The organism is Methylobacterium sp. Leaf108, assembly GCF_001423265.1.
In the GTDB taxonomy this organism is placed as follows: Bacteria; Pseudomonadota; Alphaproteobacteria; order Rhizobiales; family Beijerinckiaceae; genus Methylobacterium.
The window spans coordinates 55,987-285,054 of the sequence record NZ_LMND01000030.1 but is presented as its reverse complement, the minus strand read 5'-3'; the positions used below and the strand labels follow the sequence as shown (position 1 = coordinate 285,054).

Sequence of the window (229,068 nt, the reverse complement as noted above, 5' to 3'; positions counted from 1 at the left end):
GGCCCGTCACGAATATGAAGTGCTCGATGCCCGCTTCGCGCGCCTCGTCGACCACGTGCTGGACGACCGGCCGGTCGACCACCGTCAGCATCTCCTTGGGGACGGCCTTCGTCGCAGGAAGAAAGCGGGTGCCGAGGCCCGCGACAGGAAGGACGGCCTTGCGAATCGGTTTCATCGAGCGGAACCCGGTGCGGAGAGGTGGAAAGGCGGACGGTGGACGTGTCGTCTCGGATGGACCAGCCCTGCCTGCCATCACGATCCCTCATGCGGCATAAACGATGTGGTGCATTTTCGATATAACGTCCGCTTGTCCGGCAGGATAAGTCGCCTGCCCTTTCCCGGGTTCGTCGCGGAGGGCTCGCTCCGGGCGGTCACGCGGCGATATCGAAAGGCAGTTCCACATGGCGGTTCTGGTGACGGGGGGCGCCGGCTACATCGGCAGCCACATGGTCCTCGCGCTGATCGACGCGGGCCATGACGACATCGTCGTCCTCGACGACCTTTCCACCGGGTTCGACTGGGCGCTACCGCCGGAAGTGCGGCTGGTGGTGGGCGATGTGGCCGACCAGGCCCTGGTCGCCGACGTGATCCGCCGCCACGGCGTCGACGCGGTGGCGCATTTCGCGGCACGGATCGTGGTGCCGGATTCGGTCGCCGACCCGCTCGGCTACTACCTCGCCAACACCGTCAAGACCCGCGCCCTCATCGAGACCGCGGTCGCGCAGGGCGTGAAACACGTCATTTTCTCCTCCACCGCCGCGGTCTACGGCGAGCCGGAGACGGTGCCGGTGCCCGAAGACCTCGGTCCCTCGCCGATCAATCCCTACGGTCGCTCCAAGCTGATGAGCGAATGGATGATCGCAGACGCGGCCAAGGCGCATGGCTTCAGCTACGTCATCCTGCGCTACTTCAACGTCGCGGGCGCCGACCCGCGCGGACGCACCGGACAGTCGACGCCCAACGCCACCCACCTCATCAAGGTCGCGACGCAGGCCGCCCTCGGGCAGCGTTCGCACCTCGAGGTGTTCGGCACCGATTATCCGACCCCGGACGGATCGTGCCTGCGCGACTACATCCAGGTGTCGGACCTGGCGGAGGCCCATCGCCTCGCCCTCGACCACCTGAGGGCCGGCGGCGAGAGCCTGACGCTCAATTGCGGCTACGGGCGCGGCTATTCGGTGCTGGAGGTGATCGACGTGGTCAAGCGCGTCTCGGGCGTCGACTTCCCCGTGCGCCTGTCGCCGCGACGGGCCGGCGATCCCGCCTGCATCGTCGCCGGGGCGGACCGGATCCGCGACCGGCTCGGCTGGAGGCCGCGCCACGACGATCTCACGGGCATCGTCACCCAGGCACTGGCCTGGGAGGACGCCCTGACCAGGCGTAACCGGACGTGATCGGCCCGTCCGCCCCGATCCTGGCGATCGCGCTCGCCGTCATGGCGGCGGGTCGCGTCGAGGCGGCCCCCGCGTCCCCCGCGGAGTCGGTGCAGGCCGGGGCCCCGGCGTTCCGCGCTTTCCTCGATACCCTGAGGCCGGACGCCCGCAGCCGCGGCATCTCCGATGCGACCTTCGACAGGGCCTTCGCCGACGTGCGCGAACCCGACCCGTCCGTCCTCGCGCGGACGAAGGCGCAGGGCGAGTTCGGACGCCCGGTGTGGGACTATCTCGTGGGCGCCGTCTCGCCCGGTCGGATCGCGCGTGGGCGCGCCGAGGCGGCGCGGCTCGACGCCGCGCTGGCGCGCATCGAAGCCGACTCGGGCGTGCCGCGCTGGGTGATCCTGGCGATCTGGGGCGTCGAATCGGATTTCGGCGCCAGCGGCGGGACGCTGCCGGTGGTCCGCTCCCTCGCGACCCTGGCGCAGGCGAAGCACCGTGGCACCCTGTTTCGAGACGAACTGCTGGCGGCGCTGGCCATCCTCGAACAGGGCTACATCACCCCCCAAGCCATGAAAGGCTCCTGGGCGGGCGCCATGGGACAGGTGCAGTTCCTGCCCTCGAACTACCTCAAGCACGCCGTCGACTTCGACGGCGACGGCAGGCGCGACATCTGGACGTCGCCCGCCGATGCGCTGGCCTCGATCGCCGCCTTCCTGCGCAGCCTCGGCTGGAACCCCGCCCTCTCGTGGGGCTACGCCGTCACGCTGCCGCCCGGGTACGATCTCGCGCGATATCGCGGCGACCTGGCGGATTTCGGCGCCCGCGGCGTCCGGCGCGTCGACGGCCGCGACCTGCCGCGCAGCGGCGAGGCCAGCCTGTTCCTGCCCGGCGGTGCGGGGGGGGCGGTCTTCCTCGTCACCGGCAATTTCGAGGTCATCCGCGGCTACAACACCTCCGATTCCTACGCCCTCGCCATCGGTCATCTCGCCGACCGGCTGGCTGGCGGACCTGCCCTGTCGGCGCCCTGGCCGAATGCGGCGACCCGTCTCGACAAGACGGGCCTTCAGGCGCTGCAGGAGGCGCTCGCCGCGAAAGGTTTCTACGATGGCAATGCCGACGGCCGGGCCGGGCCGAAGCTGCGCGAGGCGGTGCGGCGCTATCAGATCAGCGCCGGCCTCGTCGCCGACGGCTACGCGAGCGCGAGCCTGCTGGCGCACCTGAAGGCAGCCCGCTGACAGACGAGGGATTCGCCGCCCCGCCGGATGCCGCCTATACTGCCGCCCTGACGAAGTCGGGCCGCGTCCACGGACCCGCGACGATGGGACCGCGTGCCGATGACAGCCACGACGTTTCGCGCGACCACGGCCCATCGGCACGGACGCATCGTCCTGTGCGCGATCGTGGCCACGGGCTTCATGGGGATCGTGTCGCCGGCCCTCGCGCAATGGGGCGATTACGACGACGTGCCGCGACGCCGAGCCCCTGATTACTACCGGGACGACGGGGGCTATGGCGGCGGTGGCCGTCAGACCGGACGCCGTTATGCCCCTCAGCCGCAGGAGGCGCCCCGGCAGTTCTTCTGGCCCTGGGAGGACAGGCCGCAGCAGGCGCAGCCGGCGCCGGTCCCGTCGGCACGGCCGACCCGGCCGCGTAGCGCCCCGCCCCCGAGCACCTACAGCGACGACCGGCGTGCGCCGGCCTCACCCGCGGCCCGACGCCCCCGACCGGCGCCGGCGGTGGCGGCGCAACCCAAGCCGACCGCACCCAAGGTCGAGCCCACCACGCGGCTCGCCGTCTTCGGCGATTCCCTGGCGAGCTACCTCGGTCGCGGCCTCGACGACGTCTTCGAGGACAATGCCGATGTCGAAGTCGTCGACCGCTCGAAGGCCGACAGCGGCCTCGTGCGCAAGGACGTGGTCGATTGGCCCAAGGTCGCCGAGGAGTATCTGAAGACCGGGCCCAAGCCGGCCTACGCCCTCGTCATGCTGGGCGCCAATGATCGCCAGCCGATTCGCGAGGGCGACCAGACCGTCGAGGTCCTGAGCGAGCGTTGGCGGGACATCTACCGTGACCGGGTCGACGCCCTCGTGAAGGTGTTCGCGGATCGCAAGATCCCCTTGATCTGGGTCGGCACGCCGCCGATGCGCAGCGACAGCCTGACCAAGGACCTCACCACTCTCAACGACATCTATCGCGAGCGGGTGGCAAGGGCAGGCGGAACCTACGTCGATATCTGGCCGGGCTTCGTCGACGAGCGCAACCGCTACGCGGCGACCGGCCCGGACCTCGAGGGACAGCCGGCCAAGTTGCGCACCGCCGATGGAGTCCACTTTACCGGTGCGGGCTCCCGCAAGGTGGCGCATTTCGCGGATGTGGAACTGAAGCGGATGATGGGAGCCGGTACGCCGCTGTCGGAGCAGCCCGCCGCCGCGATCGCGACGACGCCCTCTGGCCCGGCCCTGAACGCCGACCCGCCCAAGCTCGACGACACCGCCGCGATCGACAAGCTGATCACGGCGATGCTGCCGAGCCTGCCCGAACCGCCCGGCATCCCCGCCCTGCCGGTCAAGCCGGCGGCGGGGCCGGTGGTGCCGCTGAGCCGCGCCGAGATCTCCCCGGGCGGCGCCCTGATGAATGGCAGGCCGCGCGAACCCGATGCCAGCGGAACGGTGGAGCGCACCCTCCAGCGCGGGGCGGCACCGCCGCCCCAGCCCGGCCGGGCCGACGACTTCCGCTGGCCGCCGAGCTGAAGCGGCCTCAGCGGGGAAGGACGCTGGCTCCCATCAGGGCCTCGTCGATCGAGCGCGCTGCCTGACGGCCCTCGCGGATCGCCCAGACCACGAGGGACTGGCCGCGCCGCATGTCGCCGGCGGCGTAGATCTTTTCGTGCGAGGTCCGATAGTCGCGCTCGTTGGCGGTGACGTTGCCGCGCTTGTCCATCACGACGCCGGATTCCTCCAGAAGGCCCTTGCGGACGGACCCGGCAAAACCGATCGCCAGGAATACGAGATCGGCGGGAAGCACGAACTCGCCGCCCGGCACCGGCTGGCGCTTCTCGTCGACGCGGGTGCAGACGACACCCGTGAGCCTGCCCTTCTTGCCCTCGAGCCGCAGCGTCGCCGCCTGGAACTCCCGCTCGGCGCCTTCGGCCTGACTCGACGAGGTCCGCATCTTGGTCGGCCAGTACGGCCAGACGCTGAGCTTGTCCTCGCGCTCGGGCGGACGCGGCCGGATGTCGAGCTGCGTCACCGACAGGGCACCCTGGCGGAAGGAGGTGCCGACGCAATCGGATGCGGTGTCGCCGCCGCCGATGACGACGACGTTCTTGCCCGCCGCCAGGATCGGCGGCTCGCCGTTGCCCGGCATCGGCTCGGCACCGACGCGGCGGTTCGACTGGACGAGGAACGGCATCGCGTAATGCACCCCGGCGAGCTCCTGACCGGGAAGCTGCGGATTGCGCGGGTCCTCGGCACCGCCGGCGAAGAGCACCGCGTCGAACTCGGCGGTGAGTTCGTCGAGGGGCTTGGTCACGCCGACATTGACGCCGTAGTGGAATCTGACCCCCTCGGCTTCCATCTGCGTCACGCGCCGGTCGATGTGCCGCTTCTCCATCTTGAAGTCGGGAATGCCGTAGCGGAGCAGACCGCCGGCCTTGGGCTCACGCTCGAACACATGGACTTCGTGGCCGACCCTGGCGAGTTGCTGGGCCGCCGCCATCCCGGCGGGGCCGGAGCCGATCACCGCAACCTTCCTGCCGGTCCGGATCTCGGCGGGCTCGGGCTTGACCCAGCCCATGTTCCAGGCGCGATCGGCGATGGCCTGCTCGATCGTCTTGATGGCGACCGGCTGGTTCTCGAGGTTGAGCGTGCATGCCTCCTCGCAGGGCGCCGGGCAGATGCGGCCGGTGAATTCGGGGAAGTTGTTGGTGGAGTGCAGGTTGCGCGCCGCCTCCTCCCAATCGGTCTGGAAGACGAGCTCGTTCCAGTCCGGAATCTGGTTGTGGACCGGGCAGCCGGTGTCGCCGTGGCAGAAGGGGATGCCGCAATCCATGCAGCGCGCCGCCTGCTTCTTCAGGTCGTGCTCGTCGAGCGGCAGCGTGAACTCGCGGAAGTGGCGAACGCGGTCGGCGGCGAGCTGGTACTTCTGCTCCTGCCGGTCGAATTCGAGAAACCCAGTGACCTTGCCCATCGTGCCCGTCTTTCGCGCGTCTGTCTGATCCGTCGTGAGGCAGGGCGCAGGGCCGCCGCCGCTCAAGTAGCCCGTGTCGTCTATGATCGGCGCATCACCGATGTGAAATCAGTGGTAGCGCCGTTCCGCCCCGCCCGGAGGTCAACGGTGCAACCGGTGAGCCAACCCCGGGTCTCCGGGCGCGAAGTGAGACCGAATCCGGCGTCCGCATCCCTAGGTCGTGCGCGACAAACGCGCTGTCGACGATGAAGGGTACCTCGCCGCCCTTTCACCGGTGGCACAAGGAGCCCCCCCTTTCCGCAAGGACCCCGGTGGGAAGCGAGGGACCGCCTCTGCATGCCACCGCCGTCCCATCGCACCTGCCCGGATCGTAGGTGCCCTTCCCGCCGGGAGCCCAGCTACGATCCGGTCGACATCACTCCGCCGCCACCGGCATCCGCGCCATCTCCATCTCGCGCAGCGCCCGACGATACTCCACCGGCATCACCTTGACGAACTTGGTGCGGTAACCGGCCCAATCGTCGAGGATCGCCTTGGCGCGGGGGCTGCCGGTGTACTTCAGGTGGTTGGTGATGAGCTGGCTCAGGCGTTCCTCGTCGTGGCCCGACATGTCGGCGAGGATGTCGACACGACCTTTGGTCTCCAGGTCGCCGTCCTGATGGAAGCGCCGCATCACGTCGTCCTCCTCCTCCACCGGTTCGAGATCGACCATCGACAGGTTGCAGCGGGCCGCGAACGAGCCGTCGGCATCGAGCACATAGGCGATGCCGCCCGACATGCCCGCCGCGAAGTTGCGTCCGGTCTCGCCGATCGAGACCACGACGCCGCCGGTCATGTACTCGCAGCCATGGTCGCCCATGCCCTCGACCACCGCGATGGCGCCCGAGTTGCGCACGGCGAACCGCTCGCCGGCCGAGCCGCGGATGTAGCACTCGCCCGCGATCGCCCCGTACAGCACGGTGTTGCCGGCCATGATGGTGTGATGGGCAGGCGCCTTCAACGCGTCGGAGGGCCGGATGATCAGCTTACCGCCGGACAGGCCCTTGCCGACGTAATCGTTGGCGTGCCCGGTGAGCTTCACGGTGACGCCGGCCGCGAGCCAGGCGCCGAAGCTCTGGCCGGCGGTGCCGGACAGGTTCACGACGATGGTATCGTCGGGCAGGCCCTCGTGGCCGTAGAGCTTGGCCACCGCACCCGAGAGCATCGCGCCCGCCGTGCGGTCCGAGTTCCGGATGACGTCCTCGATGACCACGGCCTCGCCGGACTCGAGGGACGGCCCGGCCTTGGCGATCAGGCGTCGGTCGAGCACCTCGTCGATGGGGTGCTTCTGCTTCTCCATGTGCCGGATCGCGACATCGGGACCGACGTCGGGGCGGTGGAACAGCTTCGAGAAGTCGAGCCCCTTGGCCTTCCAATGCGCGATGACCTCGAGGGTATCGAGGAAGTCCGCCCGGCCGATGAGGTCTTCGAGCTTGGTGAAGCCCATGCCGGCCATCAGCTCGCGCAACTCCTCGGCCACGTAGAAGAAGTAGTTCACCACGTGCTCGGGCGTGCCCTTGAACCGCTTGCGCAGCACCGGGTCCTGGGTGGCGACGCCCACCGGGCAGGTGTTGAGGTGGCACTTGCGCATCATGATGCAGCCCGCCGCGATCAGCGGCGCGGTGGAGAAGCCGAACTGATCGGCGCCGAGCAGTGCCGCCACGAGCACGTCGCGCCCGGTGCGGATGCCGCCGTCCGCCTGGAGCACGACGCGTCCGCGCAGGTGGCTGAGCACCAGCGTCTGCTGCGTCTCGGCGAGTCCGGTCTCCCAGGGCCCGCCGGCGTGCTTGATCGAGGTGAGCGGGGCGGCACCGGTGCCGCCGTCGAAGCCCGAGATGGTGATGTGGTCGGCGCGCGCCTTGGCGACACCCGTCGCCACGGTGCCGACGCCCACCTCCGACACGAGCTTGACCGAGACGTCGGCGGCCGGATTCACGTTCTTCAGATCGAAGATCAGCTGGGCGAGATCCTCGATCGAGTAGATGTCGTGGTGGGGCGGCGGTGAGATCAGGCCGACGCCGGGGGTGGCGTAGCGGACCTTGGCGATCTTGGCGTCGACCTTGTGGCCGGGCAGCTGGCCGCCCTCGCCGGGCTTGGCGCCCTGGGCCACCTTGATCTGCATCATGTCGGCGTTGACGAGGTACTCGGTGGTGACACCGAAGCGGCCCGACGCCACCTGCTTGATCGCCGAGCGGCGCGAGCGCCCGTCCGCCATCGGCTTGAAGCGCTCGACCTCCTCGCCGCCCTCGCCCGAGTTCGAGCGACCGCCGAACGAGTTGACGGCGATCGCCAGCGTCTCGTGCGCCTCCTTCGAGATCGACCCGTAGGACATGGCGCCGGTGGCGAACCGCTTGACGATATCGGCCGCCGGCTCGACGGCGGAGATGTCGACCGGCGCGCGGCCGAGCTCGGCCGCCTGGCGGATGCGGAACAGGCCGCGGATCGTCTTGAGGTGGTTCTCCTGCTCGTTCACGAGCCGGGCGTACTCGCGATAGCGCTCGGGAAGGCCGAGGCGCACCGCGTGCTGGAGCGTGGCGACGCTGTCGGGCGTCCAGGTGTGGCTCTCGCCGCGCAGGCGGTAGGCGTATTCGCCGCCGATATCGAGCGCGTGGCGATAGACGGGCGCATCGCCGAAGGCGTCGGCGTGGCGCCGTGCGGTTTCCTCGGCGACCTCGGCCATGCCGATGCCCTCGATGGTCGTCGCGGTGCCGAAGAAGTCGCGGGCGACGAAGGCCGAGTTGAGGCCGATCGCATCGAAGATCTGCGCGCCGCAATAGGACTGGTAGGTCGAGATGCCCATCTTGGACATCACCTTGAGTAGGCCCTTATCGATCGACTTGATGTAGCGGTAGACGATCTCGTCGTCGGTGAGGTCCGGCGGGAACTCGTCCTTCATCGCGATCAGCGTCTCGAAGGCGAGGTAGGGGTTGATAGCTTCCGCGCCATACCCAGCCAGGCACGCGAAGTGGTGCACCTCGCGCGGCTCGCCCGATTCCACCACGAGCCCGACCGAGGTCCGAAGCCCCTTGCGGATCAAGTAGTTGTGGACGGCCGCGGTGGCCAGCAGCGCGGGGATCGCGATCCGATCGGGCCCGAGGCCGCGATCGGACAGGATGATGATGTTGTAGCCGCCGCGCACGGCCACCTCGGCCCGGTCGCAGAGGCGATCGAGGGCGCCCTCCATGGCGGCCGCCCCGGCTTCGGCCGGGAAGGTGATGTCGAGGGTCTTGGTGTCGAAGCGGTCCTCGAAATGGCTGATCGAACGGATCTTCTCGAGATCGCCGTTGGTGAGGATCGGCTGGCGCACTTCGAGGCGCTTCTTGCGGGAGGCGCCCTCCATGTCGAGCAGGTTCGGCCGCGGCCCGATGAACGAGACGAGGCTCATCACGGCCTCCTCGCGGATCGGGTCGATCGGCGGGTTGGTCACCTGCGCGAAGTTCTGCTTGAAGTAGGTGTAGAGCGACTTCGGCTTGTCCGAGAGCGCCGAGAGCGGCGTGTCGGTGCCCATCGAGCCCACCGCCTCCTGGCCGGTCACGGCCATGGGCGCCATCAGGAGCTTGAGGTCTTCCTGGCTGTAGCCGAACGCCTGCTGGCGATCGAGCAGCGAGACGTCGGAGCGCGAGGCGCGCGGAATGACCGGCTTGAGGTCTTCGAGCACGATCTGGGTGTTCTTGACCCACTGCGCATAGGGATGCGCCGCGGCGAGCTCGCTCTTGATCTCCTCGTCGGAGACGATGCGGCCCTTCTGCAGGTCGATCAGCAGCATCTTGCCCGGCTGCAGGCGCCAGGACTCGACGATCTTCTCGTCGGGGATCGGCAGCACGCCCATCTCGGAGGCGAGCACGACGAGACCGTCGTCGGTGACGAGGTAGCGCGCGGGACGCAGGCCGTTGCGGTCGAGGGTCGCGCCGATCTGGCGTCCATCGGTGAAGCACACGGCCGCCGGGCCGTCCCACGGCTCCATCAGGGCGGCGTGGTACTCGTAGAACGCCTTGCGCTCGTCGTTCATGAGCGGATTGCCGGCCCAGGCCTCCGGGATCAGCATCATCATGGCGTGGGCGAGCGAGTAGCCGCCCTGCACCAGGAACTCGAGGGCGTTGTCGAAGCAGGCGGTATCCGACTGGCCTTCGTAGGAGATCGGCCACAGCTTCGAGATGTCGTTCCCGAACAGCTCGGAATCGACGCTCGCCTGGCGCGCGGCCATCCAGTTGACGTTGCCGCGCAGCGTGTTGATCTCGCCGTTGTGGGCGACCATCCGGTAGGGGTGCGACAGCTGCCAAGTGGGGAAGGTGTTGGTGGCGAAGCGCTGGTGGACCAGAGCGAGGCCCGAGACGAAGCGCTCGTCCTGCAGGTCGCGGTAGTACCGGCCGAGCTGCGTCACCAACACCATGCCCTTGTAGACGATGGTGCGGGTCGACAGCGACACCGGGTAATAGGCTTTCACCCGCGGCTCGTTGAGCCCGTAGACCTTGCTCGAAATGACCTTGCGGGCGGTGAACAGGCGGCGCTCGAAGGCATCCTCCTCCGTCACCGAAGCCGGGCGGCCGATGAAGACCTGGCGGTGATGCGGCTCGGTCTCCTTAACGCGCACGCCGAGATCCTCGGAATCCACCGGCACGTCGCGCCAGCCGAGCAGCGGCAGACCCTCGTCGGCGAGCACCTGCGCCACGATGTCCTCGACGATGCGGCGGCCGTCCTCGTCCTTGGGCAGGAAGAACATGCCGACGCCGTAGTGGCCGGGCTCCGGCAGCGCGAAGCCGAGGGCCTCGCATTCCGCCTTGAAGAAGTCGTGCGGGATCTGGGTGAGGATGCCGCAACCGTCGCCCATCTTCGGGTCGGCGCCGACGGCACCGCGATGGTCGAGGTTTTCCAGGATCAACAGGCCCTGCGCGACGATGCCATGGCTGCGCCGGTCGTGCATGTCGGCGACGAAGCCGACACCGCAGGCGTCCTTCTCGCGGGCGGGATCGTAGAGACCCTGAGCGAGCGGAAGCGCGCCGTCGCGGACGGTCAACGGCTTGCCGCCGTCGCGGGTGGCGGGAATGGACGCCTGGCGGGTTCCGAAATCAGCAGATGCGGTCACGCTCACCATCCCCCGTCTGTCAAAGGTCTGCCCGCTCGACGAGCATGTTTCGTGCCCTGCCACCATCGGATGGCAGGGTGGTCCGGCACCGATCTTCGCGTGATCGCGGACGGGCACCGGTCGGGATCCGATACCGACGGACACCGTACCGGTCATCGCTGCGAGCCGCGACCCGTCCCGCTGACGCGCCCGGCTCCACGTCTCGCCCGGACTCCGAACGATCGTCGGATGGGGGCGGTTCGACCACGATGCTCACGACGAAATGGGACAGCCATGCTGTCCTAACGTCGGGATGACAGATTTTCACGATTCCAGCAAGGGTTCCAAAGCGGGCGACGTCTGCTTTTCCGGCCCGACGTCTCCACTGGATGGGCGTGACATCGCCGCAGGCGGGAAAGGGCGCATATGGGAGGTTGCTTCCCTCGTCCCGGGAGCGGTGGCGCGATGTTGCCAGGATCGTCCCGCATTGCTGCCCCAATCCGACGCTCTACCATGACACGCCGAGCACAGACGGCGGGAATGCGGCGCGGGACCTCGCGCCGACCGAGCCGGAGGACCCGAGCCAACAGCGGGCCTCCGGATCACCGGTTTCCACGATTGGATGAACGAGCCCATGCCGACGAGTCGCAGGGCGCTTGTGCGCTCATCTTCCCCTCTTCGTTGCCTCGCGCTCGGGCTCGTTGCCGCCGTGACGATCGGCGCAAGCTCGGCCCACGCGCAGTATTTCGACCCTTTCGACGACGTGATGCCGCCGCGCGCGGTGGTCTGGCGCCTCAACGACCGCGGTTTCACGGACGTCACCCGGCCGCGCTTCGACGGACGCGCCTATGTGGTGGAGGCCGAAAGCCCGAACGGCGGGCGAGTACGGCTGATCCTCGACCCGCGCGACGGGGCCGTCCTCGGGCGCGTCCGGCTGTCGGAGCCGCTTGTCCCGCCGCCGCTCCGCGTCGACCGGCCGCGGGGTCCCTACGGTTGGACGGAAGAGGACGTGGCGCCGCGCCGCCGCGAGGCCGAACGGACGATTCCCCCCAGTGATATCCCCTATGGGCGGACCCCGGATAGGCAAAGGCGGGCCGATCTCGGCCCTCCCCTGCCCGGCGTCCCCTTGCGCTCGGACGTACCGAGGCGGGTGGAACCCGGCGATCCCAATGCGCTCGGTCTCAACCCCGATGCGGCCAGGCGCAACGGTGACCCTGCCCGCAGGACCAGCCGCCTGAACCCGCCGGCACGGCCCGCCGAGGCCAGGGGGCGGGATCGCAGCCCCAATGCCGCCGGAACGACACCGGCCGTCCGCGCGACGCCGGCGGCACCGGCCCCGACGCTACGGCCCGGCGAGGTTCCGGCCACCAAGCCGGAGGCCCCGGTTGCCGCCGTTACGCCAACGACGCCGGCCGCCGTCCAGCCGCCGGCCCAAGGTGTCACGCCCGCGACGAGCGATACCAAGTCTGGCGCCCCGTCTTGGCAGGACCCTCCCGCCGACGCCAAGCGGCCGGTCCGCGTGATCGACGGCGCGACGGTGGTTCCCGGCGCCGGGGACAAGTCTCCTGCGACCCAGGACTGACGCCCCGACGTCATCGATCGACGGGATCGCCCCGCGATGAGGACGGTGCGCGAAGGTCGCGTCAGCCGGCGTCGCTGGCGCCGGCTCCCTGGAGCTGCGGGTCGTGGGTGGCGGCGCGGATGGGGCTTTCGCCTTCCGGCTCGCTCGTGATCGCCTGCAATGCCAACGGATCGAGGCCACTCTCGGGCTTCGGGCCATAGGCGTGGAGCGCGTGGCGCATCTTCGGCGTCCAGAACGCCACGATGTGCTTGTGGATGCCCGCCACCGCTTCCTCGTCGGGATACGAACGAAAGAAGCCGGCGATCTGGTTCGCCATGCGGACGAGCTTCTGGTCGGTGGTGAGGGCGCTCATGGCTCGGGCTTTCGATGACGTGAGACGGGTCTGGATCGAGGGACGGTTAAGGCGCCGACACGGGGTCGACACCCTGGCCGGACACCGACGGCTCCGCGAGGACGAGCCGTTCGCGGCCGGTGAACAGCGTCAGGGTATCCGACCGCGCGATGGCGCAGAGGGTGATATCGTGAAGGCGGGCCCGCTCGATGGCCAGCGACGTCGGAGCCGAGATCGCCACCAGCACGGACGCACCGAACGAGGCCGCCTTCTCCACCATCTCGAACGAACAACGGCTCGTGATCACGACGAACCCCTCGGCGGGGTCGGTGTTCGTCCGGATCAGGGCGCCGATCAGCTTGTCGAGCCCGTTGTGGCGCCCGACGTCCTCACGGACGGCGACGAGCGTACCGTCGCGGTTGGCCCAGGCAGCGGCGTGGACGGCACGGGTTTCGTGATTGAGCACCTGCGCCTCGCCGAGTGCCGTCAACGCCCGCTGCACCGCTCCGACCGTCACGGTCTGCTCCCGTCCTGTCCGGGGCTCGGCCTTGGGAAGGGCGGCGAGATCGTCGATGCCGCAGACGCCGCAGCCGGTCCTGCCGCTGATGGCGCGCTTGCGGGCGAGATGTTCGCGCAACCGCCCCGGAACCAGGTCGACGAGAAGGCGCAGGCCACCCTCGCCATCCTCCACCGAGACGCCTCGGATCTCGTCCGACGACGCGACGATGCCCTCGGTCAGGCTGAAGCCATAGGCGAAGTCTTCGAGATCGGCCGGCGTCGTCATCATGACCGCGTAGGGAACGCTGCCGTAGACGAGGTTGACCGGCATCTCCACCGCGAGGGGCCGCTCGCCGACCCGCGCCTGCGGATCGTCGTAGGCCACCACCAGGGTGGGAACGCGGCGGACCGTCTCCGCCGCCGCGCTCGAACGCTCGCTATTCGGCGGCATTCAGCTGCGTCGCGATCCGGGTCAGCGAGAAGTCCTCCTCGAAGAACCTCGCCTGCCAATCCGACGGCCGGTTGGTGCGCCGGACCTGCACCGCCGTCACCTTGTACTCGGGGCAGTTGGTGGCCCAGTCCGAGTAGTCGGTGGTGATGACGTTGGCGCCGGTCTTGGCATGGTGGAAGGTCGTGTAGACCACGCCCGGCTGCATCCGCTCGGAGACGATCGCCTTGAGGGCGATGTCGCCGGACCGGCTCTCGAGGGCGACGAGGTCGCCATCGACGATCCCGCGGACCTCCGCGTCGAACGGATGGATCTCCAGCACGTCCTCCTCGTGCCAGCGCGAGTTCTCGGTGCGGCGCGTCTGGGCGCCGACGTTGTACTGCGACAGGATACGGCCGGTGGTGAGGATGAGCGGGAAGCGCGGCCCGGTTCGCTCCTCGGTCGGCACGTATTCGGTGATCATGAACTTGCCGAGGCCGCGAACGAAGCGGTCGACGTGCATCATCGGGGTACCGCGCGGGGCGGCCTCGTTGCACGGCCACTGGATCGAGCCGAGTTCGTCGAGCTTGTCGAAGCTGACGCCGGAGAAGCTCGGGGTCAGCGAGGCGATCTCGTCCATGATCTCGGACGGATGGCTGTAGTTCATCGGGTAGCCCAGCGCATTGGAGAGCAGCACCGTGCCCTCCCAGTCGCCGATGCCGGCCAGCGGCGGCATCACCTTGCGGACGCGGGAGATGCGGCGCTCGGCGTTGGTGAAGGTGCCGTCCTTCTCGAGGAACGAGGCGCCCGGTAGGAAGACGTGGGCGTATTTCGCGGTCTCGTTCAGGAAGATGTCCTGGATGACGATGCACTCCATCGCCATCAGGCCAGCGGTGACATGGTGCGTGTCGGGATCGGACTGGGCAATGTCCTCGCCCTGGATGTACATGCCCTTGAAGGAACCATCGACGGCCTCGTCGAGCATGTTGGTGATGCGCAGGCCCGGGTCCTTGTCGAGGGACACGCCCCAGAGCGACTCGAAGGTTTCGCGGGTGGCGTCGTCCGACACGTGCCGGTAGCCCGGAAGCTCGTGCGGGAACGAGCCCATGTCGCACGAGCCCTGGACGTTGTTCTGGCCGCGCAGCGGGTTCACGCCGGCACCCAGCATGCCGATGTTGCCGGTGGCCATGGCGAGGTTGGCCATGCCCATCACCATGGTCGAGCCCTGGCTGTGCTCGGTGACGCCGAGACCGTAGTAGATGCCGGCGGCTCCACCCTTGGCGTAGAGGCGGGCGGCACCGCGAAGCTCGGCCGGATCGATGCCGGTGAAGCGCTCCTGCGCCTCGGGCGAATGCCGCTCGTCGGCGACGAACCGGGCCCAGGATTCGAAATCGGCGAGATCGCAGCGCTCGCGAACGTAGGCCTCGTCGACGAGTCCTTCCGTGACGATGACGTGCGCCATCGCGTTGATGAAGGCGACGTTGGAGCCGGGCTTCAGGGGCAGGTGGAAATCGGCCTCGATGTGAGGCGACTTCACGAGGTCGATCTTGCGCGGGTCGGCGACGATGAGCTTGGCACCCTCGCGCAGGCGCTTCTTCATGCGCGACGCGAAGACCGGGTGGCCGTCGGTGGGGTTGGCACCGATGACCAGGATCACATCGGAATGCGCCACCGAGGCAAAGTCCTGGGTGCCGGCCGAAGTGCCCAGCGTCGACATCAGGCCGTAGCCCGTGGGCGAATGGCAGACGCGGGCGCAGGTATCGACGTTGTTGTTGCCGAAGGCGGCGCGCACGAGCTTCTGGACGAGGTAGGCCTCCTCGTTGGTGCAGCGCGACGAGGTGATGCCGCCGACCGAATCCTTGCCGTACTTGGCCTGGATGCGCTTGAACTCGGACGCCGCCCGATCGATGGCGACCTCCCAGGTCACCTCTTGCCAGGGGTCGGTGATCTTGTCGCGGATCATCGGCTTGGTGATGCGGTCCGCGTGAGTGGCGTAGCCGTAGGCGAAGCGGCCCTTGACGCAGCTGTGGCCCTCGTTCGCCTTGCCGCCCTTGTAGGGGACCATGCGCACGATGCGGGTGCCCTGCATCTCGGCCTTGAACGAGCAGCCGACGCCGCAATAGGCACAGGTGGTGATCTCGGAGTGATCGGGCTGGCCGTGCTCGATGATCGACTTTTCCTGGAGCGTCGCCGTCGGGCAGGCCTGCACGCAGGCGCCGCAGGACACGCACTCGGACTCCATGAAGTTGGTCGGACCGGCGGCGACGCGACTGTCGAAGCCGCGACCCTCGATGGTCAGCGCGAAGGTGCCCTGCACCTCCTCACACGCGCGCACGCAACGATTGCAGACGATGCACTTCGACGGGTCGTAGGTGAAATACGGGTTGGACGTGTCCTTCGGCAGGTACTGGTCCGACGTCGGCTTGACGTGGTTGGCGCCGTCGTAGCCGTAGCGCACGTCGCGCAGGCCCACCGCGCCGGCCATGTCCTGAAGCTCGCAGTCGCCGTTGGCCGCACAGGTCAGGCAGTCGAGGGGGTGATCGGAGATGTAGAGCTCCATCACGCCCTTGCGGAGCTTGGCGAGCTTGTCCGTCTGGGTCGAGACGACCATGCCGTTCTCGGCCGGGGTGGTGCAGGAGGCGGGCGTGCCGCGGCGGCCCTCGATCTCCACGATGCACAGGCGACAGGAGCCGAAGGCTTCCAGCGAATCGGTGGCGCAGAGCTTCGGGATCTGCGTTCCCGCGTGCATCGATGCCGCCATCACCGACGTGCCGGCGGGCACGGTGACGCTCATGCCGTCGATGGTGAGGGTGACGGTCTGCTCCGAAACCCGGATCGGGGTGCCGTAGTCGATCTCTTTGATGAGGGCCATGGGTCGCGCCTCCTTACTCGGCGGCGACGGACATCTGTCCGCCACGCTCGAAATCCTCGGGGAAATGGGTGATCGCGCTCATGACGGGCATGGGCGTCAGCCCGCCCATGGCGCAGAGCGACCCATCGGTCATGACGTCGCAAAGGTCGGCGATGATGCTCAGATTGCGCTTCGTATCGGTACCGGCGATGACCTTGTCCATGGTCTCGACGCCGCGGGTCGCGCCGATGCGGCAAGGGGTGCACTTGCCGCAGGATTCGACGGCGCAGAACTCGAAGGCGAAGCGGGCCTGCTTCGCCATGTCGACCGTATCGTCGAACACCACGATGCCGCCGTGGCCGACGAGGCCCTTGTTGGCGGCCATCGCCTCGTAATCCAGGGGCGTGTCGAGGAGGTGGTCGGGGAAGTAGGCGCCGAGCGGGCCGCCGACCTGGACCGCACGAACCGGACGACCGCTCTGCGTACCGCCGCCGAAATCCTCGATGATCTCGCGAAGCGTGATGCCGAAGGCGTATTCGATGAGGCCGCCGTGCTTGATGTTGCCGGCGAGCTGGATCGCCAGGGTGCCCAGCGACCGGCCCATGCCGTAGTCGGCATAGGACTTGGCGCCGTGCTCCAGGATGTAGGGCACGGCCGTGAACGTCATCACGTTGTTCACGAGGGTGGGCTGGCCGAGGAAGCCCTTTAGCGCGGGGATCGGGGGCTTGGCCCGGACGATGCCGCGCTTGCCCTCGAGGCTCTCGAGCAGCGAAGTCTCCTCGCCGCAGATGTAGGCGCCCGCTCCCAGCCGGACTTCGAGATGGAACGCCTTACCTGAGCCCATCACATCGGCGCCCAGGAAGCCCGCCTTCTCGGCATTGGCGATCGCTTCCTTGAGCGTCGCGAAGGCCTGCGGATATTCGGAGCGCAGGTAGATGTAGCCCCGCGTCGCCCCAGTGGCGATCGCCGCGATGGTCATGCCCTCGATGAGGTTGAAGGGGTCACCCTCCATCATCATCCGGTCGGCGAAGGTGCCGGAGTCGCCCTCATCGGCATTGCACACGACGTATTTCTGCTCACTCTTGGCGAGCATCACGGTGTTCCACTTGATGCCGGCCGGGAAACCGGCGCCGCCGCGACCGCGCAGGCCGGACTCGCGCACCTGGGCCACGATACCCTCGGCATCGAGCTTGAGCGCGGCTTCGAGGCCGCGGTAGCCTCCGTGCTCACGGTAATCGAGCACGGACACCGGATCGACGACGCCGCAGCGCTGGAAGGTCAGGCGGTGCTGACGGGCGAAATAGGGCATCTCCTCGGGCCTGCCGAGGCGGAGCGGATGGGCGCCGCCTTCGGCGAGGCCGGCATCGAGCAGCGCCTCGACGTCGCCGGGCGTCACCGGCCCGTAGGCGATGCGCCCGTCCGGGGTGGCGACTTCGACCATCGGCTCCAACCAGAGCATGCCGCGCGAGCCGGTGCGGACGATCTCGACCGCGAGGCCGCGCCTCTCGGCCCCGGCGGCGATGGCCTTGGCGACGCGGTTGGCCCCGAGCCCGAGCGCGACGGCGTCGCGGGGAACGTAAAGGGTAACACTCACGATGCGACCTCCGTCAGGGCGGATTCGAGACCATCGGCGGTGAGGCGCGCCACCGGCAGGTCATCGACGAGGGCGCCCGGGCCGTTGGCACAGAGGCCGAGGCAATAGACCGGCTCGACGGTGACGCGGCCGTCGGACGTGGTCCCGTGCCAATCGACGCCGAGGCGCCCGAGGATCTCGGCGTGAAGGGCGTCGGACCCCATCGCCTGGCACGCCTCGGCGCGACACAGCTTGACCTGATGGCGCCCGGCGGGATGACGGCGAAAGTCGTGGTAGAAGGTAATGCAGCCGTGAACCTCGGCCCGCGACAGGTTCAGCGCGTCGGCGATCAGCGGCACCGCGCCTTCGTCGACATAGCCGAACGTCTCCTGGAGCGCGTGCAGGATCGGCAGCGTCGCTCCTTCGAGGTGGGTGTGTTCGGCGATGATTCCCGCGGCGCGGGTCGCGCTCCAGGGCTCTTGCGGCACCATTGTTCCAACCCGTTGCAGTTTGGTCTCGCTCTAAGTCGTATATCACCACTCCTGAATCAATCGCGCGGTTCCGTTGGTCGACAAGGTATTTTTGTCAAAACTTCATGTTGCGCTGCAAAAAGTCAGAGCGAAGCAATGGAATCCGCGATGGTCGGCGCGGCAGCACGGGCTTCCACCAGGAGGGAGGCGCACAGCGGCGTCATCGGCTCCTGCTCGGGCATGACCAGACCGACGACGTGGCTGACGTCTGGTTCGACGATGGGCACGGCCCGCACCCGGTCGCCCAGCCTGAAGCTGTCGGCGAGCACCGCCGGCATCACGCTGGCCCATTTGGCCGTCCGCACATGGCTGAGGAGCACGATCATCGAGTTCGATTCGAGCAGCGGCGCCGTCGGCCGCCCGTCCGGGTTCAGGTGCGCGTCGACGATCCGGCGATTCTGCATGTCCGGCGTCAGCAGGCACAAGGGCAGGCGGCCGACTTCGTCCCAGGTGACGGCGTCCCGGGCGCCATGGGTGCCGTCGAGCGCGGTGAGAAGCTTGTAGCGCTCCCGGTAGAGCGGGACCGTCGTCACGCGGCCCAGGGGTTCGTTCTCGAGGTAGGTGATGCCGGCATCGATCTCGCGGTCGGCGATCAGGCGGCCGATCTCGGTGGAGGTCGTCGATTGCACCGAGAAGCAGACGTCGGGGTGGCGGCCGCGGAACGGCGTGGTCAACAAGGCGACCACCGGCGTCGCCGTGGGGATCGCCGCGAGCCTCAGCATGCCGGTGAGGCCGCGGCGTAGGCTCGCGACTTCCTGGCGCATGGCGCGGGCATCGGCCACGATCCGCCGCGCCCATTCGAGCACGCGGTCGCCTTCGGGCGTGAACCCCTGGAAACGCGAGCCGCGCTGGACTAGCATCACCCCGAGCCGCTCCTCCAGTTGCTTGACGCCGGCCGAGAGGGTCTGCTGCGAGACGTTGCAGAACTGGGCCGCCCGCCCGAAGTGGCGCTCCCGCGCCAGCGCGAGGATGAATTCCAGTCGCTCGATCACCGCAGGTACCCGCTCCTCGTTCCGCCGCCCCGCCCGGACAACGCCATCCTGGCCCGCGCCCGCACCGGGCACGATGCGCAGCACCTTAGCCAAGCGTATCCTCCGCCGGCGTTGGCGGTGGCGCCAGTTCCTCGCACGTCGTGGGGTGCGAACGGAGAGATTTTCGCAGGCCGAACGCAGAACGAGGCCAGTACCGCCGAGGACTGTCCACAGGGTCGTTCGGCCCGCCTGTGCGACGCTGTTGCGGTTGCGCCGTTAACTCCATTGTGGTCTGACACGCCGACACAGAACAAGGCTGCGGGTCAACGCAGCCGTTGCGGCGTTCGCGGCATCTGGATTGCGCATCGCGCAGCAGGCGTTAAAGCGGGCGCGACCGGCCGAGACACCGGCCATGAAATTCGAGCGGAGCCACGAGAGGCAGATGCGCAGGACGCGGACGCAATACCTTCCAATGGGGATGATCGGCGCCTTCGGCACGCTCCTCGCAATGTCGTCGTCGGGACTCGCCGCCGGCCTCGGTCAACCCGAGCCCTGGCAGATGGCTCGGCAGATCCCCGTGACGGAGAACGCGCGGGAGATCCTGTCGTTCGAGGTCGGCCTTCATTGGCTCTCCTTCGTCATCTCGTTGTTCGTGCTGGGCCTGATCCTGTATTGCGTCTTCCGCTTCAACGAGAAGGCCAACCCGACGCCGTCGAAGACCACCCACAACACCATGATCGAAGTCGCCTGGACGATCGTCCCGGTGCTGATCCTGGTGGCGGTGGCGATCCCGTCGTTCCGCCTGCTGCGGACCCAGCTGTCCGATCCCAAGGCCGACGTGATCGTCAAGGTGACCGGCCATGCCTGGTACTGGGCCTACGAGTATCCGGCGGTGGAGAACGGCGGCGGCTTCAAGTTCGACGCCAACCTCGACGAGGAGAAGGCTCCCAAGCTCCTGAACGTCGACAACGAGATGGTCGTGCCGGTGGACAAGATCGTGAAGATCCAGGTCACCGCTGCCGACGTCATGCACTCCTGGGCGATGCCGTCGTTCGGCTTCAAGATCGACGCCGTTCCGGGCCGCCTGAACCAGTTCTGGTTCAAGGCCGACCGCGAGGGCGTCTTCCACGGGCAGTGCTCCGAGCTCTGCGGCACACGCCACGCCTACATGCCGATCACCGTCCGCGTGGTGAGCGACGAGGCCTATGCGCAGTGGCTCGTCGAAGGAAAGACGAAGTTCGCTGCCATCGACGACGGCGCCAAGTTCGCCGACGCCCGGCGCTGAACCGGGTCCTGGACCGCCAGAACCACACGAGATCATCAGGCACCTGAACCAAGGTCTGCATCGCATGGCTACCGCCGCAGCACACACCGGGCACGACGCCCACGCATCTCACACGCCGTCGTTCTTCTCTCGCTGGTTCCTGTCGACGAACCACAAGGACATCGGCTCCCTCTACCTCCTGTTCGCGTTCTGCGCGGGCATGATCGGCGCGTTCCTCTCCTTCGGCATCCGCATGGAGATGGAAGAGCCCGGCCTTCAGTATTTCGCCAACCCGCAGACCTACAACGTCTTCGTCACCGGCCACGGCCTCATCATGGTGTTCTTCATGGTGATGCCCGCGCTGATCGGCGGGTTCGGCAACTGGTTCGTGCCCCTGATGATCGGCGCGCCGGACATGGCGTTTCCGCGCATGAACAACATCTCGTTCTGGCTGACGGTGGCCGGCTTTCTCAGCCTGGTCTGCTCGCTGTTCGTCGAAGGCGCCCCCGGCGCCGCCGGTGCCGGCACCGGCTGGACGGTGTACCCGCCGCTCTCCACGAGCGGGCACCCTGGTCCGTCCGTCGATTTTGCGATCTTCGCGCTGCATCTCTCTGGTGCCGGCTCGATCCTCGGCGCCATCAACTTCATCACCACCATCCTGAACATGCGCGCGCCGGGCATGACCCTGCACAAGATGCCGTTGTTCGCCTGGTCGATGCTGGTGACCGCGTTCCTGCTGCTCCTGTCGCTCCCGGTTCTCGCCGGCGCAATCACGATGCTGCTCACCGACCGCAACTTCGGCACGACGTTCTTCGATCCGGCCGGTGGTGGTGATCCGGTGCTCTACCAGCACCTGTTCTGGTTCTTCGGCCACCCCGAAGTCTACATCATGATCCTGCCGGCCTTCGGCATCGTCTCCCACATCATCTCGACCTTCTCGAAGAAGCCGGTGTTCGGTTACCTCGCCATGGCCTACGCCATGGTCGCCATCGGCGTCGTCGGGTTCGTCGTGTGGGCGCACCACATGTACACCGTCGGCCTGTCGCTTCAGACGCAGTCGTACTTCGTCTTCGCGACCATGGTCATTGCGGTGCCGACTGGCGTGAAGATCTTCTCCTGGATCGCGACCATGTGGGGCGGTTCGATCCGCTTCACCGCCGCCATGCACTGGGCCGTGGGCTTCATCTTCCTGTTCACCGTCGGTGGGGTCACCGGCGTGGTCCTGGCGAATGCCGCCGTCGATAAGTACCTGCATGACACCTACTACGTGGTGGCGCACTTCCACTACGTGCTGTCGCTTGGCGCGGTGTTCATCATCTTCGCCGGTGTCTACTACTGGTTCCCGAAGATGACCGGTCACGTCATCCCGGAATGGGCCGGCAAGCTGCATTTCTGGCTGGCCTTCATCGGCGCTAACATCCTGTTCTTCCCGATGCACTTCCTGGGTCTTGCCGGCATGCCGCGGCGCTACGCCGACTACCCGGAAGCCTTCGCCGGCTGGCACAAGGTCTCGACCTGGGGTGGGCACGTCTTCGCCCTCGGCATGGTGGTGTTCGTCATCGGCGTCGTCCTCGCCTTCCGCTCGAAGACCCGCGCTGCCGACAATCCGTGGGGTCCCGGTGCGACCACACTGGAGTGGACGCTCTCGTCCCCCCCGCCCTTCCACCAGTTCGAGACGCTGCCCACCATCGTCGAAGAGCCGGCCCACTGAGGCTCTTCCGACATCGAACAAGGGTTGCGAGGACCGCTCCGGCGGTCCTCGCTCTTTCCCGGATCTCCCCGTCGCCTTGGGGAGATCCGGCAAGGGGCGACGCCAGCAGGCGCGACCGATCTTCCGACCGTCGAATCCAAGCATGGTGGCCATGACGAGCCTGTCGAACAGCTTTCCCGCTGGCGCCGAGCCGAAGACCTTCCCGTCCGTCGCCGGCCAGGGCGAGGTCTCCGACTTCTTCGCACTGCTCAAGCCGCGGGTGATGGTGCTGGTCATCTTCACGGCGCTCGTCGGCATGGTCGTCTCGCAGGTCCACGTCCAGCCGGTGGTGGCGACCATCTCCCTTCTGATGATCGCGGTCGGTGCCGGTGCCTCGGGGTGCCTGAACATGTGGTGGGACGCCGACATCGACGCGGTGATGTCCCGTACCGCCAAGCGTCCGATCCCGGACGGGCGCATCCAGCCGGGCGAGGCCCTGGCCTTCGGTCTCGTGCTGTCGGCGGGGTCCGTGATGATCCTCGGGCTCGCGGCCAACTGGCTGGCCGCGGCGCTGCTCGCCTTCACCATCGTGTTCTATGCCGTGATCTATTCGATGTGGCTGAAGCGCGCGACGCCACAGAACATCGTGATCGGCGGTGCGGCGGGCGCCCTCCCCCCGATCATCGGCCAGGCGGCGGTCTCCGGTACGGTCGGGATCGAGTCGATCGTCCTGTTCCTGATCATCTTCATCTGGACGCCACCGCACTTTTGGGCGCTCGCCCTGATCAAGGCTGGCGAATACGCCAAGGCCGGTATCCCGATGATGCCCAACGTGGCCGGCCCGGCCTCCACCCGTCGCCAGATCGTGGGATATTCCCTGCTCCTGTTCCCGGTGGGGCTGGCGCCGGTGGCGCTGGGCTTCGGTGGCTTGCTCTATGGCATCACCGGCCTTGTCGGAGGCCTCGGCATGATCGCCTTCAGCGTCCACGTGATGCGCAACCGCGAGGGTGAGGCCGAGAAGCGCGCGGCCCTCGGGATGTTCGGCTTTTCGATCCTGTACCTGTTCCTGCTGTTCTCGGCATTGCTGGCCGAACAGGGCCTGGGCCTCTACCGCGGTGTCTCCCTCGGCGGAGTCCTGGCGTGAGTCGCGAGACGGACGGCGGCGACGTCGTGCCCAAATCCCTCGACGCCGTGCAGGCCGAGCGTCGTCGCAAGCGGTCGATGGCCATCGCCTTCGTTCTCGGTGCCCTCGTCCTGATCTTCTATGTCCTGACGATCGCCAAGCTCGGACCGCAGATTCTCAATCGACCGATCTGAGGAATGGACCGTATGTCGGATGCAGGCCGCGACGACCGCCACGGTGCGGCCAGGAACACGGGCGCCGCACGCACTGCCTTCGCCTGCCTGGCCCTCGTCCTGACGATGACCGGCCTCGCCTTCGCGTCGGCGCCGCTCTACGACATGTTCTGCAAGGCGACCGGGTTCGATGGAACGCCCCGCCGTGGCGCCGGGATGACGGCCGTCGAAGACGACAGCATGCTCGTCCGGTTCGACACCAACGTCGCCGCCTCGCTGCCGTGGAAGTTCCAAGTCGAGACCCGGGAGATCACGGTGAAACTCGGCGAGACCAAGACGGTGTTTTTCCGCGTCAAGAACACCGCTTCCACCCCTTCCACCGGGATCGCGACATTCAACGTCCAGCCCGCGCTGATGGGGGGATATTTCTTCAAGATCCAGTGCTTCTGCTTCAACGAGCAGACTTTGCAGCCGGGCGAGACGATGGATTTTCCGGTGGTGTTCTATATCGATCCCGCCGTACGCAAGGATTCGAACACTGACCATCTCACCGAGATGACGCTGTCCTACACCTACTTCGCGTCGAAGAACGGTCAGCCCACGGCTGCGCTCGCGACACCCGCGGGGACGGGGACGAAGACGAATTTCTGACGGGTTCGGCGTGACAAGGTCGCGCCGCTCGCATTATGGGTTCGAACAGCGGAGCCGGGCGTCGTCCGGTTCCTCAGACGATCAAGAGCCCGATGCCGGGACGGCACAGGGTCGGGGGCGAGGAGAGTAGTTTCGATGGCCGAGGCGCACGCCAAGAATCACGATTACCATATCCTGAGCCCGAGTCCTTGGCCGCTGATCGGCGCCTTCTCGGGCTTCCTGATGGCTTTCGGCGCCGTCTTCTGGATGAAGAGCCTCACCATCGGCACCCTGGCCGTCGGTCCCTACATCTTCGGTGCCGGTACGCTCGGCGTCCTCTACACGATGCTTGCCTGGTGGCGCGACGTGGTCCACGAGGCGAACACCGGCGACCATACCCGCGTGGTGCAGCTCCACCACCGCTACGGCATGATCATGTTCATCGCCTCCGAGGTGATGTTCTTCGCCGCCTGGTTCTGGGCCTATTTCGAGGCGGCTCTCTATACCGCCGATCCGATCCAGGCCTCGCGCCTCGCCTTCACCGGCGGCACATGGCCGCCAAAGGGCATTGAGGCGTTCGATCCCTGGCACCTGCCGCTGCTTAACACGCTGATCCTTCTCACCTCCGGCACCACCATCACCTGGGCGCACCACGCCCTGCTGCACGGTGACCGCAAGGGCGTGAAGTACGGCCTTTGGCTGACCGTGATCCTCGGCGTGCTGTTCACCGCTTGCCAGGCTTACGAGTACAGCCACGCCCACTTCGGCTTCGCCGGCAGCATCTATTCCTCGACCTTCTTCATGGCGACGGGCTTCCACGGCGCCCACGTCATCATCGGCACGGTCTTCCTGGCGATCTGTCTCTACCGGATCTACCTCGGCCAGATGACGACCAAGCAGCACCTCGGGTTCGAGTTCGCCGCCTGGTACTGGCACTTCGTCGACGTGGTGTGGCTGTTCCTGTTCGCATCGATCTACGTCTGGGGTGCCGGCGCTTCGGCACACTGATAACCGGCGGCCAATCGCCGCCACGGTTGGAATTCAGGAAAAGGGCGGCGAAAGCCGCCCTTTTCGCGTCGGACACCCGTTTGCCTCCCCATATGGATCCCAGTGGCCCGATCCCGCGGCCGAGGAGACTACCGCTTTGAGCGAGCCCCGCACGACGCCCGAGCCGATCGCCACCGGCCTGCGCGGCCGCTGTCCGCGGTGCGGACAGGGCCACATGTTCGACGGCTTCCTGACCTTCCGGCCGTCCTGCGAGGCCTGCGGCCTCAGCTACGACGCCTTCAACGCGGGTGACGGCCCCGCCTTCTTCGTCATGTCGATCGTCGGGTTCGTGGTCGTCGGCATCGCCCTGTGGCTCGAGGTGACCTACGAACCACCGATGTGGGTGCATGGGATCGTTGGAGGCGGGCTCACGATCGGTCTCAGCCTCCTGCTGGTACGGCCGCTGAAAGGCGTGCTGGCGGCCTTGCAGTTCGTGAACAAGGCCGAGCAGGGGCGCTTTCGGTGACCACGGCTGCGGCATCGCGGGGCGGGTGGCGGTCGCTCCTGATCCCGGGAATCTCGGCGGCCGTGGTTCTCGCGATCCTCCTCGGGCTCGGCGTCTGGCAGCTGCGCCGCAAGGCGGAGAAGGAAGCGTTGATCGCTCAGATCATCGCACGCTCCCAGGTCGAGCCGCCGGCCGGCCTGCCGCGTCCTCAGGACTGGGATCCCGCCGCAGACGAATTCCGACGGGTGCGGGTCGCCGGACGCTTCCTCCACGACAAGGAGACCCTGGTCCACGGGCTCGCAGCCGGTGCGGTGCCAGGCCGGGCGCTGCAGGGCTTCTATGTGGTGACGCCCCTGGCGCGGAACGACGGTGGAACGGTGCTGGTCAACCGCGGCTTCGTCCCCACCGATCTCAGGGATCCTGCACGACGGGCCGCGGGCCAGATCGCCGGCGAGACGACGGTGACGGGGATGCTGCGGGGGTCGGAACCGCGCACGATGTTCGTCCCGGCGCCCGATCCGGCACGGGGCGAGTGGTACAACCGCGACATCGCCGGCATCGCCGCCGCCAAGGATCTGGTGGACGTCCCGCCCTTCCTGGTGGAGGCCGACGCCACCGCCAATCCGGGCGGCTGGCCCAAGGGCGGGCAGTTGCGGGTCGACCTGCCGAACAACCACCTCCAATACGCCTTCACGTGGTTCGGCATCGCGGGCTGCCTGATCGGCGTGTTCGGCGTGTTCGCCTGGAAGCGGTTTCGTGAGGTGACCGGGGCGTAAGCGCGCGCTTCGCGCCCAGTATGAGCAACGGGACGGCGCTCGGCAAAAGTCCTTCTCTCGGCCGCTCGGCAAGAGTCTTGGGTTTGTCCAGAGACTTGCGCTTGTCCAGAGTCTTGCGCTTGTCTCAAGCGTCGGCCGCGCTACTCTGGAATGAGGGTCGTGGCCGACCTTGCTGCGGAGTGTCCTGATGCGCGCCGTTACTGCTGCCTTCGTCCTCGGACATTCCGCCCTCGCCCTGCTCACCGGCCCGGCTTCTTCCGCCGACGAGGCCGCCCGGTCCCAGGCCCGCGCCACGGTGGAGCGGCAGATCGAGGCCTTCCGGAAGGGTGATGCCTCCACCGCCTACGCCCAGGCGGCGCCTGCGATCCAGACGATGTTTCCATCCCCCGAGACCTTCCTGGCGATGGTCAGGAAGGGTTACGCGGCGGTCTCCCGTGCCCGCAGCTTCAGCGTGGACCGGATCGAGGACGCCGGCGACGGCGGGATGGCGCTGGGCGTCAAGCTCCAGGACGAGGACGGCGTCGACTGGATGGCGCTCTACACCCTCGAGAAGCAGTCCGACGGGGAATGGCGGATCAACGGCTGTCGCTTGGTCAAGGCGCCGGGTAGTAATGCCTGAGATGGCATGGTGGAACGGCCGAGCGGCCGGAGACCGCCGCACGAAACCTCTTTTCGACACGCCCACCCACATCGTGTAGACGGAGCGCCTTCCCGGAGGCCCCTTTGCTACACGTTTCGACCCGCGGCGCCGCGGCGCCCCTCAGCTTTTCCGACGCGCTCCTCGCCGGCCTCGCCCGCGACGGGGGCCTCTACGTGCCCCAAACCTGGCCGCAGCTCTCGCGCGAGACCATCGCGGCCCTGGCGGGCGTGCCCTACGCCGATGCGGCCAAGCAGGTGTTGCGCCCGCTGATCGATGGGGAAATCGCGGATGCGGCCCTCGATGCGATGATCGAGGAATCCTACGCCACCTTCCGGCACAAGGCGGTCTGCCCGCTGGTGCAGCTGGACGACAACCTGTTCCTGCTCGAACTCTTCCACGGGCCGACGCTGGCGTTCAAGGACGTGGCGATGCAGCTCCTCGGGCGGTTGATGGACCATGTGCTGCGCGCGCGCGGCGCGCGCGCCACCATCGTCGGCGCCACCTCGGGCGATACCGGCAGCGCCGCGGTCGAGGCGTTCCGCGGGCTCGACCGGGTCGACGTCTTCATCCTGTTTCCGGAGGGCCGCGTCTCGGAGGTCCAGCGCCGGCAGATGACGTCGGTGGGCGCCGACAACGTCCATGCCATCGCCATCGATGGCAATTTCGACGATTGCCAGAACATCGTCAAAGCGATGTTCCAGCACGGCGACTTCGCCGACAAGGTCCGCCTGTCGGGGGTCAATTCCATCAATTGGGCGCGGGTGGCGGCGCAGGCGGTGTATTACTTCACCAGCGCCGTGGCCCTGGGCGCCCCCCATCGGCCGGTGTCCTTCGCGGTGCCCACCGGCAATTTCGGCGACATCCTGGCCGGCTGGGTCGCCAAGCGCATGGGGCTCCCCATCGGCCGCCTGATGATCGGCACCAACGCCAACGACATCCTGGCGCGCACCCTCGAGCACGGTACCTACGAAGTCCGCGGCGTCCAGCCCACCACCTCGCCGTCGATGGACATCCAGATCTCGTCGAACTTCGAGCGTCTGCTGTTCGAGGCCCTGGGCCGCGATTCCTCCGGCCTGGGCCGCCTGATGGCAGGCCTCAAGCAATCGGGCGGGTTCAGCCTCGACCCGGCGGTGCTGGCGAGCGTGCGCGACGAGTTCGACGCGACCTGCGTGCCGGAGGACGCGGTGATGGCCGAGATCGCCCGCACCCACGCCGAGACCGGCCAGGTCCTCGACCCGCACACCGCCATCGGCGTCCATGCCGGGCGCCGCCTGCTGGAGACGGACCCGCGCACTCCGGTGGTGGCCCTGGCCACCGCCCACCCGGCGAAGTTCCCGGATGCGGTGGCGCAGGCCACCGGCGGACTTCGCCCGGCCCTGCCGCCGCATCTGGCCGATCTCATGGACCGCAAGGAGCTGTTCTCGCGGGTCGCCAACGACCAGGGCGCGGTCGAGCGCTTCGTGCGCGAGCATGCCCGCATCACGCGGGGCGCCTGACGCGTGAAGGGAAGCGGCCCCATCATGCGGCGGCGCCCCCTCATTTGGACGGGAACGGGGTCGAGACGCGGCCCGGAAAGATCACCCCGATGAACCAGCATTTCGCCACGCACGGCGCCTCTCCCGACCTCAAGGTCACGCGGCTCGACAACGGGCTGACGGTGGTGACCGAGGCGATGCCGGGGGTGGCGACCGCCACCCTGGGCGTCTGGATCGGGGCTGGCTCGCGCCACGAGCGGCCCGACGAGCACGGGCTCTCCCACCTCATCGAGCACATGGCCTTCAAGGGCACCGCGACCCGCACCGCGCGGCGGATCGCCGAGGAGATCGAGGACGTCGGTGGCGACATCAACGCGGCCACCAGCGCCGAGGGTACGAGCTACAGCGCCCGCGTGCTGGGCGAGGATGTCGGCGTCGCCCTCGACGTCATCGGCGACATCCTCACGAACTCGCTGTTCGACGCCGGTGAACTCGCCCGCGAGAAGGGCGTGATCCTCCAGGAATACGCCGCCATCGAGGACACGCCCGACGACGTGGTCTACGAGGCCTTCACCGAGGCCGCCTTCCCCGACCAGCCGATCGGCCGCCCGATCATCGGCACGCCCAGCACCATCAAGAGTTTCGACCGCACCGCGATCGAGGGCTACATCGCCCGCGAGTACACGCCCGACCGCATCGTCCTGGCGGCCGCCGGTGCGGTCGGTCACGACGCCATCGTCGCGGCTGCCCAGCGGCACTTCGGAGGTCTGAAGGCCACCGAGGCGCCCCCGACCGTGCCGGGCGTCTACGGCGGCGGCGAGCGCCGCATGAAGAAGAAGCTCGAGCAGGCCAACGTGGTGATCGGCCTGCCCGGCCTCTCCTTCCGGGACGACGGCTATTATGCCCTGCACATGTTCGCGCAGATCCTCGGCGGCGGCCTGACCTCGCGGCTCTGGCACGAGGTCCGCGAGACCCGCGGCCTCGCCTACGAGATCCAGTCCTTCCACTGGCCGTTCTCCGATTGCGGCCTGTTCGGCATCGGCGCCGGAACGTCCGGCTCCGATCTCGCGCAACTCGTGGACGTGACCCTGGCCGAGACGGTCAAGGCGGTGCGCGACCTCGACACCGTCGAGATCGTCCGCGCCAAGGCGCAGCTGAAGGTCGCGCTGCTCTCCGCCCTGGAGACCCCCGGCGGGCGCATCGAGCGCAACGCCCGCCAGCTCCTCGCCTGGGGCCGGGTGATCCCGGCGGCGGACGTCATCGCCAAGGTCGACGCGGTCACCGTCGACGACGTTCGTGCGGCCGGCCGCAAGCTCCTTTCGGGCGCCCCCACCCTGGCGGCGATCGGACCGATCAAGACGTTGCCGTCGCTCGATCACGTGCGACAGGTGCTGCAGGCGGCCTGACGGGCGGAACGTTACGCCGAAGCGAGGCGCCCACCGCCGATGCCGTGGCTTTCGCGCCCGGCGGCTTGTTTTGGCCGCAAAGCGGCGCAATCGAACGTGTGGCCGGGCCTTGTCACGTTGCGGTGGGTCTCGGCCCGCACCGTCGCCGCGCACCTTGCCCGCGCCCTGCCCCATCGGTACGACTTGGATCAACCTGAGCCGTAGATGCCGGGATGCGCCCTCCGGCCGGAACACTCGCCCGTTGCGTATAACCACCCTCGTCCTGGCCGCTGTCCTGACGGCTTTCCTCACCGCCATGGCCATGCCGCGCCCGGCCGCGGCCGTGGAAGCCGTGCGCCTGACCCTCGACGCGCCGGCCATCGACCTGACGCCGATGATCGAGCGCTACCGTTCGGACGGCGACCTGATCCAGATCTCGACGGCCCCGGGCAAGGACGGCATCGTCCGGCGCATCGTCGTCAAGGCACGCGACACCGGCGCGCGGCCGGACTGGATGGTGTTCGCGCTCACCAACGACACCGACGAACAGATCGACCGCCTCCTCGTCGCGCCGCACTTCCGGCTCGTGGGGTCGGGCGTGATCTGGCCGGACCTGGGCGGGTCGCGCATCGCCGCGATCACGGCGAGCCAGGGCATCAGGCCCGACCGGGAGGACAACCCCGAGGCCGATCAGTTCATGATCACGGTCGACCCGGGCTCCACCGTGACCTTCGTCGCCGAGCTGAGGGGGCCGAACATCCCGCAGGTCTACCTGTGGGACCAGGAAGCCTACCGCAAGAAATCCACCGGTCTGACGCTCTACAAGGGCATCATCATCGGCATCGCGGGCCTACTGGCGCTGTTCCTCACGATCATCTTCGTGGTGAAGGGGGCGATCATCTTCCCCGCCGCCGCGGCGCTGGCATGGTCGGTGCTCGCCTATGCCTGCATCGACTTCGGCTTCCTGCAGAGGGTGTTTCCCCTCACGGAGGTCGCGGAACGGGTCTACCGGGCCTCGGCAGAGGCGGTGCTGGCCGCCACCCTCCTCGTGTTCCTGTTCGCCTATCTCAATCTCAGCCGGTGGCACGTGCGCTACAGCCACGTCGCCTTCTTCTGGCTCGCCTTCCTGGCGGGCCTCGTGGGTCTCGCCGTGTTCGACCCGCCGGTGGCGGCGGGCGTCGCCCGCATCTCCATCGCCGCGGTGGCCGGCGTCGGCCTCCTCCTGATCGTGTACCTGGCCGCCCACAACGGCTACGACCGCGCCATCCTGCTGGTGCCGACCTGGGTCCTGCTGCTGATCTGGGTGGTGGCGGCGGGCTTCGCCATCACAGGGCAGATCGGCAGCGACCTCGTCCAGCCGGCCCTGATCGGCGGCCTCGTCCTCATCGTCATGTTGATCGGCTTCACGGTGATGCAGCACGCCTTTGCGGGCGGCGGCCTCACCCACGCCCTGGTCTCGGACACCGAGCGCCGGGCGCTGGCCCTGACCGGGGCCGGCGACGTGGTGTTCGACTGGGACGTGCCGGGCGACCGGGTCTTCGCCGGTCCGGAGATCGAGTCGCAGCTCGGCCTCAAGCGCGGCACCCTCGAAGGCCCCGCCTCGAACTGGCTGGGACTGCTGCATCCCTTCGACGTCGACCGCTATTCGGCCGCCCTCGACGGTGTGATCGAAGAACGCCGCGGCCGCATCCTGCACGATTTCCGTCTGCGTTCGCACGTCGGCCCCTACTACTGGTACCGACTCAAGGCCCGTCCGGTGATCGGCAGCGACGGCGAGGTCGTGCGAATCGTCGGCACCATCGCCGACGTCACGGAGCTGAAGGCCGCCGAGGAACGCCTGCTGCACGACGCCGTGCACGACAGCCTGACGGGCCTGCCCAACCGGGAACTGTTCCACGACCGGCTCGACGCGGCCCTCGCCTTCGCCAGCCAGGATCTGCGCCTGAAGCCGACGATCATCCTGCTCGACATCGACGGCTTCAAGGCGATCAACGACGCCATCGGCCTTTCGGCCGGCGATTCCATCCTGCTGACGTTGTCGCGCCGGCTCGGGCGGCGCCTGCGGCCGCAGGACACCCTGGCGCGCATCGCCGGCGACGAATTCGGCCTGATCCTGCTCTCGGAGCGGGAGCCGGACCGGATCCTGGCGTTCGCCGAGATGATCCGGAAGGCGATCGCCACACCGATCACCTATGCCGAGCGCGAGATCTTCCTCACCGTCTCCGTCGGCATCGCCCTCCACGAGGCGGGCGGCAACCAGAAGCGCGAGGAGGTGTTCAAGAACGCCGAGATCGCCATGATCCAGGCCAAGCGCCAGGGCGGCGACCGGTCGGAGGTGTTCCGCGCGACCATGCGCAACGAGCGCGGCGACCGGCTGCTGCTGGAGGGCGACCTGCGCCGCTCCCTCGACCGCAACGAGATGAAGGTCTTGTTCCAGCCGATCGTGCGCCTCGAAGATCGGACGGTGGCCGGATTCGAGGCCCTGCTGCGCTGGGACCATCCCAAGCTCGGACGGCTGTCGCCCGCCACCTTCCTCCCCATCGCGGAAGAGACCGGCTTCATCGTCAACCTCGGCAACTTCGTGATGGAGCGGACCGCCCTCGAACTCGCCGCCTGGCAGCGTTCCCTCGATGTCGACCCGCCGATCTTCGCCTCGGTCAACGTCTCCTCACGCCAGCTCCTGCGCCATGACCTCCTGCACGACGTCAAGACGGTGCTGGCCCGGTCCGGCGTACTGCCGGGTTCGCTCAAGCTCGAACTCACCGAGGGCCTGGTGATGGAGAACCCGGAATACGCCGCCCAGATGCTCACCCGCATCCACGACCTCGGCGCGGGCCTGTCCCTCGACGATTTCGGGACCGGCTATTCGGCCCTGTCCTACCTGCAGCGGTTCCCCTTCGACACCATCAAGATCGACCGGTCCTTCGTGCGCCAGATCGCGACGGGCCGTACCGTGATCCTGCGATCCATCGTGAAGATGGCCCAGGAACTGGGCCTCGCCATCGTCGCGGAGGGTGCCGAGAGCGAAGCCGACGCCCAGGCCCTGGCCGAACTCGGCTGCGACTACGCGCAGGGCTTCGCCTTCGGCGAGCCGATGTCGATGCTCCAGGCGCGCCAATTGGTCGGGGCGGCACCGGAAGCCGCCTGAGCGCGGACATCGGGGTCGGGATCGCGGCCGTACTTAAACCTCCCTTAACCATGATCTTGCATCGTCATCTCCGGGTTCGATCGGCTGCACGGAGCGGCCGGATACCGGACGGGGGACGGGTGCGATGGCGCAAGCGGCGTGGCAGGTGCAGGCGGAGACCGAGACCGACATCGTCCGGCGGGTCGTGGCGCGTCAGCTTCGCTTGCGTGAGCCGAGCGGTTCCGTCGGCGCCACCATCATCCCGATGGTGGCCGTAGCGGCGGTCGATCGCGACGATGACGAGACGGAGGAGGTCGACGCCTCCGACGTCATGCGGCTGCAGACGGAGGTCACGCTGATGAAGGCGGTCCTCAAGGCCGAGCGCACCGAGAACGAGACACTGCGCTCGCAGATGAGCGCGCGCGGGAATACCGGCGAGGAAGTCCGCCTGGTGCGCGATCGCTGGGCCGTCCTGGTCGATCAGCTTCTGCGCCAGCCGCGTTGATCGTCTCCACGACGGGACACGCAGCGCGAGCCCGGATATCCGGGCTTCGCCCCTCGTCCTGCGACCGCAGCGAGCGGCGGCAGGAGGTCGGGCCTCCCGTGCGTGCTGACGCTTCATCGCCCTTACACGTCATCGGGAGACGGCCATGAGCGCCCGCTGCTCGCTCGTCGTCAACGGCAAGGCCGTACGCATCTCCACCGGCGAGACCCCGGTGGAGGCGGCTTTGGCCGAGGGCATGATCGGTTCCGGACTAAACGGAGCGGCGGCGTTCGGCCAGGGCGGCGGGCCGGCGGCGCGCCGGGCGAAACCCCGTGGCCATCGGGCCGAGAGCCTCGTCCCCTCCCTGCCGCGGACGGCGCCGACCCTCTGCGCCACCCCTGCCCTGCAGGCCGGCGCGCCGGTGCGGCGCAGCGGAACGATCACCGACATCCGTCCGCTCGGACCGCACGTGGTCGAGATGGTGGTGACCGTCACGCGACGTCTCGACATCCAGCCCGGCCATCAGGTCGTGGTGACGATCCACGGCCACGAGCCCCTGACCCTCAGTCCGACCCTGCGGATCGACGGCGCGGCGGAGCTCAACGAACTCGTTTTCCACCTGCCCCTGCACCCGGGCGAAGCCTGCCTCGCCTCGGCCCTTGGCGAGACGGTGCCCCGGGGCACGGACGTGAAGATCAAGGGGCCGGTCGGACGCGGCTTCTACCGCCCCGGCGGCGGCCGTCTTGTCCTGGTCGCCGCAGAAACCGGCTTCGCGCCGATCTGGTCCATCGCCAGGGCGGCACGCTACATCGAGCCGGCGCGCGACGTGGTGCTGGTCGCCGGCGCTCGCGACCCCCTCGACCTCTACATGCGCCCTTCCCTCGACTGGCTGAGGGCCACCGGCATCGGCCGTATCGTCCTGGTGGCCGACCGTTCGCGCCAGCGCCCGCCGGACGTGCGCCCGGGCCCGTTGAGTGCGCACCTGCCTCCCCTGCGCACCACCGACGTGGTCCACGTGGTCGGCGATGCCTCGACGGTGGGTGCGGTCGAAGTCCTGGCCGCGGCGGCCGGCGCCCGCTGCTATCCCGTCCTGCTCGCTCCGTAAGTCCAAGGCCTGCAGTCCGAGGCCTGCCGACCAAGAAAGAAGAAGGCCCGGCGCTTTTCGAGCGCCGGGCCTTCTCTTTAGTTAGGGCGCGATCCCTCGCTTCAGGCGACCTTCACGCGCCAGATCTCCTCGGCGTATTCGCGCATCGAGCGGTCGGAGGAGAACCACGCCATCCGCGACGTGTTGAGGATCGCCGATTTCCACCACGCTTTCGGGTCGCCCCAGGCGGCGTCGATCTCGCGTTGAACCCGCCAATAGTCGTCGAAATCGACGGTGAGCAGGTAGCGGTCGTTGTGGCGCAGGTCGTCCACCAGCGGCCGGAAGCGGCTGCGGTCGTCCGGCGAGAAGCCGCCCGACCCGATGAGATCGAGGGCCGCGGCCAGACGCGGCGAGGCGGCGATCGCCTTGGCCGGATAGTTCACCTCGGTCATCCGCTCCGCGACACCGGCGGCGTCGAGGCCGAAGATGAAGATGTTGTCCGCCCCGACGTGGTCGCGAATCTCGATGTTGGCGCCGTCGAGGGTCCCGATCGTCAGAGCGCCGTTGAGGGCGAGCTTCATGTTGCCGGTGCCCGAAGCCTCCATGCCGGCGGTGGAGATCTGCTCGGACAGGTCGGCGGCGGGGATGATCGCTTCGGCGAGGCTCACGGAATAGTTCGGCAGGAACGCCACCTTGAGCCGGCCGGCGACGTCGGGATCGTCGTTGACGACCTTGGCGACGTCGCAGGCGAGCTTGATGATGAGCTTGGCCTGCACGTAGCTCGGCGCCGCCTTACCGCCGAACATCTTGACCCTCGGCGTCCAGTCGCGGTTCGGCTCGGCCTTGATCGCCTGATACAGCGCCACCGTCTCGATGACGTTGAGGAGCTGGCGCTTGTACTCGTGGATGCGCTTGATCTGCACGTCGAACAGTGCGGTCGGGTCGATCACGATGCCGGTGCGGTCGGCGACGACGCGGGCGAGTGCCTCCTTCCGGGCCAGCCGCATCGCGGCGTAGCGGGACTGGAAGGTGGAATCCTCGGCATGGCCGGCGAGGTCCATCAGGGCGGACGGGTCGTCGAGCACACGCTCGCCGACGATCTCGACGGCGAGTTTGGTCAACTCCGGATTGGCGTTGTGCAGCCAGCGCCGGAAGGTGATGCCGTTGGTCTTGTTGACGATCTTGTCGGTGTCGAGGGCGTGGAGGTCCTTGAACACCGTCGAGCGCATCAGGTCGGTGTGCAGGGCCGAGACGCCGTTGACCCGGCGGGCGCCCAGGAAGGCGAGATGGCCCATGCGCACGCGCTTGCCGTGGGTCTCCTCGATCAGGGACACCGAGGCGAGATGGGCGGCGTCGGAATGACCGTGCTTGCCCTGCTCCTCGAGATGCATCCAGTTGATGAGGTAGATGATCTGCATGTGGCGCGGCAGCAGCCGCTCCATCAGGCCCACCGGCCAGGTCTCGAGGGCCTCCGGCAGGAGGGTGTGGTTGGTGTAGCCCAGCGTGTTGGTGGTGACGTGCCAGGCGTCCTCCCACGTGAAGCCTTGGTCCTCGAGGAGGAGGCGCATCAGCTCCGGCACCGCGATCGCCGGGTGGGTGTCGTTGAGCTGGATCGCGGCGTGGTCGGGCAGCGAGCGCAGGTCGCCACGCTCAGCCACATGGCGGCGCACCAGGTCCTGGAGCGAGGCGGAGGTGAAGAAGTATTCCTGGCGCAGCCGCAGTTCCTGGCCGGAATCCGACGAGTCGCTGGGATAGAGCACCCGCGAGATCGCCTCGACCCGCGACCGGTCGGACACCGCGCCGACGTGATCGCCGCCGTTGAAGCGGCCGAGGTCGATCGGCGACTCGGCCTCCGCCTTCCACAGGCGCAGGGTGTTCACGTGGCAGCCACGCCAGCCGACCACCGGCACGTCGTGCGCCACGGCCCGCACGGTCTCGGCCGGCTGCCAATAGCGGCGGATCACGCCCTCGCCGATCGACGACATGGTGACGTGGCCGCCGAACCCGATGGTGTAGGTGGCGTCAGGCCGGGCGAACTCCCAGGGGTTGCCCTCGGCGAGCCAGGTCTCCGGCGCCTCCTTCTGCCAGCCGTCCTCGAGGGATTGCCGGAACAGGCCGTGGTCGTAGCGGATGCCGTAGCCGATGGCGGGGATCGACAGGCTCGCCATGCTCTCCATGAAGCACGCGGCCAGGCGTCCGAGGCCGCCGTTGCCCAGGGCCGCGTCGGGCTCGGCCCCCTCGACGGTGTCGAGGGAGATGCCGAGGTCGGCGAGCGCCGCCCGCGTGGTCTCGACGAGGCCGAGGTTGTTCATGGCGTCCGAGAGAAGACGCCCGATCAGGAATTCGAGGGAGAGGTAGTAGACCCGCTTGTTGGGGATCGCTTCGCTGTTCGACGCCATACAGGCGTCGACGATGCGGTCGCGCAGGGCCAGGGCCGTGGCGGCGAACCAATCGCGCTCGCGGGCGATGTCCGGCGTCTTGCCGACGACGTAGGCGAGCTTGGCCAGGATCGCCTCGCGCAGATCGATGACCGGATCACCGGAGACGGCCCGCGCGGGCGTTGCCCAGGCCGGAGCTTTGGGCATGCCGGCCACGGGCTCGGCATCGGCCGCGGTGCGGCTACGGTCCGGTACGGTCAGGACATCGTTCAGCACGTATCATTCCCTCTCTTCGCTGCCGGACTGTGCAGGAAGCCCAAAAAGCCGGCCCGCTCCCCTGGCTGTTCATCGTTCCGGACGCTTGCACCGGCATGGTGGGTCCGCGTGGGCGCCTCGTCGGTCCGGCGTCGGTCGCGGTGCGACACCGCTCGCTGGCGCCGTTCGCAAACCCCGTGCCTCACTGTCGGCCGAATCGCTCGAGCGTCACGCTGACCTCGGAGCGAGACGGAACTATGGCCGCGCTGCGGCCCGGCTGCGCCCAACCTTCGACGGCGGCGATGCAATCGTCGCTGCGGCGCAACGCGTCAATGATCCATTAACCGCCTTGATGGCTTGGATTGTGCATTGCGATACGATGGATGAGCCGCGAAGGCAGACGATGTCGAACCCGATTCTTTCCGGCACCATCACGATCGCACAGCCTCGAAGCAGCGGGATGGCAGCGATGGACGACATCGACCGGACCGGGCTGAAGCAGGCCGTCCATTCTGGCGGGGCGGCCGATTTCACGAGGGATTCCGGGCGTTCGCTACGGCCGCGCATCCTTTACGCAACGCCCGAGATGGCGGATTTCGTCAAGACGGGCGGGCTCGGTGAGGTGGCCGGGGCCCTGCCCCGCGCGTTGCGCCGACACTACGACGTCCGTGTGCTCATTCCCGGCTACCGGCAGGTGGTGGAGCGGTTCGACCACATTCCCGTGGTGGCGCGGCTGCAAGGCAGGGCCGGCATTCCCCCCTGCGACCTCGGCCTCGTCGAGACCGGCGACGGCCTGCAGGTCTATGTCCTCTTGAGCGCCGATCTCTACCAGCGCGACGGGTCGCCCTACGGCGACGACCAAGGCGACTTTCGCGACAACGACCTCCGGTTCGGCCGGCTCAGCCTGGCCGCCGCCGAGATCGCCGGGGGCGCCGATCCGGCCTGGAGCGCCGATCTCCTGCACCTCAACGACTGGCAGACCGCCCTCGCCCCGGCCTACCTGTCCTGGGCCGGGCGCCGGGTTCCGAGCGTCCTGACCATTCACAACCTGGCCTACCAGGGCTTGTTTGCCAGGGAAGCCCTCGGGCGCCTCGGCGTCCCCGATGCCGCCTTCCAGATGGACGGGGTCGAGTTCTACGGCCACCTGTCCTTCCTCAAGGCCGGCCTGTTCTACGCCTCGCAGGTCACCACGGTCAGCCAAACCTACGCCCGCGAGATCATGACGCCGGAGGCCGGCTGCGGCCTCGACGGGCTGCTGCGCACCCGCGCCGCGCAAGGCAGGCTCGCCGGCATCCTGAACGGTATCGACGAGAGCTGGGATCCGCGCACCGATCCGCATCTCGCGACGCGGTTCGAGGCCGACGACTGGCGCGGCAAACGCGCCAACGCCGAGATGGTCCGCCGTCAGTTCGGTCTCGCCGTCTCACGCGGACCACTCTTCGCCATCGTGTCCCGGCTCGTCCACCAGAAGGGCATCGATCTCAGCCTGGCGGCGGCCGAGACGATCGTCGCCGAGGGCGGACAACTCGTGGTCATCGGTCAGGGCGAGAGCCGCTTCGAGGACGCGCTGCGCGAGCTCGCGCGGCGGCATCCCTCCGCGGTCGGGGTCCATGTCGGGTTCGACGAGAAGGATGCGCGCAGGATGTTCGCGGGCAGCGACTTCCTTCTGATGCCGTCGCGGTTCGAGCCCTGCGGCCTCGCCCAGATGTACGCCCAGCGGTTCGGCTCGCTGCCGATCGTCCATCGCACCGGCGGGCTCGCCGATACGGTCGAGGATGGGGTGACCGGGTTCACCTTCGGGGACGCCTCGCCAAAGACCTTCGTCGCAGCGGTACGTCGGGCCCTCGACACCTTCGGAGCCAAGAAGCGCCTCAACGCCATGCGGCGGCGCGCCATGTCCCGTTCCTTCGGCTGGGACCATGCCGCCGTCGACTACTCGGCGCTGTACGCGCGCGCGCTTGGCAACGGTTCGAGCCTGCGTACACGGATGGCGTGACGCGTCGGCCCACTTGGGTCCTCGCGACAGCCACGAGCCCGTCGTCGGATCCTCGACGATCCGACGACGGGCTCGTGTCGCTAGCCATCACCCCTCGCGCACGAAGATCGTCGTCGCCAGCGGCGGCGCCGTCAGCACGAGCGAGTACGGCTGGCCGTGGCTTTCGACGGCTTCCGTCTGGAGGCCGCCCATGTTGCCGATGTTGGAGCCGCCGTAGCGACCCGCGTCCGAGTTGATCGCCTCGCGGTAGAAGCCGGCTTCTGGCACGCCGATGCGATAGCCTTCCCGCGGAATCGGCGTGAAGTTCGACACCACCACCGCGACCTCACCGGGCTCCCGGCCCTTCCGGGCCCAGGCGATGACGCTGTTGTCCTGGTCGTCGGCCACCAGCCATTGGAACCCGGCGGCTTCCGTGTCCCTGGCGTGCAGGGCCGGGGTGGTCAGGTAGAGCTGGTTGAGGTCGCGAACGAGGTCCTTGACGCCGGCGTGAAGGGAATCGTCGAGCAGGTGCCAGTCCAGGCTCTGGTTGTGGTTCCACTCCCGCTCCTGGCCAAATTCGCCGCCCATGAACAGCAGCTTCTTGCCCGGATGCCCCCACATGAAGCCGAAGTAGGCGCGCAAATTCGCGAACTTCTGCCAGCGGTCACCCGGCATCTTGCCCAGCAGCGAACCTTTGCCGTGCACAACCTCATCGTGGGACAGCGGCAGGATGAAGTTCTCGCTGAAGGCGTAGAGGAGACCGAAGGTGAGGTCGTGGTGGTGGTATCGGCGGTGGATGGTCTCCTTCGAGACGAAGTTCAGGGTGTCGTGCATCCACCCCATGTTCCACTTGAAGCCGAAACCGAGCCCACCGGTGTAGGTCGGGTGCGAGACGCCCGGCCACGAGGTCGATTCCTCGGCGATCGTGATGGTGCCCGGTGCGTTGGCGTAGGTCGCCTCGTTGGTCTTGCGCAGGAAATGGATCGCGTCGAGGTTCTCGTTGCCGCCGTACTGGTTGGGGATCCACTCGCCCTGCCGGCGCGAATAGTCGAGGTAGAGCATCGAGGCGACGGCATCCACGCGCAGGCCGTCGAGGTGATAGTGCTCGAGCCAGAAGCGGGCGTTGGCGGCGAGGAAGGTCGCCACCTCGACCCGGCCGAAATTGTAGATGTAGGTGCCCCAGTCCTGGTGGAAGCCCTGGCGCGGGTCGGCATGCTCGTAGAGATGCGTCCCGTCGAACTGGCCCAGGCCGTGGGCGTCCAGGGGGAAATGGCCGGGCACCCAATCGAGCATCACGCCGATGCCGGCCTTGTGGGCGGTGTCGACGAAGGCTGCGAAGTCGTCCGGGCTGCCGAAGCGGCTGGTGGGTGCGAACAGCGACACCGGCTGGTAGCCCCAGGACCCGTCGAACGGGAACTCCGTGATGGGCAGCATCTCGATATGCGTGAAGCCCATCTCCTTGACGTAGGGGATCAGGCGCTCGCCGAGTTCCTTGTAGGTGAGGAAGCGGTTGCCCTCCTCGGCCACCCGCGCCCACGAGCCCAGGTGGACCTCGTAGATCGAGATCGGCGCATGGCGCGGATCGACGGCGCCGCGGGTGGTCATCCAGGCCTCGTCGCTCCAGGCCGGCTCGCTGGTGCCCTGGAGGACAGAGGCGGTCTCGGGCGGTTGCTGCGCCGCGAAGGCGACCGGATCGGCCTTGAGCGGCAACAACCCGCCGTCGGGGCCACTCATTTCGTATTTGTAATGGGCGCCGGCCTTCAGGCCCGGAACGAACAGCTCCCAGACGCCGCCGTTCTGCCAGAGGCGCAGGGGGTGGCGCCGGCCGTCCCAATCGTTGAAGTCGCCGACGACGCTGACCCGGCGCGCATTGGGCGCCCAGACCGCGAAGCGGAACCCCTCGATGCCGTCGACGGTACGGGCCTGTGCGCCGAGCACGCGATAGGTGACGTCGCTGCCGACCTCGCGCAGGGCGTCGATGTCGGCCTGTTGCAAAGACGAGCCGAAGCCATACGGGTCATGGCGCTTGTGCTCGACGCCGTCCCAGGTCTGGTACGCGATTTCGTAGAGCGGACGCCCCTGGCTCTCGAGGCGCGCGACGTAGAACCCCTCGGGGTGCCGCCGCTCGAAGGCCACCCGGTTTCCGGCCACGAGCAGCGTGGCGGATTTCGCCTCGGGAAGGACCGCGCGCACCTCCCAGACACCGGGCGACACCTCATGCGGGCCCAGGACGGCGAAGGGGTCGCCGTGGGTCGCCGACATGATCGCGGCAATGGCCTCCTGCGAGACGGTCCGGGGCGACGTCCCGCCCACCGGCGTGACGTCCGCGGACCCGGAGATGCCCGAAGATGTGGGGGTCCGCGTCGCGAACGTCTCGTCGATATCCGTCATTCAAATGCCTCTCTTGATGTCGTCCAGAATGGTCAGAACCCCTCGCGCGGGGATTTCGATCCAGTCCGGACGGTTATTGGCTTCGTAATCGACTTCGTAGAGGGCCTTGGTCAGCAAGCAGAGCTTGAGGAGCCGCGCTTCCGTCTCCGGATCGGTCACGGCGGCCCTGCTGTCGGCGACCGCCTCCCGGTATCCGTCGAGGAAGGCTGCATCGATCATGCCGCGCCATTCCGCCGCCGCGCGCCGCGCCCGGACCTGCGAATCGGCAAAGCGGGCGGTGATCTCGCGGGTTACGGTCTCGGCGCCGTAGGCGAACGAGCGCAGCATGCCCGCGACGTCGCGCAACGGCGTCGCCTTGCGGCGGCGGTCGTCCGCCGGCCGTGACGGCTCGCCCTCGAAATCCACGATGACGAGGTCGCCCTCGGAGGCGAGGACCTGCCCGAGGTGGTAGTCCCCGTGGATACGGGTCTTCATGGCCCCCTTGGGCGCCTTGGCGATGAGATCCTCGATCACCGCCTCGACCTCGCGACGCCGGCCGATCAGTTCGGTGCTCGCCGTGTTCGCCTGACGGCCGGCCAGCGATTCCAGGCCGCGGAAGGCACGTTCGCCCTGGAGGCGCGTGTCCTCGCCGAGCGCACGCAGGTCGTCGTGGGTGAACGGCTCGGCATCGAAGGCCGCGTCGTCCGTCTTAATGGCGAAGGCCTGGTGCATCTCGGCGGTGCGCCGTCCGAGCAGGATGGCCCAGCGCAGGTGATCCGCGAAGGTGTCGAGGGCCTCCGGCGCCTCGCTCTCGGGCGCCAGCACCACCGTGTCGAAGTCGCGCCGCAGTCCTTCCAGCATCAGGGTCCAGGCGTCGCCCTGGTTCGGCACGAAGGTCTGGAGAACGGCGAGCGCCGTCCGGGTGCCGTCGGCGGCCACATGCTCCATCACGCCGAGCAGGGCGGGCGTGTTGGCGAACCGCGCCGTTTCCGTGAGGAAGCGCCCGACCTCGATCTCGGGATGGATGCCGGTCTGGAGCCGCCGCAGCAGCTTGAGCATCATCTTGGAGCCGATGGCGATGGAGGTGTTGCTCTGCTCAGCCGAAAGGCGCCGGACCTCGCCGATGTCGACCGACACCTCGGAATCGAAGGCGGAGGTGGTCGAGAACTCGAGGCGGCCGGATTCGCTGGGCATCGAGACGCCGTTGCGCATCCCCTCGATGATGGCCACGGCAAAGGCCGGTGCCGCCGCCGCCCCGAACAGGAGGCCGGTGCGGGGGCCACGGCGGACCCGCGCCACCGCGAACGGCATCAGGGTCTCGTCCTCGCGGCCCTCGTCGACGGCGACCGGCACGAAGTAGTCCTGGCGCTCGCCGGTGGCCAGGTGGACCGCGACCCGCGGCAGCAGGAACTTCGCCTCGCCGCCGGCATCGGTCAGCATGGCGCTGTCGATGACCTGGACGGACTTGATGCGCGAGCCCTTGGCGCCGAACCAGCGGCGGGTGGCGATGAAGCGGGGCGCCACCGTGCGCTCGAAGGCGATGCGCTCGCGCCCGGCCATCAACGTCTCGATGCCGCCGGTCAGGACGAGGGTGAACAGTTCGGGCGTCTCGGGCTGCGGCCCGATCGAACCGGCGTTGGCCGCGCTCAGCCCGAACCAGTAGAAGCCGTAGGAGGGCAGCGTCAGCAGGTAGGGCAGGTCGCCGATCGGCGGGAATTCGGAGCCGCCGGTGAGTTCGATCGGCACGGCGCTGCGCAGTTCGGACAGGTCGAGCTGGACCGCCTGGGGCGCGCGCGACAGGTTGGCGACGCACAGGACCCGCTCGCCCTCGAATTCGCGGATCCAGGCGAGGACCTTGCGGTTCGACGGATACAGGAACTGGATCGCGCCGCGGCCGAGCGCGACGGAGTTGTTGCGGATGGCGATCATGCGCCGGGTCCAGTTCAGCAGGCTCGTCTGCGACTGGGTCTGCGCCTCGACGTTGATGGCGTCGAAGCCGTAGATCGGGTCCTGCACCGACGGCAGGAACAACTTCGCCGGATTGGCGCGCGAAAAACCGCCGTTGCGGTCGGGCGACCATTGCATGGGGGTGCGCACGCCATCGCGGTCGCCGAGGTAGATGTTGTCGCCCATGCCGATCTCGTCGCCGTAGTAGAGGACCGGCGTGCCGGGCATCGACAGGACGAGGGACTTCATCAGCTCGATCTTGCGGCGGTCGTTCTCCAGCAGCGGCGCGAGGCGGCGACGGATGCCGAGGTTGATCCGGGCGCGGCGTTCGGCGGCATAGAACGACCAGAGATAGTCACGCTCTTCCGCCGTGACCATTTCGAGCGTCAACTCGTCGTGGTTGCGCAAGAAGATCGCCCATTGGCAGCCCTCCGGGATCTCCGGGGTCTGGCGCATGATGTCGGTGATCGGGTGCCGGTCTTCCCGGGCGATCGCCATGTACATGCGCGGCATCAGCGGGAAGTGGAACGCCATGTGGCATTCGTCGCCGTCGCCGAAGTACTGCGCGGTTTCCTCGGGCCACTGGTTGGCCTCCGCGAGCAGCATCCGGTCGGGATAGCTCACGTCGAGCGCCGCACGGATCGCCTTGATGACCGTGTGGGTCTCGGGAAGGTTCTCGCAGTTCGTGCCGTCGCGCTCGATCAGGTAGGGGATCGCGTCGAGCCGCAGGCCGTCGACGCCCATGTCCAGCCAATAGCGCATCACCTCGATCACGGCCGCGAGCACGGCCGGGTTGTCGAAGTTCAGGTCGGGCTGGTGGCTGTAGAACCGGTGCCAGAAGTATTGCTTGGCGACCGGATCCCAAGTCCAGTTCGATGTCTCGGTGTCGAGGAAGATGATGCGCGTGTCGGAGTACGGGGTGTCGGTGTCCGACCAGACGTAGAAATCGCGCTCGGGGCTGCCGGCCGGCGCCTCGCGGGCGCGCTGGAACCAGGGGTGCTGGTCGCTGGTGTGGTTGATCACGAGTTCGGTGATGACGCGCAGGCCGCGCTCGTGCGCCGCGTCCACGAAGCGACGGAACTCCTCCATCGTGCCGTAGGAAGGGTTCACCTCGCGGTAGTCGCCGATGTCGTAGCCGTCGTCGCGCAGCGGCGAGGGATAGAAAGGCATCAGCCAGATCGCCGTGACGCCCAGGTCGCGGACGTAGTCCAGCTTCTGCGTCAGCCCCTCGAAATCACCGATCCCGTCGTTGTTCGCGTCGAAGAACGACTTGACGTGGATCTGGTAGATGATGGCGTCGCGGTACCATTGCGGATCGCTACGATCGATCATCGTGTCACTGCCTTGCGGATCTGATTCAAGGGTTCCGGATCATCGTACCGGTCATCGCGTCCTTGCCCCGCCCCGAATGGCCGGCAACGGACCCCGAAATCCAGAGGCGGGGTGACGTCCCCTGCCCGCGCCATCGGCGGCTCCTGGAATTCGGGTTCGCGTGCGAAGCCCTGACGTGACGGTACGGATTCGATGAGCCGGTGGGTTGCGCCGGGCGGAAAATTCGGTGCGGAACGCGATGGCCGGCCTATTGGCCAGCCGTCGATCCCGGGTTCGTCGGGGGCTTGCGCCATCATCTTGGCGACGGCGTGACGGCCTCGCCTCGCTGACACGGGTATTCCCGTCACGCAACCCGTCGCGGTGCCCTCAAGCGCCAGATCACACACGACCGCTCGGCCGGGTCGAGGGCGATGCGGTGCGACTTGCCGCGCAGTTGGAACGTGTATCCTTGCAACAGGTCCTCCACCTCGACCGCGCCGTCGTCGGGCTGGCCCAGCAGCCAGAGCGGCACCTCGTAGGTGCATTCACGACGGTTGCGCGGATCGAGGTTGACCATCACGAAGATGCAATTGTCGCCTTCCGGCGTGGTCTTGGCATAGGCCACGATCTCGTCGTCGCCCGCAGCCGTGAAGACGACGTTCCGGAAATCCCACAATGCGGGGTTGTCGCGACGGATGCGGTTGAGCTTGATGATGTGCTCACGGATGTTGCCGGGGCGGTGATAATCCCACGCCTTGAGCTCGTACTTCTCCGAGTTCAGATATTCTTCCTTACCCGGATAGGGCTCGGCCTCGCACATCTCGAAGCCGTTGTAGATGCCGTAGACGGACGACAGTGTCGCCGCCAGCGTGGCGCGCACGACGAACCCGGCCCGACCGCTGGTCTGGAGATAGATCGGGTTGATGTCCGGCGTATTGGCGAAGAAATTAGGCCGATAGTACTCGCCCATCTCTCCGGCCAGTTCCGTGGAATAGGCGATGAGGTCGGCCTTTGTGTCGCGCCAGGTGAAGTAGGTGTAGCTCTGCTGATAGCCGGCCTTGGCGAGCTTCTTCATCATCTTGGGCCGCGTGAAGGCCTCGGCCAGAAAGATGACGTCGGGATAGCGGTCGTTGACCTCGGCGATCATCCATTCCCAGAATGGGATCGGCTTGGTGTGGGGGTTGTCGACGCGGAAGATGCGAACGCCGCGCTCGGCCCAGCCCATGACGATATCGCGCAATTCGATCCACAGCGACGGCAGCGCGCCGCCGTAGAAATGCACGTTCGAGATGTCCTCGTACTTCTTCGGGGGGTTCTCGGCGAACTTCAGGGTGCCGTCGGGCCGCCACTCGAACCATTCCGGGTGGGTCTTGATCCAGGGGTGGTCAGGCGAGCACTGGATCGCGAAGTCGAGCGCGATCTCCATGCCGTAGGCATGGCTGGCCGCGACTAGCCGCGAGAAATCCTCGAGCGTCCCGAGGTCGGGATGGACCGCCTCGTGGCCGCCCTCCTCCGCACCCACGGCATAGACCGAGCCCACGTCACCGGGCAGCGCCTTGAGGGTGTTGTTCTTGCCCTTGCGGTTGGTGCGCCCGATCGGATGGATCGGCGTGAAGTACAGCACGTCGAAGCCGAGTTCGCGGATCTGCGGCAGACGCGCGATGACGTCGTCGAAGGTGCCGTGGCGGTTGACGTCGCCCGATTGCGAGCGCGGGAAGATCTCGTACCAGGCGGAGAATCGCGCCGCCAGGCGATCGGCGATCACTGGAACCTCGACGGGATACCGCGAGAGGTTCAGGCGTTCGGCATTGCGCTGAACGAGAGCGGCGGTCTCGGGCGCCAGGATCAGGTCGAGCTGCGCCGCCGACCCCGCCTGCTCCAGGTCGAGAGCCACGAGCAGGGATTCGAGTGCTGCGGCATCGGGCTCCTCGGCGCGGCTCGCCGCATCCTGGACGATGGCGACGCCCTCGATGGTCTCCAGGCGCACGTCGACGCCGGCGTTGCGCTTCTTGAGGGTGTCGCGCATCCACGAGGCGAAGCCGTCTCGCCACGCTTCGATGGTGAAGACGTAGCGGGCATTGCGCTCCAGCGGGAAGGACCCTCCCCAGCTGTCGTTGTCGACGAAGGTCATCGGATCGCGGCGCCATTCGGTCTCGCCGGCCGGGCGCGACAGGATCGCGGCGGCGATGATGTCGTGGCCGTCGCTGAAGACGTCGGCGGCCACCGCCACGCGCTCGCCGACCACGCGCTTGACCGCGGAACGACCGCCGTCGATCTCCGGGCTGACGGCCTCGATCACGACGCGGCCGCGACCGTCCGGGTTCGTCGGTGTCGGCCAGCGCGAGACCTTGGGTCGCTCGGCCGCCAGGATACGGACTTCGCCCGGTGAAAGCGTGACGACCCCCCCGGCCCGGAAGGCGATCGGCTCCACCTCGGGCGTTCGATCGACGAAGGTACCGAGCATGCCGCCGGTACGGGCGAGAAGGGGTCCGGGCTCCAGAACGGCCGGCGCGTCGGTGGGGTTGTGGAGCACCAGCACCGCGTGGCGGGCCGAGGCGGCGTGGCCGGTATCGAAGCGGATCAGCGCGACCACCGCCGCGTCCGGCGCCGAGATCCGCGCCTGGGCGCCCTCAACGTTGGCGGCGGACAACTCGGCCCGCAGCGCATTGATGGCGGCGATGGAGGCCGAGATGTCCACCCCCGTGGCGGTCTCGCGGGCCTCAGGCGTCGTCTCGACCACGTGCAGCGGACGCGCGTAGCCCCACTCGTAGCCGATCGGCATCAAGACACCGGCCGAAAAGAACGCGGCCAGGGTGTAGCGGGCCTTGAGATGCCGGGCGATCGCCGCGGCGTCGCCCGGCGCCTGCGCCGCGAGGCGCGGCATGTCGTGGTTCTCGGGGAACGCGATCGAGGGCGCGATGACGCGCAGGCGCTCGTATTGCTCCAGCGCCCACGGCGCCTTGAGATCCCACCAGGCAAAGGAGTTGAAGAGGTAGTCGAAGCCGGAGCCGGCGGTGGCCTGCGCCTCCTCGAAGGTACATCCCAGCGTCTCGGCTGCGAACAAACAGTCCGGCTCGATCGCCTTGGCCGACTGGATCAGGACACGCCAGACCTCCGGCGGCACCTTGTAGGCGGCGTCGCAGCGGAATCCACTCACGCCGAGGTCCTGCAGGCGGTTGATGTAGGCGGCCCAGAGCTTGGTCAGCTCATGGGCGGCGGCCTCCGAATGATAATTCAATTCGGCGAGGTCGCCCCAGACGGTGCGGATCGTCGGGTCGTCGGGATCGACCGCATAGGGGCTTTCGGGATGCCCGTGTTCGTCGAGGACGAACAGATCCGGCCGCGAGCGTGCGAGGGGGCCGTCCTTGGCGGTGTGGTTGATGACGAGATCGGTCATCACCGAGAGACCGAGCTCCTGCGCCGCCGCGCAGAAGCGGCGGACCTGGTCGTCGTCGGACGTTCCGTCCTGGTCGCGGAACCGCTCGTCCAGGCGCTCGATGTCCGAAACGGCATAGAGGCTGCGCGAACCGCCGGTCTGGTGAAACGGATTGAGGTAGATCCAGTCGAACCCCATCGCGGCGATGCGCGGCAGTTCGGCGGTCCAGGCGGACACGGGCCCCACCAGGAGCGGGAAAAGGTTGTAGATCCGCGGCCCCTCGGCCCTGGGCGCCAGGGTGGCGGGCAGCGCCACGAGGCCGGCGTCGGCCCGCTGCGCGGAGGTCCTTGCGGGATTGGGAGCGTTCATGTCTTCGTCCTATCGGTCGTCGCGCGCCCTCGGGCCTCTGCGAGAGAGGGGGCCGCGCACTGAGAGTTCGAGGGTGGCCAACCTGATCACTCGGACCCGGTCGCCGTCCCCCTCATGCCCCGCCCGCGGCGAGGCGCCCTCCCCCTTTGCGTCGGGGAAGGGTTCGGATCGTCTCAACCCGTCCGTTTAAGGACGGCGTATGGCAGTTGCGCGAAGAGATCGGCGACATCGAGCCGGCCGTCACCGACCGCCACGTCGCGTCCGGTGACGAGGTCGGTCCACCGGCTCTCACCCGGCACCGGGAGAACGGTCCCGGCAAAGCGCGACGCCGACCACACGCCATCTCCCGGCAAGCCCGACACGAGACGTGGAACCGCCACGATCAGATCACCCTCGCCGCTGGTGCTGGCCGAGCGCGTGAAGGCGAGGACGTGCCCGGCCATGTCACCGGCGGCGGGGGCCGCGATGTAGTCGGCGTCCGCGTAGAAGGACGGCCGGGCCGCGCGATCCTGGAGAAGTCGCGCCAGCGTCGCCTGCTTGACGCGTCCATCCGGCCAGGTGCCGAGCAGGGAGGCCACGTCCGCCTCGCCGGAGAGGGCCTGTGACAGCGCCGAATAGTCCACCGGGCGGCGATTGTCGGGGTCTACGAAGGAAAAATCCCAGTTCTCCGTGCCCTGGTAGGTGTCGGGAAGGCCAGGCAGGGTCGCCTTGAGGACGGTGCGGCCGAGGCTGGCGATCATGCCGAGGTGGGCGAGTCGGCGCGCGAACGGACGCAGCCGGTCGAGGAAGTCCGACCCCGGTGCGATCAACTTGGCGAACAACGCCTTGACCGCGCCCTCGTAAGCCTCGTCGACGTTGACCCAGCTCGACCGGCGCTTGCCCTCGCGCAGCGCCTTCTCTGAATAGGCGCCGAGCCGCTCGCGAAAATCGGTGATGGCCGCTTCGTCGTCGCGCTCCAGCAATTCGAGCGGCCAAGCCCCGAGGATCGCCTGGAAGAACATCCACTGGTCGTTGGCGTCAGGCACGGCCTCGTCGTCGATGACGGTCAGGTGCGAAGCGGCGATCTCCTGCCAGCTCGCCCAGGCCTGCGCCCACTCTTCGGGAATCTCGGACAGGGCGAGCAGTCGGGTGCGGGCATCCTCGCCGCGCTTGGTATCGTGGGTCGCCGTGGTGATCATCGCGTTGGGCCAGTCGCGGGCGCGCGCCACCTGCAACGCGTGGAAATGCTCCACCGACAGGCCGTACTCGCCCGGATCGCCACCGACCTCATTGAGGGCGAGGAGGGCCGCGTAACGATAGAACAGCGTATCTTCCAGGCTTTTGGCCATCACCGGGCCGGTGAGCTGCTGGAAGCGACGGCGGAAGCGCAGGATCACCGCCGGGTCCGGACGCCCGGGAGCCGCCGTGTCGATCCGTCCGAGCAGCGCGTCCGCCGCGAAGTCGTGGACCGACCGATCCGGCAGGGCGCTCCAGCGCTTGGCCTTCTTCACAGCACCCTCGATCAGGCGGATGTCCTCGTCCTCCACGTCGCTTTCGTCGAGGTCGCCGGGCAGGTAGCTGCGGTAGGTCGGGAAGCGCGCGATGATCTCGATCAAGGCGCGGCGGATGGCGTTCACCGAAAAGTCGCGGGTGCGACGGTCGGCGTCGGCGATCTGCTTCAGGTCGGAGGTCATCACCTCGAGCTCGCTGGCGAAGCTGATCTCGAGGATCTCGGCCTTGGCCGCGCGCAGCATGAACTTGTAGGGCTCGTCGAACCCGGTGCTCGCCTCGTAGAGCTTGCGCACCTCCGTGCGTCGGCCTTGATCGACGAGGATGCCGTCGAGCTGGTTGAGCACGTCGTACCCGGTGGTGCCGGCGACAGGCCATGGACGCAGCTTCTCACCGGGCTCCAGGATCTTCTCCACCACCACGTAGAAGCCGGGACCGACCGCCGCCTGCAGCGCGCGGGCGTAGCCGAGGGGATCGGCCAAGCCGTCGATGTGGTCGATGCGCAGCCCGTCGATGCGGCCCTCGCGGACGTGCCGGAAGATGGTCTCGTGCGAGCGCTGGAAGATGTCGGATTTCTCGACGCGCAGGCCCGCCAGGGAATTCACGTCGAAGAAGCGACGATAGTTGATGTCGCTCGCCGCGACCCGCCAATGGGCGAGACGGTACGACTGCAATTCGAGCAACCTGTGGAGGGGGCCGAAGCTGTCGGGATAACCCTCGGCGCCGTTGAACAACCGCAGGGTCCGCTCGATCGCGTCACCGAGGGCGGAGGACGCCGCCACCGCCTCCGCCAGGCGCTCCTTGAGCTCTTCCGCCTCGGCCGGGAAACCGCGCCGGCGCTCGTAGCTCGTTTCCTCGCCCATCAGGCGCAGCTGCTCGGAGATGCTGAGGACCTCGAAGGCGGCGGCGTCGCCGACCTCGTTCAGGGCAGCCAGTGCGCGGTTGAGGATTGAGGGATACTGCAGCGGGCAGACCGGAAAGGCGTGCTCGTAGTGCCAGACGCTGAAGGCGCCTTTGGCGGCGTCGAACTTCAGGTCGAGCTTGCCGCTCTCCAGGGCCTCGCCGTAGCGGTCCCCGAGGAAGGGAACCACCAGCTTGTTGTTGGCGCCGAGCCGCGACCAGTCGATGTCGAAGGCATGAGCGAAGGGCGACAGCCCGCCCCATTCAAGCACCGACAGCCACCATGGGTTGTCGGCGCCGCCGACGCCCATGTGGTTGGGCACGATGTCGAGGAGCAGCTTGAGGCCGTGCCCGTGCAGCGTCTCGGAGAAGCGCACAAAGGCCTCCTCGCCGCCAAGCTCCGGATTGATGGTGGCATGATCGGCGATGTCGTAGCCATGGGTCGAGCCGGGCCGCGCCTTCTGGATCGGCGATGCGTAGACGTGGCTGATCCCGAGCTTTTCCAGGTACGGAATGATCCGCTCGGCGTCCGCGAAGGTGAAACCTTCGTGGAACTGCAAGCGGTAGGTCGCCCGCGGCGGCGCCGAGGCGAGCCGTGCCGCACCCGAACGCGGCCCACGCGCTTCGGCCGACAGGGAAGCCGCGAGCTTGGCCAGGGGCCCGCCGGGGGCGGCGATGGCCTCGAGGCTGCGGTCGAGCTTGCGCCGCCAGTTCGGATAGCCCTCCGTCGACCCGGGCACGTTGGCCTGGCTGAGTTCGGAGACCACGTCCTCGTATTGCACCGCCGTCAGCATCGACGGCGCACGGGCGAGGTAGCGAGCGGCGGCCTCGAAGGGAGCCGCCTCGGGCGGATCGTAGCTCGGCAACAGCTGATCTGCCGCCAGGGCCTCCGTCAGTCTGGCCCGCTCGGTGACGCGGCCGAGGCGCTCGGCCTCGGCCCGCTCGGCATCGTAGAGCCCGAGAGCCTGGCGGGTGTCGGTGTCGACCACGCGCCACCAGCCGACGAAGGTCGGCAGGTCGTGGGTGGTGATGGCGGTGAGCGCATCGCGCGGATAGGCGGCCGGCGGCTTGAAGCGTCCGTCGTTCTCGCGCTCGAACGCGAGGATGCGGTAGCTCAGGATGCCGACACGCATCAAGGCGTCGGAGAACCCGTCAGGCGCGGTGCCGAGATCTTCGGCGATGACGAGGCACTTGGCGCGGTGGCTCTCGAGCCGCAACACCGCCAGCATGGGGTCGAAGGGCATCGCCACATAGGCGCCGTCGCGGGCCGAGCCGTTAGAGGGAATCAGGAAGAGGCGGGCGAGCTGGAAGGCGTGGTCGATGCGGATCGCACCGGCATGGCGCATGTTGGCCTGCACCAGGGCGCGGAACGCGGCAAGGCCATCGCGCTCCATGGCCAGGGGATCGAAGGCCGGCAGGCCCCAATCCTGGCCCTTGGGGGCGAGGAGATCGGGCGGAGCGCCGATCGACACGCCCAGGGCGAACCGATCCGGGTGCGACCAGACCTCGGAGCCGCCGCGATCCGCGCCGACGGCGAGATCGCGATAGAGGCCGAGCCTCATCCCCGCCCCCAATGCGGCCTGCGACGCTGCCCCGAGCTGGACATCGGCGAGGTACTGCAGCCAGACGTGATAGCTGACCGATTCCGCGTTCTCGCGGGCGAAAGCCGCCACCGCATCGGAGCCGGCGGACCGCATCTCCTCCGGCCAATCGCCGACCCAATGGGCGCCGCGGGCCTGATAGAAGGCCGATAGCGCCTCGAAGCGCCCATGCGCTTCGAGGTCGGGGCCGCCGGCCTCGCGAAAGGCCTGGAAGTCTGCGTCCCGGCCCCGACGCGCCGGGGAATCCTCCCACAACACCTGAAGGACGGGCGACAGCACGGCCCAGATGCCCGCGTGGTCGACGAGGGCCGCCTCGCGCAGCGCCTCGACCCGCGGCGCCATCTCGGCGAGTCGTGCCGCGGCGCGTGAGCCTGCGAACCCGGGCAGGGTCCCCGGCTCGATGAACAGTGTCTCGAGGAACAGGCGCGAAGACGGCGAATAGGGCGAAATCTTGCTGCGGTCCGACTCGAACAAGGCATGGACCGGGCTGAGGCCGAGGAACGATGCGCCCCGCAGGCCCGCGTCGCGGGCGGCACGTCCCGCATCGGCATAGGAGCCGATGCCGAGGTTGTCCGGCGAGCGCAGCCCGTAGAGCTGGGCGGCCAGCCCCCAATCCCGGGCGCCCTCGTCGGCATAGGCCCGCGGGCGCCAGCAGCGCTTGGGCGCCGCGATCACCCAGGCCTGCCCGCGCCGGTCACCGAGGGACGCGGTGAGGCGGTGATAGCCCGGCGTAAGGGGCGGGAGCGAGAAGGTCGCGTCCTCGCCTTCGCCGAGGGCGGCGCGGCCCTCGCGGACCTGACCGCGCTCGTCGACGAGCTTCCAGGCGACATGGCCCGATGCCGACGACACCCGCAGCGGAATGCTGGCCGCGCGCCGCGACTCGACCGGCAGCAGCGATGGGATCAGGCCGCACCGCAGGTCTTCCACCCGTTCCAGGCTCGCCGCGATCTCCGCGTCGTCGTCGACCGCGATCCCGAGGGCGGCGAGCATGCCGCGGCGGGTCTCGAGGCTGGTCTCGACGGGCTGCCCGAATGCGTCGGTGTAGCCGTTCGCGACCCCGACGAGATCGGCGAGTTTTTCGAGGTCGGCGCTCATTGGGCGGCTTTCGTCAGGAAAATGCCGGTCCAGGACGGCAGGAGTATCGTCGAATCGCCGGCGTCGCTGGACCAGATGATGTGACCGCCGTCCGACGGCGTCTCGAAGTCGTCGGTGCCGAGATTGGCAAGGAAGCGCAGAGAGCCGGCCTCGTATCGCCAAGTGCAATCCACGACGTCGGGCCGCGGCAGGTGGACCTGCGCCCCGAGATAGCGGGACTTCGTCAGCGGCACCACCGACTGGCGGCGGATCTGCAGGAGATTGCGGGTATCGGCCCAGACCTCGCGGTGGCCCGGCCGGTCACGCTCGGCCCAGTCGATCTTGGAGTCGAGGAACGTCGCCTCCTCGGTCGGATCGGGGATCACGGAGGTGTCGTCGGCGAATGCCGCAAAGCTCTTGAACTCGCGCCGGCGCCCCTCGCGAACCGCCTTGTTGAGGTCGTGGTCGGGCGCGAAATCGACGAAGAACAGGAACGGGGCGGTGGCCGACCATTCCTCGCCCATCCACAGCATCGGGATCTGCGGCGCGAGCAGCAGCCCGGCCCGTGCCAGCGCGAGCTTCTTCGGGTCGCTGAGCGCGCTCAGCCGCTCGCCCAGGGCCCGGTTCCCGACCTGATCGTGGTTCTGGAGGAAGGTGACGAAGGCCGAGGGCGGCAGATGGGCCGAGGGTTCGCCGCGCGGATGGTTGTCGAGGGTCGGGAACGGCTCGCCTTGATAGGCGAAGCCCTCCGACAGGCAGCGCGCCAGATGCGCGACGGGCTTGTCGGAGAAGCTGGCGTAATAGCCGGCGTCCTCGCCCGTCAGCAGCACGTGCCAGCAGTGGTGGAGGTCGTCGGCCCATTGCGCGTCGTGCTGCCTGGCCTTCCCGTCCGCACCCCGTTCGAGCCAGCGTGCCTGGTTGGCTTCGTTCTCAAGCACCAGATGGACCTGCCGGCCGGGCAGGCGGGCCCGGATCGTCTCGCCAAGCTCACCGATGAAATGCGTCTCGGAATCGTCGAGGATCGCGTGGACCGCATCGAAACGCAGGCCGTCGAAATGGTATTCCTCCAGCCAGTAGAGTGCGTTCTGGAAGAAGAAGTCGCGCACGACGCGGCCACTGTCCTCGCCATCGACGTTGATGCCGGCCCCCCAGGGTGTCTGGTGACGCTCGGTGAAGAAGGTCTTGGCGTAGACGTTGAGATAGTTCCCGGCCGGGCCGAAGTGATTGTAGACGACGTCGAGGAAGACCATCAGCCCGAGGCCGTGGGCGCGTTCGACGAGGCGCTTGAGATCGTCGGGCGTGCCGTATGCGGCGTCGGGAGCATAGGGCAGCACACCGTCGTAGCCCCAGTTGCGGGTGCCCTTGAAGTCGGCGAGTGGCAGCAATTCGATGGCGGTGACGCCGAGATCGCACAAATCCTCGAGCTTGTCGGCAAGGGCGGCGTAGGTGCCCTCCGGCGTCGCGGTGCCGACGTGGAGTTCGTAGAGCACGACCTCTTCCCACGGCCGGCCCTTCCAGGCGGCATCGGTCCAGACATAAGCGTGTCCATCCACGACTTCGCTGAGGCCAGACACGTCGTCGGGCTGGAAACGCGAAGCCGGATCGGGAACGACGAGGTCACCGTCGATGCGATACCCGTAGCGTGCGCCGCTGCCGATGCCGGGGACCGTCAGGACGCGCCATCCGCCGCCGACATCGGGTACGTCGTGGTCGACCCCGTCGAGCACGAGCGAGACCCGCTCGGCGGTTGGGGCCCAGAGGGCGAACCGGGTCCCATCCTTGGTCGTCTCCGCGCCGAAGGGCATCGTATGGGCACGCTGCATCAGGCGGCATCCTCGATCATCATGGTTGTGGCATCCGAACGCCGGCGCCGGAGCGTGCACAGCACCGATTGGTTGAGAAGGCGGCCCGGCGCGGTCTGGTTCCCGCATCCGAGCTATGGCGTGGCCACACCGCGACAACCCGCACGGGCAGCGGAATGTTGCACCGCATTTCGAGGACGCAGACCCGCCTCCGGCCGATCGGCGGGCGAACACCGGCCGCTCTGAACCGACAAAGGCAGGACCGGTCACGGAACCCATGCCCGGCCGGGATTCTTACCTCGCGCCACTCGCGCCTGGGAGAGAACGATGAGCCGTGGATATCCGTCGATGACGGCATTGCTGGGCCTGCTGGCGGTAGCCGGCTTCCAGAACAGGGACAAGATCGCCGAAATGCTCGGTGGCCTCGGCAAAGGGCAGCCTGGCCAGCCGGGACAGCCGGTCGAGCAGGGTGGATTGAGCGGGATTCTCGGCAGCATCGCCGGCGCCCTGGGCGGTGCCGGGGCCGGCGCGGGAGCCGGCGGCTTCCTCGGCGGCGGCGTCGGCGAACTCGTCGACCGGTTCCGGCAGGCCGGCCAGGGCGAGACCGCGGACTCCTGGGTCAAGCAGGGCCCGAACCGCGAGATCGCTCCGCCCCAGCTCGAACAGGCGATCGGTCCCGACGTTCTCGCGACCCTGTCGCAGCAGACGGGCCTGTCGCGGGAGGAGCTGCTCTCGCGGCTGTCGCGCGAGCTGCCCAAGGCGATCGACCAGTACACGCCGGACGGACGCGTGCCCGCGTAGGGCGACGCCGTCCCAAGCCGCCGGGCGGGACGGAGCGTCCCGACCCGGCGGTTCGGCTATCCCCTGGCGAATCCCGCACCATAGGCCGCCGCGGGGCGGGCGCGCAGGACGAGAAGCGAGCGTCCGTCGAGGCGGATGCGGGTGCCCGGCAGGAACAGGGCCTGGGCGCCCTGAACCTGACCGATGGGCCGCGTGGTGTCGAAGATGGCCACCCAGGGACCGCCGACGACGGGAGCCAGGGTGAAGTCGCAGGCGGCCTCGGCGGCGTTCACGAGCACCAGCAACCGGTCGGCTTCCGGAAGGTCGTTGCCGATCTGCATCCCGAAGGTCTGGCGGTTGTCGTCCCCCCAATCGCGAGCATCCATTTCCTCGCCGTTCGGCGACAGCCAGTGGACGTCGCGCAGGGCCTCGTCGGGGTCGATCGGGTTGCCTGTCAGGAAGGCGCGGCGGCGCAGTGCCGGCTGCTCGCGCCGCAGGCGGGTGAGATTGGCGACGAAACTCGCCAGGCCGGGATCGGGATCATTCTCCCAATCGACCCAATTGGTCTCGTTGTCCTGGGCGTAGGCGTTGTTGTTGCCCTTCTGGCTACGGGAACGCTCGTCGCCCATCAGCAGCATGGGCACGCCCTGGGCGAGGAGGATTGTCGCGAGAAGATTGCGCTTCTGCCGATGGCGAAGGGCGAGGATGGCCGGATCCTCGGTCTCGCCTTCGACCCCATAGTTGCGGGACAGGTTGTGGCCGTGGCCGTCGCGGTTGTCTTCCCCATTGGCCAGATTGTGCTTGTCCTCGTAGGCGACGACATCGGCGAGCGTGTAGCCGTCGTGGCTCGCCACGTAGTTGATGCTCGCCTGGGGCGCCCGGCCTGAGGGCCCGAAGATCTCGCGAGAGCCCGACAACCCCTGCGTCACCTTCGCGAGCATCCCCGGATCGCCGCGCCAGAATCCGCGGACGCTGTCGCGGAACTGGTCGTTCCATTCGCTCCAGCCCTTCGGATAGCCGCCGAGCTGGTAGCCGCCGGCTCCGATGTCCCAGGGCTCGGCGATCATCTTGATGGACGCCAGCACCGGGTCCTGCGCCACCGCCTGGAAGAAGGCCGCCTTGCGCGAGAAATCGTGCGGTGTCCGGCCGAGACAGGTCGCGAGATCGAACCGGAAACCCGCCACCCCATAGGCCGTCACCCAGTGCCGCAGGGAATCGAGCACGAGTTGCATCACGCGCGGATGATCGAGGTCGAGGGTGTTGCCGCACCCGGTGCAATCGATGTCACGCCGCCGGTCGGCTGGGTCGAGCTTGTAATAACTGGCGTTGTCGATGCCGCGGAACGACAATGTCGGCCCGAGCCGATCCGCTTCGGCCGTATGGTTGTAGACGACGTCGAGATAGACCTCGATCTCGGCCGCCGCCAACTCGCGGATCGCCGCCTTCAAGCCGCCGATGCCGGTCGGACCGAGGTAGCGTGGCTCCGGCGCGAAATAGTTGAGGGGCGAGTAGCCCCAGAAATTGCACAGGCCTTTCTCCACGAGGAAACGATCGTCGACGAACGACTGAATCGGCAGGAGTTCGATGGCCGTGACGCCCAGCTTGAGCAGATGCTCGATGATGGCCGGATGGGCGAGCGCGGCGTAGGTGCCGCGTTCCGCTTCGGGCACCGCCGGGTGGCGCTGGGTCAGCGCCTTGACGTGCGCCTCGTAGATCACCGTCTCGGCGAGCGGGCGACGGCTCACCAGGTGTGATTGCGCGGCGATATCGGGGGCCGTCACCACCGCCTTGGGCATGTGGATGGCACTGTCGCGCCGGTCGATCTGGTCCTCGCGCTGCAATGCGCGGCGGTGGCCGTAGAGCGCATCGTGCCAACGAAGCCGGCCACGAATCTCGCGGGCATAGGGATCGAGCAGGAGCTTGGCCGGATTGAACCTGTGGCCCTGCGCCGGGTCCCACGGGCCATGGACGCGGTAGCCGTAGAGTTGGCCGGGGAACACGCCGCGCAGGTAGCAGTGCCAGACATCGTCGGTGCGGCACGGCAGCCGAATCGTCTGGTGTTCGTGGCGTTCGCCCGCTTCGAACAGGCACAGATCCACGGCCGTGGCGTGCTCCGAGAACACCGCGAAATTGACGCCGCGGCCATCGAAATGCGCGCCCAGCGGGGCAGGCACGCCGTCATCGATGCCGATCATGCCGAAACTTGTCCACGCTCCGAGGAAAGAAGCGTGACCTTAGTCCTACCGCCGCTGCGGAGCAAAGGCGTCCGACGGTACCCTTCGGCTATTCCGCGGCCGCCGCGGCGCGGGGCGGTTCACGCTCGATCGTACGGAAATTCTCGAGCTCGGTCATGAAGTTGCGCGCCCACCAATCCACATCCTCGCGGGTCATCCGCTCGACCATGGGGGTCCAGCGTTCGAGCCGCTCGCCGCGGGGCATGTACAGCGCGGTCCTGATCGCCTCGGCGACCTCGAATCGGTCGTAGGGATTCACGAGCAGAGCTTCCGGCAGCTGCCGTGCGGCGCCCGCGAATTTCGACAGCACGAGGACGCCAGGGTCTTCGGGACTTTGGGCGACGACGAACTCCTTGGCCACCAGGTTCATGCCGTCGCGCATCGGCGTTACCAGCCCGACCCGGGCGGCACGATAGAGCCCGGCGAGGACCGGGCGCGGATAGGCCTTCGTGACGTACTGGATCGGCGTCCAGTTCGGTTCGCCCAGCGACCCGTTGATCTCGCCGACCGTCTGATTCACCTCGCGGCTGAGCTCCTCGTACTCCGGGACCTCGGTGCGCGATTTCGGGGTGATCTGAATGTAGACGACGTTGCCACGCTGATCGGGATTCGAAGCAAAGAAGCGGTCGACCGCCTCCATCCGCTCCGGCACGCCCTTCGAGTAATCGAGACGATCGACACCGATCAGGAGCTTGCGGGTGCGCAGTCCGGACAACGTCTCGCGCACGACCTTGTTGGCACCGGCGTTCTCGGCGGCCTCCTTGAAGCCGGCCACGTCGATACCGATCGGGAAGCTGCGGATGCGGGTACGCCGCCCCTCCACCATGAGCGAACCGCCACCGAGCGGGATCGCCCGCAGTTCGTCGATGAGGTTGCGCGAGAGGTTGTGGACGTCCGGGTCCGTCTGCAGGCCGATGAGGTCGTAATCGGCGATTGCGCGCAGGAGCTCGCCACTGGCAGGCAGCGTGTTGAACACGTCCGCGGCCGGCCATGGGATGTGATGGAAGTAACCGATCGGGTTGGCGATGCCGAGGCCACGCAACTCGGAGGCCAGCGGCAACATGTGGTAGTCGTGCACCCAGATGATGTCATCCGGCTCGATCAATTTGGCCAGGGTACGCGCGAAAATCCGATTGACCCGGAGATAACCCGCGTAGTCCGAGCGCGAAAAAGACCCGAGACCAAGCCGGTAATGCATGATCGGCCAGAGGGCGCGATTGGCGAAACCGCTGTAATATTCCCGGTGATCCTGGGGAGACAGATCGACGACCGCATATTGGATGTGGCCGCGGTCGATCAGGGTCGGTTCGGGCGACGGGTTTTCGGTGACGGTTCCGCTCCAGCCGAACCAGAGCCCTTCGTAGGCGGTGAAAGCCTCCTTGACGGCGACGGCCAATCCGCCGGCTGCCACCGCCTTGCCCTGTTCGTCGGGGATCGCGACGCGGTTCGATACGATGACAAGGCGTGCCACGAATGTGGGCTCCGGTCCTCAGGGCTCGGCGCGACCACCGCGCTTCGCCATCAATGAAATGCTTACGTGAACGCGCAAAGACCGCTCGTGATCCGTGCCTACAGCCAAGCGCCTTTGAGCTTCGTCGGTCAAGGCATCGCCGACGCCGGACCGATCGTTTGGCAGAATGGCACACAACTCCCGCCGAAAAGCGTCCACCGGGTCGATGTCCTGACCGGCCAAGCTCGGCTTTCATGCCCTGGGCGCGATGAACGGAGCCTGATCGCGACCCGAGCGACAGGGACCGACCGGCTTCCCCGCGTCACCTCTCTCGGGCTTCACGGTCGGCTGCCGGCGCGAGCGGGAAACCGCCGGGCTCCATAGAAGGAACCGGCGCCCACGGGGAATGTTACACCGCCACAACATAGCACCTGCGACGCCGTCGTGCCCTGCGGCCGTCGCGCGCGCCAGTGAAGGAGTGACACCCGTGAGCGGCATCAACGCCCCAGGCCAACACGCCAACGAGTCCCTGTCCGGCGACAATACGGCTCCCCCCGATCTCAAGGCCCTGCGCAGCGACGTCGACGGTATTGCCAACCTCGCCGTCGAGCGCGGCCGCGGGTTCGTGGAAGCCGCCAAGGTCCAGGCGACCGACTACGTCGATCGGCGCAAGGGCGACGCCGCCCAGTCGGTCCACGACCTCGCCAAGGGTCTGCGCGACTCGAGCAAGACGTTCGACGACAAGCCCAACATCAAGGCTTTCTTCGACAGTGCCGCCGAGGGCTTGGAGCAGCTCGGCGGATCGATCGAGTCGCGGAGCTTCGCCGACTTCTACGACGACGCCGAGGCCTTCGCTCGCCGGGCGCCGGTCGCCGTGGCCGTCGCGACCTTCGTGACCGGCTTCATGGTCGCGCGTTTCATCAAGTCGTCGAGCGTTTCGCCGAAGGGCGATCGTTACGACGGCTATGGCGCCTGAGGTCGCGGGCCCATGTCGAACGGCAATCCATCCAGCATCCAGGGGCTCATCGGCGATGCGCTCCGTGAGACCAACGAGCTGGCGCGCAAGGAGATCGCTCTCTTCCGGAACGAGATGACGAGCAACATCCGCTCGCTGTTCCTCGGAATGGCGATGCTCGTCGGCGCCGCCGTTTTCGGCGTCGTGGCCATGCTGGTCCTCGTCGACGCCCTCGTGAAGTGGCTGGCGACGGTGGTGAACTCCGAAGCGTTGGCCGCCCTCATCGTCGGCGGCGTCCTGCTCGTCGTCGCGATCGGCCTCGCGCTGTGGGGCCGCAGCGCGATGTCGATCTCCACCCTCGCTCCGACGCGCACGACCCGGCAGGTCCGCGAAGACGCTCGTACATTGTCCGAAAGGGTTTCGGGATGACCGGTTCGCTCAACGACCTCGAGAAGGACATCGAAGCGAGCCGCGCTCGCCTCGACGAGACCATCGACAAGATCCAGGGTCGGCTCACCGTATCGAGCATCGTCGACGAGATGCTCGGGAACGCTCGCAAGACGCCACTGTCCGGCGCCTACGACGGTGTTCTCGCAGCCGTCCGCCGGAACCCGGTGCCGGTTCTCTTGATCACCGCCGGTGTGGGCTGGCTGCTGCACCGGATGTCGGGCGACGTCATGCGCGATGCCGAGCGGCGCCGCGTCCAGCGGGCGGCCGAGGATCTGCCGGTCCTGAAGAACGGCGCCGATCGGACCTACGATCCGGACCAGCCGACCCGACGCTCCGTCAATGGGATCGGCGACGAGACCCAGATCTGAAGCCGCGAGCCTATGGAGACGTCATCGTCTGCGACAGGACCCATCGGCTGCGGACGACGATTTCTGTCTACAGCACACGCCCGCTACGATCGCGGTACGACTTTCGTCACCCTCCGTTATCGAGCCCGAATATCCGGACTCATTGGTCGAGATCGATGCCTCCTCTCTGGAGAGGGGCCGGCACAACGCACGAGGAGTTTGCCAGATGAACACCAGCAAGAGCACCATCGGCGGCCCGGGTACGACGCCCGAAGACATCCTGGCCGCGGCCGGCCTGCCTCACGGCTCGACCACCGAGCATTCTCTGCATGATCGCCTGCACAAAGATACCGCCGCCGGCCTTCACCGGGCCCGAGCCGAGACGGCGGATGCCGTCGACGATGCTCGCGACACCGCCGAGGGGCTGAAGAGCCGCGCCGCGCACCTCGCCGAGCAGGCGTCCGACACGTTCGACGAGGCGAAGGAGCGGGTCTATTCCGCTGCGTCCGATGCCAAGGGACGCGCCGCGGAGACCGCGCGGGACCTGCGCGACCGGGCCGGCCGGACCTACGACGAGACCCGCGACTGGGCCAGCGAGCAGAGTGAGGCCCAGCGTCGGCGGCTGTCCGACCTGTCGGATCGGGGAGCCGAGCGCCTTCGCGAGGGCAAGAGCGCCGTGGAGACCTTCGTGTCCGAGAACCCCCTCCTCGTCGGCGTCGTCGGCGTTGCGGCGGGGCTGCTCCTCGGAGCCCTTCTGCCCCGCACCCGCAAGGAGGACGAGACCGTGGGTCCGTGGGCCGACGAGGTACGCGACCAGGGTCTCCGGTATGCACGCGACATCACCAGCAAGGGCCGCGAGTTCGTTGAGAGCGCCCTCGACCCCGAGGCGATCAACGCCGCTGCGCAGCGTGTCGCCGAGGCCGCCGAGCCGAACGCCGGCGCGAACCGTCCGCGTCCGCACTGACGTTGCGGTAGCTCCGTAGACGACGACGTGGGCGGTGCCGGGCTTGGCACCGCCCTTTTTTCGTCGATGATCCCCGTCCTGCACGCGGTGCTTTGTCGTGCGCACCGCGGTCGCCGGTGCCGTGGGGCCAAGGGAGATGGGCCGAAGGGAGATGGAAGGACCCGACGCGCGGCTTCTCTGGTGCGGCGACACCGCATTCACGATCACGTTCGGCGATAGCATCGACGATGCGCTGACAAGCCGGGTCCTGGCGCTCGATGGCCTCTTGAAGGAGGTGGCGCTGCCCGGCCTCGTCGAGGTCGTACCGACCTATCGTTCCCTGACGGTGCACCTCGATCCCATCGCCGTCGATCCCGCACGACTCGCCGCCGACGTGCTCGCCCTGGCCGGATGGTGCACCACAGCCAGTCGACCGACCCGAATCTGGCGTATCCCCGTGGTCTACGGCGGCGCGTTCGGGGTGGACCTCGACGCCGTGGCGCAGCGGCATGGGCTGACGCCGGAGGCGGTGATCGCGTGCCATGCCTCCGGTGATTACCGGGTCGCGATGCTCGGCTTCCTGCCGGGTTATGCCTATCTCAGCGGGCTCGACCCGCGCCTGGCCCTGCCCCGGCGTGAGAATCCACGCTCCGCAACACCGGCCGGCACGATTTCGATCGGTGGTGCCCAGGCCCTGGTCGCCAGCATCGCGGCGCCCAGCGGTTGGCATCTCCTCGGACGCACGCCCGTGCGGACCTTTCGTCCGGAGGGCGACCCGATCTTCCTGTTCGAACCCGGAGACAGGGTGCGGTTCGTACCGATCGATCCTGACCGTTGGGACGACCTCGACCGTGCCGAGGAGGCCGGCGACTGCGTCGCCGAGTCGATCTCGGCGTGAGCGGGACCGGAGCATGTGCGCTCGTCGTCCTGCGCTGCCATGGCCTGGCGAGCCTGCAGGACGGCGGACGCCGGGGCTATCAGCGCTACGGCCTGTCGCCGTCCGGTGCGATGGATCCGCTCGCCATGGCGATGGCCAACACCCTGGTCGGCAACAAGGCGGATGAAACCGTCATCGAATTCGGTCTCGGCGGCGGCGAGTTTCGCGTTGAGGACGGCGACGTCCGCCTGGCTGTCGCCGGTGCCATGGGCATGGTCGCATGCGATGGCTCTCCGGTGATCGGGGCGCGTTCCTTCGTTCTCGCGAAGGGCCGATGCCTCACCATTGCGCCGCCACATCGTGGCGTCTTCGGCTATCTGGCCGTGGCCGGCGGAATCGGCGGCGCGTCCGTCCTGGGCAGCCGCGCCCTCCACCTGCGCGCCGGCATCGGCGGAATCGACGGACGTCCCCTCCGGCCCGGCGACCGGCTCGACGTGCCTGCCGATCCGGGCGGTATCGACAGGGCCATGCCTGCGCGCCCACACGATGGGCATAGGGCGATCCGCATCATGCTCGGTCCACAGGACGACCACGTCTCGCCGGAGGGATGGGCGGTGTTCCTCGGCGAGGGATTGACGGTCTCGCATCAGGCCGATCGCATGGGATACCGCCTCGACGGTCCGCCGATCGCCCATGGCGGGAAGGGCTACAACATCGTGTCGGACGGGACGGTGGCTGGCTCGATCCAGTTGCCCGGCAACGGCCACCCGATCGTGCTGATGGCGGACCGGCAGACCACCGGCGGATACCCCAAGATCGCGACGGTCGTCTCGGCCGACCTGCGCCGGCTCGCCCAACGGCGGCCCGGCGATGCCGTCCGCTTCGCCATCGTCGATCTCGCCCAGGCAACGGCGGCCGCTCGCGCCCGGTCGCGCGAGATCGCGGCATTGCCGGGGTCGCTCCGGGACGTGGCCGTCGCAGAGGCCGAATGCCTGGGCGCCGCCAACCTGGCCGGCGATGCCGTCGACGCCCTCGCCTCGACTCCGTGACGGCACCGGCCCTCGACGGGCCGGCCGGAGTTGGCTATCGACGCGCCCATGAAGACGGCCGATTGCGACATCCTGATCCTGCCGGGCCTCGGGGGCTCCGACGACGGCCATTGGCAGGTCCGCTGGGCCTCCCGCCTGTCGACGGGTCGTGTCGTCGAGCAGGCCGATTGGCACAATCCCGACCCCGAGGCCTGGTGCGGGCGCATCGTCGAGGCGGTGACGCAGGCGACGCGTCCGGTGATCCTGATCGCCCACAGCCTGGGCGTCGTGGCCACGATCCTGGCCGTTCCCGCCTTCCCGACCGGCGTAGTGCGCGGCGCCGTTCTCGTCGCGCTGCCCGACGTCGAGACGACACCGAACCTGCCCGACGCCGTCCGACGGTTCGCCCCGATCCCGCGCCGGCCCCTGCCGTTCCCGGCCCTGGTCGTGGCGAGCCGCGACGACCCCTATTGCAGCTACGCGCGCGCCGAGGGTTTCGCCCTCGCCTGGGGCGCGACGACGGTCGATGCCGGACATTCCGGCCATATCAACATCGCCAGCGGGCACGGCCCCTGGCCCGAGGGCCTGATGCGCCTCGCCGGCTTCATGAAGGACCTGTGAGCGTAGACCAGTAGGACCGGACTCGGCCGCATCCGCCCCTCGCTTCGTCGTGGTGACCGGGTCGGCGAATATCGATGCGCTCCGCCCGGGGCTCGCACGCGGCCTCCCCGGCCGAAGATCCGACCCGCTGTCGTCTTCAAGGGTCGCGCCAGCGATGCACGGAGTGGCACGCGCGAACCCAGAGCGGACGGACCGTCGTTCAGAGGTTCGCACATCGGACAACACCTTACCCGACAAGACCTTCGCGTCCCGACGCCCTCACGCCACCGGCCTCAACCACCTTCGCCCCCGACGGTTCGCGCAGCCAGGCTGAAGACATCAATTCCGGTCGCATGTTAGGGGAAGGCGGTCGCTCCCTCACGGGAGCGTGGATCGAAACGCCGAACCCGGATCGGGCCAGGTCGGCCACGGCCGGTCGCTCCCTCACGGGAGCGTGGATCGAAACGTGCGCGATGGGCTCGACGAAGTCGATCGCCCGGGTCGCTCCCTCACGGGAGCGTGGATCGAAACACTGCCGCCACGGTCGGATATGCGCGGAGGGCCTGTCGCTCCCTCACGGGAGCGTGGATCGAAACACTGAGTAGGGCTTGCCGTAGCCGGTCACGAGGGTCGCTCCCTCACGGGAGCGTGGATCGAAACCTTCCTCGGCAGCGTCGGCCTCATCGGCAATCACGTCGCTCCCTCACGGGAGCGTGGATCGAAACGTCCCTCGGCCGGGATGGTTCGCCTTCGTGGCCGGTCGCTCCCTCACGGGAGCGTGGATCGAAACATCGGCAACCCGCTGGCCAACAGCGTGTGCTGGGTCGCTCCCTCACGGGAGCGTGGATCGAAACCCGCATGGTCGTCGCCTGGAGCCTGAAGCGTGGGGGTCGCTCCCTCACGGGAGCGTGGATCGAAACTGCTATCCCCCGCAAGCCCCCCTCCGTCTCAAAGGTCGCTCCCTCACGGGAGCGTGGATCGAAACTCGGACCGCTGGCCTCCCGATGCGACCTGGCCCGTCGCTCCCTCACGGGAGCGTGGATCGAAACTCTTTCGGCGGATCGATCGCGAGCATGGGGGTCGTCGCTCCCTCACGGGAGCGTGGATCGAAACCCTGATTCCTGTTGGCTGAAGGGCGCAGAACCGTGTCGCTCCCTCACGGGAGCGTGGATCGAAACATCAACGGGCGTTCGGCCCGACAGTACCATGACCGGTCGCTCCCTCACGGGAGCGTGGATCGAAACAGGTGGCCTTAAGCGGCGATCCTGTTGTGTATGTGTCGCTCCCTCACGGGAGCGTGGATCGAAACGCAAGGAACGGGGCGGACATTGCGAGACGCCCGGTCGCTCCCTCACGGGAGCGTGGATCGAAACGCCGTCGAGCTGATCATCACCTTCGCCTGGACGCAGTCGCTCCCTCACGGGAGCGCGGATCGAAATGGCGTCGCGGCCAAAGGCAGCCTGGCTGTTGCGCCGGCACCGCCCCGCTGGAATGCTTCCTCCACATCCTCGAGATCGAACGCGTCAGCCAGCGACGATGGGCGGCCCGAGACGAGGTCCGACGCGACGCGTTCGCCGAGATCGCAGGTTGCTGCGAACGGCAACGCTTCCATTCGGCTACCTCACGACCGAACAAGCCGAACAGAACGCGAGCGCCCCATATCCGTGAAGTCGGGCAATGATCGGATGCCCTGCGCATCGTCAGCTTCGACGACACCGTTCCCCGCTGCCGTCGCAGGCGGGCAAAAGTCGAGTAACGGCTTGCAACCTAGGTCGGGAATGGTGCCGCAAGAGGGATTCGAACCCCCGACCCCCTCATTACGAATGAGGTGCTCTACCAGCTGAGCTATTGCGGCACAGGCGCTGGATCGTCGAGCGAGCCGGCACTGCGCGGTGTTACCCGGCCGGTCCGACCTTGGCAAGGTGGCGGGAGCGTCTCGGGGTCATGGGATGCGCAGGCGATGCAGTGGGGCAACGGGATCCGGTGTCGCTAAGGCCGACGATCGCGCGATGCAGCTTTCGAGCGAGGCGAACTTTCCATGATCGGCACGCCTTCGCGCTGCGGCAGGGCGCTTTCGGCGGCCGCGCCGCGCACGTGGCGGGGGATGGGGAATACCGGCCGGGATGAAGTCTTTGCAGTTCTTCGTAAGCCCTGTAGTTTCGACGTGAACGATGGCCGGGCGGCATGCCCGCGGCCGCGACCGAGGACCGTGTCCCCCGATGAGGGAAGAGAGTGCGGCGACCCTGCCGGCCCCGCCCGCCGGCCAGCCAGCGATCGACGGGGTGTCCACCTCGCGGAGTGCCGCACCCGCCGCCCCGTTCCGGCTCGGACGCCGCAACGCCTATGCGGCCCTCGACCTCGGCACCAACAATTGCCGGTTGCTGATCGCCGAAGCGGCCTCCCATGGCTTTCGCGTCATCGACGCCTTCTCGCGCATCGTACGCCTCGGCGAGGGGCTCGGCACCTCCGACCGCCTCAGCGAGGCGGCGATCCTGCGCACCCTCGACGCCCTTCGGATCTGCCGCTCCAAGATGGAGACCCGCGGCGTCGTGCGGGCCAAGATCATCGCCACGGAGGCGTGCCGGCTCGCGGTGAACGGCGCCGACTTCGTCGAACGGGTCCGCACGCAGGTCGGACTCGATCTCGAGATCGTCGACCGGCAGACCGAGGCCTATCTCGCCGTCACCGGCTGCGCGGCGCTGGCCGACCCTTACGCCGAATCGGTGGTGATCTTCGATATCGGCGGCGGCTCCACCGAGATCGCCTGGCTCGACGGGGCGGCCACCAATCCGTCGACGGACCCCACCCTGCGCATCCGCGCCTGGGATTCCCTGCCCGTCGGTGTCGTCACCCTGGCCGAACGCCATGGCGGGGCGGAGGTCACGCGGCTGATGTTCGAGGGCATGGTGGAGGAGGTCGCCGACCTCCTCGCCCGCTTCGCGATCCGGGCGGCACCCGCCGCCAACGCCCGGCATTTCCACCTGCTCGGCACCTCCGGCACGGTGACGACGCTGGCGGCCATGCATTTGCGGCTCGTGCGCTACGAGCGCCGCCGGGTCGACGGCCTCTGGATGAGCGACGGCGAGGTCTCCGACGCCATCGACGACCTCCTCGACACGCGCCTCGACCAGCGCGCAGACAACCCTTGCATCGGCCGGGACCGGGCCGACCTCGTGCTGGCGGGCTGCGCCATCCTCGAGGCGATCCGCCGGGCCTTTCCCTCTGAACGCCTGCGCATCGCCGACCGCGGCCTGCGCGAAGGACTGTTGATGAACATGATGCGCGAGGACGGCGTCTGGCGCCGCGGGGGCCACCGTTGACCGATCGGCGCGGTGCCAGCGGCGGGTTGCGGGGCGAACTCAAGCAGCGGGTGAAGACGGGGCGAGGCCGCACGGCGTCTCAGAAGCGTTGGCTGGAACGCCAGCTCAACGATCCCTACGTCGCCCGTGCCAAGCGTGAGGGATATCGCTCGCGGGCCGCCTTCAAGCTCATTGAGATCGACGAGCGTTTCAAGATCATCAAGCCCGGCCAGCGGATCGTCGATCTCGGCGCAGCCCCCGGCGGGTGGTCGCAGGTGGCGGCCAAGATCGTGGGCGCGGAAGGGCGCATCGTCGGCATCGACCTTCTCGAGATCGAGCCGATGACGGGCGTCGAGTTCATCACCCTCGACTTCCTCGACCCGAGCGCGCCCGAACGTCTGACCACGCTGCTCGGCGGCCGGGCCGACCTCGTCCTGTCCGACATGGCCGCCAACACCACCGGCCACAAGCAGACCGACCACCTGCGCATCATCGGACTGGCCGAGACCGCCGCCGAGTTCGCCCGCGAGATCCTGGCGCCGGGCGGGGCCTATCTCGCCAAGGTGTTCCAGGGCGGCACCGAGGGCACGCTGCTCGCCGACTTGAAGCGCGACTTCTCCCTGGTGCGACACGTCAAGCCGAACGCGAGCCGGGCCGATTCGAGCGAATTGTACGTGCTGGCGACGGGGTATCGCGGGACGACGTCCCAGACCGATGAGGCCCCCGAAACCTGAGCGACGGCGATCAGAGCCGGCAGGCGCCCTCCAGGGCGGTGTTCTCGGCTTGCGTGAACAGCCGCGAGCGGATGAGGAACCGTTTGTCGCGACCGTTCTCGAGAGAAAACATGCCGCCGCGCCCGGGCACCACGTCGAGGATGAGGTGGGTGTGCTTCCAGACCTGGAACTGCGGCCGGCTGATCCAGAAGTCGGCACCGGCCACCTCGCCGAGGTGCACGTCGCTGTCACCGGTGAGGAAGTCGCCGACGGGGTAGCACATCGGCGAGGAGCCGTCGCAGCAGCCGCCGGACTGGTGGAACATCACCGGCCCGTGCTCGGCGCGCAGTTCGTCGATCAACGCGACGGCCGCCGGGGTCGCGGTGACGCGCAGGGGCGTACCGTCGGCGCCGGCTTGGTCGGCGGTGCTGGGGTCGGTCATGGTCGGTCGTCTTTCGCTCAGGTGAGATCGGCCTCGGACCAGCACGCCAGCCCGTCCTGAAGGGCCGCGCTTCGCGCCGCTGCCTCAGGATCAGGTCGCGAGGTGAACGATCGCAGATATGCCACGCGGAAACGCCCCGGCCCGTCCGGTCGGGGCGCTTCGCGACAGGCGTGGACGGCCTAGAAGAACCCGAGCTTCTTGGCCGAGTAGCTGACCAGCATGTTCTTGGTCTGCTGGTAGTGGTCGAGCATCATCTTGTGGTTCTCGCGGCCGATGCCGGACTGCTTGTAGCCGCCGAAGGCCGCATGCGCCGGATAGGCGTGGTAGCAGTTGGTCCAGACGCGGCCGGCCTGGATCGCCCGGCCGAAGCGGTAGGCGCGGCTGCCGTCGCGGGTCCAGACGCCGGCGCCGAGCCCGTAGAGGGTGTCGTTGGCGATGGAGAGCGCTTCGGCATCGTCCTTGAAGGTCGTGACCGAGAGCACGGGCCCGAAGATCTCCTCCTGGAAGATGCGCATCTTGTTGTGGCCCTTGAACACCGTCGGCTTCATGTAGAAGCCCTCGGCGAAGTCGCCGTCCTTCACATTGCGCTCGCCGCCGGTCAGGCACTCGGCACCTTCCTGCTTGCCGATATCGACGTAGCTGAGGATCTTCTCCAGCTGCTCGGAGGAGGCCTGGGCGCCGATCATCGTGGTGGGATCGAGCGGAGAGCCCTGCGTGATCGCCTCCACCCGCTTGATCGCCCGCTCCATGAAGCGGTCGTAGATCGACTCGTGCACCAGCGCCCGGCTCGGACAGGTGCAGACCTCGCCCTGGTTGAGGGCGAACATCGTGAAGCCTTCCAGGGCCTTGTCGAAGAAGTCGTCGTCCTCGTTGGCCACATCGGCGAAGAAGATGTTCGGCGACTTGCCGCCGAGCTCCAGCGTCACCGGGATCAGGTTCTGCGAGGCGTACTGCATGATGAGCCGGCCCGTCGTCGTCTCGCCGGTGAACGCGATCTTGGCGATGCGGGGCGAGGAGGCCAGCGGCTTGCCGCATTCGAGGCCGAAGCCGTTGACGATGTTGAGCACGCCCGGCGGCAGCAGGTCGGCGATGAGTTCGGCCACCACGAGGATCGAGGCGGGGGTCTGCTCGGCGGGCTTGAGGACGACGCAGTTGCCGGCGGCGAGCGCGGGCGCCAGCTTCCACACCGCCATCAGGATGGGGAAGTTCCACGGGATGATCTGGCCGACGACGCCGAGCGGCTCGTGGAAGTGGTAGGCCACCGTGTCGTGGTCGATCTCGGAGATCGAGCCTTCCTGGGCGCGCACGCAGCCGGCGAAATAGCGGAAGTGGTCGATGGCGAGCGGAATGTCCGCATGCGTCGTCTCGCGGATCGGCTTGCCGTTGTCCCAGGTCTCGGCCCGGGCGATCAGGTCGAGGTTGTCCTCCATCCGGTCGGCGATCCGGTTGAGGATCAGGGCGCGCTCGGCGGCGGAGGTGCGGCCCCAGGCGTCCTTGGCGGCGTGGGCGGCGTCGAGGGCCTTGTCGACATCCTGCGCATCCGACCGGGCGACCTCGCAGATCACCCGCCCGTTGATGGGAGAGGTGTTCTCGAAGTAGCGGCCGTTCACCGGCGCGACCCACTGGCCACCGATGAAGTTGTCGTAACGGGCCGAGAACGGGGCCTTCAGGCTGGACGCGAGAAACTCCGGCTTGTTCATGGCGAATCCTCCTTGTTGTTGTGTTGAGACCTCATACGCCATGGCAGGGTCCATGCCAAATGAAACCGGTACGGTCGAGCGTCTCTTGTGCGTCGCGGTAAGACGTTGAGGATATTCGTTACTTGTTCGTTATACCGCAGGCGGGCATCCTTGCTCGCCGGAACGGCGAAAGGCCTTTCGACGCCCTTACGCTGGACTTGTGCTGCGACAGCTGCGACACCCGTCGCAAATTGCGACGGGTGTCGCAGCTGGAGCCCGAACGGCGCGAGCGATGGAAGAATCCCCGTCCGTGACCGCGGAAACGCTGATGGCCGCGCGGCGGTCGCTCGTCGGCGATCGTCGCCCGTCGGAACCGGTCCTGCGTTCGTGGCTGCGCTGTGCCGAAGCCGGGCTCGACAGCGCCGTGCGCCCTACCCTCGAGCCGATGCCCGACCATGCCTTGCGCCAGGTGGTGGAACGCAGTTTCGACCTGCGCCGGCTATGCCGGCCCGAGGTCGAGGCCCTGCATGCCGAGGCCCTCGCCGGCGGCGGGATCGTGGTCCTCGCCGATCCCGACGGAATCATCCTCGACAGTCTCGGCAGCACGGATTTCGCCGCCCGTGCGGTGCAGGTCGCCCTGCGCCCCGGCGTGCCGTGGTCGGAATCGTCCACGGGCACCAATGCCATCGGCGCGGCCCTGATCGAGCGCCAGGCCGTATCCGTGCACGGCGTGGAGCATTACTTCGAGGGCCACCGCATCCTGAGCTGCGCCGCCATGCCGATCCTCGGTCCGCGCGGCAACACTCTGGGCGTGCTCGACCTATCCGGACCGGCCTCGGCGCATCCCTCGCACGCCCTGGAGCTGCTGCGACGCGCCGTCGACGGCGTCGAGCATCGCGCCCTCACGACCGGGTTTCCCGGCTGCGAAATCCTGCGGCTTCATTCCGACCCGGCGCTCGTCGGCACGCCCCGCGAAGGCGTGCTGGTGTTCGACGACCGGCGCCTGGTGGCGGCCAACCGGCACGGGCTGAGCCTGCTCGGCCTCGACTGGGCCGGCCTCGACCACCTCGCCCTCGCCGCGCTGTTTCCCGACACCATCCGCCCCGGCGCCGGCGTGGCGATGCTGCGCGACCGGGCCGGGCGCGGATTCCACGCCCGGATCGACCGCGAGCCTCCGGCCACGCGAAGACTCTCGCGGCCGGATCTCCCGGCGGCGGCGACCGTGGTGCCCGATCCCGACATCGCGCTGTCGCCGGAGACCCGCCGGGATCTCGCGCGGGCGGTGCGCCTTCTCGATGCCGGCGTCTCGGTGTTGATCCAGGGCGAGACCGGCACCGGCAAGGAGGTGTTCGCCCGTGCCGCCCACGCCGGTAGCCGCAGGGGGGCAAAGCCCTTCGTCGCGGTGAATTGCGCCGCCCTGCCCGAGAGCCTGATCGAGGCCGAATTGTTCGGCTACGAGGCGGGCGCCTTCACCGGCGCGCGCAAGGCCGGTTCCCGCGGCCTGTTGCGCGAAGCCGAGGGCGGCCTCGTCTTCCTCGACGAGATCGGCGACATGCCCCTCACCCTGCAGTCGCGCCTGCTGCGGGTGCTGCAGGAGCGGGAGGTGACGCCGGTCGGGGCGAGCCGGCCGATCCCCCTCGACGTGGCCGTGATCTGCGCGACCCACCGCCGGCTGCCCGACCTCGTCGCGGCAGGCGCCTTCCGCGCCGACCTGTACTTCCGCATCGCCACCTATACCGTCGGCCTGCCGCCCCTGCGGGCCTATCCCGACCGCCCGGCCCTCGTGCGCCGGCTCTGGAGCAACCTGGGCGGCGACGTCGTCCTCGACGAGGGCTGCGAGGCGGCGCTCGCGGCCTGCGACTGGCCCGGCAACTTCCGCCAGCTCGTGGGTACCCTGCGCGCCCTGCGCGCCCTGGCGGACCCCGGAGAGACGCTGACCCGCGACGCCCTGCCCGCGGACCTGAAGCGACAGGCCGAAGCGCCTGCTCCCGCCGCTCCCGGGCAGCTCGACGGTATCGCCTTGGAGGCCATGCGCTCGGCCCTGGCGGCCTGTGGCGGCAACGTCTCGCAGGCCGCCCGTCGTCTCGGGATCAGCCGCAGTACGCTCTATCGGCGCTGCCTCTCGGCGAGCGGTGAGGCTGTCCCGAGGGGGTGAAGCGCGCGTGAGACCAGACGGTCCACGGGCCGGCGGATCGCCAGGGGGCCGATGCGCGGTCGCTCTGAGGTGGCAAGGCCGGCTGAAGGTGACGGGTAAGCCGCAGCACGAGCCGAACCTCCTGTGCGCGGGCGCACCCGGCCGTACGGGGCCGGGACATAGATGCATCCGTCAGGCGATCGACCGAATTGATGGATGGACCGGCGTGGCGTCGCTTCGTCGGCGCCTCGACCTTTTCGCGCCGAAGACCCGCCGCGCCAGGGGAAGACCCGCCGCGCAAGGATTGCCCCCAAAGGATCGCCCGCATCGTGACCGTCATCGCGGCCCGGCCCGAACGCGGGGCCTCGCTCCAGAGCGAACCTGTCGCGACGTCGCCCGAGATGCGGGCGATCGTCGAGGCATCCGCGCCCGAACGCACGCGGCCCGAGTGGAGGGGCCCGGGCTTCGGCGAATTCGTCGGCATCGTCGCGCTGATGATGGCGGTGACCGCGATCTCCATCGACAACCTGCTGCCGGCCTTTCCCGCCATGCAGTCGCACTTCGGCCTGTCCGACCCCAACCGGCTGCAACTCTTGATCTACGTCTACATGATCGGGTTCGGGGTGGCGCAACTGGCCTACGGGCCGCTCTCGGACACCTACGGGCGCCGGCCGATCCTCCTGGGGAGCCTGGTCATCTACGCGGCCGGCTGCGGCCTCGCCATGGTGGCGCCGACCTTCGAATGGCTGCTCGCCGCCCGCGTCGTCCAGGGTATCGGTGCGGCCGGGGGGCGGGTGCTCTCCACCGCCATCGTGCGCGACCGCTTCGCGGGCCGCGAGATGGCCAGCGTGATGTCGCTGATCATGATGGTGTTCCTGATCGTGCCGATGATCGCCCCCGCCATCGGCGGCGCCATGCTCCTGCTCGGCTCGTGGCACTACGTCTTCGTCTCGATGCTGGCGCTGGCCGGCATCCTGGCGCTGTGGTTCTCGATGCGGATGCCCGAGACGCTGCATCCGCAGCACCGCCGCCCGTTCTCCCTGACCGCGGTGGTCGAGGCCGTGCGGCTGACCCTGCGTACCCGCGTCGCGGTGGGCTACGCCACGGCACTCGGCCTGCTCACCGGCTGCATCATGGGCTACGTCGGCTCGGCCCAGCAGGTGTTCGACACCGGGCTCTATCACCTCGGCGGGCTGTTCCCCCTCGCCTTCGGGCTGGTGGCCGGCGCGATGGGAGCGGCGACGCTGGTCAATGCCCGCATCGTCAGGCGTCTGGGCATGCGCACCCTGTCGCATGCCGGCCTCGGCCTGTTCGTGGCCGTGGCCGTGGTCCAGGTGCTGCTCGGCCTCGCCTACCAGGGTAGGCCACCGCTCGGCCTGTTCCTGGCCGTCTTGAGCGCCAACCAGTTCCTCATCAGCTTCGCTATGCCGAACTTCAATGCGCTCGCGCTGCAGCCCCTCGGCGAGATCGCCGGCACCGCCTCGTCGGTCCTGGGGTTCTACACGACGCTGCTGGGTGCCATGTGCGGCTTCGTGATCGGACAGGCCTTCAATGGCAGCGTCCTGCCGATCGGCATCGGTTATGCGGCGCTCGGCGGCCTCGCCCTGGCGGTGGTGGCCTGGACCGAACGCGGCCGGCTGTTTCGCGGGGGCGTCGCGGGCTGATCCTTAACGCGGTCTTCAAGGAAACCGTCGATCCTGCGGCCGCTCGAAAAATCCCGACGGAGACGCCACGTGACCGGTCGCAGCCACAACCTCCTGCTGCTCGCCTCGCGGCTGCTGCTGGCCGCCGCCCTGCTGCCGACCGGGGTGGCACGGGCCCTCAACGTCTCGGGTTTCGCCCTGACGCTGGCCGGGGCCGGGGTGCCGATGCCTAACGGCGTCGCCACGGCCGCCGTGGTCGTCCAGGTGTTCGGGCCGCTGGCGATCGTCCTCGGCGTTCTGCCGGCGATCAGCGGCGTGGCGCTGGCGGCCTTCGCGGCTGCGATGGCGGTGCTCCTGCATCCGTTCTGGCAGTTCTCGGGCGCCAACTTCCTCACCGAGCGCGCCCTGTTTCTGGCCGACCTCGGTCTCGCGGGCGGCTTCCTCCTCTATGCCCTCGCCGGTCCGGGAGGCTGGAGCTGGCAGGGCTGGCGCCGTCGCGAGCCGGGCGAATCGCGTGCCGCCGCCCGGGCGGCGCCGGCCAAGGCCGCCGGGCGCGGAACCCGGGCGCCATCGAGCGGCCGAAAGCCCGCGAGAGCCGCCGCCTGAGTCAGGCGCGGTCGCGAGCGGGACGCTGGCCCGAGACCTCGGATCCCGCATCCGCCGACAGGCGCCGGAACGATAGGAAAGAGGTCGCCGAGATCAGCGCGACCGTGACGAAGGCCGGCCAGAAGTCGGCCGCCGCGATCGCGGTGCGTCCGTACCGGCCGGCCGCCGCCTCCAGGGCCAGCGCTCCGATGGAGACGCCGAGGCTCAGGGACAGCTGCTGGGCGACGCTGGCGAGACTGGTGGCCGCGCTCATGTCGCGGTTGTCGAGATCGGCGTAGGCCAGGGCGTTGACGCAGGTGAACTGCAGCGACCGCACGCAGCCGCCCACGAGAAGAACGGCGACGATGACGCCGTGCGGCGTCTGCGCCGTGAACAGCCCGTTCACCGCGAGGAAGGCCGAGGCCAGCATCGCGTTCACCAGCATGACCCGGCGAAAGCCGTAGGCCCGCAGGATACGCGGGCCGATGAGCTTGATCAGGAGCGCACCGGCCGCCGCCGCGAAGGTGAGCAGGCCCGATTGCAGGGCATCGAGGCCGAACCCGATCTGGAACAGAAGCGGCAGCAGGAACGGAATCGCACCGGTGCCGATCCGGAACAGGCTGCCCCCGGTCACCGCCGCGCGGAAGGTCGAATGGCGCAGGAGGTCGAGGCGGATCACCGGATGGGCGACCCGGCGCGAATGGCGCAGGTAGAGCGCCAGCAGGACGACGCCGGCACCGAGGCAGCCCCAGGACACGCCCTCCGGCAAGAGGTGCCGGCCGCTCGAGGCGATGCCGAGCATCAGCGTGGCGAGGCCCAATCCCGAGAGCAGGAAACCGACGACGTCGAGGGGCGGACGCTCGGGCTCCTTCAGGTTCTCGAAGTAGAGGCTCGCGAGCACGATCCCGGCGATGCCGATCGGGATGTTGATGAAGAAGATCCAGCGCCAGTCGAGGCGCGTGGTGATGAGCCCGCCCAGCGGCGGCCCCATGATCGGGCCGATCAGCGCCGGGATGGTGAGGTAGGCGAGCGCGCTGACGAGTTCGTTCTTGGGCACGCTGCGCAGGATCACGAGGCGCCCCACCGGCACCATCATCGCCCCTCCGAGCCCTTGCAGGAACCGCGCGGCCACGAACTGGGACAGGGAGTTCGATGCGGCGCAGGCCAGCGAACCGGCCATGAACACCAGGAGGGCCGCCCGGAAGATGGTGCGCGCGCCGTAGCGGTCGGCCATCCAGCCGCTGATCGGGATGAAGATCGCGAGACTGACGAGGTAGGCGGTGAGCGCCAGCTTCAGGGCGATCGGGTCTTCCCCGAGGCTCGCGGCGATAGCCGGCAGTGCCGTGGCGATCACCGTCGAATCGGTGTTCTCCATGAACAGGGCGGTGGCGACGACGAGGGGGACGATCTGGGAATTTCGCATCGGACGGAGGGAAGCGGCTTTCGCGGAGGCAGGGACGCCGGTGTCGCGGGATCGACGCCGGACGGGGGGATCTCCTAACGCAAAACGGGGCTTTCACGGTTGCCCTGGATGACCGCGGGCGACCGGACGTGCGGGGGCATGGCGTTGCCCGATGGACACAGCCGCGCGCTAGGAGGGCCGGGGTGGGGTCGGGTCACCTTCCCGCGCAAGCTTGGCGTGGATAGATTGTGGAAAGACGCGACGTGGCCGTCCGGTCGTTGCCCTGCGCCATGGCGCATTGCACCCGCTGACACCACAAAGCGACCTTGAGTCCGGCGAAAGTATGTGGATGTTGCGAAGGTTCGAAGGCCGTGGGCGATGGGCGAAGGCCGCGGCCGGTATCGGCGTGACGGCGCTCCTTGCCGGATGCGGCACCATCCTCCTCAACGAGACCGGATCGTTGACGCGCTACGACCGCCTCGAGGCGAGTTCGGAATCGACCACCCGCGCCAGGCTCTACGTCGACACCGCGGCGCTGGCCGAGGCCCGCACCGTCCGCATCATTCCCGCCGAGTTTCCCGTTTCCGTCGCGGGGCCGGACATCGACGACGTCGAACGCCGCCTGATCGCCAATGCCGCCGACCGGGCGCTCTGCTACGAGCTCTCGTTGCGCTACGACGTGGTCTCCACCCGGAAGGCCGACCTCACCGTGCGTGCGGTGGTCACGCGCTTTGCCAGCACCAACGTCCCGGCGGCCGGGACCACCATCGCCACCTCGGCGGGGATCAGCGTCGCCTCGCAGCTCGGCGTCGGTTTCGCAACGTCCGTGGGACGCGTGCCGATTCCGCGCATCCCGATCGGCCTGGGCAGCCTCACCGTGGAGGCCGAGGCGCTCGATCGGCGCAACCAGCAGCGCGCCGCCATGGTCTGGGGCGGGGCCGCCAACGCCTTCACCAACCAGGCCCGGTTCTCGCCCGCCAGCGACGCCTACGATCTGGCCGGCGAGTTCGGCCAGGACTTCGGCGGTTTCCTCGCCACCGGCGTCGATCCGTTCAAGGCGCCCTACGCGATCCCGAACCTCAACCGCATCCGCGTCACCGTGCTCGGCGAACGCCCCCTCGATCCCGATTGCGAGCGGTTCGGTCGTGCCCCGGGCATCGACGGCATCATCGGCGACTATCTCGGCCTACCGCCCGACTGGACCGACAAGGGCGCACGGCCTTTCGTCGATTGACGGTGATGCAGCGGTCGAAGCATGGGTGCCCTGCGAGGGCATCTTTCCTGTGCCGTCGCGACATTCGGAGCTTTGCGCCGCCGCAGGCGCCATGATATCGCCCCGTGCCAACTCATTCACGCCGACCCGCCCGCGCGGGGCGGCGTCGCTCACCCTTTTGGGAGTTGGTTCATGGCCCGCATCACAGCAGACTCGATCACCGAGGGCCTGACCTTCGACGACGTGCTTCTGCGCCCCGCCGCCTCATCGGTGATGCCGACGGAGGTCAGCGTCGCGTCCCGCCTGACGCGGGCGATCCACCTCAACCTGCCGATCCTGGCCTCGGCCATGGACACCGTCACCGAGGCGCCGATGGCCATCGCCATGGCCCAGAACGGCGGCATGGGCGTGATCCACCGCAACCTCGAGCCGCACGAGCAGGCCGAGCAGGTCCGCCTCGTCAAAAAATACGAGTCGGGCATGGTGCTCAACCCCATCACCATCCACCCCGACGAGACCCTGGCCGACGCCTTCTCCCTGATGAAGCGCAACCGCATCTCCGGCATCCCGGTGGTGGAGCGCGGCCCCAACGGCTCGCGCGGCAAACTCGTCGGCATCCTCACCAACCGCGACGTGCGCTTCGCCACCAACCCGTCCGAGACGGTGGCCGAGCTGATGACCCGCGACCGTCTCATCACGGTGCGCGAGGGGGTGAACCAGGACGAGGCCAAGCGCCTGCTCCACCAGTTCCGGATCGAGAAGCTGCTGGTCGTTGACGATCACTACCGCTGCATCGGCCTCATCACCGTCAAGGACATCGAGAAGCAGGTCGCCTACCCGGGCGCGGTCAAGGACGAGCAGGGCCGCCTGCGGGTGGCCGCCGCCACCACCACAGGCGACAACGGTTTCGAGCGGGCGGAACGCCTGATCGATGCCGGCTGCGACGTGATCGTGGTCGACACCGCACACGGCCACTCGATCAAGGTGCTCGACGCCGTGCGCCGGGTGAAGCAGCTCTCCAACACCGTGCAGATCGTGGCCGGCAACGTCGCCACCCGCGACGGGGCACAGGCGCTGATCGATGCTGGCGCCGACGCGATCAAGGTCGGCATCGGGCCGGGCTCGATCTGCACAACCCGCATCGTCGCCGGTGTCGGCGTGCCCCAGCTCACCGCCCTGATGGAGGCCGTGGAGGCCGCCGACCGCGCCGACGTGCCGGTGATCGCCGACGGTGGCATCAAATATTCCGGCGATCTCGCCAAGGCGATCGCGGCGGGCGCCTCCGTCGCCATGCTCGGCTCGCTGCTCGCCGGCACCGACGAGGCCCCGGGCGAGGTGTTCCTGCACCAGGGCCGCTCCTACAAGAGCTACCGCGGCATGGGATCGGTGGGCGCCATGGCGCGCGGTTCCGCCGATCGCTACTTCCAGGCCGAGGTCAGCGACACCCACAAGCTCGTGCCGGAGGGTATCGAGGGCCAGGTGCCCTACAAGGGCCCCGTGGCGGCGGTGCTGCACCAGCTCGCCGGCGGCCTGCGCGCCGCGATGGGCTATGTCGGCGCGCCGACGATCCCCGAGTTCCAGGACAAGGCCCAGTTCGTGCGCATCACCAACGCCGGCTTGCGCGAGAGCCACGTCCACGACGTGACGATCACCCGCGAGAGCCCGAACTATCCCGGACGGGCGTGATGCGGTCATGACCATCCAGGCCGTCCTCGCCCCCGTCTTCGTTCAGGTCGCGCTGATCTTCGCCCTGCTGCTGTGGATGGGGCGCGTCCGCTTCGCGGAGGTCAGGGCCGGCACGGTCGAGGCCGGAGACGTCGGTCTCGGCCAGCGCAACTGGCCGGCCCGTGCGCAGCAGGCCGCCAACGCGTTCTCGAACCAGTTCGAGCTCCCGGTGCTGTTCTTGGTGCTGGTGCCGCTCGCGATTCTCACGAAGAAGGCGGACCTCCTGTTCGTGGTGCTGTCGTGGGTGTTCGTGGCGACCCGCGTCGTCCATGCGGGCGTCTACATCACCACGAACCACATCCCTCACCGCTTCCGCGCCTATCTGGCGGGTTTCGTGGCGCTGGCGGCCATGTGGATCGTCTTCGCCGTCCGAATCGTCCTGGCGCCTGCCGGAATCTGAGCGCCCGGCCTGGAACACCGCGCGCCTTCTCCGATAAGGAGGGCCCAGTCAGGGTCTTGTCGGGAAGCCTCCCATGCGCGTGCTCGTTGTCGGCGCCGGTGCCACCGGTGGATATTTCGGAGCGCGCCTGGCCGAGGCGGGCCGCGACGTCACCTTCCTGGTCAGGCCGCGCCGAGCGGAAGTCCTGGCCGCCGAAGGCCTCGTCGTGAAGAGCCCGGTGGGCGACATCCATATCCCGGCGCCCAAGACCGTCATCGCGGCCGACCTCGCCGCCGGCCGGGGCGACGGTTTCGACCTCGTCCTCCTGAGCTGCAAGGCCTACGATCTCGACGGCGCCATCGCCGACGTCGCGCCGGCGGTCGGAGAGGCCACCGCCGTGTTGCCGATCCTCAACGGCATGCGCCACCTCGACGCCCTCGACGCCGCATTCGGGCCGGGTCGCGTGCTCGGCGGTTCATGCGCCATCGTCTCGACGCTCGGACCGGCCGGCGAGATCCGGCAGATGAACGACCTCCATACCCTGACCTACGGCGAGCGCGACGGCTCTCGCACGCCGCGCATCCTGGCCGTCGAAGCCCTGATGGAGGGCGTGCGCTTCCAGCCGCGCCTGAGCGAGACCATCGTGCTGGAGATGTGGGAGAAATGGGTCTTCCTGGCCACGCTGGCCGGATCGACCTGCCTGATGCGCGCCACCATCGGCGATATCGTCGGTGCACCGGGCGGGCTCGCCTTCGTCAACGGGCTCTACGACGAGTGCATCGCCATCGCGTCCGCCGCCGGCCGGACCCCACGCGAGAAGCCCGTGCGCAGCGGGCGTGGCATCCTCACGGCGGAGGGCTCGGCCTTCACCGCCTCAATGCTGCGCGATATCGAGAACGGGGCCAGGATCGAGGCCGACCACATCGTCGGCGACCTGATCGCCCGGGCGGCAGATCCCGCCGCCTGCCCCCTCCTGGGGCAGGCCTATACCCATCTCAATGCCTACGAGCGCCGCCGCGCGCGCGCGAAGGCCTGAGGCTCAGGAGCGGGGTCCGCGCGGTCCGCCGTATTCGAGCTGGGTCTTGGCGTCGTAGGGCTTGGCCGGGGGCGGGGTCAGGTCCGGCGGCGGCGCGCTGGCGCAGGCGGCGAGCGCGGCCAGGGCGAGGCTCGCGACGGTGAGTTTGACGACGGGCGGCAGGATGACGGACGGCATGGTGGCTTCGCAGCTCCGGATGGTCACAGGCAAAAACGGCCCCGCGTCCGATCGCGGTTCGCACCGGACACCAGGACGGCCTATGCTGGGCTTTGGGCGTAAGCGTGGCCGTATCGCGGCAGACGACGCCGTTTCGAGGATCGACCGCTGACCCCACCCGCCCGCCTGTCCGCCGCCATCGACATCCTGGCGGATATCGCCGACCGCCGCCGCCCCGCCGCCGACGCCCTCAAGGATTGGGGGCTCGGCCACCGTTTCGCCGGCTCCGGCGACCGGGCCGCCATCGCCAGCCTCGTCTACGACGCCCTGCGCCGGCGCGCCTCGGCCGCCTGGATCATGGGGGCGGACACGCCCCGCGCCGTCGTCGCCGGCATGCTGCGACTCCAGTACGGGCTCGCCGAACCGACCATCGCCGGCCTGTTCTCGGGCGAGCGGTTCGCCCCCCCTCCCCTGACGACGGACGAGCGCCGGGCCCTCACCGAGGGGTCGCTGGCCGAGGCCCCTCCGGCCATCGCCGGCGACGTGCCGGAGTGGGTGCTGCCGGCCCTCGCGGACGTGTTCGGCGACGCCCTGCGCGACGAATTGCGGGCGCTCGGCCGACGTGCGCCACTCGATATCAGGATCAACACGCTTCAGCGCAGCCGCGAGGAGGCGCTGGCGGGTCTTTCGCATCTGGCCGCCCAGCCGACACCGCATGCCCCCCACGGCCTGCGCATCCCGCTGGGCGAGGACGGGCGCGGGCCGGCCCTCCACGTGGAGCCTGAGTTTCTCGACGGCTGGTACGAGATCCAGGACGAGGGCTCGCAGCTCGCCGGGCTCCTCTGTGGCGCCAGGGCCGGCGAGACGGTGGTCGATCTGTGTGCCGGCGGCGGCGGCAAGACCCTGGCGCTGGCCGCCGCCATGGGCAACGCCGGCCGGCTCATCGCCAGCGACGACGATCCCCGCAGGCTCGCCCCGATCCACGAGCGCCTGCGCCGCTCCGGCGCCGTCGCCGAGGTGAGGACGCCGCGCGCCGGGCGCGCCCGCGCCGACGTCCTCGGCGACCTCGACGGTGAGGTCGACCGCGTGCTCGTGGATGCGCCGTGCACCGGCTCGGGCACCTGGCGGCGCAATCCGGACGCCAAGTGGCGCGTCAGGCCCGGCGCCCTGGCCGCCCGCCTCCAGGACCAGGCCGGCGTCCTCGACCGGGCGGCGCGGCTGGTACGGCCGGGCGGGCGCATCACCTACGTGACCTGCTCGCTGTTCCCGGCCGAGAACGACGGCGCGGTCGCCGGCTTCCTCGGACGACACGACGACGCCTTCGCCGTCGTCCCCGCCGCCGGCATCGCCGGGGACGCGCTTCGTCCTGCCGTCAGGCTGACGACTTTCGGGCTGCAGATGAGCCCGGGCCTGACGGGAACGGACGGCTTCTACGTCGCCACCCTCGAGCGGGTGCGCTGATGCGGGAGGTGCGGCGCGGAGACTCCCGGCCCCCCGAGCGTCCGCTCCCGTGCCTTTCATCCGCCCGTCCGACATCGCGCGAACCCGCATGAGACTCGCCCGTCGCGACGTCATCACCGGCCTGGCCGCGGCCTTGTCGACGACCCGGGAAGCGCAGGCTCAGGCGCCGTCCCCCGTCCCACCGCGATCCGGCGTCCTGGCCTCCCCCGGCGCCGACCTCGAGATCCTCGACCTCTGGCCCGGCCTAGCCCCCGGTGGCGGCGGCCCCGTCGCCGCCGACGGACGCTTCGACGAGACCCGCGAGGGCGTGATCACCAACGTGACCCGCCCCTGCCTCCTGGTGATGCGGGCGGCCAGGCCCAACGGCGCGGCGATGCTGGTGGCCGCCGGCGGCGGCTACCGCCGCATCGACATCGGCAACGAAGGTGTTCCCGTGGCCAATTGGCTGGCCGCCTCCGGCGTCACCGCGTTCGTCCTGATCTACCGGCTGCCGGGCGAGGGCTGGGCGGCGGGGCCGGTCGCGCCGATCCAGGACGTGCAGCGGGCCCTGCGCTTCGTGCGGTCCGAGGCTTCCCGCTTTGCCGTCGACCCGCAGCGGATCGGCGTGCTCGGCTTCTCGGCGGGCGGCCACCTGATGGGAGAGGCCGCGGTCCGCTCGGCGGATGCCCTCTACGCCGCCGTGGATGCGCGGGACGACGTTTCGCCCCGGCCCGATCTGGCCGGCCTCATCTACCCGGTCATCACCCTGAGGCCGCCCTTCGACCGCACCTCGACGCGCCGCGTCCTCGTCGGCGAGTCCCCAACATTGGAAGAGGCCGCGGCGCATTCCGTCGACAGCCACGTGCGCGAGCGTGGTCCGCCGATCTTCCTGTCCCAATCGGCCGACGACCCGATCGCGGTCGTCGACAACTCCCTCGTGATGTTCTCGGCCCTGCGCCGCGCCCTCGTCCCCGTCGAACTGCACCTGTTCGAACGGGGCGGCCACGGCTACGGCCTCGGCGTGCCGGGCTCGCCGGCGGCGGCCTGGCCGGGGCTGTTCCTCACCTGGATGCGCCGACGCGGATTCTTACGCGCGTGAGGATGTGGAATCGCGCGACACAGGCCGCCGACGCCCCCTGCCGCACGCGTTACGCCCATGTCGAGGAGACCCGATGGACCCGCAGACAGGCATCGTGATGCTGGGGGCCGCCGCCGGCGGCTTCGTCCAGGGCCTGTCGGGAACCTCGTTCGGGCTCGTGACGATGGCGGTCTGGGCGTGGTCCCTCGATCCGGTGCTGACCGGGCCCCTGGTGGTGTTCGGCTCGCTGATCGGCCAGCTCCTCTCGCTCGGGGCGATCCGGCGGAGTCTCGATCCGAAGCGCCTCCTGCCCTTCGTGGCGGGCGGCATCCTCGGCGTCCCCATCGGCGTCGCCCTGTTGCAGGTGGTCGACCCGCGCCATTTCAAGCTCGCCATCGGCATCCTCCTGGCGGTCTGGTGCCCGATCATGCTGTTTGCGCGGGACCTGCCCCGCATCGCCTGGGGCGGTCGCATCGCGGACAGTGCGGTGGGTGTCGTCGGCGGCATCATGGGTGGCCTCGGCGGCCTCACCGGGCCGGCTCCGACGCTCTGGGCGACCCTGCGCGGTTGGGACCGCGACACGCAGCGCGGTGTCTTCCAGGGGTTCAACCTGGTGATGCACGCCGTCACCCTGACGACCTACGTCGCGGTCGATGCCGTGCCGGCCGAGGCCTTCGCGCTGTTCCCGGCCGTCGCCCTCGCCGTCCTGTGTCCCGCCCTCGTGGGTGCCCGGCTCTACCGCCGCTTCAGCGAGGAGACCTTTCGCACCGTGATCCTGTCGCTCCTGACCGCCTCGGGCTTCGTTCTGATCGCGACGACCCTCCCGACGTTGCGATAAGGGGCTATGCAGACGAGCGGACAACGAAGACCATGGCGCCATCGATCTTTCGGCGGCCTGTCTCGTTGTTCGTGCGCACCGGGCGGCCGCCGGCCGGCCGCAGACAGATCTGAAGGACAACGCCGTTGAGTATCGGGCTGATCGCAATCATCGACGACGTGGTGGCGCTGGCCAAGGTCGCCGCCGCCTCCCTGGACGACGTCGCCGCGCAATCGGCCAAGGCCGGGACCAAGGCGCTGGGCATCGTCATCGACGACGCCGCCGTCACGCCGCGCTACGTCGTCGGCTTCGCCGCCGCCCGCGAGGTGCCGATCGTCGGCCGGATCGCGATGGGATCGCTGAAGAACAAGTTCCTGTTCCTGCTTCCCGGCGCCCTGGCGCTGAGCTTCTTCGCGCCCTGGGCGATCACGCCCCTGCTCATGCTCGGCGGCATCTACCTCTGCTACGAGGGCGCGGAGAAGGTGCTGCACGCCGTCATGCCGCATCAGGCCGAACGCCACGAGACGGCGATCGGCGCCTCCAAGGAGGACGCCAAGGCCCAGGAGGACCAGCGCGTCCGCAGCGCCATCCAGACCGATTTCATCCTCTCGGCCGAGGTCATGGCCCTGACGCTCGCCTCCCTCGGCACGACGTCCGTGACGATGCAGGCGACCATCCTCGCCGTCGTGGCGCTGGGCGTGACCCTCCTCGTCTACGGGTTCGTTGCCCTCATCGTGAAGGCCGACGACGCCGGGATGGCGCTGGCCGTGAACGACCGTCCGGCCTCGAGCCTGCTCGGCCTGCGGACCGTTTTGGTCACGGCCGCTCCCTCGGGAGCCGATCGCGGCCTGGCGCCGATCACCCGAGGGTTCGGGCGCGGCCTCGTGGTCGCCATGCCGTATTTCCTCACCGTCCTCGCCATCGTGGGCACGGCGGCGATGCTCTGGGTCGGCGGCGGCATCATCCTGCACGGCCTCGAGGACTACGGCGTGAAGGGGCCGAGCCACATCGTCCACGCGGCGGCCCTGTGGGCGGCGGGCCTGGTCCCGGCCATGGCCGCGGTCGTGGAATGGCTCGTCACGGCCGCCCTGTCGGGGGTGCTCGGGCTCGCCATCGGGGCGGCGACGATCCCGGTCGCCCAGTACCTGATCGTGCCGGTGGCCGCTAAGGTGATGGGGCTGTTCAAGTTCAAGGCCGCGCCGGAGACGCCGTCGCGGCGGGTGTCGGACTCCGCCTGAGGGACGTCCGCCCGGGCCGGATCGGATGGCCCCGTGGTGACGGGACCATCCTCGTCATGGGTGGGGCGCCGTCATTCGGGACGGCGCCGCATCGATTAGAAGCACTGGCGCTTGCGCACCACCGTGACGCGGCCGAGCGGCCCGCGACGTTTGGTGATCACCGTCTTGCAGCGGGGACCGCGCACCACGGTGCGCCGCACGACACGAGCCTGTTCGATGGCATTGTCCGGCGCGAACCCGGTGCCGACGCTCAAGGGCGCGGCCTGGGCCGGCATGGCGAGACCGGCGAGGGCGATGGCGGCGATCCCGAGGATGGTTGCTCTCATGGACTGAGGCTCCTGTTCGTTGCTGGGGGGCGCCGTTTCGCCGACCGGGCATGAACGCCCGATTAATCCTCGGGCCCGGTCGCGCGGACGTGAGCGGGCGCGTTGCACCCGCGAGGCGCCTCGTCTAACTCCGGGTCCATGAATACCGACCACGACAAGATCCTCATCGTCGACTTCGGCTCCCAGGTGACGCAGCTCATCGCGCGGCGGGTGCGCGAGGAGGGCGTCTATTGCGAGATCGTGCCCTTCACGAAAGCGGCCGAAGCCTTCGCGGATGCGATCCCCAAGGGCGTGATCCTATCGGGCGGGCCGGAATCGGTGACGACGGACGCCTCGCCCCGCACGCCGCAGGTCATCTTCGATTCGGGCGTGCCGGTGTTCGGAATCTGCTACGGCCAGCAGACCATGGCGGCCCAGCTCGGCGGCGAGGTCGAGGCCGGGCACCATGCCGAGTTCGGCCGCGCCGAGATCGAGATCCTGTCGGATTGTCCCCTGTTCAAGGGCGTCTGGCACGTGGGCGAGCACTACCCCGTCTGGATGAGCCACGGCGACCGCGTCACCAAGCTGCCCGACGGCTTCACCACCGTCGCCATGTCGAAGAACGCGCCCTTCGCCGCCGTCGCGGACGAGGCGCGGAACTACTACGCGGTCCAGTTCCACCCGGAGGTGGCGCACACGCCCCACGGGGCGCTCCTGATTCGCAACTTCGTGCGCGACATCGCCGGCTGCTCGGGCGACTGGACCATGGGCGCCTACCGCGAGGAGGCGATCGCCAAGATTCGCGAGCAGGTGGGCACGGAGAAGGTCATCTGCGGCCTCTCGGGAGGCGTCGATTCCTCGGTGGCGGCGGTCCTGATCCACGAGGCCATCGGCGACCAGCTCACCTGCGTGTTCGTGGACCACGGCCTGCTGCGCATGGGCGAGGCCGAGGAGGTCGTGCGACTGTTTCGCGACCACTACAACATCCCGCTCGTGCACGTGCAGGCGCAGGACCTGTTCCTGGGCGAGCTGGAGGGCGTCAGCGACCCCGAGATCAAGCGCAAGACCATCGGGCGCCTGTTCATCGACGTGTTCGACGCCGAAGCGAAGAAGATCGGCGGCGCCCGCTTCCTCGCCCAGGGCACCCTCTACCCCGACGTGATCGAGAGCGTCTCGTTCACCGGCGGCCCCAGCGTCACCATCAAGAGCCACCACAACGTCGGCGGCCTGCCCGAGCGCATGAACATGCAGCTCGTCGAGCCCCTGCGTGAATTGTTCAAGGACGAGGTCCGGGTGCTCGGCAAGGAGCTCGGGCTGCCCGAGGCCTTCGTCGGCCGCCACCCCTTCCCCGGCCCGGGGCTGGCCATCCGCTGCCCCGGCGTCATCACGGGCGAGAAGCTCGACGCCCTGCGCAAGGCCGACGCGATCTATCTCGATGAGATCCGCAAGGCCGGCCTCTACGACACCATCTGGCAGGCCTTCGCGGTGATCCTGCCGGTCAAGACGGTGGGCGTGATGGGCGACGGCCGCACCTACGACCACGTCTGTGCGCTCCGCGCGGTCACCTCCGTCGACGGCATGACGGCGGATTTCTATCCCTTCGACATGACCTTCCTCGGCCGCGTCGCCACCCGGATCATCAACGAGGTCAAGGGCATCAACCGGGTGACCTACGACATCACCTCGAAGCCCCCCGGTACGATCGAGTGGGAATGACACTGGTTTCGGCGGATTGATCCGGGTGGGATTCCTCTTCAGGGGATCATGGATCTAGCCTCGGCATTGTCTTGCGGAGGCGGACAAGGCTCACATCGTCGACCATCCGAGCGTCGAGGAATCGGGCCGGCGGGCGCGTACGAATAAGGACGCGTGCGCGGCGCTGCACGACCAGGCGATCTGGCTTCCGGGGTCCGGGGACAGACGATGCCGGAGGTGGCCGCCGTGACCGGTTGCGTGTCGCGCTGGCTTCGGCAACGGCGTCACCAAGCCGGTCGTCGAGCGCCTGTCGGCATTGTTCGCCCGCGCGGCCGGCGCAGATCCACGACGCACCATCACCCTGCCGCTCGATGATGCCGGCTGGGACACTGACCCGGACCGCGCGTGGAAAGGTCTGCGGTTCGCCTCCCTGCCGCCCTGCACGCCCGAATTCCAGTCGGCAAAGCACTTCTGGCGGCTCGGCGACGAACCCATCGTCAACCGGTATTTCGACCGCCTCACCGAGATCCAAGACCGCATCGAGCAACATTGCCGCGACCTCGGAGCTCAGCCAGACACCGTGGCGGAAGACTGGCTGCATCTTTAAATCTAAAGCTTATTTCTATTAAATACAAACCTATTTGAGCACTAGCTCCAAAAGCCAATCCAAATGCCCGTTTGCCATAGGCCGACGCCGATGGTGATGATGGTTCCAATAAGACCCACAGATTTTGCTGTTCTGCTCTCAAAGATTCGTTCGAGCGCGACGCCCCATCCGCGAGATGCCGTTTTAAGTTTCCCCTTTGCAAATAAACGAATGACGTGAAAGAAAAATCCTACTTTCGCGAGCGTAGAGTTGTGCATTCTAATAAATTCATTATTTTGAAATGCACGAACTTCTTCGTCGCCCGTCAGGAAGTGCCGGTGCGCTCCGCCATTCAACTCCATTAATGACTTCATCTTCGGGTGCGCTGCATAGCCGCCGCCATACCGATCTGACAGCAAGTCATTTAGATTAAGGCGTCTCTCAACGGGTATGATAGGTGCGTCATTGCCCCCGAGAACTCTGTATCTGTGTTCAAGGTGTTCAAAGCCATAGGTCAAGTTACGCATATTCCAGTGAATCCAATATTTGTCCCTTCGATCACGGATGAACCCATAGAAATCTTTTAATAACTTTAGTTCTACGATATCGAACTGATCTTTTACTTGATCGCGCTGAATATGAAGTTCCTCGGCAATTGAGTGAGTAGAGAAGCTAACTGTTTGTTCGGTAGCATAATGCGTAATAGCGATTGAAGTGATGCGCGGGGAAAGCGCTTCATTGTCGTCATAAAGACTTTGACAGCTATAGTGAATAATATAGAAGTTCTCAGGATGGATTTTTATACCCTTAATGAAGCTTGTGCTATCGTATACGCTCAAGTGTCGCCCCCTACGATTTTATGATTTTTATCAGTTAGACAGTTGCACCAATCTGCGTTCGAAATATGCTGGAGGCGACTTGCTTCTGCTCAAGGCGACGAGCCAGGGCTGCTGATGGCTTGTGACATGAGCCTCACGGGCAGGATTTCAACGGCGTGGAGCTTCTAACGGTATGTCAATAAGCGTCTCAATAGTGCAAATTTTCAAACAGGATATAACGTCAGGCTCCATCACGAGACTCAATGCATTGATACCTGTTCGTAGTTGTTTTGGAATTAGCCCTGAGGAATAAACAGCCAACGCAAGCGTAGATTTTGAGTGTCCCATAAGCTCAGCAATGACACTGCTGTTCACTGCCTTTGTATGTGTGGAAGCGCGCTCAAGGTAGGTCGCGAAGCACCGCCTAAAACTGTGAAAATCGACTTCTTTGCTTGGTCCCAGAACTATTTACCTAAAAGTTGTAAAGCGCTTCACAACGATCCAGCTTCGCTTTCCGTCCGGCCCTCCGGGCGTCAATCCAGAGATCACCCAGCCGTCGGTTGAGCTTGCTACGCGGCGCTGTATGATAGGCCATGCGAGTAGGTGCACTGGCATTATACGTCGGGAATTTTTTGTCTTGCCGCATGTTATGCGCAATGCCTGCTGATCGATGATCACATCGTCAACTCGTAGCTCACAGAGTTCGCCAATCCGGCAACCTGTCAGCAGTCCTAGCCGTATGAGGTCGTAAAGCACAGTACCGTAGCGTTGGCCTACTACTCGAATAGGATTGGCTTCCAGAAGATATATTAGCTCCTGTGAGGTATAGGCGCGTTTCGCGCTATCGAGTTTATTTGCATTTCCGAAACTGCCTTGACTTTGCCAAGGATTGTCTTCGACGAAGCCCCGCTTGATGAGCCAACGCCACATAGATGAAAGCGAACTGATTTTTCTGTTCGCCGTCTTTTGCGAGACACCCGACTGCAATAGTACGTCGCTGACGTAGGTGCCAGCCTTGAGACGATTTACCTTGTGAACGGCGATTTTCTGAGTATGCGACTCAGTGAACTCTTTGACTGCCAATGCGTGCTGCATCAGCGACTGTTTCTTCTGGGTGCCCTCGATTTCTCCCAACCAACGTTCCATCATGATGAGGATAGTATCTTTCTCGGACCGTCCCTTGGGTGCACGTCGAGTGTGACGTATTTCGTGACCGGGATGCTCAAAGGCAGAGTTCGCCGCGCTTCCTTTGGGTCTGGGCTCGTCAGAGCACCGTTTGAATCCGGTCAGACCAGCCGCCCAGGCGGGTTCCCAGCCGTCCGAGACGGTTTGTGCACCGATCCAATCCCAAAGCAGTGAGAGAGCGATCCACCGTCGTCCGTTAGCCACGGCCTCGCTGTCCGTATCAAGCGACCGGACGAGATGCTGCTGTCCGACGAGCGGCACGAGATGGGCTGGGACTCTGAGACGCACGTACCAACGGCCACGGCGGCATTGCAGATACTCGGCGCGTCGCACCGCTGGCCTCGCTCCCCACAGCCACGGTGACACAGTGTCAGCACGCGGTTTCGGATCGAGAGCTAAAAACCGTTTATTTACAGTGGTTTATAGCCACTTGGCGGAGGGAGCGGGATTCGAACCCGCGATACCGTTTCCGGTATACACACTTTCCAGGCGTGCGCCTTCAACCACTCGGCCACCCCTCCGGGCCCTATGCGGGATGCGACCGCCGCGTCGCAGCGGCGACGCCTCGGCATCGGGTGGCGTGCTGTACAAGGCGCGGCGCTCTGGTGCAAGGCGCTCGCGAGCAAGAGACGCCAGCGACCGGAGCCGATCGTCCAGGCCGAGGGGCAGACCGGACATTCTCAGAATCGCCGCTTTCATCGCAGCATGAGTCTGCCACGCGATCCGACTCCGGTGAGCCGCGTCGCCTTCAGGAGCATATCCGACGGTGATCCGCTTCGAGAACGTCACCAAGATCTACCGGACCAACGGCCATCGCCGCACCATCCTGGAGCGAGCGTCCTTCACCCTTCGGCCCGGAACCAGCTATGGCATTTTGGGCATCAACGGTGCCGGCAAGTCCACCACCATGCGGCTGATCTCCGGTACGGAGGACGCGACGCGGGGGAAGATCCATCGCAACCTGAGGGTGTCTTGGCCGCTCGGGTTCGCCGGTGGGTTCCATCCCGCCATGACGGGCCGCGAGAACGTCATCTTCGTCGCCAGGATCTACGGCGAGGACCCGAGGAAGGTGCTCGAGTTCGTCGAGGATTTCTCCGAGCTCGGCAGCTACCTCGACGTACCGATCAAGACCTATTCCTCAGGCATGGGCTCGCGCCTCGCGTTCGGCATGAGCATGGCGATCCCGTTCGATTGCTATCTCATCGACGAGGTCACGGCCGTAGGCGATTCCCGATTCCAGCGGCGCTGCACCGAGGCCTTCGCCGCCCGTCGACAGAACGCGGACGTGATCATGGTCTCGCACTCCATGGAGACCCTGCGGGAATGGTGCACCCAGGGCATAGTGATCATCAACGGGCGGGCGATCGTCTACGAGGACATCAACGACGCGGTCGAGGTCTACCGGCGCTTGAACGCCTGACCGCCCGGCCGGCCGCGATCCGGCCATGGTTTTGCCGCGTGCTGCCCCTAGGCGGAGGCTGCGGCGACGCTCGGTGGCCTCGCGAGGCCGAACGTGCCGGGCGTGCAGCGCGAGCCTGACGCGGAGACCCTGCCCGTGACCAACAGATCGGAAGACCGGGGTTCATGACCATCGACATCCGCAACCCCCAGGGGCAGCCGCTGAGCACCGCCGACCGCTCGAACGCGGTCGCCGAATCGCTCAAGCAGGTCGCCCGGGTCTCCCGCTTCGTCGACCGCAAGAAGGGCATCCGGTCGTACCAGACCCACGTCAAGCGCGACGTGGTCATCCCGATCCTGTTCGTGTTCGTGTTCCTGATCCCCGCCGTTCTCGGGGCGCTCTATTATGGCGTCATCGCCTCGGATCAATACGAGACCCATGCCCGCTTCGCCCTGCGCCCCGCGCTCGGCAACGTGGAGAAGGCCAGTCCCGACCAGGTCGGCACCAACAACGGGACCAGTTCGTCCCTGATGGTCGTCCAGGACAGCCTGCTGGTGATGAACTACATCAGCAGCCGCCCGATGATCGAGGCCCTCGAAGCCACCCTGCCCGTGCGCCAGATGTTCGCCCGCGACGACATCGACTACCTGTCGCGCTTCAACATCGACAAGCCGATCGAGAGATTCCTCAAGTACTGGAACCGGCGCGTCGAGATCGAAATCGAGACCAATTCCGGCATTCTCGCCTTGTCGGTGACGGCCTTCGATGCCGCCGAATCCCTGGCGCTGACGCAGGCGATCCTCGCGGAGAGCGAGCGCATGGTGAACGCGCTGAGCGTCAAGGCGCGGGAGGATGCCGTCGCCGAGAGCGCCCGCGAGCTGAAGCTCGCCGAGGAGCGCATGACGAAGATCCGCATCGAGGTCGCCGCCCTGCGAAACCGAGAGGGCGTGCTCGATGCGCAGAAGACCAACGAGGCCAACCTCAAGGTCATCGGCGATCTGCGCACGGCCCGCATCAACCTCGCGGTACAGCTCAGCCTCGGCCAACGCGACCTCGGGCCGGAATCGCGCCGCATCCAGGACATCAAGTCCCAGATCAGGGACCTCGACGACAACATCGCCCGCATCGAGCAGCAGTCGACCAGCGTCGCGCCCGAGCGCCGCCGGATCCTGGCCGATGCCCTGACGCGCTTCGAGGCCTTGGACAACGACCGCAAGGATGCCGAAAAGTACTACGCGAAGGTGCTGGCGGCCTATGAGCGCTCGCGCATCGTCGCGTCGCGGCAGGTGGAGTTCTTCACCACCGTCGTCGAGCCGGTGATGGCCCAGTCCGCCCAGCAGCCGCGCCGCCTCCTCATGACCAGCCTCATCGTCGCCGGCGCCGGGATCGCCTTCTCGCTCTCGGTCTTCGCCCGCAAGCAGATGGTCTGAGGACGGGTGGGAGCGGTCAGTCGGGGAACCGCAGGTCGATGAGGCCGCGCAGGGACGGCCAGCGCGCCTCGGCCTCGGCGACGATGCCCGGCTGTTGCCGGGCGGCGGCACGGTTGGCGTCGTGGCGGAACAGGTAGAGCGGCTCTGCTGCCCCGAAGGGCAGGCGTGCGAACACCAGCGGGTCGGCCTCGACGAGGCGCCCCTGGGCCATCGCGACCGGGTCGAACCCGTCGAGGCGCGGGGCATAGGTGGCCGGAGCCTCGCGAAACACGGTGCGGTTGGCGGCGCTGACGAAACGCCAGGCGCGCCCCTTCCAGGCCCACTCGAGATCGGGCCGGCCGGGCCTCGGCGCCGCCCCGTCGAGGAAATAGGTCACCACGTCGAACCCGCGCAGGGCGAGGAGATCGGCCGGGGCGACGGGCGGCGACCCGGAATGGCCGTCCGAAGGCCGGAGCGGCCACGCCGCGGCGCCGAACAGCCCCATGCAACCACGCCTTGTTAACCACATCTTGCCGAGTCCCGAGTCATCAATTCAGAGTGGGGTCCGATGGCGGACCCGCCGGTTCGACGCCCCGCCGGGCGTATCCCTCAGACCTCACCGGCGAGATACCCTTCACGTGGCCCTTGTGACGCGGACCCTGCCCGTTCGGAACGGTCCCCAGCGCGGATGACGAGACCGATGTCGGATCAACGGACCTGCCCTGCCCCACTCGATCGCGGACGGCGTCGCCTCCTGGGCCTGCCCCTGCTCGCGGCCGCGGCCTATCTCTACGGCGCCGGAGCCGTGGCCGCACAGCCGGCGGACGACGGCGACCCGGGCTCGTTCCGCCCCCGCGAGATCGTCGACTCCGGCCACCGGTTCTTCGGCTCGGTGTCGCGCGGCCTCGGACGCGCGGTGGAGGAGGCCACGAAGCGGTGGGGCGAGCCCAACGGCTACATTCTCGGGCAGGAGGCCTCCGGCGCCATCGTCGGCGGCGTCCGCTACGGCGAGGGGACGCTCTACACCCGCAACGCCGGCCAGCGCCGGATCTACTGGCAGGGTCCCAGCATCGGCTTCGACGTCGGCGGCGACGGCGACCGGACGATGATGCTGATCTACAACCTGCCGTCGGTGGCGAAGCTCTACCGCCGCTTCGGAGGGGTCGACGGCTCGGCCTTCCTCGTCGGCGGGATCGGCATGAGCGCCACCACCTCGGACGGGATCATCGTCGTACCGATCCGGACGGGTGTCGGCGCCCGCTTCGGCATCAACATCGGCTATCTCAAGTTCACCAGCTGGCCGACCTGGAACCCGTTCTGAGCACGAAGCGGGTTGCGCAAAAGCGGTCACCGGTCTCGCGGCGAACACCTGGGACGGAACAGGGATCCCAGCGGGATGAAGCGTTGGCGTGCCGACGCGAACCCGCCGAGGTCGGAATGGGTCGTGTGGCCGGCCGACTTGCCCGCCGCGCGCCGACGTGAATTAAGGATCGTCCGGGCGCGTCGGGCGTCGCGTCGGCCGATGGTCACCAGCACGGGTGTGATGAGCGTTTCCGCGTGATCGAAACCATCCTGATCTTCGCGTTCGGCTTCCTCCTGGCAAGCCTGACCGCGCTCCTCCTGCTGCCTGCGGTGAATGCCCGGGCCGGGCGGCTGGCCCGGCGCCGGATGGCGACGCTGTTCCCGCTCACCGGCGTCGAGGCCGCCGCCGAGAAGGACTACCTGCGCGCGCAGTTCGCCGTCGAGCGGACGCGGATGGAGCAGCGCATGCAGGCGGTGGGGGCCACCAAGCACGCCGACATGGCGACCATCGGCGTGCGCACCCTGGAGGCCGCGGCGCTGGCCAGGACCGTCTCGGAGCGCGAGGCCCTCATCACCGTCAGGGAGGGCGAGATCGCCGCCGTCCGGAGCGAGCGCGACGGCATCGCGGGCGATCTGGCCACCTCCCGCTCCGATCTCGCCGTCGGCGTCGCGACCCTCGGCATCCTCGAGGAGGCCCATCGCACGCTGCTGGACGAACTCCTCCTGAGCCGCCGTCGCCCGCAGCCGCGGGAGGCCGCGCCGCAGGATTCCGACGCCCAGGATCACGAGGCGCAGGATCACGAGGCGCAGGATCTTGAAGCGCCTGCGACGAACCGGGATGCGACGGCCAGATCCTACGGGCCCTTCCCCGTCGCGACCCTCGAACCGGCGACCGACCCGCAGATGCGGATTGCGGAACTCGCGGCCGAGTGCGAGGCCCTGCGTGCGCGCCTGGCCGTCGCCGAAGCGGCCACGGGCCATGCCGGAACGGGAATCGAGGCACAGAACGCGGCGCTGCGCGAGAGCATCGTGGCGGTGGCCGAGGCCCTGGTCCGCTCCGAACGCCTGCCCTCCGTGGCGGCGTTCACCATGCCCGGCCCGGCGACCCGATCGTCACCGCCCTGATCGGATCGGACCGTTGCGGCGACCGGGGGTCGCGGCGTAGAAGGCCGCCAGTTCACGGCATCACCACCCCGGCGCCTTGTTTCGACCATGACGGCCCATCATCGGGTCGCGCAGGCCCACGATCATCAGCCACGCCCTTTCGAGACGGATCCGACCTCATATGTCCCTGAAGCTGACATCGCTCGCCGTGATCCTCGCTGCCGGATTGTCCCTGCCCGCCGTCCAGGCGATGGCCCAGGCGGCTCCGCAGACCAAGCGCGGTAACGAGACCCTCAAGAAATACTGCACCGGCGACTACCTGAGCTATTGCGGCAACCTGTCCCCGGACGATCCGGCCATGGACAAGTGCTTCCAGACCAACTGGACGAAGCTGAGCGAGAACTGCCGCCGCGCCATCGACGCCTACCAGAAGGGCGGCGACAAGAAGGGCACCGAGAAGAAGGGCTGACGCCCGGGCGGTTCCGGTCGCGACGGCCCTCGGGTCGGCGGCGATGACGCGGGCGCGACGGGCTCATCCCCGGTTTCTCCCGCGCCGGGACGTCCGGCCATCGCAAAGCCGGGTCGTCGTCCTCGCCTCGCGGCCCGGCAACGGCTAAGGTGTTCGCCTGTCACTACCGGACCCCGTCGTCGATGCCTCTTCGTTTCCGCCCGTTGACCCCTCTCGTCGCGCTCGGCTTCGTCGCCCTCGCCGTTTCGGCCTGCGGGCGACGCGGCGGCCTCGAAGCGCCGCCGAACGGCTCCGTGCCCCCCGGCTCGGCGACCAGCCGCGCCCTTCCCGCCGCTGCCGTCGCCGTGCCCACCGCGGTCCAGGACGGCGACGAGCTGAGCCCGGCAGCGGTGGCGGGCGGAGGCTTCGACACGCCGTTGACCACGTCGCGGGGCGCCAAACGCGGCTACACGATCCCGAAGGACCCCTTCATCCTCGACCCGCTGCTCTGACCCTCGGGATCGTCGGTGTCGACCCGTGCGGCGCCCGAAGGTGAAGAGACCGTCCCGACTTCACCCCGGCCCGCCGCTTCGCCCGCGCCCGCCGGGGCTCTCACGAGGCGAGCGCCGCGTATCCGATGCACCATTTCCAGTACCGCGACGGTCGCCTGAAGGCGGAGGACGTCGACCTCGGCGATCTGGCCGAGACCGTCGGCACGCCGTTCTACTGCTATTCCACCGCCACCCTGGAGCGGCACTACCGGGTCTTCGCCGAGGCCTTCGACGGTGACGACGCCCTCGTCTGCTATGCCATGAAGGCCAACTCCAACCAGGCCGTGCTGACGACCCTGGCCCGGAGCGGAGCCGGCATGGACATCGTCTCGGAGGGCGAATTGCGCCGGGCGTTGGCGGCCGGGGTCGATCCTCGCAAGATCGTGTTCTCGGGTGTGGGCAAGACCCCGGTGGAGATGCGTGCCGCCCTCGAGGCCGGCATCCTCTGCTTCAACGTCGAGAGCGAGCCGGAACTCGAGACGCTCTCGATGGTGGCCGCGAGCCTCGGCGCCACCGCGCCGGTCTCGATCCGCGTCAATCCCGACGTCGATGCCGGCACGCACGCCAAGATCTCCACCGGCAAGTCGGAGAACAAGTTCGGCATCCCGATCGGCCGCGCCCGCGCCGTCTACGCCAAGGCCGCCACCCTGCCCGCGGTCGCGGTCGCGGGCGTCGACATGCACATCGGCAGCCAGATCACCGACCTGGCGCCGTTCGACCGCGCCGCCGGGCTGCTCGCCGGCCTCGCCCGCGACCTGCTCGCCGACGGGCATCGCCTCCGCCACATCGACTTCGGCGGCGGCCTCGGCATTCCCTACCGCGACGACGATGCGCCGCCGCCCGATCCGGCGGCCTTCGCGGCGATGCTGCGTCCGCATTTCCGGCCGCTCGGCCTGCGGCCGGTCTTCGAGATCGGCCGGATGATCGCCGGCAACGCCGGCATCCTCCTCACCCGTGTCCTCTACGTGAAGCGCACGGAGGGCCGCACCTTCGTCATCGTCGACGCGGCCATGAACGACCTCATCCGACCGACCCTCTACGACGCCTTCCACGGGGTGAGGCCGGTGGTCGAGCCGACGGCCCAGACCCCGCTCGTCGTGGCCGACCTCGTCGGGCCGGTGTGCGAAAGCGGCGACTACATCGCCCTGAACCGCGAGATGCCCGAACTGAAGGCCGGCGACCTCGTCGCGGTGATGAGCGCGGGCGCCTATGGGGCGGTCCAGGCCGGGACCTACAACACCCGTCCGCTGGTGCCGGAGGTGCTGGTGCGCGGCGAAGCCGCCGCGATCGTGCGCCCGCGTCAGACTTACGACGAACTCATCGGGCTCGACCGCCTGCCGGACTGGCTGGCCCGGTGAAACGCCGCCGCGCGTAAACGGGGCGCCCCCCCGCGGGAGTCCCTGAGCGGATTTGACCCGATGGTCGGGTCCGGCCACCATGCTAGGCTCACGCAGCGTGGCCGCCGGTGTCGGTGGCCGCCCGGGGAGCCGTCGAAGCATGGGCGAGGCGCGAGAGAGCGGCAGGGCGGACGAGGGAGCGGCGCCCATGAGCGCGTCCGAAACCGAGCGCAGCCGCCTCGACCGCCTGGTGGCCCGTGCGGGCGCGGCCACGGTCTGGGAGCGGGTCTGGCCGGTCATGTGGCGCGGGATCGCCGTGGTCCTGGCCTTCCTCGCCGCGTCCTGGCTCGGGCTGTGGCTCGACCTCCCCCCCTTCGGCCGGATGGTGGGGCTCGCCCTCTTCGTCATCGCCCTCGTCGCCGGGCTTCTGCCGCTGGCGCGGATCGCCCGCCCGAGCCGACGCGAGGCGCTGGCGCGGCTCGACCGCAACGCTGCGTCCGGCAGCGGTGCCCTGGCCCACAACCCCGCCTCCGCCATCGAGGACACCCTCGCCGTCGGGACCGGTGACCCGGCCACGCAGGCGCTCTGGGAGCTCCACCGCCGCCGCGCCGTGGCCGCCATCGCGACGCTGACGGTGTCGCCGCCGCGGCCGGCGATGCCCCGTCGCGATCCCTTCGCGCTGCGCGCGGCGGTCCTGGTCACGGCGGCAGCCAGCCTGTTCGTCGCCGGGCCGGAGTGGCGCCAGCGTGTCGGCGCGGCCTTCGACTGGCGGGCGCCCGTCTCGGCCGGTCCGAGCTTCCGGGTCGACGGATGGATCGACCCGCCGCTCTACACGCGCATGCCCCCCCTGGTGGTGGCCCTAGGCGAGGCCGAGCAGCGCCTGCGCGCGCCGATCAATTCTACCCTGATCGTGCGGATCGCCGGACAGGGCGAGGCCAGGCTCGGCGTCCGGTCCGGCTTGCAGTCCCTGCCGGGCAAGGAGCCGCGGCCCGACCTGCGCGAGGACCGCTTCAAGCTCACCGGCGGAACGGCCGATCTGACGATCGAGACGCCGGGCACGCCGGTGCAGCGCCTCGTGATCGAGACGATTCCGGACGACGCGCCCGTCATCGAAGCCGTGGGGACGCCCGAGGTGAACGGCCGCGGCACCTTCAACCTGAGCTACCGCGCCCGGGACGACTACGGCATCGTCTCGGCCGAAGGCGTAGTGGAGCCGCTCAAGCCCGGCCGCTCGCTGGTCCCGCCGCCCCGCATCGCCCTGGCCCTGCCCGGAGACGCCAGCGGCGAGACCGACACCAAGACCCTCGTCGACCTCACCGACAATCCCTGGTCCGGTGCTCGCGTGCGCTTCACCCTGACGGTGAAGGACGAGGCCGAGCAGGAGGCACGCAGCCAGGGCGTCGAGATGACCCTGCCGGCGCGGCCGTTCCAGAAGCCGCTGGCGCGGGCGCTCGCCGAGGAGCGTCGCCGCCTCGTCACGGCCCCCGACGAGAGCCGCGCCCGGGTCCAGACCGCCCTCGACGCCCTCATGATCGCGCCCGACAGGTTCACGCCCGAGCCCGCCGTCTTCCTCGGGCTGCGCACCGCCTCGCGGCGCCTCAAGGCGGCCCGGACCGACGAGGCCCTGACGGAGGTCGCCGACCTCCTGTGGGAGATGGCCCTCAAGATCGAGGACGGCGACCTGTCGGACGCCGAGAAGTCGCTGCGGGCGGCCCAGGACCGCCTCAAGGAGGCGATCGCCCGCAATGCCCCCGACGAGGAGGTCAAGGCGCTCACCGACGCCCTCAAGCAGGCCCTCGACAAGTTCATGAAGGAGATGGCCGAGCGCCAGGGCAAGGAGCCGCGAAAGCCCAACGAGCGCGGCCAGAAGGACCAGAACGCCAAGAGCGTCACGCCCGACGATCTCAACAAGATGATCGAGGACATGGCCGAGGCGATGAAGCGCGGCGACACCGCCGAGGCCCAGCGCCTGCTCGAGCAGCTGCGCGGCATCCTCGAGAACCTCCAGACCGCCGAGCAGGGCGGCAAGTCCGACCCCCGGTCCCGCGAGATGGACAAGCAGGCCGAGGATCTCGACAGGATGGCGCGCGAGCAGCAGGGCCTGCGCGACGAGACCTTCAAGGACGGACAGGCCAAGCGCGGCCAGCCGCGCCCCCGCAACGGCCAGCAGGGCCAGCAGCAGCCCGGAGGGCAGGGCCAGCAGGGTCAACAGGGCCAGGGTCAACAAGGCCAGGGCCAGCAGGGTCAGGGACAGAAGGGCGAAAAGGGCCAGGGCCAGCAGGGGCAAGGGCAGGGACAAGGCGGCCCCGGCCAGCGCCAGCAGGCCCTGCGCGAGCGCCTGGAGGACCTGCAACGCCGCATGAAGGAACTCGGCATGCAGGGCGAGGAAGGCCTGTCCGATGCCGAGGAGGCCATGCGCGAGGCCGAGGACGCCCTGGGCCAGGGTCGGGAGGGCGACGCCGTCGATGCCCAGGGGCGTGCGCTCGACGGGCTCAAGCGCGGTGCCGAGGGGATGCAGCAGCAGCGCCAGGAGATGGCCGAGGGCGAGGGCGAGGGCGAGGGCCAGCAGGAGGGCGGCAAGTCCCCGAGCCAGCAGGGCCAGGCCGGCTCGCGCGACGACGATCCGCTCGGCCGCCCGACCAAGGGACGCGACACCTCCGGCGGCAACGTCCGGGTTCCTACCGCCGACGAATCGGGGGTTCAGCGCACCCGCCGGATTATGGAGGAGTTGCGGCGCAAGCTCGGCGACCCGAGCCGGCCGCGCGAGGAGCTCGACTACTTCGAGCGCCTGCTGCGCCGGAACTGACCGCGGCGGCCGGCGGAGGCGGTTCACCGGCACCGTCTCGCCCCGTCGCGATGCGCCCTCCTGCCCCGGCGACGATTCGCCGAGACGGTCCTATGTCTGTCGTCCGGAGACCGGAGACCGTCAGGCACCGGACCACCCGCCCTCGAGCCGAGACGCCCGTCCGATGTCCTCCAACACCATCGTCCTGTTCGCCTGCATCGCCGTGGCCGTCGTCCTGCTGCTCGGCCTCGTCAACATGATGCGGGGCGGCAGCAGCAACGTCTCTCAGAGGCTGATGCGGCTGCGCGTGATCCTGCAGTTCGCCGCGATCGTCGTGATCATGGGCGTGCTGTGGTGGCGCTCGGCCTGAGGTCGGCCAAGCGTCCGAGGTGTGGCGGCGAGGGCTCACCGGGGATCTATCGCGCGCTCCCCGGATGATTGGCGGCGTGGTCCCCTCAACGGGCGGACCGGATGCGTGCTAGCCTCGCGCGAGAGCCATGCCGGACACCGAAGCGATGCCGTTCCAACACTTGCGCCTTCTCAAGGGCGCCCTCGCCGTGGCGATCGGCGCCGTCGCGACGATCCCGAGCGCGCAGGGTGCGGACCTGCGTGGCGCGCGGCCCGCGCCGCCCGTCTATGTCGCTCCGGCCCAGCCGATGAGCTTCGTTTCGGAGGTCCGCATCGGCGGATCGGTGCAGGACCCCGGCAGCGCCGAGGGCAAGGCCCGGGGATTCAGCACCGCCAACGTCAACGGCGAGATCCTGTTCGCCAAGCCGATCATCAGCGCGGACCCGTTCTGGCAGGCCTTCGTCCCACGTCCGACCGTTGGTGGCAGCTACAACACCGGCGGCCGCACGAGCTTCGCCTACATCGGCGCCACCTGGTCGGTGGACCTCTTTCCCGAGACCTTCGGCCGGCGCGTCTTCCTCGACGGCTTCTTCGGCGGCGCCGCCCACAACGGTTACACCGGCCCTAAGGCGAACACGCCCTATGGGTTCAACACGCTGGGCTGCAACCCGCTGTTCCGCGAGGCCGCCGCATTGGGCTTCCGCATCACCGAGCGCTGGAGCATCATGGCGACGATCGAGCACATGTCGAACGCCGGCCTGTGTGCGAACAATCGCGGCCTGACCAACTATGGTGGCCGGATCGGCTACACCTTCTGACGGCAATCCGCTGACATCACCCCGGATCGAACACCGTGGTCACCCTCAACCGCATCTACACCCGCACCGGTGACAAGGGCTCGACGGCCCTCGCCAACGGTGAGCGCCGCTCCAAGGCCGACCTGAGGGTCGAGACCTACGGCACCGTGGACGAGACCAACGCCTGCATCGGTCTCGTGCGGCTGCATGCCGGTCCCGAACTCGATGCCATGCTCGGCCGCATCCAGAACGACCTGTTCGACCTCGGTGCCGACCTCGCGACCCCCGAAGGCGTGGAGAAGCCGGCCTACGAGCCGCTGCGGATCGTCGCTTCCCAGGTCAAGCGCATCGAGGCCGACATCGACGCGCTGAACGCCGACATCGCGCCCCTGAAGTCGTTCGTGCTGCCGGGTGGATCGGCCGCAGCGGCGTTTCTCCATCAGGCCCGCACTGTCTGCCGCCGGGCGGAGCGCCTCGCCGTGGCGCTCGCCGCCGTCGAGGGCGAGCAGGTCTCGGCCGAGGCGCTGCAATACCTCAACCGCCTGTCGGATTTCCTGTTCGTGGCGAGCCGCACGGCGAACGCCAACGGCGCGGACGACGTGTTGTGGGTTCCGGGCAAGAACCGGTAGGCGGGAAACCGAAACGCCCGTCCGCGCCCAGGTTCCCGTCGACGCCCTCGTGTCCGGGATCGCGCACGGACTGTGCCGGGCCCCGCGTTGACAACCGCGAAATCACATCGCTACGGTCCGCCGCCTTGTCGGCGGGGCTCGATCGACAGGAGCCCGGACGAAGGGCCGTCGACCGCCCCGCTGCATCGATGTGTCTGCGCTGAGGATTGTGACCGCCATGAAGGTTCTTGTGCCCGTCAAGCGGGTCGTCGACTACAACGTCAAGATCCGCGTCAAGGCCGATGGGTCAGGCGTCGAACTCGCCAACGTCAAGATGTCGATGAATCCCTTCGACGAGATCGCGGTCGAGGAGGCGATCCGCCTGAAGGAGAAGGGCAAGGTCACGGAGATCGTCGCCGTCTCGATCGGCCCGCAGCAGGCCCAGGAGACGCTGCGCACGGCGCTCGCGATGGGTGCCGACCGCGCGATCCTGGTCAAGACCGACGTCACCGTCGAGCCGCTGGGCGTTGCCAAGATCCTCAAGGCGGTGGTCGAGAAGGAATCCCCGGGCCTCGTCATCCTCGGCAAGCAGGCCATCGACGACGATTCCAACCAGACCGGCCAGATGCTGGCAGCCCTGCTCGGCTGGCCGCAGGGCACCTTCGCCTTCAAGGTCGCGTTCGGCGAAGGAAGCATCGACGTCACCCGCGAGGTCGACGGCGGCCTGCAGACCGTGACCCTGGCCCTGCCGGCCATCGTCACCACCGATCTGCGCCTCAACGAGCCGCGCTATGCCAGCCTGCCCAACATCATGAAGGCGAAGAAGAAGCCGCTGGAGGAGCTGTCGCCCGACGCCCTCGGCGTCGACGTGACGCCGCGGATCAAGGTGCTCAAGACGGTGGAGCCGGCCGGGCGCAAGGCCGGCGTGAAGGTCGAATCCGCCGCCGCCCTGGTGGAGAAGCTGCGAGGCGAAGCCGGGGTGATCTGAGCCCCCTCCCCGACGCGTCGTCCATCCCGCAGCGGCAACCCGATCCGAGGTTATTCCAGACCATGACCATCCTTCTTCTCATCGAGCACGAAAACGGCACGGTCCGCGACGGCAGCCTCAAGGCGGTCACGACCGCGCGCGACATCGGCGGCCCGATCCACGCCCTGGTGCTGGGCAGCGGCGCGCAGGCGGCGGCGGCGGCGGCGGCCAAGCTCGACGGCGTCGAGACGGTGCTCGTCTCCGAGGATTCGGCCTACGACCACCTCCTCGCCGAGCCCACCGCCGCCCTCATCGCGTCCATCGCCGGACCCTACGACGTCATCCTGGCCGCCGCATCGACCACGGGCAAGAACGTGCTGCCGCGGGTGGCCGCCCTCCTCGACGTCGCCCAGATCTCGGACATCATCAAGGTCGTCTCGCCCGACACGTTCGAGCGGCCGATCTACGCCGGCAACGCCATCCAGACCGTGCAGGCGCCGGCAGGCAAGGCGGTGATCACCGTGCGGACCGCCGCCTTCAAGGCGGCGGCGGAGGGCGGGTCCGCCGGCACCGTCCAGCCGTTGGAGGCCGCCGTCCCGGCCGCCGGGGGCTCGACCTTCAAGGGCGAGGAGATCGCCGTATCCGACCGGCCGGAGTTGGCAGCGGCCAAGATCATCGTCTCGGGCGGCCGCTCGCTCGGTTCGGCGGAAAAGTTCAAGGAGCTCATTGAGCCCCTGGCCGACAGCCTCGGCGCGGCGGTGGGTGCCTCGCGCGCTGCGGTGGATGCCGGCTACGCGCCCAACGATTGGCAGGTCGGCCAGACCGGCAAGGTGGTGGCGCCCGACCTCTACGTGGCGGTGGGAATTTCGGGTGCGATCCAGCATCTGGCCGGCATGAAGGACTCCAAGGTCATCGTCGCCATCAACAAGGACGAGGATGCGCCGATCTTCCAGGTGGCGGACTACGGCCTCGTGGGCGACCTGTTCCAGGTGGTGCCCGATCTGCAGGCCGCCATCGCCGGCGCCAAGGGCTGAAGGCAAGCCGACTGCGTATGCCCGGCCGCGGCGCGGTCGGGCATGCATTAAACGCTCGCCGCCGCACTGCACCTGCGTGTGAAAATGTTCTAAGGAACGACTGATCCGGGGGGATCGCTGCGTCGGCACGACGCCCTGGCATGCAACGCGTTCGCCGGCTCCGCCGACGACGCATCGGGGGTGCGGGTTACGCGATGGGCATCGATATCAAGACCGTCGGGATCGTCGGTGCGGGACAGATGGGAAGTGGCATCGCCCATGTCTGCGCGATGGCGGGGCTCGACGTGCGGCTCAACGACCGTGAAGGCTCGCGGATCGAGAGCGGGCTCGCCACCATCGACGGAAATCTCGCCCGACAGGTGGCCAAGGGTACCATCACCGACGATCAGCGCCGCGGCGCGGTCGGCCGCATCGTCCAGGCGCGAAGCTACGACGACCTCGCTCCCTGCGATCTGGTGATCGAAGCGGCGACCGAGGACGAAGCGACCAAGCGCAAGATCTTCAGCACCCTGTGCGGGTCGCTCAAGCCCGACGCGATCATCGCCACCAACACCTCGTCGATCTCGATCACGCGACTGGCCGCCTCCACCGATCGGCCGGAGCGGTTCATCGGCATCCACTTCATGAACCCGGTGCCGATCATGCAGCTCGTCGAGCTGATCCGTGGCATCGCGACGGAAGACCCGACCTACGAATCGGCCAAGGCCTTCATCGGCAAGCTCGGCAAGACTTCGACCATGTCGGAGGATTTTCCGGCGTTCATCGTCAACCGCATCCTGCTGCCGATGATCAACGAGGCGATCTACACGCTCTACGAGGGCGTCGGTTCGGTGGAATCGATCGATACGGCGATGAAACTCGGGGCCAACCATCCGATGGGGCCGCTGCAGCTCGCCGACTTCATCGGCCTCGATACCTGCCTGTCGGTCATGCAGGTTCTCTACGAAGGCTTGGCGGACTCGAAATATCGCCCCTGTCCGCTTCTCGTGAAATACGTAGAGGCGGGGTGGCTCGGTCGCAAGACCAAGCGCGGATTCTACGATTATCGTGGAGAGGTGCCCGTCCCGACCCGTTGAGGATCGAGACGGACGATGGAGGCTAAGCCGATCACTCCGGCTTGCGGGCGCCGTCGCTGGACGGCTGGGCCGGAGCGCCGCTCGTCGGGTTGGCGGGCTGCGTGGTCGGTGCCTTCGCGGTGCCGCCGGTGACCGAACCGGTGACCTGCTCGCGGGAAGCTTCCTGGCTCTTCGACGCGTAGTCGGGCGGCGAGTTGGCGCCCTGCCACGTCATCAGCCCGGTGATCGCAATCGCCAGAAGAAGAAGGCTCGCACCCAGCACGTAGAGCATGGGCTTGCCGCGCTTGCCCTGGCGGGCGTCCTGAACCGGAACCCGCTCCTGCTGCTGTTGCCTGTTCTCTTGCATGAAGGACCTCGTCTGCGAGGCCGCGACCGGCCTCTCGTTTTACGACCGACGCGGATGCATCGTGTTGGTCGTCAAACGCGGCGCTCGCGACGAGAGTTCCTGGTCAAGGCCCGATGCACCCGTGTCAGCGACCGGTGAGCAGCAGGATCTTGCCGAGGTGCGCGCTCGATTCCATCAGTTCGTGCGCCTGCCGCGCCTGGTCGAACGGGAAGGTCGCGTGGATGATCGGCCGGATACGTCCGTCCTCCAGGAGCGGCCAGACCTGGCTGGCCAAGCCGCGCGCGATCTGCGCCTTGTCGGCATCGGGCCGGGCACGCAAGGTCGAGCCCGTGAAGGTGAGCCGCTTCATCATGATCGGCGTCATGCTGAAGCTCTCGGCCTTGTAGCCCTGCATGAAGGCGATCTGGACGAGGCGTCCCTCGACGGCCAGGGCCGACAGGTTGCGGGCGAGATACGGGGCGCCGACCATGTCGAGGATGACGTCGACGCCCTTGCCGCCCGTGAGCGTCTTCACCTCGTCGGCGAAATCGGCGGTGCGGTAGTTGATGGCGGCATCCGCCCCGAGGTCTCGGCAGAAGGCGCATTTCTCGTCCGACCCCGCCGTGGCGAAGACGGTGGCGCCGTGGTGCTTGGCGATCTGGATCGCGGTGGAGCCGATGCCGCTCGAGCCGCCATGGACGAGGAAGGTCTCGCCGGCCTTGAGCCGCCCGCGCTCGACGACGTTGCTGAACACCGTGAAATAGGTCTCGGGCAGGCCGGCCGCCTCCACGAGGGACAGGGGCTTGGGCCTGGGCAGGCACTGGCCGGCCTGCGCCACGGCGAACTCGGCATAGCCGCCGCTGATGACCAGCGCACAGACCTCGTCGCCGATGGACAAGGTGCCGGCGCCCTCCCCCAGCGCCACGATCCGGCCGGACACTTCCAGCCCCGGCACCTCGGTGGCACCCTTGGGCGGCGGATACTTGCCTTCGCGCTGCATGATGTCGGGCCGGTTCACGCCCGCCGCCACCACCTCGATCAGCACCTGGCCCGGGCCGGGTTTGGGCACCGGCACGGTCTCGACCGCGATCACTTCCGGCCCACCGGCCTCGGTGTAACGGATCTGGCGCATGGTCTCGGGGATCGGTGTCGACATGGCGTGTCTCCTGGCGTCGAGCCGCCGTCATCGCCGTCGTACACTCCGAAGGCAAGGGCAGGACGCCGAAGTCGGTTCACCGCGTCCCGTACATCCGGTCGCCCGCATCCCCCAGTCCCGGCACGATGTAGCCGTGGTCGTTGAGGTGGCTGTCGATGGCCGCCGTCCACACGGGGACGTCCGGATGGGCGGCTTGGAGCCGGGCGATGCCCTCGGGAGCGGCGAGCAGGCAGACGAAACGCAGGTCCTGGGCGCCGCGGGCCTTGAGCAGATCGATCGCCGCCACCGCCGAATTGGCCGTGGCCAGCATCGGGTCGAGGACCAGGACGGTGCGGTCGACGAGGTCCGAGGGCGCCTTGAAGTAGTATTCCACCGCCTGCAGCGTCTCGGGGTCGCGGTAGAGGCCGACGTGCGCGACGCGCGCCGAAGGCACTAGCGACAACATCCCGTCGAGGAAGCCGACGCCGGCGCGGAGGATCGGGGCGAACACCAGTTTCTTGCCGGCGATCTGGCGGCCTTCCATCGTCTGGATCGGCGTCTCGATGCTCACCGGTTCGAGCGGGAGGTCGCGGGTGACCTCGTAGGCGAGCAGCATGCCGATCTCGTTGAGGATCTGGCGGAATCCCTTGGTCGAGCGCTCGCGCTCGCGCAGCAGCGTCAGCTTGTGCTGGACCAGGGGATGGTCGACCACCCGCACCGATGCCGTCTCGCCCTCAGCCCGCATCGTCCGCTCCTCCGCTCGCCATCGCCGTCAGGCTGCTGCCGCTGTCCTACACCAGCGAAAGCGCGGCGACGACGCGATCCCCGGCGGGCACCCACGAAAAAGGGCTCCCCGCCGTTCGGCGGGGAGCCCTTCTCGACGGATCGGATCGACGGGCCGGATCAGGCGTCAGGAGTCCCCTTCGAGCCGGCGGCGGCGCGACGCTGGGCCATGAAAGCGTCGAACTGCTCGCGGTCCTTGGCGCGCTTCAGCTCCTCGACGAAGGCGGCGAAGGCGCGGCCCTCCTCGTCGAGCGCGCGACGCTGGGCGACGAGGCGCTCGATCTCGGCCTTGCGATAGGCGTCGAAGGCCAGGTTGCCGGTGCCGCCGACATTGGTGGCCTCGAAGGCCGCCGCGAATCGCGACCGGCCGCTCGCTCCGGCCGCCGTGGTGCGGCCGACGAGATCACGCAGTTCGGAAAAGGCCGGATAGCCCGAGAGCTTCCAGACGACGTAACCCAGCGCCAGCGGCCACCAGTAGATGAAGGCGACGACGATGGCGCCGATCTCGAAAGACCGGCGCGGAAACGGACCGTTGCGGTAGGACTTGCCTGTGAAGGACTTGCCGCTGGCCCAGGGGGAGGTCGAGGAAAAGCTCACGGTGCATGCTCCGATGTCAATGTGAACCTCGTTAACTTGCGGGTGCCCCCCCGGTATTTCAAGTCCCGCGGCGCGTGCCTTCGGGGTTGGCGGCCACGGGGGCGCCCGCACCGTGGACCAGGGCGAGGACTCCGGCGCGCAGAAGCTCGTACTTGTCCGGCACGCCGGGCCCCCGCGGCAGTTGACCGGCGGCGGAGAGGGTGGCGAGGCCGTGGGCGAGCGCCCACACCTCCATCGCGATGAAGCGCGGATCGATGGCCCCGAAACCGTCGGGGAACGTCGAGCGCAGCGATTCGACCAGGAGATCGAACGGGCTCGGCCGCGCCGCCGCGGGCTCCGCGGTGGTGGCGGCCCCGAGGCCGGCGCTGCGGCTCTCGAAGATGGCGGCGTAGTAGCCCGGTTCCTCTTCGGCGAAGGCGAGGTAGGCCTCGCCCATTCGGGTGAAGCGTTCGAGGGGCGTGCCTTTCCCGCCCACCGCCTTGGCGAGGCGTGCCGCGAGATCGGTGAAGCCGCGGCCCGCCACCTCCTCCAGGAGCGCCTCGCGCCCGCGAAAGTGTCGATACAGCGCGGCCGGGGTGACGCCGACGAGGCGGGCGGCATCGACCAGCGTGAAACCGCCCACGCCCCGCTCGGCGATGAAGCGGCGGGCCGCCTCGATCAACGCTTCCTTGAGATTGCCGTGGTGGTAGCTGCGCCGGTCGCCCGGTTGGTCGCGCCAGGGTCGCAAAAGGTCGTCCTCCTTCGCGGCGTCGCCTCGACGCCCTGCGCCGCCGCCTTGAAAAGCGCGAACCGGTCCGCGCCCCGCCATGCGATACCATGAAAGCCACCGCCGGACAGGGCGACACACGACGCTCGGCCGGGCGCGATGGAGGCACCGGGCGCTCACGGCGGCATCCCGATTTACCGATGAGAGTCACGCTTTGGTGATCGCCGGAAACGCTTCACTAACTGATTATGGCTCAAGGTCTCGTCTGCACGGACGGTAGTGCGCGTTTGGACTGAGTACCTCTCATGGACGACTTGCTGCGTGAGTTTCTCACTGAGAGTGCCGAGCACCTCGACACGGTCGACACCGAACTCGTCCGTTTCGAGCAGGATCCGAACAACAAGACGATCCTGAGCAACATCTTCCGGCTCGTCCACACCATCAAGGGCACCTGCGGCTTCCTCGGCCTGCCCCGCCTCGAAGCGCTGGCGCATGCGGCCGAAACGCTGATGGGCCAGTTCCGCGACGGCATGCCGGTGACCGGCGCCGCCGTCAGCCTGATCCTGGTGACCCTCGACCGTCTGAAGTCGATCCTCGGCGACCTCGAGAAGACCGGGACCGAGCCCGTCGGCAACGACGAGGACCTGATCGGCGCCCTCGAGCACATGGCCTCCGGGCCGGTCGGCCAAGCTGCTGTCCCCGCAGCCACGCAGCCGCGCGCCGACATCGTGCTGCCGCCGCCCGTCCAGCGCGAGCTGAAGCCCGGCGAGGTCACCCTCGAGGACCTCGAACGCGCCTTCATGGAAGCGGAAGGCCCCGACGACTTGGCCATGGCGATGGCACCGGCTCCGCTTCCCGAGCCCGAGCCGGTCGCACCCCCGGTCCCCGCCCCCGTGGCAAAGGCCGAGGCGCCGGCAGCGTCCGGCGGCGAAAGCGAAGGCGGCGTCGCCAAGGTCCAGACCATCCGCGTGAACGTCGACACCCTCGAACACCTCATGACGATGGTGTCCGAGCTGGTGCTGACCCGCAACCAGCTCCTCGAGATCGCCCGCCAGCACGACGATTCGACCTACAAGGTCCCGCTGCAGCGGCTCAGCCACGTCACCGCCGAGCTGCAGGAAGGCGTCATGAAGACGCGCATGCAGCCGATCGGCAATGCCTGGCAGAAGCTGCCGCGGGTGGTGCGCGACCTGTCCTCCGAACTCGGCAAGTCGATCGAGCTCGTGATGAACGGCGCCGAGACCGAGCTCGACCGCCAGGTCCTGGAGGTCATCAAGGACCCGCTCACCCACATGGTCCGCAACTCGGCCGACCACGGCATCGAGTCGGCGGCCGAGCGCAAGGCGGCCGGCAAGCCCGTCAAGGGCACGATCCGCCTGTCGGCCTACCACGAGGGCGGGACGATCACGATCGAGATCTCCGACGACGGCAAGGGCCTCGACCTGTCCGCGATCCGCCGCAAGGCGGTGGAGCGCAGCGTCGCCAGCCAGGCCGAGATCGACCGGATGACCGACGCCCAGGTGGCGAAGTTCATCTTCCACCCCGGCTTCTCCACCGCCAAGGCCGTGACCTCGGTCTCCGGGCGCGGCGTCGGCATGGACGTCGTCAAGACCAACATCGACGTCATCGGCGGCGTGATCGACATCAACACCCAGCTCGGGCGCGGTACCACCTTCACGATCAAGATCCCGCTCACCCTCGCCATCATCGCCGCCCTCATCGTCAAGGCCGGCGACCTGCGCTACGCGGTGCCCCAGGTGGCCGTCCTCGAACTGGTGCGGGTCGACAGCACCACCGCCCAGACCGTGGAGCGCATCAACGGCTCGCCGGTGCTGCGCCTGCGCGAACGCCTCCTGCCGATCGTCACGCTCACCGGCGTGCTCGGCCAGGAGCAGAACGCCGAGACCATCGATTCCGGCTTCGTGGTGGTGGCTCAGGTCGGCCGCCAGCGCTTCGGCATCCTCGTGGACGAGGTCTTCCACACGGAGGAGATCGTCGTGAAGCCGATGTCCTCGAAGCTGCGCCACCTGTCGCTGTTTGCCGGCAACACCATCCTCGGCGACGGCGCGGTGGTGCTGATCGTCGATCCCAACGGCATCGCCCAGCAGGTCAGCCAGGGCTCGCAGGCCGGCGGCATGCCGATCGAGGCCGAGGTGGAGGAGGTCGCCGACACCGACGCCAAGGCGACGCTCCTGGTGTTCCGCGGCGGTGCCGGCAGCTTCAAGGCGGTGCCGCTCTCCCTCGTCACCCGCCTCGAGGAGATCGAGGCCTCGAAGATCGAGTGGGTCGGCGGCCGGCCCCTGGTGCAGTACCGCGGCCGCCTGATGCCCCTGGTCCCGGCCGATTCCTCCATCGAGATCCGGTCCGAGGGCACCCAGGCCCTGGTGGTGTTCTCGGACGGCGAGCGCGCCATGGGCCTCGTGGTCGACGAGATCGTCGACATCGTCGAGGAGCGCCTCGACGTCGAGATCTCGGCGGACCGCTCCGACCTCATCGGCTCGGCGGTCCTGCGCGGTCGCGCCACCGAGATCATCAACATCGCCCACTTCCTGCCGCTGGCCTACGACGACTGGGCCCGCGGGACCCGCAAGACCGAGACCCGCACCTCGACGCTGCTCCTCGTGGACGATTCCGCCTTCTTCCGCGACATGCTGAGCCCGGTGCTCAAGGCGGCCGGCTACCACGTCATCACCGCCGGCAGCGCCGAGGAGGGGCTGTCCACGATGATCACCAACGGCCGGATCGACGTGGTGGTCTGCGACCTCGACATGCCGGGCCGCAACGGCTTCGACCTCGTCGCGGCCATGCGCAAGGCGGAGGGACGGGTCGCGGCCCTCCCGGTGATCGGCCTGACCGGCTCGATCGGCCCGGAGGCGATCGAGCGGGCGCGGGGCCTCGCCATCATCGACCTCGTGGCGAAGTTCGACCGGAGCGGCCTGATCTCGGCACTGTCCGAGATCCAGGTCGTCCCCCTCGCCAACGCCGCCTGAGGCCGACATCCCGAGTTCGGAGTGAGTTCCATGATGCAGGCCGCCAACACCAACACGACCCAGGCCGAGGCCGGGGCGACCAACGACTTCGTCACGGTCTTCGTCGGCGAGACCATGTTCGGCCTGGCGATCGACCGGGTCCACGACGTGTTCATCCCGGCCGGGGTGACCCCCGTACCGCTGTCGCCGCCGGAGATCGTCGGCCTCCTCAACCTGCGCGGCCGCGTCGTCACGGCCCTGTGCCTGCGCCGCCGCCTCGGACTTCCGGCACGGGTCGGCGACGCCAAGCAGATGGCCATCGGCCTCGAACAGGGCGGCGAGACCTTCGCCCTCGTCGTCGACGGGGTCGGCGAGGTGCTCAAGCTCGGGTCGAGCACGCACGAGCCGGTCCCGATCAACCTCGACGCGCGCTGGCGCGACCTGACCCTCGGCGTCCACCGCCTCGACGGACGCCTTCTCGTGATCCTCGACGTCGATGCGCTGCTGGCGTTCGGCGCCCCCCGTCACGCCGCCGGCGCCGCCTGACCGGTCAACCGAGGACGCAACCGATGAAAACCTGTCTCATCGTCGACGATTCCGCCGTTATCCGGAAGGTCGCCCGCCGGATCCTCGAGGGCATGAACTTCAAGGTCGCCGAGGCCGAGGACGGTGCCAAGGCCCTCGTCCAATGCTCGGATGCGATGCCGGACGTGATCTTGCTCGACTGGAACATGCCGGAGATGGACGGCTACGACTTCCTGCGGGCCCTGCGCCAGAGCCCGTCGGGCGGGTCTCCCAAGGTGCTGTTCTGCACCACCGAGAACGACGTCGGCGCGATCGCCCGGGCCCTGCACGCCGGCGCCGACGAGTACATCATGAAGCCGTTCGACCGCGACATCGTCTCGGCCAAGCTCGAGCAGGTCGGTTTCCCGGCGCAGGCCAACGCTGCCTGAGCCACGTCCCTCCGGGCTCGACGGCCTCCCTCCGTGTTCGCGTCAGTGAAGCGTATCATCCCATGTTGGCAGCCATCGCCCCGTCGCACGCTCCGACTCCGGGAGGAACCGCGGCAGGCGCGGGACACCGCATCCGGGTGATGATCGCCGACGATTCCGCCGTCGTGCGCGGCCTCGTCGCCCGCTGGCTCGGCGAGGCCGGCTACGACGTCGTCGCCACCGCCGCCAACGGTCGGATCGCCGTCGAGGCGATGTCCCGCCACGACCCGGACGTGGTCCTCCTCGACATCGACATGCCCGAGCTCGACGGCACCCAGGCGCTGCCGCTGCTGCTGGCCAAGAGCCCCGGCCTCCAGGTCGTGATGATGTCGACCCTCACGACGCGCAATGCCGACATCTCCCTGCGTTGCCTGGCGCTCGGCGCCGTCGATTATCTGGCCAAGCCCGAGAGCAACCGCGGCGTCACAACCTCCGACGTGTTCCGCACGGACCTGATCGAACGGGTCCGGGTGTTCGGGTCCGCCAGGGCCAGGCGCCGTCCGTCCCATTCCTCGTCGGCCGCGACTGCCGGCCCTGCCGGGGTGCCTCTCCCGTCCGCACGCCCCGCCGCCCCCGTCCTGCTGCGGCCCAAGGCCCGGTCGGTCGTGCCCCCCAAGGTCCTGCTCATCGGGGCCTCCACCGGCGGGCCGCGCGCCGTCGGCGAGGTGCTGGAGAAGATCGGGGCGGCGACCCTGCGCCAGTTCCCCGTCCTCATCGTCCAGCACATGCCGCCGGTGTTCACGGCGGTCTTCGCCGAGCACCTCGGCGCCCGCACCGGCCTTCCGGCGGCGGAGGGCAAGGCCGACGAACGCCTGATGCCGGGCCGGATCTACGTTGCGCCCGGCGGGCGCCACATGGGGCTCGCCGGAAACCGCGGCGAGGTCACGATCCGCCTCGACGACGGGCCGGTGGTGAACTTCTGCCGGCCCGCGGTCGACGTGCTGTTCAGGGATGCCGCCGCCATCTACGGCGCCGCCACCCTGTCGGTGGTGCTCACGGGCATGGGCTCGGACGGCACCGGGGGCGCCAGGGCGCTCACGGAGGCCGGCGGCGCGGTGCTGGCCCAGGACGAGGCCACCAGCACGGTCTGGGGCATGCCCGGCAGCATCGCCAAGGCCGGCCTCGCCCAGGCGATCCTGCCTCTCGGCGACATCGGCGGCGCCCTGCGCAACCTTCTGACGGGACATGGCGCATGACCGACGTCGAGTTCGATTTCCTGCGCGCCTATCTCAAGACGCGCTCCGGCCTCGCCCTCACGGCCGAGAAGCGCTACCTCGTCGAGAGCCGCCTGGGCCCGGTCTGCCGCCGGTTCAACCTCGCCACCCTGCACGACCTCGTCGGCGCGCTGAAGACGCCCCGCGACCCGGCCGTGGAGAAGGCGGTGGTCGAGGCGATGACCACCAACGAGACGTTCTTCTTCCGCGACCGCACGCCGTTCGACCTGTTCAAGGACGTGCTCCTGCCCGAGGCGATCGTGCGCCGGGCGGCCCAGCGCAAGCTGCGGATCTGGTGCGCGGCGGCCTCCACCGGCCAGGAGCCGTACTCCATCGCCATGATGCTGCAGGACGCCGCCCCACGGCTGGCCGGCTGGACCGTCGAGATCGTCGCCACCGACATCTCCACCGAGGTGCTGGAGAAGGCCAGGGCCGGGCTCTACAGCCACTTCGAGGTGCAGCGCGGCCTGCCGGTGCAGCTCCTGCTCAAGCACTTCGAGCAGATCGGCGAGCAGTGGCGGATCTCGCAGGGCCTGCGCCAGATGGTGGACTACCGTCCCCTCAACCTGCTGCACCCCTTCGACGCGCTGGGCACCTTCGACATCATCTACTGCCGCAACGTGCTGATCTACTTCGATGCGCCGACCAAGGGCGACGTCCTCGGGCGGCTCAGCGCCAGCCTGTCGCCTGACGGGGCCCTGCTGCTCGGCGCCGCCGAGACCGTGATCGGCCTCACCGACCGGCTCGTGCCGAGTCCGACGCACCGCGGCCTCTACAACCAGGCCCGCGCGGCAGGCGCGCGGCTCGCGTCCCCGGTCGCGCCGCCATTGCGCCGGGTGGTGGGCCTCTGACGGCCGGCGACGGCGCGGGGGACGGTTCTACTGCCCCCTGCGCGCCCGGCTCGCGAACCTCACCGCGTCCTCTGCGGCGCAAAACAGGGCCCGGGCCTTGTTGACGCATTCCTGCTGCTCGGACGCGGCGTCGGAATCGTAGACGATGCCCGCCCCGGCCTGAACGTGCATGCGGCCGTCCTTCACGATGGCGGTGCGCAGGACGATGCAGGTGTCCATCTCGCCGCGCGCGCCGAAGTAGCCGATGCAACCGCCGTAGGGCCCGCGCTTCTGGCTTTCCAGCTCGTCGATGATTTGCATCGCACGGACCTTCGGCGCCCCGGAGACGGTGCCGGCGGGAAAGCCGGCGGCCAGGGCACTCAAGGGGTCGTGGGCGGGGTCCAACCTGCCCTCCACGTTCGAGACGATGTGCATGACCTGGCTGTAGTATTCGAGGAAGAACGAATCCGTCACCGTCACAGAGCCGATGGTCGAGACGCGCCCGACGTCGTTGCGGCCGAGGTCGAGCAGCATCAGGTGCTCCGAGCGCTCCTTGGGGTCGGCCAGCAGTTCATCGGCCAGCGCCCTGTCCTCGGCCGGGGTGGCGCCGCGGGGCCGGGTCCCGGCGATGGGCCGGATGGTGACGACGCCCTCGCGCACCCGCACCAGGATCTCGGGCGACGAACACACCACCTGGAACGCCTCGAAGTCGAGGTAGCACAGGAACGGGGCCGGGTTCGTCCGCCGCAGCGAGCGGTAGAGCGCGAAGGCCGGCAGGGTGAAGGGCGCCTCGAACCTTTGCGACAGCACCACCTGGAACACGTCGCCGGCGACGATGTACTCCTTGGCACGGGCCACCATCGCGTAGAACTGGTCCGGCGTGGTGTTGGAGACGGGATCGGGCGCCGCGATCCCGCGAGGATCGATCCGCGCCTCCACCGGCAGCGGCCCTTCCAGGGTCTCCGCCACGCGCTCGAGGGTGGAGAGCGCCGTCTCGTAGGCGGCCCTGGCGCCGATGCCCTCGCGCGGCCGCACCGGGGCGACCACGGTGATGAGGTCGCGCACGGCGTCGAACACCACCATCACGCGCGGCCGGATCAGGATCGCGTCCGGCACGCCGAGGGGGTCGGGGTTGGGCACGCCGAGCGCTTCCATCGACCGGACCATGTCGTAGCCGAGGTAGCCGAACAGGCCCGCCGCCATGGGTGGAAGCGCTTCGTCGCGGGCCTCGTCGCCGATGGCACTGGCGGCGATGAGGCTGCGCAGGCTCTGCAACGGATGATCGGGCTCGGGCGTGAAGGCAGTGAGGTCGCTCCCTTGCGCGATCTCGGCCCGGCCGTCGCGGCAGCGCCAGGCGAGATCGGGATCGAGGCCGATCATCGAATAGCGGCCGCGCACGGCGCCGCCTTCCACCGATTCGAGCAGGAAGGCCGGCCCGGCGTGGCCGGCCCTGAGTTTCAGGTAGGCCGCCACGGGGGTTTCGAGGTCGGCCACCAGCGTCAGGCTGACGAGGCTCGCCCGCCCCGCCCCGTAGGCCTCCATCACCTGCGATTCGGCGGAGGGATCGGACATCGGCATCGGTCCTGAGGTTTCAGTATTCGCCGCCGATGGCGCGCCGGAAGGCGGCCTGGTTGACCGTGACCCCGGCGTCCTTCTGGACCTCGCCGATGTACTGGCTCAGCACGTCGTCGGCGACCACGGTGCGGAACCGGCTCTCGATGGCGGTGTCGGTGGAGCTACCCAGCGCCAGGCCCGGCATGGTCGCACCGGTGACCTTGAACACCACGCGCGACTCGCCCGATTCCGCCGAGCTCGCCTTGTCGAGGAGCGTCGCGAAGACGCGCTCGACGCTGGCGGCGGTGAGCTGGCCCTTGGGCTGCCCGCGCACGAGGTCGGTTTCCGTCTCGGCCTGCACGCCGGTCTCGGCGGCCAGCGTCTCCAGGGCCTCGCCCTTGTCGAGGCGGGCGACGAGATCCTTGGCCTTGGCGGCCAGGCGCTTGGCGACCTCGGCGCTGCGCCAGCCGGCGGCCACCGCGTCGCGGACGTCGGCCAGGGGCTTGTCGCGGGCCTGATCGACCTGGGTCACGTCGAACCAGACGTAGCCGCCGGACTTGGTGCGCAACGCCTCGGTGTCACCGCCGACGTCACTGCGGAACACCGCCGCCAGCACCGTGTCGCGGTCCGGGATGCCCTCGACGGTCTTGCCCGTGGGGTCGGCGCCGCGCGCGTCCACCGACGGGACGGTGAGGAGCGCCATGTCGCGGTCTTTGGCGATGTCGGCCAGCGGCTTGGTGTTGGCGCGCTGGTCCTCGATGGCGTCGTGCGCGGCGTCGATGTCCCGGGTCGCGCGCTCGGTGGCGATCGCCTTGCGGATCTCGGCCTCGACCGCGGCCAGCGGCTTCAGGTCTTCGGGGACGATGGCGCTCACCCGCAGCAGGACGCTGCCGAAGCGGCCCTGCACCGGGGCGCTGACCGTGTTGAGGGACAGCGCGAAGGCCGCGTCGGCCACCGCCTTGTCGAAGACCTCCGCCTTCGTCAGCGTGCCGAGCGACAGGTTCTTGGCGTCGAGCCCGCGCTCGGCCGCCACTGCCTCGAACGGCTTCTCGCCCGCCTCGATCTGCTTGCGCGCCGCTTCCGCGGCGGCGGCATCGGGGAAGACGATCTGCTGGATCGTACGCTTTTCGGGCGAGCCGAAGCTGCTTCTGTTGGCCTCGTAGCGCTTGGCGACTTCGTCGGCGCTCACGGCGTCGGGCTTGGCCATCGTCTGCGGATCGAGGATCAGCATCGTCACGGCGCGGGTCTCGGGCGCACGGTACGAGGACTTGTTCTCCTCGTAGTAGGCCTTGAGCTCGTCCTCGTTCGCCGCCGGGACGTCGCCGGCCACGGAGGGCGGCAGCGTCATGAAGGCGGCCGAGCGCCGCTCGCTGGAATAGCGGTGGACCGCCTCGCGCATCGCCACGGGTACGTGCAGGTCGGCGGCCACCGCCTCGGCGAGCTGGAGCCGCGCGATGACGGCGCGCTGCTCGCGCACGAAGGCCGTCTCGGTGATGCCGGCGCGCTGCAGGGTCTGGAAGAACAGGCTCGAATCGAAGCTGCCGTTGGCGCCCTTGAACGCGGCCTCCTCGCGGATCGCCCGCAGGACGGCCGCGTCCGGCACCACGAGGCCGAGCTGCTGGGTCTGCTGGTCGAGGGAGGCTTCGCTGATCAGCTGGGCCAGCACCTGCCGGTCGATGCCCAGCGCCCGCGCCTGGTCCGGCGTGAAGCTGCGCTGCATCTGGCTCTGGTAGCGCTGGAGCTGGTTCTGGTAGGCGCTGCGCACCGCCTCCGCCGTGATCGGCGTCTTGCCCACCGTCGCGACGCTGCTCGTCGATCCCCCGCGGAAGAACTCCTCCACGCCGAACACCGCGATACCGGCGATCAGGAAGGTGAAGATCACGCCGAGGACGATCTTGCCGAGCCAATGGCGGCTGGCGGTACGGATGGACTGAAGCATCGAACGCTCGGCGGCTCGTGACCAAAGGTGCTCTTGCGCCCTCCCAGCGCGACCGACCGGATCGCGGGTGATCCGTCTCCGTCGCGCGGGAGGCATCGTGGTGCGTCTGCCGATAGCCGATCCGGTCGCCATCCGCAAAGACGAAGCGGAATCCGGGGAGCCGCGCGGTTTGCGCCACCGATAGGGCTCTGTTAGGCCCGCGCCGCGGCGGGCGACCGCCCGATACGACGGCAGATCGAGGCATGAGGGACAGAATGACGGGTCGGGTGCGGCGTCCGCTGGTTGCCGGCAATTGGAAGATGAACGGCCTGCGCAAGTCGGTCGCCATCGTCGAGGCGGTGCGTGACGGTCTGACTCCGCAGATGCGCGAGCGTGTCGACGTGCTGATCTGCCCGCCCTCCACCCTGATCGCCTCCTGCGTCGCGGCGACCTACGATTCGCCCGTTGCCATCGGCGGACAGAACCTTCACGCCAAGGCCAGCGGCGCCTTCACGGGCTCGATCTCGGCGGAGATGCTGGCCGACCTCGGTGCCCGCTACGTCATCGTCGGCCACTCCGAACGCCGGGCCTACCACCACGAGACCGACGACGGCGTCCACGCCAAGGCGCTGGGCGCTCGTCGCGCAGGGCTATGCGGCATCATCTGCGTCGGCGAGACGCAAGAGGAGCGCGAGGAGGGCCGGGCGCTCGACATCGTGCGGGCCCAGCTCGCCATCGGCGTGCCCAAGGGTGCCACCGGCCGCGACACCGTGATCGCCTACGAGCCGGTCTGGGCGATCGGCACCGGCCTCACCCCGACGCCGCGCGACATCGCTGAGGTGCATGCATCCTTGCGCGAGATGCTCGGCCAGCTCATCGGCGCCGAGGCCCAGAACGTCCGCATTCTCTACGGCGGCTCGGTCAAGCCGGGCAACGCCCGCGAGCTGATGGCGGTCGACAACGTCGACGGGGCACTGGTCGGCGGCGCCAGCCTGGTAGCCGAGGACTTCCTGGGGATCGTCTCGGCCTGCGCCTGACCTGGCCGGACCCGTCTCCCTTGCGGGATTTGGCGCCCATCCCGATCTCGTGTACGAGCGCGTTCTTTCGCAGACGCACCGCATCGATGCGGCGACCATTGGGTCGCCCCGCCGGGCGGAGCCTCGGACCTTCGTAAAGCGACATGCAGACCGTCCTGATCTCGATCCACCTCATCGTCGTCCTCGGCCTGATCGTCGTGGTGCTGCTGCAGCGGTCCGAAGGCGGGCTCGGGCTCGGCGGTGGCGGCAGCGGTGGCGGCGGCGTCTCCGGCTTCATGACCGGCCGCGGCCAGGCCAATGCGCTGACCCGCGCCACGGCGATCCTGGCGGCCCTGTTCTTCACCACCAGCATGACCCTGGCGGTGATGTCGCATCGTGCCGCCGCGCCCCGTTCGATCATCGAGGGTGCCGGCTCCGCCACGCAGCCCGCCCAGCCCAACGCCGACAACCTGCTCGACACCCTGCGCCAGGGTCAGGGCGTGCCCGCCGCCCCCGCGACGCCGGGCCAGCCCGCCGCGCCCGTCCCGGTTCCGGCACAGCCCTCGACCCCGGACGCACCTCAGTCGCGCTGAGCAGGGTTCGCAAGAGCGGCCACCGGTTTTGCGTCAAGACACGACGACACGCCAAAGACCCGAGCAGGGTGAAGCGTCGGTTGGCCGACGTGCCCCTGCTTAGGCCGCGACGACGGACCTCGCGGCGGACGATCGTTCGCCTGCCGCCGGCCATCGACGGCCCGGTCAGCGATGATCGGGTCGTCGCGTTTGCGACGGGTCCCTCCAGACCCGCCCTGAGACGGCGCTCGATGCGGCCCGGACCCGTGGGACGGTTCTGCCAAGGACCGTCCACGGCTTTGTCGCGTTGCCGTTTGGCGAATCGACCTCCCTTGTTTATGGACCAAAGCCCATGACGCGGTACGTTTTCATCACCGGCGGCGTGGTCTCCTCGCTCGGCAAGGGTCTCGGTTCGGCCGCCCTCGCGGCCCTGCTCCAGGCGCGCGGCTACAAGGTCCGCCTGCGTAAGCTCGACCCCTATCTGAACGTCGATCCGGGCACGATGAGCCCGACCCAGCACGGCGAGGTCTTCGTGACCGACGACGGCGCCGAGACCGATCTCGACCTCGGCCATTACGAGCGCTTCACCGGTCTGCCGGCCACCAAGGCCGACAACATCACCACCGGCCGGATCTACCTCGACATCATCACCAAGGAGCGGCGCGGCGACTACCTCGGCGCCACCATCCAGGTGATCCCGCACGTCACCAACGCCATCAAGGCGTTCGTGCTCGACGGCAACGACGCCTTCGACTTCGTGCTCGTCGAGATCGGCGGCACGGTGGGCGACATCGAGGGCCTGCCGTTCTTCGAGGCGATCCGTCAGCTCGGCCAGGAGTTGCCGCGCGGCACCACCGCCTTCGTGCACCTGACGCTCCTGCCCTACATTCCGTCCGCCGGCGAGCTGAAGACCAAGCCGACGCAGCATTCGGTCAAGGAGCTGCGCTCCATCGGTATCCAGCCCGACATCCTGCTCTGCCGCTGCGACCGTCCGATTCCCGTGGAGGAGCGGCGCAAGCTCGGGCTGTTCTGCAACGTCCGCGAGACCGCCGTCATCGAGGCCCGGGACGTGGCCTCGATCTACGACGTGCCGCTGTCCTACCGCGAGGCCGGCCTCGACCGCGAGGTGCTGGCGCATTTCGACATCGCGCCGGAGGTCGAGCCGGACCTGACGCGCTGGACGACGATCTCGGAGCGGGTGCGCAACCCCGAGGGCGAGGTGAACATCGCCATCGTCGGCAAGTACACGGGCCTCAAGGACGCCTACAAGTCGCTGACCGAGGCGCTCACCCACGGCGGCATCGCCAACCGGGTGAAGGTCAACCTCGAATGGATCGAGTCCGAGGTGTTCGAGCGCGAGGACCCGGCCCCGTTCCTCGAGGGCATCAACGGCATCTTGGTGCCCGGCGGCTTCGGCCAGCGCGGCGCCGAGGGCAAGATCCGCGCGGCCCGCTTCGCGCGCGAGCGCAAGATCCCGTATTTCGGCATCTGCTTCGGCATGCAGATGGCCGTGATCGAGGCGGCCCGCTCGCTGGCCGGGGTGCCGGACGCCAATTCCAGCGAGTTCGGCGAGACCGCCGAGCCGGTGGTCGGCCTCCTCACCGAGTGGCTGCGCGGGAACGAGCTGGAGCGGCGCGCGGCGGAGGGCGACCTCGGCGGCACCATGCGGCTCGGTGCCTACAAGGCGACGCTCCACGCCGACACGAAGATCGCCGAGATCTACGGCACCACCGAGATCTCCGAGCGCCACCGCCATCGCTACGAGGTCAACATGGCCTATCGCGAGTGCCTGGAGGCCAGGGGCCTGCGCTTTTCCGGCCTGTCGCCGGACGGCCTGCTGCCGGAGACGGTGGAGCACGTCGGCCATCCGTGGTTCATCGGCGTGCAGTTCCATCCGGAATTGAAGTCGCGCCCGTTCGAGCCGCATCCGCTGTTCCGCAGCTTCATCGGCGCGGCGATGGAGCAGAGCCGGCTCGTGTGATGCGGGCGCTCTGATCGCTCCCACCGAGCATCCGCCGTCGACCCTGCGGACGAGGAGCCCGTGATGGTCTCGATTTCCGGCCTGCCGGCCTTTTGCGCCTACGCCGCCACCGCGCTCGGCCTCGTGGCGCTCTACCTCGGCGTCTATCTCACCGCCACGGCCCACCGCGAGATCGCGCTGATCCGCGAGAACAACCTCGCCGCCGCCGTCGCCCTGGGCGGTAGCCTGGTCGGCTACACCGTTCCGCTCTCGGTCTCGATCTTCAACGCGCAATCCATCCTCGACTGCGTGATCTGGGGCCTCGTCGCCCTGGTGGTCCAGCTCTCGGTCTACGGTCTGGTGCGCCTGGTGCTGCCCGACCTGTCGCGGCGGATCGAGGCCGGTGAGGTCGCCGCCGCCACGTTCCTGGCGTCGGCCTCGGTCGCCGGCGGAATCGTCGATGCGGCCGCGATGACCTACTGACGTGGGAGACCCGGCTTTTCACCGGGCCGGAACCGCCTATGCTCCTCTCCCATGCGGCATCCGGCCGTGGGGGAGACGGACCCGTCCGCCGAGGTCCGACCGTCGATGACACCGCCGTTCTCGAAGCACCGGAAGCGCTCCGCGACTGTCTCCCTGGCCCTGGTGGCCGGAGCGGGAACCACGGCCCTCGTGCTCGGTCAGGTCGATCCGACGCAGCGCGAGGAGGATGTGCTCGTCTATCCCGGCCCCGACGCCTGCGTGTCGGCCGCCATCCGTACCGAGGCGGATTGCCGGCGCGACTACGCCATCGTGCGGCAGGCCTATCCGGAAGCGGCGCCGCGCTATGGCTCGCTGCCCGAGTGCGAGGCGCATCACGGTCCGGCCCATTGCCTCACAGGCGCCGTCGTGGCCGCCAGCGCCACGGGCCGCTTCGTGCCGATGCTGGCCGGCTATCTGCTCGGGCGTCGGCCCGATCAGGGCCTCCCCCCCCAGCCGATCTACCACCACCGGCCGGAACAGGCCGCCCATGCCCATGCCGGGCACGGCGGCTATTGCACGAGCTGGGGCGGGCGGGTGGTCACCGCGAGCGGCGGCACGTCGTCGAGCGCCCGCGTCGCCTCGTCGGCGGTGCGGCAGGCCTCGTTCGGCGGGTTCGGCCGGACCGGGCGCGGCTTCTCCTCGCACGGCTCGTCCGGCCACGGCGGCGGCTGATGCGCCGCCTCGCCGTCGGCGAACGGCCGGACTGGCGTGGGACCGCCCGCGCCCACGGCTTCACCTTCCACACGATCGACGGCGCGCCCTATTGGGACGAGAGCCATGCCTATGCCTTCACGCTGGAGGAGATCGAGCGCGACATCGAAGGCCCCAGTGCCGAACTCCACGCCCTCTGCCTCGCCTTCGTCGCCAGGGCGGTTGAGGACGAGCGCATCCTCGCCTCCCTCGCGATTCCCGAACACGCCTGGGATGCGGTCCGCGACAGCTGGCGGCGGGGAGACCCCTCCCTCTACGGCCGCCTCGACCTCGCCTATGGCGGCGCCGGGACCGGACCGGCCAAGTTGCTGGAGTACAACGCCGATACGCCCACCGCCCTCTACGAGACCGGCGTGTTCCAGTGGCTCTGGCTCGAGGAGATGCTGGCCACCGGGCGGCTGCCGCCGGGATCGGACCAGTTCAACGCGGTCCACGAACACCTGATCGATCGCTTCCGGCGCATGCCCGGCGACGGCACCCTGTGCCTGACCGCCTATGCCGACGCGCCGGAGGACCGCGGCACCGTCGCCTACCTCGAGGATTGCGCCCGCCAGGCGGGGCTCGCCACCCGCTTCCTCGACCTCGCCGAGATCGGCCTGTCCGGCGATGGCCGCTTCATCGATCCGGCACATGCGCCGATCGCGACGCTGTTCAAGCTCTATCCGTGGGAATGGGCCTTCGCCGACGCCTTCGGTGGCGCGTTGCGCGACACGCCCACCCGTTTCCTCGAGCCGCCCTGGAAAGCGGTCCTCTCGAACAAGGGCGCCCTCGTCCATCTCCACGCGATGGAGCCCGGTCATCCCAACCTGCTGGCGGCCTATTTCGAGGACGATCCGCAGGCGGCGTGTCTCGGCGGGGCCTACGTGAGGAAACCGCTGCACTCGCGCGAAGGCGCGAACGTGCGGATGGTGCGGGACGGACGCGTGCTCGCCGACCTGCCCGGTCCCTACGACCGGGAGGGGTTCATCCGCCAGGCCCTGGCCCCGATGCCCGCCTTCGACGGCCGCCATGCTCTCGTTGGCTCATGGATCGTCGGGGATGCCGCCGCGGGTCTCTGCATCCGCGAGGCCGAAGGCCCGGTCACCACGGACGCAGCCGTGTTCGTGCCCCATCTCATCGAGGCGCCGTGATCGATCCGCCGCCGCGCTGTCAAAGGCATCGGCGGCCCTATATGTCGGGGCGTGACCGAGATCCTGTTCTACCATCTGCAGCGCCAGCCCCTGGAGAAGGTGCTGCCCAGCCTCGTCGAGCGCTCCCTGGCGCGCGACTGGCGAGTGGTGATCCAGGCCTCGTCCGAAGAGCGCCTGCAGGCGCTCGACGATCAGCTCTGGACCTACACAGACGACAGCTTCCTGCCCCACGGCACCGACCGCGAGCCGGATGCCGCCGGCCTGCCAGTGGTCCTGACGCTGGCGGAGGCCAACCCCAACGCCGCCGCGATCCGCTTCCTCGTGGAGGGATCGCCGCTCCCGGCCGACGCGCAGGGCTACGAGCGCCTCTGCATCCTGTTCGACGGCACCGACCAGGAGTCGCTGCTGCTCGCCCGGGCGCAGTGGAAGCAGGCCAAGGAGGCGGGCCACGCCCTCGCCTATTGGCAGCAGGACGACGACGGCCGCTGGCAGAAGAAGGCGTGATCGGCCCACGACCGCACCTCACCGATGGATGCCGCCGAGGCGGCCGGGACACTCGCATGCACCGCATCATCCCCGTCCTGACGGCCCTCCTCGCGGCTCCGCTCCCGGCGATGGCGCAGGCCAATCCGCACGGCTCCCCGGCCCAGGAGGCCCGGAAAGGCCCGGAGGCCAGGCCCGTCGAGGGTCGCAAGCTCCCGGCCAACGTGACCACCGACCACACCGTCACCCTGCCGGACGGGCGCTCGCTGGCCTTCAAGGCCACCGCCGGCAGCCTGCCGCTGATGGACGAGGCCGGCAAGCTCCAGGCGGAGATCGCCTTCATCGCCTACGTGCAGGCGCCGAGGGAAGGCGAGCCCGCCCGTCCGATCACCTTCGCGGTCAACGGCGGCCCCGGCGCGGCCTCCGCCTATCTCAACATCGGCGCGGTCGGCCCCTGGCGGCTGCCGCTCGAGGGCGCCAGCATCAGCCCGTCGATGCCGGTGGACCTCGTGGCCAACGACGGCACCTGGCTCGACTTCACCGACCTCGTCTTCATCGACCCGGTCGGGACCGGCTACAGCCGCGCCGCCGACGGCGACGCCAAGCGCTACTGGAGCGTGGATTCGGACGCCTCGGTGCTCGCCGCGGCCATCGCCCGCTACCTGCGGGTCAACGACCGTGTCGCCTCCGCGAAGTTCTTCCTCGGGGAGAGCTACGGCGGCTTTCGCGGCCCCTTGATCGCCGCCAAGCTCCAGGAGGAGATCGGCATCGGCCTGTCCGGCCTCGTCCTCGTGTCGCCGGTGTTCGATTTCGCCTGGCTGCAGGCGCCGCGCACCACGCCCTGGGGCCACGTGACCAAACTGCCTTCGCTGGCCGCCGCCGCGATGGAACGGGCGGGCCGGACGCCGAGCCGGGCCGCCCTCGCCGAGGCCGAGGCCTATGCCACCGGCCCCTATATCGCCGACCTCCTCAAGGGGCCGGGCGACAGCCAAGCCGTCGCCCGTCTCGGCGACAGGGTCGGCGCCCTCACGGGGCTCGATCCCGCCTTCGTGCGCCGCCAGGCGGGACGGTTGTCCGGCGCGAGCGTCCAGCGCGAGATCGGCCGCGACGAAGGCCGGGTCGCTAGCGCCTACGACACCGGCGTCACCGGCTGGGACCCCGACCCGACCGCCGCGGTCTCCGGCTTCGAGGACCCCCTGCTCACCGGCATGCAGGCCCCCCTCACCACCGCGATGCTGGACCTTTATGCGACGCGCCTCGGCTACCGGGTGCCGGACCTGCGCTACGAACTCCTCAACAACGCGGTCAACCGCGGCTGGACCTGGGGATCGGGCCGCAGTGCGCCCGAATCCCTGAGCACCCTGCGCGGCGTGATGGCGCTCGACGGACGTCTGCGCGTCCTCGTCGTCCACGGCTTCACGGATCTCGTGACGCCCTATTTCACTTCCAAGCTCCTGATCGACCAGATGCCGCCGCTCGGCGGCGGCCGCCTCGGCCTCTCGGTCTATCCCGGCGGCCACATGTTCTATTCGCGCCCCGATTCCCGCGCCGCGTTCCATCGCGATGCCGCCGATCTCTATGCCGCCGCCATCCGTGCCCGATCCGGGACCGGCGAGGGTGAGGCAGGCCGATGAGACCGGTTCGTTCCGTGCTGGCCGTGTTGCTCGCCGTAGCCGTGACGGGCTGCGTCGGGTCCGACAGGCGACCCGCCGAAGCGGTCGAGGCCGCAGACCCTCCGGCGCCGCCCCCCGCAGCAGCGGTGTTCCCGGGCCCCGTGCTGCGCCCGGACGGCAGTTGTTCCGAGGCCGGCCCGGTCGTCGCCACGGCGATCGAGCCGGGGATCGGCGAATGCGACCTCGTGCGTCTCAAGGGCCGGCCGCCCACCGATGTTCTCGTGGGTGCCGGCCGCGCCGGCCGCGAAGTTCAGGTGCTCTATGCCGAGCCCGGTGCAAAGGAGCTGTATTTCTTCGTGAACGCCCGCCTCGACCGCATCGTGAAATCATGATTGCTCGTCGATCCCCTACCGGGTGGATCGGGGTCCCTTACGCGGGCATCGCAGCGTCCCCATCGCCCCCGTGGGGTCGTTGGCAGATGCGGTAGCCTTAACAAGTGTTATGTCCAATCCGGATCATTTCGCGTTGTAGGTCGACGAGTTTCTACCGAACGCAATCGATTTTCGTTCGACACATGTATTCGGAAGACGATTCAGAAATCCTTAGTGCGTCGGTGACACCCCTGGGACACGACGGCCCGTTTGACCATCGATGTCCGGGCAAGCGTCGCAGAACGCCATAACAACCTGTCCCGGGGCGGAACATTCATGATCCACCAGCTCGTCTACTACAGCCGCAACACGGTGCAGGGTGGCGACCGCGCCATGTTGACCAACCTGCGCGAGATCGTCTCCGCCTCCCAGCGCAACAACAGCCGCGACGGGGTCACGGGGTTCCTGATCTTCGACAAGACGTGGTTCGTACAGATCCTCGAAGGCGACAAGGCGCAGGTGGTCGAAACCTACAACCGCATCGCCCGCGACACCCGCCATTCCACGGCGACCATCCTGAACGTGCGCGATATCGAGGCACGCCTCTTTCCGAACTGGACCATGGGTGGGGCCATGCGCACGCCCGAGATGGAAGAGATCTACCTGGAGCACGGGATCGGCAGCGCGATGGACCCGTCGCGCCTCAAGAGCGCACAGGTCGTCGCCCTCGCCCTCGACCTCCAGGCCTTCGAGCAAGCCAAGCGGCAGGGCCAGCGGCTCGCCGGCTAGGGCTCGGCTCGAACCGGCCACCCGTCGGGGGGCCGGTTCGTCCCCGAGGCCGACAGGAGCCGCGACGCGGCGGCCGGCCGATTGCCCCTCGCGAACGGCCTCGGCGTGGTATAGGCGGCGCCCGCTCCCGACCCACGGAGACCCGATGCCGCCGATCATCGCGATCGCGAACCTGTCCAAGGTCTATGCCTCCGGCCACCAGGCCCTGCGCGATGTCAACCTGGAGATCGCCAAGGGCGAGATCTTCGCGCTGCTCGGCCCCAACGGGGCGGGCAAGAGCACGCTGATCAACATCGTCTGCGGGATCGTGACGCCGAGTGCCGGCACCATCCGGATCGACGGTCACGACGCCGCCAAGGACTACCGGGCCGCACGCACGGCGATCGGCCTGGTGCCGCAGGAACTCACCACCGACGCCTTCGAGACGGTGTGGGCCACCACCAGCTTCACCCGCGGTCTCTTCGGCCTGAAGCCCGACCCGGCCCATATCGAGCGGGTGCTGCGCGACCTCTCCTTGTGGGACAAGCGCGACAGCCGGATCATGACCCTCTCGGGCGGCATGAAGCGACGGGTGCTGATCGCCAAGGCGCTGAGCCACCAGCCGCGCATCCTGTTCCTCGACGAGCCCACCGCCGGCGTCGACGTGGAACTGCGCCAGGACATGTGGCGCCTGGTACGCTCCTTACGCGACCAGGGCGTCACCATCATCCTGACCACGCACTACATCGAGGAGGCCGAGGAGATGGCCGACAGGGTCGGCGTCATCGCCAAGGGCGAGATCATCCTGGTCGAGGAGAAGGCCGAGTTGATGCGCAAGCTCGGCAAGAAGCAGCTCATCCTCCAGCTCCAGGGCCCGCTGACGGCCCTGCCCGCCTCGCTCGCCGCCCATCCCGGCCTCGCCCTCGGGGCGGACGGCGCCGAACTCACCTACACTTACGACACGCAGGCCGCCGAGACCGGGATCGCGACGCTTCTGTCCGATCTCGCTGCCGCCGGCCTCTCGGTGAGCGACCTCTCCACCCGGCAGAGCTCGCTCGAGGACATCTTCGTGGACCTCGTCAGGACCGGTGCGAGGACCAGCGCAGGGATCGACGCATGACCATGAACTGGCCGGCGGTCACCGCCATCTACCGCTTCGAGATGGCCCGTTTCTGGCGCACCGCCCTGCAGAGCATCGTCGCGCCGGTCATCGCGACCTCGCTGTATTTCGTGGTGTTCGGGGCGGCCATCGGTTCGCGGGTGACCGCCGTGGACGGGATCGCCTACGGCGCCTTCATCGTGCCGGGCCTGATCATGCTGTCGCTGCTCACGCAGAGCATCGCCAACGCCTCCTTCGGCATCTACTTCCCGCGGTTCGCCGGCACGATCTACGAGATCCTGTCGGCCCCCGTCTCGCCCTTCGAGATCGTCCTCGGCTACGTCGGTGCCGCGGCCTCCAAGTCGATCCTGATCGGGCTGATCATCCTGGCCACCGCGACCCTGTTCGTGCCGATCCACATCGAACATCCGGCGATGATGGTGGTCTTCCTGCTGCTCACCGCCGTCACCTTCAGCCTGTTCGGCTTCCTCATCGGCCTGTGGGCGGACGGGTTCGAGAAGCTGCAGCTCGTGCCGCTGCTGGTGGTGACGCCGCTGACCTTCCTCGGCGGCAGCTTCTACGCCATCGACATGCTGCCGCCGTTCTGGCGCGCGGTGAGCCTGTTCAACCCGGTCGTCTACCTGATCAGCGGTTTCCGCTGGAGCTTCTTCGGCAAGGGCGACGTGGCGGTCGAGATCAGCCTCGGGATGACGCTGCTGTTCCTGAGCGCGTGCCTGGCCGCCGTGACGTGGATCTTTCGGACGGGGTATCGGCTGAAGAGCTGAACCCCCTTCCCGGCGAGGGACCGGTCGGCGCCCTGCTACGGGTTGCCCGAAACCGCGCCGCTCAAGGCCGCGCGGCCAGGAACTCCAGAACGCCGGTGCGATGCCCCTTGTCGCCCACCGCCGTCGAGTGGTCGCGCCCCGGCAGGTCGAGGGCTTTGGCGTCTTGCATCAATGCCGCCAGGGCCGGGCCGGAGCCGGCCACCGTGTCGAGGCTGCCCACCGTGACCAGGCTCGGCGCCTCGATCTGCGAGACCTCTTCGCGCGACAGGGTCTGGCGCGAGCCGCGCATGCAGGCGGCCAGTGCCCGAAGGTCGCTGCGGGTCTGTTCGGCGAAGGTGCGGAAGGCGGCGGCCGTCGGGTTCGGAGCCGGGGTGCCGGGGGGCGCCTCCAGCGCCTCGGAGATCCCGCTCGGCAACCCCTTGCCCTCGACGAGGTGCAGCCCGAGGCCGCCCAGCAGCAGGGAGCGCACGCGGGCCGGCTCGTCGAGGGCGAGGAAGGCACCGATGCGCGCGCCCATCGAGTAGCCCATCACGTCGGCGCGGGCGATGTCGAGGTGGTCGAGCAGGCGCCGCGCGTCGGCGGCCATGATGTCCGAGCCGTAGGCGTCCGGGTCGTAGAGCTTCTGGCTCTCGCCGTGGCCGCGGTTGTCCAGGGCCACCACCCGGTAGCCGGCCTGGGTCAGCGTGCGCACCCACAGCGTGTTGACCCAGTTGACCGCGTGGTTCGAGGCGAAGCCGTGGATCAGCAGGATCGCGTCGTCGCCGCCGCTCGCCGGCGGCACGTCGATATAGGCGATGGCGACGCCATCGGAATGAAATCGCTGCATCGGCTCCGGCACGTCCGCCCATCCCCGCGACTGGTTCGCATGACGGGGATGCCTATCATGCCGGTGGCCGAGGGGCGACCTGCTTGCCCCCGGCGACGGCGGCTGGCATCACCCGGCCTGCCATGAAGAACAGCCCCCCTTTCGGAACCTACGCGCCCGCGGGCCTCGTGGCGCGCTTGCTGGCACGCACCGGCCGGATCTCGGATGCGCGCTGGAGCGGCCGGCGCCTCGCCCTGTTCCTGCGCCGGATCGGCATCACCCTGCTGCGCGGGCGCCCCCTCGACGTCGAGCGCTACGGCGCCCGGATGCGGCTCTACCCCTACAACAACAATTGCGAGAAGAAGGTGCTGTTCACGCCGCAGTTCTTCGATCCCGAGGAGCGTGCGCTTCTGAAGGCCCGCCTGCCGCAGGGCTGCACCTTCCTCGACATCGGATCGAACATCGGCGCCTACGCCTTGGCCGTGGCGGCCTTCGCCGGGCCGCGCGCCCGCATCCTCGCGGTGGAGCCCCAGCCCGACGTGTTCGACCGGCTCACCTACAACATCGCGCAGAACCCCTTCGGCACCGTCAAGGCGGTGGCCTGCGCGGTGGCCGACAAGGCCGGCGAACTCACGCTGTTCGTCGATCCGCGCAACCGCGGCGAATCGAGTCTCAAGATCGTCGGCACCAACGAGAGCGCCCAGATCCGCGTGCCCGCCGTGACGTTGCTGGGCCTGGCCGAGAGCGAGGGCATCACCCGCATCGACGCGATGAAGCTCGACGTCGAGGGCGCCGAGGACCTGATCCTGGAGCCTTTCCTGCGCGCGGCGCCCAAAAGCCTGCATCCGACCCTGCTCCTCGTCGAGAACGGCACCGACCAGTGGCAGATCGACCTCGCGGGCCTGCTCGAGGGCCACGGCTACCGCCGGATCGCCGAGACTCGGCTGAACCTGGTGTTCGAGCGGACGGTCTGAGAGCGGTTCAGACCCGTCCGTCGAGTTGCGGCATGAGCACGACGCTCTCCTGCTCGTTGGGATCGGTCCGGGCGATCACCGCCACGCAGGGTACGCTGTCGCTCGGGTTGTAGGGCAGGTGCGGCACGCCGGCCGGGATGTAGAAGAAATCCCCCGCCCTCACCACGGCGTGGTGCTCCAGCGTCTCGCCGTACCAGCAACCGGATTCGCCGCTCAGCACATGGATGGCGCTCTCGTGCGCCTCGTGCCGGTGCGCCTTGGCGCGCACGCCGGGCGGCAACGTCACGATCTGCATGTGCAGCGATTTCGCCCCCACCGTCTCGGCCGAGATCGCCACGGCGTAGTCGAGCCCCTGCCTGCCGGTGAAGGCGGCTCCGGCCTTGACGAGACGGCAGGTGGGCGGTGTCTCGCTCATCGGATGGCCCTTCGACGGATGCCGGAGACGAGGATCGGTCCGAACCGGCCGGGGCGCAAGTCGCCCGCGGCGTGGCCGTGCTTCAGGCGACCGGGATCTCCTCGGCGATGGCGACCTCCTCCGGGGTCACCCGGCAGCGATAGGCGTGGACGGCGACGCCGGCCTCCCGCGCGGCCTGGAACGCCCGGTCGAAGGCCGGATCGAGGTCGCGGGCGACGTCGAACCGGATCGCCTGCATCTGGACCACGACGATCACCACCGCGCGGCCGCCGTCCCGCACCACCTGCGCCAGGTCCCGCATGTGGCGGGCGCTGCGGGCGGCGACGCAATCGGGGAATTCAGCGAGGCCGGGTCGGCGCAGGAGATGGCAGTTCTTGACCTCGACGTGACAGGGGGCGAGCCCCTCCCCCGTCGCCAGGAAATCGACCCGGCTCGCCGTGGCATAGCGCACCTCCGGCTTGAGGCCGGTATAGCCCGCGAGGGGCGCCAGCAGCCCGGCCCGGAAGGCCTCCGCCACCAGGGCGTTCGGGCGCATGGTGTTGATGCCGACCCATTGCGGGCCGCCGGGCAGGTCCGCCTCCACCAGCTCCCACGAGAACCCGAGTTTGCGCGCCGGATTGGTGGAGGCCGAGAGCAGGACCCGGTTGCCCGGAGCATGGAGGCCGAGCATCGCGCCGGGGTTGGCGCAATGGGCCGTCGTCACCGTGCCGTCGGCGAGTTCGACGTCCGCCAGGAAGCGCTTGTAGCGCCTCACGAGGCGGCCTTCGATCAGGGGGGCGGGAAGGCGCATGTGGGCCGGATCTTGGATGCGGAAAGGCACGGCCATAGCCAGCGCCGGTGCCCCGCGCTAGGTGCGATGGGGCCCCTCTCCCGACACCCGGACCTCGATGACCCCACCGCCCGCCGTCACCGCCGCCATCCTCGTCATCGGCGACGAGATCCTGTCCGGGCGCACCAAGGACAAGAACATCGGCACCATCGCCGATTACCTCACGGCGATCGGCGTCGACCTGCGTGAGGTCCGGGTCGTGCCCGACGAGGCGGACGCCATCGTCGAGGCGGTGAACGCGCTGCGCGCCCGCAACACCTACCTCTTCACCACCGGCGGCATCGGCCCGACCCACGACGACATCACGGCCGACTGCGTCGCGGCCGCCTTCGGCGTCGGCATCGACGTCGATCCGCGCGCCAAGGCGATGCTCCTGGAACGGCACAAGCCGGAGGATCTCAACGAGGCCCGCCTGCGCATGGCCCGCATCCCCGACGGCGCCGACCTCGTGCCCAACCCGATCTCGAAGGCACCGGGGTTTCGCCTCGGCAACGTCTTCGTGATGGCCGGCGTGCCGGCGATCATGCAGGCGATGCTCGACCAGATCGGCCCGACGCTCGAGACGGGCGCCAAGGTGATCTCCGAGACCATCGAGGCCGGCAACCTCCCCGAGGGCACCTACGCCGGCGATCTCGCCGCGATCGCCAAGGCGGAGACGGCCGTGTCGATCGGATCGTATCCCTCGATGACGCCGACGGGGTTCGCCAACCGCATCGTGGTGCGGGGCCGGGACGCCGTGTCCGTCGCGCGGGCGCGGGACGCGGTCATCGCCCTGGTTGAACGCCTGCGCGGGGGAACCGGCGCCTGATTGCGGCTTTGCCTCCCCAAGCGGCATCAAGCCGCAGCGAAGGGGGGCCGGCTCCCGGAAACCGGCGCTGAGGAAACGCCGATGACTCTGGACGATGCCAACACCACCGCCGAGAAAAAGAAGGAGCACGAGGAGAGTGTCGCGGAGGTGATCCGCCCCGACGCCTTCGTGCTGCACGAGGTCATCCGCAAGGAGGGTGACGAGGAGCTGCGCCGCAACGCCGGGGCGCTCTTCCTCTCCGCCCTGGCGGCAGGCCTCACCATGGGGTTCTCGCTGATCGTGCCGGGCGTCCTCAAGGCGCACCTGCCGGAGGCGCCGTGGAGCGAGCTCATCTCGGGCATGGGCTACGCCACCGGCTTCCTCATCGTGGTGCTCGGACGCCAGCAGCTCTTCACCGAGAACACCCTGACGCCGATCCTGCCGCTGCTGCACGACCGCACCGTGGCGACCCTGTGGCGGGTCGCGCGGCTGTGGGGGATCGTGCTCGTCGGCAACATCATCGCCACCGCCCTCGTCGCCGCCGTCCTCGCCCATTCCGACGCCTTCGAGCCGGAGGTCCGCAAGGCCTTCGCCGAGATCAGCCACCACGCCAGCGCGGCCCCGTTCTGGACCACAACCATCAAGGCGGTGTTCGCCGGCTGGCTCATCGCGCTGATGGTGTGGATGCTGCCCGCCACCGGGTCGGCCGCGCCCTTTATCGTGGTGCTGATGACGGGGCTCGTGGCGGTCTGCGGCCTCGCCCACATCGTGGCCGGCTCGGTGGATACGTTCTACCTCGTCTTCACCGGCGAAGCCTCCATGTCCGACTACCTGTGGCATTTCTTCGTGCCGACGCTCATCGGCAACGTCTTCGGCGGCACCGCCCTGGTCGCGGTCCTCAACTACGGGCAGGTCGCTCCACAGGTGGAAGAAGAAAAGGCAGGCGGCCGAGCGGGTTAGTGCACCCCACGGAACGCCCGATCACCGGGCGTTCTTCTCCTGCGCGCGGCACCGGAACACGCGTTTCGGGGCCGACATTCAGGCCCGCACCACGGGCTTGGCCTTCACCGCCGCCGACAGTGCCTTGAGCTGGCGGTTGAGGTCCGCCAGTTCGTTGAGGGCGATGGTCTTGTGGCCGTCCTTCACCGCACGCTCGATGTCGCTGACGTGGACGCTCGCCATGCGCTTCAGTTCGGCGGCGAGTTGATCACGGGTCATCGGCGCTCCTGTCGGGACTGAAGATCGGTTCGGCCCTGATTAAGGCAACAGCCTTAACCGGGTGTTGTCGGCTCGCTCGCCACGGTGCGGACGGGACCGATGGCTCCTCTCGCATCCGAGGCTCGGTGTGGCTCTCCAGGCATAGGGACTGGGCAGCGACAAGGGTACGTTGCATCCGAGATGGGCATTTTTTGAGAGACACCTGCATAATGATGAAGCTGCTTCTGGCCGGTACGGCGGCGCTCCTGGCCGTCGGCTCCGCCTCCGCCGCCGACCTGCCGCGGCGCGTCGAGCCCGCACCGGCCTTCGTGCCGGTTCCGGTCTTCACCTGGACCGGCTTCTATGCCGGGACGCACAGCTCCTACAGCTTCAGCGACAGCCAGCAGATCCGCACCGTCGGCAACAACGACGGCAGCACCACCACCAACACCATCGGTAACGTGCAGACCCTGCGTCGCCCGCCGAGCCTGCGCTCGGAGCAGGACGGCCGGGGCAACTTCGGCGCCGGCGTCGGCTACAATCACCAGTTCACGCCGGGCTCCGGCTTCGTCGTGGGCGTCGAGGCCGACTGGACCTGGACCGACCTGCGCAAGAACTATCTCTACCTCGGCCCGGCGCTGGCCGCCAACGGCGGCGTCCCCGATCCGAGCTCGTTCCGGCAGGGCCTCAACTGGCTCGGTACGGCGCAAGGACGCGTCGGCTACGCCTTCGACCGCGTCCTGGTCTACGGCACCGGTGGCTTCGCCTACGGCGACGTGAACTACAACGCCAAGTTCTACAACGGCGCCCTGGCCCTGGCCTATCTCGGCCGTAACGACGGTATCGAGACCGGCTACGTCTACGGCGGCGGCATCGAGTACGCGATCCCCGCCGACAGCTTCCTCAGCCGCTACAGCATCATCGGCAATCTCCTCGGTGCCAGTGCGATCACGCTCAAGGCCGAGTACCTGCGCTACGACCTCGGCAGCCGCAACGTGACGGTGGCCGCCACCGGCCTGACGCCGGCCACGGGCTCCTACACCTCGCGCTTCACGACCGAAGGCAGCATCGTTCGGGCCGGATTCAACTACAAGTTCGGAGGCTTCTAGCTTTTCGGCTGGAAGCGCGGCCAAGCCCCCAAGGGCTGGCCGTCTCCGAAAGAAGGGGGCGCTCCTCGTCGGAGCGCCCCCTTCTTTCGTTCGTCTCCAAGGGTGCCACCCGAGCCGGTTCGTCGGCCTTTCGGCGAACCGGCCAGCGCCCTCAGGTCCGCCAGGGGTGGGCCGGCAGTTCCGTCGCGCCGATGACACTGGCGCCGGCCAGGGCGACCGCATGGTCGTTCTCGACGGTCGAGCCACTGACGCCGATGGCACCGGACATCTCGCCGTCCTTGTCCACGATCGGGATGCCGCCTGGGAAGGTGACGAGCCCGTCGTTGGAATGCTCGATGCCGAACAGCGGGCCACCGGGCTGGGACAGCTGGCCGATCTGGCCGGTCATCATGCCGAAGAACACCGAGGTCTTGGCCTTCTTCTGGGCGATGTCGATGGACCCGACCCAGGCGCCGTCCATCCGGTAGAAGGCCTTCAGGTTTCCGCCGGAATCGACGACCGCGATACACATCTGGGTGTCGAGCTCCACCGCCTTGGCGCGGGCGGCCTCGATGGCCTTGTGAGCGTCTTCGATGGTGACGTGCATGGGGGGTGTCTCCCTGGGAGTCGCGAGGTCGTTGGTAGCGTGTCGTTTGTGGCGTGATGCCAGTCGCAGCGGCATGCCGATAACGAACGGCTGCGGCATTTGGTGCCGATATGACGACGGCCGCCCCCCGGTGGGGAGCGGCCGTCGCGGCTTGAGGTTCTCAGGCCGTCCGAGCGCCCGACGTTCAGCCCTTGGCCATCGCGTTGGCCTTCTCGATCAGCGCCTCGGCCATGCGGATCGAGGCGATGTCGATGAGGCGGCCGTCCAGCGAGACGGCGCCCTTGCCGGCCTTGGCGGCGTCTTCCATCGCCGCCAGGATGCGGCGGGCCTTGCCGACTTCGGCTTCCGACGGGGTGAACACGTCGTTGGCGAGGTCGATCTGCGAGGGGTGGATCGCCCACTTGCCTTCGAAGCCGAGCGCGGCGCAGCGGCGGGCGGCGGAGGTGTAGCCGTCCGGATCGGAGAAGTCGCCGAACGGACCGTCGATCGGGCGCAGGCCGTAGGCGCGGCAGGCCACCATCATGCGGGCCTGGGCGAACAGCCACGGGTCCTGCCAATGGGTCTGGCGGTTGCCGGCTTCGTCCTTGTCGGTCAGCACGCTGTAGTCGGCGTTGACCCCGCCGATCACCTGGGAGCGAGCGCGGGTGGAGGCGGCGTAATCGGCGACGCCGAAGGACATCGCCTCCAGGCGCTTCGACGATGTGGCGATGGCCTCCACGTTGGCCATGCCGAGCGCGGTCTCGATCAGCACCTCGAAGCCGATCTTCTTCTCGCGCTTCTTGGCCTGCTCGATCTGGGTGACCATCACGTCGATGGCATAGACGTCGGCCGGCACGCCGACCTTGGGGATCAGGATCATGTCGAGGCGCGGGCAGGCCTCCACGATGTCGACGACGTCGCGGTACATGTAGTGGGTGTCGAGACCGTTGATGCGGATCATCATGGTCTTGTTGCCCCAGTCGATCTCATTGAGCGCCTGGATGATGTTCTTGCGCGCCTGCTCCTTGTCGTCCGGCGCGACCGCGTCCTCGAGGTCGAGGAAGATCACGTCGGCCTTCGAGGTCGCCGACTTTTCCATGAAGGTCGGGTTGGAGCCGGGGACGGCGAGTTCCGAGCGGTGCAGGCGCGGGGTGGCCTGCTGGATCAGGGTGAAGCTCATCGATGTTTCCTTCCTAAAATGTCGACCGTATTCGATCGTCTGGCGTGCGAGGCCCCTTCGCGACCGGAGCCGCGCAAGAAACCCCGCCCTCGGCCGGGTGCCGTTCCGGCACCCGGAATTGCGGTATCAGCCCGTCGCGCCGAAGCCGACGGCGATGCAGTTGATGGAGAGCAGGAGAGCGGATTTGACCGCCTCGCGCTTGTCCTCGTCCTCCTCGGCCCTGAAACGCCGGAGGAGCTCGACCTGTTCGCGACTGACCTGGTTGATGGTCGGCAGCCGGCCGTTGAGGCGGTCGCGGAACAGGGGAAAACGCTCGGCGAGTTCGGTGCCCCCGCTCACCCGCAGGGCCATCTCGCGGGTCAGTGCGTATTCGGCCTCGATCAGCGGGAAGATCGCCTCGCGCGCGCCCACGTCGGCCACGAGGCCGGCATAATCGCGGGCGATGTCGAGATCGACCATCAACAGTGTCTTCTCGACCTCGTCGAGGATGAGGCGGAACAGGCGTGATTCCGCGAACAGGCGCTTGAGCAGGACCTCGCCCTGCGCGCCGCGGACGTCGAGGAAGCTCTTGAGGCCCGAGCCGACGCCGTACCAGCCGGTGATCACGTGCCGATTCTGCGACCAGGCGAACACCCACGGGATCGCACGCAGGTCCGATAGAGACCGGGCTCCGAAGCGGCGCGCCGGACGCGAGCCGATGTTGAGGAGCGCGATCTCGTCGAGCGGGCTCGCCGCCTGGAAATAGGTGACGAGGTCGGGGTGCTGGATCAGGTTGACGTAGGCCGCCCGCGAAGCTCCCGAGAGGGCCTCCAGCGCGTCGTCGAACTCGTTGCGCGGGAGCTTGGCGGCCTCGCGCTCGGATTTGAGCGCGTGCGCGAACACCGACGAGGCCAGGAGCTCCATCTGGTAGGCCGCCGTGCCGCGGTTGGCGTATTTGAACGAGACGACCTCGCCCTGCTCGGTGGTGCGGAAGCGCCCGTTGATCGAGCCGGGCGGCTGGGCCGCGATGGCGCGCGCCGTCGGCGCCCCGCCCCGGCTCACGGAGCCGCCGCGGCCGTGGAAGAACGCGATCGGCACGCCCGAGGCCTTGCCGAGCTGGGTCAGCTTGTCCTGCGCCTTGTACAGCTCCCAGTTCGAGGCGACGAAGCCGCCGTCCTTGTTCGAATCCGAGTAGCCGATCATCACCTCCTGCACGCCGCCCTGCCAGCGGGTGGAGCGGCGCACCACCGGAATCGAGAACAGCTCCTTCATGATTGCCGGCGCCGCCCGCAGGTCGTCGATGGTCTCGAACAATGGCACGATCGGCAGGCAGCAAATCTCGGTGCCGGCGCCGTCGAGGAAGTTTCCGGCCTCCTTGGCGAGCAGGTAGGCTCCCAGGATGTCGGGTACCGAACGGGTCATCGACAGGACGAAGGCGCCGAACGCCTCGCGGTCGAGCTGCTCGCGCATCTCGCCCACCAGCGCGAAGGTCTCCAGCGTCTCGCGGGCATCGTCGGGCAGCCCCTCGAACGAGCGGTCGCCCGAACGCGGCTTGGCGAGTTCGGAAAGCAGCCACTTCTTCCATTCGGGCGAGTCGAGTTCGGGCGGCGTCTTGTTCTGGCCGTTGGCCTGCTGCCAGAGCGCGTGCAGAGTCTTGGTGGTGCGGGTGGTGTTCTCGCGAAGGTCGAGCCGCACCGTGGAGAACCGGAAGATCTCCACCATCCGGCGTACCGGCCGCACGAGGTCGCTGGCGAGCGACGGGCATCGCGCGTCCGCCAACCCCTTCTCCAGCATGCGCAAGTCGTTGATGAGCCCGTCCGCGCTCGGATAGTCGGGTCCCGTCGAACGCAGCCCCTTGTTGCGGGCGATGGTCGCCTCGATCTTGCGCAGGATACAGGTGAGGTACTGGCGGTAGGCCTCTCCCGGGTTGCGGCTGGCGATCGCCCGGCCGTCGCCGCTCTCGGTGAGCTTCTGGGCCAGCTCCTGCTTGAACGACTCCGGCACCGGCAGCGAGCGCTCGGTGAGCGAGAGGGTGCGGCCCAGCGCCGTCACGCCATCGCGGTAGCGCCGTAGCGAGGCGAGGGCGTTGCGCTGCAGGGTGGTGCGGGTGACCGACGCCGTGACGTAGGGGTTGCCGTCGCGGTCGCCGCCGATCCAGGAGCCGAACTGGAAGAAGGCCGGCACCTCGAACTTCTCGTCCGGATAATACTCGGCCAGCGACTCCTCGAGGGAGTACAACACCTCCGGCAGCATCTCGAACAAGGTCTCGTCGAAGAAGTGCAGCCCCCAGGCGACCTCCCGCTCGACGGTGGCCTTCTCCAGGTGCAACTCGCCGGTCATCCAGACGAGTTCGATCTGGTCGCGCAGTTCGCTCATCAAGCCGTTGCGCTCGCGCTCGGTCCAGCGCGGCAATTCGAGCTCGCGCAGGACGAGATAGATGCGCCGGAACTTCTCCAGCACCGTGACGCGCTTGCCCTCGGTGGGGTGGGCGGTGATCGTGGGGCGGATGCGCAGGTCCTTGAGAAGCGCATGGATCTCGGGTGCCGCGACCCCGTCCTTCACCGCATCGGCGAGCACGGCGCTGAAGCTGCCCGACAGTTCGGCCCGGCCCTTGGTCCGCTCCACCTGGCGGCGCCGGCGCATGGCAGCGTTCTGCTCGGCGATGGAAAGCAGCTGGAACCAGATGCCCTGCACCTGGAGCGCGCGGGCCAGCATCTCGGGCGTGAAGGTCGAGATATCGGCGCGACCGTGCAGCACGTCCTCGAGCTCCGGCTCGTGGCGGCGGGCGACGTCGAGCAGGGCGTGAAACAGGATGTCGAGGGCGTCCTTGGAGGACGTGCCCGTGATCACCGGCGGCGCGAAGGCCTGGTCGACGGCGCCGAGGGGGGCGTGAAGGGTGTCGGTCATCGGGTGGCCACCTCGGTCTTGGGCGCACGAATGGTGCCCGCGTCAGGCGCGGGCGTCATCCCTCCCCCTCAGCGGGGTCGGGCGGCCCACGAAGTCGGGCGGGAGAGGGGAGCGCCGCCCTGTTCGGAGAGGTCGTTCTGCCCCTCTCCCGCCTCGCATCCGCGAGGCACCCTCCCCCGTAGAGGGGGAAGGGTTCTACGGTTCGGCTCAGGCCGCGAGCTTTCTCATCACGTCCGCCACGGTCGAACCGAATTCGCCGGGGCTCGGCGCGACGGTGAGGCCGTAGGAGCGCATGATCTCGGCCTTTTCCGCGGCCGAGTCGCCGGTCGCCGAGATGATGGCGCCGGCGTGGCCCATGCGGCGGCCCTTCGGGGCGGTGAGGCCGGCGACGAAGCCGATGACGGGCTTCGTCATGTTCTCCTTGATCCACGCCGAGGCCTCGGCCTCCTGCGGGCCGCCGATCTCGCCGATCATCAGCACCGCCTTGGTGTCGGGGTCCTGCTCGAACAGGGCGAGGTGGTCGAGGAACGACGAGCCGTTGATCGGGTCTCCGCCGATGCCCACCGAAGTGGTGATGCCGATGCCCACCGCCTTCATCTGAGCGGCGGCCTCGTAGCCCAGCGTACCCGAGCGCGAGATCACGCCGACGTTGCCCTTGAGGTAGATGTGGCCGGGCATGATCCCCAGCATCGACTTGCCGGGCGAGATGATGCCGGCGCAGTTCGGGCCCACCACCATCGAGCGGCGGTCCTTGGGATAGCGCATGAGGTAGCGCTTCACCCGCATCATGTCCTGGGCCGGGATGCCGTCGGTGATCGAGCAGATCAGCTTCAGGCCGGCGTCCGCCGCCTCCATGATCGCGTCCGCCGCAAAGGGCGGGGCCACGAAGGTGATGGAGGTGGTGGCACCGGTGGCCGCCACGGCCTCCTTGACGGTGTTGAACACCGGCAGGCCGAGGTGGGTCTTTCCGCCCTTGCCCGGCGTCACGCCGCCGACGACGTTGGAGCCGTATTCCACCATCTCGCGGGCGTGGAACGTTCCCTTGTCACCGGTGATGCCCTGGACGATAATCGGGGTCTTCTCGTCGATCAGAATGCTCATGGTCTGCTCTCCCCGACCTTAATGCTTGCGCTTGGCGGCGTCGCAGGCCGCGACGGCCTTGGCGGCGGCATCCGACAGGCTGTCGGCGGTGATGAGGTCGAGACCGCTCTCGGCCAGGATCTTCTGGCCCTCCTCGACATTGGTGCCGGCGAGGCGGACGATCAGCGGAACGTCGATCTTCACCTCCTTGGCCGCCTGGATCACGCCCTGGGCGACCCAGTCGCAGCGATTGATGCCGGCGAAGATGTTGACGAGGATCGCCTTGACGTTGCGATCGGACAGCACGAGCCGGAAGGCCGTCGCGACCCGGTCCGGCGAGGCACCGCCGCCGACGTCGAGGAAGTTGGCCGGCTCGCCGCCGGCGTGCTTGATCATGTCCATGGTAGCCATGGCCAGGCCCGCGCCGTTGACGATGCAGCCGATCTCGCCCTCGAGGCCGATGTAGCTGAGGTTGTGCTCGGCGGCCTGGGCCTCGCGCGGATCGCCCTGCGAGGGATCGTGCATGTCGGCGATGTTGCTGCGGCGGAACATGGCGTTGTCGTCGAACGACATCTTGGCATCGAGGGCCAGCACCCGGTCGTCCTTGGTGACGACGAGGGGGTTGATCTCGAGCATGGTGCCGTCGCAATCGCGGAACGCCCGATAGGCGTTCATGATCGTCTTCACGGCGGCCGAGACCTGCTTGATGTTCAGGCCGAGCTGGAACGCGATCTCGCGGGCCTGGAACTGCTGCAGTCCCACCGCCGGCTCGACGACCACTTGGATCAGGGCCTCGGGCTCGTTGGCCGCGATCTCCTCGATGTCCATGCCGCCGCGCTGCGAGGCGATGACGCGCACCCGCTCGGTCTTCCGGTCGAGGACGTAGCCGAGGTAGAGTTCGCGCTCGAACGGGTCGGCGGTCTCGATGTAGACGCGCTGGACCGGCTTGCCCTCTGGCCCCGTCTGCAGCGTCACCAGGCGCTTGCCGAGCAGGTCCTTGGCGGCGTCGCGGACCTCGTTGTAGGTCCGGCACAGCTTGATCCCGCCGGCCTTGCCGCGGGCGCCGGCGTGGATCTGGGCCTTCACCGCCCAGAACGAGCCGCCGAGTTCGGTGGCGGCATAGACCGCCTGATCGGGGCTGAACGCCACGGCGCCCTTGGGAACCGCGACTCCGAAGCCGGCTAGAAGCTCCTTGGCCTGGTATTCGTGGACATCCATCTGCTCACTCCTCGACGCTTCCCTTGGCGCGGACCTTCTCGTAAATTTGACTTCACGAAAAGGCCTTTGCCATTTTTATTTTTTTACATTCTCTTTCAGTCTGCCTTGAGAGCAGCCGGAATGCTTGAGTTTGGACAGTGAACCGGCTCAGTTCACCTTGGTCTTCACGACCTCGTAGATGGCTTCGTTCTTCGCGCCCGCATCGCCGAGCAGACCTTCGAGTTCGGCCAGGCGCTGTTCGGCGAAGCCGCGATCGTCCAGGCCCTTGGCGTTGACGTAGACGTTGAGCGCGGCGCTGCGCAGGCCGGCGTAGGCCGAGAGTACGGCGACCCCGGCATCCGAGATGACGTTGAGGTTGCCCTTGTCGGCTACGGCCTGGGCGAGGTCGACGACCTCGCGGCAGGCCTTGCAACAGGCGAGCGGCACGTCGGTGGCCACCTTCAGCACCTCCTGGATCTTGGCCGCGCGCGCGGCCTTCTCCTCGTCGGTGCCCTTGGGCAGCCCGTAGGCCGCCATCACCGCGTCGAACGCCTCGACGTCGTCGGCGATCATGCCCGTGAGCTTGGCCCGCAACGCTTCGGACTGGACGAGGATGCCCTTCAGCTCCTCCTCGACCTCCACGTACTTCTTCTTCCCGATGGTCAGGTTGCAGACCATGCTGAGGAGTGCGGCGCCCATGGCGCCGGAGATGGCGGCGGCGCCACCCCCACCGGGGGTCGGGGCCGAACTCGCCAGACCGTCGAGGAAGTTCTGGATGGTTTCGGTGGCGGCCATGGTTCAGGCCATCGACTTGGCGAGGGCGTAGATCTCCTCGGCGTCGAACACCGTCTCGGTGCTCTCGAAGAGCTTGCCGACGCAGGCGCGGTGGAGCTTGAGCTTCAGGCCGCCGATGCCGAGCGCACCGAACACGATCTTGCCGTGGCGCTCCTTGGCCTTGTCCATCGCGTCGATCCCGCCGAAGCCGAGCGGGGGCTGGGCGTTGTAGTCGGCGATGAACTCGATGCTGGCCTCTTCCTTCCAATCGGCTTCCGAGAGGAGCTCGATGCCGATGGCGCCGGCGGAGAACACCAGGTTCTGGCCCTTCACGATGGCGGCGCGGGAGGCGGCGTCGGGCGTCGCGGCCGCCGAGATCGCGACCTTGAAGCGCTGGTTGATCTGGTCGGCGGCGGCCTGGGCCTTGTCGAGCGAGCGCCCGCACAGGACCACGCTGGCGCCTTCCTGGGCGAGCAGCGCGGCCGAGCGCATGCCGACGGGGCCTGTCCCGGCCAGCACCACGGCCTTCTTGCCCTGGAGCGAACCGGCGGCCTTCTGCACCAGCGCGACGCCGGCGGCGGCCGTGGTGTTGGAGCCGTTGGAATCGAGCATCGTCGAGACGCGGAAGGGCCCGAAGAACCGCTTCTTGACCGCCTTCAGCACCGCCTCGCCGGCGGCCATGTTGCCGCCGCCGACGAAGATCGCGGTGGACTTCTTCTCGGAACCGCCGCGGGTGTAGATCGTGCCGTCCACCAGCGCGCCGACGTTCTCGGGCGTGACGTTGCCGTAGCCGGTGATGTGATCGGCGCCGCCGTCGTAGCCGACAACGGTGTCGAACACGCTGGGCACCGCGTCGGTATCGAACAGGAACAGCAGTTTCTTGGTCATGTCTTCGGATCCTCTGGCCGCATCGCTGAGCGGTCGGCGTTTCGACTGGGCGTTACGGGACGTCGGCGTGGGCGCGTCGGTGCGTCGTCGTTCCGGGGCGCCGCACGGGCGAACCGGGACTCCGAAGCCGCCGAGGGTGCTCCATCCTGCCGCGTCGACGGTTATGGGTTCCGGGGTCTGCTCCGCAGCCCAGGACCGACAGGTGGCGCGATCGTACCGCCTCCCTTCAAGACTCGACCACGTTCTGAGGCTTGCCCGCCACGAAGGCCTCGACGTTGTCCACCAGCTGGTCGGCCAGGATCTGCATGGCCTGCTTGCTCGCCCAGGCCACATGCGGCGTGACGATGAGGTTGGGCAGGTCGAGCTCGCACAGGATGTTGCCGTTCTTCGGGGGCTCGGTCATCACCACGTCGAAGCCGGCGCCGCCGATGGTGCCGGCCTTGAGCGCCTCGGCCAGGGCCTCCTCGTCCACGAGGCCGCCGCGGGCGGTGTTGATGAGGATGGCGCTCTTCTTCATCTTCGCCAGCTGCTCGCGCCCGATCATGTTGCGGGTCTCGGGCGTCAGCGGCGCGTGCAGGGTGATGACGTCCGATTCCGTCAGGATCGTCTCTAAGTCGACGAGGCCTTCCTGCGGGAACACGTCGTAGGCGATGACCTTCATGCCGAGGGCTTCGGCGCGCTTGGCGATGGACTTGCCGAGCGCCCCGTAGCCGACGATACCCAGGGTCGAACCTGCGATGTCGTGGATCGGGTAGTCGAAATAGCAGAACTGGGTGGACTTGGCCCAATCGCCCCGGCGCACGGAGTTCGCGTAGGGCACGATGGCCCGGCGCAGGGCGAACATCAGTCCGATCACGTGCTCGGGCACGGTGTTGAAGGCGTAGTTTCGGATGTTGACGACGGTGATGCCGCGCTCCTTGGCGGCGGCCTTGTCGACGACGTCGGTGCCGGTGGCGGCCACAGCGATCAGCTTGAGGTCCGGCAGCCTCGCCAGGGTGTCGGCCCGCATCGGAACCTTGTTGATCAGCGCGATCGACGCGCCCTGAAGCCGCTCGACGATCTCGTCGGGTGTCCAGGTCGACTCGTATTCCTTGTACGCGTGCGGGAAATTGAATTCGCGCACGGTGGCGTCGAGGGACTCACGGTCGAGGAAGACGATTTTGTGCGTCATGGAAACTCTCGGTGACGTCCCCGCGCGAGGCACGGCCGAACGCGAACGCGTGGTCTGTCGAAGGTCCGGGGCCGGTCGTCGAGACCGGCCCCGGGAGGGGTCGGATCAGGCCTTGAACAGCGGGTTCTCGCGCAGGTAGCTCGAGGCGGCGGCGACGCCGGAGCCCGGCTGCACCTTCACGCCGTTGTCCAGCATCGACATCTCGGCACCGGCGATGGCGCCGAGCAACGAGAGCTCGTTCAGGTCACCGACGTGGCCGATGCGGAACACCTTGCCGGCCACTTTGCTCAAGCCCGCGCCGAGCGCCAGGTTGTAGCGCACGTAGGCGTGCTTGATGATCGCGGCGGCGTCGACACCCTCGGGAGCGAGGATCGCCGTCACCGTGTCGGAGTTCCACTTGGGCTCCTTGGCGCAGGTCTTGAGGCCCCAGGCCGCCACGGCCTGGCGGGTCGCCTCGCCGAGCACGTGATGGCGGTGATAGACGTTCTCGAGGCCTTCCTCTTTGATGCAGGCCAGCGCCTCGCGCAGGCCGTAGAGCAGCGGCAGCGACGGGGTGTAGGGGAAGTAGCCGCCCGGGTTCTGCTTCTGGTGGTCGGACCAGGCGAAGTAGACGGCCGCGAGACGGTCGTTCTTGCCCGAGGAGGTCTCGGCGGCCTTGAGCGCCTTCTGGCTGACGCAGATCACGCCGAGGCCGGCCGGCAGCATCAGGCCCTTCTGGGAGCCGGCGATGGCGCAATCGACCTTCCACTGGTCGGCGTAGAACGGCAGCGAACCGATCGAGGACACGCCGTCCACGAACAGCAGCGCCGGGTGGCCGGCCGCGTCGATGGCCTTGCGCACCGCACCGATGTCGCTGGTGACGCCGGTGGCGGTCTCGTTGTGGACCGTCATGACGGCCTTGATCTCGTGGTTCTTGTCGGCCCGCAGGGCCTCCTCGATCCGCTGAGGATCGGCGCCGGTGCCCCACTCCTCGTCCTGGACGATGACCTCGAGGCCGAGGCGCTCGGCCATGTCGACCCAGAGATGGCTGAACTGGCCGAAGCGCGAGGTCAGCACCTTGTCGCCGCGCGACAGGGTGTTGGTGAGCGCGGATTCCCAGATGCCCGTGCCGGAGGCCGGGAACAGGAAGATGGTGCCGTCGGTCGAACCGAACACCATCTTGGTGTCCTCGAACAGGGGCTTGGTCAGCGCCGGGAAATCCACCGAGCGGTGATCCTCGGAGGGGACGATCATCGCCCGCATCACGCGGTCGGGGATGTTGGTCGGGCCCGGCACGAAGAGGTGGTTGCGACCAGGCCGTTTCGTTGGCGCCATGATGATTGTCTCCGGTTCCCAGTGCGTCTCGCGACCGCGATGTGGCGGCGCCTCGAACGATGATTGTCTGCCGACGGGTCGTGACGACCCGGCGCGCCCATCCCTGTAGTCCAGAGCGTCGTACGGGTGTCGCGTTCGTAGAACGCCGTCCACCGGTTCCGTCCGCTCCGTCCCGAAACGCCGACCCGGCGTGAGATGGCCGCGCGCAAGGGACGGCTCGCGCCGCCCCTGTCGCGCCGGCAATATGGCGAGCTTCCGCTGTGAAGGAAAACTGAAAAAACTTGTCCACGCGACTCAAAAAATTGCGCTGCAACAGAGGGCCCGCACGCGGCCGCCGACGACCGGTTTCCCGGGGCGCGCTCGGGCCGCCGCGTGGGGCCGCGTCATCAAACTGATACGGGAATCCGGTTTGGCTCCGGCACGACGCGTCTGCCCGGAGATCCCCGTGAGCGAAGACAACGAGAAGGCGATCCGTGTCCGGACGCTCTTCCTGTCCGACATGCACCTGGGCACCAAGGGCTGCCAGGCCGCCCTGCTGCTCGACTTCCTGCGCGACTACGATGCCGACGAGATCTACCTCGTCGGCGACATCGTCGACGGATGGCAACTGAAGTCGGGCTGGTACTGGCCCCAGAGCCACAACGACGTGGTGCAGAAGCTGCTGCGCAAGGTCCGCAAGGGCACGAGCCTGATCTACGTGCCCGGCAACCACGACGAGTTCCTGCGCGACTACCTCGGCGCGCACTTCGGCGGCATCGAGGTCGCCGACCAGCGCGTGCATGTGGCCGCCGACGGCAAACGCTACCTCGTCATCCACGGCGACCAGTTCGACATGGTGGTGCGCCACGCCAAGTGGCTCGCCTACCTCGGCGATGGCGCCTACACGGCGGCGCTCTTCATCAACACGCACCTCAACACCGTGCGCCGCCGCCTCGGTCTGGCCTATTGGTCGCTCTCGGCCTGGGCCAAGCTGAGGGTGAAGAACGCCGTCAACTTCATCGGCAAGTTCGAGGAGCTGCTCGCGGCGGAAGCCAAGCGCGTCGGGGCGGACGGGGTCATCTGCGGCCATATCCACCACGCCGCCAACCGGCAGATCGACGGGCTGACCTACCTCAACACCGGCGACTGGGTGGAATCCTGCACGGCCATCGTCGAGCATTACGACGGCACCATGGAGGTGCTGCATTATCCCAGCGTCCTGCGCGCCCGCGAGGCCGCCTCCGCGGTGACCATCGCGGTCGACAGGGGCGGGGCGCGGGCCGTCGCGTGAGGCTGCTCATCGCCACCGATGCCTGGCACCCCCAGGTCAACGGCGTCGTGCGCTCCCTCGAGCACATGGCCGCGGCGGGACACGCCTTCGGCTTCGAGACGATCTTCCTCACCCACGAGAACTTCGCGTCCCTGCCGCTGCCCGGCTACCCCGAGATCAGGCTCGCCTATGCGACCCGCACGAAGGTCGCCCGGCTGTGGTCGCAGTTCGCGCCGACCCATGTCCACATCGCCACCGAGGGGACGGTGGGCTACGCCACGCGCCGCCTCTGCCTGGCGCAGGGGCGGCCCTTCACGACGAGCTACCACACCCGCTTTCCCGAATACCTCTCCGCCCGACTGCCGGTGCCGGAAGCCTGGAGCTATGCCTGGCTGCGACGTTTCCACGATGCCGCCAATGGCACCATGGTCAGCACGCCGTCCCTGGAGCAGGATCTCTCCGCGCGGGGCTTCACGCGCCTGATGCGCTGGACGCGCGGTGTCGACACTGACCTGTTCCGGCCTCAGGAGAGCGACGCGCTGGCCGGCCTGCCGCGCCCCGTCTTCCTCTTCGTGGGCCGTGTCGCCGTCGAGAAGAACATCGCGGCCTTCCTCGACCTCGATCTGCCTGGCAGCAAGGTCGTGGTCGGCGACGGTCCGGACCGCGCCAGGCTGGCCTCGCTCTACCCGGCCGCCCGCTTCCTCGGGATGCGGACCGGCGCCGGCCTCGCCGCGGTCTACGCCGCCGCCGATGTCTTCGTGTTCCCGAGCCTCACCGACACCTTCGGCATCGTGCTCCTGGAGGCTCTGGCCTCCGGCGTGCCCGTGGCCGCCTACCCGGTCACCGGCCCCCTCGACGTGATCGGCGGCACCGACGCCGGCGTGCTCGACGCGGATCTGCGCAAGGCGGCCCTGGCGGCCCTCGACATCCCGCGCAAGACCTGCCGGACGGAGGCCTTGCGCTACACCTGGACCGAGAGCGCGCGGCAGTTCTTCGGCAACATCGAGCGCGCCCACGGGCTGCCCGCGCGACGGCGCGAGCGCGTCGCGCCCGCCGTTGTCGGTTCGGTCGAGCCCCGTTAGACGATCCCTGTCCCTGCCGGACGAGCGGTTCGGCCCCGGGGCTCGTTCTTCGCGCGACGGTTCTCATGCCTCCCTTCGATCCCGCGTCGCCCGGCCGCTATCCCGCCGTCGTCGGCTGCGACGAGGTCGGGCGCGGGGCCCTGTGCGGGCCGGTGGTGGTGGCGGCGGTCTGGTTCGATCCCGCCGCGATCCCGCCGTCGGTGCTGGGACGCCTGGACGACAGCAAGCGCCTCGACCGCGCGACCCGCGAGGCGCTGGCGCCGGAGATCCGGGCCTGCGCGCGTATCGCGCTGGCCGCCGGCTCCCGCGCCCTCGTCGAACGGATCAACGTGCGCGCCGCCACGCTCGACGCCATGCGCCGCGCCGTCGTCGGTCTCGGCCTCGACGGCCCCGTGATGGTGGACGGCCGCGATCCCATCCCGGGGCTCGACCGGCCCTGCACGGCGATCGTCGGAGGCGACCGGCTGGTGCCCCAGATCGCCGCCGCCTCCATCCTGGCCAAGACGGTGCGCGACGCCCTGATGCGGGCCCTGGCCGTCCGCTACCCGTCCTATGGCTGGGACAGCAACGTCGGCTACGGCACCCGCACCCATCTGGCGGGCCTCGCCAGCCTCGGGCGCACCCCACACCACCGCATCAGTTTCACCCGCCGCTACGCTCAGCTCCCCGGTGTCACAGCAGGCTGAGCTGGGCGCCGTCGCGGGAGGGTCTGACGAACAGGTCGGTCCGCAGCGGGACGCGGGTCTCGCGGTAGCCCAAGCGTTTTCGCGCGAGCCGCATCCGCTCCGCGATCAGCTCGGCATAGGGACCGGCACCGGTCATGCGCCGGCCGAAGGCGGCGTCGTAGGCCTTGCCGCCGCGCGCCTGGCGGACCTGGGACATCACGTGCCGCTTCTTGCCGGGGTAATGCGCACTCAACCAGTCGCCGACGAGGTCGTCGAGTTCGAGCGGCAGGCGCAGCAGGACGTGACGGGCTTCCATCGCGCCGCAGTCCCGCGCCCGCGCCAGGATCGCCTCGATGTCGTGGTCGTTGAGCGAGGGGATGATCGGCGCCACCATGACGAGAACCGGAATACCCGCCGCCGTCAGTTGCCGGATCGCGTCGAGGCGCCGTTCCGGATGCGGTGCGCGCGGCTCCATCCGGCGGGCCAGGGCCGGATCGAGGGTCGTCACCGACATCGCCACCTTCACGAGGCCCATCTCGGCCATGTCCGACAGGATGTCGATGTCGCGGGTGACGAGATTCGATTTCGTGACGATACCCACGGGATGCCGGGCGCGCGCCAGCACCTCCAGCACCTGCCGGGTCAGGCGGTGCGTCCTTTCGATCGGCTGGTAGGGGTCGGTGGCGGTTCCCAGCGCGATGGTGGCCGGGCGGTAGCCGGGGGCCGCGAGCTCGCGCTCCAGCAGCCGGGCCGCATCCGGCTTGGTGAACAGCCGCGTCTCGAAGTCGAGCCCCGGCGAGAGGCCGACGTAGGCGTGGTTGGGCCGCGCGAAGCAGTAGACGCAACCGTGCTCGCAGCCACGATAGGGGTTGATCGACCGGTCGAAGGCGATGTCGGGCGAGGTGTTGCGGGTGATGATGCTGCGCGCGGCCTCCGGCAGGACCTCGGTACGCAGGACTTCGGCGCGCAGGACTTCGGCGCGCGGGGCGGACGGGGCCTCGTCGCCACCCCAGCCGTCGTCGAAGGCCTCGTGCCGGGCCGCCTCGTAGCGTCCGTCCGGATTGACCGTGGCGCCGCGCCCCTTGAACGTACGCGCCGCCGCCGTCATCGCTCCGACCAGACCGCGAGCTCGGTTCCGGCCGGATCGCGGAAATGGAACCGCCGCCCACCCGGAAAGGCGAAGATCGGCCTCACGACGAGGCCGCCGGCCGCCTCGACCCGCACCAGCATGGCTTCGAGATCCGTCGCATAGAGGACGGCGAGCGGCACGCGGGTCCCCTTCTGCGGATCGCCATCGAAGCCACCCTCCAGCCCCTCGTCAAAGGCGCAATAGGCGGGTCCGTAGTCGACGAAGGTCCACCCGAACGCTTGCGCGTAGAACGCCTTCACGGGTCCGAGCGTCCCGCCGGGCAGTTCCAGATAATCGATCTTGCCGTCCTCGCGCATGGTCGTCCTCCGCAGTCCGGTGATCGAGCATCGGCCGACACAGAGAACATAGCAAGAACGTCAGATCGGCGATTCTGCACGGATTTCGGGCAATTCTCGCGAATGGTCGCGACAACCCCGATTCCGATGTGCCTGGCGTGGAGCGACCGCTTGGCGACCCGCCAAAATGCGGTATGGGCGCGCATGATTTCAGGCTTGATCCATGTCGCCAGACCCGGTGATGCGCTTGCCGTCGATCGCCTCGCGGATTCGCTGGCCGCCCTCGTGGCGGGCGTGGCGGCCGGGCTCGTGGGTGATGCGGTGATCGTCGTGCCGACCTCCACCGAGGCCATCGAGGCCGTGGCGGAGGCCACAGGGGCCACCCTGGTGGTGCGCACCCGCGGCGCAAGCCCCTGGACGGCGGGTGCCAGGATAGCGCGGCGCGAGTGGGTGCTGTGCCTGGAGGCCGGCGACGTCCTCGCGGAAGGCTGGATCCGCACCCTCGACCGGTTCATCGGCATGGCCCGGCCCGACGTCGCTCTGGGCAGGCTGCGGCGACCTCACACCCGGCTTCCGATCCGCCTGGCCGCCCGCGGTGAGGCTGTGGTCGGCGTCAGCCGGCCGCGCCCGGGCGATCTCGTCCGACGCGACCGTCTGCTCGCCGAGCCCACCTTCTCGCCGCGCCTGCGTCCACGCCGGCTCTCCGCTCGGATCGATCGGCCCTGAGCGGGGTCAGACGCTGACGGTGGCCCCCCGGCGCAGATGTTCGTCGAGGCGCGGCATGATCTCGACGAAGTTGCAGGGGCGATGCCGGTAGTCGAGTTGGGCGGCCAGGATGCCGTCCCAGGCGTCCCGGCAGGCGCCGGGCGAGCCCGGCAGTACGAAGATGTAGGTGGCTCCGGCGACACCGGCGGTGGCGCGCGACTGGAGTGTCGAGGTTCCGATCTTGTCGTAGGAGATGCGGTGGAACACCGCCGAGAAGCCGTCCATCCGTTTCTCGAACAGGGGCTCGAGGGCTTCCGGGGTGACGTCACGGCCGGTGAAGCCGGTACCGCCGGTGGTGAGAACCGCGTCGATGCCCGGGTCCCGCACCCATTCCTCGACCCGCGCCCGGATCGCCGGGACCTCGTCGGGGACGATCCCGCGGGCGGCGAGGCGATGACCGGCCGCGGTCAGTCGCTCCGTGAGGAGATCGCCGGAGCGGTCGTCCTCGGCCGTCCGCGTGTCCGAGACGGTGAGCACGGCGATGGCCAGGGGAACGAAGGTGCGGGTCTTGTCGGAGGCGACCATGGGACGGTGTCCTCGAAGGATGAAAGGCCGTGCCGGACCGGCATGACGGCCGCAATGGAATGGACCGCCGCCGGCGGATCTCCCCCGCCGGATCGCGTTCTCAGTTCGCGGCGGCGCGGAAGGTGTCGCAGGAGCGGGTCTGGCCGCTCTTGTAGCCGGTCATGAACCACCGCATCCGCTGCGCCGACGAGCCGTGCGTGAAGGAATCGGGCACGGCGTAACCCTGCGACTGCTTCTGCAGCTTGTCGTCGCCGATGGCGCTGGCCGCCTGCATCGCCTCTTCGATGTCGCCGGGCTCGAGCGAATTGAAGCGGTCGTTCGAGTTCTTGGCCCAGACGCCGGCGAGGCAATCGGCCATCAGCTCGACGCGAACCGACAGCTTGTTGCTCTCGACCTGACCCGCCGCCTGCTGGCGGGACTGGACCTTGCCGAGGATGCCGAGCTCGCCCTGGATGTGGTGACCGACCTCGTGGGCGATGACGTAGGCGTAGGCGAAATCGCCCTTCACGCCGAACTTCGTCTCCATCTCCTTGAAGAAGGTCGTGTCGAGATAGACCTTCTTGTCCAGCGGACAGTAGAACGGGCCCATCGCCGCCTTGGCCGAACCGCAGCCGCTGCGGGTGCCGCCGGTGTAGAGCACCATCCCGGTCGGCCGGTATTGCTTGCCGGTCTGGTTGGGCAGGATCTCCTTCCAGACGTCCTCGGTATTGCCCAGGATGGCGGCGGCGAAGCGCCCGGCATCGTCGGCGGGCTTGGTGCCGCGCCTGGCCTGGGTCTGAGGGTCGACCTGTTCCTGACGCGGCGCGCCGCCGCCCATCATCTGCTCGGCGCCGCCGATCAGGACGGCGGGGTTGATGCCGGTGACCCAGCCGATGATGCACAGGATGACGATGGCGCCGATGCCGAGCCCGCCGGCACCGCCGCCCGGAAAGCCGCCGCCGCCACCCTCGCCGCGGCGGTCCTCGACGTTGTCCGACGAGCGAAAATCTTCCCAGCGCATGTCGAGGCTACCACCTGTGTCCGGACGTCTGGTAGGGCCGGCGTCGCACGGAGTAATTCCCGCGCGAGCGTGACGGTTCCGTCGGCCCTCGCCCTAGCGGGCTCAGGCCTTGCCGTCGAGGGCGTTGCGCAGCAGGCGGAAGTCGCGCCACGCGAGCCGCTTCTGCAGCGGCTGGCGCAGCAGATAGGCCGGATGGAGGGTCGCCAGGGCGCGGATCTCGCGCTGGCCCACCCGGTAGGGATAGAAGCGGCCACGCGCCTTGAGGATGCCGTCCTTCGTCCCCGTCAACGCCTGCGTGGCCGGGCTGCCGAGGCAGACGATCAGGTCGGGATCGGCCAGCTCGATCTGACGCTCGATGAAGGGCCGGCAGATCGCCACCTCCTGCGGTGTCGGGTTGCGGTTCCCCGGCGGCCGCCACGGCACGATGTTGGTGACGTAGGCGCGGGTCCGATCGAGGCCGATCGCCGCCATCATCCGGTCGAGGAGCTGGCCCGAGCGGCCCATGAACGGCTTGCCGATCCGGTCCTCGTCGGCGCCGGGCGCCTCGCCGACGAACATCAGCTTCGCGGCGGGGTTGCCGTCGGCGAAGACGAGGTTCTTGGCTGTGAATTTCAGCGGGCATCCGTCGAAGGTGGCGAGCAGGGCTTCGAGGTCGGCCAGCGTCGCGCAATCCTTGGCCTTCGCCCGCGCATCGCCGGCCGCCGCCTCGGGCATGGCGGATGCCGACCGGCCGAACGTCTGCTGCCGTGGCGGATCGACCGGCGTCCCCCGGTCGGGCAGCGGCTGCCTTTGCGGGGCGGGCCGCTCGACCTCCCTCCGCTCGAGGCGCGGCGCGGGGATCGGATCGACTTCGGCGAAACGGTCGTGCGGACGCTCGTCGAGGGCCAGATCGACCCCCGCCTCGGTGTAGAAGTCGAGACAGGCGGTCAGGTCGCGCCGTTCGTCATGGGCCTCGGTCATGGCATCCTATCTGGCGCCCACAGCGGCTGTGGACAACCGCCGGACCGTGAGCCGGGCGCCGTAGACTGGTCTTTTGTACGCCACTCCTGCGACGGTTGAGAAGGCGACGACCGACTTGCCATTGCACCCTGGAATGGGTTGAGAGTGAGTGACGAAGGGCGCGGTGGCCGCAACGGTCCCGAGCGTCGCGACCAAGAGACCATTGGGCAAGGAACATCGGGAATGGCGCTGCCGGAACGCGAGGGGATGGATTTCGACGTGGTGATCGTGGGCGCGGGGCCGGCCGGGCTCGCCGCCGCCATTCGCCTCAAGCAGCTCTCCGCCGAGACCGGGAACGAGATCAGCATCGTCGTCGTCGAGAAGGGCTCGGAAGTCGGGGCGCACATCCTGTCGGGCGCCGTCGTGGATCCGCTCGGCCTCGACCGGCTGATGCCGGAGTGGCGCGACGATCCCGAGCGGCCGCTCAAGACCGCCGTCGAGCGCGACGAGTTCATGATGCTCACCAAGAACAGCGGCGTGACGATGCCGAACCTGTTCTTTCCCAAGTTCATGAGCAACCACGGCAACTTCGTCGGCTCGCTCTCCAACGTCACGAAGTACCTCGGCGCCAAGGCCGAGGCCCTCGGCGTCGAGGTCTATCCGGGCTTCCCGGCGTCAGAGGTGCTGTTCGACGACCGCGGGGCGGTGGTGGGCATCGCCACCGGCGACCTCGGCATCGGCAAGTCCGGCGAGCCGCGCGACGACTACACCCGCGGCATGGAGCTGCGCGGCAAGTACACGGTCTTCGGCGAGGGCGCGCGCGGTTCGCTCACCAAGTCGCTGATCGCCCGGTTCGACCTCGCCGCCCAAAGCGACCACCCGAAATACGGTCTGGGCGTGAAGGAGCTCTGGCAGCTCAGCCCCGACACATTCCAGCCCGGCCTCGTCCAGCACACCATGGGTTGGCCGTTGCCCAACAAGGCCGGCGGCGGCTCCTGGCTCTACCATTTCGACGACCACCTGCTCTCCGTGGGCTTCGTCACGCACCTGAACTACGAGAACCCGACCCTGTCGCCGTTCGAGGAGTTCCAGCGCTTCAAGACCCACCCGATGATCCGCGAGGTGTTCGAGGGCGCCAAGCGCATCGGCTACGGGGCCCGCGCCATCATGGAGGGCGGCTGGCAGTCGGTGCCCAAGCTCGTGTTCCCGGGCGGCTGCCTGGTGGGCGATTCCGCCGGCTTCGTGAACGTGCCCCGCATCAAGGGCTCGCACAACGCCGTGCTCTCGGGGATGCAGGCGGCGACGGCCATCGCCGCGGCGCTGGCCGCAGGCCGCCGGGGCGACGAGCTCACCGACTACGACACCGGCTGGCGCGACAGCGACATCGGCCGCGACCTGAAGCCGGTGCGCAACGTCAAGCCGCTGTGGTCGCGCTACGGCACCCTCGTCGGCGTCGGCCTCGGCGGCCTCGACATGTGGGCCAACACGATCTTCGGGGCTTCGCCCTTCGGCACCCTGGCGCACGGCAAGCCCGACCACGCCTGCACCAGGCCGATCGCCGAGGTGACGCCGATCGTCTACCCGAAGCCCGACGGCGTGCTGACCTTCGACCGGCTGTCCTCGGTCTACCTCTCGAACACCAACCACGAGGAGGACCAGCCGCCCCACCTCACCATCGGCGACATCGGCCTCCAGAAGAGTTCGGAGCACGACGTCTACGGCGGTCCCTCGGCGCGCTACTGCCCGGCCGGGGTCTACGAATGGGTGGCGGAGGCCGCGGCCTCGCAGGGCGTGCGCTACCAGATCAACGCCCAGAACTGCGTCCACTGCAAGACCTGCGACATCAAGGACCCCAACCAGAACATCAACTGGGTCACGCCCGAGGGGCCGGGCGGGCCGAACTACCCCAACATGTGATGGTGGGCGGTGGCGCCTTCTCGCGCGCCATCCTTTCGCCTCGCCGTGCTGGCGGGAAGACGGTGCCGCTCTGGCCGGAAGATGGCCTTGCGGCCCTGGCGGGAAGAGTCCAGTCTCCGCCGCCATTCCCCGCCGGTCCCTCAGGGCCGGCGCCGCTAACCGTGACCGGTGCCCATGAACGGAAGACCGATGACCGCACGCGCTGCTCGCCGGACCCTGTCCGTCCTCTCGCTCCTCGCATCGGTCGCCGTGGTCGGCGCGCCGGCCCTGGCGATGCAGCCACGGGAATCGGCGCCGATCTCGAGTTTCGAGCCGGCGGAATCCCTCGAAGGCAACTTCCTCTCGGCCTACATCGCGGGGGCCTCCCGCGACACGGCGGCAGCCGCCACCTTCTACCGCGAGGCGCTGAAGGCCGACCCGCGCAATTCCGAACTGCAGGAACGCGCCTTCATCTCGCTGCTTGCCGACGGCGCTCTGCCCGACGCCTTCCGCACGGCCGAGCGCCTGACCGCCCGCGACGGATCGAACGGGCTCGCCCAGCTCGCGCTCGGCGTCCGCCAAATCAAGGCCGGCCAGTTCGCCCAGGCCCGCCAGAACTTCGCCCGCAGCGGTCGCGGTGCCGCGGCCGACCTCACCGGCACGCTCCTGTCGGCCTGGGCCTACGCCGGCGCCAACGACGGCAGGCGGGCGCTGGAGACCGTGTCCAAGCTCAAGGGCGAGCGCTACTACAACACCTTCCGCGACTACCACGCCGGCCTGATCGCCAGCGTGGTCGGCGACCAGGCCGAGGCCGAGCGCCGGCTCAAGGCCGCCTACGACGCCGACCACAACACCCTGCGGATCGTCGACGCCTACGGCCGCTTCGAAGCGCAGGCCGGCCGCACCGACCTGGCGATCCAGGCCTACACCGAGTTCGACCAGCTGATGGCCCGCCACCCCATCGTGCGCGACGCCCTCGACCGCCTCAAGGCGGGCAAGCCCCTCGGCCGCCTGATCACCAACGCGCAGGAGGGTGCCGCCGAGGTGCTCTACGGGCTCGGCTCGGCCGGCTCGACCCAGGGCGACGAACTGCCGGCGGTGGTCTACCTGCGCCTCGCCCTCTACCTCGCTCCCGATCACGCCCTGGCCCGTCTGACCCTGGCCGATCTTCTCGACCGGATGAAGCAGACCGAGCGGGCCAACGAGGCCTATGCCCAGATCCCGGCGACCTCGCCGCTGCGGCTCAATGCCGACATCCAGGTCGGCCTGAACCTCGAACAGATGGGCAAGGGCGACGAGGCCCTGGCCCATCTCGACGCGGTCATGAAGGCGCACCCCACCGATATCGACGCGGTGACCGCGCTCGGCAACGTCCAGCGGTCGCGCAAGAAGTACGCGGAGGCCGCGGCCACCTACAGCCGGGCGATCGAACTGATCGGCGACCGGCCGGCGGCGAGCTACTGGACCACTTTCTACTTCCGCGGCACCGCCTACGAGCGGGCCAAGGAATGGTCCAAGGCCGAGGCCGACCTGAAGAAGGCTTTGGAACTGGTGCCGGCCTCCCAGCCCGGCGCCCGCGCGCAGGTGCTCAACTACCTCGCCTATTCCTGGGTCGACCAGAACCTGAACATCGACGAAGCCTTCACCATGCTCAAGCAGGCGGTCGACGCCAGCCCGCGCGACGGCATGATCATCGACAGCCTCGGCTGGGCCTACTTCCGCCTCGGCCGCTGGGACGACGCGGTGCGCGAGCTGGAAAAGGCGATCGAGCTGAAGCCCGGCGACCCCACCATCAACGACCACCTCGGCGATGCCTATTGGCGGGCCGGGCGCCGGCTCGAGGGCAAGTTCCAGTGGCAGCACGCCAAGGACCTGAACCCGGAGCCGGAGGATCTCGAAAAGATCAACGCCAAGCTCAAGGATGGCCTGCCCGAACTCGACAAGCCCGCGGCGACCGCCGAGAATCCCCCGGCCGAGGCCGTGAACCCCGAGCTACCCAAGGGTGCTCCCGCTCCGAGCGAGCCTCCGGGAGCGGCCGACAAGAAGAGCGGCGGCTGAAGCTCCGCCCGGCTTGACCTCGTCGCGGGCGTCCGGCCATAGCCGGGCGCCCGGCGGCGTCGCCGTCCTCGATCCTCCGAGTGCCCGTGTCCCGTCTCGTCACCCGTGCTCCGGCGAAGGTCAATCTGACCCTCCACGTCCTCGGTCGCCGCGAGGGGGACGGATATCACGAGCTCGAGAGCCTGGTCGCCTTCACGGGGGCCGGCGATACGCTGAGCCTCGATCCCGGCCCGGAGCTCGCGCTGACCGTCTCCGGCCCGACCGCGGGGCCCGCGGGGCCCCTCGACGACAACCTGGTGATCCGGGCGGCCCGTCATCTCGCCGAGGCCGTTCCGGGCTTGCGCTGGGGGGCGTTCCACCTCGTGAAGCGGCTGCCGGTCGCCGCCGGCATCGGCGGCGGCTCCTCCGACGCCGCCGCCGCGTTGCGGCTGCTCGCCGGCCTCAACGATCTGGCCGTGACCGACCCCGCCGTGCGGCTTGCCGCCGGACGGACCGGTGCCGACGTTCCCGTGTGCCTCGAGCCGACGGCCCGGATGATGCGCGGGGCCGGCGAGACCGTGAGCGACGCCCTCCGCCTGGCCCCCCTCCCCGCGGTCCTCATCAATCCCGGCGTCCCGGTGGCGACGGCACCGGTGTTCCGTGCCCTCGGCCTCACGGTCGGGGCCCGCAACGAGGGTGCGCCTCACCCCGTCCTCGTCGCTGATGCGGGCGTGGATGCGACTCTCGCCGTCCTCGCACCGGCCCGCAACGACCTGGAGGCGCCCGCCCTCACCGTGGCCCCGGTCATCGGCGACGCGCTCAGCGCCCTGCGCGACGAGCCCGGCTGCCGGCTCGCGCGCATGTCGGGTTCCGGCGCGACGGTCTTCGGCGTGTTCGCCGATCGCCGCGCGGCGGTTCGCGCCGCCGCGCGGATACGCTCGCGGCAGCCGGAATGGTGGATCATATCGGCGTTACTGCGTTGACGGCGGTCGGATCCTTGGCGTCCTCCGGACTATCGCTCCATCGAGACTGATATCCGTCGCCGCCGGACTGTACGACGTGCCTCCGGCATTCGATGAAGGAAGGGCCGGCCCTCGTTTACGCTCGCGAAAGAGTCCGCTGCCTAAGACTGGGGCAACAGGAGCGACGAATGAGCGACGATCGATCTGCCTCGTGGGCCGAGGGGGAAGCGCGGGAGCTCCTGTCGCTGATGATGATCGGCGTCTGTGTCTGGATCGTCGGTACGCAGCTCGGGGTCTTCAAGATCCTGCTCGAATTCACGGCGCTGCACGGGCTCGAACATCTCCTGATGCTCGCCATCTGCATGTCCCTCGGGATCGGGGTGGCAGCCGTGCGCAAGTCGTTCAAGCTGCGTCGCGTCATGGAGGCGCGGGACGGCGCCCAGGCGCAGGCGGAGTCGGTGGCCCGCCACGACGTCCTCACCGGACTGGCCAACCGCCGTCTCTTCAAGGAGACCCTCGATGCCCGCCTCGCCTCCGCAGAGGGCATTCCGAGCATCGCCGTCATCCAGATCGACCTCGACCGCTTCAAGCCCGTCAACGACGTCCATGGCCATGCCGCCGGCGACGCCGTGCTCTGCGCCGTGGCCGACCGGCTGCGCGGGCTCCTGCCCCCCGGCAACACCGCGGCGCGGCTCGGTGGGGACGAGTTCGCGCTGCTGTTCGACTACGGCGCCGACACCGAATCGGTGAGCCGGCTCGCCCAGCAGATCATCACCAGCCTTTCGCAGCCGATCCCGTGGGGCGCAGGCCGCCTGGAGATCGGCGCCACCATCGGCATCGCCCTGGCGAGCGTCGAGACCGTCACGTCGGAGACCCTGCTGCATGCGGCCGACGTCGCCATGTACCAGGGCAAGCGCGACGGGCGCAGCACCTACCGGTTCTTCCAGCTCGAGATGGGGCACGCCCTCAAGATCCGCGCGCTTCTCGAACAGGACCTGCGCGCCGGCATCGCCCGCGGCGAGATCGAGCCCTTCTACCAGCCGGTGGTGGCGCTGCCGGGCCGCGAGCTGATCGGCTTCGAGGTCCTGGCGCGCTGGCGTCATCCCGAGCACGGCCTGATGAACCCGAGCGACTTCATCACGCTCGCCGAAGAGACCGGCATGATCGCCGACCTGTGCTGGTCGCTGATGCGCCAGGCCTGTCGCGATGCCCGCTCGTGGCCGCAGCACCTCCAGCTCGCCATCAACATCTCGCCGCTGCAGTTGCAGGACAAGCAGATGCCCGAGCGCGTGCTGGCGATCCTGACCGAGACCGGCTTCGCTCCCAGCCGCCTGGAGATCGAGATCACCGAGACGGCCCTCGTCAACGATCTGGAAGCCGCCCGCGTCGCCCTCAAGTCGCTGCAGAACCTCGGCGTGCGCATCGCGCTCGACGATTTCGGAACCGGTTATTCGAGCCTCTATCACCTGCGCGAGCTGCAGTTCGACAAGCTCAAGATCGACCGCAGCTACGTCGCCTCGATCCCGCTGGGTTCGGAACGAGCCAAGCTCGTCGATGCGATCATCGCGCTGGGCTCGAGCCTCGGCCTCCTGACCACGGCCGAGGGAATCGAGACGGCGTCGAGCGTCGACTGGCTCGCAGACCAGGGCTGCACCTACGGCCAGGGCTTCCTGTTCGGAGCGCCCATGGGCAAGTCCGCCACCGATGTCCTCCTGGCCGAATGGTCGGACGAGAGCGGCAAGGTCGTGCTCGACGGAGCGGCCGAGGCCCAGCGTCAGTTGAAGGCCGGCGCGCTGAGGGCGTCCGCGGCCTGACGGGAAATCCGGCGCGGGCGGACCTGCGCAGTCGTGCGATGCCGCCGGCCGCCCGGCTCAGTGCGCCCGCGCGATGCAGAAATCCACGACCTGGAGGAGCGCCGCCTTCATCGGGCCGTTCGGGAACAATGCGAGGGCATCGCGGGCCATGGCGCCGTAGTGGCGGGCGCGCTCGATGGTGTCGTCCAGCGCCCGGTGCCGATGCAGGATCGCCAAGGCGGTATCGAGGTCGCCCTCCGCCAGCGCCCCCTGCTCCAGGGTCCGGCGCCAGAACGCCCGCTCCTCGTCACTGCCGCGCCGGAACGCGAGCACGACCGGCAGGGTGATCTTGCCCTCTCGAAAATCGTCGCCGACGTTCTTGCCCAACGAGGCGCTGGTGCCGCCGTAATCGAGGGCGTCGTCCACGAGCTGGAACGCGATGCCCAGGTTCATCCCGTAGGACCGGCAGGCGGCCTGCTCGGCCCGGGGGCGGTCGGCCAGCACCGGTCCGACTTCGCAGGCGGCGGCGAACAGCTCGGCCGTCTTGGCGCGGATGACGGCGAGGTACTCGTCCTCGCTGGTCTCGGTGTTCTTGGCGGCGGTGAGCTGCATCACCTCGCCCTCGGCGATCACCGTGGCGGCGGCCGAGAGGATATCCAGCGCTCGTAAGCTCCCGACCTCCACCATCATGCGAAAGGCCTGGCCGAGCAGGAAGTCGCCGACCAGCACGCTGGCCTCGTTGCCCCACTTGATCCGCGCCGCCACCCGGCCACGGCGCATGTCGCTCTCGTCGACCACGTCGTCGTGCAGGAGGGTGGCCGTGTGCATGAACTCGACGCTGGCCGCGAGCTTAACCGCACCTTCGCCGTGGCCGTAGCCGCACAGGTCGGCGGTCGCCAGGGTGAGGATCGGCCGCAGGCGCTTGCCGCCCGACGCGATCAGGTGGTTGGCCACCTCCGGGATCATCGCCACGTCGGAGCCGGTGCGGGACAGGATCGTCGCGTTGACGCGCTCCATGCCCTTGGCCATCAGGGCGACGAGATCGTTCAGGCTCGCTTCCGGATCGGAACGGGCCTCATCGAAGGGAACAACGACACCCAATGGGCCAAGCCTCCATGCTGAGCGGTCGGCGGCGGAGCCCGCGCCCCAACCGTCAGGCTCCCATGGCACGCGGTCCCCGCGCTCGCAACACGCAGCATGCCGCAAGGAAAAAGGCTAAGCTTTTCCCGTGTCGCGGCCCGCGCCAGCCGAGTCGACACGACCGCCGGGGGAGCTTGAGCATGACGGAACTGATCCGCACAAACGACATCGTCCTGATCGGTTTCGCCCAATCCCTCCTCGACGGCGCCGAGATCCCGGTCCTGGTGGCCGATACCCACATGAGCCTGATGGAAGGGTCGATCGGCGCGTTCTCACGGCGCCTGCTCGTGCCCGACGACCTTGCCCTCCAGGCCCGGCGCCTCCTCACGGACGCCGGCCTCGCCCACGAGTTGCGCGCACCGTGACGATGGCGGACCCCGACGCCTGGCTCGGTGGACGACTGCATCTGCACCAGCCGCCGCCGGGCGCGCATCGGGCCGGAACCGATGCGGTCCTCCTGGCGCATCTCGTGGCGCCGGAGCCGGGCAGCACCGTCTGCGATCTCGGCGCGGGCGCCGGTGCGGTGGGGCTGGCGGTCGCCGCGCTCAATCCCGCTTGCCGGGTCGTCCTGGTTGAACGCGAAGCCACCCTCGTCGAACTGGCCCGCGCCAATGTTGCGTTGAACGGGCTCGGCGACCGCGCCTCCGTCATCGAGGCCGATATCCTGGCCGCCGCGACCGCGCGCCATGCCGCCGGCCTCCTGCCGGGACTGGCCGACCTCGTCGTGACGAACCCGCCCTATTTCGACGAAGCGCGGCATCGCCCGTCGCCGGTCGCGGGCAAGCGCGATGCCCACAGCTTCGGCGCCGGTGACCTCGATGGCTGGCTGCGCACCTGCACCGATGTGCTCGGGCCCAAGGGCCGGCTCGGCCTGATCCATCGGGCCGATGCCCTGGAGCATTGCCTGGAGGCCTTGCGCGCCCGCTTCGGCGGTCTCGCCATCCGCCCGGTCCATGCCCGTGCCGACCGACCCGCGATCCGCATCCTGGTGACGGCGACCAAGGCCAGCCGTGCTCCCACCAGCCTGCTGCCGCCCCTGGTGCTGCAGCAGGCGGACGGCCGCTTCACCCCCGAGGCGCAAGCCCTCCACCGCGGCGCGGGTCTTCCCACGACCTGAGTCTGCGGCGACGCGGGGGCACCCGCGGTCGTCGCCCGCCGTGGTAAGCCGCATCCCGACTCAAGCCCTCGGGAATTCGCGACCATGCCGATCACCCTGCCCACCTGGCTTCGCTCGATGCTTCCGGTCCGCTGGCGCAAGACCGTGCCGCGGGTGGCGGTGATCCGCCTCAGCGGCGCGATCGGCGCGGTCTCCCCGTTCCGCGCCGGGTTGTCGATCGCCGGCATCGCCTCGAGCCTGGAGCGCGGCTTCTCCCTCAAGGGGATCACGGCGGTGGCCCTCGTCATCAATTCGCCCGGCGGGTCGGCCGCTCAGTCGCATCTCATCCATCGGCGGATCCGGGCACTGGCGGCTGAGAAGACACTGCCGGTCTTCGCGTTCGTCGAGGATGTCGCGGCCTCGGGCGGCTACATGATCGCCTGCGCCGCCGACGAGATCGTGGTCGATCCGGCCTCTCTGGTGGGCTCCATCGGCGTCGTTTCGGCGGGGTTCGGTTTCGACAGGCTCATCGAGCGTCTGGGTGTCGAGCGTCGCATCCACACCCAGGGCGAGGCCAAGGCCATGCTCGATCCGTTCCGGCCGGAAGACCCGGCCGACGTCGCCCGCCTGCTCGCCATCCAGGCCGACGTGCAGGAGCTCTTCACCGCCCTGGTCCGCGAGCGCCGCCCGAAGCTGACGGCCGACCGCAACCTCTTCACCGGCGCGGTGTGGACCGGGCGGCAGGCACTCGAGCTCGGTCTGGTCGACGGCCTCGGCGACGTGCGCTCGACCCTGAGGGAGCGGTACGGCAAGGCGGTGGAACTCGTCCTCGTGGCGGACCGCCGGGGTTCGCTGATCGCGCGGCTCCTGCGGCGGGCCGGACCCGGCGGAACGTCTTTCGCACGAATGCCGAACCTGGCCGAGGACGCGATCGCCGCCCTCGACGAGAGGGCGGCCTGGGCGCGGTTCGGGTTGTGAGGCCGGCTCAGCGGGCGGCGGTGCAGCCCGCCTGGGCGTAGCCGGCATAGACGACGCGGACCTTGCGCTGGCAGGTCTCGGCGACGACGGGTGCGGCCACCGGCGCGACCTCGATCGCAGTCACCACCGCGGGCATCACCACGGCATCCGTGCTCTCAGGGGTTGCGAAGGCGTTGGAGGCGCTGATCACCAGAGGTGTCGCGACCAGCGAGGCGGCGAGGACGGCGGCGAAGACAGTGAACGACTGGCGCATGATCCGGCATTCCGATTTACGGGACCATCCGAAGACGATCCGCGACCCCTTGATTGCTGCATAAACTTGGCTGCAGGCGGGACAGTTCCGGGCCTAAATCGAATCGTGGCGGAATTGCGTGCCCGGGCACACACCACCGTGCAGAGCGGTGCCGTTGACACGGGGGGCGACCCCCTTAAACGCTGCCCGCCAGTCAACCGCACCGGACGCCATTCCATGTCGAGCGCCGTCGATCCCGCGCCCAAACTCTCGTCTGACGAGATCTCGTCCCACAAGACCTCGTTCCAGGGGCTGATCCTCACGCTCCAGAACTTCTGGGCCGCCCAGGGGTGCGTGATCCTGCAGCCCTACGACATGGAGGTCGGCGCGGGCACCTTCCATCCGGCCACCACGCTCAGGGCGCTCGGCCCCAAGCCCTGGAAGGCCGCCTACGTGCAGCCCTCCCGCCGCCCGAAGGACGGGCGCTACGGCGAGAACCCCAACCGGCTGCAGCACTACTACCAGTTCCAGGTCATCCTGAAGCCGAACCCGCCCAACCTGCAGGAGCTCTACCTCGCCTCCCTCGACGCCATCGGCGTCGACCTGAAGCTCCACGACATCCGTTTCGTCGAGGACGACTGGGAAAGCCCGACGCTGGGCGCCTGGGGTCTCGGCTGGGAATGCTGGTGCGACGGGATGGAGGTCAGCCAGTTCACCTACTTCCAGCAGGTGGCCGGTTTCGAATGCGCACCGGTGGCGGGCGAACTCACCTATGGTCTCGAACGCCTCGCCATGTACGTCCAGGGCGTCGAGAACGTCTACGACCTCAACTTCAACGGCGGCTCTGGCGAGGACCGCGTCAGCTACGGCGACGTCTTCCTGCAGGCGGAACAGGAATACTCCCGCCACAACTTCGAGGCCGCCGACACGGCGATGCTGTTCCGGCAGTTCACCGACGCGGAGAAGGCCTGCCGCAGCTATCTCGACGCCGGCGCCCCGGCCACGCAGACCGAGCGCCATCGCATGGCCCAGCCGGCCTACGACCAGTGCATCAAGGCGAGCCACGTCTTCAACCTGCTCGACGCCCGCGGCGTGATCTCGGTGACCGAGCGCCAGAGCTACATCCTCAGGGTGCGGGAACTGGCGAAGGCGTGCGGGGCGGCGTGGCTGAGGACCGCGGGTGGTGGTGCGCCCTAGACATCAGACCACGAGCGCCGGTCCCGCGGATCATCGTCGGCACCGTCATCACCTTGGCGGGGCCGACGAAGCCCCGACATCGTCGGCGGTTCGGGGGCGTCATTAATGAGGCGCAGCCAAGTCGGCAAAAACCCCAAGATCGACGACCGTTTCCAGACCTGCGTGACACGGCCCACCGACGGACAGCGACGCGATCAAGCGGGAGCGGACATCATGCGCCTCACACTCGCCCTCCTCGTCACCCTCGCCGCGGCACCGGCCATCGCGCAGTCGGCCACCGATCCGGTCGAGACGGTGCGCGCCCTCTACGCCGCGGACGACGTCAACGAATGGCGGTTCCTCGCCAAGGGCCTGCGCACCCTGTTCGAAAAGGATGCGACGGAGTCGAAGGGCGAGGTCGGGCGGCTCGGGTTCGCCTATCACGTCAACGGTCAGGATACGCAGGCCGGCTGGCGCAAGACCCTGGTGCTCAAGACCCTGTCGGCGAACGAGACCAAGGCCGAGGTCCAGGCGCGCTTCAAGAACTTTTCGAATCAGGACCTGCGCTACGATCTCGTCAAGGAGAACGGGCTCTGGCTCGTCACCGACGTGCGGGCGCTGACGAAGGAGCGCTGGCGGCTCGAGGCGATCATGTCGGCGCCGCTGCCCTGAGGCGGCCGCCCGCTTCTCGACACGCCCGAGCGGGCTCTCTACACGGGCACGTCATCGCCCGGCCACGGCCGGCCCGTCATTCCGCAGCCCCCGCCTGCCTGAGGGTCGGGGGCCGAGGCACCAGCCGCCGATCATGCCCGACCTCCTCCTCGAACTGCGCTCCGAAGAGATTCCCGCCCGCATGCAGCGGCGGGCGGCCGACGACCTGAAGAAGCTCGTCACCGACGCCATGGTCGAGCGCGGCTTTCTCTATGAAGGCGCCAAGGCCTTCGCGACCCCGCGGCGCCTCGCGTTGCACGTTGCCGGCCTGCCCGCCCGCGGCAAGGATGTGCGCGAGGAGCGCAAAGGCCCCCGCGTCGGTGCGCCGGACGGTGCCGTCCAGGGCTTCTTGAAGAGCGCCGGCCTGACGAGCATCGATCAGGCGACCGTCGTCACCGACCCGAAGAAGGGCGAGTTCTACGTCGCCGTGATCGAGCGGCCCGGCCGCGACACCCTCGACGTCCTGGCCGAGATCCTGCCGCAAGTCGTCAAAAGCTTTCCCTGGCCGAAGTCGATGCGCTGGGGCGCCGCCTCGGCGCAGCCCGGGGCGTTGCGCTGGGTGCGTCCGCTGCAGTCGATCGTGGCCACCTTCGGCCCGGAGACCGAGACGCCGGAGGTGGTGCCTTTCGCCGTCGACGGGATCGTGGCCGGCACCACCACCTGGGGCCACCGCTTCCTGTCGCCGGGTCCGATCGAGGTGCGCCGCTTCGACGACTACGTCCAGGCGCTGGAACGTGCCCACGTCGTCCTCGATACCGAGCGGCGCAAGGACATCATCCTGCACGACGCCCGCGACCTCGCCTTCGCCCGCGGCCTCGAACTCGTGGAGGACGACGGCCTGCTCGAGGAGGTCGCCGGGCTGGTCGAATGGCCCGTGGTCCTGCTCGGGACCTTCGACGAGGCCTTCCTGGAGATCCCGGCGGAGGCGGTGCGGGCGACGATCCGTGCCAACCAGAAGTGCTTCGTGCTGCGCAAGGGCGGCAGCGACGCCCTCGCGCCGGCCTTCATCCTCACCGCGAATCTGGTGGCCAGCGACGGCGGGCTCGCCATCACCGCCGGCAACGAGCGCGTGGTGCGGGCCCGGCTCTCGGATGCGCGCTTCTTCTTCGAGACCGACAAGGCGGTGCTCCTCGAAGACCGGCTGCCGAAACTCGACACCATCGTGTTCCACGAGAAACTCGGCACACAAGGGCAGCGGGTAGAGCGCATCGCGGCGCTGGCGCGCGAACTGGCACCGCTCGTCGGCGCCGATCCTGACCTCGCCGAGCGCGCGGCACGGCTCGCCAAGGCCGACCTCGTCACCGAGATGGTCGGCGAGTTCCCAGAATTGCAGGGCTTGATGGGGCGCAAGTACGCGACCCTTCAGGGTGAGCCTGCCAGCGTCGCGGCGGCGATCGAGGAGCATTACAAGCCGGTTGGTCCGAGCGACCGGGTGCCGACCGATCCGGTCTCGGTGGCCGTGGCGCTGGCGGACAAGCTCGACACGCTGGTCGGATTTTGGGCGATCGACGAGAAGCCGACGGGGAGTAAGGACCCTTATGCGTTGCGGCGGGCGGCGCTTGGCGTCATTCGGTTGATCCTTGATGGCTCCTTTCGCTTACACCTCCTTACCATCATTCAGCATCAGGTATTGTTCGTTCAGGGTTTGGCCGATCTGCCGGGCAAGTATGATGAAAAGAGACGCGGCGATGGACACACGACGCGACAGGTGAAATTGGAAGTTTGCGAGCAGATCGCGGACAGCCTGCTGATCTTCTTCGCCGACCGCCTCAAAGTCTACCTCCGCGACCAGGGAGCGCGACACGACCTGATCGACGCCGTCTTCGCCCTGCGCGGCCAGGACGACCTCCTCATGGTCGTCCGCCGCGTCGAGGCGTTGGGACGATTCCTCGACAGCGACGACGGCCGGAACCTGCTCGCCGGCTACAAGCGCGCGGCCAACATCCTGCGAATCGAGGAAAAGAAGGACGGCCGCGCCTACGAGGGCGCCCCCGATGCGGCCCTCGCGGCGGCCGGCGAGCCCGAGGAGCGGGCCCTCTCCGAGGCGCTGGTGGTGGCGCGCGAGGCCGCCTCGACCGCCGTGGCGGCGGAGGACTTTGCCGGTGCGATGCGGGCGCTCTCGACCCTGCGGGCGCCGGTGGACGCCTTCTTCGAAAAGGTCACCGTCAACGCCGCTGAGCCGCGGTTGCGCGAAAACCGCCTCGCCCTCCTCAATGCCCTGCGTGAGGCGACGCAAGAAGTGGCGGATTTCTCCAGGATCGAGGGCTGACCGCGACCGCGTCACCGGGCCATTGCGGAACGGAGGATCGCTCTTGCACGATCCTCCCGTCTCGGCCGGGTGAATTCGGCATCGCGCAAGCGGAACGGTTGGCCCATCGGCGTCGTTAGGCCGCGTATTCCCGATGGAGAGACGCATGCGTTATTCGATTGTCGCCGCCACCCTTCTGGCCCTGGCTGGTGCTTCCGCGGCCCAGGCCCAGACCACCATCATCGAGCGCGACGCCCCCGACCGGGTGATCGTCGACCGTCCCGCCTCCGAGACCCGCACCATCGAGCGCCGCGAGAGCGCCGACGGTTGCCGCTCCAAGACGGTGACGAAGGAAAACGAGGACGGCGACCGCAAGACGGTCACCAAGGAAAGCTGCGACTGATCTCGAACGGATCCTCGGCGGTGCTCCCTCTCCCCACCCGGGGGGAGGGTTTTTACAGCGCCTTTTCGTAGCGCCACGCCTCCATGCCGTCCTCGTAATAGTCGGGGATGACCGCAAAGCGCGTATAGCCGTGCCGCTCGTAGAGCCGGATGCCGGCGCCGTTGTCAGCGCGGACCTCGAGCCGCAGGACCGAGCAGCCGTGTGAGTGCGCATCCTCCTCCGCGGCGTCGAGCATGATGCTGCCGAGGCCCGATCCCGTCCGAGTCGGCGAGACGGCGATCGACGAGAGCCGCGAACTGCGCGTGCCGCGTCGCCGTTCCAGGGTCGCCGCGGCCACGAGGACATCCGCGCCGTTCTCCTCCCCCATCACCGCCACCAGTACCGTCATGCTCGCCGACCGGATCGCGTGCCGGATCGCCCGACGTTCGGCCTGATCGCTGGCGAAGGCCGCGTATTCGAGCGCCACCAGCGCGTCGAGATCGTCCGGCGTCGCCGCCCGGATCGTCGGTCGCGGGGCAGCCGTTTGCCTCGTGGCGGCGGAGCGGGTGGGCACGGTGATGGTCCTGTCGATGGTCGAGGGCAGCTTGGGAGATGTGTGCGGCGGCGAGGTGCCGGCTTGATGGCCGGTTCGCCGGCGATTGGGAAGGGCCTGCGACGAGAGCCTGCACGAGGAGCGCGGCGTCCGTGCAACAGCCTGCCTCCCGAGGCCTGTTTTTAATGGTGAGCCGGCTGTTTGTGCTTGTGGCGCCGACCCCCCGCCCGTATATCGCCCTTGCCCAATTTCGCACGTGCCTGTGGCCGCGTGTCGGTTGGTGGGCATCCGGCCAACTGCCGGACAGCCGCCAGGGGTCTTAAAGGATCGATGGTCGACAGGGTGGATCCCCTCCGGCCGGCATCCAGGTGGCGACACCGGACCCCGACAACAACCGGCAGCCGGAGGCGAAACCGGCGAACCCCGCTCTCCACGGGGGACGCAGCTTAAAGCAACGACGAACGGGCTTTTTTGGTCTCGTCGGCCCTCCAAAGGCCGGCACCGAAGAGGCTTGTTTCTCTTTGCCCGGCGTGCGGTGGGGACATTCCCTTACCAATCCACGGCAGCTTCCGGGTGCGCGTGCGCCCGCGCCGACCGCGTGTCTCCACAGCACGCGGGCTTGCGCGACGCATCGCCCCCAGACGCCGGACGGCTCGTCGCCGTCCCGATTTCGACAGCGCGCCCCGCGTTCGGGCGCTTGCGAACCTGTGGGTTGGAAACACCATGACCGATCGCATCCGCGACTTCCTGCGCGCTCGCCGCGACATGGGCCAGGACGAGGGCCCGGTGATGGTGCTCGACCTCGATGTCGTGCGCGACAACTACACCGCCTTCGCCCGCGCGCTGCCCGACACCCGCGTGTTCTACGCGGTGAAGGCGAACCCGGCCCCGGAAGTGCTGCGCCTGCTCGCCGAGATGGGCTCGTGCTTCGACACGGCCTCCGTGGTGGAGGTGGAGATGGCGCTCGCATCAGGCGCCACCGCCGACCGGATCTCGTTCGGCAACACCATCAAGAAGGAGCGCTGCATCGGCCGGGCGCTCAAGCTCGGCGTGCGCCTGTTCGCGGTGGATTGCCAGGCCGAGGTCGAGAAGATCGCCCGCGCGGCGGAGGCCGCCGGCATCGGGGGCGGCGAGGTCCAGGTGTTCTGCCGCATCCTGTGCGACGGCGCCGGCGCCGAATGGCCGCTCTCGCGCAAGTTCGGCTGTGTGCCGGAAATGGCCGTGGACGTGCTCGAGCACGCCTGCCGCCAGGGGCTGAACGCCTACGGCGTCTCGTTCCACGTCGGCTCGCAGCAGGCCAACACCGGCGCCTGGGACGGGGCGCTCGCCTCCGCCGCCGCCATATTTCGCGAGTGTGCGGACCGTGGAATCGCGCTGTCCATGGTCAACCTCGGCGGCGGCTTTCCCACGCAGTACCTCAAGGCGGTGCCGGGCGTGGAGAGCTACGGCGACGCGATCTTCCGCGCTCTCACCAAGCACTTCGGCAACCAGTTGCCAGAGACCATCATCGAGCCGGGCCGCGGCATGGTCGGCAACGCCGGCATGATCGAGGCCGAGGTGGTGCTGGTGTCCAAGAAGTCGGATGCCGAGGACGAGATCCGCTGGGTCTACCTCGACATCGGAAAGTTCGGGGGACTCGCCGAGACCATGGACGAGTCGATCCGCTACCGCGTCACCACCGACCACGACGAGGACCGGATGTCCCCGTGCGTCTTGGCCGGACCGACCTGCGATTCGGCGGACGTGCTCTACGAGAAGGTGCCCTACCCGCTGCCGGTCTCGCTTTCGATCGGCGACAAGGTGCTGATCGAGGGAGCCGGGGCCTACACCACCACCTACGCGGCGGTGGCGTTCAACGGCTTCCCGCCCCTGCAGCAGTACGTGATCTGACGCGACGCATCCCGCGGGGCCGGTCCCCGCGGGATCGGCCGATCCGACGCCGATCGCCGCGGAACGGGGCTTCGGTGCGGTGTGTTTCGTCTCCCGCCAGACCATGGGAAGGCTCCAAGGCCGTGATCGAGATCCGTCAGGAACAGGATGGCGACGTCGTTGCGCGCGAGCGGCTGCTCGACGCCTGCTTCGGCACGGCGCGCCTGGCCAAGACCAGCGAGCGCCTGCGCGAGGGCCGGTTGCCGGCACGGGGACTCGCGTTCTCGGCCGAGCGTCAGGGCCGCATCGTCGGGACCGTGCGGCTCTGGCACGTGGAGGCCGGTCTCGGCCGGCCCGCGCTGCTGCTCGGCCCGCTGGCGGTCGATCCGGCCCTGCACGGGGCCGGGCTCGGCACGACGCTGATGTGGACCGCCCTGGCGCGGGCCGAGGCCCTCGGCCACGGCGGGGTGTTGCTGGTGGGCGACGCGCCCTACTACGCCCGCTTCGGCTTTTCCGGGCTGCTCACGGCGGGTTTGTCCATGCCGGGCCCGTTCGAGCGGTCGCGGTTCCTCGGGCTGAACCTGCGCCGTGGTGCCCTCGACGGTGCGTCCGGAACGCTGCGCGCCACCGGCGCCTGGGATCTCGCGATCGAAGCGCAGGTGGCGCGACGAGCGGCCTGAAGAATGAGGCCTCTCGTCGACCGACGCGACGGCGGCACAGCTTGATCGACCGGCGGGTTTGGACCAACGCTGGCGCGCATGGGCAGCACAGATCGTCCCGCAGCGATGAGTGGTGACGGGCCCCGGTCCGCGTCCAGCGCCCTGACGCCCCTCGATGCCGCGTGCCGGCGCCTTCTGGCCGGCGTGGCCCACGTGGCGCCCCTGCGTCGCGATCTCGCCGCAGCCATCGGGGCGCGGATGGCGGCGGACGTCTTGGTGCCGGCCGGTTGTCCGGCCGTGCCGCTCGCGCTCCGCGACGGCTGGGCGGTGGCCGCCGAGGCGGTGGCGGGGGCCGGTCCCTATTCGCCGGTCCTGCTCGTGCGGCGCCCCGAATGGGTCGAGGCCGGAGATCGCCTCCCCGTCGGCGCCGATACGGTCCTCGACCCGGAGGCGGTACCGGACACCCCCGATCCGATGGGCCGGATCGCCGTCGTCGCCGATGCCGCCGGGACCGACGGGACCCGGCAGGCCGGCGGCGACCTCGGCGGCGGCGACGTCCTGGTGGCGGCGGGAACTCGGCTCACGCCCCTGCAGAGTATGGCTCTCGTCGCCTGCGGGATCGCGGCGGTCGAGGTCCGAAGCCCGGCCGTCGCGTTGATCGCCACCGGCGCGCATGCCGCACCCGTCTGCCGGGGGCTCGCCGGCCTGATCGCGGCCGACGGTGCCCGCGTCGTGGCCGTCCTCGACGCGCCCGACGCGGCGCAGGCCATCGCCGACGCCATCCTCGCGGCATCGGCGGATGCCGTCCTCGTCGTCGGCGGTACCGGGTTCGGGCGTACCGACCGGAGTGCGGCCGGTCTCGCCGCCGCCGGCACCGTCGCCGTCCACGGCATCGCCTTGCGTCCGGGCGAAAGCGCGGGCTTCGGGAGCGCGACGGGCCGTCCGGTCGTGCTGATCCCCGGCCGGCCCGAGGCGGCGCTCGCCGCCTACCTCGCCCTCGTGCGTCCGCTCCTCGACACCCTGTCGGGGGCTGTCGCCGCCGATCGCCCGACCGCGCCGCTCACCCGCAAGGTCGTCTCGGCCCTCGGGGTGAGCGATATCGTGTTCGTACGCCGGGAGGCGGGCGGGCTCGTGCCGCTGGGCGGGGCCGAGATTCCCCTGCATCGCCTGTGCCTCGCCGACGCCGCGGTTCTGGTGCCGCCCGAGCGGGAGGGCTATGGCGAAGGGACGACGGTCCCGTTCATCCCCCTGTGACGATGCCCCCTCCCCCGGACCCGGCCGACGCCTTCGCCGCGCGCCTCGCGGCGGCGTCCCGCCAGGAGCAGTTCCTGAACGTGCTCTCGCGCGATGCGGCGCTGGCGCTGTTTCGCGCCGAGATCCCGCACGTCCCCCTCGGCGACGAGACGGTTTTGCTGGCCGCCGCATTGGGACGGGTGCTGGCGCAGGACGTCGCCTCGCCCATCGACGTACCGCCTTTCGACCGGGCTCTGGTGGACGGATTCGCGGTGCGCGCCGCCGATACGCGCGGGGCGGGCGAGGCCGCACCGCGGCGCCTCGTCCTCAACCGCGAGATCCTGAGTTGCGGCATCGCCCCGGCGGAAGCGGTGACCGCGGGCACGGCCACCCCCATCGCCACCGGCGGCATGCTGCCGCGCGGGGCCGACGCCGTGGTGATGATCGAGGCCACCGAATTCCGCGACGACGACGGCGGAATGGCCGTCGACCTTTCCAGGGCAGCCGCGCCGGGCCAGTTCGTCGGCTATGCCGGGACCGACATGGCCCGCGGCGAGACCGTGCTGCGGGCGCGCACCCTCCTCACCGCCCGCGAGATCGGCATGCTCGCCGCCTGCGGCCTTTCAGCGGTGACGGTGGTGCGCCGTCCCCGCGTCGGCGTGATCTCGACGGGCGACGAACTGGTAGCCCCCGGCACCGCCCTCCCGGCGGCCGGCATCTACGATTCCAACGGTGCCATCGTCGCGGCGAGCGTCGCCGAGAACGGCGGCGAGGCGGTCTCCTTCGGGATCGTGCCCGACGACGGCGATGCCCTCGAGGCGAAGATCCGCGCCGCCCTGGCCGCCTGCGACCTCGTCGTCCTGTCGGGCGGGACCTCGAAGGGAGCGGGGGATGTCTCGCACCGCATCCTGTCGCGGCTCGGGCCGCCCGGCATCCTCGTGCACGGCGTGGCGCTCAAGCCCGGCAAGCCGCTGTGCCTCGCCAAGGCCGAAGGCAAGGCCATCGTGGTGCTGCCGGGCTTTCCGACCTCGGCCATGTTCACCTTCCACGATGTCGTCGTCCCCCTGATCCGCGCCCTTGCCGGCCTCCCCCCGCGGGAGGAGGCCGGCGTCGAGGCCGTCCTGCCGCAGCGCCTGTCGTCCGAGTTCGGGCGGATGGAGTTCGTCATGGCGGCCCTGGTCCGAGGGCCGGACGGCGCGGTGGCGGTGCCGCTGCCCAAGGGCTCGGGCTCGGTCACCGCCTTCTCCCAGGCCGACGGCTTTTTCGCCGTCCCGGCCGAGCGGTCCGGGCTGGAGGCCGGCGAGCGCGTGAGCCTGACCCGCCTCGGCGCGGGGGCGCGGACGCCCGATCTCACCATCGCCGGCAGCCATTGCCTCGGCCTCGACCGCGTGGTCGGGCGCCTGGCCGAACGGGGGGTCCGCGCGCGCACGATCTGGGTGGGCTCCTCGGGCGGGCTGGCCGCTCTGGAGCGTGGCGAATGCGATCTGGCCGCCCTTCACCTGTTCGATCCGCTCAGCGGCCGCTACAATGCGCCGTTCCTGCGCCCCGGCCTCGCCCTGGTGGCGGGCTGGCGCCGCCTCCAGGGCGTGGTGTTCCGGCCGGACGATCCGCGCTTTGCCGGCCGCGACGCCGAGACGGCCATTGCCGGCCTTCGCGACGATCCCGACGTGGTGATGGTCAACCGCAACACCGGCTCGGGCACCCGCCTCCTCGTCGACGGCCTCCTGGCAGGGGCGCGGCCGGCGGGCTTCTGGAACCAGCCGCGCTCCCACAACGCGGTGGCCGCGGCGGTGGCGCAGGGGCGGGCCGACTGGGGCGTCGCCATCGCGACGGTCGCCACGCTCTACGGCCTCGGCTTCCTGCCGCTGAGGGAAGAGCATTACGACTTTGCCCATGCCGGCGACGCCGTCGTCTCGCCGGCCTTGGCGGCGTTCCTCGAGGTCCTGGCCGAGGCCGCGACCGGCGACGACCTGACGGCCCTCGGCCTGTCGCGAGACAAGGGGCGCTGATGGCCGCCATGAGGGTCATCGGCCTCGCGGGCTGGAGCGGGGCCGGGAAGACGACGCTCCTGACGCGCCTGATCCCCGTGCTGTGCCAGCGCGGGCTTCGCTTGGCGACGGTCAAGCACGCCCACCACGCCTTCGACGTCGACAGGCCCGGCAAGGATTCGCACCGCCACCGCGAGGCCGGGGCAAGCGAGGTCGTCGTGTCGTCGAGCCGGCGCTGGGTGCAGATCCACGAGGTCGCGGACGGCGCCGAGGCGACCCTCGCCGACCTCCTGCGGCGCCTGAGCCCCTGCGATCTCGTCGTGGTCGAGGGCTTCAAGCGCGAGGCCCACCCCAAGCTCGAGGTGTTCCGCGCCGCCAACGGCCAGCCGCCCCTGCACCCGGACGACGCGCGCATCGTCGCGGTGGCGAGCGATGTTCCGTTCGCGCGGGCCGGGGTGCCGGTGGTCGCCCTCGACGCCATCGCCGCCATCGCCGATACCGTCCTGGCCCTGGCCGAGCCGATCGAGGCCGTGCTGGACAGGCTGCAGGACCGACGGTCGGATCATGGCCCAGCTCACTGACGACTGCTTCGCCTTCGGCGGATCGCTTCTCTCCATCGAGGAGGCCATCGCACTGATGCAGGACCGCCTGCCGGTGCTGGCGGGGTGCGAGACCGTCCCCCTCGACGAGGCGGACGGCCGCATCGCGGCGGCCGACGTTCTGGCCGGGATCGACCTGCCGCCCTTCGACAACTCGGCGGTGGACGGCTACGCCCTGCGCCACGCCGACCTCGACCCCGCGGGCGAGACCGTGCTGCCGGTGGCCGGCCGCATCGCGGCGGGGGCGACCGGGCCCGGCCTCGCCATCGCCGGCAATGCCGTGCGGATCTTCACCGGCGCCCCGATGCCTGCCGGTGCCGACACCGTGTTCATGCAGGAGGACGTGCGGCGGGAGGGCGATGTCGTCGGCCTGCCGACCGGCCTGAAGCGCGGTGCCAACCGCCGGCTGGCGGGCGAGGACGTCACCAGGGGGACCATCGTCGTTCCCGCCGGCCGGCGCCTGAGGCCCCAGGACCTGGCGCTGGCCGCGGCGGTGGGCCATGCCGCGCTGAGCGTGCGCCGGCGCCTGCGCGTGGCCGTCTTCTCCACCGGCAACGAACTGACCGAGCCCGGCGCCCCGCTGCCGCCCGGCGGCATCTACGATGCCAACCGCATCATGCTCGTCACCCTGCTGCGCCGCCTCGGCGTCGCGGTGGCGGACCTCGGCCTCCTGCGCGACGACCGGGGCGTGCTGACCGAGCGACTGGCGGCGGCTGCCGCCGACCACGACCTCGTGCTCACCTCCGGCGGCGTCTCCACGGGGGAAGAGGACCACGTCAAGGCGGCGGTGGAGGCCGCCGGGCAGCTGATGTTCTGGCGACTCGGCATCAAGCCGGGCCGCCCGGTCGCCATGGGCACGATTTCCGGCACGCCGTTCGTCGGGCTGCCGGGCAACCCGGTCGCGGCCTATGTCACCCTGGTGTTCGTGGTGCGTCCGCTCCTCGCCCGCCTCGGGGGTGCCACCTACCTGCCGCCCATCGGCATCCCGGCCCGGGCCGGTTTCGCCTACGCCAAGAAGACCGGGCGCCGCGAATTCGTGCGCGTCAGCCTGCATCGCGGCGCCGACGGGGTGTTCGAGGCCCGCAAGTACCCCCGCGACGGCGCCGGCGCCCTCACCTCGCTCACCGGCGGCGACGGGCTGGCGCAGCTCGGCGAGGAGCGCACCCGGCTCGATCCCGGCGACACGATCGAGGTCTTCCCTCACGAAGTCTTGTCCTGAGCGGGCGCGGGCCTGCCGGCGCTTTGCATCGGGCCTCACAAGTCTCTGGCGGAGATAATTTTTCAGAGCGCCGGCAGCCCGATCGTCATCGCGGAATTGGCCTGCGGCGCCGTGCCCCGGCCGGGCGATCTTAAGCTCTTCTTCAGCGCTGAATGGTGACTCGGAGCGGCGAGTGCCGGCGGGGATGCGAGTCGACGATCCGATGATGGAATGCGACGACCAACCCGGCAGGATCGATGCGGAATTGCTGCGGATTCGGAGCCTGTCCGACGCGATCGTGGACGGCGTGGCGATCGTATCGCCCGACGGCCTGATCCTGGAGGCCAACGCCAGCCTCGGCGGCCTGCTGGGATGCGATCCCCGCGCCCTCGTCGGGAGCCGGGCCGAGGAACTGGCGACGGACGCCCATCGTGGCATCGTTCTGCGTGCGATCTGCGCGCCCGAGGGCACGGCCCCGGTCGAGATCGTGCTCGCCGGCCCCGATGCGATCGGCGTCGAGATCCAGCATCGGCGGGTGGTCCTCGGCGGCGCTTCCCTGGGCCTGCTCAACATCCACGACCTGCGCGCCCGCAGTTCCGCTGTCGAGCGGGTCGGCCGCCATGCGCGCTACGATCCGCTCACGGGCTTGCGTAACCGGCTCGGCCTCGATCACGTCGTCGATGTCGAGCACACCGGCGCCGGCCGTTACGGCGCCGAATTCGCAGTGCTCTGTCTCGATCTCGACGGCTTCAAGGCGATCAACGACAATCACGGCCATGCCGCCGGCGACGAAGCGCTGCGCGTAGTGGCGCGCCGGCTGAAGGACGCCACCCGCGAAAGCGACCTGGTCTTCCGCCTCGGTGGCGACGAGTTCGTGATCCTGCAGGCCTTCACCGGTCATCCGTCGCAATCCGTCCGGCTGGCCGAGCGGCTGGTGGCCGCGATCGGCCTTCCCTTCTTCGTCGCCGACGCGCCCCTCCATCTCGGCGTCAGCATCGGGATCGCCCATCATCCGCACCAGGGCCGGTCGATCGCGGACCTGCTGCGCAACGCAGACGCCGCGCTCTACAAGGCCAAGCGCGAGGGCAAGAACACGTTTCGCGTGTTCGATCCCTCCCTCGACGACGCCGTCGAACGCCGCCGGGCGATCGAGGCGGATCTCCTGTTCGCCATCGATCGGGGCGAGCTCGAACTCGCCTATGAGCCGCAGATCGACGTCGCCACCGGCAGTGTTTCGGGCTTCGACGTGAGCCTGTCGTGGCACAGTGCGCGCCTCGGGCCGATCGCTCCCGCGGTCTTCGTACCGATCGCCGAGCAGGCCGGCCTGATGACGTCGATCGGGGACTGGCTTATCCACGAGGTCTGTCGGCAGGCCGCGAGCTGGACCCGACCCCTCGGGATCGCAGTGCCGGTCTGCCCGTCGCAGCTCACCGGCGGCGACGTCGCACTCAGCGTCTCGCAGGCTCTCGCGCTCACCGGCCTCGATCCGACGCGCCTGCGGGTGGATGTCGGCGAGGCCGCCGTCCTGGCCGGCGGTCGATCCGTCACCGAGACGCTGATGAGGCTTCGCGCCCTGAAGGTCAGGCTCGGCCTGGAGGATTTCGGTGCCGGCACGGCGTCGATCGCCGCCCTCGACGGCGGCATTTTCGGGAACGTGAAACTGGCCGGACTGTTTGCACGCCCCGAAGCGCCGGCTTCGCGCCTCGCGGCCATTCTCGCGGCGTGCCGGGCATTCGCTCTGCCCGTCACCGCCACGTCTGTCGACTGCCCGGAGATGCGTGACCGTCTGGCCGCGGCCGGCGTCGACGGCATCCTCGGACCCGTCGTCAGTCCCGCCCGAGCCATCGCGAGCTTCGCCCCCCTGGTCGGTGCCGTGCGGCCGGCCCCGACGCCCGCCGCCGGGGGGGCGGAGGCGGGCAGCGCCGCCGACCGGCTGCGCCCGTTTCGGCCCGAGCGGCTCCCCGTCCTCGTGGTCGACGACAGCGAGATCATCGGCGCGACCCTGGTGTCGCTGCTCGGCGCCTTCGGTTTCAGCGATGTTCGCTATGCGGGCGACGGCGAAGAAGCCTGGACGCTCCTTCGCCGCCATCGATTCGAGCTCGTGATCTCGGACTGGACCATGACCCCGGTGAACGGGATCGAGCTCCTGGCCCGCATCCGTGCCGATGCCGCCCTCGCCCCCATCCGGTTCCTCATGCTGACGGCGAACGCCCGCTCCGCGGCCCGGCTCGCCGCCCGCGACGCCGGCGTCGACGGATTCCTCGTCAAGCCGTTCCGGCCCGATGCCCTCGCTGCCAAGATCGTCGCAATGCTGGCGGCCCCACCGAGCCTCGACGAGGCCTGCTGACGGGGGCCGGTTTCCAAGCCGGCTTCGCAAAAGGGGTCATCGGTCTTGCGTCGAAGACCTGCGACAGACCGAGAGCCAGAGCAGGGTGAAGCGTCGGCCCGCCAACGCCGAGCCGCTTAGCGGCCCGCCGTACCGGTGGCGTCAAAGGCCGGCGCTTCCTGCAGCATCGCTTTCGTCGCCCGGATCTCGGCGCGAACCGGACCGTCGCCGGATCCCGGCACCGCGACGGTGGCGCGTCCGCGGGACGTGTCCGTGGCGGTCACCGATCCCGTCGCCTCGTTGACGCCCCCGCCCCTCTTCTCGTCGATGACGGTGAGGACATCGTTGGAAATTTGCGACCCGGGCATCGTCTGGGGGCCGGCCGTGTCGGCGGCCTTGGCGCTCGGGGCATCGGCCGGCGTGGTGCTGGATCGCGCCGTACCGCCTGAGGTCGCGACGCCGGTCCAGACCATCTGGTCGAAGGGAACCGCGACGCGCTTCTCGCCGATGCCGAGGAAGCCCCCGACGCCGATGACCACGGCCTTGGCGTGGCCATTTGCGTCGAGAACGATCTCCTCGATCCGGCCGACCCGTTCGTGCCCCATGCCGATCACGTCGAGGCCGATGAGCTTCGAGGCGGGCATGCCGGCGACGGACCGGGCCGTCAGGAAAGTGGCGGCGGATCCGCCCGGCTCTGCGAATGCGGGTGCGCTCGCGAGCACGGCGACGATCAGGGCGATGGCGCCGCTGCGGCTGAGGTAGGTCATTGGGGTCTCCGGCATTACCCTGATCCGAGATGCCACGGATCGCGAGACAGGAGTCGCGACGAAGCCCGAACGGGCGAGAGCCGAAAACCTGCTACCTGACAACGAACCCGATGACGTGCCGGTTCATCCCGCTCGCCGGGCAGGCGAATCGCGCCTGCCCAGTCGACGGCTCGTGCGCCCTTATTGTGCGGCGATGAGGAACTTCAGATCGAGGGCGGCCAGGGACATCAGGGGCGCCGGCATCACCACGCCCGCCCGACGCATGCCGCGCGCCGAGGCCTGGCAGGCGGCGATGTCGTTGGCGGCGATCGCGGCATCAGCGCGCACGATCTCATCGGCCGACGGCTTCTTGGGCGGCGGTGCCGCGGGGGCTGCCGGAGCGGCGGCCTGGGCCGGGGGCGGGCTCGCCTGGCTAGAGGGCGCACTGGCGCCGGAGGGGGACCCGGCATTCTGCGAGGCGCCCTGAGGGCCCGAGGCACCGGGACCGCCGTTGGTGGTCGGCCCGCTGAGGCCGGACGACTTCTGGGTCTCGCTCGCACCGGACGGCGCCGGGCTCGATCCGCCCGGGTTGGGCGCCTGGACCGCTGTCTGGCTCGGTGCCGCCGCCGCCGGGGCGGCCGGTGCCGGCGGATGCAGGAAGGCCGTCAGTTCCTTGCAGATGTTGGCCGGAACGCCGGTGCCCGCCGTCCCCTGCGCCGACGCGCCGTTCGACAGAACCATGGCCGTCGCGACGACAAAGGCCGAACCGAGCCCACGCATGATGTTTCTCCCGCTGCGTCGCCCATGGCGAGCCGACGCTGTCACGCGGTATGTCAGCCGCCCGGCGGGCGGCCTGTCAAGAGCGTCAGGCGGCCGAGATCGTTCAGTGGGCCGAGATCGTTCAGTGGGCCAGGATCGTTCAGTGGGCCAGGATCGTTCAGTGGGCCAAGATCTTGGACAGGAAGGTCTGCGCCCGGTCGGAGCGCGGCTTGTCGAAGAAATCGTCCTTGCCGGCATCCTCGACGATCTCGCCGCGGTCCATGAAGACGACGCGGTTGGCGACCTTGCGGGCAAAGCCCATCTCGTGGGTCACCACCATCATGGTCATGCCTTCCTTGGCGAGGCCGACCATCACGTCGAGCACCTCGCCCACCATCTCCGGATCGAGCGCCGAGGTCGGCTCGTCGAACAGCATCACGATCGGATTCATCGAGAGCGCGCGGGCGATGGCCACGCGCTGCTGCTGCCCGCCCGAGAGCTGGCCCGGGTACTTGTGGGCATGGGCCGATAGGCCCACCCGCTCGAGGAGCGTGAGACCGGTGCTCCGTGCCGCCTCGGCCGAGCGGCCGAGCACCTTGCGCTGGCCCAGCATCAGGTTGTCGGTGATCGAGAGATGGGGAAACAGCTCGAAGTGCTGGAACACCATGCCGACGCGCGAGCGCAGCTTGGGAAGGTCCGTCCCCTTGGCCTGGACGCCGATGCCGTCGACCGTGATCGATCCTTTCTGGATCGGCTCGAGGGCGTTCACCGTCTTGATGAGGGTCGACTTGCCCGATCCCGAAGGCCCGCACACCACGACGACCTCGCCCTTGGTCACCTGGGTGGTGCAGTCGTTGAGGACCTGAACCGGGCCGTACCATTTGCTGATGCCGTTGATGGCGATCATCGGCGCGGCGCTGGCGGGGGAGGCGGAAGCGGACATGGCAGGATGCCTTCAGCGGATGATGGCGACGCGACGCTGCAGGCGGCGCACGAGGGTCGAGGCGGTGAGGCAGATGATGAGATAGACCACGGCCGCGAAGATATACATCTCCACGAGGCGCCCATCGCGCTGAGCGACCTTGGAGGCCGCACCCATGAAGTCGGTGAGCGAGATCACGTAGACCAGCGAGGTGTCCTGGAAGAGCACGATGGTCTGCGTCAGAAGCAGCGGCACCATGTTCCGGAAGGCCTGCGGCAGGATCACGGTCGCCATGGTCTGGCGGTAGTTAAGGCCCAGGGCCTGCGCCGCCGACGTCTGGCCCTTGGAGACCGACTGGATGCCCGCGCGCATGATCTCCGAGAAGAACGCCGCTTCGAACAGCGTGAAGGTGACGAGAGCCGAAGTGAAGGCACCGACCGAGATCGGGCGCGACGCCCCGGTCATCCACTGCCCGATGTAGGGCACCAGGAAGTAGAACCAGAAGATGACAAGCACCAGCGGCAGCGACCGCATGAAGTTGACGTAGATCTTGGCCGGGATCGCCAGCGCGGCGATGCCGGACAGGCGCATCATGGCGATGAGCGTGCCGAGGATGATGCCGCCCGTGGCCGCCAGCGCCGTCAGCGTGACGGTGAAGACCATGCCCGTCCCGAACAGGTAGGGCAGCGAGCCGAGGATGACGTTGAGATCGAAATCCGAGAACATCCGGCTACCTCAGATCGCGACGGTTTTGCGTGACGGCTTCGACGGGTCGGCCAGGTGCGGACACGTTTCCCGAGACGGAGCGGCGGCCATCAGCGGGCCCCCGGCACGGCGACGCGGGTCTCGATCTTGCCGGCCACGGTGACGACCAGGAGGCTGATGCCGAGGTAGATCACCGTCGCCGCCGTGAAGGCCTCGAACACCTGCGATGAGAATTCCTGCATCGACCGGGCGCGGGCCGTCAGTTCCAGCAGGCCGATGGTCAGGGCCACCGAGGTGTTCTTCATGTTGTTGAGGAATTCGGAGGTCAGCGGCGGCAGGATCACCCGGTAGGCGATGGGCAGGATCACGTAGCGGTAGGTCTGGGCCGTCGTCAGCCCCAGGGCCGTGCCGGCCATCCGCTGGCCTCGGGGCAGCGATTCGATGCCGGTGCGCACCTGCTCGGCGACGCGCGAGGCGGTGAAGAAGCCCAGGCATATCACCGCCGTATAGAAGGAGGCGTTCGGGAGCTGCTTGAGCCAGTTGCCCCAATTCTCGGGCACCACCTCCGGCATCACCGAGTACCAGAGGAACATCTGCACGAGCAGCGGGATGTTGCGGAAGAGCTCCACGTAGCCGGTGCCGATGGCATTCGCGGCCTTGCTCGGAAGCGTCCTCATCACGCCGATGATCGAGCCGAGGCAGAAGGCGATGATCCAGGAGCACAAGGCCGTCGCCAGGGTCCACAGCAGGCCCGACAGGAGCATGTCGGCATAGGTCCCGGTCCCCTCGGGGGACTGGTCGAAGAAGATGCTCCAGTTCCAATTGTAGTTCATGGCCTAGGGCATGATCTTTTCGCGAGGGGAACGATCGCCGGCGCCATGAGCGCGGCCACGGAGCCGCGCGGCCGCCACGGGCAGGTGCCTGTGGCGGCCGCGACGGTCGGTCAGTAAGCGGCCGGATCGGCGCTGTCGCTCGGGTTCGCGAAGGCCTTCTTCATGGCCTCGCTCATCGGCAGGTTCAGGTTGATGTTCCGCGGCGGGATCGGCTTGGTGAACCATTTCTCGTAGAGCGCGACGCCGTCGGGGCTCTTGTAGATCGCGGCCGTGGCGGCATCGACGACCTTCTTGAAGGGCTCGTCGTCCTTGCGCAGCATGATGCCGTAGGGCTCGGGGGCCGACAGGGCTTCAGACGAGATCGCGTACGCGCCCGGATCCTTGGAGCCGGCGGCCAGCGAGGCCAGCAGGACATCGTCCATCACGAAGGCGACCGCGCGCCCGGTCTCGACCATCAGGAACGCTTCCGCGTGGTCCTTGGCCGGCAGGATCGTCAGGCCGAGGCCGCGGGCGGTGTTGGCCTCGTTGATCTGCCGGATGTTGGTGGTTCCCGAGGTCGAGACGACGGTCTTGCCCTTCAGGTCCTCGATCTTGTCGAGCTTGGCCGACTTCTTGGCCACATAGCGGGTGGCGGTGAGGAAGTGGGTGTTGGTGAAGGACACCTGCTTTTGGCGATCGACGTTGTTGGTGGTCGAGCCGCACTCGAGGTCGACGGTACCGTTGGCGATGAGCGGGATGCGGGTCGCCGAGGTGACCGGATTGAGCTTCACCTCGAGCTTGGACAGCTTCAGGTGGGCTTTGACCGCGTCGGCGACCTTGTTGCAGATCTCGAACGCGTAGCCGACGGGCTTCTGGTCGTTGTCGAGATAGGAGAACGGTACCGAGGCGTCGCGGTAGCCGATGGTGATGGCGCCCGTCTCCTTGATCTTCGCCAGGGTGCCGGTGAGGTCCTGCGCCTGCGCGCTTCCTGCTGCGACCGCGACCGTGACGCCCAGCAACATCGCCAGGGGACGGCGCGGCAGGCGCTGATGGCTCGTATGCATCGGCAGACTCACTCCTTGATGATGACGGATTTGCATCGGCATCGCTGCCTTGACGACAGCAGCTTAACAGCGGTCGGCCCGGTCGCAAGTGAAGGACAGTGTCATACCGCTTTTTGCACGGGGCGAATCGGAGCCAGCAAGATTCGTGCGGATGACGCAGTCCGCCGATTACCGCTCGCCTCGATCACGAAACCTGTCGTCACCATATCGGTGAGATCCTGCCCGGAGAAGCGCCGTTGACAGGCAGTCCCGCCGACATTTGTCGCCCGATCTGCCCGTCTCCTATGCATCGTACGGCCGATCCCGCCCCGGAACATCACGGTACGACGGCGACACAAAAAAACGGCGACCCTCGCGGGCGCCGTTTCATGTGGATCAAACAATGTCGGAGCGACGTACTTTTCGGCCTCCGGCCACCGGACCCCATCGACCATCCCGGATCGAGCGCGCCGGCCGATCAATCCTAGCGCGGCGCCAGGATCATGATCATCTGCCGGCCTTCGAGCATCGGCTCGCTCTCGACCTTGGCGATTTCCTGCGTCTCGTTCTTGACGCGCTCGAGCAGGCGCAGGCCGATGTCCTGGTGTGCCATCTCGCGTCCACGGAAGCGCAACGTCACCTTGACCTTGTCGCCCTCCTCGAAGAAGCGGACGACGGCCTTCATCTTGGTGTCGTAGTCGTGCTTGTCGATGCCGGGGCGGAGCTTAATCTCCTTGACCTCGACCGTCTTCTGCTTCTTGCGGGCCTCGTTCTGCTTCTTCTGCTCGTTGAAGCGGAAGCGGCCGTAATCGAGCAGCTTGCAGACGGGAGGGACGGAGTTGGGGGCGATCTCGACGAGATCGAGGCCGGCCTCTTCGGCCAACGTCAGGGCATCGAAGAAGGCGACAACGCCACGGTTCTGGCCGGTATCGTCGATGAGCTGCACTTCACGGACACCACGGATGTCCCGGTTGGCGCGCGGCCCGTCCTTCTGCGGGGCCGGCATGGCTCTCATTGGTCTACGAATGGCTTCAATCTCCTGATGAAACGCCGAAACGGCAGCCGCGGGACACGCCTTTAAGGCAGATCCTGGCCACCAAACGCTCCGGAACTCCGGTGGATGCAGCTTGACTGACTCGGGTCACAAGTCAACCGGGCAATGGCGATTTGGTTCATGGCGACCGCCGAAGCGAGGATCGCCGATTCCGCATCACGACGGGCCCCGCCTCTGGGCGAGGAGCGAAGCGTAGACGGCCAGGGTGTCGCGCGCCATACCTTCGAGCGAGAAGTGCGCCTCCACATGCGCCCGCGCCCGCCCGGCCAGGGCATCGCGGGCACTGGCACCCAGCGACAGGGCCTCCACCAGCGCGCCGGCGAGCGCCGGGGCATCGGCCGGGGGCACCCGCCAGCCGGTGCGCTGGGAGGCCGGCACGTCCGGCGGCGCCAGGACGGTCTCGGGGACGGCGCCGAGGTCGGAGACGACCACCGGCGTTCCCAGCGCCTGCGCCTCCACCGCCGAGCGACCGAAGGCTTCGGGTTCCACGGAGGGCACCGCGACGACGGAGGCCGCCCGGAACGCCGCCGGCATGTCGGTGCAATGACCGACCCGGCGCACGATTCCCTCGAGCCCCCTGGCCGCGATCAGCGCGTCGAGTTCGCGCTCATAGGCCGAGCGTCCCTGCGGATCGCCCGCCAGGATGAAGGCGACGTCGCCGAGGCCGCGATCGCGCATCAGGGCCGCGGCCTCGATGAGGACGCGCTGGCCCTTCCATGCGGTCAGCCTCGCGGCGAGCAGCACCACCCGTTCGTGCGGCGCCACCTCCCACGTCCGGCGCAGGGCCTCGACCCGCGCCGCCGAGACCGCGCCGGCGGAGAAAAGCGTGAGGTCGGTGCCGCGATGGATCACCCGGACGCGGTCGCCCGCCTGCTCGGGATGGAGGGCGCGGATGAGGCCGCCGGTGTAATGCGAGTTGGCGATGACCACGTCGCCGCGCGCCATCACCGAGTTGTACAGCACCTTCACGCCGGTCCGCCCGGAATAGCTGCCGTGGTAGGTGGTGACGAAAGGCAGCCCCCTGCGGCGCACCGCCCCCAGCGCCACCCAGGCCGGTGCGCGGGAGCGGGCATGCACGAGGTCGACGCCCTCGCGCCGGCACAGGCGGGCGAGGCGCCCGACGTGCAGCGCCATGCTCAATGGGTTCTTGGAGCCCGCCGGGAACGGCAGCCAGATGCCGCCCTTGGCCTGGAGTTCGCCCACCAGCCGTCCGCCTTCGGTGGCGACCAGGGCCCGTGCGCCAGCCGCGGCCAGCGCCTCGGCGACGTCCACCGTGGTGCGCTCGGCCCCGCCGGCGTCCAGGGCCGGAATGATCTGGAGGATGGTCGCGCCGGCGAGTGGCGCCGCGTCGGCGGGAAAGCCACCGCCCTGGCGGCTCTCAACCGTCATGGCGTTCGTCATGGCGTTCGGCCGATCGTCCGGATGCGGGCCTCGGTTCGGAGGGCGACTCGATCCTCGCGGTTCCCGGCTCGGCACGGCGACGTGGACTGTCTGCGATCATGCTCCACCATCGGTCCTTCGCTTTACGGTCCGGTAAACGACGTGCGAATGCGACCCGCCCACAGCGACGATGCCACGATGGACCCCTCCCCCATGCCCGCAATCCCCAACGCGCCGGATCGTCCCGACGAACCCATCCGTCTCGCCGTCGGCACGGGGCCGGCACGCCGCGACCTCGCCGTCCGCGTCAGGGAGGGGGCCGGCCCCGCCGTGGTCTGGCTCGGGGGCTTCCGCTCGGACATGGGCGCCACCAAGGCGCTCGCCCTCGACGCCTGGGCGCGGGCCTCGGGACGGCGGCTGGTGCGTTTTGACTACGGCGGCCACGGCGAGTCCGGCGGACGCTTCGAGGATGGCACGATCTCGACCTGGCTCGAGGACGCATGCGCCGTGGTGGCGAACTTCGCGGGCCCCTCCCCCGTCCTGGTCGGCTCCTCGATGGGAGGGTGGATCGCGGCGTTGCTCGCCCGTGAACTGCGGGATGCCGGACAGCCGGCACACGCCCTGGTCCTGATCGCCCCGGCCTTCGACTTCACGGAAAAGTTGATGTGGGACCGCTTCGGGCCGGAGATCCGCGCCACCATCGAGCGCGACGGGGTCTGGCTACGCCCCACCGACTACGGACCCGATCCGGTCCCGGTGACGCGCGCCCTCATCGAGGACGGTCGCCGTCACGGCCTCCTCGACGGGCCGTTCGATCCGGGATGTCCCGTCGAGATCCTGCAGGGGATGGACGACCCGGACGTGCCCTACGGGCACGCCCTGCGCATCGTCGGCATCCTGCCCCAGGCCGGCACCGTCCTGACGCTGATCGCCGATGGCGACCACCGCCTGTCCCGCCCGGCCGACATCGCGCGGCTGGTGGCGGCGGTGGACGCGAGCGTCCGCGCGGATCGCCCATTCAGTGCAGACTGACGGTGACGAGATCCTGCGCATGGGCATTGGCGACGACGACGTCGCGGGAGTCCGCCAGCAGGATCGGCGTGCCGTTGGCCGAGAGAAGGGCGAACAGGTCGAGGCCTGGCATCAGGTCGGGCGCCTGCGGGAACAACCGCCGGACGTCGTCCGAGCGAATCGCCCGGACGTAGGCAAGGTGGCCTTCGCCCAGCGCGGCGAGATCGGCGATCTGGAAGTCGCCGGCGTCGAGGTCGGCATGCGTCATCGGGTTCTGGCTGATGTCGGACATGGCTGGGCCCTCCTTTCGAGGCAGAGCGTCTGGCTGGTTTCGCGGTCCGCGACGGCGGCACCGGGCAGTCTGGGGCGAAGCGGCGAACTCACGGATCGCGGGAGGCGATCGCGATCTTGCGGACGATCCGTTCCGGCTCGGGCCGGGTGAGGTCGATCGACAGGAGGCCGTTGGCGAGGTCGGCCCCCATCACTTCCATGCCGTCGGCCAGCAGAAAGGTCCGCTGGAACTGGCGCGCCGCGATGCCGCGGTGGAGGAATTCCTTCGTCTTCTCGTCCACCTGCCGGCCGCGGACCACCAGGTGGTTCTCTTCCAGCATCACGTCGAGTTCACCCTGCGTGAAGCCGGCCACGGCCAGCGTGATGCGCAGGCGTTCCGGCCGGTCGGCGGCCCGTGCCACGCGTTCGATGTTGTAGGGCGGGTAGCCATCGCTCGCCCCCTTGGCGACACGGTCGAGGGCCTGCTCGATCTCGTCGAACCCGAGCAGGAACGGATGCCCGAAGGGCGAGGGACGTGTCGTCACGCGATAGTTCCTTGGCGAAGCCCCGGGAACGATCGTGGGGCACTTCGAGGGTCGGAGCCCGCTTCACGCAGCGCTCCTGTCCGCCGGCGACGGCGGCTGTCCGCGATATGGATGCGGACCGGAACGCCATCAAGGGTTTGCCATCCTTGACGAAGTCGAAGCGGGATCGACCCTGGGGGCGGCACACCCGCCACCCCGACCTGCGACGAGATTTCGGGATGATTCGGCAAGTGTATCCGGGATGATCCGGCAGTCGGGAGGGCTCGCAGACGACGTTTTGCCTGGCGCGGTAACAGTTTGGAACTGCTCTCATTTTCAGGCGTCCCCTTGATCACGGCCCGCGGCTTCGGCTAATCCCGCCAGCGACCCGAGACGCCGGCCAAGCCCCGAAGGGGTGGGTCGCCGCGACGATACGTCGGCGCCGACGCCAGCGAGTGTCGCCCGGCGCGCACAGCCGTTTTGAGAGGCCGGCCTTTGCGGCGCGGGTCGCCATCGAGGAAGCCAGGATCGACATGCCGTCCGCTTTGCCGCTTACCGGGCCGAAGACTCGGCCGACCTCATCGGCCCGCGATCAGCGCCGGATGGCCGTTCCGGTCGTCGCCCTCGGCGTCGTGCTGGCCGGGCCGGCCGCGGCGCAGGAGACGAAGGGTGCACCCCTGAAGCTCGAACTCAACCGGCTTGAGCCGGCGGGAGACGCCTGCCGGACCTACCTGATGGTGGACAACAGCCGCGGTACCGCGCTGAAGTCCCTCAAGGTCGACCTTTTCGCCTTCGATACCGAGGGCGTCGCCCAGAAGCGGCTCGCGGTCGAGCTCGGCCCGATCCCGGATCGCAAGACCGTGGTCCGGCTGTTCGATTTCCCGGGGATCGCCTGCCCCAAGATCGGGCGGGTTCTCCTGAACGACGTGCTGGCTTGCGAAGGCGCGCAGGCGAGCCGCGAGAGCTGCCTCGAGCGGATCGAGCCCGAGAGCAAGGCAGCGGCGGCCTTCGCCCGCTGAGGCCCGACAACCGTCCGCCCCACGGCCGCCCGGCCGCGGGTGCCCCGTCATTGAACCCGAGGGACCCTCATGGACCCGACCCACGCCCCCGTCGAGATCGCCCACGATCTCTCCTTCCTCGGCCTCTTCCTCCAGGCCGATCCGATCGTGAAGGGCGTGATGATCCTTCTGGTCGTGGCATCCGTCGCCTGTTGGACGGTGATGCTGGAGAAGGTGGTGCGGTTCGCCGGCGCCAAGCGGCAGGCCAAGGCATTCGATGCCCTGGTGCGTGCCAACGGTGCGTTGGAGACCGAGGGCCGCGGCCTCGCCCGATCCGTCACCAGGGCGGCGGTGGAGGCCTGGCGCGACCAGGACACCAGCGAGACCCGCGCCGAACGGCGCGATCGCATCGAGCGGGCCATGCGCGCCGCCCTCACCCTCGACATCAAGCGGTTGCAGACCGGCCTGCCGCTCCTCGCCACCGCCGGCTCGACGGCGCCCTTCATCGGCCTGTTCGGCACGGTCTGGGGCATCATGAACTCGTTCTCGGCCATCGCGAAGAGCCAGGACACCTCCCTCGCCGTGGTGGCTCCCGGCATCGCCGAGGCGCTGTTCGCCACCGCCATCGGCCTGATCGTCGCGATCCCGGCGGTGATGGCCTACAACAAGCTGACGAACGACCTCGGGCGCATCCAATCCGCCTTCGTGTCGAGCATCGGCATCCTCGGTAACCGTCTCGCCCGCGACAGGACCGTCCAGGGCCGCGCCGCCGCCGCGGAATAGCCGCGCCTCGCTTCTCAGACCGAAGCCGCCCCCAAGACGGGCCCGGCTGCACCGCCTCATTCCGTTCAGGGAAACACGACCATGGCGATGGGTTCGATCCGCGCCTCCGGCGGCGACGACGAGGACGGCCTCGATTCGGCGCCGATGTCGGAGATCAACGTCACGCCGATGGTGGACGTGATGCTGGTGCTGCTGATCATCTTCATGGTGGCGGCCCCCCTCATGACCACCGGCGTGCCGGTGCAGTTGCCCAAAACCACGGCCGCCAAGGTGGCGCAGGCCAAGAAGCCCCTGGAGATCTCCATCGACAAGGACGGACAGCCCTTCCTCGCCAAGGAGTTCCTCAGCGCGGAGGCCATCCTGCCGCGGCTGCGGGCGCTGGCCGCCGAGGACCCGAGCCAGGTGATGCTGGTGCGCGGCGACCGCGACGTGCCCTACGGCAAGATCATGGAGGTGATGGGCCTCGTCGGCCAGGCCGGGTTCACCAAGGTCTCGCTGATCGCCCAGTCGCCCGGCGGCCCGCTGCCGACCGTGCCCGCCGGGGCGCCGCGATAGCCCGATGAGCCTGTCCACGACCGCAGACCAGCCCGGCGGCGGACCGTCGGGGCTCGGCCCCGCCTTTCTCGTCGCATTCCTGCTGCACGCGACGGCGCTGGCGGGGCTGGCCTATTACGCGCCGCCCCCGTCGGCGCCGCCCGGCGAGAACACCATCACGATCGATCTGGCTCCACAGATGACGGAGGCGGATTCGCAGGCGCCCGCCGATCAGGCTCAGTCCGATCCGCCGCCGGCGGAGACCGAGCCCGTGGAGGCGCCGGACGCCACGGTGTCGAGCGCACCGCCCGATACGATGGCGATCGCGCCCGAGGACACGACGACGGCCAAGCCACCGGCCGAGGCGACGATGGCCGTTCCCACCGAGGTCGAGCCGGCGGCCCCGGCCGAGTCCGCGGCCGCGGCACCGCCGCAGGAGCAGGTCGTCACCTCCACCGCCGAGGAGGCCGCCCCGATCGAGGCGCCGCCCGAGGTCGTGGCCGAAACTCCGAAGCCACCCGAGCCCCCCAAGGTGGTGGCTCAGCCCAAGCCGCCCGAGCCGCAGCGGCCCAAGCCGACGCCGCCGGACCCGGCCAAGCTCGAGGCGGCGCGCCAGGAAGCCAAGCGCGAGGCCAAGCGCATCGCCGAGCGCGAGGCGCGTCGGAAGGCCGAGATCGAGGCCAAGCGCGAGGCCAGGGCCAAGGCGGCCCGGGACGCAGCCCGCGAGGCGCGCGACCGCAGCGCCGAACCGAACACCGCCCGGGGCGCCCAGAACTCGGCCTCGGCCTCCCGCCAGAGCAGTGCCGGCGCGGCCGCGGGCGGCAACGATCCGAGCGCGCTACGCGCCTGGCAGGGTGCTCTCAGTTCGGCGATCCACGGCCGGATGGACAGGAACGCCGCGGCCGGTACGGCCGGAGGCGTCGCGGTGGTGCGCTTCACCGTGACCCGGTCCGGCCAGGTCACCAGCGCGGGGCTCGCCCGCAGCAGCGGGGTCGGTCCGATCGACAGCGCGGCGCTGGCCACCGTGAGGGGCTCGCTGCCGGCAGCCCCCGCCGGCGTCTCGGTGAGCAGCCTCGCGGTGACGGTTCCCCTGCGCTTCAGCCCCGGCCGGTGACGGCCGCCGCATGGCGACCTGGTTCACCAGCGACACCCACTTCGGCGACCCGCGCATCCTGCGGATCGACCGGCGGCCGTTCCGGGACCTGCCCAGCCACGACGCGGCGCTGATCGCCAACTGGAACACGGTGGTCTTGCCGGACGACGAGGTCTGGCACCTGGGCGACTTCGCGCTGGGCCCCGACGACGATGCGGTGGCCGCCCTCCTGGCGAGCCTGAACGGAACGAAGCACCTTATCATCGGCAACAACGACGGGCCGGGGACGCTCGCCGCTCCGGGCTGGGCCTCGGTCGCCCACTACGCAGAATTGACCGTCGACGATCGCCATTTGGTGCTGTGCCATTACGCCTTCCGGACCTGGAACCGGATGGGCAGCGGCGTCATCGACCTGCACGGGCATTCGCATGGCAAGCTGAAGCCGGCGCCGAGGCAATACGACGTCGGGGTCGATGCACAGGGCTTCGCGCCGGTGCAGCTCGCGACGATCCTGACCTCGCGCCGACACAACGCTGCGCCGCAAAAACCGGCGGAACCTTAACCGGCGACCGGCCGTTTCAAGGCCATGAACGGGAGATGACTGCCGAAAACGCCGGCGGATGTATCTCCGATCAGATCTTCACTTCTCGTCAACCATCGCAAGGTTGCCCCGATGCGTAACACCATCACCACGGTGCTCGTCGCCGCGACGGTCTTCGTCGGCGCGGTCGGCCCCTCCATCGCCCGCCCCTCCTGTGCCGAGGGCGAGCGCAAGGTCGTCGAGGCCAACGCGCTGCGCTATCAGGCCCGGCAGGAGGCACGCATCGGCGATCGCGGCCGGGTTTGCGACACCCTCGACGAAGTCGGCGACCGCTACGCCGAGGCCCGCGACGCCTTCGAGGATTGCGGGGCCGATGTCGTCGCCATCGACCTGCGCAGCGAGTCCCGCGCTCTCAGGATCGCCAAATCCGTCAACCGCTGCGACTGACGCGTTCGGGTGCGGCCACGCACCGCGATCCCGTCAGAAGTTGTCCACAGTCTCCCTCGACAAAGCCCCACGACCGGTCATCCCGAAAGCCAGCCGTCATGAAGACCATCACCTCCTCCAGCGACCTCGCCATGCTCACCAGCGATGTCGATCGCACGCAGACCGGCCCATCCCTCGCCGCTGCGATGTGTGGCTTTCTCAGCACCACGGTCGCCACGACCATGCTGATGTTTCTGCTTAGCACCTACTGATACGATTATCGGGTAATGCGAGCGGGAGCCGCATCGCCCAACCCGTGCGGCGCCCGAGCGACGTCCACATCCTCGTCGCGACGCGAAGGAACGGATTTCGGATGAGAGGAGGGTCGGCATTCCCGGCCCTCGAACCGGGCCGTCGAAAATGAGCCGGGCGACGGTGTAGAAGAGCGGCTCAGTGCGGCGCCACGAACCAGAAGCGGCGCCGCGAGAACAGCATGTCGGTCTGGCCGACCGTCGCCTCTGCCGTTCCCTTGCCCGATGAGGGAGCGCAGGGGGCCTCAGTCCGCTGAGGGCCCGCTGCCAGGGTCAGTGCCGGCACCGCCGGAACGAGGCCGAGGCGCTGCTGCACTTCCGGATGACGCGCCGCCGCGATCGTCGCGATGCAGGCGATCAATCCGCCCGCGATCGTCCCCAGGATAAAGTTCATCATGCCGGCGTGGGTCCCGAGTCCCGTCGCGACAGGCCAGCGCGCGGATTCCGCCACATGCCTTTGCCGAGTTTCCCGGCGGCATTGCGGCAGGACGGCGCTGACGGCAAGACGGTACCCACCGTCACGATGCCCAGCGGCGGCGATTACCGGGTGTTAACACAAGACTGTCTAGCTGACGCCCCGCGATCCGGAATCGGGACCGCGCCGCCGCAGCGAGGACCACGATGAGTTACGGTGCCAGTGCCTACGCCAAGGTTTCCCGGACCGCGATGACCCCGCGGGAGGCCGAAGCCGCCGTCCTCATCAAGGCCGCCGGCCGGCTCCAGGCCATCCAGGGCGACTGGACAAACCTGTCGGGCGGGCTCAGCGAGGCGCTCAACTTCAACCAGAAGGTCTGGACGATCATCGCCGGTGCGGCCACCGCTCCCGAGAGCCCGCTGCCAGCCGACATCAAGACCAACATCGCCCAGCTGTCGGTGTTCGTCTTCCGCCGGATGATCGATACCCTCGTCGACCCGAAGGCCGAGAAGCTCTCGGCGCTGATCAACATCAACCACCAGATCGCCGCCGGCCTGCGCACCTGATCCACACGCCGATGGCGTCCGGCGGTCGATGCGAGCTTGGGCTCCGTTCCGCACGGTCATCGTCTGCTCGGTCGAAAGCGTCGTCACGAGAAGGTGGATTTCGTCGACGAGATCGGAGACTCGTCGCGGCCGCCCGCTGCGCGTTCGTCATGGGCCGTGGCGACCCGGGACCTGAGCCCGCGACGCCGAACCGGCGGTTCGGTCAGCCGACCCGTGAGGATGGCCGGGTCGGGGGATTTGACAAACGACCGCGCAAGCCCGACCTTTGGGTCGTTCCGAGGGGAGCCCGTGCCGGGCTGAGATTGGGCTTCTCGCCCTGACCCTTGAACCTGATCCGGTTCGTACCGGCGGAGGGACGGGAACGAGACGGCGCATCGGGCTTCTATGGACCCTGTCGCCGCGCCGCCTGATGTCGTCGACGAATGCGGGTCGCCTCCAGCGCCAGGAGCCGCCCCCATGAATGCACCCGTTCTTCCCAAGGATCTTCCCCAGCGCCAGCCACAGGCGGTGACCACCGGACCGATCGTCGGTTCGCGCAAGGTCTACGCAGCGGTCGCGGGCCACCCCGAGATCCGGGTGCCGTTCCGCGAGATCGGGCTCAGCGATCCCAAGGAGGCCCCCGTCCGGGTCTACGATCCATCGGGCCCCTATACCGAGACGGATGCGCGGATCGACCTGAACCAGGGTCTGCCCGGGGTGCGCGAGCCGTGGATCGCCAAGCGCGGCTACGCCACGGTGACACCGCGTGCCGTCAAGCCAGAGGACAACGGCTTCGTGCCCGAGGACAAGCTGGTCGCCCCCTGCCCGGCGACCCGCGAGATCCGCAAGGCGGCGCCCGGCCAGATGGTGACGCAATACGAGTTCGCCCGCGCCGGGATCGTCACCGAGGAGATGATCTACGTCGCCCACCGCGAAAACCTCGCCCGCGAGACCATGCTGGAGGGCGCGCAGGCCGCGCTCAGCGACGGCAACAGCTTCGGCGCCGCGTTGCCCGCCTTCATCACCCCCGAGTTCGTGCGCGAAGAGGTGGCACGGGGCCGGGCCATCATCCCGGCCAACATCAACCACCCCGAGGTGGAGCCGATGGCGATCGGCCGGAACTTCCTCGTCAAGATCAACGCCAACATCGGCAACTCGGCCGTGACCTCGTCGGCGGCGGAAGAGGTCGAGAAGCTGGTCTGGGCGACCCGCTGGGGCGCCGACACGGTGATGGATCTGTCGACGGGCCGCAACATCCACAACATCCGCTCCTGGATCGTGCGCAACTCGCCCGTGCCCATCGGTACGGTGCCGATCTACCAGGCCCTCGAGAAGGTCGGCGGCGACCCGCTCAAGCTCGACTGGGAAGTCTTCAAGGACACCCTCATCGAGCAGGCCGAGCAGGGCATCGACTATTTCACCATCCATGCCGGCGTGCGCCTGGCCCACGTGCCGCTCACCGCGCGCCGCGTCACCGGCATCGTCAGCCGCGGCGGCTCGATCATGGCGCGTTGGTGCCTGGCCGGGCACCGCGAATCGTTCCTCTACGAGCGCTTCGACGAGATCTGCGACATCATGAGGGCCTACGACGTCTCGTTCTCGCTCGGCGACGGTCTGCGCCCCGGCTCTATCGCGGATGCCAACGACGCGGCCCAGTTCGCCGAACTGGAGACGCTCGGCGAACTCACCAAGATCGCCTGGGACAAGGGCTGCCAGACCATGATCGAGGGCCCCGGCCACGTGCCGATGCACAAGATCAAGGTGAACATGGAAAAGCAGCTCACCGAGTGCGGCGAGGCGCCGTTCTACACCCTGGGGCCCCTGACCACCGACATCGCGCCGGGCTACGACCACATCACCTCGGGCATCGGTGCCGCCATGATCGGCTGGTTCGGCTGCGCCATGCTCTGCTACGTCACCCCGAAGGAGCATCTCGGGCTGCCCAACCGCGACGACGTGAAGACCGGCGTCATCACCTACAAGATCGCGGCCCATGCCGCCGACCTCGCCAAGGGCCACCCGGCGGCGCAGCTGCGCGACGACGCCCTCAGCCGTGCCCGGTTCGACTTCCGCTGGGAGGACCAGTTCAACCTCTCCCTCGACCCGGACACGGCGCGCGCCTACCACGACGAGACCCTGCCCAAGGACGCCCACAAGGTCGCGCATTTCTGCTCGATGTGCGGGCCGAAATTCTGTTCGATGAAGATCACGCAGGACCTGCGCGCCGAGGTGCTGGCGATGGAGGCGGCGGGGCAGGTGCTGGGAGAGGCAGCCTCCTTGAGCGAGGCGGAGCGCGAGGCCGGCATGGCGGCCAAATCGGCCGAATTCCGTGAAGAGGGCGGCAAGCTCTACGTCGACGCGGCGGAGTAGTCGTCGCGGTCGGTTCGAGGGTGTTCGCGCATCCTCGAACCCATCACCGAGGCATGATGCCCGTTCCGAATCCTTAAAAATCGACGCCTTCTTGTGTCGGTTTCTTCAGGGTGCCCCCGCTCATCTGTTCGTGCGGCGCGCATCTTAAGGTTCGATTCAGGAGCCCCGTCGTTTCTGGTTGCATGCCGCGACCGGCTCAGGAGGGCGGGCGATGAATATTTCCGAGGTGACGGCGACGACGCCGATCAGAACGGCGGCGCCGGCACCGGTTGTGCCCGTCAAGGCGGCGGATGCGCCGGCAGCCGCGCCGCTCCAGCCCGCCGTGCGGCTGGACATCCGGCCGATTTCGAACCCCGCCTCACCGGTTGCGGAGAACCGGCCGGTGGAGGTCGAGGCCGAACGCACCGAACGGCGGGTCACCGTCGACCAGGACACCAAGACCCTCGTCTACCAGCTGGTGGACCCTGGCTCCGGCGATGTGGTGGTGCAGCTGCCGGACCCGGTGGTACTGAAGGCCAGGGCCTACGCCGCCGTGGCGGCCGCCCGCAGCGAAGTCGGCGAGCGACCCCTCGACCGGACCGCCTGACACCGACCCCTCGACGCGAAACGGCCGGGGCTTCGCGCCCCGGCCGTTTCGCCATGTCGTGTCTCGGAGGTTGCGGACGACGAAAGGGCCGCCGTGGCCTGCGCCGCGACGACCCGTTCGCTGCCGAAGGGCGGCCGCCCCCGAGGGAGCGGTCGCCCAGGTTGGCTCCCTTAGCGGAGGAGCTGGAGGATGCCCTGCTGCGCGGTGTTGGCGAGCGAGAGGGCCGAGATGCCGATCGACTGGCGGGTCGACAGGGCCTGGGAGTTGNCTTAGCGGAGGAGCTGGAGGATGCCCTGCTGCGCGGTGTTGGCGAGCGAGAGGGCCGAGATGCCGATCGACTGGCGGGTCGACAGGGCCTGGGAGTTGGCGGCTTCCTCGTTGAGGTCCGCGTTCGTCAGGTTGGCCGAGCCGGTATCGAGGATGTTGATCAGGTTCTTCGAGAAGTCCTGACGGTTCTGCACCACCGAGAGGTTGGAGCCGAAGGTCGAGGACTGNCAGGTTGGCCGAGCCGGTATCGAGGATGTTGATCAGGTTCTTCGAGAAGTCCTGACGGTTCTGCACCACCGAGAGGTTGGAGCCGAAGGTCGAGGACTGGGCGCGCAGCTGGCTGGTGGCGAGCGTGATGGCCTTCAGCGCGTCGTTGATCTCGGCATCCGACTGGAAGCCGCCGGTGGCCGCGGTCAGGCCGAGGCCCTCGGAGTCGAGCTTGGCGCCTTCGATGTTGAGGCTCGACGAGCCTGTCTCGTTGAAGGTGACCTTGAGGGAGTTCTCGGACGCGTCGGAGCCGCTGCGGTAGAGCAGGTTGATGCCGTTGTAGCTCGAGTCCTTGGCCTGCTGCGTGATCTGGTCGAGCAGGGTGTTGAACTGCTTGGCCAGCGAGGTCCGGGTCGCGTTGGCACCGCTGGCCGAGCCTTCACCCGAGCCGACTTTCGCCGCCGCGGTCAAACCGGCCGTGCCGAAGCCGAGGTCGACACCGGCTGCGTTTCCGACGCTGACTTTCTCCGAGGAACCAGTCCCGACCGTCGTGAAGGTAAGCCGGTTGTCGACGAACGACGCCGAGACCTTCCCGGCAAAACCGGTATCGGCGTTGAGCTGGGCGTTGATCGACGTCGCGATTTCAGCCTGACTCGTGGAAGCGGCGGTCGCACCGTCGGCGACGGTGATGGTCTTCTTGGCGCCGGAACCGAGCTGGATCTCGAAGGTCGGAGAGGTGGCGCCGGACAGATCGATCGTGGCAGCGATCGTCTCGCCGGATACCACGGCGGCCTTCGCACCGTTCGCGGCATCAGATCCGCTCGCCGTCTGCGTCGTGGCGGCGGCACCGGTGCCAAAACCGATGTCGCGGTCACCCGAGACGCCGGTAAGGCTCACGGCGGAATCCGCACCGGTGTCGGTTGCCGTGAACACGATCCGCCCGTCCGTGGACTTCGAGGCGGTGACACCCGACGGCACGGCGTCGTTGGCGAGCTGGTTGTTGATCGCCGTCACGATGGTGTCGGCGCTGACTTTCGAGAGGTCGCTGGTCAGGCCGGCGAGGGTGGTGGCGTTCAGGGTAATCGTCGAGGGAGTGGCGGCACTGGCGGTGCTGCCGCCGGCGACGGTGAAGACCAGGCTGTTGGAGCCCGAAAAATTCTGGGTGCCGTCGGTGGCCGCGGTGCTGCTGCCCTGGTAGCCGACGCCGGCGGTCGGCCAGCGCCTGGTTGGCGGTGGACTTGGCCGAATCGACCAGCTTCTGGATCGAGGTGATGCCCTGGTTGGCGGCCTGGATGGTCTGGACGCCGTTGGAGATGCCGTTGATGAGCGCGCCGAGGTCGCCCGAGCGGCCCGAGAGGGACTGCGAGGTGAAGAAGCTCGTCGGATCGTCGAGCGCCGAGTTCACCTTCTTGCCCGTGGAGAGGCGGTTCTGGGTGCTGGACAGGAGGTCCGCGGTGCCCTGCAGCGAGAGCAGGTTCTGGCGGGTGGCAGCGGTGAGGGTGACGCCTGAAGACATGGTGTGTGATCCATTCTGATCGGTGAGCCCCCTGTTTTGGGAGCCAGGCCAACAAACCACGCCGGAGTTGCGAAGGGCTTAAGCGGCGAGGTCAACAAGAGATTGCAAGCGGCTGCGAATTACGCCCGGTCGCAATGGATCTCTTACTGTTCAGGCACTTGCGCCGGACGCACGAGAGCGATCTTTATCGTTCGTTAACCATAAGCCACGATGGTCCGGCTCCAGCGGAGATCCAGACCATGCCCCTCAAGATCGAACTCAAGCCGTTCGAGCGGCTGTTGATCGGCGGCGCGGCGATCCGCAACGGCTCGCGGCGCTCGAGCTTCGTCATCGAGACGGTCACGAAGTTCCTGCGCGAGAGCGACATCATCACCGAGCGCGAGGCCGATACCGCCTGCAAGCGCCTCTACCTCACGCTGACGGTCCTCTACCTCGCCGACGATCCGAGCGGACCGGAGAACCTGTTCGTCGCGCAGGCGAGCGAGGTGATGGCGATGGTGCCGAGCATGGCGCCCTTCATCCGCGATATCCATGCGCAGATCGAGGCGGGCGATTTCTACCGGGCGCTCAAGCGCGGCAAGGACCTCGTGGCCTACGAGGCCAGCCTAGCCGAGCGGCTGTCCAAGGCGCAGCCCGATTCGCCGGCCGACGAGGCCTGACCGGGATCGAGGTGCGTTCCTCGCCGGGTAACGGGCGATGGGTGTACCCGCGAATCGCCTGCGCGGTCCGCAGAAGCCCGCTCGCCATAACGTGTGTTGATGCGCGCGGCCGGCGTTTTGCCCAGACCTGTCCCAGTCACGGGGACGTGTGAAGGGACGGGCCGTCTTGGGTCGGCGCGTCGCCCGATCGCCCCTGGCCAGCGTCGGGAGCGTCTCCCATCGAACCGTCACGCAAACTCCGCCCCGGCCTGCCCGCCTCCATCCGGCTCCATCTCGGCGCGTCCCTGCGGGACGTCTATTGCGATGCCGCCTGGACCCCCTCCGAGCGGGTGGTGGCCCTTCTCGCCGAACTGGAGACCGCCCTGGCGCGGGGCTCCGACGAGCGCCTCGCGCAGGAGATCCGCCAGGGCCTGCAGGAGAACATGAAGCTCCTGCACCGCTTCGCCCTGTCGCTCACCAAGAATCCCGGCCGCGCTGAGGATCTGGTGCAGGACACGCTGCTGCGGGCCTGGAAGTACCGCGCCCAGTTCGTGAGCGGCACCAACCTGCCGGCCTGGCTCAGCGTCATCATGCGCAACACCTTCTATTCCGGGCAGCGCAAGCGCGCCAACGAGGTCGAGGACGGCGACGGCGCCTATGCAGCGCGTCTGGTCACCCTCCCCTCCCAGGGCGGACGCCTCGACCTGCAGGACATGACCACGGCGATCGCCACCCTGCCGCCCGACATGGCGCGGACCCTGACCCTCGTGGCCATCGAGAACCTGAGCTACGAGGAAACGGCCAAGGCGATGGGCTGCAAGATCGGCACGGTGAAGAGCCGGCTCTGGCGTGCCCGCGAGCGCCTCGCCGACGTTCTCGGCTACACCGCCGACGAGATCGGCCCGGACGGCCTCGTGCGCTCCGCGATCCGGCACGACACCGACCACGGCGGACAGGCGAGCTTGCGCTCGGTCTGAGCGGGAAAGCCGCCTTCGTCGACGGACGTCCGGCGATTGCGTCCACGGGGTCTGATGCCGGTCCGACCGGGCAGTCCGCTGGCGACTGCAGACACCGGCACAATCCTCACGCGGAGGTCACCGCCTTGTGGGCACACAGCCAGGTGTCGACGGTCTCGCCCTGGACGTAGAGGGAGGGTGGACCGACGCGCTTGACGTTGCCCCAGGCTCCCGCGTGGGTTCCGGGCGGAACGTCGGGCCGGCCGTAGAAGGCGTAGGAGACCTCGACCGGCGTGCCGGCGGCCGGCATCGTGACGGGGACGACCCGCACCAGGTTGGCGGTGACGGTCACGCTGGCGATCGGCAGGGCCACGCCGCCGACCTTGAGCGCGAAGCCCTTGTCGGCGGCGGCCTCGATCGCCGTGGTGTCGACGGCTAGGTCGCCGAAGCCCGGCGGACGTGTCACTGCCAGGGTGAAGCCGCCCTTCTCGACGGAGACTGCGGAGATCCGGGCGCAATCCCACCTTTGACCGAGGTCGAGCACCTTGTGCTTGACCAACCCCTCGAGTTCGCCGATCCGCACCGTGCCGGCCGCGTTGTGGTGGATTTCGTCGCCGAAGGCATAAGGGTAGCGCGGTCCGATCAGATGGACGCGCGCAGCGTTCGTGACGGCGAACCGGACCTGATCGAGATACGAGTTCTGCGCCTGACCCTGCTTGGTGCTGGCCGCCGTCTGGTCGGTGAAGAAGTGCAGCGGGTCGCCGCTGGGGCCGTTGAGGGCGAGCGCGTCGTAGGCCGCCACCATTTCGGTGAGGCTCTGATAGTAGTTCTCGCGGCTGGCGTCCGTCGCCCCGCCGTGGGTCCAGCCGACGGCCCGGAACCAAGCGGTCTTCCCGTACTTTTTTGCCATCTCGCGTGCTGCGGCATGCATGGCGAGGCCCTGCGCCCAAGGGTCGGTGCCCGGCCGCAACTGCGCCCAGGTGAAACCCGGGTAGCCGTGGCAATATTCCAGGATCGCGCGCCGTTCGCTCCTGTCGCGGCCTCGGAGACCGGCGAGCGCTTCCGCCGCGACGTAGCCGATGTTGGCCCCCCTCGACAGGGTGAGGCCGGTGAGATCGACGATGGCCGAGGTCTCGAACGCCGTGCCGATGGTCGCGATCGGTCCCTGCTTGCGTGCCAGTGTCACGGCGTCGCGCGGGTCTGCGGCGCCGCGCAGCGCCGGGACGGTATTGATCGGCAGCGTCATCGTGCGCCAGGACTGCCCGTAGCTGATCGTCACCTCCAGTCGCGGATCGGCGGCAAGGAGGGTGGGCGATGCGGGCCGCAAGGCCTGTTGGGTCTCCGCGAGCGCTGCCGACCACGAGGCGATGGGTGCAAGGCCCAGGAGGCGAAGGAGGTATCGACGGTCCATGATCACCTCATCCGGGCTGGTGGCTCGGCCGCGCGGCTTGCTTTGACCGGGGCAAATCCATAGACCCAAGCCCCACAGAGTACCGCGAGGCAGATCGCATCCCGGTCGAAGGGGCATAATCGCAAAGATGTCCAGCGCAAGCAAAAAGTGTCTGGTGATCAGTAATTGCCAAGCCCAACCTTTGAAGCATGGACTGACCTGGGCTCTGGACGATTTTGTAGTCGATATTCATGGCGTTCATACGACGCGGCTTGCGGATAGAGCGGAAGCTCACGCCAAGCTGATCGCGAATAAGTACGATTACTCGTTTGTCCTCACCACCCCTCTCTCAGATAAATTTGGAGTACTTGCGACCGATCAGATCGTCAAAGCCTTCGATCCGATCCCGGTCATATTCATCACGAATATCGTTTTTACCGGGCTACATCCGGACGTGGCCTACATTGGCCAAATGGGAGGGAGATTACAGGGACCGCTTGGCGATTATCATAGCTTGATCGCCGCGCTGGCTTTTGCATCCGGATTTTCGGGGCACGAAGCGCTCAGGCTTTACCAGGGCAATACATACCGCTTTCTCGGCTACTTCGACGAATGCGAAAAGTCGTTCTTGGAGCTTCGGCGCAGGGAGCAGTCCGTCGACATTCGGTTTGAGCAGGAAATAAGAGATTTAATTCGCGACGGTACGTGTTTCTTTTCTCAAAATCATCCGTCGTCTCGTATCTTCGTTCCATACATTGATAAGATAGCGGGTTATTTGGAAGCTCGAGGGCTGGCGCGCAAGAGCGGCTGGCATATGGACGTCAACATCGTCCCGAATTTTCTCGCAAGCTCTGCAATCTACCCTATCTTCCCCGAGATTGCCCGTCACAACGACCTGTCGTTTGAAGGCTCTTACTTCTTCAAGTCGACATCGGTCGGAGATAGGCCCGGCCGCGTCTACGGGTTGGAGGAGTTGGTTCGCCTGGAATACGAAGCGTTCTCGCGCGTTCCGAAGGAAGGGTTCATGGCTCTGCCCGTCGTCAAGGACTCGCTGGCCAAATTCGGCAACGCGGCGCAGTGGCCCCGGTAATCTGAATCCTGGTGCCGCCTTCGGTTCCGGTGTTCCCGCCGTCCGAACATCCCGTTCGGCGAGAGCATCGATCCTCAGGAGGATGCCGCCGACAGCCGTCCGTCGTCCGCCACATCCGGGGAATGGCCGCCCTCGATCCGCGCGCCCGTGAGGGTGCCGGCGCGCGCATCCGACTCAGCGGCCGCCGACCCACGGGAGGTCGGGCGTGCCGTCGAAGGTCGTGTCGTTCAAGTCTCCGCCGCCACGGTCGCGAGGGTCTGGCGGGGCGGCGCCCGAGCGAACCCACGTCCGCATCACGACGCGATTAACCGGAAGTGGTAGGCCAGGTTCACGGCATCGTCATCGGCGTGGGTCGCCCCAGGAGCCGGGCGGTGACGAGGCCGAGGCCGAGGGTGACGAGGGCGCAGAGGCCGAGCGAGGCGAACTGCCCGAGAACCTGGAGCGCGCCGCCCAGGATCGCCACGCCCAGCGCCTGGCCGCAGAAGAACGAGAAGGCGTGGAGCGCCACGGCCGAGGCGCGCGCCGTCGGCGCCACCTCCGTCACCTGCACCTGGAAGCTGTTGTGCAGCAGGTAGAAGCCGAGGCCCAACGCCACGAGGGCGGCGGCATCCACCTGCCAGCGCGAGGCCATCCCGATGACGAGGAGCGCCCCGGCGCAGATGGTCCCACCCGCCATGAGCATCCGCGACAGGCCGAGGTGGCGCACGAACAGCCCGACGCAGGCGGAATAGATCAGGCCGCCGGCGGCGAAGCCCGCCAGCGCCAGCCCGGCCTCGCGCGGGCCACCCTCCCCGCGCGCCTCCAGCAGCGGCGCCAGGTGCGGGAAGATGCCGAACACCGCGATCGCCTCGACGAAGACGGCGGCGAACAGCACCCGCGCCCGGGGAATGGCGACGATGGTCCGGTAGCGCGCCACCGCCTCGCGAACGCCGACGCGCCGGGGCGGGGCGGCGGCGGTCCGGTCGAACCCGAACAGAGCCGCCGCCGCGGCGGCCACCGCGACCGCGGCCGTGATGGCCATGACGCCGCGCCAGCCGACCGTCGCCTCGATCAGGCCGGCGAAGGTCGAGCCCGAGAGCTGGCCGAGGATCACCGCCACCAGGAAGCGGCCGATGGCGACCTGGCGGTGCGCGAGGGCGATGCGGTCGCCCATCAGCGCCAGGGCGAGGGGCACCACCCCGCCGGCCGCGGCCCCGGCGAGGATGCGCAGCCAGAACAGGCTCGCGATGTCCGGAGCCAGCGCGCAGCCGCCCAACGCCAGTGCCAGGACGCCGAGGCAGATTGCGACGATGCGCTCCTTGCCCAGGCCGTCGCCGAGCGGCCCGAGCACCGGCTGGATCAGGGCATAGGGCAGCGCGAAGGCGGTGGAGAGCAGCGCCACGGTATGGGGATCGCTGGCGAGATCGCGCGCCAGCACTCCCACCAGCGGCTCGATGGAGCGACCCGCGAAGGTGCTGGCAAAGCCCGCCACCGACAGGATCACGATCAGGCGGGTGGCGGAGGAGGTCGCTGGCGGGGCGGCGGTCATGCGGACGGCGGTCGTGATCGAGGGGCGGGATGGCGCGACCGGGGATGCCGTGAAAGGCGCCGCCCTGTCGAGGCGGCGGGTCGCATGGCCGGCGCGCGGCGCTCCCTCATCCCTTCATCAGCACCGCCACATGCGCGGCGACGGAATCGCCGAGCCCCTTGAGGTCGTAGCCGCCTTCGAGCACCGAGACGATCCGGCCCTGGCAGGCGGTGTCGGCGATCTCCATCACCCTCTGCGTCGCCCAGGCGAAATCCTCGGCCTCCAGCATCAGGTTCGCCAGGGGATCGCGCCAATGGGCGTCGAACCCCGCCGAGATCACGATCAGGTCGGGCTGGAACGCCTTCAGGCGCGACAGGATGCGGCTCTCGAAGGCCTCCTTGAAGGCGTCCCCGTCCGCGAAGGGCCGCAGCGGCGCGTTCACGATCGTGTCGTGCTCGCCGGTCTCGGAGACCGCGCCGCTGCCCGGATAGAGCGGCATCTGGTGGGTCGAGCCGAACAGCACCGAGGGGTCAGACCAGAAGATGTCCTGGGTGCCGTTGCCGTGGTGCACGTCCCAATCGACGATGGCGACCCGCTCGGCCCCGTGGACCTTCTGGGCATGGCGGGCGGCGATGGCCGCGTTGTTGAAGATGCAGAACCCCATCGCCTTGGTGCGCTCGGCGTGGTGGCCCGGCGGCCGCATGGCGCTGAAGGCGTTCCTGGCGGCACCGGTCATCACGAGGTCGACGCCGGTCACCGCCGCGCCGACGCCGCGCAGCACACAGTCGATGGTGCCGGGCGAGAGCACGGTATCCCCGTCGAGGTGGACGAGCCCGTCCGCCGGTGCCGAGCGGACGAGATCCCGCACCCAGGCCTCGGGATGGGCCAGCATCACCGTCTCGAGGGTGGCCGGTTCCGGCGAGCGCCGGTCGAGGCCGGCGTAGTCCGGGCCGGCGAGCGCGTCCTGCACCGCCTGCATGCGCTCGGGCCGTTCGGGGTGGCCGTGCGGCGTACGATGGGCCAAGGCGGCCGCGTGGTGGAACAGCACCGTCATCCGAACATCCTCTCGATCTCTTGGAATACCATATGCCAGACCGATCGCGGGGCGCCAGACCGGACCGGCGCAACCGCATCGCCCCGGGTTTCTCGCCGCCGACGGGAATTGTCCCGCCGCCGTCGCTTGAGGCATGATTTCACGGCGTGCGGGCGAGCCCGGCGCGAACCGCTTCCTGTCCGGGCCGCCGGCTCGGCCGGAAAGGCCGGAGCCGGCTCATGCTCCGACACGACGCCGGCAACCCGAACCCGGAACCCGCCTGCCCATGCGCTCCCTCTTCGTCCACCAGAACTTTCCCGGCCAGTACCGTCACGTGGCACCCGCCCTGGCGGCCCAGGGCCACGAGGTGGTGGCGCTCGGCATGAACGAGGCGCCGGCGCTGCCCGGCGTCAACGCCTTGCGCTACGGGATCAAGGCGCATCCCACGGAGGGGATCCATCCCCTCGCCCGGAACTTCGAGACCAAGGTCCTGCGCGGCGAGGCCGCGGCCCGCGCCGGGCTGGCGCTCAAGGCGCGGGGATTTTCGCCCGACGTCATCTGCGGTCATCCCGGCTGGGGCGAGACGCTGTTCCTGAAGGATGTCTGGCCCGCGGCCAGGATGCTCGGGTTCGCCGAGTTCCACTACCGGCTCGCGGGTGCCGACGTCGGGTTCGATCCCGAGTTCCCCATGGACGGCGATGCGTCCCGCTTCGAGGTGACCGTCAAGAACGCGCCCCATCTCCTGGCCTACGACCAGTCCGACTGGCTGGTCTCGCCGACGCGGTGGCAGGCCGGCCAGGTGCCGCCCGCCTACCGCGAAAAGGTCAGCGTGATCCACGACGGGATCGACACCGGCGTTGCGGCGCCGAACCCCTCGGCGACGATCCGGCTGAACACCGAGGGCCCGACGCTTTCGCCGGGCGACGAGGTCGTCACCTTCGTCAGCCGCAACCTCGAGCCCTACCGCGGCTATCACATCTTCATGCGGGCGCTGCCGGAGATCCTGCGGCGGCGGCCCAAGGCCCGCGTCATCATCGTGGGCGGCAACGGCACCAGCTACGGACGGCCGAGAGCCGACGGGCGCAGCCACCGCGACGCCTATCTCGACGAGGTCAAGGACGCCCTCGATCTCTCACGGGTGCATTTCGTCGGGCGCATCCCGCACGCGGTGTTCCTGAACCTGCTCCAGGTCTCGGCGGCGCATGTCTACCTGACCTATCCCTTCGTCCTGTCCTGGTCGCTGATCGAGGCGATGGCGGTCGGCTGCGCCGTCGTCGGCTCGGCGACGCCGCCGGTGGAGGAACTGGTGCGGCACGGGGAGAACGGGTTGCTGGTGGACTTCTTCTCGCCGGGCGCGATCGCGGAGGCGGTAGTGGCGCTGTTGGCCGATCCACAGGGACATCGGGGCCTTCGTGCGGCTGCACGCCGGACCGCGCTGGGCTACGACCTCGCATCGGTCTGCCTGCCCCGGCATCTGCAACTGATCGGGGACGTCGCAGCGGGGCGCCGACCGGCCTCCGTCTGAAGGCGATCCGGCCGGTGTCGCCGGCCCGAAGGTTTCGGGCCCGCCTCCCGTGGCGCATGCCAGGGGAGACGGGATGGTCGGTGAAGGACCGTCGAAGAGCCGTCTACGACGATCCGAAGCCCGCCTCAGGCGGTTTCGAGCAGGCGGCGGGCGATGACCTGGGCCTGGATCTCGGCGGCACCCTCGAAGATCGAGAGGATGCGCGCGTCGCACAGCACCCGGCTGATCTGATACTCGAGGGCGAAGCCGTTGCCGCCGTGGATCTGCAGGGCGTTGTCGGCCGCCGCCCAGGCGACGCGGGCGCCGAGCAGCTTGGCCATCCCGGCCTCGAGATCGCAGCGCTTGCCCTCGTCCTTCTCGCGGGCCGAGAAGTAGGTGAGCTGGCGGGCGATGTTGATCTCCACCGCCATCATCGCGATCTTGTCGGCCACGCGCGGATAGTTGATCAGCGCCTTGCCGAACTGGACCCGGTCCTCGGCATAGCGCAGGCCGAGGTCGAGGGCGTTCTGCGCCACGCCGACGGCACGGGCCGCGGTCTGGATGCGGGCGGATTCGAAGGTCTGCATGAGCTGGGCGAAGCCCTTGCCCTCGACTTCGCCGAGCAGGTTGGCCGCCGGCACCTCGAAGTTGTCGAAGGCGAGCTCGTATTCCTTCATGCCGCGGTAGCCGAGCACGTGGATCTCGCCGCCCGACAGGCCCTGGACCGGGAAGGGCTCCTCGTCGGTGCCGCGCGGCTTCTCGGCGATGAGGAGCGAGAGGCCGCGGTGGCCCTTCTCCTCGGGCTTGGTGCGCACCAGACAGGTCATGATGTCGGCGCGCACGGGGTGGGTGATCCAGGTCTTGTTGCCCGAGATCTTCCAGACGTCGCCGTCCCTGACGGCCTTGGTGCGCAGGGACGCGAGGTCGGAGCCGGTGTTCGGCTCGGTGAACACGGCGGTGGGGAGCGTGTCGCCGGACGCGATGCCGGGGAGGAAGCGGTGCTTCTGCTCCTCGGTGCCGCCGCACAGGATCAGCTCGGCGGCGATCTCCGAGCGGGTGCCGAGCGAGCCGACACCGATGTAGGCACGGGACAATTCCTCGGAGACCACGCACATGGAGATCTTGGGCAGGCCCATGCCGCCGTACTCCTCGGGAATCGTCAGGCCGAAGACGCCGAGCTCGGCCATCTTGGTGACGATCTCCATCGGGATGTAGGCGTTCTGGCTGTGCCACTCGTGGGCGTGGGGCACGACCTCGGCCAGCCCGAAGCGGCGCATCTCGGAGCGGATCGCCTCCATGTCCTCGTCGAGGCCGGACTTGCCGATGGTGGCCGAACCGCCGTTGTCGCGGATGCGGGCGACGAGGGCGGCCCGGTTCTCGGCCGTGTTGCCTTCCGCGATCAGGGACTCGACGGCGCCGGTGCGGAACTTGGCGACCTCACGGGCGGTCAGGCCGAGCGAGCCGGTGGGACGCACCATTTCGCCCTGGCTCATCGGAATGCCGGAGAACATCTGGTCGAGGTATTCGCCGATGCCGATCTTCACGAGCAGGGATTCGGTCTCGCCGAATTCGCCCGTCTCGGTGAGGCGGGCGGCGTAGGCGGCGAGCTCGCGCACGCCCTCGGCATAGACGGCGATCCAGGCGAGGCCGTGGGTGGCGTGCTGCTCGGCTTCCATCATCTCCGCCGAGATCTTGCCCTCGCCGGACAGGACCCGGGTGCGGACGCGGCGGGTCGCCTCGGAGACGAGCCCCTTGGCGGCCTCACCGGCCTCCCGGGCGAGGGTCAGGAAGTCCTGAGGTTCGATCGTGACGGCGGGCGATGCGGACATGGGGATTCTTCCTTCGCAAAAGTCTTATGCTGCCTGTCATTATAGGCACGATCGGCGCCTCTGTAGAGGCGTCTCGCCGCAGTCGATGGAATTCGATGTGGTATACTTCATGATGTCGCGCTCATCCACGACTGGCGATGGCCACACCGGCCGCGGCCACCGCCATTCCGGCCATCTGCACGACGTTCAGGGCCTCGCCGTAGAGGCCGTAGGCCATGGCGGCGGAGACCGGCGGCACCAGGAAGAACAGGGATGCGACGCCGGCCACAGCCCCGCGCCGGATCAGCACCAGCAGCAGCAGGATGCCCGCCACCGAATTGACGAGCACCGACCACGCGAGCCCGGCCCAGAGCGGCAGCGAGGCGTCGAAGCGCCCGTCCCCGAACAGGAGGGCGACCGGCACCGCCAGCAGGGAGGCGCCGACGAACTGGACCGTGGCGTTGCTCAGGAGATCGACATCGGCCGCATGGCTCTTCTGCCAGAGGGTGCCCAGCGTCATCGCCACCATCGCCCCGAGGCAGGCCGCCAGGGGCAGGACCGGGATGCCGGCCTCGCCGGCGACGCCGATCTTGGGGGCCAGCACCAGGATCGCCCCGGAAAACCCGAGCCCGATCCCCGACCAGCGGCGGGAACTCACCCGTTCCCGCAGGAGCGGCCGCGCCAACATCGCCGTCAGCAGCGGCTGCAGGCTGCCGACGAGAGCGGCGATGCCGGCCGGCAGGCCGTTCTTGATCGACCAGAACACCCCGATCACGTAGAGCCCCTGCATCAGAAGCCCCGCGACCATGGCGTCGCGCCATTCGGCCGGGCCTCTGGGCCAGCGCGCGCCGAGGGCGGCGGCGATACCGGCGAGCACCAGCGACACCGCCACCACCCGCACCGCGACGAAGGTCAGCGGCTCGGCATGGGGAGCCACGAAGCGGGCGGCGATGAAGCCGGTCGCCCAGATCAGGACGAAGAGCCCGGGGATGGCGGCGCGGGCGGCCGAGGCGTTTGACATGATGCCGGCAGGCACCATAGCGGGCGCCCGAACACAACCCGGCCGGCCGCCGCCGGCCCATGCGCCCGCTCGTTTTCCGCGGTGGACGTTGCCCTGTCGCCCGCCCTGGCGTTTAGAGGGGGCCATGACATCCCGTCAGGAGACGTCGCCTGCCCGTGAGCCGCCTGCGCACCAGCCTCAGCATCGCGGCGATCGCCGCCCAGCGCTTCGTGATCCACGACGGCTGGGCGATCGCCAGTCACATCGCGCTGTCGAGCCTGACCTCCCTGTTCCCGTTCCTGATCCTGCTGGCGGCGGTCGCCGGCCTGTTCGGCACGAAATCGCTCGCCGACGAGGCCGGCGTGCTGATCTTCGACGCTTGGCCGAGGGAGGTCGCCAAGCCGATCGTGGGAGAGATGCACCGGGTGCTCACCGAGCAGCGCGGCGGCGTGCTGACCGTGGGCGCGGTGCTGGCGCTCTACTTTTCCTCCTCCGGCGTCGAGAGCCTGAGGGTCGGGCTCAACCGCGCCTACGGCCTGCGCGAATCGCGGCCGTGGTGGCTGACCCGGCTCGAATCGATCGGCTACGTCGTGTGCGGCGCCTTCGCGATGCTCGCCTTCGCGCTGCTGGTGGTGCTCGGGCCGCTGCTGTGGCGAACCCTGATCAAGTTCGTCCCCGGCCTCGAGCCCCTCGGGCTCACCGTCGCCATCGGCCGCATCGGCATCACCGCCACCCTGATCGCCGCGGTGCTCATCATCGCCCACAAGTTCGTCGCCACCGGGCGCCGGCCGGTGCTGGCGGTGCTGCCGGGCGTGGCGGTGACGCTGCTGCTGTGGTTCCTCGCCGGCCTCGGCTTCGGCTTCTATCTCGACCGGTTCTCGACGGCCTACGCCTCCACCTACGGGGGACTGGCCACGGCCATGGTGTTCCTCGTCTTCCTGTACTGGCTGGCCGCGATGTTCCTGTTCGGCGGCGAGATCAATGGCACCGTCATTGCAGCGCGGCGGCGAAGGCTACAGGCACGGATGCAGGCACGACGGAACAGGGCGCTGGATCAGCCGGAGGATCAGGCCCGGGAGGCGCCGCCGCCCTGATAAGGCGCTCCGGTCACGCGCGATCCACCATCCGACATTCGCCTGTGACCTGCGCGTCCTAGCCTCCTGCCCGGGGTGCGGGCATGAGACGGGCGGGCCGTCGCGGATGGCTGGCAAGGGGTGACGGCATGCGGATCCGGTTCGGCTGCGAGATGGGCTACGAATTCGCCTATCCGACCCCGCTGATCGCGCGGCTGACCTCGCATCCCGATTGCCGCGGCACCCTCGTCGTCCCCGACGACCTGCGGACCGACGCGGACGTACCCTTGCAGGCCTTCCTCGATCCCTTCGGCAACCGCTGCGCCCGCCTCGTGGCCCCGGCCGGCTTCCTGACCCTGACCGTCGAATCCGTGATGGAAGACGACGGCGCCCGCGATCCGGTGGTGGCGCAGGCGAACCAGCATGCGGTCGAGGAGCTTCCGCCCGAGACCCTGCCCTTCCTGGTGGCCAGCCGCTACTGCGAGTCCGACCTCCTGTCGGACGAGGCCTGGCGGCTGTTCGGGGAAACGCCCGCCGGCTGGGCACGGGTGCAGGCGGTGTGCGACTGGGTCCACGACCACATCGCATTCGGTTACGACTATTCCCGCGTCGACCGCACGGCCACCGATGCCCTGGCGGTGGGTCGCGGCGTCTGCCGCGACTACGCGCATCTCAGCGTCGCGTTCTGCCGGGCCCTCAACATCCCGACGCGCTACTGCACCGGTTATCTCAGCTTCATCGGCGAGCCCGAGCCGCATCCGCCGGGGGATTTCGCCGCCTGGATCGAGGTATATCTCGGCGGGGCCTGGCACACCTTCGATCCGCGCAACAACGCGCCCCGGCAGGGCCGCATCCTCGTCGCCAGGGGACGCGACGCGGCCGACGTGCCGCTGACCCACACCTTCGGGCCGAACCGGCTGACGCTGTTTCGCGTGTGGGCGGAGGAGGTGTGACCGCGAAAAACCCCTCCCCCCGCAGAGGGGAAGGGGTCGGGGACGCGGATCAGGCCGCCAGCGGCAGGGCGTCGTCGGCTTCGTGGGCGCCGGCCATGAACTGCGCCCTGGCGAGGTCCGCGAAGCGCCCGTTCTGCGCGACCAGCGCGTCGAAGCTCCCCGATTCGACGATCCGGCCCTCGTGGAAGACGAGGATGCGGTCGGCGTTGCGGATCGTGGCGAGGCGATGGGCGATGACGAAGGTCGTGCGGCCCTCCATCACGGCTTCCAGGGCACCCTGGAGCTTGCGCTCGGTGGTGGCGTCCAGCGCGCTGGTGGCCTCGTCGAGGATCAGCACCGGCGGATTCTTCAAGAGTGCGCGGGCGATCGACAGGCGCTGGCGTTCGCCGCCCGAGAGCGAGCGTCCGCGCTCGCCGATCACCGTGTCGAGGCCGTCGAGCTGGCGGTCCATGAACTCGGTGGCCTGAGCCCGGTCGAGGGCGTCGAGCATCTCGGCGTCGGTGGCGTCGGGGCGGCCGACCTGAAGGTTCTCGCGGATCGAGCGGGCGAACAGCATCGGCTCCTGGAACACCACGCCGATGTTGTGGCGCAGGGACGATAGGCCGATGTCGCGGATGTCGATGCCGTCGATGCGGATGGCGCCGTGGTCGGGATCGAAGGCGCGATGGAGCAGGCCCAGCGTCGTCGACTTGCCCGAGCCGGTGGTGCCGACCAGGGCCACGGTCTCGCCGGCGCGGGCGGTGAAGGAGACCTCCTCCACGGCCTTGCGGCGGGGGGTGTAGGAGAAGCCGACGTTGTCGAAGGAGACCTCGCCCTCGAAGCGGGCGACCTGGCGGGCGTTGGCCCGGTCGTGGACGGCGGGCGCCGTGTCGAGGATCTCGAAGAACTCGGCGATCTTGGGCATCTGCTGGAACAGGCCGTTGATGCAGCAGGCGACCTGGTCGAGGCGCGACACCAGCATGGTGGCCAGGCTCATGAAGGCAACGACCTCGCCGACGCTGGCCATCCCGTGCTGGTGCAGCACGATGCCGGTGATGAAGATCGCGGTCATCGTCAGCGTGGCGGAGGCGCGGGTGGCGACGTTGGCCAGAGCCCACCACGACAGGACCGGGATCTGCGCGGCGAGCAGGTTGCGGATGATGCCGTGCATCGCATCCTTCTCGGCCTTGGCGCGGGTGAAGGACTGGATGACCGCGACGTTGCCCAGCGCATCGGAGGCGTGTTCGGCCAGGCCCGACTGGTAGGCCTCGACCTTGCCCTGCAGGGTTTCGGTGCGGCGGATGACGAGGGTGGTCAGCACGGTGAAGACCAGGACCAGCACCACGAGGATGCCGCCGAGCTGCCAGTTGACGAACAGGGTGAGCGGCAGCAGCACGCCGAGGGAGACGATGGCGACGAAATGGTCGCGGAAGAAGCCGAGCCACAGCCACGACATGCCGTTCGTGCCCTCCAGCATCGCCTTAAGGACGCGCCCGGAGTGGTTCGAGGAGTGGAAGGCGAGCGGCAGCTCGAGGACGTGCTCGAAGTAGTTGGCCATCGCCGAGAGGCGGTTGCGGTGGGCCAGCCGGTCGGCGTGGAGCGCGATGGCGACACCGGCCGCGATGGTGAACAGGCCGAAGCCGACCCAGGCCGCCACCAGGGGCAGCAGGGTCGCAAAAGCGTCGGAATCCTTGTTCAGATGGGTGAGCTTGTCGATGATCCGGCCCATGAGCAACGGCTCGACGAAGGCGGCCACGGCCAGCGCCACGTTGGCGGCGGCCAGGAAGACGGCGAGCCGCTTGTCGGCGCCCAAAAGGCCCATGACCCGGGCGTAGAGACGAACCAACGACATGATGACGTGTGCTCCGAAGCCGATTTTGGCGGCCCCCGTTCGTGCGGGACCTTGTGCCTGTACGCGGCACCTGCGGATCGGCGGTCCGCTGTCGGCGGAACGGCTTAGCCTCGGTGCTGATCGGCTTATCGCAGCCTCTCCCTGAACGGCGAATGACACGATTCCCAGGCGCGGCGCCACCGATTTTACGGTTCGTTCACCGCGTCCACCTAAGTCTGTGCACGGGGCTTACGCCCGGCGTCCGTTTCCGGCACGTCTCCGTCGCTCAGGTTTGCCCGCCATGGATCTCGCAACCGCTGTCGGTCTGCTCGGCGGAATCGCGACCGTCTTCGTCCTGATCATGATCGACGGCGGCAATTTCGCCGCCTATTTCGACAAGCACGCGGTGATCGTGATCTTCGGCGGCGCCACCGCCGCGACGATGATGCGCTTCCCGTTCTCGACGATCGCCCACGGCCTGCCGATGGGCCTGCGCTACGCCTTCACCATGCGGGCGATCAAGCCGCGCGACCTCATCGAGGAGATCACCAAGATCGCCGACGTGGTGCGCAAGTCCGGCCCGATGGCCCTCGAGAGCATGGAGATCTCCGACCCGTTCCTGGCCCAGGGCGCCCGCTACATCGCCGACGGCTACGACCGCGAGTTCATCCGCGACACGATGGAGCGCGACCGGGACAACTTTCTCATGCACCTCGACGAGGGCTCGAAGATCTACCGGGCGTTCGGCGACTGCGCCCCGGCCTGGGGCATGATCGGGACCATCCTCGGCATGGTGACGATGTTCGCCAACATGTCCGATCCCTCGAAGCTCGGCCCCGCCATGGCGACCGCGCTGCTCGCCACCCTCTACGGGGCGCTGCTCGCCAACGCGATCACGCTGCCGCTGGCCGACAAGCTCCACATGAAGCTCGAGGAGGAGGACGTCTCGCGCTCCCTCATCATCGACGGGATCCTGCTCATCCGCGACGCCAAAAGCTCCTCGCTCGTGCGCGAGATGCTGATCGCCTACCTGCCGCACAACCACCGCGAAGACCTTTCGGCCGAAGCGGCCTGACGACCACGGGAGGCGGCGGTGGCCAAGAAGAAGCGCGGCGGCGCGCACGGCGGCCACGGCTGGTTCGTGACCTTCGCCGACCTGATGGCGCTGCTCATGAGCTTCTTCGTCATGATCGCCGCCTATTCGACGCAGGACCAGAAGAAGCTGCAGATGGTGGCCGGCTCGATGCGCGACGCCTTCGGCACGACCAAGGAATCGCGCTTCGCCGGCATCATCGAGAAGGACGGGCTGCCGAGCGCGCAGCGCGTCAAGAACCTGCGTGACATCGCCCCCGAGAACGCCACCGACCGCCCGACCCCGCCCGGAACCGACGCCATCCAGGAAGACGGCATCCCGGATGCGGGCTATCGCGACGGAGCGGGCCTGGCCGCCGCCAGCCTGCGCCAGGCGCTGCAGGACATGCCGGAGGTCGCCGAACTGTCGAAGAACATCATCGTCACGCCGACCCAGCGCGGCCTCGACCTGACGCTCGTCGACCAGGACGGCGCCTCGATGTTCCCGGACGGGTCGAGCCGGCCCAACGACCGCACCCGCCGCCTCCTCGAAAAGCTGGCGCCGACCCTGCGGCGGATGGCCAACCGTATCGCGATCACCGGCTTCACCGCCACGGATCGCCCCGGCGCCCGCACGTCGGTTCCGCCCTGGGAACTCTCGGCCAACCGCGCCATCACCGTGCGCGAGATCCTCGCCAATGCCGGCGTGCCCGACGATCGCTTCGCCTCCGTCAGCGGCAAGGCCGACACCGAGCCGCTGTTTCCCGACAACCCCTACCTCTCCGCCAACCGGAGGGTGACGGTGACCCTGCTCAGCGAATCGGCCCCGACGCCGTGGACCAAGGGGATTCCCTGAGGCCGCCGGCGCCGACGCCCATCGCGAGACGGGCCGGTCGTCCTATTCGGCGACCAGCAGCGCCCAGTAGACCTTGTACTTCGAGTTCGGCGCATAGGCGGTGGCGATGCCCATCCGCCGCGCCCCGGGCGCGCGCATGACGGCGTCGTGCCCCGTGCTCTCGCGCCAGCCCGAGAAGGCTTCGGCCAGGGTATGGTAGCCGGCCGAGAGGTTGGCCTCGGCGCCGACGTAGCCCAGGCGCCCCACCGCGTTCTTGACCGTCTCGGCCCGGCTCGGCTTGTCCGCCACCGCCATGGCGGCGGCCTCGGCCTGGGCCAGGCGCTGGAGGTCCGGATCGAGGGCCAGCGGCGCGAGGCCGGTCCTGGCGCGATAGGCCGAGATCATGTCGCGGGCGGTGGCGGCATCGATCTGCGCCGCGGGCGTCGCCAGAGCCAGGTACAGGGTCGGCGCCGGTTCGGACCGGTCGGCCATGCAGCCCGACAGGAACGGGGCACCCGCGAGGATGGCGGCGGTGAAGCGCCGCGCGCGCGTCACGACGAGGCCCGCGCGGGCCGCCGCCGCGAGGCCGGTGCTGCGTCGTCCCCGTCCTCGGGGGTCGTCGCTCCGGGCGCGCCCGTCGCGGCGGGCGCCGCCGAACTCGTCGCGAAGGCGGTGGCGATCTGGCCGAGGGCGTTCTGCACGGGTTCCAATCCCTGGACGGTGACGACGCTCGATCCCGGTCCGAGGTCAGGGATCATCTGCGCTGCGGACAACGCCTTGAACACGGAAAAGTTGAGGTCGCTCTGCACGCGCGTGCCGAAATCGACGTCGGTGATCCAGGCGAGCAACTCGAAGTCGAGGAACGGGTCTCCGATCTTGCGGAAGACGACGCGCGGGGCCGGCGACTTGAGCACGTCGGCATGGGCGGTGGCGCAGGCGGTGATCATTTCGGCCGCCCGGACCGGGTCCTGGTTGCGCATCACGCTGACCAAGATGCTGACGCGCCCGGTCCGGTCGCCGCGGACCCGGTTCTTGACGATGCCGGAGATCAGGTTGGAATTCGGCACGATCACCGCCGAGCGGTCGAAGGTCTGGATCTCGGTGGAGCGCACCGAGATGCGCTTCACGATGCCCTCGCTGTCGCCGATGACGACCTGGTCGCCGACCCGGATCGGCCGCTCCCACAGGAGGAGCAGGCCCGAGACGAAGTTGTTGACGATGGACTGGAGACCGAAGCCGATGCCGACCGACAGGGCGCCGGCCACGATGGTGAGCTTCTCCAGGCTGAGGCCGAGGTACGAAAAGGCCAGGGCGAGGGCGAGCAGGAAGCCGCAATAGCCGGTGACCGTGGCGATCGAGTTGCGCAGGCCCGCGTCGAGGTCGGTGGCGGGCAGGTAGGTCTTTTCCAGCCAGCGCGTGATCGCCTTGGTGACCACCACGCCGAGCACCAGGATGCCGATGGCGAGCGCGATGGTGGAGAGCGAGATCGTGACGTCGCCGACCTTGAAGCCGAAGAAGGCCGTGCGCACCGAGGTGAGCACGTCCGTCGAATCGAGTCCCCACGGCGCCAATGCCAGCAGGATCGCGACCAGTACCAGCGCGACCCTGGCGAAGCCCGTGGCCAGCACCGCGATCTGGTTGATCGAGCGCTTGCGCAGGCCGGTGTTGGCCTGGAGGGCCGTGGCGACCCGGGTTTGCTCGGTGAGCGAGCCGCCGATGAAGGTGTCGGCGCTGGCCGTCAGCAGATAGAGGAGCGCGAACAGGCTCGCCGTCCACACGATCTGGTCGATGAGGAAGGACGAGAAGGCGACGTAGCCCACCGTCGTCGCCGCGCCGACGCCCGCCACCACCGCCCAGCCGAGCAGCCGGGCCGGCCCCCCGATGGTGGTGGCGTTGTCCGGCGGCACGTAGGGGCCGAGGCAGGCCTCCTCCTCGTCCTGCGTGTCGGCGAAGCGATGCAGGCCGATGGCGAGGATCAGCACGGTCGCCAGCGCCCCGATGCCCCGGGTGGCGATGGAGACCGGCAGCGCGGCCGAGATGCCGGAATTCAAGGCCTCGATCGTCTTCACCACCGAGATCACGACGGCGATGCTCACCGCCAGGAGCGTGAGGCGCGAGGCGGCCGCGTCGCTCACCGGCGCCAGGCGCCAAGACGGCTTGTCCGGCGAGAGCAACGCGTCGCACAGGGATTGCACGAAGGCGACGAAGGCCAGCCCGATCAGAATGGCGCCGGCCATCGGCATCAGGCGCGGCGGCATCAGGTCGGTGGCGTCCAGGGCGTAGTAGACCGCATAGCTTCCCGCCAGCGCCGGCACGGTGCCAACGAGGAACACCCGCCAGGCCGCCATCAGCCGCTGGCGCCGGGGCGGATCGACCACCGCCTTGCCCCGGCGTCCGAAGCGCGGCGCGATGTTGCGGCGCCCGAAGTACAGGGCGCCCGAGATGCCGAAGGCGACGCCCAGCAGCAGCAGGTTGCCGAGCGTGCCGTTGCGGGTGAAAAGGTCCGGCAGGTCGGTGACCGCGCTCTGCAGGGCCCGCAGGTCGCGGGGAATGTCGGCGGTCACCCGCATCCACAGGTCGGGACTGACGAGGGGCGAGGACCGTTCGAACAGGCCGCGCGTGAAGGCGGCCCGGCGCCGGTTCGAGACCTGGTCGAGGATCTGCTCGCTCTGCACCAGCAGCGATTTCGCCAGGCGCTGCGTCTCGTCGATCTCGGCGACGGCGTGCTCGCGCTCGGAGCGTTCCTTGGCGACGTCGTCGCCCTCCTCGCCATCCTTGGGTTTGGGGCCGAGCTGGTTCAGGCGTTCGCGGGCGGCATCGAGGCGCGGCTGCGTCAGGTCGATGATGCGCCGGATCCCGTCGGCCACCGTATCGAGGCCGTCGCGGGCGCGCAGGAGGTCGCCGGCGGCCGCGGTCCGGCTGGAGACGATCTTCTCGCGGGCGTCGAGATCCTGCTTGGCCTTGTCGAGCCGGTCGCGAATCCCCTGGATCATCTCGGAGACGACGGGCTTCTCCTCGACCTCCTCCTCCTCGACCGCCTTGTCGGTGGGCTTTCCGGCCGTCGTGCCGGCGCCAGTCGGCTTGGTCTCTGTCGCTTTGCCTTCGCTCGGCTTGCCTTCGCTTGGCTTGCCCGCCGTCGCGGGCCTGGCCTTCTCGGCCGGAGCCGCCGATTCTTGGGCCCGGAGCGCCCCGGGCGTCATGCCGAACAGCAGGACGGCGGAGATCGCGACCACCGCGTCGCGCCAGGACCGGCGCAAGCACGACGACCTCTCACCGGATCGATCCCGGACGATGGCGTGGATGCGCGATATGGCCTGACCCATCTCGTTCCTTTCGGGGCGCCGGCTCCCGGCGCCGACTCTCGTCGGATTCGTTCGTCACCGATCCGGGACCCGGCGGAACGCAGACCCCGTGCCGCGAGGGCGGCACCACCGTGACACGCGCCGTCTCTCGCCAAGCAATGGGGCGAAACGGTGCTCCCGGCGATGCGGTGGAGACAGGGCGGGATCGCCGGGGGCGCGGCTAGGCCCTGCATTACGGAGCCTAGCCTTCCGAAGCCCATCATTCCGAGGCCCGGCATTCCCGGGCCCGGCATTCCTGGGAGAGCCGCAGCGGACGAACCCTGTGTGTGACGTCGCAGTCGACACGGGCAACCTTCACAAGCCTGTCACGCTGATATTAGACTACCGCGCAATGGACCGTGCCTTTTCGTATCTGTGCGAGGAGGTGGCGCCGATCGTCCGTGCCGATGATCCCCGCCACGCGCCGGGCGTTTTCGCCCGATGCGACCGCTTTTGGCCGGTGCCATCCGTTCCGTCCCCTCCCCCGTCCCGGCCATGGCGCCGCCCTCCCCGCTTGCCGGGTGGGTCATGGGACTCGCGCCCGAGCGAGCGGGTCACGCTCTGCGATGGCGATGGGACGGCGCCTTCGACGCGTTCGACGCGTTGTCCCATCAGCGAACCGTACAGAGAGTAGCGCCGATGCTCGACCTCCAGACGCTCGTGCTGAACGCGGATTACCGGCCGCTCTCCTACAATCCGCTCTCGCTGTGGTCCTGGAAGGACGCCTTCACCGCGCTGTTCCTCGACCGCGTCACCCTGGTGGCGACCTACGATACCGAGGCGCGCTCGCCAAGCCGGTCGCTGCGGGTGCCGAGCGTGGTGGCGCTGAAGAACTACGTCACGCTGGCGCGCAGCCCGGCCTTCACCCGCTACAACATCTACCTGCGCGATACGTTCTCGTGCCAGTACTGCGGCCTGCGCCTGCCCTCGGGCGGCCTGACCTTCGACCATGTGGTGCCGCGCTCACGCGGCGGCCTGTCGAGCTGGGAGAACGTGGTCGCCGCCTGTTCCCCGTGCAACCTGCGAAAGTCGAACCGCACGCCCGCGGAAGCCGAGATGCCGCTTCTGAACGAGCCGCGCCGGCCGACCCGGTACGAACTGCACCACCGCCAGCCGGAGTTCGACCACCGCGACTACCACCACACCTGGCTCGACTACCTTTACTGGGACAGCGAGCTCGAGAGCTGAGCCGGTCTCAGGGAAACCGGCGCGGCGGCACGTTATAGATCGGCACGTTGAGCGAGTGGGTGAGGCCACCCGGTGCAATCGGGCGGACGTGCCGCTCGTGATACACGTGCCGCGTCACGTAGCGCCGCCGCACCGTAATGAGACGGCGGTGATGGACGACCCGTTGCACACGCGGCCGGTCGTAGGCCGGCTCGCGGCCCGGCTCGAAACCGTCGGCCTGGGCCAGCGACACCAGGCCGAGCGCGAGGGCGGTGCCGAGGATGAAGGTGCGGATCATGGAGACGTCTCGCTGAACGGTCGGTGGATCAGAACTTCACGCCGAGCGCGCCGCGGACGGTGTTGAGGTGGACCTTCTGGTCCCCGAAGTCGGCGAACTGGATGTACTGGTATTCCGCACGCAGGAAGACGTTGGAGGTGATGGCGTAGTCGATGCCGCCGCCCGCCGCGAAGCCGAGGGCATATTTCTCCTTCGCGCCGCCGCCGCCCGACTGGTCGAGCGCGCCCACGAGCGTGGTCCGGGTGTTGTCGGTGTACTCCCGCAGGCTCACCTGGACCTGGTTGCGGACTTCGGCCCGGCCGAAGGCGATACCCGCCGTGGCGAAGGGCATGAACGGACCGAAGGCGAAGCCGCCGCGGGCCCGGATCGTGCCGTAGTCGATCATCTTCGCGCTCGAACGAGTGGCGATCGCGAAACTGTCGTAGAGGCCGTTGCTCAGCGTCACGTTGCGGCCGAGGCTGTCGGACGAGGCGACGGACTGGTTCAGACTGGTGTAATCGACCTCGATGCCGACGACGGTATCGTCGAACTGCATGTTGTAGCCCGCGAATCCACCGAAGGAGCCGCCGCGTCCGTTCTTCGACCGCAGGCGGTTGCTTCCGGACACGCCGTACTCCGCCTCGACCCGCAATCCCCTCACGATCTGGGCGATCTCGGACCGGCCGGCGTTGCCGAAGCCCACACTGGTTCCGGTGTAGCCGCCGTGCCCGCCGACATAGACGCCGGTCCAATCGACGGTCTGCACCGGAGTGTCGTATTCCGCGCCGCGCAGGACGCCGTAGTCGAGATCGGCCGCCTGGGCCGCCGGAGTTCCGAAAGCGGCCAGTCCCGCGACAAGGAAACCAATCAGGGTACGCATGGGGATCGTCCTCAAGGCGTGGCCTCTAGGGAGGCGTGCTGAGCCTGTTGTCCCGTTCTACTTGGGTAACCTTAATAACCGGTTGCCGGGATCGCATTTCTCGGGCGGCGATCGGGATCGCTCCGACAGCAAAAAGGGCGGCGCGGACCCGATGTCCGCGTCGCCCTCGTCTCGAGTTCCCAGTCGCCGTTCGCGGCGGAACGGGTCTGCGATCAGTACTTGCGCACCAGCGGGCCGGGCTCGTAGCTCGGGGCCAGCGGCGGCAGGGCGGCGACACCGACGCCGCCGAGCAGCCAGCGCATGCCGAGCTTCACGTCGTGGGAGGTGATCTCCTTGGCCTGGTAGCTGACGTACCCGCAGCCCGGATCGTTGAAGCAGGCGACGTTGCCGGACTTCACGGTCCCGAGGTTCATGTAGCGATAGGCCAGTTCGAGGCTGACGTTGGGCGTCACGGCATAGGCGAGGCCGGCCTGCGCCGCCCAGGCGAAGCTGGACGACTTCTTGTCCGGGGCGTAGCCGAAGCCGCCGGTGGCGCCGCCGGCGCCGACATCGTGGAAGCCCGACATCTTGTGGAAGGCGTAGCCGGCGCCGCCGCCGACGAACGGCGTCACGCCGTACCAGGTGCCGAGATCGATGTAGCCGTTGGCCATGACGACCACCGACGAGATGTTGCCGTTGTAGAAGTTGATCGACTTGTAGGGCCGGCCCTGGCCGTCGAAGATCTGGCGGCCGTTGCCGTCGAAGGCATTGAAGCTGTCGCTGAAGCTGATCCGGCTGCCGCCACGGTACTCACCCGTGATGTCGCCGCGCAGGAACGCGTTGAACTGGTAGCCGACACCGCCGCCGGCGAAGTACTGCTCGGAGACCGCCTTCTGGTCGATGCCGTAGGCCGGCGGCAGCGCGCCGCCGCCCGGGATGATGGTCTTGATCTTGGAGACTTCGACCGCACCGACACCGACGTCGCCGCGCAGGTACCAGCCGCCGCCGATCTCGATCGGCGGGGGCAGCGGCTCGGGGGGCAGCGGGGGCAGGAGGTCGGCGGCCTGGGCGAGGCATGGCGCTCCCACGCTCACAAGGAGCGTGATCGAGCGCGCCAAAGCGGAGAGCTTGGAGCGGCGCATGGGGTGTCCTTTACTCGATCGCGTGCCGGAAGCTCGGGCGCCGGCTTGGATGACGAGTTGGAGGATGTCCCCAAGAGGTTAAATCAGGCTTAACGTTAAAAGTTATCCCTAGTGCCGCGTTACTGAATTTAACCCTCTGTTCATGTCGGCACGAAGATCAGGGCTGCCATCAACACCCTGGCCGAAACACCTCGCGGGACATTTCTACCGGACGTAGAATCCCGGCGATGGAATCCCTCTCGCACGTGCGGACGGCAGCTCCCGTCCGCCGACACCTCAAGGAAAGAGTCAGATCATGCTCGCCACGGACGTGACCCGGCTGGCATCGAGGCTGCCCGAGGTGGTCGAAGGCGCCCACAACGGCAACCCCGACTTCCGCCTCGCCGGGCGCATCTTCGCGACCCTGTGGCTGGAGGAGGAGCGTCTGGTGGTCCGGCTCACGCCGGCCGATATCGCCACCCTCGACGAGGAGGCACCCTGCCTGCTCACGCCCATCGAGGGAGCCTGGGGTCGCCGGGGCTGGACCAACCTCGATCTGTGGGACGCGGACGAGGCGTTCGTCGGCCGGGTCCTGCTGGCGGCCTGGCGCCGCCTCGCGCCCGCTCTCCTGGACGACGAATCGCCCTGAGGCGCCGGCCCTCAGGCGGCGGCCTTGGCCGCCACCCGGGCGACCGCATCGACGACGTCGTCCACCACCGCGGAGACGAGGCCACGGTCGTCGCCCTCCGCCATCACCCGGATCACCGGCTCGGTGCCCGAGGGCCTGATGACCAGGCGTCCGGCATTGCCCAGGCGCGAGCGCGCGTGCTCGATCGCGGTCACCACGGTGTCCTGCTTCAACGGCTCGCCGGCGCCGTAGCGGACGTTGCGTAGGATCTGCGGCAACGGATCGAAGCAGTGGCAGACATCGCTCACCGGCCGTTCCAGGCGCTTGACGACGCTGAGCACCTGCAGGGCCGCCACGAGGCCGTCGCCGGTGGTGGCGTAGTCGGACATGATGATGTGGCCGGACTGCTCGCCGCCGAGGTTGTAGCCGTGCTCACGCATATGCTCGAGGACGTAGCGGTCGCCCACCGCCGTGCGCGCCAGGGTGAGGTCGATGCCGGCCAGATAGCGTTCGAGGCCGAGGTTCGACATGATCGTGGCGACGATGCCGGGCTTGGTCAGCCGGTCGTCTTCCTTCCACGAGCGGGCGATCACCGCCATGAGCTGGTCGCCGTCGACGGTCTGGCCCTTCTCGTCGACGATCAGCACGCGGTCGGCGTCGCCGTCGAGGGCGATGCCGATGTCGGCGCGCAATTCGCGGACCTTGGCGGCCAGCGCCGCCGGCGCCGTCGAGCCGACCCCACGGTTGATGTTGAAGCCGTCCGGCTCGACGCCGATGGCGATGACCTCGGCACCGAGCTCCCACAGGGTCTCGGGCGCGACCCGGTAGCCGGCGCCGTTGGCGCAATCGACCACCACGCGCAGGCCGTCGAGGGTGACCTGGCGCGGCAGGGTGCGCTTGGCGAACTCGATGTAGCGGGCGTGCACGCTCTCGATCCGCTTGGCCCGGCCGATGTCGAGGGAGCCGGCCAGCCGCTTGTGCAGGGCACCGTCGATCAAGGCCTCGATCTCGCGCTCGACCTCGTCGGAGAGCTTGAACCCGTCCGGGCCGAACAGCTTGATGCCGTTGTCCTCATAGGCGTTGTGCGAGGCCGAGATCATCACGCCGATGTCGGCGCGCATCGAGCGGGTCAGCATGGCCACGGCCGGCGTCGGCATCGGACCGAGCTGGAGCACGTCCATCCCCACGGAGGTGAAGCCGGCCATGAGCGCGGTCTCGATCATGTAGCCCGACAGACGGGTGTCCTTGCCGATGACGACGCGATGGCGGTGGTCGCCGCGCTGGAACACCAGGCCGGCGGCCTGCCCCACCTTGAGCGCCAGTTCCGGCGTGATCACGCCGTTGGCCAGTCCTCGGATGCCGTCGGTTCCGAAATATTTGCGCACGTCGCCCATCCCCGGTTGCCCGGTCCTCGTACTTCATCCGTCTGGACGGCTGGTATCCAAGCATGGCGAATCGATGGTGAATCGACCCACCGACGGCCTGGACGGCGATACGAAAAAGGGCGGCGGGTCTTCACCCGCCGCCCTCGGTCTCTCGTCCGCCGCCGGCGTCAGCCCTGCGGCTGAGGCTCTAGCCCGCCGTCGCTCTCGCGCGGCCGGCCACGTCCGGCGGAGGGAACCGACGAGCCGCGGATCGGGGTCGGGCCGTCGCCGGAGTCGCGGATCGGCGGCTTGCCGGCCAGCAGGCCCTTGATCTCGTCGCCCGACAGGGTCTCGTACTCGAGCAGCCCCTGGGCCAGGGCCTCGAGGTCGTCCTTGCGCTCGGCCAGGATGCGGCGAGCCTCTTCGAGGCCAGTCTCGACGAGGCGGCGAACCTCCCCGTCGATCTTCTGGGCGGTGGCCTCCGAGATCGTCTGCTGACGACCCATCGACATCCCTAAGAACACCTCGTCGTTGTTCTCGCCGTAGGCCACGGTGCCGAGTTCGGGCGAGAAGCCCCAGCGGGTCACCATCATGCGGGCCAGACGCGTGGCCTGCTCGATGTCGGACTGGGCGCCCGAGGTCACCTTGTCGGCGCCGAAGGTCATCTCCTCGGCGATGCGGCCACCCATCATGATGGCGAGACGCGAGGTCATCTGCTCGTAGCTCATCGACAGCTTGTCGCGCTCCGGCAGCTGCATGACCATGCCGAGCGCACGACCGCGCGGGATGATCGTCGCCTTATGGACGGGGTCGGTGGCCGGCACGTTAAAGGCGACGATGGCGTGGCCGCCCTCGTGGTAGGCGGTCAGGCGCTTCTCGTCCTCGGTCATGACCAGGGTGCGCCGCTCGGCGCCCATCATCACCTTGTCCTTGGCGTCCTCGAACTCGTGCATCGTGACGATCCGCTTGCCACGGCGCGCCGCGAGCAGGGCCGACTCGTTGACGAGGTTCATCAGGTCGGCGCCGGAGAAGCCAGGGGTACCGCGCGCGATGACCTTGAGATCGACGTCCGGCGCCAGGGGTACCTTGCGGACGTGGACGCGCAGGATGCGCTCGCGGCCGACGACATCGGGGTTGGGCACCATGATCTGGCGGTCGAAGCGGCCCGGACGCAGCAGGGCGGGGTCGAGCACGTCGGGCCGGTTGGTGGCCGCGATGATGATCACGCCCTCGTTGGCCTCGAACCCATCCATTTCCACGAGCAGCTGGTTAAGGGTCTGCTCGCGCTCATCGTTGCCGCCGCCGAGGCCGGCGCCGCGATGGCGGCCGACCGCGTCGATCTCGTCGATGAAGATGATGCAGGGCGCGTTCTTCTTGGCCTGCTCGAACATGTCGCGCACACGGCTGGCGCCGACGCCGACGAACATCTCGACGAAGTCGGAACCGGAGATCGTGAAGAACGGCACGTTGGCCTCACCCGCCACCGCGCGGGCGATCAGGGTCTTACCCGTACCGGGGGGGCCGACGAGGAGCACGCCGCGCGGGATGCGGCCGCCGAGGCGCTGGAACTTCTGGGGGTCGCGCAGGAACTCGACGATCTCCTGCAGGTCCTCCTTGGCTTCCTCGACGCCGGCGACATCCTCGAAGGAGACGCGGCCCGAAGCCTCGGTGAGAAGCTTGGCCTTCGACTTGCCGAAGCCCATGGCGCGGCCGGCGCCCGACTGCATCTGGCGCGACAGGAAGATCCAGGCACCGATGAAGACGAGGATCGGCAGCCAACTCACGAGGAGCTGGATGAACCAGGGGGTGTTGTCGGACGGCGGCCGGGCGGTGATCTGGACGCCCTTGCTCTGGAGCTTGTTGACGAGGCTCGGGTCGTTGGGCGCGTAGGAGCTGAAGGTGCCGCCACCGACATAGGTGCCGCTGACGTCCTGGCCCGAGATCACGACGGTCTGGATCTTGCCGGCGTCGGCGTCGTTGAGAAGCTGGCTGTAGGCGATCTCACTTCCGCCGCCGCGATGACCCGGGTTCTGGAACAGGGTCACCAGCGCGAGAACGAGAAGGAATATCACCACCCACAAGGCGAAGTTGCGGAAATTGGGGTTCATCGATCGATCCCTGGGGGCGTGCGGCGCGCTGCGCGTACTCGCAGGTCAATCCTGGCACGCAGGAACAATGTAGGCAGCGGCTTCCCCCTTGCCAAGTAAATCAGGCGGGGCTGCGGCAAGGCCGACGGGACAGGGCCGTCCGGCCGGCCGGCGCGGCGGCGCCAGGGTCACGGCGACGTCGCCGCGCTCCGTCACGGCCACGAGATGACCGGCCAGGGTGCGGCGCATCGGTGCGCCCTTCCGCAGGGCCGGCAGCAGCGCCTCGAACACCAGCCGCTCGAGGCGGTCCAGGCGCACGCTCCCCCCCCTCCCCGCCAGGGCCCGCCCGATCACCCGCAAGGCTACCGCCTCGGGGAGCGCAGCCAGGGCGCGGCCGTCGAGGACGATCCCGTCCCGGTCCGGGCGCGAGGCCCGCGTCAGTGCGTCGTGCGCGAGGCCCGCGAGCGCGATCTCGTCGCGGCGGCTGCGTGCGGCGAGCCGGCACAGGCGCTCCGGCGTCAGCCCCTCATGGGCCAGCAGAGGCATCGCCCGGCGCAGGCGCGCCCGCGCGAAGCGGTCGTCGGCATTCGACGGATCGCTCTCGTAGGCGATGCCCCGGTCCTCGCAATAGGCGACGAGGGCCGACTTCGGCAGGCTCAGGAAGGGTCGGCCGAGGCGAAGGCCCGGCGCCAGATCCCGCACCGGACTCATACCGGCGAGCCCTGCGGCACCGCTGCCGGCGAGGAGGCGGAGCAGCACGGTCTCGGCTTGGTCGTCGGCGGTGTGGCCGGTGAGGACGAGATCGGCGCCGACGGCGCGGGCGTAATCGGCAAGCAGGCGATACCGGGCGGCGCGGGCGGCCGCCGCGATACCGGTGGCGGGCTTCGCTCCCTCCCAGAGCAGCGTCGCATGGGAGAGGCGGAGGGCGCCGGCAGCGGTGGCGACCCGCGCCGCCTCGTCCGCCGAACCGGGCCGCAGGTCGTGGTCGACCGTGGCGACGTGGAGTCGGCCCCGACCGAACGCCGCGGCGGCATGCATCAGGGCGGTGGAATCGGGGCCGCCGGAGACCGCCAGGACGATGCCCGGCGAGGCAGCGGCCAGGAACGGGGCGAGGCCCTGAGCAAGGGCGTCGCCGCTCCCGTCCGGGTTCATGCGGCGCAGCGGGCGCGCTTCTGCTCGCGGGCCACGTTCTGCCGCACGCTGGCGCCGACGGAAGGGAACTTGCGCTCCAACTCGGCCAGGGTGGCGCAGGCCTGCTCGCGGGCGCCGAGGGCCGCCAGCGAGGCGCCGAGCTTCAGCATCGCCTCGGGGGCCTGGGGCGAGCGGGCATAGTCGGTGGAGACCTTCAGGAACTGCTCCGCGGCCTCGCGGTTGCGGTTGCGCTGCAGGTAGGTCTCTCCGAGCCAGTAGGTCGCCGCCGGCACCTGGGCGTCGCGGGGATGGGACTGGATGAACTGGCGCAGGCTCATCTCCGCCTGCTCGTACTGGCGCTGCTGCACCAGACCGTAGGCCAGCTCGAAGTCCTCCTGCGCGTCGCCGCTGCCGGTGGCCGCGACGCTGCCCGCAGAACGCGTGCCGGCCGGCAGGCCGCCGGTCGAAGCGACCCGTCCCGGAGGGGTGAGGTCGACGGGGCCGCCCAGGCCGGGCGGCGGCAGGCCGGGCTCGTCGTCGTCGGCCTCGACCACCGTGGGCGGGACGCTGCGACCGCGCTGGGGCGGTGGCGTGACCGCCTGGAGCGTCGCGATCCCGTTCGATGCATCCGCCGGGGGAGCGG

At 68.8% G+C, this 229,068-nt stretch carries 199 protein-coding genes, 2 tRNA genes, 5 pseudogenes, 1 CRISPR repeat array and 1 riboswitch (2 of these 208 cut by a window edge); of the genes and pseudogenes, 122 read left to right on the top strand and 84 right to left on the bottom strand.

Translation table 11 applies throughout. From position 1 onward, the window contains the following. Positions 1-175, bottom strand: partial view of a UTP--glucose-1-phosphate uridylyltransferase GalU gene (galU, locus tag ASF39_RS14145; RefSeq protein WP_055883899.1) — the 5' end (the start) only. It extends 692 nt beyond the left edge of the window; only the first 175 of its 867 coding nucleotides appear in the window; its start codon is at positions 173-175; its stop codon lies off the left edge, out of view. 226 nt (positions 176-401) lie between these two features. Here galU and galE point away from each other — a divergent pair, with 226 nt between their 5' ends. The 3 genes from galE (at position 402) to ASF39_RS14130 (ending at position 4,126) form a co-directional block, all read left to right on the top strand. Further along, on the top strand, positions 402-1,394 hold the full coding sequence (gene galE, locus ASF39_RS14140) for a UDP-glucose 4-epimerase GalE (protein WP_056284908.1): 993 nt from the start codon (positions 402-404) through the stop codon (positions 1,392-1,394). 41 nt (positions 1,395-1,435) lie between these two features. Then, positions 1,436-2,611 carry a lytic murein transglycosylase gene (locus ASF39_RS14135; protein WP_082494590.1) on the top strand — a complete coding sequence of 392 codons (1,176 nt, stop codon included), beginning with the start codon at positions 1,436-1,438 and terminating at the stop codon, positions 2,609-2,611. Positions 2,612-2,791: 180 nt separating this feature from the next. Continuing rightward, on the top strand, positions 2,792-4,126 hold the full coding sequence (locus ASF39_RS14130) for an SGNH family hydrolase (RefSeq protein ID WP_244472422.1): 1,335 nt from the start codon (positions 2,792-2,794) through the stop codon (positions 4,124-4,126). A 7-nt stretch (positions 4,127-4,133) separates the two neighbouring features. Here the strand turns inward: ASF39_RS14130 and ASF39_RS14125 are convergent, their stop codons facing one another. After that, on the bottom strand, positions 4,134-5,564 hold the full coding sequence (locus ASF39_RS14125) for a glutamate synthase subunit beta (protein ID WP_055883910.1): 1,431 nt from the start codon (positions 5,562-5,564) through the stop codon (positions 4,134-4,136). A gap of 415 nt (positions 5,565-5,979) precedes the next feature. Next, on the bottom strand, positions 5,980-10,647 hold the full coding sequence (gene gltB, locus ASF39_RS14120) for a glutamate synthase large subunit (RefSeq protein ID WP_244472421.1): 4,668 nt from the start codon (positions 10,645-10,647) through the stop codon (positions 5,980-5,982). A gap of 727 nt (positions 10,648-11,374) precedes the next feature. Here gltB and ASF39_RS14115 point away from each other — a divergent pair. Next, positions 11,375-12,247 carry a hypothetical protein gene (locus ASF39_RS14115; RefSeq protein WP_056284902.1) on the top strand — a complete coding sequence of 291 codons (873 nt, stop codon included), beginning with the start codon at positions 11,375-11,377 and terminating at the stop codon, positions 12,245-12,247. Between the two features lie 61 nt (positions 12,248-12,308). Here the strand turns inward: ASF39_RS14115 and ASF39_RS14110 are convergent, their stop codons facing one another. The 6 genes from ASF39_RS14110 to ASF39_RS14085 all read right to left on the bottom strand — a co-directional run bounded on the left by ASF39_RS14110 (position 12,309) and on the right by ASF39_RS14085 (position 19,449). Then, on the bottom strand, positions 12,309-12,599 hold the full coding sequence (locus ASF39_RS14110; protein WP_055883919.1) for a formate dehydrogenase subunit delta: 291 nt from the start codon (positions 12,597-12,599) through the stop codon (positions 12,309-12,311). A gap of 46 nt (positions 12,600-12,645) precedes the next feature. Then, entirely contained in the window at positions 12,646-13,527 is an 882-nt protein-coding gene (gene fdhD / locus ASF39_RS14105) for a formate dehydrogenase accessory sulfurtransferase FdhD (RefSeq protein WP_056284899.1), read from the bottom strand. Then, entirely contained in the window at positions 13,514-16,375 is a 2,862-nt protein-coding gene (gene fdhF, locus ASF39_RS14100) for a formate dehydrogenase subunit alpha (RefSeq protein ID WP_055883925.1), read from the bottom strand. The genes fdhD and fdhF overlap by 14 nt, the downstream gene beginning before the upstream one ends. A gap of 13 nt (positions 16,376-16,388) precedes the next feature. Next, on the bottom strand, positions 16,389-17,948 hold the full coding sequence (locus ASF39_RS14095; RefSeq protein ID WP_056284896.1) for a formate dehydrogenase beta subunit: 1,560 nt from the start codon (positions 17,946-17,948) through the stop codon (positions 16,389-16,391). Then, positions 17,945-18,418 (bottom strand): formate dehydrogenase subunit gamma, encoded by a 474-nt coding sequence (locus tag ASF39_RS14090; RefSeq protein WP_055883932.1) that lies wholly within the window; start codon positions 18,416-18,418, stop codon positions 17,945-17,947. Before ASF39_RS14090 ends, ASF39_RS14095 begins: the two co-directional genes overlap by 4 nt. Positions 18,419-18,540: 122 nt before the next feature. Continuing rightward, entirely contained in the window at positions 18,541-19,449 is a 909-nt protein-coding gene (locus tag ASF39_RS14085; RefSeq protein WP_055883935.1) for a LysR family transcriptional regulator, read from the bottom strand. A 457-nt stretch (positions 19,450-19,906) separates the two neighbouring features. On the opposite strand from ASF39_RS14085, the gene coxB reads away from it, so the two are divergent. The 14 genes from coxB to ASF39_RS14015 all read left to right on the top strand — a co-directional run bounded on the left by coxB (position 19,907) and on the right by ASF39_RS14015 (position 34,792). After that, complete coding sequence (coxB, locus tag ASF39_RS14080; protein ID WP_244472420.1) at positions 19,907-20,713, top strand: cytochrome c oxidase subunit II; 807 nt, start codon at positions 19,907-19,909, stop codon at positions 20,711-20,713. Positions 20,714-20,777: 64 nt separating this feature from the next. After that, entirely contained in the window at positions 20,778-22,403 is a 1,626-nt protein-coding gene (gene ctaD, locus ASF39_RS14075) for a cytochrome c oxidase subunit I (RefSeq protein WP_055883938.1), read from the top strand. Positions 22,404-22,554: 151 nt separating this feature from the next. Further along, a complete protein-coding gene (locus ASF39_RS14070; protein ID WP_056285171.1) occupies positions 22,555-23,526 on the top strand; it encodes a heme o synthase in 972 nt (323 codons plus the stop codon). Continuing rightward, the gene (locus ASF39_RS21415; RefSeq protein ID WP_156387634.1) at positions 23,523-23,699 is read left to right on the top strand and encodes a hypothetical protein; all 177 of its coding nucleotides are present in this window, start codon (positions 23,523-23,525) and stop codon (positions 23,697-23,699) included. The genes ASF39_RS14070 and ASF39_RS21415 overlap by 4 nt, the downstream gene beginning before the upstream one ends. 12 nt (positions 23,700-23,711) lie before the next feature. Beyond that, positions 23,712-24,329, top strand: coding sequence for a cytochrome c oxidase assembly protein (locus tag ASF39_RS14060; protein WP_056284892.1), 618 nt, complete (start codon positions 23,712-23,714; stop codon positions 24,327-24,329). A gap of 135 nt (positions 24,330-24,464) precedes the next feature. Beyond that, the gene (locus ASF39_RS14055) at positions 24,465-25,316 is read left to right on the top strand and encodes a cytochrome c oxidase subunit 3 (protein WP_055883944.1); all 852 of its coding nucleotides are present in this window, start codon (positions 24,465-24,467) and stop codon (positions 25,314-25,316) included. A 136-nt stretch (positions 25,317-25,452) separates the two neighbouring features. Beyond that, positions 25,453-25,821: a DUF983 domain-containing protein gene (locus tag ASF39_RS14050; RefSeq protein WP_055883946.1), complete on the top strand. Its 369-nt coding sequence runs from the start codon at positions 25,453-25,455 to the stop codon at positions 25,819-25,821. Continuing rightward, positions 25,818-26,576 (top strand): SURF1 family protein, encoded by a 759-nt coding sequence (locus tag ASF39_RS14045; RefSeq protein ID WP_055883949.1) that lies wholly within the window; start codon positions 25,818-25,820, stop codon positions 26,574-26,576. Before ASF39_RS14050 ends, ASF39_RS14045 begins: the two co-directional genes overlap by 4 nt. 187 nt (positions 26,577-26,763) lie before the next feature. After that, complete coding sequence (locus ASF39_RS14040) at positions 26,764-27,195, top strand: DUF4864 domain-containing protein (protein WP_055883952.1); 432 nt, start codon at positions 26,764-26,766, stop codon at positions 27,193-27,195. A gap of 104 nt (positions 27,196-27,299) precedes the next feature. Beyond that, the gene (gene thrC, locus ASF39_RS14035; protein WP_056284889.1) at positions 27,300-28,712 is read left to right on the top strand and encodes a threonine synthase; all 1,413 of its coding nucleotides are present in this window, start codon (positions 27,300-27,302) and stop codon (positions 28,710-28,712) included. 89 nt (positions 28,713-28,801) lie between these two features. After that, entirely contained in the window at positions 28,802-30,097 is a 1,296-nt protein-coding gene (locus ASF39_RS14030; protein ID WP_055884701.1) for a pitrilysin family protein, read from the top strand. A 295-nt stretch (positions 30,098-30,392) separates the two neighbouring features. Further along, positions 30,393-33,224, top strand: coding sequence for a sensor domain-containing phosphodiesterase (locus ASF39_RS14025; protein WP_082494587.1), 2,832 nt, complete (start codon positions 30,393-30,395; stop codon positions 33,222-33,224). A 124-nt stretch (positions 33,225-33,348) separates the two neighbouring features. Continuing rightward, a complete protein-coding gene (locus tag ASF39_RS14020; protein WP_056284887.1) occupies positions 33,349-33,708 on the top strand; it encodes a hypothetical protein in 360 nt (119 codons plus the stop codon). A 145-nt stretch (positions 33,709-33,853) separates the two neighbouring features. After that, positions 33,854-34,792 (top strand): ferredoxin--NAD(+) reductase, encoded by a 939-nt coding sequence (locus ASF39_RS14015; RefSeq protein WP_056284884.1) that lies wholly within the window; start codon positions 33,854-33,856, stop codon positions 34,790-34,792. 101 nt (positions 34,793-34,893) lie between these two features. Here the strand turns inward: ASF39_RS14015 and ASF39_RS14010 are convergent, their stop codons facing one another. Then, on the bottom strand, positions 34,894-37,356 hold the full coding sequence (locus ASF39_RS14010; RefSeq protein ID WP_156648510.1) for a glycogen/starch/alpha-glucan phosphorylase: 2,463 nt from the start codon (positions 37,354-37,356) through the stop codon (positions 34,894-34,896). 517 nt (positions 37,357-37,873) lie between these two features. Between ASF39_RS14010 and glgA the strand changes: the two genes are divergently transcribed. Beyond that, positions 37,874-39,400, top strand: coding sequence for a glycogen synthase GlgA (gene glgA, locus ASF39_RS14005; RefSeq protein ID WP_082494575.1), 1,527 nt, complete (start codon positions 37,874-37,876; stop codon positions 39,398-39,400). An 87-nt stretch (positions 39,401-39,487) separates the two neighbouring features. On the opposite strand, the gene glgB is transcribed toward glgA, so the two are convergent. The 5 genes from glgB to treZ form a co-directional block, all read right to left on the bottom strand. Beyond that, positions 39,488-41,770: a 1,4-alpha-glucan branching protein GlgB gene (gene glgB, locus ASF39_RS14000; RefSeq protein WP_056284879.1), complete on the bottom strand. Its 2,283-nt coding sequence runs from the start codon at positions 41,768-41,770 to the stop codon at positions 39,488-39,490. Beyond that, positions 41,771-45,028 (bottom strand): maltose alpha-D-glucosyltransferase, encoded by a 3,258-nt coding sequence (gene treS / locus ASF39_RS13995; protein ID WP_056284877.1) that lies wholly within the window; start codon positions 45,026-45,028, stop codon positions 41,771-41,773. Positions 45,029-45,371: 343 nt separating this feature from the next. Next, positions 45,372-48,752: a maltotransferase domain-containing protein gene (locus ASF39_RS13990; RefSeq protein ID WP_056284875.1), complete on the bottom strand. Its 3,381-nt coding sequence runs from the start codon at positions 48,750-48,752 to the stop codon at positions 45,372-45,374. Between the two features lie 173 nt (positions 48,753-48,925). Next, a complete protein-coding gene (locus tag ASF39_RS13985) occupies positions 48,926-53,836 on the bottom strand; it encodes a malto-oligosyltrehalose synthase (RefSeq protein WP_056284873.1) in 4,911 nt (1,636 codons plus the stop codon). Beyond that, positions 53,833-55,638: a malto-oligosyltrehalose trehalohydrolase gene (gene treZ / locus ASF39_RS13980; protein ID WP_056284870.1), complete on the bottom strand. Its 1,806-nt coding sequence runs from the start codon at positions 55,636-55,638 to the stop codon at positions 53,833-53,835. The genes ASF39_RS13985 and treZ overlap by 4 nt, the downstream gene beginning before the upstream one ends. Before the next feature lie 306 nt (positions 55,639-55,944). On the opposite strand from treZ, the gene ASF39_RS13975 reads away from it, so the two are divergent. Continuing rightward, on the top strand, positions 55,945-56,418 hold the full coding sequence (locus ASF39_RS13975; RefSeq protein WP_056284868.1) for a YidB family protein: 474 nt from the start codon (positions 55,945-55,947) through the stop codon (positions 56,416-56,418). 56 nt (positions 56,419-56,474) lie between these two features. Here the strand turns inward: ASF39_RS13975 and glgX are convergent, their stop codons facing one another. Both glgX and ASF39_RS13965 read right to left on the bottom strand, forming a co-directional pair. Further along, entirely contained in the window at positions 56,475-58,592 is a 2,118-nt protein-coding gene (glgX, locus tag ASF39_RS13970; RefSeq protein WP_056284865.1) for a glycogen debranching protein GlgX, read from the bottom strand. A gap of 88 nt (positions 58,593-58,680) precedes the next feature. Then, on the bottom strand, positions 58,681-60,102 hold the full coding sequence (locus tag ASF39_RS13965) for a trehalose-6-phosphate synthase (protein ID WP_055883992.1): 1,422 nt from the start codon (positions 60,100-60,102) through the stop codon (positions 58,681-58,683). A gap of 508 nt (positions 60,103-60,610) precedes the next feature. Between ASF39_RS13965 and ASF39_RS13960 the strand changes: the two genes are divergently transcribed. From ASF39_RS13960 to ASF39_RS22425, 8 genes and pseudogenes are all read left to right on the top strand, one after another. Beyond that, positions 60,611-61,057: a hypothetical protein gene (locus tag ASF39_RS13960; RefSeq protein WP_244472419.1), complete on the top strand. Its 447-nt coding sequence runs from the start codon at positions 60,611-60,613 to the stop codon at positions 61,055-61,057. Positions 61,058-61,069: 12 nt separating this feature from the next. Beyond that, a complete protein-coding gene (locus tag ASF39_RS13955) occupies positions 61,070-61,465 on the top strand; it encodes a phage holin family protein (protein ID WP_055883994.1) in 396 nt (131 codons plus the stop codon). Beyond that, positions 61,462-61,854, top strand: coding sequence for a DUF3618 domain-containing protein (locus ASF39_RS13950; protein ID WP_055883997.1), 393 nt, complete (start codon positions 61,462-61,464; stop codon positions 61,852-61,854). The genes ASF39_RS13955 and ASF39_RS13950 overlap by 4 nt, the downstream gene beginning before the upstream one ends. Positions 61,855-61,996: 142 nt before the next feature. Next, positions 61,997-62,797 (top strand): hypothetical protein, encoded by an 801-nt coding sequence (locus ASF39_RS13945; protein ID WP_244472409.1) that lies wholly within the window; start codon positions 61,997-61,999, stop codon positions 62,795-62,797. 151 nt (positions 62,798-62,948) lie between these two features. After that, entirely contained in the window at positions 62,949-63,674 is a 726-nt protein-coding gene (gene pxpB, locus ASF39_RS13940) for a 5-oxoprolinase subunit PxpB (protein WP_056284861.1), read from the top strand. Next, complete coding sequence (locus ASF39_RS13935; protein WP_056284857.1) at positions 63,671-64,702, top strand: biotin-dependent carboxyltransferase family protein; 1,032 nt, start codon at positions 63,671-63,673, stop codon at positions 64,700-64,702. Before pxpB ends, ASF39_RS13935 begins: the two co-directional genes overlap by 4 nt. 48 nt (positions 64,703-64,750) lie before the next feature. Then, the gene (locus tag ASF39_RS13930) at positions 64,751-65,302 is read left to right on the top strand and encodes an alpha/beta hydrolase (protein ID WP_056284854.1); all 552 of its coding nucleotides are present in this window, start codon (positions 64,751-64,753) and stop codon (positions 65,300-65,302) included. 348 nt (positions 65,303-65,650) lie between these two features. Beyond that, positions 65,651-66,720: a CRISPR direct-repeat array (repeat unit 31 nt; unit sequence GTCGCTCCCTCACGGGAGCGTGGATCGAAAC). Between the two features lie 17 nt (positions 66,721-66,737). After that, a pseudogene (locus ASF39_RS22425) lies at positions 66,738-66,949 on the top strand (IS3 family transposase); the annotation flags it as partial. Positions 66,950-67,060: 111 nt separating this feature from the next. On the opposite strand, the gene ASF39_RS13925 reads toward ASF39_RS22425, so the two are convergent. Next, positions 67,061-67,136 (bottom strand) — tRNA-Thr (locus ASF39_RS13925). A gap of 364 nt (positions 67,137-67,500) precedes the next feature. Here ASF39_RS13925 and ASF39_RS13920 point away from each other — a divergent pair. Together ASF39_RS13920 and ASF39_RS13915 are read left to right on the top strand one after the other, a co-directional pair. After that, positions 67,501-68,601: a Ppx/GppA phosphatase family protein gene (locus tag ASF39_RS13920; RefSeq protein ID WP_056284851.1), complete on the top strand. Its 1,101-nt coding sequence runs from the start codon at positions 67,501-67,503 to the stop codon at positions 68,599-68,601. Next, positions 68,598-69,314 (top strand): RlmE family RNA methyltransferase, encoded by a 717-nt coding sequence (locus tag ASF39_RS13915; RefSeq protein WP_056284849.1) that lies wholly within the window; start codon positions 68,598-68,600, stop codon positions 69,312-69,314. The genes ASF39_RS13920 and ASF39_RS13915 overlap by 4 nt, the downstream gene beginning before the upstream one ends. A gap of 10 nt (positions 69,315-69,324) precedes the next feature. On the opposite strand, the gene ASF39_RS13910 is transcribed toward ASF39_RS13915, so the two are convergent. Both ASF39_RS13910 and adh read right to left on the bottom strand, forming a co-directional pair. After that, complete coding sequence (locus tag ASF39_RS13910; protein ID WP_056284846.1) at positions 69,325-69,735, bottom strand: DUF779 domain-containing protein; 411 nt, start codon at positions 69,733-69,735, stop codon at positions 69,325-69,327. 179 nt (positions 69,736-69,914) lie between these two features. Then, positions 69,915-71,435 (bottom strand): aldehyde dehydrogenase, encoded by a 1,521-nt coding sequence (adh, locus tag ASF39_RS13905; RefSeq protein ID WP_055884023.1) that lies wholly within the window; start codon positions 71,433-71,435, stop codon positions 69,915-69,917. A 289-nt stretch (positions 71,436-71,724) separates the two neighbouring features. Between adh and ASF39_RS13900 the strand changes: the two genes are divergently transcribed. The 3 genes from ASF39_RS13900 (at position 71,725) to ASF39_RS13890 (ending at position 75,797) form a co-directional block, all read left to right on the top strand. Further along, positions 71,725-73,569: a sigma-54-dependent Fis family transcriptional regulator gene (locus ASF39_RS13900; RefSeq protein ID WP_244472408.1), complete on the top strand. Its 1,845-nt coding sequence runs from the start codon at positions 71,725-71,727 to the stop codon at positions 73,567-73,569. A gap of 308 nt (positions 73,570-73,877) precedes the next feature. Continuing rightward, on the top strand, positions 73,878-75,212 hold the full coding sequence (locus ASF39_RS13895; protein ID WP_244472407.1) for a multidrug effflux MFS transporter: 1,335 nt from the start codon (positions 73,878-73,880) through the stop codon (positions 75,210-75,212). A 69-nt stretch (positions 75,213-75,281) separates the two neighbouring features. After that, positions 75,282-75,797 (top strand): DoxX family protein, encoded by a 516-nt coding sequence (locus ASF39_RS13890; RefSeq protein WP_056284841.1) that lies wholly within the window; start codon positions 75,282-75,284, stop codon positions 75,795-75,797. Position 75,798: 1 nt separating this feature from the next. Here the strand turns inward: ASF39_RS13890 and ASF39_RS13885 are convergent, their stop codons facing one another. Continuing rightward, positions 75,799-77,199 (bottom strand): DHA2 family efflux MFS transporter permease subunit, encoded by a 1,401-nt coding sequence (locus tag ASF39_RS13885; RefSeq protein WP_056284839.1) that lies wholly within the window; start codon positions 77,197-77,199, stop codon positions 75,799-75,801. 328 nt (positions 77,200-77,527) lie between these two features. On the opposite strand from ASF39_RS13885, the gene ASF39_RS13880 reads away from it, so the two are divergent. From ASF39_RS13880 to panE, 4 genes are all read left to right on the top strand, one after another. Next, positions 77,528-78,412, top strand: coding sequence for a DUF3313 domain-containing protein (locus ASF39_RS13880; RefSeq protein WP_055884716.1), 885 nt, complete (start codon positions 77,528-77,530; stop codon positions 78,410-78,412). Between the two features lie 171 nt (positions 78,413-78,583). After that, positions 78,584-80,077, top strand: coding sequence for an IMP dehydrogenase (gene guaB / locus ASF39_RS13875; RefSeq protein WP_055884036.1), 1,494 nt, complete (start codon positions 78,584-78,586; stop codon positions 80,075-80,077). 7 nt (positions 80,078-80,084) lie between these two features. Continuing rightward, positions 80,085-80,516, top strand: a complete 432-nt coding sequence (locus tag ASF39_RS13870; protein WP_056284836.1) for an MAPEG family protein — start codon at positions 80,085-80,087, stop codon at positions 80,514-80,516. Between the two features lie 73 nt (positions 80,517-80,589). After that, positions 80,590-81,531 (top strand): 2-dehydropantoate 2-reductase, encoded by a 942-nt coding sequence (gene panE, locus ASF39_RS13865; RefSeq protein ID WP_056284833.1) that lies wholly within the window; start codon positions 80,590-80,592, stop codon positions 81,529-81,531. Positions 81,532-81,534: 3 nt separating this feature from the next. Here the strand turns inward: panE and ASF39_RS21750 are convergent, their stop codons facing one another. Then, positions 81,535-81,708: a hypothetical protein gene (locus ASF39_RS21750; RefSeq protein ID WP_165700237.1), complete on the bottom strand. Its 174-nt coding sequence runs from the start codon at positions 81,706-81,708 to the stop codon at positions 81,535-81,537. Between the two features lie 147 nt (positions 81,709-81,855). Between ASF39_RS21750 and ASF39_RS13855 the strand changes: the two genes are divergently transcribed. The 4 genes from ASF39_RS13855 to ASF39_RS13840 all read left to right on the top strand — a co-directional run bounded on the left by ASF39_RS13855 (position 81,856) and on the right by ASF39_RS13840 (position 86,260). Then, positions 81,856-83,148 carry an RsmB/NOP family class I SAM-dependent RNA methyltransferase gene (locus ASF39_RS13855; RefSeq protein WP_056284830.1) on the top strand — a complete coding sequence of 431 codons (1,293 nt, stop codon included), beginning with the start codon at positions 81,856-81,858 and terminating at the stop codon, positions 83,146-83,148. An 88-nt stretch (positions 83,149-83,236) separates the two neighbouring features. After that, entirely contained in the window at positions 83,237-84,226 is a 990-nt protein-coding gene (locus ASF39_RS13850; RefSeq protein WP_056284828.1) for an alpha/beta hydrolase, read from the top strand. Between the two features lie 73 nt (positions 84,227-84,299). Further along, on the top strand, positions 84,300-85,043 hold the full coding sequence (locus ASF39_RS13845; protein WP_055884056.1) for a sulfite exporter TauE/SafE family protein: 744 nt from the start codon (positions 84,300-84,302) through the stop codon (positions 85,041-85,043). A gap of 125 nt (positions 85,044-85,168) precedes the next feature. After that, on the top strand, positions 85,169-86,260 hold the full coding sequence (locus ASF39_RS13840) for a DUF808 domain-containing protein (RefSeq protein ID WP_056284826.1): 1,092 nt from the start codon (positions 85,169-85,171) through the stop codon (positions 86,258-86,260). A gap of 95 nt (positions 86,261-86,355) precedes the next feature. On the opposite strand, the gene ASF39_RS13835 is transcribed toward ASF39_RS13840, so the two are convergent. Further along, a complete protein-coding gene (locus ASF39_RS13835; protein WP_055884062.1) occupies positions 86,356-86,586 on the bottom strand; it encodes a hypothetical protein in 231 nt (76 codons plus the stop codon). A 138-nt stretch (positions 86,587-86,724) separates the two neighbouring features. On the opposite strand from ASF39_RS13835, the gene guaA reads away from it, so the two are divergent. After that, positions 86,725-88,281, top strand: coding sequence for a glutamine-hydrolyzing GMP synthase (gene guaA, locus ASF39_RS13830; RefSeq protein ID WP_056284823.1), 1,557 nt, complete (start codon positions 86,725-86,727; stop codon positions 88,279-88,281). 295 nt (positions 88,282-88,576) lie between these two features. Further along, positions 88,577-88,867 (top strand): hypothetical protein, encoded by a 291-nt coding sequence (locus ASF39_RS13825; protein ID WP_056284820.1) that lies wholly within the window; start codon positions 88,577-88,579, stop codon positions 88,865-88,867. Between the two features lie 41 nt (positions 88,868-88,908). Here ASF39_RS13825 and ASF39_RS20670 read toward each other — a convergent pair whose 3' ends face one another. The 3 genes from ASF39_RS20670 to ASF39_RS13820 form a co-directional block, all read right to left on the bottom strand. After that, entirely contained in the window at positions 88,909-89,685 is a 777-nt protein-coding gene (locus tag ASF39_RS20670; RefSeq protein WP_082494574.1) for a hypothetical protein, read from the bottom strand. A gap of 447 nt (positions 89,686-90,132) precedes the next feature. Next, the gene (locus ASF39_RS20665) at positions 90,133-90,813 is read right to left on the bottom strand and encodes a tyrosine-type recombinase/integrase (protein ID WP_082494573.1); all 681 of its coding nucleotides are present in this window, start codon (positions 90,811-90,813) and stop codon (positions 90,133-90,135) included. Positions 90,814-91,280: 467 nt separating this feature from the next. Then, positions 91,281-91,370, bottom strand: a tRNA-Ser gene (locus ASF39_RS13820). A gap of 245 nt (positions 91,371-91,615) precedes the next feature. Here ASF39_RS13820 and ASF39_RS13815 point away from each other — a divergent pair. Together ASF39_RS13815 and ASF39_RS13810 are read left to right on the top strand one after the other, a co-directional pair. Next, on the top strand, positions 91,616-92,269 hold the full coding sequence (locus tag ASF39_RS13815) for an ABC transporter ATP-binding protein (protein WP_055884068.1): 654 nt from the start codon (positions 91,616-91,618) through the stop codon (positions 92,267-92,269). A 164-nt stretch (positions 92,270-92,433) separates the two neighbouring features. Beyond that, positions 92,434-93,678 carry a hypothetical protein gene (locus ASF39_RS13810; RefSeq protein ID WP_055884070.1) on the top strand — a complete coding sequence of 415 codons (1,245 nt, stop codon included), beginning with the start codon at positions 92,434-92,436 and terminating at the stop codon, positions 93,676-93,678. A gap of 16 nt (positions 93,679-93,694) precedes the next feature. On the opposite strand, the gene ASF39_RS13805 is transcribed toward ASF39_RS13810, so the two are convergent. Then, positions 93,695-94,162, bottom strand: a complete 468-nt coding sequence (locus tag ASF39_RS13805) for a hypothetical protein (RefSeq protein ID WP_244472406.1) — start codon at positions 94,160-94,162, stop codon at positions 93,695-93,697. A gap of 195 nt (positions 94,163-94,357) precedes the next feature. Here ASF39_RS13805 and ASF39_RS13800 point away from each other — a divergent pair, with 195 nt between their 5' ends. The 12 genes from ASF39_RS13800 (at position 94,358) to ASF39_RS13745 (ending at position 106,014) form a co-directional block, all read left to right on the top strand. Next, positions 94,358-94,978 carry a DUF1134 domain-containing protein gene (locus ASF39_RS13800; RefSeq protein ID WP_056284817.1) on the top strand — a complete coding sequence of 207 codons (621 nt, stop codon included), beginning with the start codon at positions 94,358-94,360 and terminating at the stop codon, positions 94,976-94,978. Positions 94,979-95,214: 236 nt separating this feature from the next. After that, positions 95,215-96,084 (top strand): hypothetical protein, encoded by an 870-nt coding sequence (locus ASF39_RS13795; protein ID WP_056284815.1) that lies wholly within the window; start codon positions 95,215-95,217, stop codon positions 96,082-96,084. A gap of 160 nt (positions 96,085-96,244) precedes the next feature. After that, on the top strand, positions 96,245-96,532 hold the full coding sequence (locus tag ASF39_RS13790; RefSeq protein WP_056284811.1) for a hypothetical protein: 288 nt from the start codon (positions 96,245-96,247) through the stop codon (positions 96,530-96,532). Between the two features lie 182 nt (positions 96,533-96,714). After that, positions 96,715-97,023, top strand: a complete 309-nt coding sequence (locus tag ASF39_RS13785; protein WP_056284808.1) for a lipoprotein — start codon at positions 96,715-96,717, stop codon at positions 97,021-97,023. Positions 97,024-97,148: 125 nt separating this feature from the next. Then, positions 97,149-98,420 (top strand): diaminopimelate decarboxylase, encoded by a 1,272-nt coding sequence (lysA, locus tag ASF39_RS13780; protein ID WP_056284805.1) that lies wholly within the window; start codon positions 97,149-97,151, stop codon positions 98,418-98,420. Positions 98,421-98,607: 187 nt separating this feature from the next. Then, a complete protein-coding gene (locus tag ASF39_RS13775) occupies positions 98,608-101,205 on the top strand; it encodes a TIGR02302 family protein (protein ID WP_156648498.1) in 2,598 nt (865 codons plus the stop codon). Positions 101,206-101,368: 163 nt separating this feature from the next. After that, positions 101,369-101,554 carry a twin transmembrane helix small protein gene (locus ASF39_RS13770; protein ID WP_055884096.1) on the top strand — a complete coding sequence of 62 codons (186 nt, stop codon included), beginning with the start codon at positions 101,369-101,371 and terminating at the stop codon, positions 101,552-101,554. 145 nt (positions 101,555-101,699) lie between these two features. Continuing rightward, positions 101,700-102,350: an acyloxyacyl hydrolase gene (locus ASF39_RS13765; RefSeq protein ID WP_056285160.1), complete on the top strand. Its 651-nt coding sequence runs from the start codon at positions 101,700-101,702 to the stop codon at positions 102,348-102,350. Between the two features lie 35 nt (positions 102,351-102,385). Then, positions 102,386-102,958 carry a cob(I)yrinic acid a,c-diamide adenosyltransferase gene (locus ASF39_RS13760; RefSeq protein WP_055884103.1) on the top strand — a complete coding sequence of 191 codons (573 nt, stop codon included), beginning with the start codon at positions 102,386-102,388 and terminating at the stop codon, positions 102,956-102,958. 217 nt (positions 102,959-103,175) lie between these two features. Next, on the top strand, positions 103,176-103,925 hold the full coding sequence (locus tag ASF39_RS13755) for an electron transfer flavoprotein subunit beta/FixA family protein (RefSeq protein WP_055884106.1): 750 nt from the start codon (positions 103,176-103,178) through the stop codon (positions 103,923-103,925). A gap of 62 nt (positions 103,926-103,987) precedes the next feature. Beyond that, positions 103,988-104,938, top strand: a complete 951-nt coding sequence (locus ASF39_RS13750) for an FAD-binding protein (RefSeq protein WP_056284799.1) — start codon at positions 103,988-103,990, stop codon at positions 104,936-104,938. Positions 104,939-105,132: 194 nt separating this feature from the next. After that, positions 105,133-106,014: a 3-hydroxybutyryl-CoA dehydrogenase gene (locus ASF39_RS13745; RefSeq protein ID WP_055884114.1), complete on the top strand. Its 882-nt coding sequence runs from the start codon at positions 105,133-105,135 to the stop codon at positions 106,012-106,014. Positions 106,015-106,045: 31 nt separating this feature from the next. Here the strand turns inward: ASF39_RS13745 and ASF39_RS13740 are convergent, their stop codons facing one another. From ASF39_RS13740 to ASF39_RS13720, 5 genes are all read right to left on the bottom strand, one after another. Next, entirely contained in the window at positions 106,046-106,360 is a 315-nt protein-coding gene (locus ASF39_RS13740; RefSeq protein WP_056284797.1) for a hypothetical protein, read from the bottom strand. Positions 106,361-106,484: 124 nt separating this feature from the next. Beyond that, complete coding sequence (locus tag ASF39_RS13735) at positions 106,485-107,495, bottom strand: NAD(P)H-quinone oxidoreductase (RefSeq protein ID WP_056284794.1); 1,011 nt, start codon at positions 107,493-107,495, stop codon at positions 106,485-106,487. 76 nt (positions 107,496-107,571) lie between these two features. Then, positions 107,572-108,219 (bottom strand): uracil phosphoribosyltransferase, encoded by a 648-nt coding sequence (gene upp, locus ASF39_RS13730; protein ID WP_056284789.1) that lies wholly within the window; start codon positions 108,217-108,219, stop codon positions 107,572-107,574. A gap of 158 nt (positions 108,220-108,377) precedes the next feature. Beyond that, a complete protein-coding gene (locus ASF39_RS13725; protein ID WP_056284787.1) occupies positions 108,378-108,854 on the bottom strand; it encodes a DUF2852 domain-containing protein in 477 nt (158 codons plus the stop codon). A 58-nt stretch (positions 108,855-108,912) separates the two neighbouring features. After that, on the bottom strand, positions 108,913-109,581 hold the full coding sequence (locus ASF39_RS13720) for a TetR/AcrR family transcriptional regulator (protein ID WP_056284784.1): 669 nt from the start codon (positions 109,579-109,581) through the stop codon (positions 108,913-108,915). A gap of 284 nt (positions 109,582-109,865) precedes the next feature. On the opposite strand from ASF39_RS13720, the gene ASF39_RS13715 reads away from it, so the two are divergent. From ASF39_RS13715 to ASF39_RS13695, 5 genes are all read left to right on the top strand, one after another. Next, the gene (locus ASF39_RS13715) at positions 109,866-112,550 is read left to right on the top strand and encodes a hybrid sensor histidine kinase/response regulator (protein ID WP_056284781.1); all 2,685 of its coding nucleotides are present in this window, start codon (positions 109,866-109,868) and stop codon (positions 112,548-112,550) included. A 33-nt stretch (positions 112,551-112,583) separates the two neighbouring features. Continuing rightward, positions 112,584-113,075, top strand: coding sequence for a chemotaxis protein CheW (locus ASF39_RS13710; protein WP_055884719.1), 492 nt, complete (start codon positions 112,584-112,586; stop codon positions 113,073-113,075). Positions 113,076-113,098: 23 nt separating this feature from the next. Further along, the gene (locus ASF39_RS13705; RefSeq protein WP_055884137.1) at positions 113,099-113,482 is read left to right on the top strand and encodes a response regulator; all 384 of its coding nucleotides are present in this window, start codon (positions 113,099-113,101) and stop codon (positions 113,480-113,482) included. A 62-nt stretch (positions 113,483-113,544) separates the two neighbouring features. Continuing rightward, the gene (locus ASF39_RS13700) at positions 113,545-114,717 is read left to right on the top strand and encodes a chemotaxis response regulator protein-glutamate methylesterase (RefSeq protein WP_056284779.1); all 1,173 of its coding nucleotides are present in this window, start codon (positions 113,545-113,547) and stop codon (positions 114,715-114,717) included. Further along, positions 114,714-115,586, top strand: a complete 873-nt coding sequence (locus ASF39_RS13695) for a protein-glutamate O-methyltransferase CheR (RefSeq protein ID WP_056284776.1) — start codon at positions 114,714-114,716, stop codon at positions 115,584-115,586. Before ASF39_RS13700 ends, ASF39_RS13695 begins: the two co-directional genes overlap by 4 nt. Before the next feature lie 27 nt (positions 115,587-115,613). Here ASF39_RS13695 and trpE read toward each other — a convergent pair whose 3' ends face one another. Together trpE and ASF39_RS13685 are read right to left on the bottom strand one after the other, a co-directional pair. Next, a complete protein-coding gene (gene trpE / locus ASF39_RS13690) occupies positions 115,614-117,137 on the bottom strand; it encodes an anthranilate synthase component I (RefSeq protein ID WP_056284773.1) in 1,524 nt (507 codons plus the stop codon). A gap of 19 nt (positions 117,138-117,156) precedes the next feature. Next, positions 117,157-119,058, bottom strand: coding sequence for a peptidylprolyl isomerase (locus tag ASF39_RS13685; protein WP_056284772.1), 1,902 nt, complete (start codon positions 119,056-119,058; stop codon positions 117,157-117,159). A gap of 254 nt (positions 119,059-119,312) precedes the next feature. On the opposite strand from ASF39_RS13685, the gene tpiA reads away from it, so the two are divergent. The 12 genes from tpiA to ASF39_RS13625 all read left to right on the top strand — a co-directional run bounded on the left by tpiA (position 119,313) and on the right by ASF39_RS13625 (position 130,067). Next, entirely contained in the window at positions 119,313-120,074 is a 762-nt protein-coding gene (gene tpiA / locus ASF39_RS13680; RefSeq protein WP_055884153.1) for a triose-phosphate isomerase, read from the top strand. 143 nt (positions 120,075-120,217) lie between these two features. After that, positions 120,218-120,646: a preprotein translocase subunit SecG gene (gene secG, locus ASF39_RS13675; protein ID WP_055884156.1), complete on the top strand. Its 429-nt coding sequence runs from the start codon at positions 120,218-120,220 to the stop codon at positions 120,644-120,646. A gap of 331 nt (positions 120,647-120,977) precedes the next feature. Further along, positions 120,978-122,606 (top strand): CTP synthase, encoded by a 1,629-nt coding sequence (locus tag ASF39_RS13670; RefSeq protein ID WP_055884160.1) that lies wholly within the window; start codon positions 120,978-120,980, stop codon positions 122,604-122,606. Positions 122,607-122,669: 63 nt separating this feature from the next. Next, positions 122,670-123,068 (top strand): DUF350 domain-containing protein, encoded by a 399-nt coding sequence (locus ASF39_RS13665; RefSeq protein WP_056284769.1) that lies wholly within the window; start codon positions 122,670-122,672, stop codon positions 123,066-123,068. A gap of 105 nt (positions 123,069-123,173) precedes the next feature. Next, positions 123,174-123,779 (top strand): DUF1190 domain-containing protein, encoded by a 606-nt coding sequence (locus tag ASF39_RS13660; protein ID WP_056285157.1) that lies wholly within the window; start codon positions 123,174-123,176, stop codon positions 123,777-123,779. Next, positions 123,779-124,948, top strand: coding sequence for a glutathionylspermidine synthase family protein (locus tag ASF39_RS13655; RefSeq protein WP_056284746.1), 1,170 nt, complete (start codon positions 123,779-123,781; stop codon positions 124,946-124,948). Before ASF39_RS13660 ends, ASF39_RS13655 begins: the two co-directional genes overlap by 1 nt. A 51-nt stretch (positions 124,949-124,999) precedes the next feature. After that, complete coding sequence (locus ASF39_RS13650; protein ID WP_055884170.1) at positions 125,000-125,452, top strand: DNA polymerase III subunit chi; 453 nt, start codon at positions 125,000-125,002, stop codon at positions 125,450-125,452. Positions 125,453-125,508: 56 nt separating this feature from the next. Next, the gene (locus ASF39_RS13645; protein WP_056284743.1) at positions 125,509-127,065 is read left to right on the top strand and encodes a peptidase S10; all 1,557 of its coding nucleotides are present in this window, start codon (positions 125,509-125,511) and stop codon (positions 127,063-127,065) included. Continuing rightward, on the top strand, positions 127,062-127,436 hold the full coding sequence (locus ASF39_RS13640) for a hypothetical protein (RefSeq protein ID WP_056284740.1): 375 nt from the start codon (positions 127,062-127,064) through the stop codon (positions 127,434-127,436). The genes ASF39_RS13645 and ASF39_RS13640 overlap by 4 nt, the downstream gene beginning before the upstream one ends. A 315-nt stretch (positions 127,437-127,751) precedes the next feature. Beyond that, positions 127,752-128,204, top strand: a complete 453-nt coding sequence (locus ASF39_RS13635; RefSeq protein WP_056284736.1) for a BLUF domain-containing protein — start codon at positions 127,752-127,754, stop codon at positions 128,202-128,204. Between the two features lie 145 nt (positions 128,205-128,349). Further along, entirely contained in the window at positions 128,350-129,303 is a 954-nt protein-coding gene (locus ASF39_RS13630) for an ABC transporter ATP-binding protein (protein WP_056284734.1), read from the top strand. A 2-nt stretch (positions 129,304-129,305) separates the two neighbouring features. Further along, on the top strand, positions 129,306-130,067 hold the full coding sequence (locus ASF39_RS13625) for an ABC transporter permease (protein WP_055884185.1): 762 nt from the start codon (positions 129,306-129,308) through the stop codon (positions 130,065-130,067). Between the two features lie 61 nt (positions 130,068-130,128). Here ASF39_RS13625 and ASF39_RS13620 read toward each other — a convergent pair whose 3' ends face one another. After that, complete coding sequence (locus tag ASF39_RS13620; protein ID WP_056284730.1) at positions 130,129-130,893, bottom strand: alpha/beta hydrolase; 765 nt, start codon at positions 130,891-130,893, stop codon at positions 130,129-130,131. A gap of 122 nt (positions 130,894-131,015) precedes the next feature. On the opposite strand from ASF39_RS13620, the gene ASF39_RS13615 reads away from it, so the two are divergent. Beyond that, positions 131,016-131,846: an FkbM family methyltransferase gene (locus tag ASF39_RS13615; RefSeq protein ID WP_055884192.1), complete on the top strand. Its 831-nt coding sequence runs from the start codon at positions 131,016-131,018 to the stop codon at positions 131,844-131,846. A gap of 7 nt (positions 131,847-131,853) precedes the next feature. On the opposite strand, the gene ASF39_RS13610 is transcribed toward ASF39_RS13615, so the two are convergent. Both ASF39_RS13610 and sfsA read right to left on the bottom strand, forming a co-directional pair. Next, entirely contained in the window at positions 131,854-132,261 is a 408-nt protein-coding gene (locus ASF39_RS13610; RefSeq protein ID WP_055884196.1) for a cupin domain-containing protein, read from the bottom strand. A gap of 82 nt (positions 132,262-132,343) precedes the next feature. After that, complete coding sequence (gene sfsA, locus ASF39_RS13605; RefSeq protein ID WP_056284727.1) at positions 132,344-133,051, bottom strand: DNA/RNA nuclease SfsA; 708 nt, start codon at positions 133,049-133,051, stop codon at positions 132,344-132,346. Positions 133,052-133,148: 97 nt separating this feature from the next. Here sfsA and ASF39_RS13600 point away from each other — a divergent pair, with 97 nt between their 5' ends. Then, complete coding sequence (locus ASF39_RS13600) at positions 133,149-133,898, top strand: molybdopterin-binding protein (protein ID WP_056284723.1); 750 nt, start codon at positions 133,149-133,151, stop codon at positions 133,896-133,898. Between the two features lie 81 nt (positions 133,899-133,979). Then, positions 133,980-134,837, top strand: a complete 858-nt coding sequence (locus ASF39_RS13595; protein WP_055884209.1) for a formate/nitrite transporter family protein — start codon at positions 133,980-133,982, stop codon at positions 134,835-134,837. Between the two features lie 78 nt (positions 134,838-134,915). Here ASF39_RS13595 and ASF39_RS13590 read toward each other — a convergent pair whose 3' ends face one another. Continuing rightward, a complete protein-coding gene (locus ASF39_RS13590) occupies positions 134,916-135,095 on the bottom strand; it encodes a hypothetical protein (protein ID WP_055884212.1) in 180 nt (59 codons plus the stop codon). A gap of 206 nt (positions 135,096-135,301) precedes the next feature. Here ASF39_RS13590 and ASF39_RS13585 point away from each other — a divergent pair, with 206 nt between their 5' ends. Continuing rightward, positions 135,302-136,183: a porin family protein gene (locus tag ASF39_RS13585; protein WP_200938229.1), complete on the top strand. Its 882-nt coding sequence runs from the start codon at positions 135,302-135,304 to the stop codon at positions 136,181-136,183. A 151-nt stretch (positions 136,184-136,334) separates the two neighbouring features. Here the strand turns inward: ASF39_RS13585 and ASF39_RS13580 are convergent, their stop codons facing one another. The 9 genes and pseudogenes from ASF39_RS13580 to ASF39_RS13540 all read right to left on the bottom strand — a co-directional run bounded on the left by ASF39_RS13580 (position 136,335) and on the right by ASF39_RS13540 (position 147,238). Next, a complete protein-coding gene (locus tag ASF39_RS13580; protein WP_056284720.1) occupies positions 136,335-136,769 on the bottom strand; it encodes a heme-binding protein in 435 nt (144 codons plus the stop codon). A gap of 184 nt (positions 136,770-136,953) precedes the next feature. Continuing rightward, positions 136,954-137,928: a CoA ester lyase gene (locus ASF39_RS13575; RefSeq protein ID WP_056284716.1), complete on the bottom strand. Its 975-nt coding sequence runs from the start codon at positions 137,926-137,928 to the stop codon at positions 136,954-136,956. Between the two features lie 126 nt (positions 137,929-138,054). Beyond that, the gene (locus tag ASF39_RS13570; protein ID WP_056284711.1) at positions 138,055-140,814 is read right to left on the bottom strand and encodes a phosphoenolpyruvate carboxylase; all 2,760 of its coding nucleotides are present in this window, start codon (positions 140,812-140,814) and stop codon (positions 138,055-138,057) included. Between the two features lie 207 nt (positions 140,815-141,021). Continuing rightward, the gene (sucD, locus tag ASF39_RS13565) at positions 141,022-141,915 is read right to left on the bottom strand and encodes a succinate--CoA ligase subunit alpha (RefSeq protein ID WP_055884226.1); all 894 of its coding nucleotides are present in this window, start codon (positions 141,913-141,915) and stop codon (positions 141,022-141,024) included. 18 nt (positions 141,916-141,933) lie between these two features. Beyond that, a pseudogene (locus tag ASF39_RS13560) lies at positions 141,934-143,115 on the bottom strand (malate--CoA ligase subunit beta); the annotation flags it as partial. 144 nt (positions 143,116-143,259) lie between these two features. Beyond that, positions 143,260-143,886, bottom strand: a complete 627-nt coding sequence (fchA, locus tag ASF39_RS13555) for a methenyltetrahydrofolate cyclohydrolase (RefSeq protein WP_055884231.1) — start codon at positions 143,884-143,886, stop codon at positions 143,260-143,262. A 3-nt stretch (positions 143,887-143,889) separates the two neighbouring features. Then, complete coding sequence (locus ASF39_RS13550) at positions 143,890-144,753, bottom strand: NADP-dependent methylenetetrahydromethanopterin/methylenetetrahydrofolate dehydrogenase (RefSeq protein WP_056284708.1); 864 nt, start codon at positions 144,751-144,753, stop codon at positions 143,890-143,892. 226 nt (positions 144,754-144,979) lie between these two features. Next, positions 144,980-145,924 (bottom strand): D-2-hydroxyacid dehydrogenase, encoded by a 945-nt coding sequence (locus ASF39_RS13545; RefSeq protein WP_055884236.1) that lies wholly within the window; start codon positions 145,922-145,924, stop codon positions 144,980-144,982. A 105-nt stretch (positions 145,925-146,029) separates the two neighbouring features. After that, the gene (locus tag ASF39_RS13540; RefSeq protein ID WP_055884238.1) at positions 146,030-147,238 is read right to left on the bottom strand and encodes an aminotransferase class V-fold PLP-dependent enzyme; all 1,209 of its coding nucleotides are present in this window, start codon (positions 147,236-147,238) and stop codon (positions 146,030-146,032) included. Positions 147,239-147,683: 445 nt separating this feature from the next. Between ASF39_RS13540 and ASF39_RS13535 the strand changes: the two genes are divergently transcribed. The 3 genes from ASF39_RS13535 to ASF39_RS13525 all read left to right on the top strand — a co-directional run bounded on the left by ASF39_RS13535 (position 147,684) and on the right by ASF39_RS13525 (position 150,255). Continuing rightward, positions 147,684-148,508: a UDP-2,3-diacylglucosamine diphosphatase gene (locus ASF39_RS13535; protein ID WP_055884241.1), complete on the top strand. Its 825-nt coding sequence runs from the start codon at positions 147,684-147,686 to the stop codon at positions 148,506-148,508. Continuing rightward, the gene (locus tag ASF39_RS13530; RefSeq protein ID WP_056284705.1) at positions 148,505-149,569 is read left to right on the top strand and encodes a glycosyltransferase family 1 protein; all 1,065 of its coding nucleotides are present in this window, start codon (positions 148,505-148,507) and stop codon (positions 149,567-149,569) included. Before ASF39_RS13535 ends, ASF39_RS13530 begins: the two co-directional genes overlap by 4 nt. A gap of 65 nt (positions 149,570-149,634) precedes the next feature. Then, positions 149,635-150,255: a ribonuclease HII gene (locus ASF39_RS13525; RefSeq protein WP_056284703.1), complete on the top strand. Its 621-nt coding sequence runs from the start codon at positions 149,635-149,637 to the stop codon at positions 150,253-150,255. Here ASF39_RS13525 and ASF39_RS13520 read toward each other — a convergent pair. Together ASF39_RS13520 and ASF39_RS13515 are read right to left on the bottom strand one after the other, a co-directional pair. Then, positions 150,242-151,342: a PA0069 family radical SAM protein gene (locus tag ASF39_RS13520; RefSeq protein WP_082494571.1), complete on the bottom strand. Its 1,101-nt coding sequence runs from the start codon at positions 151,340-151,342 to the stop codon at positions 150,242-150,244. The genes ASF39_RS13525 and ASF39_RS13520 overlap by 14 nt on opposite strands. After that, a complete protein-coding gene (locus tag ASF39_RS13515) occupies positions 151,339-151,680 on the bottom strand; it encodes a VOC family protein (RefSeq protein ID WP_056284698.1) in 342 nt (113 codons plus the stop codon). The genes ASF39_RS13520 and ASF39_RS13515 overlap by 4 nt, the downstream gene beginning before the upstream one ends. A 183-nt stretch (positions 151,681-151,863) precedes the next feature. Between ASF39_RS13515 and ASF39_RS13510 the strand changes: the two genes are divergently transcribed. Continuing rightward, positions 151,864-152,385 (top strand): hypothetical protein, encoded by a 522-nt coding sequence (locus ASF39_RS13510; RefSeq protein ID WP_055884252.1) that lies wholly within the window; start codon positions 151,864-151,866, stop codon positions 152,383-152,385. Between the two features lie 6 nt (positions 152,386-152,391). Here the strand turns inward: ASF39_RS13510 and moaB are convergent, their stop codons facing one another. The 3 genes from moaB to ASF39_RS13495 all read right to left on the bottom strand — a co-directional run bounded on the left by moaB (position 152,392) and on the right by ASF39_RS13495 (position 154,909). Then, complete coding sequence (gene moaB, locus ASF39_RS13505; protein WP_056284695.1) at positions 152,392-152,949, bottom strand: molybdenum cofactor biosynthesis protein B; 558 nt, start codon at positions 152,947-152,949, stop codon at positions 152,392-152,394. 100 nt (positions 152,950-153,049) lie between these two features. Further along, positions 153,050-153,949 carry a neutral zinc metallopeptidase gene (locus ASF39_RS13500; protein WP_055884261.1) on the bottom strand — a complete coding sequence of 300 codons (900 nt, stop codon included), beginning with the start codon at positions 153,947-153,949 and terminating at the stop codon, positions 153,050-153,052. A 102-nt stretch (positions 153,950-154,051) separates the two neighbouring features. After that, positions 154,052-154,909, bottom strand: a complete 858-nt coding sequence (locus ASF39_RS13495; protein WP_055884265.1) for a uracil-DNA glycosylase — start codon at positions 154,907-154,909, stop codon at positions 154,052-154,054. Between the two features lie 222 nt (positions 154,910-155,131). On the opposite strand from ASF39_RS13495, the gene ASF39_RS13490 reads away from it, so the two are divergent. The 4 genes from ASF39_RS13490 (at position 155,132) to ASF39_RS13475 (ending at position 161,597) form a co-directional block, all read left to right on the top strand. Next, complete coding sequence (locus ASF39_RS13490; RefSeq protein ID WP_056284691.1) at positions 155,132-156,805, top strand: electron transfer flavoprotein-ubiquinone oxidoreductase; 1,674 nt, start codon at positions 155,132-155,134, stop codon at positions 156,803-156,805. A gap of 189 nt (positions 156,806-156,994) precedes the next feature. Next, the gene (locus ASF39_RS13485) at positions 156,995-158,842 is read left to right on the top strand and encodes a tetratricopeptide repeat protein (RefSeq protein ID WP_055884273.1); all 1,848 of its coding nucleotides are present in this window, start codon (positions 156,995-156,997) and stop codon (positions 158,840-158,842) included. Between the two features lie 86 nt (positions 158,843-158,928). Further along, the gene (locus tag ASF39_RS13480; RefSeq protein WP_056285153.1) at positions 158,929-159,804 is read left to right on the top strand and encodes a 4-(cytidine 5'-diphospho)-2-C-methyl-D-erythritol kinase; all 876 of its coding nucleotides are present in this window, start codon (positions 158,929-158,931) and stop codon (positions 159,802-159,804) included. A gap of 167 nt (positions 159,805-159,971) precedes the next feature. Beyond that, positions 159,972-161,597 (top strand): EAL domain-containing protein, encoded by a 1,626-nt coding sequence (locus tag ASF39_RS13475; RefSeq protein WP_055884276.1) that lies wholly within the window; start codon positions 159,972-159,974, stop codon positions 161,595-161,597. 57 nt (positions 161,598-161,654) lie between these two features. Here the strand turns inward: ASF39_RS13475 and ASF39_RS13470 are convergent, their stop codons facing one another. After that, positions 161,655-162,677, bottom strand: a complete 1,023-nt coding sequence (locus ASF39_RS13470; protein WP_056284689.1) for a polyprenyl synthetase family protein — start codon at positions 162,675-162,677, stop codon at positions 161,655-161,657. Positions 162,678-162,856: 179 nt separating this feature from the next. On the opposite strand from ASF39_RS13470, the gene ASF39_RS13465 reads away from it, so the two are divergent. The 3 genes from ASF39_RS13465 to ASF39_RS13455 all read left to right on the top strand — a co-directional run bounded on the left by ASF39_RS13465 (position 162,857) and on the right by ASF39_RS13455 (position 164,790). Continuing rightward, complete coding sequence (locus tag ASF39_RS13465; RefSeq protein ID WP_055884281.1) at positions 162,857-163,081, top strand: DUF2007 domain-containing protein; 225 nt, start codon at positions 162,857-162,859, stop codon at positions 163,079-163,081. A 2-nt stretch (positions 163,082-163,083) separates the two neighbouring features. Beyond that, entirely contained in the window at positions 163,084-163,833 is a 750-nt protein-coding gene (locus ASF39_RS13460) for a methyltransferase (protein WP_056284687.1), read from the top strand. An 84-nt stretch (positions 163,834-163,917) separates the two neighbouring features. Then, positions 163,918-164,790, top strand: a complete 873-nt coding sequence (locus ASF39_RS13455) for a S49 family peptidase (protein WP_056284685.1) — start codon at positions 163,918-163,920, stop codon at positions 164,788-164,790. Between the two features lie 7 nt (positions 164,791-164,797). Here the strand turns inward: ASF39_RS13455 and ASF39_RS13450 are convergent, their stop codons facing one another. Further along, positions 164,798-165,043: a hypothetical protein gene (locus tag ASF39_RS13450; RefSeq protein ID WP_056284682.1), complete on the bottom strand. Its 246-nt coding sequence runs from the start codon at positions 165,041-165,043 to the stop codon at positions 164,798-164,800. 216 nt (positions 165,044-165,259) lie between these two features. Here ASF39_RS13450 and ASF39_RS13445 point away from each other — a divergent pair, with 216 nt between their 5' ends. From ASF39_RS13445 to ASF39_RS13430, 4 genes are all read left to right on the top strand, one after another. Next, on the top strand, positions 165,260-166,219 hold the full coding sequence (locus ASF39_RS13445) for a glycine--tRNA ligase subunit alpha (RefSeq protein ID WP_055884294.1): 960 nt from the start codon (positions 165,260-165,262) through the stop codon (positions 166,217-166,219). A gap of 213 nt (positions 166,220-166,432) precedes the next feature. Then, on the top strand, positions 166,433-166,870 hold the full coding sequence (locus ASF39_RS13440) for a DUF3828 domain-containing protein (protein WP_056285149.1): 438 nt from the start codon (positions 166,433-166,435) through the stop codon (positions 166,868-166,870). Between the two features lie 133 nt (positions 166,871-167,003). Further along, positions 167,004-169,178 carry a glycine--tRNA ligase subunit beta gene (gene glyS, locus ASF39_RS13435; RefSeq protein ID WP_056284680.1) on the top strand — a complete coding sequence of 725 codons (2,175 nt, stop codon included), beginning with the start codon at positions 167,004-167,006 and terminating at the stop codon, positions 169,176-169,178. A 145-nt stretch (positions 169,179-169,323) separates the two neighbouring features. After that, the gene (locus ASF39_RS13430; RefSeq protein ID WP_055884305.1) at positions 169,324-169,560 is read left to right on the top strand and encodes a hypothetical protein; all 237 of its coding nucleotides are present in this window, start codon (positions 169,324-169,326) and stop codon (positions 169,558-169,560) included. 52 nt (positions 169,561-169,612) lie between these two features. Here the strand turns inward: ASF39_RS13430 and ASF39_RS13425 are convergent, their stop codons facing one another. Next, positions 169,613-170,113: an N-acetyltransferase gene (locus ASF39_RS13425; protein WP_056284678.1), complete on the bottom strand. Its 501-nt coding sequence runs from the start codon at positions 170,111-170,113 to the stop codon at positions 169,613-169,615. Between the two features lie 702 nt (positions 170,114-170,815). Here ASF39_RS13425 and ASF39_RS13420 point away from each other — a divergent pair. The 7 genes from ASF39_RS13420 to ASF39_RS13390 all read left to right on the top strand — a co-directional run bounded on the left by ASF39_RS13420 (position 170,816) and on the right by ASF39_RS13390 (position 179,985). After that, complete coding sequence (locus tag ASF39_RS13420) at positions 170,816-171,982, top strand: type III PLP-dependent enzyme (protein ID WP_056284675.1); 1,167 nt, start codon at positions 170,816-170,818, stop codon at positions 171,980-171,982. 122 nt (positions 171,983-172,104) lie between these two features. Beyond that, positions 172,105-172,641: an N-acetyltransferase gene (locus ASF39_RS13415; RefSeq protein WP_056284672.1), complete on the top strand. Its 537-nt coding sequence runs from the start codon at positions 172,105-172,107 to the stop codon at positions 172,639-172,641. Between the two features lie 105 nt (positions 172,642-172,746). Continuing rightward, positions 172,747-173,874 (top strand): molybdopterin-binding protein, encoded by a 1,128-nt coding sequence (locus tag ASF39_RS13410; protein ID WP_056284669.1) that lies wholly within the window; start codon positions 172,747-172,749, stop codon positions 173,872-173,874. 2 nt (positions 173,875-173,876) lie between these two features. Then, entirely contained in the window at positions 173,877-175,862 is a 1,986-nt protein-coding gene (locus ASF39_RS13405; RefSeq protein ID WP_056284666.1) for a molybdopterin biosynthesis protein, read from the top strand. Further along, positions 175,862-176,422: a molybdopterin-guanine dinucleotide biosynthesis protein B gene (mobB, locus tag ASF39_RS13400; protein ID WP_200938228.1), complete on the top strand. Its 561-nt coding sequence runs from the start codon at positions 175,862-175,864 to the stop codon at positions 176,420-176,422. Before ASF39_RS13405 ends, mobB begins: the two co-directional genes overlap by 1 nt. After that, positions 176,406-177,659 (top strand): gephyrin-like molybdotransferase Glp, encoded by a 1,254-nt coding sequence (glp, locus tag ASF39_RS13395; protein ID WP_056284663.1) that lies wholly within the window; start codon positions 176,406-176,408, stop codon positions 177,657-177,659. The genes mobB and glp overlap by 17 nt, the downstream gene beginning before the upstream one ends. Before the next feature lie 244 nt (positions 177,660-177,903). Further along, on the top strand, positions 177,904-179,985 hold the full coding sequence (locus tag ASF39_RS13390) for a diguanylate cyclase (RefSeq protein WP_210168675.1): 2,082 nt from the start codon (positions 177,904-177,906) through the stop codon (positions 179,983-179,985). A 116-nt stretch (positions 179,986-180,101) separates the two neighbouring features. On the opposite strand, the gene ASF39_RS13385 is transcribed toward ASF39_RS13390, so the two are convergent. The 8 genes from ASF39_RS13385 to ASF39_RS13350 all read right to left on the bottom strand — a co-directional run bounded on the left by ASF39_RS13385 (position 180,102) and on the right by ASF39_RS13350 (position 187,394). Further along, positions 180,102-180,731, bottom strand: a complete 630-nt coding sequence (locus ASF39_RS13385) for a PRC-barrel domain-containing protein (RefSeq protein WP_056284657.1) — start codon at positions 180,729-180,731, stop codon at positions 180,102-180,104. Positions 180,732-180,911: 180 nt separating this feature from the next. Continuing rightward, the gene (locus ASF39_RS13380) at positions 180,912-181,490 is read right to left on the bottom strand and encodes a hypothetical protein (RefSeq protein WP_082494568.1); all 579 of its coding nucleotides are present in this window, start codon (positions 181,488-181,490) and stop codon (positions 180,912-180,914) included. A gap of 157 nt (positions 181,491-181,647) precedes the next feature. Continuing rightward, complete coding sequence (locus ASF39_RS13375; RefSeq protein ID WP_156387655.1) at positions 181,648-182,376, bottom strand: amino acid ABC transporter ATP-binding protein; 729 nt, start codon at positions 182,374-182,376, stop codon at positions 181,648-181,650. A gap of 48 nt (positions 182,377-182,424) precedes the next feature. Then, positions 182,425-183,117 (bottom strand): ABC transporter permease subunit, encoded by a 693-nt coding sequence (locus tag ASF39_RS13370; RefSeq protein ID WP_055884335.1) that lies wholly within the window; start codon positions 183,115-183,117, stop codon positions 182,425-182,427. An 89-nt stretch (positions 183,118-183,206) separates the two neighbouring features. Then, the gene (locus ASF39_RS13365; RefSeq protein ID WP_055884339.1) at positions 183,207-183,929 is read right to left on the bottom strand and encodes an amino acid ABC transporter permease; all 723 of its coding nucleotides are present in this window, start codon (positions 183,927-183,929) and stop codon (positions 183,207-183,209) included. Between the two features lie 110 nt (positions 183,930-184,039). Beyond that, the gene (locus ASF39_RS13360) at positions 184,040-184,930 is read right to left on the bottom strand and encodes an amino acid ABC transporter substrate-binding protein (RefSeq protein WP_055884742.1); all 891 of its coding nucleotides are present in this window, start codon (positions 184,928-184,930) and stop codon (positions 184,040-184,042) included. A 505-nt stretch (positions 184,931-185,435) separates the two neighbouring features. Beyond that, positions 185,436-185,957 carry a translation initiation factor IF-3 gene (gene infC / locus ASF39_RS13355; RefSeq protein ID WP_238204267.1) on the bottom strand — a complete coding sequence of 174 codons (522 nt, stop codon included), beginning with the start codon at positions 185,955-185,957 and terminating at the stop codon, positions 185,436-185,438. A gap of 204 nt (positions 185,958-186,161) precedes the next feature. Further along, positions 186,162-187,394, bottom strand: a complete 1,233-nt coding sequence (locus tag ASF39_RS13350) for a glycosyltransferase family 4 protein (RefSeq protein WP_055884745.1) — start codon at positions 187,392-187,394, stop codon at positions 186,162-186,164. A gap of 204 nt (positions 187,395-187,598) precedes the next feature. Here ASF39_RS13350 and ASF39_RS13345 point away from each other — a divergent pair, with 204 nt between their 5' ends. Then, a complete protein-coding gene (locus ASF39_RS13345) occupies positions 187,599-188,417 on the top strand; it encodes an alpha/beta hydrolase (RefSeq protein ID WP_056285138.1) in 819 nt (272 codons plus the stop codon). Here the strand turns inward: ASF39_RS13345 and ASF39_RS13340 are convergent. Together ASF39_RS13340 and ASF39_RS13335 are read right to left on the bottom strand one after the other, a co-directional pair. Beyond that, a complete protein-coding gene (locus tag ASF39_RS13340) occupies positions 188,404-188,664 on the bottom strand; it encodes a DUF1150 domain-containing protein (protein ID WP_056285134.1) in 261 nt (86 codons plus the stop codon). The two genes, ASF39_RS13345 and ASF39_RS13340, sit on opposite strands and share 14 nt — an antisense overlap. Before the next feature lie 112 nt (positions 188,665-188,776). Then, positions 188,777-189,211: an Hsp20 family protein gene (locus ASF39_RS13335; RefSeq protein ID WP_056284654.1), complete on the bottom strand. Its 435-nt coding sequence runs from the start codon at positions 189,209-189,211 to the stop codon at positions 188,777-188,779. A gap of 581 nt (positions 189,212-189,792) precedes the next feature. Here ASF39_RS13335 and ASF39_RS13330 point away from each other — a divergent pair. From ASF39_RS13330 to ASF39_RS21405, 7 genes are all read left to right on the top strand, one after another. Further along, positions 189,793-190,209 (top strand): hypothetical protein, encoded by a 417-nt coding sequence (locus ASF39_RS13330; RefSeq protein ID WP_055884348.1) that lies wholly within the window; start codon positions 189,793-189,795, stop codon positions 190,207-190,209. A 69-nt stretch (positions 190,210-190,278) separates the two neighbouring features. Further along, positions 190,279-190,971 carry a MotA/TolQ/ExbB proton channel family protein gene (locus tag ASF39_RS13325; protein WP_055884352.1) on the top strand — a complete coding sequence of 231 codons (693 nt, stop codon included), beginning with the start codon at positions 190,279-190,281 and terminating at the stop codon, positions 190,969-190,971. Positions 190,972-191,052: 81 nt separating this feature from the next. Further along, positions 191,053-191,526: a protein TolR gene (tolR, locus tag ASF39_RS13320; protein ID WP_056284650.1), complete on the top strand. Its 474-nt coding sequence runs from the start codon at positions 191,053-191,055 to the stop codon at positions 191,524-191,526. Positions 191,527-191,530: 4 nt separating this feature from the next. Then, positions 191,531-192,619, top strand: coding sequence for an energy transducer TonB (locus ASF39_RS13315; RefSeq protein WP_056284647.1), 1,089 nt, complete (start codon positions 191,531-191,533; stop codon positions 192,617-192,619). A 10-nt stretch (positions 192,620-192,629) separates the two neighbouring features. Then, positions 192,630-193,160 carry a metallophosphoesterase gene (locus ASF39_RS13310; protein WP_055884362.1) on the top strand — a complete coding sequence of 177 codons (531 nt, stop codon included), beginning with the start codon at positions 192,630-192,632 and terminating at the stop codon, positions 193,158-193,160. 111 nt (positions 193,161-193,271) lie between these two features. Next, complete coding sequence (locus tag ASF39_RS13305; protein WP_055884363.1) at positions 193,272-193,586, top strand: hypothetical protein; 315 nt, start codon at positions 193,272-193,274, stop codon at positions 193,584-193,586. A gap of 98 nt (positions 193,587-193,684) precedes the next feature. Next, positions 193,685-193,837 carry a hypothetical protein gene (locus tag ASF39_RS21405; RefSeq protein ID WP_156648496.1) on the top strand — a complete coding sequence of 51 codons (153 nt, stop codon included), beginning with the start codon at positions 193,685-193,687 and terminating at the stop codon, positions 193,835-193,837. 178 nt (positions 193,838-194,015) lie between these two features. Here ASF39_RS21405 and ASF39_RS13300 read toward each other — a convergent pair whose 3' ends face one another. Continuing rightward, a complete protein-coding gene (locus tag ASF39_RS13300; protein ID WP_055884366.1) occupies positions 194,016-194,273 on the bottom strand; it encodes a hypothetical protein in 258 nt (85 codons plus the stop codon). A 224-nt stretch (positions 194,274-194,497) separates the two neighbouring features. Here ASF39_RS13300 and flaF point away from each other — a divergent pair, with 224 nt between their 5' ends. The 3 genes from flaF (at position 194,498) to ASF39_RS21910 (ending at position 197,792) form a co-directional block, all read left to right on the top strand. After that, positions 194,498-194,857 carry a flagellar biosynthesis regulator FlaF gene (gene flaF, locus ASF39_RS13295; protein ID WP_055884369.1) on the top strand — a complete coding sequence of 120 codons (360 nt, stop codon included), beginning with the start codon at positions 194,498-194,500 and terminating at the stop codon, positions 194,855-194,857. Between the two features lie 268 nt (positions 194,858-195,125). After that, positions 195,126-195,230, top strand: a riboswitch (TPP riboswitch). An 83-nt stretch (positions 195,231-195,313) separates the two neighbouring features. Continuing rightward, positions 195,314-197,206, top strand: coding sequence for a phosphomethylpyrimidine synthase ThiC (gene thiC / locus ASF39_RS13290; protein WP_055884372.1), 1,893 nt, complete (start codon positions 195,314-195,316; stop codon positions 197,204-197,206). Between the two features lie 211 nt (positions 197,207-197,417). Next, the gene (locus tag ASF39_RS21910; RefSeq protein WP_082494565.1) at positions 197,418-197,792 is read left to right on the top strand and encodes a hypothetical protein; all 375 of its coding nucleotides are present in this window, start codon (positions 197,418-197,420) and stop codon (positions 197,790-197,792) included. Positions 197,793-198,061: 269 nt separating this feature from the next. On the opposite strand, the pseudogene ASF39_RS22420 reads toward ASF39_RS21910, so the two are convergent. Both ASF39_RS22420 and ASF39_RS22415 read right to left on the bottom strand, forming a co-directional pair. After that, positions 198,062-198,286: pseudogene (locus ASF39_RS22420) on the bottom strand (flagellin); the annotation flags it as partial. A 1-nt stretch (position 198,287) separates the two neighbouring features. After that, a pseudogene (locus ASF39_RS22415) lies at positions 198,288-199,199 on the bottom strand (hypothetical protein); the annotation flags it as partial. On the opposite strand from ASF39_RS22415, the gene ASF39_RS22410 reads away from it, so the two are divergent. Then, the gene (locus ASF39_RS22410; RefSeq protein WP_244472425.1) at positions 199,192-199,464 is read left to right on the top strand and encodes a hypothetical protein; all 273 of its coding nucleotides are present in this window, start codon (positions 199,192-199,194) and stop codon (positions 199,462-199,464) included. The pseudogene ASF39_RS22415 and the gene ASF39_RS22410 overlap by 8 nt on opposite strands. 15 nt (positions 199,465-199,479) lie before the next feature. Here ASF39_RS22410 and ASF39_RS22405 read toward each other — a convergent pair. After that, positions 199,480-199,782, bottom strand: a pseudogene (locus ASF39_RS22405) (flagellar protein); the annotation flags it as partial. 239 nt (positions 199,783-200,021) lie between these two features. Here ASF39_RS22405 and ASF39_RS13260 point away from each other — a divergent pair. Next, on the top strand, positions 200,022-200,441 hold the full coding sequence (locus ASF39_RS13260) for a flagellar biosynthesis repressor FlbT (RefSeq protein ID WP_055884382.1): 420 nt from the start codon (positions 200,022-200,024) through the stop codon (positions 200,439-200,441). A 332-nt stretch (positions 200,442-200,773) separates the two neighbouring features. Continuing rightward, complete coding sequence (locus ASF39_RS13255) at positions 200,774-201,397, top strand: sigma-70 family RNA polymerase sigma factor (RefSeq protein ID WP_244472405.1); 624 nt, start codon at positions 200,774-200,776, stop codon at positions 201,395-201,397. Between the two features lie 106 nt (positions 201,398-201,503). Here the strand turns inward: ASF39_RS13255 and ASF39_RS13250 are convergent, their stop codons facing one another. Then, positions 201,504-202,787, bottom strand: a complete 1,284-nt coding sequence (locus ASF39_RS13250) for a hypothetical protein (protein WP_156648494.1) — start codon at positions 202,785-202,787, stop codon at positions 201,504-201,506. A 127-nt stretch (positions 202,788-202,914) separates the two neighbouring features. Here ASF39_RS13250 and ASF39_RS21385 point away from each other — a divergent pair, with 127 nt between their 5' ends. After that, positions 202,915-203,856 carry a WcbI family polysaccharide biosynthesis putative acetyltransferase gene (locus ASF39_RS21385; RefSeq protein ID WP_156648493.1) on the top strand — a complete coding sequence of 314 codons (942 nt, stop codon included), beginning with the start codon at positions 202,915-202,917 and terminating at the stop codon, positions 203,854-203,856. Between the two features lie 328 nt (positions 203,857-204,184). Here ASF39_RS21385 and ASF39_RS13240 read toward each other — a convergent pair whose 3' ends face one another. Then, positions 204,185-205,384, bottom strand: coding sequence for an MFS transporter (locus ASF39_RS13240; RefSeq protein WP_056284622.1), 1,200 nt, complete (start codon positions 205,382-205,384; stop codon positions 204,185-204,187). A 106-nt stretch (positions 205,385-205,490) separates the two neighbouring features. Beyond that, complete coding sequence (locus tag ASF39_RS13235) at positions 205,491-206,417, bottom strand: histone deacetylase family protein (RefSeq protein ID WP_056284620.1); 927 nt, start codon at positions 206,415-206,417, stop codon at positions 205,491-205,493. Positions 206,418-206,682: 265 nt separating this feature from the next. Here ASF39_RS13235 and ASF39_RS13230 point away from each other — a divergent pair, with 265 nt between their 5' ends. Next, on the top strand, positions 206,683-207,921 hold the full coding sequence (locus tag ASF39_RS13230) for a glycosyltransferase family 4 protein (protein ID WP_056284617.1): 1,239 nt from the start codon (positions 206,683-206,685) through the stop codon (positions 207,919-207,921). 125 nt (positions 207,922-208,046) lie between these two features. On the opposite strand, the gene ASF39_RS13225 is transcribed toward ASF39_RS13230, so the two are convergent. Both ASF39_RS13225 and ASF39_RS13220 read right to left on the bottom strand, forming a co-directional pair. Continuing rightward, entirely contained in the window at positions 208,047-209,729 is a 1,683-nt protein-coding gene (locus tag ASF39_RS13225; protein WP_055884400.1) for an acyl-CoA dehydrogenase family protein, read from the bottom strand. A gap of 121 nt (positions 209,730-209,850) precedes the next feature. Further along, positions 209,851-210,729, bottom strand: a complete 879-nt coding sequence (locus tag ASF39_RS13220) for a DMT family transporter (protein WP_056285130.1) — start codon at positions 210,727-210,729, stop codon at positions 209,851-209,853. Positions 210,730-210,884: 155 nt separating this feature from the next. Here ASF39_RS13220 and ASF39_RS13215 point away from each other — a divergent pair, with 155 nt between their 5' ends. Both ASF39_RS13215 and ASF39_RS13210 read left to right on the top strand, forming a co-directional pair. Continuing rightward, complete coding sequence (locus tag ASF39_RS13215) at positions 210,885-211,802, top strand: YihY/virulence factor BrkB family protein (protein WP_055884402.1); 918 nt, start codon at positions 210,885-210,887, stop codon at positions 211,800-211,802. A 128-nt stretch (positions 211,803-211,930) separates the two neighbouring features. After that, on the top strand, positions 211,931-212,734 hold the full coding sequence (locus ASF39_RS13210) for a transglutaminase family protein (RefSeq protein ID WP_056284614.1): 804 nt from the start codon (positions 211,931-211,933) through the stop codon (positions 212,732-212,734). Positions 212,735-212,783: 49 nt separating this feature from the next. On the opposite strand, the gene ASF39_RS13205 is transcribed toward ASF39_RS13210, so the two are convergent. Further along, positions 212,784-214,565, bottom strand: a complete 1,782-nt coding sequence (locus ASF39_RS13205; RefSeq protein ID WP_056284610.1) for a glucan ABC transporter ATP-binding protein/ permease — start codon at positions 214,563-214,565, stop codon at positions 212,784-212,786. Positions 214,566-214,845: 280 nt separating this feature from the next. Between ASF39_RS13205 and ASF39_RS13200 the strand changes: the two genes are divergently transcribed. Both ASF39_RS13200 and ASF39_RS13195 read left to right on the top strand, forming a co-directional pair. Next, positions 214,846-215,619: a MotA/TolQ/ExbB proton channel family protein gene (locus tag ASF39_RS13200; RefSeq protein ID WP_055884418.1), complete on the top strand. Its 774-nt coding sequence runs from the start codon at positions 214,846-214,848 to the stop codon at positions 215,617-215,619. An 18-nt stretch (positions 215,620-215,637) separates the two neighbouring features. After that, positions 215,638-216,471, top strand: coding sequence for a flagellar motor protein MotB (locus tag ASF39_RS13195; RefSeq protein WP_055884421.1), 834 nt, complete (start codon positions 215,638-215,640; stop codon positions 216,469-216,471). Positions 216,472-216,513: 42 nt separating this feature from the next. Here ASF39_RS13195 and ASF39_RS13190 read toward each other — a convergent pair whose 3' ends face one another. Then, positions 216,514-216,942, bottom strand: a complete 429-nt coding sequence (locus tag ASF39_RS13190) for a CAP domain-containing protein (RefSeq protein WP_056285127.1) — start codon at positions 216,940-216,942, stop codon at positions 216,514-216,516. A 59-nt stretch (positions 216,943-217,001) separates the two neighbouring features. Continuing rightward, entirely contained in the window at positions 217,002-219,650 is a 2,649-nt protein-coding gene (locus ASF39_RS13185) for a DUF3772 domain-containing protein (protein ID WP_056285125.1), read from the bottom strand. 780 nt (positions 219,651-220,430) lie between these two features. Between ASF39_RS13185 and ASF39_RS13180 the strand changes: the two genes are divergently transcribed. Next, on the top strand, positions 220,431-220,979 hold the full coding sequence (locus ASF39_RS13180) for an HNH endonuclease (protein ID WP_055884423.1): 549 nt from the start codon (positions 220,431-220,433) through the stop codon (positions 220,977-220,979). Between the two features lie 7 nt (positions 220,980-220,986). Here ASF39_RS13180 and ASF39_RS13175 read toward each other — a convergent pair whose 3' ends face one another. From ASF39_RS13175 to ASF39_RS13165, 3 genes are all read right to left on the bottom strand, one after another. Continuing rightward, the gene (locus ASF39_RS13175; RefSeq protein WP_056284607.1) at positions 220,987-221,256 is read right to left on the bottom strand and encodes a hypothetical protein; all 270 of its coding nucleotides are present in this window, start codon (positions 221,254-221,256) and stop codon (positions 220,987-220,989) included. A gap of 28 nt (positions 221,257-221,284) precedes the next feature. Further along, positions 221,285-222,115 carry an outer membrane beta-barrel protein gene (locus ASF39_RS13170; protein ID WP_056284604.1) on the bottom strand — a complete coding sequence of 277 codons (831 nt, stop codon included), beginning with the start codon at positions 222,113-222,115 and terminating at the stop codon, positions 221,285-221,287. Between the two features lie 212 nt (positions 222,116-222,327). Then, complete coding sequence (locus ASF39_RS13165) at positions 222,328-223,236, bottom strand: outer membrane beta-barrel protein (RefSeq protein WP_055884434.1); 909 nt, start codon at positions 223,234-223,236, stop codon at positions 222,328-222,330. A gap of 295 nt (positions 223,237-223,531) precedes the next feature. On the opposite strand from ASF39_RS13165, the gene ASF39_RS13160 reads away from it, so the two are divergent. Further along, a complete protein-coding gene (locus ASF39_RS13160; RefSeq protein WP_056284602.1) occupies positions 223,532-223,864 on the top strand; it encodes an MmcQ/YjbR family DNA-binding protein in 333 nt (110 codons plus the stop codon). 11 nt (positions 223,865-223,875) lie between these two features. Here the strand turns inward: ASF39_RS13160 and glmM are convergent, their stop codons facing one another. From glmM to ybgF, 4 genes are all read right to left on the bottom strand, one after another. Next, on the bottom strand, positions 223,876-225,228 hold the full coding sequence (glmM, locus tag ASF39_RS13155; protein ID WP_056285122.1) for a phosphoglucosamine mutase: 1,353 nt from the start codon (positions 225,226-225,228) through the stop codon (positions 223,876-223,878). Positions 225,229-225,395: 167 nt separating this feature from the next. Continuing rightward, positions 225,396-227,315 (bottom strand): ATP-dependent zinc metalloprotease FtsH, encoded by a 1,920-nt coding sequence (gene ftsH, locus ASF39_RS13150; protein ID WP_055884442.1) that lies wholly within the window; start codon positions 227,313-227,315, stop codon positions 225,396-225,398. A gap of 45 nt (positions 227,316-227,360) precedes the next feature. Further along, positions 227,361-228,446, bottom strand: coding sequence for a tRNA lysidine(34) synthetase TilS (gene tilS, locus ASF39_RS13145; RefSeq protein WP_200938225.1), 1,086 nt, complete (start codon positions 228,444-228,446; stop codon positions 227,361-227,363). Further along, positions 228,443-229,068, bottom strand: partial view of a tol-pal system protein YbgF gene (gene ybgF / locus ASF39_RS13140; RefSeq protein WP_056285116.1) — the 3' portion only. 346 nt of this gene lie beyond the right edge of the window; 626 of the gene's 972 nt are visible here — the last part of the coding sequence; the start codon falls outside the window, past its right edge; the stop codon is at positions 228,443-228,445. Before ybgF ends, tilS begins: the two co-directional genes overlap by 4 nt.

Excerpts from the sequence above, each read along its gene's own strand:
- ASF39_RS13460 (WP_056284687.1), top strand. The coding sequence starts at position 163,084 with ATGGCGGACCCCGACGCCTGGCTCGGTGGACGACTGCATCTGCACCAG.
- ASF39_RS13785 (WP_056284808.1), top strand. The coding sequence starts at position 96,715 with ATGCCTCTTCGTTTCCGCCCGTTGACCCCTCTCGTCGCGCTCGGCTTC.
- ASF39_RS13665 (WP_056284769.1), top strand. The coding sequence starts at position 122,670 with ATGGTCTCGATTTCCGGCCTGCCGGCCTTTTGCGCCTACGCCGCCACC.
- ASF39_RS13845 (WP_055884056.1), top strand. The coding sequence starts at position 84,300 with ATGGACCCGCAGACAGGCATCGTGATGCTGGGGGCCGCCGCCGGCGGC.
- ASF39_RS14010 (WP_156648510.1), bottom strand. The coding sequence starts at position 37,356 with ATGCCCAAAGCTCCGGCCTGGGCAACGCCCGCGCGGGCCGTCTCCGGT.
- ASF39_RS13595 (WP_055884209.1), top strand. The coding sequence starts at position 133,980 with ATGACTCTGGACGATGCCAACACCACCGCCGAGAAAAAGAAGGAGCAC.
- lysA (WP_056284805.1), top strand. The coding sequence starts at position 97,149 with ATGCACCATTTCCAGTACCGCGACGGTCGCCTGAAGGCGGAGGACGTC.
- ASF39_RS13985 (WP_056284873.1), bottom strand. The coding sequence starts at position 53,836 with ATGAGCGCCGACCTCGAAAAACTCGCCGATCTCGTCGGGGTCGCGAAC.
- ASF39_RS13590 (WP_055884212.1), bottom strand. The coding sequence starts at position 135,095 with ATGACCCGTGATCAACTCGCCGCCGAACTGAAGCGCATGGCGAGCGTC.
- ASF39_RS13180 (WP_055884423.1), top strand. The coding sequence starts at position 220,431 with ATGCTCGACCTCCAGACGCTCGTGCTGAACGCGGATTACCGGCCGCTC.
- ASF39_RS13700 (WP_056284779.1), top strand. The coding sequence starts at position 113,545 with ATGTTGGCAGCCATCGCCCCGTCGCACGCTCCGACTCCGGGAGGAACC.
- ASF39_RS13440 (WP_056285149.1), top strand. The coding sequence starts at position 166,433 with ATGCGCCTCACACTCGCCCTCCTCGTCACCCTCGCCGCGGCACCGGCC.
- ASF39_RS13610 (WP_055884196.1), bottom strand. The coding sequence starts at position 132,261 with ATGAGCGAGACACCGCCCACCTGCCGTCTCGTCAAGGCCGGAGCCGCC.
- ASF39_RS13375 (WP_156387655.1), bottom strand. The coding sequence starts at position 182,376 with ATGATCGCCATCAACGGCATCAGCAAATGGTACGGCCCGGTTCAGGTC.
- ASF39_RS13240 (WP_056284622.1), bottom strand. The coding sequence starts at position 205,384 with ATGACCGCCGCCCCGCCAGCGACCTCCTCCGCCACCCGCCTGATCGTG.
- ASF39_RS13430 (WP_055884305.1), top strand. The coding sequence starts at position 169,324 with ATGCGTTATTCGATTGTCGCCGCCACCCTTCTGGCCCTGGCTGGTGCT.
- ASF39_RS13885 (WP_056284839.1), bottom strand. The coding sequence starts at position 77,199 with ATGCGAAATTCCCAGATCGTCCCCCTCGTCGTCGCCACCGCCCTGTTC.
- ASF39_RS13740 (WP_056284797.1), bottom strand. The coding sequence starts at position 106,360 with ATGCAAGAGAACAGGCAACAGCAGCAGGAGCGGGTTCCGGTTCAGGAC.
- ASF39_RS13600 (WP_056284723.1), top strand. The coding sequence starts at position 133,149 with ATGACCCCACCGCCCGCCGTCACCGCCGCCATCCTCGTCATCGGCGAC.
- ASF39_RS13485 (WP_055884273.1), top strand. The coding sequence starts at position 156,995 with ATGACCGCACGCGCTGCTCGCCGGACCCTGTCCGTCCTCTCGCTCCTC.
- ASF39_RS13410 (WP_056284669.1), top strand. The coding sequence starts at position 172,747 with ATGAGTGGTGACGGGCCCCGGTCCGCGTCCAGCGCCCTGACGCCCCTC.
- ASF39_RS13160 (WP_056284602.1), top strand. The coding sequence starts at position 223,532 with ATGCTCGCCACGGACGTGACCCGGCTGGCATCGAGGCTGCCCGAGGTG.
- ASF39_RS13930 (WP_056284854.1), top strand. The coding sequence starts at position 64,751 with ATGAAGACGGCCGATTGCGACATCCTGATCCTGCCGGGCCTCGGGGGC.
- treZ (WP_056284870.1), bottom strand. The coding sequence starts at position 55,638 with ATGCAGCGTGCCCATACGATGCCCTTCGGCGCGGAGACGACCAAGGAT.
- moaB (WP_056284695.1), bottom strand. The coding sequence starts at position 152,949 with ATGGTCGCCTCCGACAAGACCCGCACCTTCGTTCCCCTGGCCATCGCC.
- ASF39_RS13625 (WP_055884185.1), top strand. The coding sequence starts at position 129,306 with ATGAACTGGCCGGCGGTCACCGCCATCTACCGCTTCGAGATGGCCCGT.
- ASF39_RS13775 (WP_156648498.1), top strand. The coding sequence starts at position 98,608 with ATGAGCGCGTCCGAAACCGAGCGCAGCCGCCTCGACCGCCTGGTGGCC.
- ASF39_RS13260 (WP_055884382.1), top strand. The coding sequence starts at position 200,022 with ATGCCCCTCAAGATCGAACTCAAGCCGTTCGAGCGGCTGTTGATCGGC.
- upp (WP_056284789.1), bottom strand. The coding sequence starts at position 108,219 with ATGCGGGCTGAGGGCGAGACGGCATCGGTGCGGGTGGTCGACCATCCC.
- ASF39_RS13745 (WP_055884114.1), top strand. The coding sequence starts at position 105,133 with ATGGGCATCGATATCAAGACCGTCGGGATCGTCGGTGCGGGACAGATG.
- ASF39_RS13950 (WP_055883997.1), top strand. The coding sequence starts at position 61,462 with ATGACCGGTTCGCTCAACGACCTCGAGAAGGACATCGAAGCGAGCCGC.
- coxB (WP_244472420.1), top strand. The coding sequence starts at position 19,907 with ATGATCGGCGCCTTCGGCACGCTCCTCGCAATGTCGTCGTCGGGACTC.
- ASF39_RS13325 (WP_055884352.1), top strand. The coding sequence starts at position 190,279 with ATGGACCCGACCCACGCCCCCGTCGAGATCGCCCACGATCTCTCCTTC.
- ASF39_RS13500 (WP_055884261.1), bottom strand. The coding sequence starts at position 153,949 with ATGCGCTGGGAAGATTTTCGCTCGTCGGACAACGTCGAGGACCGCCGC.
- ASF39_RS14060 (WP_056284892.1), top strand. The coding sequence starts at position 23,712 with ATGTCGGATGCAGGCCGCGACGACCGCCACGGTGCGGCCAGGAACACG.
- ftsH (WP_055884442.1), bottom strand. The coding sequence starts at position 227,315 with ATGAACCCCAATTTCCGCAACTTCGCCTTGTGGGTGGTGATATTCCTT.
- ASF39_RS13670 (WP_055884160.1), top strand. The coding sequence starts at position 120,978 with ATGACGCGGTACGTTTTCATCACCGGCGGCGTGGTCTCCTCGCTCGGC.
- ASF39_RS13370 (WP_055884335.1), bottom strand. The coding sequence starts at position 183,117 with ATGTTCTCGGATTTCGATCTCAACGTCATCCTCGGCTCGCTGCCCTAC.
- fchA (WP_055884231.1), bottom strand. The coding sequence starts at position 143,886 with ATGGCCGCCACCGAAACCATCCAGAACTTCCTCGACGGTCTGGCGAGT.
- ASF39_RS13190 (WP_056285127.1), bottom strand. The coding sequence starts at position 216,942 with ATGGCCGACCGGTCCGAACCGGCGCCGACCCTGTACCTGGCTCTGGCG.
- ASF39_RS13870 (WP_056284836.1), top strand. The coding sequence starts at position 80,085 with ATGACCATCCAGGCCGTCCTCGCCCCCGTCTTCGTTCAGGTCGCGCTG.
- ASF39_RS13315 (WP_056284647.1), top strand. The coding sequence starts at position 191,531 with ATGAGCCTGTCCACGACCGCAGACCAGCCCGGCGGCGGACCGTCGGGG.
- ASF39_RS14055 (WP_055883944.1), top strand. The coding sequence starts at position 24,465 with ATGGCCGAGGCGCACGCCAAGAATCACGATTACCATATCCTGAGCCCG.
- ASF39_RS14110 (WP_055883919.1), bottom strand. The coding sequence starts at position 12,599 with ATGAGCGCCCTCACCACCGACCAGAAGCTCGTCCGCATGGCGAACCAG.
- galE (WP_056284908.1), top strand. The coding sequence starts at position 402 with ATGGCGGTTCTGGTGACGGGGGGCGCCGGCTACATCGGCAGCCACATG.
- ASF39_RS13300 (WP_055884366.1), bottom strand. The coding sequence starts at position 194,273 with ATGATGAACTTTATCCTGGGGACGATCGCGGGCGGATTGATCGCCTGC.
- ASF39_RS13810 (WP_055884070.1), top strand. The coding sequence starts at position 92,434 with ATGACCATCGACATCCGCAACCCCCAGGGGCAGCCGCTGAGCACCGCC.
- ASF39_RS13495 (WP_055884265.1), bottom strand. The coding sequence starts at position 154,909 with ATGACCGAGGCCCATGACGAACGGCGCGACCTGACCGCCTGTCTCGAC.
- ASF39_RS13210 (WP_056284614.1), top strand. The coding sequence starts at position 211,931 with ATGCGGATCCGGTTCGGCTGCGAGATGGGCTACGAATTCGCCTATCCG.
- ASF39_RS13580 (WP_056284720.1), bottom strand. The coding sequence starts at position 136,769 with ATGCACGTCACCATCGAAGACGCTCACAAGGCCATCGAGGCCGCCCGC.
- ASF39_RS13515 (WP_056284698.1), bottom strand. The coding sequence starts at position 151,680 with ATGCGCGAGGACGGCAAGATCGATTATCTGGAACTGCCCGGCGGGACG.
- infC (WP_238204267.1), bottom strand. The coding sequence starts at position 185,957 with ATGCCGGCCCCGCAGAAGGACGGGCCGCGCGCCAACCGGGACATCCGT.
- ASF39_RS13380 (WP_082494568.1), bottom strand. The coding sequence starts at position 181,490 with ATGCGTGGGCTCGGTTCGGCCTTTGTCGTCGCGACGGCCATGGTTCTG.
- ASF39_RS13615 (WP_055884192.1), top strand. The coding sequence starts at position 131,016 with ATGAAGAACAGCCCCCCTTTCGGAACCTACGCGCCCGCGGGCCTCGTG.
- ASF39_RS13545 (WP_055884236.1), bottom strand. The coding sequence starts at position 145,924 with ATGACGCACAAAATCGTCTTCCTCGACCGTGAGTCCCTCGACGCCACC.
- ASF39_RS13770 (WP_055884096.1), top strand. The coding sequence starts at position 101,369 with ATGTCCTCCAACACCATCGTCCTGTTCGCCTGCATCGCCGTGGCCGTC.
- ASF39_RS14040 (WP_055883952.1), top strand. The coding sequence starts at position 26,764 with ATGCGCGCCGTTACTGCTGCCTTCGTCCTCGGACATTCCGCCCTCGCC.
- ASF39_RS13755 (WP_055884106.1), top strand. The coding sequence starts at position 103,176 with ATGAAGGTTCTTGTGCCCGTCAAGCGGGTCGTCGACTACAACGTCAAG.
- ASF39_RS13705 (WP_055884137.1), top strand. The coding sequence starts at position 113,099 with ATGAAAACCTGTCTCATCGTCGACGATTCCGCCGTTATCCGGAAGGTC.
- fdhD (WP_056284899.1), bottom strand. The coding sequence starts at position 13,527 with ATGCCGCCGAATAGCGAGCGTTCGAGCGCGGCGGCGGAGACGGTCCGC.
- ASF39_RS13365 (WP_055884339.1), bottom strand. The coding sequence starts at position 183,929 with ATGAACTACAATTGGAACTGGAGCATCTTCTTCGACCAGTCCCCCGAG.
- glgB (WP_056284879.1), bottom strand. The coding sequence starts at position 41,770 with ATGACGGATATCGACGAGACGTTCGCGACGCGGACCCCCACATCTTCG.
- trpE (WP_056284773.1), bottom strand. The coding sequence starts at position 117,137 with ATGTCCGATCCCTCCGCCGAATCGCAGGTGATGGAGGCCTACGGGGCG.
- ASF39_RS13490 (WP_056284691.1), top strand. The coding sequence starts at position 155,132 with ATGGCGCTGCCGGAACGCGAGGGGATGGATTTCGACGTGGTGATCGTG.
- ASF39_RS13920 (WP_056284851.1), top strand. The coding sequence starts at position 67,501 with ATGAGGGAAGAGAGTGCGGCGACCCTGCCGGCCCCGCCCGCCGGCCAG.
- ASF39_RS21385 (WP_156648493.1), top strand. The coding sequence starts at position 202,915 with ATGTCCAGCGCAAGCAAAAAGTGTCTGGTGATCAGTAATTGCCAAGCC.
- secG (WP_055884156.1), top strand. The coding sequence starts at position 120,218 with ATGCAGACCGTCCTGATCTCGATCCACCTCATCGTCGTCCTCGGCCTG.
- ASF39_RS13640 (WP_056284740.1), top strand. The coding sequence starts at position 127,062 with ATGAGACCGGTTCGTTCCGTGCTGGCCGTGTTGCTCGCCGTAGCCGTG.
- glgX (WP_056284865.1), bottom strand. The coding sequence starts at position 58,592 with ATGATCGGCATCGATGACGGCGTGCCTGCCCCGCTGGGCGCGCATTTC.
- ASF39_RS13520 (WP_082494571.1), bottom strand. The coding sequence starts at position 151,342 with ATGACGGCGGCGGCGCGTACGTTCAAGGGGCGCGGCGCCACGGTCAAT.
- panE (WP_056284833.1), top strand. The coding sequence starts at position 80,590 with ATGCGCGTGCTCGTTGTCGGCGCCGGTGCCACCGGTGGATATTTCGGA.
- ASF39_RS13990 (WP_056284875.1), bottom strand. The coding sequence starts at position 48,752 with ATGAACGCTCCCAATCCCGCAAGGACCTCCGCGCAGCGGGCCGACGCC.
- pxpB (WP_056284861.1), top strand. The coding sequence starts at position 62,949 with ATGGAAGGACCCGACGCGCGGCTTCTCTGGTGCGGCGACACCGCATTC.
- ASF39_RS13620 (WP_056284730.1), bottom strand. The coding sequence starts at position 130,893 with ATGCAGCGATTTCATTCCGATGGCGTCGCCATCGCCTATATCGACGTG.
- guaB (WP_055884036.1), top strand. The coding sequence starts at position 78,584 with ATGGCCCGCATCACAGCAGACTCGATCACCGAGGGCCTGACCTTCGAC.
- guaA (WP_056284823.1), top strand. The coding sequence starts at position 86,725 with ATGAATACCGACCACGACAAGATCCTCATCGTCGACTTCGGCTCCCAG.
- ASF39_RS14020 (WP_056284887.1), top strand. The coding sequence starts at position 33,349 with ATGGCGCAAGCGGCGTGGCAGGTGCAGGCGGAGACCGAGACCGACATC.
- ASF39_RS13715 (WP_056284781.1), top strand. The coding sequence starts at position 109,866 with ATGGACGACTTGCTGCGTGAGTTTCTCACTGAGAGTGCCGAGCACCTC.
- ctaD (WP_055883938.1), top strand. The coding sequence starts at position 20,778 with ATGGCTACCGCCGCAGCACACACCGGGCACGACGCCCACGCATCTCAC.
- ASF39_RS13805 (WP_244472406.1), bottom strand. The coding sequence starts at position 94,162 with ATGGGGCTGTTCGGCGCCGCGGCGTGGCCGCTCCGGCCTTCGGACGGC.
- ASF39_RS14090 (WP_055883932.1), bottom strand. The coding sequence starts at position 18,418 with ATGGTGCCGCAAGAGCCCTGGAGCGCGACCCGCGCCGCGGGAATCATC.
- ASF39_RS13910 (WP_056284846.1), bottom strand. The coding sequence starts at position 69,735 with ATGACCGACCCCAGCACCGCCGACCAAGCCGGCGCCGACGGTACGCCC.
- mobB (WP_200938228.1), top strand. The coding sequence starts at position 175,862 with ATGGCCGCCATGAGGGTCATCGGCCTCGCGGGCTGGAGCGGGGCCGGG.
- ASF39_RS13750 (WP_056284799.1), top strand. The coding sequence starts at position 103,988 with ATGACCATCCTTCTTCTCATCGAGCACGAAAACGGCACGGTCCGCGAC.
- ASF39_RS13230 (WP_056284617.1), top strand. The coding sequence starts at position 206,683 with ATGCGCTCCCTCTTCGTCCACCAGAACTTTCCCGGCCAGTACCGTCAC.
- ASF39_RS13465 (WP_055884281.1), top strand. The coding sequence starts at position 162,857 with ATGACGGAACTGATCCGCACAAACGACATCGTCCTGATCGGTTTCGCC.
- ASF39_RS13200 (WP_055884418.1), top strand. The coding sequence starts at position 214,846 with ATGGATCTCGCAACCGCTGTCGGTCTGCTCGGCGGAATCGCGACCGTC.
- fdhF (WP_055883925.1), bottom strand. The coding sequence starts at position 16,375 with ATGGCCCTCATCAAAGAGATCGACTACGGCACCCCGATCCGGGTTTCG.
- sucD (WP_055884226.1), bottom strand. The coding sequence starts at position 141,915 with ATGAGCATTCTGATCGACGAGAAGACCCCGATTATCGTCCAGGGCATC.
- ASF39_RS13185 (WP_056285125.1), bottom strand. The coding sequence starts at position 219,650 with ATGACGCCCGGGGCGCTCCGGGCCCAAGAATCGGCGGCTCCGGCCGAG.
- ASF39_RS13975 (WP_056284868.1), top strand. The coding sequence starts at position 55,945 with ATGAGCCGTGGATATCCGTCGATGACGGCATTGCTGGGCCTGCTGGCG.
- ASF39_RS14125 (WP_055883910.1), bottom strand. The coding sequence starts at position 5,564 with ATGGGCAAGGTCACTGGGTTTCTCGAATTCGACCGGCAGGAGCAGAAG.
- sfsA (WP_056284727.1), bottom strand. The coding sequence starts at position 133,051 with ATGCGCCTTCCCGCCCCCCTGATCGAAGGCCGCCTCGTGAGGCGCTAC.
- ASF39_RS13450 (WP_056284682.1), bottom strand. The coding sequence starts at position 165,043 with ATGCGCCAGTCGTTCACTGTCTTCGCCGCCGTCCTCGCCGCCTCGCTG.
- ASF39_RS13835 (WP_055884062.1), bottom strand. The coding sequence starts at position 86,586 with ATGAGAGCAACCATCCTCGGGATCGCCGCCATCGCCCTCGCCGGTCTC.
- ASF39_RS13445 (WP_055884294.1), top strand. The coding sequence starts at position 165,260 with ATGTCGAGCGCCGTCGATCCCGCGCCCAAACTCTCGTCTGACGAGATC.
- ASF39_RS13345 (WP_056285138.1), top strand. The coding sequence starts at position 187,599 with ATGCCCGCAATCCCCAACGCGCCGGATCGTCCCGACGAACCCATCCGT.
- ASF39_RS13205 (WP_056284610.1), bottom strand. The coding sequence starts at position 214,565 with ATGTCGTTGGTTCGTCTCTACGCCCGGGTCATGGGCCTTTTGGGCGCC.
- ASF39_RS14135 (WP_082494590.1), top strand. The coding sequence starts at position 1,436 with ATGGCGGCGGGTCGCGTCGAGGCGGCCCCCGCGTCCCCCGCGGAGTCG.
- ASF39_RS13170 (WP_056284604.1), bottom strand. The coding sequence starts at position 222,115 with ATGCGTACCCTGATTGGTTTCCTTGTCGCGGGACTGGCCGCTTTCGGA.
- tpiA (WP_055884153.1), top strand. The coding sequence starts at position 119,313 with ATGACGGGTCGGGTGCGGCGTCCGCTGGTTGCCGGCAATTGGAAGATG.
- glyS (WP_056284680.1), top strand. The coding sequence starts at position 167,004 with ATGCCCGACCTCCTCCTCGAACTGCGCTCCGAAGAGATTCCCGCCCGC.
- ASF39_RS13575 (WP_056284716.1), bottom strand. The coding sequence starts at position 137,928 with ATGAGCTTCACCCTGATCCAGCAGGCCACCCCGCGCCTGCACCGCTCG.
- ASF39_RS13710 (WP_055884719.1), top strand. The coding sequence starts at position 112,584 with ATGCAGGCCGCCAACACCAACACGACCCAGGCCGAGGCCGGGGCGACC.
- ASF39_RS13340 (WP_056285134.1), bottom strand. The coding sequence starts at position 188,664 with ATGACGCATGCCGACCTCGACGCCGGCGACTTCCAGATCGCCGATCTC.
- ASF39_RS21750 (WP_165700237.1), bottom strand. The coding sequence starts at position 81,708 with ATGCCGTCCGTCATCCTGCCGCCCGTCGTCAAACTCACCGTCGCGAGC.
- ASF39_RS13695 (WP_056284776.1), top strand. The coding sequence starts at position 114,714 with ATGACCGACGTCGAGTTCGATTTCCTGCGCGCCTATCTCAAGACGCGC.
- adh (WP_055884023.1), bottom strand. The coding sequence starts at position 71,435 with ATGAACAAGCCGGAGTTTCTCGCGTCCAGCCTGAAGGCCCCGTTCTCG.
- ASF39_RS13250 (WP_156648494.1), bottom strand. The coding sequence starts at position 202,787 with ATGGACCGTCGATACCTCCTTCGCCTCCTGGGCCTTGCACCCATCGCC.
- ASF39_RS13790 (WP_056284811.1), top strand. The coding sequence starts at position 96,245 with ATGTCCCTGAAGCTGACATCGCTCGCCGTGATCCTCGCTGCCGGATTG.
- ASF39_RS13305 (WP_055884363.1), top strand. The coding sequence starts at position 193,272 with ATGCGTAACACCATCACCACGGTGCTCGTCGCCGCGACGGTCTTCGTC.
- ASF39_RS13630 (WP_056284734.1), top strand. The coding sequence starts at position 128,350 with ATGCCGCCGATCATCGCGATCGCGAACCTGTCCAAGGTCTATGCCTCC.
- ASF39_RS13570 (WP_056284711.1), bottom strand. The coding sequence starts at position 140,814 with ATGACCGACACCCTTCACGCCCCCCTCGGCGCCGTCGACCAGGCCTTC.
- ASF39_RS13685 (WP_056284772.1), bottom strand. The coding sequence starts at position 119,058 with ATGCTTCAGTCCATCCGTACCGCCAGCCGCCATTGGCTCGGCAAGATC.
- ASF39_RS13550 (WP_056284708.1), bottom strand. The coding sequence starts at position 144,753 with ATGACCAAGAAACTGCTGTTCCTGTTCGATACCGACGCGGTGCCCAGC.
- ASF39_RS13225 (WP_055884400.1), bottom strand. The coding sequence starts at position 209,729 with ATGTCCGCATCGCCCGCCGTCACGATCGAACCTCAGGACTTCCTGACC.
- ASF39_RS13350 (WP_055884745.1), bottom strand. The coding sequence starts at position 187,394 with ATGACGGTTGAGAGCCGCCAGGGCGGTGGCTTTCCCGCCGACGCGGCG.
- flaF (WP_055884369.1), top strand. The coding sequence starts at position 194,498 with ATGAGTTACGGTGCCAGTGCCTACGCCAAGGTTTCCCGGACCGCGATG.
- ASF39_RS13165 (WP_055884434.1), bottom strand. The coding sequence starts at position 223,236 with ATGCGCCGCTCCAAGCTCTCCGCTTTGGCGCGCTCGATCACGCTCCTT.
- ASF39_RS13645 (WP_056284743.1), top strand. The coding sequence starts at position 125,509 with ATGCACCGCATCATCCCCGTCCTGACGGCCCTCCTCGCGGCTCCGCTC.
- ASF39_RS13955 (WP_055883994.1), top strand. The coding sequence starts at position 61,070 with ATGTCGAACGGCAATCCATCCAGCATCCAGGGGCTCATCGGCGATGCG.
- thiC (WP_055884372.1), top strand. The coding sequence starts at position 195,314 with ATGAATGCACCCGTTCTTCCCAAGGATCTTCCCCAGCGCCAGCCACAG.
- ASF39_RS13310 (WP_055884362.1), top strand. The coding sequence starts at position 192,630 with ATGGCGACCTGGTTCACCAGCGACACCCACTTCGGCGACCCGCGCATC.
- ASF39_RS13175 (WP_056284607.1), bottom strand. The coding sequence starts at position 221,256 with ATGATCCGCACCTTCATCCTCGGCACCGCCCTCGCGCTCGGCCTGGTG.
- ASF39_RS13850 (WP_056284828.1), top strand. The coding sequence starts at position 83,237 with ATGAGACTCGCCCGTCGCGACGTCATCACCGGCCTGGCCGCGGCCTTG.
- ASF39_RS13540 (WP_055884238.1), bottom strand. The coding sequence starts at position 147,238 with ATGGCGCCAACGAAACGGCCTGGTCGCAACCACCTCTTCGTGCCGGGC.
- glgA (WP_082494575.1), top strand. The coding sequence starts at position 37,874 with ATGGACGACATCGACCGGACCGGGCTGAAGCAGGCCGTCCATTCTGGC.
- ASF39_RS13735 (WP_056284794.1), bottom strand. The coding sequence starts at position 107,495 with ATGTCGACACCGATCCCCGAGACCATGCGCCAGATCCGTTACACCGAG.
- ASF39_RS13330 (WP_055884348.1), top strand. The coding sequence starts at position 189,793 with ATGGCCGTTCCGGTCGTCGCCCTCGGCGTCGTGCTGGCCGGGCCGGCC.
- ASF39_RS13880 (WP_055884716.1), top strand. The coding sequence starts at position 77,528 with ATGTTGCGAAGGTTCGAAGGCCGTGGGCGATGGGCGAAGGCCGCGGCC.
- ASF39_RS14030 (WP_055884701.1), top strand. The coding sequence starts at position 28,802 with ATGAACCAGCATTTCGCCACGCACGGCGCCTCTCCCGACCTCAAGGTC.
- glp (WP_056284663.1), top strand. The coding sequence starts at position 176,406 with ATGGCCCAGCTCACTGACGACTGCTTCGCCTTCGGCGGATCGCTTCTC.
- ASF39_RS13420 (WP_056284675.1), top strand. The coding sequence starts at position 170,816 with ATGACCGATCGCATCCGCGACTTCCTGCGCGCTCGCCGCGACATGGGC.
- ASF39_RS14015 (WP_056284884.1), top strand. The coding sequence starts at position 33,854 with ATGAGCGCCCGCTGCTCGCTCGTCGTCAACGGCAAGGCCGTACGCATC.
- ASF39_RS13800 (WP_056284817.1), top strand. The coding sequence starts at position 94,358 with ATGTCGGATCAACGGACCTGCCCTGCCCCACTCGATCGCGGACGGCGT.
- treS (WP_056284877.1), bottom strand. The coding sequence starts at position 45,028 with ATGATCGATCGTAGCGATCCGCAATGGTACCGCGACGCCATCATCTAC.
- ASF39_RS13385 (WP_056284657.1), bottom strand. The coding sequence starts at position 180,731 with ATGACCTACCTCAGCCGCAGCGGCGCCATCGCCCTGATCGTCGCCGTG.
- ASF39_RS21910 (WP_082494565.1), top strand. The coding sequence starts at position 197,418 with ATGAATATTTCCGAGGTGACGGCGACGACGCCGATCAGAACGGCGGCG.
- ASF39_RS13455 (WP_056284685.1), top strand. The coding sequence starts at position 163,918 with ATGCCGATCACCCTGCCCACCTGGCTTCGCTCGATGCTTCCGGTCCGC.
- ASF39_RS14025 (WP_082494587.1), top strand. The coding sequence starts at position 30,393 with ATGGCCATGCCGCGCCCGGCCGCGGCCGTGGAAGCCGTGCGCCTGACC.
- ASF39_RS20665 (WP_082494573.1), bottom strand. The coding sequence starts at position 90,813 with ATGATGGAACGTTGGTTGGGAGAAATCGAGGGCACCCAGAAGAAACAG.
- ASF39_RS13405 (WP_056284666.1), top strand. The coding sequence starts at position 173,877 with ATGCCCCCTCCCCCGGACCCGGCCGACGCCTTCGCCGCGCGCCTCGCG.
- ASF39_RS13475 (WP_055884276.1), top strand. The coding sequence starts at position 159,972 with ATGAGCGACGATCGATCTGCCTCGTGGGCCGAGGGGGAAGCGCGGGAG.
- ASF39_RS13220 (WP_056285130.1), bottom strand. The coding sequence starts at position 210,729 with ATGTCAAACGCCTCGGCCGCCCGCGCCGCCATCCCCGGGCTCTTCGTC.
- ASF39_RS13360 (WP_055884742.1), bottom strand. The coding sequence starts at position 184,930 with ATGTTGCTGGGCGTCACGGTCGCGGTCGCAGCAGGAAGCGCGCAGGCG.
- ASF39_RS13510 (WP_055884252.1), top strand. The coding sequence starts at position 151,864 with ATGATTTCAGGCTTGATCCATGTCGCCAGACCCGGTGATGCGCTTGCC.
- tilS (WP_200938225.1), bottom strand. The coding sequence starts at position 228,446 with ATGAACCCGGACGGGAGCGGCGACGCCCTTGCTCAGGGCCTCGCCCCG.
- ASF39_RS13765 (WP_056285160.1), top strand. The coding sequence starts at position 101,700 with ATGCCGTTCCAACACTTGCGCCTTCTCAAGGGCGCCCTCGCCGTGGCG.
- tolR (WP_056284650.1), top strand. The coding sequence starts at position 191,053 with ATGGCGATGGGTTCGATCCGCGCCTCCGGCGGCGACGACGAGGACGGC.
- ASF39_RS13525 (WP_056284703.1), top strand. The coding sequence starts at position 149,635 with ATGCCTCCCTTCGATCCCGCGTCGCCCGGCCGCTATCCCGCCGTCGTC.
- ASF39_RS21405 (WP_156648496.1), top strand. The coding sequence starts at position 193,685 with ATGAAGACCATCACCTCCTCCAGCGACCTCGCCATGCTCACCAGCGAT.
- ASF39_RS13635 (WP_056284736.1), top strand. The coding sequence starts at position 127,752 with ATGATCCACCAGCTCGTCTACTACAGCCGCAACACGGTGCAGGGTGGC.
- ASF39_RS14070 (WP_056285171.1), top strand. The coding sequence starts at position 22,555 with ATGACGAGCCTGTCGAACAGCTTTCCCGCTGGCGCCGAGCCGAAGACC.
- ASF39_RS14130 (WP_244472422.1), top strand. The coding sequence starts at position 2,792 with ATGGGGATCGTGTCGCCGGCCCTCGCGCAATGGGGCGATTACGACGAC.
- ASF39_RS13235 (WP_056284620.1), bottom strand. The coding sequence starts at position 206,417 with ATGACGGTGCTGTTCCACCACGCGGCCGCCTTGGCCCATCGTACGCCG.
- ASF39_RS13660 (WP_056285157.1), top strand. The coding sequence starts at position 123,174 with ATGACACCGCCGTTCTCGAAGCACCGGAAGCGCTCCGCGACTGTCTCC.
- ASF39_RS13655 (WP_056284746.1), top strand. The coding sequence starts at position 123,779 with ATGCGCCGCCTCGCCGTCGGCGAACGGCCGGACTGGCGTGGGACCGCC.